The following is a 225,024-nucleotide window of genomic DNA, read 5'->3' as shown; positions in this document are numbered from 1 at the left end:
CAGCTGCTTGCTGCCCTTGCCGGCGATCTCTTCGAACTTGATGGTGCTCTGGCCCAGATACTTGAGCGACAGACTGTCCATATCGTGGCGCGTTGCGGTGGCATCGAGCACATAGGATTCGAGCATGGTATCGAACGCCACGCCCTGCACGCGGATATCGTAATGGGCCAGCACATTGATGTCGTATTTGGCGTGCTGCGCGACCTTGGCCTTGTTCGGGTCTTCCAGATACGGCTTGAGTGCGGCCAGCACCACGTCGCGATCCAGCTGGTCGGGTACGCCCATGTAGCTGTGCGCGACCGGGATATAGGCGGCTTCGTTGGCTTCGACCGCCAGCGAAACGCCGACCAGCTCGGCGCGCTGGGCGTCGATACTGGTGGTTTCGGTATCAAAGGCAAACAGCTCTGCGCTCTTCAGTTTGTCCAGCCAACGCTCAAAGTCGGCCTGCTCGGTGATGATTTCGTAGCGCTTTTCGGTTTCTGAGCTGGGCTCGCTGCCAGTGTCTGCGCTGGAATCAGCCTTGGCTTCACGCAACAGGTCGTCCAGCCAGGTTTTAAATTCCATTTCGCGGTACAACTCGATCAGCGCATCGCGGTCGACCTCGCCCGGCATCAGGGCGTCGGCCCTGACCTCCAGTTCGACGTCCAGCTTGATGGTCGCCAACTGATAGGAGAGGTAGGCCATCTCCTTATGTTCTTCCAGCTTCTCCGGCAGCTTCTTGGCGCCGCGAATCGGCAGTTCCGGCACCTTGTCGAGACTGCTGTAGATGACGTCCAGACCGCCGCCCACACCAGTCAGCAGGCCCAGTGCAGTCTTCTCGCCGACGCCGGGCACACCGGGAATGTTATCGACCTTGTCGCCCATCAGCGCCAGGTAGTCGATGATCAGCTCCGGGCCAATGCCGAACTTGTCGTGTACGCCCTGGATATCCATGACCGTGTTGGTCATGGTGTTGACCAGCGTGATGTGCTGGTCGACCAGTTGGGCCATGTCCTTGTCGCCGGTGGAGATCACGACCTCGCGGCCGGCGTCGGCGCTCTGCCTTGCCAGGGTGCCGATAACGTCGTCGGCCTCGACGCCCTCAACGCACAGTAGCGGCAGCCCGAGTGCGCGCACCGCCGCGTGCAGCGGCTCGATCTGAGCACGCAGCTCGTCTGGCATTGGCGGGCGGTGCGATTTGTACTGTTCGAACATGTGGTCGCGGAAGGTCGGCCCTTTGGCGTCGAAGACCACGGCGAAGGGGCTGTTCGGGTACTGCTTGCGCAGACTCTTGAGCATGTTCAGAACGCCTTTGACCGCACCGGTAGGCAAGCCCTTGCTGGTGGTCAGCGGTGGCAAGGCGTGGAAGGCGCGATAAAGGTAGGACGAGCCGTCCACGAGGACGAGCGGAGTAGTATCTGTCATGCGTCAGGTCAACAATTTGAGAGTCATTGGGGCTAGAATGGGCACATCACTCAAGCAAAGGACAAGACTAACATGATTCGCAAACTTGGCTTTGGATTGGCCGCTTTCCTGCTGTTGGGCAGTGTTTCGGTCATGGCGCAGGACGCGGTTCCTACCGAGCCTGAGGTAACCATCCGTCAGGAAGGTGATCGCACGGTCGAGGAATACCGGGTTAACGGTTTTCTCTATGCCATCAAGGTAACGCCGAAAACCGGCGCGCCCTATTACCTGGTGGCGGTGGATGAGGATGGTAACTACGTCCGTTCCGACCAGCCCAACGGCTTGCGTATTCCGTCGTGGAAAATCTTCGAATGGTGAGCTGAGGTATGTCCGTTTTTACCCCGGTCAGCCGCGAGCAGCTGGACGCCTTTCTGGCCGGGTTTGAGGTCGGTCGGCTAATCGACTTTCAGGGCATCGATGGGGGCAGCGAAAACAGCAACTTTTTCGTCAGCTGTATCGGCGGGGAGTTTGTTCTCACCCTGATCGAGCGGGGTGATCCCCAGGCCTTGCCGTTCTTTGTCGAACTGCTCGACTGCCTGCACCAGGCTGGTCTTGCGGTGCCGTATGCCGTCGCTGACCGACAGGGTAACGCGCTGCATCAACTCAACGGCAAGCAGGCGCTGCTGCAGCCGCGGCTGGCCGGGCAGCATGTCGAACGGCCGGATGCCGCGCACTGTGAAGCAGTTGGTCGCTGGCTGGCGCAGCTGCATGCCGCAACCAGGGTTACCTCTCTGACCCGTCAGAGCGAGCGTGGCCTGGCGTGGATGCGGGCTCAGGCGAGCGAGCAATTGGCGCGCCAGCCCGCATCAACCGTTGCGTTGCTGCAGCCGCTGATTGAATTGATTGGCGGTTGGCAGCAACAGGTGCCGGAGCTGCCCCGGGCCGTCCTGCATGCGGATCTGTTTCGCGACAATGTGATGTTTGACGGCCACCATTTGAGCGGCGTTATCGATTTCTATAACGCCGCCAGCGGCTGGGCACTCTACGATGTCGCCATTGCGGTCAATGACTGGTGTCTGGATCAGGCTGGGGCACTGGAGCCGCGGCGCACGCGTGCGTTGCTGGCTGGGTATGCTGCACTGCGCGGCTTTACCCCGACCGAACAGGCGTGCTGGCCTGACATGCTGCGGCTGGCTGCGTTGCGCTTTTGGTTGTCGCGGCAGATCGCGGCAGAGCGTCATGCGGGCCAGGCTGGGGTGCTGGTCAAGGATCCAGGGCACTTTCTGCAACTGCTGCAGCGTCATCAGACGGTGGAGATCAGACTGCCGCTGGCGCTCTAGTCAGCGATGGTTAAGCATCAACAGATAGTGCAGCGCAGCTCCAAGCACGGCGCCAAGCAGCCACGCGTACCCGTGTAGCTGGCTAACCGCAGGGACCCATACCGAGGCGACAGAGAAAATTGAGGCGACCGCGAACGCGATCATGGCTTTGCGGTTCCAGCCCTTGCTGAAGTAATAGTCGGTGCCTGGTTGCGCGCTGAACAGGTGCTGCAGGTTCAGGTGCTGCTTGCGAACGAGGTAGTAGTCGGCAACGATGATCCCGTAGAGCGGTGCCAGAATCGCCCCGAGGGTATCGACAAAGGCCGCTACACCTACCTGGCTGATGAACGCTACCCACAGGGCGCCAATGAAAAAGGCAATGGCTGCTGTGATAAAGCCACCGGTACGTGCGCTGATGTGGGCCGGCGCAAGGTTGGCAATATCGTAGGCGGGCGGGATGAAGTTTGCGACCAGGTTGATGCCAACGGTTGCGGCGAAGAAGGTCAACGCGGCGATGATGGTCAGGGTGAGGTTGTCGACGCGGGCGATGATGTCGGTTGGGTTGGTCAGCGTCTCGCCGAAGACGACGACGGTACCTGCGGTGATCACCAGCGCTATGATTGAGAAGATCGCCAGACTTACCGGCAGCCCGAGAAGATTGCCGACGGTCATCTGCCTTTCGCTTTTGACGAAGCGGGCAAAGTCGCCATAGTTGATAACCACTGCAGCGAAGTAGGCCACCATGGTGCCGACCACGGCGAAGAAAGCGGCTACCGGGCCTGCCTCATACTCCCCACTACCACTGAAAATGGTACCCAGTTCGGTCAGCAGGCTAGGGCCCGCCTGATACCAGATGATGATCATCAGGGCGATCATCACCAGGTAGACCAGCGGGCCAGCCCAGTTCAGGAAGCGGGTAATCCAGGCCATGCCGCGGACGAACAGCAGCACCTGAAACGCGCAGACCAGGCAGTACGAAATCCAACCGATAGCGGTGATGCCGAGCAGCGTTGGGGCGTCCACGGCAGGCTCCAGCAGCGCATTGAGCAGCAGCGCGAGCGCGGTTGATGCAAAGTAGGTTTGCACGCCATACCAGAAAATCGCGACGATACCTCGGACCAGAGCCGGGAAGTTGGCACCGCGCACACCCATGCTGGACCGGGCCATAACAGGGAAGGGAATACCGTACCTCACACTTGGTTTGCCGGTCAGCTGGACCAGGCCCATGACGATAAAGCCGGCCAGTACGATGCCGGCGAGCACTGCCCAGCCGCTCAGTCCGTAGGATATGAAGAGTGTGGCGGCGAGGGTATAGCCGAACAGGCTCTGAATATCGTTGGACCACACGTTGAATATCTCGAACCAGCCCCAGTGGCGTTTGCCTGGCGGCAAGGGGGCGAGATCCTCGTTGTGTAGTGTTGGGTCAATGTGCGTGATCTGATAGTCATCGTTGTTCATGGCTGCTGCCTGCATCTTGTTGTGTGCGCCGGTCACGCTGCAGATTCTGTTCCGAAAATCGGCTAGAGCCGACCTTGCGTCGATATCGCAGGTTCAGTGGCTGATTGCTGTTTTCAGGTCGATCAGCCGCGTATTGTGCACAATTATCTGTTCAATTGTATGCAATTGTTTTGGCGAAGGCGCTGCAGGCGGGTGCCAAGGATGTGCTTGGCCGCCAAGAGAAGGTGGCTTTATACGAAAAGCGAACCAGTCGCGTCAGCGGGAGTCTTAGCGCAGGTAACGATACAATCCCGTGTCGTCGTCCCGGAGTTGCTGTTGCATGCTGATTGCCCACCTGCCATCCGGCTACGTTCTTTCCAGTTACTTGGTGGAGCGTGCGCGCTGTTTGCCCATGCGGCCCTTTTGGCTTCTGATTGCTGGCATGCTGGGCGCCGTCGCGCCGGACTTCGATATGTTCTATTTCCACTTCGTCGATATGGGCATGAAGCACCACCATCGCTACCCAAGTCACTGGCCGTTGCTCTGGCTGGGGCTGATTGCCGGGTCACTGGTGCTGATGCGTTTTCGCAGTAGGTCGGTGGTTAGCTGGCTGGCCCTGACTTTCAGTCTGGGCGGCATGCTGCACGTGTTGCTGGATACGTTGGCCGGGGACATCTGGTGGCTGGCTCCCTTCGTTGACCAACGCTTTGCGCTGGTCACGGTCACCGCCCGTTACAAGCCATGGTGGCTGAACTTCGTCGTGCACTGGGTCTTTCTGGTCGAACTAGCGATCTGCGGCTGGGCGTTTTGGCGCTGGCGCATCAGGCGCAGCTGGATGCCTGATGCGACGGCCGTCGAGGGCCGCTGATCGCGGTTTTTACAGTGACTCCAGGCAGCCTGCCCAACTGCTGGTCAGCGTCTCGAGCAGCTTAATGTAGCCGTCTGCACTGATGGCGACGTTTGCGCCCAACGGATCGAGCTGGGCGGTTTCGACCGGCAGACCTTCGGTCAGGCTGGCAACCAGCCGCGGGGTAAACTGTGGCTCGCTGAACACACAGGCGCGGCCAGCACTGCGTAGCTGTTCGCGCAGGCTGTTGACGTGGCGTGCACCAGGCTGGATCTCGTGGGCCAGGGTAAAGACGCCGCGGTGTTCGATGCCGAGGTACTCTTCCAGGTAGCCATAACCATCATGGAACACGAAGTAAGGCTTGGCCTTGAGCGGCGCAAAACGGGCCTGGAGCTGTTGTTCCACGGCGCTGATGCGGGTTTCGAACTGCTGCAGGTTGGCGTCGAGTTGAGCCTGCTGCTCCGGATACAGCGGCGCCAGATCGGTTTTCATCCAGCGGGCGATGGCCAGCGCATTGGTCGGTGACAACCAGATGTGGGGGTCCAGGTTGTCGGCGTCGTGGTGGTGGTCGTCGTGACCGTGTTCGGCGTGCTCTTCATCGAATTCGCGCAGGCTCAAGCCCGGGACCTTCATCAGCTCGCGTGCCTGCGGATTGTCGTGCAGCAGGCTATCGAGGAAACGCTCCAGATCGGGGCCGATCCAGTAGATTCGCTCGGCGGTAGCCAGGGCGCGGCGGTCTGAGGGGCGCAGTGCAAAGGCGTGGGGAGAGGCGCCGGGCGGCAGCAACACGGCGGGCTCGTCGATACCGTCGAGCAGGGCGGCGCTGATCTGCTGGATCGGCTTGATGCTGGTCAGCACGCGACTGTCTGCCAGGGCGGAGAGCGAGAGCAGCAGGCCGGCGGTCAGTGCCAGCAGGGAACGGATCAACATGGGGGAATACCTCGGGAATCAGAACTGTTATATGATAACAGCCCATTGACCTCTGAAACGACCCCCGCCGCCAAACGGCACTGCGGCGCAGCCAGCGAGGCAGACCATGAGCGACTCTCAGCACCTTCCCGATCCCCAGCAACCGCATAATCATGCGCATTGTGTCAGTCATGCACTTTCTGCGGCCGAGCAGGTGTGCGCCCGTGACGGTGCGCGCTTCACCGCACTGCGCAAGCGGGTACTTGAGCTGGTATGGCAGAGCCACAAACCGCTCGGTGCGTACGATATTCTGGAGACCCTGTCGCGCGATGACGGTCGTCGTGCCGCGCCGCCAACGGTATACCGGGCGCTGGACTTTCTGCAGGAGCAGGGACTGGTTCACCGTATTGCTTCGCTGAACGCCTTCATTGGTTGCCCGAGCCCGGAGCATCGTCATCAGGGCCACTTTCTGATCTGCCTGAATTGCCATATCGCGATTGAGCTGGCGCAATCCACTATCAGCGACGCTATTGCCGAGGCTGCTGCGGCGCATGGCTTTAGTGTGAGTAGCGAAACCGTTGAGGTCAGCGGGCTGTGTGCCCAGTGTCAGGCGGTGGCATGAAGGACGAGCTGCTGTCACTCAGCAATGTCAGTCTGCGGCTGAACGCGACCGACGTGCTAGAGGGCGTGAACCTGAGCGTCAGGCGTGGCGAGATCGTCACTCTGATTGGCCCCAATGGCGCCGGCAAGACCAGTCTTGTGCGGATCGTGCTCGGACTGCTCAAGGCGAGCGGGGGCAAGGTCTGGCGACGTTCGCGACTGCGCATCGGCTATATGCCGCAGAAGCTGCAGATTGATCCGTCGCTGCCACTGACGGTACTGCGTTTTCTGCTGCTGGTGCCTGGAACCAAGCGTCCCGCGGTTGAGGCGGCGCTGGCAGAGGTGGGAGCTGAGCATCTTATTGCGCGGCCACTGCAGCAGGTGTCCGGTGGCGAGCTGCAGCGTATCCTGCTGGCGCGGGCACTGCTGCGCCAGCCCGATCTGCTGGTGCTCGATGAGCCGGTACAGGGCGTTGACGTCAATGGCCAGATCGAGCTGTATCAACTGATTACCCGACTGCGCGACCGCTATGGTTGCGGCGTATTGATGGTTTCCCACGATCTGCACCTGGTCATGGCGACCACCAATACGGTGGTTTGCCTCAACCGTCACGTCTGCTGCTCGGGTCATCCCGAGCAGGTCAGCCTCGACCCGGCCTTTGTTGCCATGTTCGGCGAGCAGGCCAGTGCCCTTGCCGTCTACAACCACCATCACGACCACGCCCATGATCTGCACGGCGAAGTAGTGCCCCACGAATACAGCCACGGACCTGACTGCAAGCATGCCTGATTTTCTTGTTTACGCGCTGTTGGCCGGGCTGGCGCTGGCGCTGGTGGCCGGTCCGCTGGGTTCCTTTGTGGTCTGGCGGCGGATGGCCTATTTCGGTGACACGCTTTCACACTCGGCGCTGCTCGGCGTCGCGCTGGGCATGTTGCTGGACATCAATCTGACGCTGGCGGTGACGGTAGGCTGTGTGTTGATCGCGGTGCTGCTGGTCGCCCTGCAGCACAAGGAGTGGCTGGCCAGCGATACCCTGCTGGGGATTCTGGCGCACAGTACCCTGTCGCTTGGGCTGGTGGTGCTGGCGCTGACCGAAAACGTCCGGGTTGACCTGATGGCGTATCTGTTCGGGGATCTACTCGCCATTAGCCTGAATGAACTCGGCTGGATGCTGGGTGGCCTGATGGTCGTGCTGGTCCTGATGAGTCTGCTTTGGCGCAGTCTGCTGTCGATTACCGTACATGAGGAGCTGGCGCGGGTTGAGGGGTTGCCGGTAACGGCGATCCGGCTTGCCTTGATGCTGCTGATCGCCATCGTCATTGCGGTGGCGATGAAGGTAGTGGGCGTGCTGCTGATTACCTCGCTGCTGATCATTCCGCCAGCGGCGGCGCAGCGCCATGCGCGCACGCCGGAGCAGATGGCATTGGGTGCCAGCGTACTCGGCATGCTGGCGGTGCTCGGTGGTCTGGCGCTGTCCTGGCAGTTGGATACCCCGGCAGGACCTTCGATTGTGGTCTGCGCAGCGGCGATGTTCATGCTGGCGCTGGCGATCCCTCGCCGCGCCTGACCAGAGCCTATTCCGCGCTCATTATCCGTGGCAGCCACTGGGCCAGTTTGTCGGTGTCCAGAGGCGGCCGGATAAAGCCGACGTAGCGGCCGCTGGGATCAACAATCACCACCTGACCGCTGTGATCGACCAAGTAGTTTTCGCTGCTGGTGTCCGGCTCGATATAGGCAATCGACAGGGCCTTGGCCAGTGTTGCCAACTGCTCTGACTCGCCGGTTGCGCCAGCGAAGCCGGCGTTGAAAAAGTTCAGATAGGTTGCCATCTGCTCCGGCGTGTCGCGGTTCGGATCAACGCTGATAAACGTAACCTGCAGTTGGCTGCGAGCAGTCTCGGGCAGCTTTTGCATCAACTGCCGCAGCTCTGCCAGAGTGGTCGGGCAGATGTCAGGGCAGAAGGTGTAGCCGAAAAACAGTAGGTCCCACTGGCCATTCAGGTTGTCGCGCCCCCAAGGCTGGGCCGCTGCCGATTGCAGGCGGATGTCGGGAATCGGCCTTGGATTGTCGAACAGGTAGATACCTGCCTGTTGCAGTGAGGTGCGATCCAGCGGCGCTGGTTGCATCACCTTGTTGACGACTGCTCCCACTACCAGCGCAATGCTGGCCACGCACACCAGTACGGTTTTCTGTACCCCGGTCAAAGCCATCCAGCCACCTCGATATAGTGGTCCAGCAACAGGGCTACAAATAGCCACAGCAGGTACCACAGTGAATACTTGAAGGTCTTGATGGCCGCGTGCGGACGGCTGTCGCGCAGCAGGGCGATGGCCCAGTCGATAAAGCGCAGGCCCAGCGCCACTGCGGCCACCAGATAGAGCGGGCCGCTCATGTGGATCACGAACGGCAACAGGCTCACAGCGAGCAGGATAAAGGTATACAGCAGAATGTGCAGCTTGGTGTAGTGCTCGCCGTGCGTAACCGGCAGCATTGGAATGTCTACCTTGGCATATTCTGCCTTGCGATGAATCGCCAGGGCCCAGAAGTGCGGCGGTGTCCAGGCGAAGATGATCAGCACAAGCAGTAACCCTTCGGCTTGTATCTGCCCGGTGACGGCGGTCCAGCCAAGCAGCGGCGGAGCCGCGCCGGCGACACCGCCAATGACGATGTTTTGCGGCGTTGCGCGCTTGAGAAAGGCTGTGTAAATCAGTGCATAGCCGAGCAGCGACGCCAAGGTCAGTAACGCCGTGAGCGCGTTCGTCCATGACAGCAGGACCGCCAGCCCGGCGCTGCCGAGCAGGATGGCGAACAGCACTGCGTCCAGCGGCTCGACGCGGCCCTGCGCCAGTGGGCGCCGCTGGGTACGCGCCATATGAATGTCGATCCGGCGGTCGACCACGTGATTCACCGCAGCGGCAGAACCAGCGCACAGGGCGATGCCGAGATTGCCGAGCAGCAGGGTACTCCAGGGTACTGCCTGCTCGCTGGCCAGTAGCATGCCGATGGCCGAAGTGATGATCATCAGGGCGACGACCTTGGGTTTGGTCAGCTCCAGATAGTCGCGCCAGCCAGCCCTGACCTGCGCCGCGTGAGAGATGCTCGCCATGGTCTGTTCCCCCTGTCGGTACGTTTAGCGCACCTGTGTTGTTGTTCTCGCAGTATGGCTGCCCAGCAGCCGACCCGCCAGCGCATGCTGTGGTTTGGCTACCAGTTTTACCCGCGCCGGTGCCGGTGCGCGCACCCGGTAGTTGACGGTCAGGGTGCAAAGCAGCAACAAGGCGGCCATGCCATTGTGAGCAACGGCCACTGCCAGCGGCAGCGCTGCCAGTACGTTGGTGATGCCGAGACTGACCTGCGCCATCAGGGCCAGGCTCAGCAGGACGGAAAGCCCACGCAGTCGCGCCCGCCAGAGCTGCCAGCCGAGCAGCAGCACAAAGAAAGAGGTCAGCAGCGCACCGAGGCGGTGGGTGAAATGGATGGCGGTGCGCCCCGGTCCTTCCAGCATGCCGCCAAGGTAGTTCGGGCCGATTTCCTGGTGCAGCAGGTTAAACCCGGTGTGAAAATCCATCTCCGGCCACCACTCGCCGTGGCAGGTTGGCAGGTCGATGCAGGCCACGGCCGCGTAGTTGGTACTGGTCCAGCCGCCGAGCATGATTTGCAGGATCACCACCGCCAGCGTCAACTTTGCCAGCGTGCGCAGCCGTACCAGTGCTCGGCTTGGCATGAGCGCTGGCAGGCGACCGGACAGTCGCAACACCAGCAGCAGTAGCAGGCTCAGGGTGGCGAAGCCGCCGAGCAGGTGTGCGGTCACCACCTGTGGCCAGAGCTTGAGGGTAACGGTCCACATGCCGAACAGCGCCTGACACACCACCAGCGCCAGCAGGCCAAGGCACAAACCAGTAGGGTAGTCGGGGTTGCGGCGTTGCCTGATAGCGATCAGCGCCAGGCTGAGAATGACCAGACCGAGTGTCCCGGCGGCGTAGCGGTGGATCATTTCGGCCCAGGCCTTGAAGGCCTCTACCGGGTCGTCCGGGAAGCGCAGCTGCGCTGCCTCCAGCGCATGATCACTCTGCGGTACGGTCAGAAAACCGTAACAGCCGGGCCAGTCAGGGCAACCGAGTCCGGCGTGAACCAGCCGGGTGTAGGCACCGAGAATCACGACGATAAAGCAGAGTGCGGTCCCTGCCAGAGCGAGTTTGTAGCCCGGTTTGCGCATGGCTCAGCCCACCTTCGAGAGTTTCAGCAGTCGCTTGAGGTCATCTAGCAGGTCTTTGCCGGGCTGGCTGTTGCTGTGGTGCAACACTACCCGCCCCAGCGGGTCAACCAGCCATAGCTGTGGACCGATCAACCAGCTGTCGGGCTGAGTCTGCAGGCTGTGCAGGTAGGCGTTGCTGTCGAAGCGGGTGCGCTGGAGCCGCGGGAATTCGGTCTCCAGCCGGGCAAGCTCATCGTCACGCAGGGCAACTGGAGAGGCCAGTACATGCTCAACGCGATCTGCCTCGCGGCCGACGGCCACGTTGATCTGCCGTGCTTCGTGGATCAGCGCCATGCACTCGCGCTCGCAGGCGCCTGTATGCGTCACCACCAGTCGCCAGGGCGCGCCATAGCCGACGGGCTCAAGCGCCAGTTGCCAGTCGCTGACCTGAACGGCCGGTTCAACCATGGCGGATTTGTTCGAGTGCGCCTGAGGTACGCCGATGCGAAAGTGCGCCATCAGCGCGGCGATCAGAATGGGTACTACGACTACGGCAATCACGGCCAGCAGCTTGAGCTGGCCGCGCGGGCGTTGTCGGGTCTGGTCAGGCTCGGTCAGGCTCATCATTATTATTCCCCCGATGGTCAGGCCGAAAACCGGCCCAGATAAACAGTGCGATCAGCGCTGCGGCAAGGCTGAACCACTGGATTGCATACCCGGTATGGCGGCTGGCGCTCATCGGCAGCGCTGGCCACTCGAGCTGCAGCGCAGCGGTTGAGCCTTCGCCAGTCAGACGGACGCTCCAGTCTTGCAGGGCAATACCGGACTCCTCGCGCAACGCTGCCAGGTCGAGCTGAGCCAGCACACAGGGGCCGCGCTGCGCGTTGCATTGATGATTGCCGGGGCGCCAGCCAGCGCCCTTGGCGGGCAGCTTTTCGGCCAGCAGTTGCAGCTCGCCAGCGGGTGTCGTCACCTGCGGTGGCTGGCGCCGGTCGGGCCAGGCCAGCCAGCCCCGGTTGACCAGCAGCCAACGGCCACTGGTGTCTTGGAAGGCCTGCAGGACCTCGACACCGGCGCGCCCGTCACGGGTCCGGTTGTCGAGCAGCCAGATATGCCGAGGGTCCAGTTGGCCGCGTAGAATCAGCGGCTGCCAGTCGGACGGCTGCGTCTGCGCGAAGGCTGCGACTGGCCGTGCCGGGGTCTGATGCAGGGCATCAATCGACGCCTGCATGGCGCGCTTTTCGGTCGCCCGCTGCAGTTGCCAGCTGCCAAGGCCGAGCAACACCGGCAGCAGAAGCAAGGTGAACAGCCAGAGCGGCCAGCCTGGTGCGAAACGCCGGCTGCGCAGGGAGGACTCAGCAAGCAGCATGGTCTGCCCTCGCTATACTGGAGCCGACCATAACAACAAGAAGGGGACGGCCATGTGGCTCAAATTGGCCATTTTGATCCTGCTGGTGCTGATTGTGATCAGTCTGTTTAGCGGGCTGTTTTTCCTGATGAAAGACAGTGACGGGAGCGGACGACTGGTTACCGCCCTGAGCGTGCGCATCACCCTGACGATCCTGCTGGTAGGCCTGATCGCCTGGGGCTTCTGGTCGGGCAACCTGGTCTGGAACACGCCCTGGCTGCATTGAAAACATGCGCGCTCGCATTGCTTAGAAGATGTAAACGAAGATGAACAGGCCGACCCAGACCACATCCACGAAGTGCCAGTACCAGCTGGCCGCCTCGAAGCCGAAATGATGTTGGGGCGTGAAGTGGCCTTTGGTGATGCGGATCAGCATGATCGCCAGAATCAGCGTGCCCATGGTGACGTGGGCCCCGTGGAAACCGGTCAGCATGAAGAAGGTCGCGCCGTAAATGCCGGAGTTCAGGGTCAGCCCCAGGTCGTGATAGGCGTGCTGGTATTCCAGCGCCTGAAGTATCAGAAACGCGGTGCCCAGCGCTACAGTCAGGCCAAGCCAGGCCTTGGTGGCGGCCCGTTTGTCAGCCCGTAAGGCATGGTGGGCGAAGGTCACCGTCACGCTGGAGGAGATCAGCAGGATGGTGTTGAGCAGCGGCAGTTGCCAGGCACTGATCACCTCTTTCGGGCCGGGGAAGGCAGCCGGATCGGGGTTGACCATCAGCGGCCACTGGAAGCTGAACTCCGGCCACAGTATGTTGGCAACGCCCTTGTCACCTTCGCCGCCGAGCCACGGGCCGGCGAAGGTGCGCACGTAGAACAGGGCACCGAAGAACGCGGCAAAGAACATCACTTCGGAAAAGATGAACCAGCCCATGCCCATTCGGAACGAACGATCCATCTGCGCGCTGTAGAGCCCCTCGCGGCTTTCCTTCACGACGTTGCTGAACCAGCCGAACATCATGTAGGCAATGGTCAGGGCGCCGGCAAAGAAGATCCATTTACCTAGGCTGCCACCAGCACCTGCGGTATCGCCATTCATCATGCTGCCGCCGCCAAAGACGGTCAGTAGCAGGCCGACCGAGGCTATGATCGGCCACTTGCTCTGTGCCGGGACATAATAGGTTTCGTGATTGGCCATCTGTTGTTCTCCTTATCCGGCAATCGTGCTCAGTGAGCCTGGGCTGACGCGCTCGCCAGCTTGTCAGGCATCCGCTCCGAAACATCAAACAGGGTGTAGGCCAGAGTCAGGTGTTTCACGTCGACTGGCAGGGCCGGGTCGACAATGAAGCGCACCGGCATCTCCACGCTTTCCCCCGGTTGCAACACCTGCTGGGTAAAACAGAAGCATTCGGTCTTGTGAAAATAAGCAGCGGCCTTGGATGGCGAAACGCTGGGAATGGCTTGCGCTACCATCGGCCGGTCAGTCGGGTTGTGGGCATAGAACAGCATCTCGCGGGTTTCTCCCGGATGCAGGCTCAGTTGCTCAGCATTCGGACTGAAGTCCCAGGACATGCCCTGCGCCCGGGTCGTGACGAACTGCACCCGCAGCGTGCGGCTGTCGTCGATGTGCTCCACTTCCTGCTGATAGGCGGTGCCGCTGGTCTTGCCGTTGATGCCCAAGGCATCGCACATCACGTCATACAACGGCACCATCAGAAAGCCGAAGGCAAACATGCCGACCACGGTCAGAACCAGACGCATGACTACCGGTTTGTTGGACTGCTGCTCGCTCATGGCCAGCGCCTCCGCTCATTTCACCTCGGGTGGGGTGGTGAAGGTGTGATAGGGCGCAGGTGACGGCACCGTCCACTCCAGCCCTTCGGCGCCCTCCCACGGGTTGGCTGCTGCCTTCTTGCCGCCCTTGATGCACTTGATGACGATGAACAAAAACAGCAACTGAGTAACCCCGAACATGAAGGCACCAATCGACGACAGCATGTTGAAGTTGGCGAACATCACGTTGTAATCGGGAATCCGCCGGGGCATCCCGGCCAGACCGACAAAGTGCATCGGGAAGAACGCCAGGTTCATGCCGATGAAGCTCATCCAGAAATGGGTCTTGGCCAGCGTCTCGTCGTACATGTGGCCGGTCCACTTGGGCAGCCAGTAGTAAGCCGAGGCGAAGATGCCGAAGATCGCACCCGGTACCAGCACGTAGTGGAAGTGTGCGACAACAAAATAGGTGTCGTGATACTGGAAGTCGGCCGGCGCAATCGCCAGCATCAGGCCGGAGAAACCGCCGATGGTGAACAGGATGACGAAGGCCACGGCGAACAGCATGGGCGCTTCAAAGGTCAGCGCGCCGCGGAACATGGTGGTCACCCAGTTGAATACCTTCACCCCGGTCGGGACGGCGATCAGCATGGTGGCGTACATGAAGAACAGCTCGCCGGTAATCGGAATACCGACGGTGAACATGTGGTGCGCCCAGACGATAAACGACAGGAAGGCGATCGACGCGGTGGCGTAGACCATCGAGGTATACCCGAACAGCGGCTTGCGGCTGAACGTCGGGATGATCTGGCTGACCGCACCGAACGCCGGCAGGATCATGATGTAGACCTCGGGATGGCCGAAGAACCAGAAAATGTGCTGGAACATGACCGGGTCGCCGCCGCCGGCCGCATTGAAGAAACTGGTACCGAAGTGGATGTCCATCAGCATCATGGTCACCACGCCGGCCAGTACCGGCATGACGGCGATCAGCAGGAAGGCGGTAATCAGCCAGGTCCAGACGAACAGCGGCATCTTCATCAACGTCATGCCGGGGGCGCGCAGGTTGAGGATGGTCGCGATGATGTTGATTGCGCCCATGATCGAGCTGATGCCCGCCAGGTGAATGGCGAAGATGAAAAAGGTGACGCTGGGCGGCGCGTAAGTCGTCGACAGCGGTGCATAGAAGGTCCAACCGAAGTTCGGGCCGCCCCCTTCCATGAACAATGTCGATACCAGCAGCCCGAAGGCCATCGGCAGCAGCCAGAAGCTGAAATTGTTCATCCGCGGCAGGGCCATGTCTGGCGCGCCGATCATCAGTGGAATCATCCAGTTGGCCAGGCCGACGAAGGCGGGCATGACCGCGCCGAACACCATGATCAGGCCGTGGGTGGTGGTCATCTGGTTGAAGAACTCGGGCTGCACCAGTTGCAGGCCCGGTTGGAACAGTTCGGCGCGAATCACCATGGCCATCGAGCCGCCGAGCAGGAACATGGCAAAGCTGAACCACAGGTACATGGTGCCGATGTCCTTGTGGTTGGTCGTCAGCACCCAGCGCATCAGGCCCTTGGCCGGACCGTGGGCATGGTCGTGGTGATGGGTATCGATCACAGCACTCATGGCAGGTCTCCTATTGGCCTTCTTTGGCTTTCAGCACATCGACGGGGGAGAGCATTTCGCCGGTGTCGTTGCCCCAGGCGTTGCGCTCGAAGGTGATGACGGCAGCGACGTCGACTTCAGACAGCTGCTTGCCGAAGGCTGCCATCGCGGTGCCGGGCCGCCCGTGCAGTACTACATTCAGGTGCTCTGCCATGTCCTGGGTAACGACGGGGCTGCCCTTGAGGGCCGGGAACATCGGAGGTAGGCCTTCGCCGTTGGGTTGGTGGCAGGAGGCGCAGGCGGTGGCGTAGACTTTTTCGCCGCGCTCGACCAGCTCTGCCAGCGTCCAGTCTTTCTCGCGCAGTTCGGCCTCTCTGGCGGCCGCTGCTTTCTGCTCTGCCAGCCAGGCATCGTATTCATCCTGTGGCAGCACCTGTACCACCACCGGCATGAAACCGTGGTCCTTGCCGCACAGTTCGGTGCACTGACCGCGATAGATGCCGGGCTCTTCAACCCGGGTCCAGGCCTCGTTGATAAAGCCGGGGATGGCGTCTTTCTTAACTGCGAAATCAGGTACCCACCAGGAGTGGATAACGTCGGAGGCGGTCACCAGGAAGCGCACCTTCTTGCCGACCGGGATAACCAGTGGATTGTCGACTTCCAGCAGGTAATCTGGGCTTTTGGCGCTGACGTTGGTGATTTCATCCCGGGGCGTGGTCAGGGTGCTGAAGAAGCTGACCCCTTCGTTCACGTACTGGTATTGCCAGCGCCACTGATAACCGGTGACCAGAATATCGACGTCGGCTTCGTCAGCATCGTAGATATCGATCAGGGTTTTGGTGGCCGGAATCGCCATGACGATGAGGATGACCAGCGGAATGACCGTCCAGAGAATTTCCACGCCGACGTGTTCGTGGAAGGTAGCCGGTTTGCTGTCCTCGGATTTGCGATGCATCAGCATCGACCAGAACATCACACCGAACACCACGACGCCGATGACCACGCAGATCCAGAAGATGGTCATGTGCAGATCGAACACGGACTGACTGACTTCAGTGACGCCCCGCCGCATGTTGACACCCCATTCGGCCTGAGCCGACAGGCCAAGCGCGGACAGGGACAGGCCAACTGGCCAGGTGATTGCAGCTCGCAACATTCCCGGTTCCCCTTTATTGTTTTTATCGCTTCCGGTGCACGAACAGGGGGTATCAAGCAAAACACTGCGCAGATACCGAGGCAGGCTGCTGAAAAAAGGTCTGAACTGCCCGGGTCTTGCGCTGGCTGTCTCGATCACGTTTTTCAACGGCCTGCCCTAACCGCAGGATGGGCAGCGCGAAGATCGCGTTGAGTCACCCCCGGCCGGAACTCCCCCACAGGCTACCGACATGTCGAGTATAGACAGGGGTTTTACCTTCGCAATGTTGTGCCTCTATTCGGCGATCTGGCTGGGGGCCAGGCGCAGTGAGGGCTGCCGGCAGGGGCGTTTGCAGGCCGGCTGTTTTATTACAATTTGGTCTAATGGCTTGGGGTGAGCCACTTTGACGGAATGGCAGGCCTCTGCTAGCTTTCCGTAAATGCGAATGATATCAATCTGCTGTTGCCCCGCTTGCAGCATTTAGTCGTCGTTGTGGAGCGTAAAAATGAATATAACTGGCCTGAAAAGCCGTATTGCCGATGCTATGGCGCAACCGGATTCGGTCGCGGGCATGCGGCGCTGGCTGGCGTCCCGGGTTCCGGCGTTGCACCCCGCCATTCGTCTCGAGAATGACCAGATCGATACCCTGCAGAGTTTTGCCCAGGCTTATATCGAGCAGGTTCCGGATGTGCTTGAGGCCGCTGCTGCGGTGGCCCAGTCAGCCCGGCTGCGTGAACGCATCCTGCCGGTTTTGAAGGTGGCTGAGGCCTTTTTGCTGCAGCCGCCGGACCTGCCGAGCGAGCATAAGGGGTTGATTACGCTGCTGGATGAGGCCTATTTGGCGCACCGTCTGGTCGAAGAGGTCAACGATCGTTACGTTGCCAATGGCATCGCCCCGCTGATTCCGATGGATATCACGCGGGCCAATCTGATCGTGCACCAACTGCTGGGGGATGCTTTTGCCAACAAGTTGGATCTGGCGGTGGAGGCGGCGGTCGCCGGCCTGTTGCCGGACGATCTTTTCCAGTCGCCCGCCTTTAAGGCCTATCAGGCCGAGCAGGACCCTGACAGAGTGCGTGAGCTATGGTCGCAATGGTCCTGCATGTCACGGCAGTTGGGCGTTGATATCGAACTGCGTGGTGCGGCCTGAGGGCGACCGGCTCGGCAGGCCGAGCCGGTCGTCTGGCTAGTCTTTTTTCTTCAGCCGCGGGTTTGGAAAGAACTGCACGGTCTGCGAAGTCGGCTTGGCGGGTGCCTTGCGGGTTTCGTTGACGCGGGTGGTGAGCTCTTTCGGAACCGAGTTGCCGCGGGCATCCAGAGTGTCGGCGTAGCCGCATTTGACACATTCGCGGTGGGGTACGCCGTCCTCTTCGTACATTCTGATGCTATCCATTGCGCTGCACGCCGGGCAGACGGCCCCGGCGATGAAGCGTTTGATCGGGCCCTGGTTCATGCTGCTTCTCCGGTCAGGCCCGAGTGGCGCAGCAGCGGGTCGATTGACGGCTCGCGGCCACGGAAGGCCACGAACAGCGCCATCGGCGCCTCGCTGCCGCCTCGGGCAAGGATGTTGTCGCGGAAGGCGCGGCCGGTTTCGGCGTTCAGCACGCCTTCCTCCTCGAAGCGCGAGAAGGCATCAGCCGACAGTACTTCTGCCCACTTGTAGCTGTAGTAGCCCGCCGCATAGCCGCCAGCGAAGATGTGGCTGAAGCCATTCTGGAAGCGGTTGAAGGACGGCACCTTGATGACCGCAATCTCCTCGCGCACCTGATCCAGCACCTGCTGCACGCTCAGCTCGGGCTGCTTGCGCACATGCAATTCAAAGTCGAACAGCGAGAACTCGATTTGGCGCAGCATGCCCAGGCCGGATTGGAAGTTCTTGGCCGCCAGCATCTTGTCCAGCAGGTCCTGCGGCAGCGGCTCGCCGGTTTCATAGTGGCTGGAGATCAGCGCCAGACCTTCCGGCTCCCAGCACCAGTTTTCCATGAACTGGCTCGGCAGCTCGACCGCGTCCCAAGCCACGCCGTTGATGCCGCTGGCGGAAGCGTAGTTGACCCGGGTCAGCAGGTGATGCAGGCCGTGGCCGAACTCGTGGAACAGGGTGGTTACTTCGTCGTGGGTCAGCAGTGCCGGCTTGCCGCCAACCGCTGGCGTGAAGTTGCAGACCAGATAGGCGATGGGGCGCTGCAGAGCGCCGTCGGGCAGCAGGCGGCGGTCACGGCAGCCGTCCATCCAGGCGCCGCCGCGCTTGTTGCCGCGGGCATAGAGGTCGAGGAAGAAACGGCCGATGACTTCGCCCTGCTCAATGACCTCGAACAGGCGCGCGTCCTTGTGCCAGCGTTCGAACTCGGCGACTTCGCGCAGCTCAATGCCGTACAGCTTCTGGACGATAGCGAACATGCCGTTGATCACGGTGTCGATCGGGAAGTAGGGACGCAGCATTTCCTGCGAGATGGCGTAACGCTGCTGGCGTAGTTGCTCGCTGTAGTAGCCGACGTCCCAGGGCTGCAGGTCATCGCACCCCTGTTCGGCAGCAAAGGCGCGCAGTGCGGCCAGATCCTGCTCGGCAAAGGGTTTGCTGCGCTCGCCCAAGTCACGCAGGAAGCCAAGAACCTGATCGGTGCTTTCGGCCATCTTGGTTGCCAGCGACAGCTCGGCGTAGTTGGCAAACCCCAGCAGCTCAGCCAGCTCCTGACGCAGCAGCAGAATCTCGTCGATGATCGGGCCGTTGTCGAGCTGACCTGCGTTCGGACCCTGGTCGGAGGCGCGGGTGCAGAAAGCGGTGTAAACCTCCTGGCGCAGCGCCCGGTCTGAGGCGTAGGTCATCACCGGGAAGTAACTCGGAAACTCCAGGGTGATCAGCCAGCCGTCCAGCTCGCGGGCTTCGGCGGCCTGTTTGGCCTGCGCCAGCGCGGACTCGGGCAGGCCATCGAGCTGGGCCGCGTCGGTAATATGTTTGGTCCAGGCCTGGGTGGCGTCCAGAACCTGATTGGAGAAGGTGCTTTGCAGCTCTGACAGGCGCATTTGCAGCTCGCCGTAGCGTTTTTGCTGCTCTGGCGGCAGGGCGATACCGGACAGCTTGAAGTCGCGCAGGGCGTGTTCAAGGATAGTCTGCTGGGCCTTATCCAGTGTGGCGAACTCGTCGCTGGCGGCGAGCTGTTGGTAGGCCTCAAACAGCGCCTGATTCTGCCCCATCTCGGTGTAGTACTGGCTCAGCAGCGGCAGGCAGCTTTCATAGGCTTCACGCAGCTCGGGGCTGTTCATGACCGCGTTGAGATGGCTGACCGGCGACCAGGCGCGGCCCAGACGCTCACCCATGTCATCCTGTGGCTCAATCAGGTTGGCCCAGGTCCACTGCGCTGGCGGGTTGGCCAGCAGGGCATCAAGCTGTGCACGGTTGTCGGCCAGAATCTGCTCGATGGCCGGTTTGACGTGTTCGGCACGGATCTCGGCAAAGGGCGGCAGATCGTAGGGTTGCAGCAGCGGATTGGGCATGGCGGGTATCCTGATTCGGGCGATGACTTACAATGCGTCCATGGTAATCGACGCGGACGCGCTTGGCATCGTAACGGTGTTAGTTGTTTTCAATGACGGCGATAGCCGCAAATTTCAAGGGTAAGACAATGAACGTACGTGGATTCAGGGACTGGCAGCCGGTGCTTGGCGACCGGGTATTTGTTGACCCGTCGGCGGTGGTGCTGGGCAATGTGCAGCTTGGCGATGATTGCTCGGTCTGGCCCGGCGCGATCATCCGCGGCGATATGCACAGCATTCGCATCGGCGACCGCACCAGTGTGCAGGACGGCAGCGTGCTGCATATCACCCACGCTGGTCCGTTCAATCCGGACGGTTATCCGCTGAATATCGGCGATGACGTGACCATTGGCCACAAGGTGCTGCTGCACGGCTGCAGCATCGGTAGCCGGGTGCTGGTCGGCATGGGCAGCATTGTCATGGATGGTGCGGTGGTCGAAGACGAGGTGATCATCGGTGCTGGCTCTCTGGTGCCGGCCAACCGTACGCTGGAAAGCGGATACCTCTACATGGGCAGTCCTGCCAAGCAGGTGCGGGCGCTGACCGACAAGGAGCGGGCGTTCTTCACCTACTCGGCGGCCAACTATGTTCGCCTGAAGGATCAGCATCTGCTGGAAAACTGGGCCTCCAGTTGAGACGGGCTTCGCTATACTGCACCGCTACGGACGTTTAGCGGGCAGGCAAGCCAGTGGATTCAGAGCACGATACACAGCGACAAGCGGGAACCGGGCTCGAGGATTCGGCGAGGCGGTCACTACTGCGGCTTATTTTTGCCTGCACCGGCTGGGTGCTGTGCGGTTTTGCCCTGCTGCAGTTTCGCAATGACAACCCGATACTGGCCGTACTGGAAATCCTCGTCGGCCTGTTCCTGCTCTGGTCGGCCTGGAATATTACCCGGGTTCGCTGGCTGACCCCCTGGATCTACGGCTACCTGCTGCCGACCTTCTGCTTTCAGCTCTACATCATGTTGATGCCTAATGCCTCGGTCACCGCGTTTGTCTGGGTATACATGGTGCCGGTGCTCGCCTATCTGCTGCTTGGACGTCGGGCTGGCTTGCTACTGTCGATTCCCTTCATGGTTGCGGCGTTGTTGCTTTACCTCTGGCGTTATGCGAATCCCGAGTCGGCTGCCGGACTGATCGATATTGGCAATGCCGTCGTCTGCGGTCTGATGATTCTGCTGTTTGTGCATTTCTATGAGGGCAGGCGTGCGCTGGCGCAACGCTCACTGCAGCGCATGGCAGAAACGGATGGGCTGACTGGTGTGCTCAACCGCGCTCGCTTCCATCAGCTGTTTGCCCAGTGCATCGAGCAAAGCCAGCGCAGCAGCGATGCTTTTGCCCTAGTGCTGCTGGATGTCGACCACTTCAAGCAGGTCAATGATAGCTGGGGTCATGAGGCCGGTGACCGTGCTCTTCAGCACCTGTGTCGGGTGCTGGGGCAGCGCTTGCGCAGCGATGATGTTATTGGACGGCTGGGTGGCGAGGAGTTCGGACTGGTGTTGCGTAACACCGACGCGGTTGCCGCCGAGCAATTGGTGCAGACGCTGTGCCAGCAGCTTGAACGTACGCCGTTGCTCTGGCAGGGCCAGCCGCTGCCGATTACTGCTACTTTTGGGGTTGCCTGCTGGCCCCGTGACGCCAGCGATGCCGCCGGGCTCTACCGCTGCGCCGATCAACGGCTCTATCGCGGCAAGGCCTACGGCCGCAACCGGGTGGTCAGTTCCGGCGGAGCGTTAGTGGTCAGTGATATTGCCTGAGTGCGTTTCGGCCAACGGATTGGCAGGCAATCAGGTCTGTGAATAGTAGGCCTGCCGGGTCTGGTAGTCGTCCCGGTTCGTTTATGATCCGGGAGTTCGCGGAGTTTTCCGCCCATTCATCCATTTATGCAAGAGGCATCTCATGTCTGCTCATATCAACCGCAAGATCGTGCTCAACAAGCGTCCGCAGGGCGAAATTCAGGATGGTGACCTGGTTCTGAAGGAGGAGCCGGTTCGCGAGCTCAAGGATGGCGAGGTTCTGATCAAGACCCTGTGGCTGTCGCTTGACCCCTACATGCGTCCGCGCATGAATGACAGCAAGGGTTACATGGATCCGATTGAAATCGGTGCGCCGATTGTCGGCGAAAGCGTTGGCCGGGTGGTTGAGTCGAAGTCCGATAACTACGCCGTAGGTGACGTGGTTACCGTCTATTCCGGCTGGCAGGAATACTGCATCATCCCGGGCAACGCCGAGATGGTTTACAAGATCAAGGATCAGGGCGTACCGCTGCAGACCTACCTGGGCGTGGCCGGCATGCCGGGCCGTACCGGTTACTGCGGCCTGATGTACGTGGGTAAACCGAAGGCGGGCGAAACCGTCGTGGTTGCCGCAGCGTCCGGCCCGGTCGGCACTGTGGTTGGCCAGACTGCCAAGCAGGAAGGTTGCCGTGTTGTCGGTATCGCCGGTGGCCCGGAGAAGTGCCGCTATGTGGTTGAAGAGCTGGGCTTTGACGCCTGCATCGACTACAAGGCCGGCAACCTGGATGCGGACCTGGCAGCCGCTTGCCCGAACGGCATTGACGTGTACTTCGAAAACGTCGGTGGCGAGGTGGCCAAGGCGGTGGCCAAGCTGATCAATCCGGGTGCTCGCGTGCCGATCTGTGGTTATGTATCGGCCTATAACGCTGAAGACCAGAGCAAGGTCGAAACGCCGTTCCATATCTTTGGTGCGCTTGATCCCAAGCCGGAACACCGCTTCTTCCTGGTCACCGAGTGGCAGGACAAGCACCAGGAAATCACCGCGCTGCTGGCTGAGCAGGTGGCTTCCGGCAAGCTGAAGTACAGCGAGACCGTGGCTGAAGGCCTGGAGAATGCCGTTGAGGCGTTCAAGGGCATGCTCAAAGGCAAGAACTTTGGCAAACAGCTGGTGCACATCGCCGACTGATTTGCTGTTACCGCCATTTCGGGTGCTCAAGCGCCCGAAATGGCGCACTAGCTTCCCATCCTCTGCCCGTTTCGGGCCCTGCACTGATGCCTTGCTGGTTGCACGTTTACCACCAGTTCGGCGAATTTTGGTACAAAACCTGCATCTGTCTGCACTATCCTGAGCCGCATAGCGCGAAGTCGCCCAATCGCTGCACTGATCGGGTGCACGGCCTGAACCGCTGCGCTATCAAAGTGCCAGTTAGCAAATGGAACAGGTGTCCCCATGCCCATCCCGATGATTGATGTTCTGTGGTTGGTGTTGTGTGCCGGCCTGGTGTTCAACATGCAGATTGGCTTTCTGTGTCTGGAGTCGGGGCTGACCCGCAGCAAGAATGCGATTAACGTCGCGGTCAAGAACATGGCCGACCTGAGCGTCGCGGTGTTCTGCTACTGGCTGTTTGGTTTTGGGCTGATGTTTGGCGGCAGCGCTGGTGGCTGGTACGGCGAAGGTTTCTCCATGCTGCCGTTTTCCGATACCTGGCATTCGGCGTTCTTTCTGTTTCAGGCGATGTTCTGCACCACGGCGGCAACCATTGTTTCCGGCGCGGCGGCCGAGCGCATGCGCTTTTCCTCCTACCTGTTGGTGACCTTGGTCATCGCTGGTTTTATCTACCCGCTGTTCGGCCACTGGGCCTGGGGCGGCGTGTTTGCTGACGGGCTGGGCTGGCTGGCCGAGCGCGGCTTTGTCGATTTTGCTGGCTCCACCGTGGTGCACGGTGTAGGTGGCTGGGTGGCGCTGGCGGTAATTCTGATTCTGGGGCCGCGTCAGGGCCGCTTTGATCAGGACCGGGATGGTCGTAGCATGCCGGGCTCCAACCTGCCGCTGGCGATGCTGGGCGCGTTGATGTTGATGTTCGGCTGGTTTGGCTTCAACGGCGGCAGCACCCTGAGTTTTGACGGTCGGGTACCGGGCATCATTGCCAATACGGTGCTGGCTGCGATTGCCGGTACGCTCGGTGGCATGGTGATGTCCTGGCTGCGCTGGCGGTTGGTGGATCCGGTCTATCCGCTCAACGGCATGATTGCCGGCATGGTCGCGGTGACCGCCGGTGCGCATGTGGTCGATGCGCCGTCTGCGTTCTTTATCGGCCTGATTGGTGCGGTCGTAATGTATCTGGCGGATCGGCTGCTGCTCCGGCTGCAGATCGATGATGCGGTCGGTGCCGTGCCTGTGCACCTGGCCAGTGGTATCTGGGGCACGCTGGCGGTCGCGCTGTTTGCTGATCTGACGGCGCTGGGTACCGGGCTGACGCGTACCCAGCAGTTCATCGCCCAGCTTGAGGGTATCGTGGTGGCCGGGCTGTGGGCCTTTGGCCTGACCTGGCTGCTGCTGCGGGCGGTCAATCGCTTCTGGCCAATGCGGGTCACGCCGGAGGAAGAGCTGGCCGGTCTGAATGTGTCTGAGCATGGCGCACGAACCGAGCTGATTGAGCTGCTGGAGGCGATGGCCGCGCATCAGCGCGACGGCCATTTCGAGCGCGATGTGCCGGTTGAGCCCTTTACCGAGGTGGGCCAGATCGCGGCGCAGTACAACAAGGTCATCCATGCCCTGCGGCGTGCGGTTGGGGTGACCCAGAGCATCATTCGCGACATCCGCGATGGCGTGGTTACCTGCAACCGGGATGGGGTCCTGGCGACCTGCAACCCTGGGGCCGAACGGCTGTTTGGGCTGCCTGCCGGCGCGCTGATCGGGCAGCCGATGGCGCGCCTGGTGGCGGAGCGCGACTGGTCCGGCCTGCCGTTGCCGGAAGCCGGCAGTGAGATCAAGCAGGAAGTGCTGTTCAGCCGTAGTGAGCATGACCAGTTCGTTGCCGAGCTGACCGTCAGCAGCGGCTCGTTGGAGGATGAGCTTTACACCTGCATGATTCGCGACATCACCGAGCGCCGACGTATTGAGCAACAGCTGTTCCAGGAAAAGATGCTGGCACAGGTGACGCTGGCTTCCATCGGTGACGGGGTCATCACCACCGGGCCGGACGCCCGGGTTCGCTATCTCAATCCCGTCGCCGAGCAGCTTACCGGCTGGCGCGAGTCGGAGGTGGTTGGCAAACCGTTGGACGAGGTCTATTGCCTGTTTGACGAAAGCACCGGGGAAAGGCTACTCAATCCGGTCAGTGCCCTGCTGCGCCGTTATCGACAGGCGCTTAGCCGCAAGGCTGGCGGGATGAATCAACTGCGTCGCCGCGACGGTAGCGAGGTCACGGTGCAGGATGCGGTGGCGCCGATTCGCGACGCTGAAGGGCACATCATTGGGGCCGTATTGACCTTCCGCGACGTCACTGTGAATCGACGGCTGGCGCTGGAATTGTCGCATCAGGCCGCCCATGACACCCTGACCGGGCTGGTCAACCGCAAGGAATTTGAACGCCGGGTTGGCCAAGCGCTGCAACGCGGGCCGGGTCAGCGAGGCGATCAGGTGTTGTGCTACATGGACCTTGATCAGTTCAAAATCGTCAACGATACCTGTGGCCACGCCGCCGGCGATGAGCTGTTGCGTCAGTTGGCCAAGTTGTTTCAGTCGCATATTCGCAGCTCCGACGTGCTGGCACGGCTGGGTGGTGACGAATTCGGGCTGCTGCTCAGCGGCTGTACGCTGGAAGAAGCCATTCCGGTCGTTGATGGCATCCGCGCACTGGTGGAGGAGTACCGTTTCAGCTGGGAAGGCAAGACGTTTGCCGTCGGGGTGAGTATTGGACTGGTGCAAATCGAGGAGCAGGTGGCCAGCCTGGATGTATTGCTCAGTGCCGCAGACAGCGCCTGCTATGCGGCCAAGGACGCCGGCCGCAACCGTATTCACCTGTACCAGGCTGACGACGCTCAGATGCAGGAGCGGCGGGGTGAAATGCAGTGGGTCAACCGCCTGCGCCAGGCCTTGGACTCTGACTTGTTGAGGCTGTATGTGCAGCCGATTCACGCCATCAGTGAGCAGAACATGTTGCCCGGCTACGAAGTGCTGGTTCGTATGCTGGGTGAGGATGGGCAGGCCATCCCCCCCGGTGCCTTCATGCCTGCGGCCGAGCGCTATGATCTGGCATCGGCGATTGATCGCTGGGTGGTGGGTAATTTTCTGGCTTGGCTGGGGGACTACAACCGCCGTCAGGGTGGGCCGGTGAGCAGCTACTCGATCAACCTGTCGGCGGCCTCGATTGGCGAAGAGAGCTTTCTGGAATATGTGCTCGAAACTATCGAGCGCCATCAGGTTCCGCCCCAACTGGTGTGCTTTGAAATCACCGAAACCAGCGCTATTGCCAACCTGAACAAGGCCATTGCGTTCATGCGGCGGCTCAAGGACATCGGTTGTCAGTTTGCGCTGGATGACTTCGGCTCGGGGCTATCGTCGTTCGCCTATCTCAAGTCGTTGCCGGTGGATTATCTGAAAATCGACGGCGTTTTTGTCAAAGATATCGTGGCCGATCCCATCGCCCGCGCGATGGTTGCCTCAATCAACACCATCGGCCATGAAATGGGGCTGCAGACGGTGGCAGAGTTTGTCGAAAACGAAGAGATTCTGGATCAGCTACGCGAGCTTGGCGTGGATTACGCTCAAGGCTATCACCTTGGTCGCCCGCAGCCTTTGAGCGAGCTGGATGGGGTGCGGATGATGCCGCGCTAGCGCGGTGCCGGCTCCGGTCGACGCCAGAGCCAGCCAGCAACGCAACAGAGGAACAGCGGTAGCGCCCAGCGCAGCCAGTCCGGCGAAGGCAGTAGCCAGATCATCAGCACACTGCTCAGCATCAGCAGGCTCGCAGCCCATTTGGCACGGCGTGGCACCGCTCGGTGCTCGCGCCAATCGCGTATCAGCGGGCCGTAGTGCGGGTGCAGCAGCAGGCGCGCTTCCAGCTCAGGCCAGCCGCGCCCTGCTGCCCAGGCAGCGACCAACAGGAAGGGGGTTGTCGGCAGTCCCGGGACAACTACACCGATTGCGCCGAGGGTAACGCACAGCGAGGCCAGTGAGCGCCAGAACCAGATCATCGGATGACCTGCAGGCTGAAGGTATGGTGATGGAGCATGGCTCGGCTTCCGTGGGAGATGATGCCAGCTTATCCTGAAGCAGGTGTAGGCGTCACCGCCACTCAAGGCAGCCAGATGCGAAACTCGCCACCGCCCAGCTCACCACCGTTGCTCAGGGCTATACGTCCGGTAATGCCGTTGCGTTGGTGCAGTTGGGCGATGCGCCCGCCGAAGTAGAGGCCCAGGCCAGTGCTGCCGGTGCTCATGTTGATCCCCAGAATATAATCGGACTGGTTCTCCAGCATCGCAGCGGGGTAACCGCTGCCATCGTCGCTGATGGTGATCACCAGTTGTTCGCCATCCAGGCCCGCGCGCAGGTGGATCGCCGAGCGGGTGTAACGGATTGCGTTGTTGATTACATTACCGACCACCGAGCCGACCAGTTCGGCGTCAAAGAAACCCATCAAGCCGAACTCGTCAACCTCGTAGCTGCCCTGGATGTGGCGTGAGCGCAGAATGTCGTCGTGGCGGGCCAGTTGATCTTCCAGAAACTCCTCGACATCAAGGTAGCTGGGCCGCAGGGGCAGCTGGTTGACCCCGAGTTTGTACAGCCCAAGCATTTGCACCAGCATGCCGTTGAGTCGCAGGAACTCGTACTCGATGACGCCACGCTCGGGGCTGTCCTGTTCATTGGCGGGCAGGCGCTCGACCAGTTGCCCGTAGGACTGCATGAGCAGCCCCAGCGAGTTCTTCATGTCATGCACCGTGGAGGCGATGACGGTGGAGAAGTCGAGCGACTGCTCTTCAGGTTGCTCGCTCATAGCGACTCGGCCTTTTCCCGCAGCTTGGTATAGCGTTCAAAGCGAGCGTCGCTGGCGGGCATGTTGCGTACCCGGCTGAGGCAGTCCAGGCACTCCTCGCGCAGGGCTTCGTCCGGGCTGCTCAACAGCAGGCGCAGTAGCGACTGGGCGGTGTTCAGCGCGTAGCTGATATTGCGCGGTTGCAGCGCCAGCGCGCTGCGGAACGCTTCCAGCGCTTCGGGGAAGTGCTTCTTCTGGTACAGCGCCATGCCCTGGCGGTTCAGTTCCATTGCCTGATCGCCGCTGCGCAGAATGTCCGGGTCGCTGGTCTGTTCGGCAATGCCAGCCATGACCTTGGGATCGTCGCCGTAAATTTCGACGCAGCTGCTGAGCATCTGATCGGCCTGTGCATTCTGACCCAGTGCGCGTAGCTGGGCTGCGACCTGCAGTGCCGTGTCGGCGGCGAAGAAATCGTCCAGCGTGCTCAACCGCTCGGCGGCGCTGCTGGCCAGTTGTTCGGCTTCGGCTGTCTTGCCTGCGCGTTTGAGGGCAGAGGCTTGCAGCAGCTCGCCACGCGCGGCCAGGCCGTCGTTGTCGCGCCAGCCGTTGTGCATGTCGTCCATGGTCTGACGGATTTCCAGCAGCACCTTCGGGCCCGGCGCGGCGTCACCGGCCTGGGCGCAGAGGCTGTCGGCCAGATTCAGGTGGTGCTCGGGGTCGCGAAACGCCGAGTGACGCCCCAGGTTTACTGCCTGACGGAAGGCGCGCACTGCGCGATCCGGGTCCTGATTTGCCCGGGCCACGCGGCCCAGCTCGGCCTGGCGCTGCGGGTTGTTGGGTGAGATCTTTACCGCCTGCTCAAGAAACACCTGGGCCTTGAGCTGCTCACCGCGCAACTGCTTGGCTCGCGCGAGTCCGTCGTACAGGGTCGGCAGCATCGGGAACAGGCTGACGCCCTGCTCGTACAGCGCCTCTGCGCGGTCGATGTCATTGTTGTCGAGCAGGTGATCGGCCAGCATGACCAACGCCCAGGGTAGCGGCCGCTCGTCGATGATTGCCTGCAGCATGGCCTCAAGGTCGGCGCTTCGCCCCAGGGCGGCAAGCGCCTTGGCGCGGTAGCGCTGGCATAACGGTGCCAGGCGAGGTTGGCGTTGCAGCAGGCTATCGCAGGCCTGCAAGACACCGGCCTGGTTGTTTGCTGCGAGGGCGTCGAGTATCGGTGCCAGTAGCTGCTTGCGTTCGACCAGGCGGTCCAGCCGCTGCTGTAGGCTGGCGCGGTTGAAGGGTTTGGTCAGATAGGCATCGGGTTCATATTCCAGCGCTGCCATCACCATGGCCTGGCTGCTCTCGGCGGTCACCATGACGAAGATGCAGTGCGGCCCGATCAGCTTGGCCTGGTGCAACTCTTCCAGTACCTGCTGGCCGTTTTTGCCGTCGCCCAGATTGTAGTCGTGCAAAATGATGTCGTAGCGGGACTTGTTGCACAGCGCGACCGTCTCTGCGCCACTGGCTGCAAGGTCGATATGCTGCGCCCCCATCTGGGTCAGCATGGCCTTCACCGACGAGCGAAAGTCGCTGAAGTCATCGACTACCAGAAAGCGTGTGTTGCTGTAGACGATCATGATTACGCTGTATTCCTGCTGTTGAGTTGCATTAACCAGTCTAGACGTTGCGCGCAAGTATACAGTGAAATCAAAGCGCCATTACTGATCGACCCGGCAGAACCGCAGAACGGGCTGTCCATAATGTGCTTCAGTCATCAATGCCGACGGGCGATGGCATCCGATTCGATGACATGTCTGCCGCTTGGCGCCATCAGCGCGGCCTGCAACATGGCCGCAGCGACGTCACTGGCTCGGACTGCGCGCAGGCGCTTGGGAATCACTGGCTTGAAGGTCCGCGACAACAGTAGCCCAACCAGCTCGGCCGGGCGGTCCTGCGAACGGGCACCGTCGAGTAGCGAGGGCCGCACCAGCGTCAGTGAGCGGAAGTCCATCGACGTCAGGTCCTGCTCCACCTCACCCTTGACTCGCAGGTAGAACGACCCCGAGCGCGGGCTGGCGCCCAGGGATGAATTGAGCACGAAGGTGCGCGTGCCCGCGCGGCGAGCGTGGCGTGCACAGGCGGTGACGTAGCCGCGGTCAACCGCGCGAAAGGCATCCCTGGAACCGGCCTGCTGGCGGGTGGTGCCCAGCGCGCAGACTGCCGCATCAGCTTGCCACCAGTCGGCGTTCTCGGGCAGTGCGCTGAAGTCAACCTGCGGGTTTTCCAGGTGCGCGAAGTGTCTGACCGCCATCGACAGCGGCGATCGGGTTGGCGCGATGACGCGGCTGATCGCCGGGTTGGCGAGCGCCTGACGCAGTATTTCCATGCCGACCAGGCCGCTGCCGCCCAGCACCAGCAACGTCTTGCCTTTGTTGTCGTCCATCCATGTTCCCCCGGTGGTAGCGGTATTAAGGTCCAGTTAAGCCCAAGTTATCCACACTGGCTGCCAGCGTGCGGAAAAATACCGCAACAAAGTGTGGCTTGGCCGTCAGGACCCCCGCGTTGCTCCTGTGGTCGAAGCAAACGAGATGCCAATAGCGGAGACGTAAATGAACACCCAGAGTCTGCTTGATCAGTTGTTGAAGTCAGCCGGTGGCGCGCTTTCCGGCACCGCAGATAACCACGGCAAGTCTGGCACCGGCCAGCTTGGCAGCCTGCTGTCCGGGGCGGGTGGCGGTGCGCTGGCAGCCGGCGCCGTGGGCCTGCTGTTGGGGAGCAAGAAGGCACGCAAGATTGGCGGCAAGGCGGTCAAATATGGTGGTTTGGCGGCACTCGGCGTGGTGGCCTACAAGGCTTGGCAGCACTGGCAACAAAACAGTAGCAGTGCGCCGCAAGGCGAGCCGCAGACCGTTGATCGGCTGCCTGCGCCGCAGGCTGAGCAGCACAGCCATGGGATTTTGCGGGCGCTGATTGGGGCGGCCAAGGCCGATGGCCATATCGATGATCGTGAGCGCGAGCTGATCGATGGCGAAATTGCCAAGCTGACCGGCGATGCGCAACTGCACGCCTGGTTCGACGCCGAGCTGCGCAAACCGCTGGACCCGGTCGAAATCGCTCAGGCAGCGCAGACACCAGAGATGGCGGCCGAAATGTATCTGGCCAGTCTGTTGGTCGTTGATGAGCAGAACTTCATGGAGCGTGCCTATCTGCAGGAGCTGGCCAGTCAGCTGCGGCTGGACCCGCAGCTGCGCACCGAGCTGGAGCGTCAGGCAACCACCGTCTAGGTCTGAACACCCCGCGGGGCGAGTGGAATTGATCAGGGCTTGCCTAAGTGTCAGTGCCGGTGGCTGCGGCCAACATGCGAGTCCGCCTCGGGCGGGCTCACGCTGCCGCTGGTTTCCAACTGGGCGATGATGCCGCAGTGGTCGACGTCATTACCCTCCCGGCACTGCTGACGCAGTTCGACCAGTTGCTGTTGCAGCAGGCTCAGGGCGGCGATGCGCTCGCTGACATGACCGATATGCGCATCAATCAGGCCGTTGACATTGCCGCAGCTGGCATTGGGCTGGCGGCGAAGCTGCAGTAGTTCCCGAATCTCGACGTGGGTCATGTCGAGCAGGCGACAGTTGCGGATGAACACCAACTGCTCGACATGGCGTTCGCCATATTGCCGATAGTTCCCTTCGCTGCGTTGCGGTTCGGGCAACAGGCCTTCGCGTTCGTAGTAGCGGATGGTCTCGACGGTGCAGTCTGTTCGCCTTGCCAGTTCGCCGATTTTCACAGACGTCTCCTGAGTTCTTGACTCTGTAGTGGCTATAGGGTTTCTACTGTGCCTCAAAGTTGCCCGGAGGTCACATGTCCGCCCACCACTCACATGATCACGCTACCCCTGCCAGCCGTTGCTGTGCCGCTCAACCCGCATCACCGGAGCAGGCGCTCACGCCCGCGGCGGGGGAGCAGGTCAGCCGCATCCATATCGAGCAGATGGATTGCCCGACCGAAGAACGCTTGATCCGGCAGCAACTGGCGGGCATGACCGGGGTTGGTGCGCTGCAGTTCAATCTGTTGCAGCGGGTGCTGTCAGTGAGTCACATGCCGGAGCGGCGCGAGGCCGTTATCGCGGCGATTCGCGAGCTGGGGTTCAGCCCGCGGCTGCTGGTTGACGATGCGCGTCCGGAGCCGACACAGCACAAGCCCTGGTGGCCGTTGGCGCTGGCCGGTGTTGTAGCGCTGGCTGCCGAAGTGGTGCATTTTGCTGGCGGTGCGGCCTGGCTGGGTGCGGCCCTGGCGCTGTTGGCGATCCTGATTAGCGGGGTTGAAACCTACCGCAAGGGCTGGGTCGCCCTGCGCCACCGGACGCTCAATATCAATGCGCTGATGAGCATCGCCGTCACCGGCGCTGTGTTGATCGGCCAGTGGCCGGAAGCGGCGATGGTGATGGTGCTGTTTGCGATTGCCGAGCACATTGAAGCTCGCTCGCTGGGACGAGCTCGCGACGCTATCAGTGGGCTGTTGGCGCTCGCCCCCGAGCAGGCCAGTGTGCAGCAGGAGGATGGCAGCTGGCGCGGTATTGCCGCAACGGAGATTGCGGTTGGCGCGCGCGTCCGGGTGCGGCCGGGTGAGCGGGTTGCGCTCGACGGTACCGTGGTTGGCGGGCGTTCGACGGTCAATCAGGCGCCGATCACCGGCGAGAGCATGCCGGTTGAGAAGCAGACCGGTGACAGCGTCTTTGCCGGCACCATCAACCAGAATGGCACGCTCGAATACCGAGTTACTGCGGCTGCCGGACAGACCACGCTGGCGCGCATCATTCACGCGGTGGAGCAGGCGCAAAGTGAACAGGCCCCGACCCAGCGTTTTGTCGATCGTTTTGCTGCCCTTTACACCCCGGCCGTCTGCCTGCTGGCGCTACTAATGGCCATACTGCCGCCGCTATTTCTGGGGGGCGGCTGGTATGACTGGATCTATCGGGCCTTGGTTCTGCTGGTTGTGGCGTGCCCCTGTGCGCTGGTCATATCGACCCCGGTGACTATTGTCAGTGCGCTTGCGGCGGGGGCTCGTCGCGGCCTGCTGATCAAGGGTGGGGTGCATCTGGAGCAGGGCGGACAGCTCAATCTGATTGCGCTCGACAAGACGGGCACCTTGACCGAGGGGCGCCCGGTACAGACCGATTTTGAGCTGCTTGCAGGGGGCAATGCCGAGCGTGCTCAGCAGTTGGCGGCGAGCCTGGCAGCGCGGTCGGACCACCCGGTCTCCCGTGCGCTGGCCAGTGCCAATCAGCAACCACTGCTGGAGGTGGACGCTTTTACAGCGATACCCGGTCAGGGTGTCAGCGGCCTGCTCAACGGTGAGCGCTATTACCTTGGTAATGCGCGGCTCGCGGTTGGTCGCGGGTTGATGACCAGCGACATTCAGGATCGTCTGAGCCAGCTGGAGCGCGAGGGCAAGTCGCTGGTGCTGCTATGCAGCGAGCAACAGGCGCTCGGTTTGTTTGCCGTGGCGGATACGCTCAAGCTGGGCAGCCGTGACGCCATACGCGAGCTCCATGCGCTGGGTGTTGAGAGCATGATCCTAAGTGGTGACAACGCCCCGACGGTACAGGCCATTGCAACCCAGGTCGGGATCGACACCGCTCACGGCAACCTGCTGCCCGACGACAAGCTTGCCTTGATTCGCCAGGCGAGCAATGCGGGCCGGCGGGTCGCCATGGTCGGCGACGGTATCAACGATACGCCCGCGCTGGCAGCGGCCGATATCGGTTTTGCCATGGCCGCTGCCGGCAGTGATACGGCCATCGAGACCGCTGATGTCGCCTTGATGGATGACGATCTGCGTAAACTGCCGGCCTTCATTCGTCTTTCCCGCCGGACCCTGCGGGTGCTGCGCCAGAACATCTGGCTGGCGCTGGGTATAAAGGCGGTGTTTGTCGGCCTGACGCTGGCCGGGTCGGCGACCATGTGGATGGCCGTGTTTGCCGACATGGGGGTAAGCCTGCTGGTGGTCTTCAATGGCCTGCGGTTGCTGCGTGACACCCCCTAGAACAGGGCCGGTGCTGAGCCGATCCGACAATTGGTATCATTTTTTGCTGGACGAGTGGCGTTTTCTGCAACAGACTGTTTTTCGCGAATAACAACAATATACGTGTGCCCCTACGGGAGGCATGCAAGGAGAACGACATGACTCGTCGCTATTCCGCATGGCTGATGCCCGCTGTGCTTGCGGTGGCCTTCAGTGCCGCCACCCTGATCGTTTCCGAGCAGTCCGATCTGCCGACGCCTTCCTTTGCCGGTATCCCGGCTGTATTTGTCAGCGATATTTTCAGCCGCTTCTGACTTTCATCGTTCCGCGCCCGCCTGCGGTCGGGCGCTGCCTTGGTGACCGGCTGCGACATCGCCGCCATTCCGCTCTGTGCATCGCGCTGCTAGACTTCGCCGCATGTTCTCGACCCACCCCCATCGATCTCTGTTTACCTGGTTGCTGTACGTCAGCATCCTGCTCAATGTGCCGACCTGTGGTCTGCTGCACGGGCAGATGCTGGGCATGCAGCTCAGTGGCGCGGGCGTGGTGTTTTGTTCGCTTGGCAGTGCCTCGATTGATCTGGCCGCGGAGGATGGGGCGGCCGATGCTGCGGCCATGATGAGCTTCAGCTGTCCGGTCTGCGGTGGTGTTAATCTGGCAATCGGCCTGCTGTTTGCCATGTTCTGGTTGCGGCTGCTGCGCCGCCCCCGTTTGCCCATGGCGCGCTCGGTGTTCCGCCGCGTGTCGCCGCGTTCCGCCTGGCCTCCGGCCAACCCTCGCGCCTCTCCGTTGTTCTGACCTTATCCGGCGTTTATTCGACGCCACCCTGTGTCTCGCCTGCGCCGTTGTGTTGCGTCGGCGAGCTTGTGTTTCTGTCAGGACAATACCAATGAAATATTCGCGATATTCCCTTTGCGGCGTACTGCTGTGCGCCCCTGCTTTGCCTGTGCACGCTGAAAACGCCACCGACCTGCCGACCCTGATCGTAACCGGCAAGGTTCATCGGACCACCGACCTGCAACTTGATACCCCTGCCGAGTCTGGTTCGCGGCTTGGGCTGACGCCGCGGGAAACCCCCGCCTCGGTCAGCGTGGTTGGCCGTGAGCAAATCGAACAGCGTGATGCGCTGGATACCCAGGACATTCTCTCCGGCGTGCCGGGCGTCACCGCTGCGTCGCCGCCCGGTCAGGCCGGCTTTGTTTCCTGGCGCGGCTTTACTGGCGCGCAGGTGACGCAGATGTTCAACGGCATCACCGTGCAGTACGACAGCATCGCCGCACGCCCGGTTGACAGCTGGATCTTTGACCGCGTTGAGGCCATTGGTGGTGCCTCCAGCTTTCTTAATGGCGCTGGCGGGGTTGGCGGCTCGATCAACTACATCACTAAACTGGCCGACCCGAGCGAGTCCTTCCGCGAGGCGCGCATCCGCTATGGCAGCTTTGACAGCCGTGAGTTGGCGCTGGGCGTCAATCAACTGCTGACCGAGGGGCCCGTGCGCAATACGCTGCGGCTGGATATCAGCCAGACCGACAGCAACGGTTGGGCTGACCGCGAAGAGCGCAGCGCCTTTACCGGCGCGCTGTCGCTGCGCACCGATTTCAACGAACGGCTGTCGCATACCCTGGCGCTGGAGTATCAGAACGAGCAGGTCGACAGTCCCTACTGGGGCACCCCGGCGCTGCAGCCGCTGGGTGGTGAGATGAAGGTCGATGACAGTCGTCGCTTTGAGAACTACAACGTCGAGGACGGACGTTACGAGCAGCGGGTGCGCTGGCTGCGCTCGATCACCGAGTATCAGCTGAGCGACCAGACCCGCCTGCGCAATACCTATTACCACTACAACACCGAGCGTGATTACCGCAATCTGGAGCGTTACACCTACACCGCCGACAACAGCCAGATCAGCCGGTCCTCTGCATTGCTGCAGCGTCACGATCAGGAGCTGAACGGCAACCGCGTCGACCTGTTGCATGAGGGCATGCTCTGGTCACGGCGCAGCGACTGGTCGCTGGGGCTGGACTACAGCCACAACGTGCAGACCCGCTACCCGCGCTCGATCTCGGCGGTATTTGATGTGGTGGACCCGGATCACTTCAATCCGGGCCAGTTCTACGATATTCCCGGTATGACCCCCGGCCACGATCCGCAGCGCACCAACGAGGTGGATACCTGGGCGCTGTATCTGGAAAATCGCACCGAGCTGACCGACCGGCTGGCGCTGATCAGCGCCCTGCGTCACGACTGGATCGACCTGGAGGTCACCAACCATCAGACGCCGTCGGCGACCAATCCGGCGTTTTTCAGCCAGAACTACGAGCCGACTACCGGCCGTCTGGGCCTGGTCTACCAACTCACGCCGGCAGCTAACGTCTACGTCCAGTACAGTACAGCGGCGGACCCGCCGTCCGGCATTCTCACCACCGCCAGTTTCAAGCAGGTGCAGGACTTTGACCTGACCACCGGCGAGCAGTGGGAAATCGGCAGCAAGCTGGATTTCCTCGACGGACGCGGCTCGGCCACAGTGTCGCTGTATCAGCTGGAGCGTGAAGACCTTTCCACCGCGGACCCGAACAACCCGGGTCAGACCCTGCCGGTCGGCAAGCAGTCAGCCCGTGGCATCGAACTGGCAGCGGCGCTGCAGGTGACCGACAGCGTGCGCGCCGAGGGCAACATGGCCTGGGTCGATGCCGAGTACGACGAGTTTAATGCCAACGTCGGCGGCAGCGCTGTGTCCTACGCGGGCAACCGGCCGAGCAACGTACCCAAGCGGGTCGCCAACCTCTGGCTGACCTGGGAACCGGTCACCGACTGGCTGCTGGGGCTAGATACCCGCTATGTGTCTTCGGTCTATGCCGATTCGGCCAATACCCTGTGGGTGCCGTCCTATACCCTGTTTGGGGCGCATGTGCGTTACCAGCTCAGCGCTGAGACCGAGCTGACCCTGCGTGGGCGCAACCTGACCGATGAGGTCTACGCCCGGCAGGCCGGGAGCAGCATGCTGTATCTGGGTGCACCGCGCAGCGTCGAGCTGAGCCTGCAGACGCGTTTCTGATGCAATCGTGCCGCCGGCCGTGCAGGCCGGCGGTCAGGAGATCCCGATGAAACGTTATCTGTACTTATGGCATCGCTGGCTGGGCATTGCCCTGTGCCTGTTTATGGCCATGTGGTTCGTCTCGGGTGTGGTGATGCTCTATGTTGGCTACCCCAAGCTGACCCCTCGTGAGCATCTGGCGCACCTGCCGGCGCTGCCGCTTGAGGGCTGCTGCGCTGCGCCGGTGAGGGCTGGCGCCGACTGGCCCGAAGGGCTGACCCTGAGCAGCATCGGCGGGGAGCCGGTGTATCTGCTGCCACGGTCAGGCCAGGCTGCGCAGGTGCTCGACGCGCGAACAGGAACCCCTGCCGGGCCGATGGATGCCGAGCGGGCGATGGCAGCCGCAGCCCAGTTTGCACCGGGAGCACCGGCCGAGCTGCAAGCGCTGATCGACGAGGATGCCTGGACCCACTCGCGGGCGCTGGACGCTGACCGGCCGCTCTACCGTATTGCGCTGAACGACGCGCAGCGTCGGCTGATCTATGTATCCAGCCAGACCGGTGCGGTCGTGCGTGATGCTACTGGCACTGAACGGGCCTGGAACTGGGTCGGTACCTGGATTCACTGGCTGTATCCGCTACGCGGTAATGCGCTGCAGCCGATTTGGACGGACACCGTGATCTGGCTGTCGCTGGCCGCCACCGTGATGGGGCTGCTGGGCATGATCATTGGTGTGCTGCGCTGGCGTCGACGGCGCTACCGCAGCGGCAGTCATTCGCCCTACCGTGGCTGGGCACGCTGGCACCACATTACCGGTCTGGTGGCCGGAGTGCTGCTGATTTGCTGGATCTTCAGCGGATTGATGTCAATGAACCCCTGGGGCATTTTCAGCCGCGCACCAACCCTGGCCGTAGCTGAGTACAGCGGCTCGTCAGGGCGGCCTGCGCAGACGGATGTTGGCGACATACTGCGGCGCCTGCAGGTGGGTGGCTGGCAGCCGGTCGAACTGCAATGGCGGCGGATCGCTGGCCGCTACTGGGTGAGCGCAAGCAACGCGGCCGGTGAGCAGCGGGTGCTGGACCTGCAGACTGGCGCGCTGGTCGGGCAGCTGCCGCGTGAACTGCTGCAAGCGTCGATTGCGGCCATGGCACCAACGCAGCAGGTGCAGTTCGAATGGCTAACGGCCCACGATTTCTATTACTACCCGCGCGCCGAGCACAGCATGCTTGGGCACCTGTCAAAACCCTTGCCGATGTTACGTGCCCGTTTCGCCGATGGCCGTTGGCTAGAGGTTGACCCGGCGACCGGCGCGCTGCTCGGTCAAAGCAGTCCGGCGCGGCGGGTTTCGCGGGTACTGTTTGCGCTGCTGCACAGTTGGGACTGGTTGCCGCTGCTGGAGCATCGTCCATTGTGGGATGTTTGGATGGTCGGCTTCAGCTTGGGTGGCATGCTGATCAGCGTTAGCGGTGTTGTGATTGGGTATCGGCGACTGCGGCCGGGACGGCGCCGCAGGGCGGCGACTGCCAGGGTGGGCGGCTGAGCGAGTTTGCACCGACGCGCCGCGCTGTTGCCCGCCTGCTATGCTTGGCGGTCAACTCATGGACAAGGCGGTGTGATGGCACGGACGATCAGGGACCCGATTGAGCGACAGATTACCTTTGATGCACTGGCCCCGCACTTCGTAACGATGCGTGAGTGGTCGGCGTTTACGGTGCTGGTTCCCCTGACTGTGGTGCTGGTCATGTGGCAGTGGCAGCCACCACTGCTGTTGTTGGGCTGGTTCCTGCTGCTGTTGCTGGGCATTTATGCCCGCTTTGTGCTTACCCGTGCCTATCGCAAGGCGGAGGTTACCCCAGATACGGCCGAGCCCTGGCATCGCGGACTGCTGGCGACCTCCGTTTATTGTGGCCTGCTCTGGGTCGCGGCTGCGTTTCTGTTCTTCGTCGAAGCGTCAGCACCGCACCAGCTGTTTCTGGTGACCCTGCTGGTAACACTGGGCGTCGGTTCGCTGTCGTCGGGTACCCATTGGCTGCCGCTGTATTACGGCTATGGTGCGCCTATTCTGTTGGCGCTGGCGATCAAGCTGATGTTACTGGGTGAACTGCCTTACATGGCGCTGGCGCTGATGGTATTGGCGACCCTGATCGCAACGGTTGCCTTCACCCGCAAGCTCAATGGCATCGTGCGTTCGGAAATGCGACTGCACTATCAGGGAGCGGCGTTGGCGGAGGAGCTGCAACAGCAGTCTGAGGCGCTGCAGGAAGCGATTCATGCCAAATCACGGGTGTTGGCGACAGCCAGTCATGACCTGCGTCAGCCGCTGCATGCACTGTCGTTGTTCATTGATGCGCTCAAGGGTGTGGAGGACGAGCGCGAGAAGGTTCGGGTGTTTGGTCGGATTGATCAATCACTGAATGCCATGCGTAAGCTGTTTGATGCGCTGTTCGATATGTCTCGCCTAGATGCCAACGTGGTTCAGCCCGAATACAGCCATTTTGATGTGGCGACCATGCTGGCTGGCCTGTGCGAAGAATACCGGGACACCGCCGAGCGGCACGAACTGCAGCTGCGCATGCATGTGCCCGATGTGGTCGTTCTGGCAGACCGCGCTCTGCTGGAGCGGATCATGCGCAACCTGATCAGCAACGCTCTTCGCTACACCCACCGTGGTGGTGTCCTGATCAGTGCCAGACGTCGGGGCAGCCAGGTGCTGGTGCAGGTCTGGGATACCGGTGTCGGTATACCGGCGGATCGGCAGGAACAGGCATTCACCGAATTTCAGCAATTGCAGCACTGCAATGATGAACGTGACAAGGGGCTGGGCTTCGGCCTGGCCATCGTGCGTCGGCTGTGTGCTCTGCTCGACTACCCGCTACAGCTTCGCTCCGAGGTGGGGCGCGGTTCGGTTTTTTCATTCAGCGTACCGCAGGGCAACCCGCAGCTGGCCCGGCGGGTTGAACAAGGTCATGAGCAGAGCAGCTGGCGTGCGGCAGGTAAGCTGATTCTGGTAATCGACGATGATCGCAATGTGCTCAACGCGATGGAAACACTGCTGAAAGGATGGCGCTTTAGCGTGCTTAGCTGTGAGCACCTGGACGATGCGCTGCAGGTTTTGCGCTCCGGCGGCAGGGCACCAGACCTGGTCCTGTCGGACCTGCATCTGGGTGACGGTGTCAACGGTGTGGCGGCGATCGCGCAGATACGAGCGTTGATCGACAGGCCCGTTGCGGGCCTGCTGGTGACCGGCGAAACCAGCCGAGAGCAGCTGAAGCGAGCGGAAGAGAGTGGCCTGAAACTGTTGCATAAGCCGGTTCGCCCGCTGGAGCTACGTGGCGCCATCCAGCATCAATTGTCGCTGGTGGCAGTGTCCTGAAGCAGCCCCCGGCGTCGGGCCAGTTGGACACAATCGGTGCGGTTGGCAGCCTGCAGGGTCTGGAACAGGGTGCGAATGTGGGCCTTGACGGTGTGCTCGGTCAGGAACAGGCTGGTTGCAATCTGGCGATTGGAGTAGCCCAGCGCCATTAACTCCAGCACCACCTGCTGGCGTGGGGTAATGTCACCCACCACCGCTGAACGGCGAGGGGGCATGGCGGCTATTTGTTGCTCCATGCCCTCTGGCAGAAATAGCTCACCGGTAAGAATCTGGCGCAGGGCGTCGAGCATGGCGCTACTGCCGAAGGTCTTGGGAATAAAACCTAGTGCGCCGGCGTCCATTGCCGCTTTGATGGTTCGTGGGTTGTCTTCGCCGCTCATCACCACCAGGGGGCGGCAGACGCCGCGTGAGTGCAGGCGCTGGATAATCGAGATGCCGTTGAGATCCGGCATGACCAGATCAATCAGCACCAGATCAAATGTCGCTGGCGACTCCAGCAACTCGATAGCGGACGCGCTGTTGTTGCATTCAACGACTTCGACCTCATCCTCCAGCTGTTGCAGCAGGTAGCGTACTCCGTCGATGAACAACTGGTGGTCGTCTACCACGAGTATCTTCATTGGTTTCTGCGTGCTCCTTTCGTCTTCGCGTGCGCTTGGTTGTTCGGATAGTTACCCTGCCTGGCATTGTAGGTGAGTGATACGCGCGCATGACGGGTATGTCGACGGATCGCCCTCAATTTACCTCTAATGGCTAGTGCTCGGCTGGCCACTATTCGTATCCAGGCGTACTGTGCTGGCATCGCCGCCTTCCGCTGGCTGGCATTGAACGGCGTGGCCGATATACTGCTTGCCGTTAGAGTCGTCGCTGAACCGGGAGAGTTGTGTGAACACGTTGCAACTGCGCTGGCACGCGCTTGCCGACCAGGCAAGGAATGCTGAGGACAAGCATCTGCAAGTGCTGATTGACGGCCAGCCGTTGACTGCTCTGGTGCGGCAGTTTGAGTTGGCGCAGGGATACCTGCCGTTCGACGATACCTTTTTGCTGGTCGATGACGTGGCATGGTATGCGCGTTCTGCCTGGCAGCGCAGTGCTGAAGGTCGCCCGGCCCGCCTGGTGCTGCTGGGGTGCGGCTGCGGTGATGTCGACTGTTCGCAGCTTTACGCTGACGTACGCGAACATAGAGGCTGGGTGCAGTGGACGATGGGCGGCTGGCCGGAGCGTGATTATCGGTCGCTGGGGCCGTTCTGGTTCGAGCTGACGGACTATCGGCAGGCGGTGCTTGGTATCCTGTCGGCAGAATGCCCTACCGGGCATCCCGCCTGACAGAGTGGCATAACTGCCCGGCTCAGCGCTCCATGATCTGTTTGACGCTGGACGCAGGAATCGCCTGCTCGCGGCCTTCATCATCTTCGAACAGGTACATGCCGGTGTCCTCGTCGAGTTTGGGTTTGTTGTCGGTGGCGATCAGCTCGCCACTGGTGGTGCTGATGATGTACTCGCTTGAACACCCAGCCAGAGCAACGGTGCACAGTAACGCCAGGATCAGTGGTTTCATCGGGCAGGTCCTTCGCTAGGGCAGTGCGCATCACACCTGTGATGCGCTTCCCCATAAACGTTAGCCGCTGCTCCAGCGAGTCGCCACAGACTGTGGGCTCAGGTGTTGACGGCGTTGGGATCAATAGAGGCGCCTGCGCCAAGCTCTGCCCGTTGCTGCGCCAGTTTGGCCCCTTCTGCGGCGGTGAACGCGAAGGTGCGCTCGGGATCGCTGGCGCGCATCTGCAGTGCCATCAGCTCCATGCCCTCAGCGATGATGATGTCGTGCTTGCCAGCGCTGAGTTCGTCGAGGATGGTACGCGCTGCGTCATCCGGGTCGATGCCGTTCTCGATGTTGGCATCCGAGCGACCACGCGCGTTGCCGGCACCTTCGAGTGCGTTGGCGGCGATCGCGGTACGTACCGAGCCGGGCAGGATGATACTGACGCCAATACCATAAGCCTGCTCGACCTCCGCGCGCAGCGCCTCGAAGTAACCCACGACCGCGTGCTTGGCTCCGCAGTAGCCGGTGCGCAGCGGGACGCCGATCTTGCCCGCGACCGAGCTGACGACGGCCAGTTGGCCGCTGCCCTGTTCGACCAGGCGTGGCAATAGCAGCTGGGTCAGCGCCACCGGGGCGAGGTAGTCAACCTCCATCAGTTGGCGGTAGACCTGCAGGCCGGTGTCCAACGCGAGGCTGCGCTGGCTGATGCCGGCGTTGTTGATCAGCAGGTCGATGCGTCCCTGCCAGGCCCAGGCTTGCTCAACCAGCTCAGGCAGGCGAGCGTAATCGGTAGTCTCAAAGGGCAAGACCAGTGTGTTGTCCGGTGCTGTGTCAGCCAGTGCCTGCAGTGCGTCGGCCCGGCGACCCGACAGGATAACGCTGGCACCTTGCGCCAGCATGGCCTTGGCCAGCGCTTCACCAATGCCCGAAGAGGCGCCAGTGATCCATACCACCTTGGAAGCAAAACCCATTTTCTTGTTCTCCGTTGTTGAGCAGGCTGATTTGCCTGGGCGGGCTAACACCTTATTGACAGGTGTCATGCCTGATCTGTCGCCGGGGCGACAGTCTGTAACAACGGGTGAGGGCGTTGAGGAAAAGACCGGGCGCACGAACGGCGCCCGGGTAGCGCGAGGCCGAACTCAGTTGAGCGCAGCGAGGATAGACTGGATCTGGCCGGCGTCCAACTGGTTGGCGTTGGCCAGGGTCAGGAACGACTGCGAGGTACCGCTCCAGGCATTGATCAGGCTGGGCAGATTGCGGGCGACGGTGCTGGCTTCGCTGATGCTGCTGGTCAGTTCACCAGCTGCCATCGGGTTGGACAGCAGGGAACCGGCGCTACCCTTGGCGCTATCGAGCCAGCTCTGGAAAGCGCCGCTCAGCATGGAGCCTTCCTTCAGACCGTTCTGATAGTAGGGGATGGCTTCGGCCAGGGTATTGCGGTTTTCGCCGTTCAGGGTGCCGGTCTGCGACAGCAGGCTCTGGATCAGCGCCTGGTTGCTGCTGGTCAGTTCGGTGTCAGCTGCAATCGTTGCACCATCGGCGGTAGCACCTTGGGCGTAGTTAGCAGCAGCGGCCAGGGTACGGCTGGCGAGGTCGGACTGGCCGGTGGCTTCCAGCGTCTTAGCCTGGGCGGTCAGCATGTTGTTCATGCTGGCGTTGAAGCGTTGCATCAGCGCATCCTGCTGTTGTGCCAGGGTGTCGGCACCGGCGTTGTCGCTGCCCTGGCCGTTGGCGCTGAGGGCGGCACCGGCGGCGGACTTGAGCGAATCCAGACCGAAGGCGTGGGTCTGGGTGGCTGTCAGCAAGCCGGCGGCGATCAGGCTCAGCAGAGCTGCTTGGATGCGGGGGGATTTCATATCTCGGTATTCTCCTGAAATAGGTTTCACGTTCACTGTGAAGTGCCCTGCCCGCCGCAGGCAGGCGCTGCTGCGGGGTCAACCAGCGGGGTTTTTCACTCGGGCGCGGCGACTCTACCGCAAATGCGCCAGCCTGTGGTCGCCGGTCGATAAAAATGTCGACTCGTTGAGCAAGATAACGGCTTGCCGTGGCTCAGACCCCAACGCCGGTTGACTCCGGTCGGGTGCACAGCCAGAGCAGCACCAGACACATACTGGAGGGCACCAGCCACTGCACCCAGGGACTGGGAGCGCTCAGGCAGATCAGAGGCATGCTGACGAACATGCTGATTGCGGCCAGCCACTTGGCGCGGCGCGGTATTGCCCGGTGCTGCTGCCATTGCTGGATCGGTGGCCCGAAGCGCGGGTGGTTGATCAGCCAGGCAGCCAGGGGCGGCCAGCCCTTGCCCGCGGCCCAGACCGCCAGCAGCATGAAAACGGTGGTGGGCATGCCCGGCAGCACAGCACCGATCAAGCCGAGCCCGACGAATGTCAGCGCCAGCAGGCGCCAGCCAAGGCGTATCAGCATAGCGCTCAGACCGCCGCGCCCGGTTGCTGGCCTGCCATCAGCTCCTCTACCGCCGTGCGAACAAAGGCGAAGGCGTCACGCGCACCGGTCACCGCTTCGGCCCGCTCTTCGGCGGACAGAGGCAGGCTGTCCAGCGCCTGCTTGAATTCGCGCCAGTGCAGGCCGCGACCGTCGCTGTGGCCGGCCAGATGGCGGGCACCAAAGGTTTCGCTGAGCCCCAGCTCTGCGCGGGCCTGCTTGAGCAGGAAGGCAGCACCCAGCGTCGAGCCCTCATGGGTGTAGAGCCACCCCAGCGCCTGCGCGACATTCTTCGGTCCTGCTGCCTGCCCTGCCAGGCGGTCTTGTTCCTGCTGTTCCTGACTGATGGCGAAATCAACGCAGTCGAGCAGGATTGCCGGCAGCCGATTGCGGTCGGCCAGACCCGGCAGCAACGCCTGCAGTTCCGGCTGCTGGTAGAGCGGTGCGGTGGCATGGTGCAGGCGCAGCTGCATACGCAGGAAGCAGGCAAAGCGGGCGTGACTTGAGAACGGCGCCAGCGCCATGATGCGCTGGTCCAGGCTCTCGTGGGTCGAGGTGGTCTGTTCTTTCAGGTAGCGGCTCAGGGGCACGGTGATGCTGTCTGCCGAGGTCATGGTCGATCCTTGCATGCGGGGGATGAGGTTGGGTGACGGTGCTGTTCAACGTCTCTATCTACTTAACGAACGAGGCACCCTGTTTCCGTAATGGCCGAGCAGGTTTTTTTGCCCAATCAGAAAATCTTTTCCATACGCAGGCTCAGCTGTGTGCGCTGATAGGAGTAGAGCCAGTCGACGTTGCTGCGCACGCGCGTGTGTTTCAGCGTCAGGTTGGGGGTAAAGCCCAGCAGTGCCCAACGGGGCGCACTGACAATCAGCGTGTGGCTGGATTCGTCATCGCGGCGGCGGTTGCCGAGCAGCGCGTTGAAGTCGCTGTATTCGCGGTGGCGGAAGCTGCTGAACAGGCTCGTACGCAGGCCGCTCTGCAGGGTCATTGAGGCGCCCAGCCTGACACCGCTTTGCAGATAACCGTAGGCGCTTTCTGCGGTTCTGCGCTCGCTCACATCCAGCCCGCCAAACAGCGTCCAGCGTGGTGATAGCTGGTTCCAGGCGGTGAAGTAGAGCGCACTGTTGCCGCCATTGTTGTAGCGGTAAACGCGCTCGCGGTAGCGCAGGTCGCGGTAGTTGGCCTCCAGCTTGAACGCGCTGCGCTGGCTCAGAGTGTGCAGCCACTCGGCCCGGGCACCCCAGGCTGAATACATGGCCTCGTTGCCGACCCGGTTGGTCTCGAAGCTCGGCGCCAGGCTGTAGTGATTACGCGCGTCGCGGTAGCTGTAGCCCAGGTTGGTGATCAGCGTGCTTTCGTTGTACTCGCTGTGGTCTTGATAGCTGTAGCCGTACAGCAAGGCGCGGGCGTAAACGCCGTGATGGCCGCTGATGGCGACGCGTCGGTTTAGGGTGGCCTCGTAATCCAGGCCGCTGGCGCTGATCGCCTCGGGCAGGGTGCGGCGCACGATGCAGGTGCCGCTGCCGGCACTGAGCAGGCAGGTGTCGCTCTCGGAGCTCTGGTTGAGGTTGTCGCTCCAGGTCACGCCGAGGTTGATAGAGCCCTGCCAGCGTTGGCGCTGATCCAGTGCGGCTAGAAAACGGCCGACGCTGGTGCGCACGCCCTCTGCGCGCGGATCATCAGCTGGAAGCCGTGCCCGTATCCGCTGAAACAGGGCCTGGGCTGCGCGGTCCTGCTGATCTTCGAACAGCACCCTCGCCAGTTCCAGTTGGCCGGGCAGAAACTCGGGCTGCAGTGTCAGCAATTGGCGAAAGTGCGCTTGTGCTTCGACATAGTTGCCGCGCACGCGGGCCAACATGCCGTCGGCGTAGGCCAGCAGCATGGGGTCGGCGTCGGGCAGGGCACGGTAGCGTTGCAAAAAAGCGCTGGCGGCCTGCCATTGTTGATGGCCGAGCGACAGGTACAGCGCGCGGCCGAGATCGTTGGTGTTGTTGCCGATGGCGAGGGTTTCGCCATTGAGGGTAATGCTGGGCTGCTCATCCAACTCGCCTTCCAGCAGCTCTTGCTCCTGAACGTTGGCGTTGCCCTCAATGCGCTGGTTGAGCCGCAGGTTGGTGTCTTCGTCGGCGGCCTGCAGCGCAGCGCTGGCGAGTAGCAGGAGCAGGGCGGGAAGCACAAGAAAATGGTGGCGAAGCATAGAAACTCTTGCGTGGCTGGCCGTGTTGCGCGGCCGGAACGGGCAGGGCCGAAGCCTCCTCTGCAGCGGTGACTTCGGCCCGGTATCAGCACCTGCCATGGCCGTGGCAGGCAAGCGCGATCAGTCTTTGGTGCCGCCGAAGGCGGTGTCGTAGTCGCGGTTGCTGAAGGTGGCGATACCCGCAAGGGCGGCTGCGTCGTTACCGAAGAAGTTGCCGCTGACCTGGCCGCCGGTTGCCACGCCTGCCGAGCCGTTGGCAGTGGCGGTTGTGCTGCTGATGTTGCCTGCACTGTCGAAGCTGGCGCTGCCGATATTCACCGCCAGGCTGCTGTTAGACAGCGAACCGGTCAGGCTGTTGGTGCCAAAGTTGGCAGTGAAGGTCCCGCTCATCAGGTTGCTGCCGGAGTAGTCATTGATGCCGGCCACGCTGTAGGTTGCCGTGCCGCTGGTGGGCACGCTGGTGCCGGTGTCGTCGCCGACGTAGTACACGGTGCGGCTGCTGTCGCCCGTGGTGCCGGTTTGTGACCACTCGCCAAAGTAGACATTGGCGTTGCTGACCTTGGCGAAGTTGAACACGCCAAGGCCGCTGTGGTCGGGTTCGTCCACGTTGATCGGCGCGTTCAGGGTGTAAACACCATTACTTTGGGTGCTGTAGCTGCTCAGGCCGGCAAAGTCGACCTTGGCAGCCAGACCGGTGGTGTATACACCGACTCCAGGGAGTCCAGCTGTGTGTGGGCCGAAGGGGATGTTGGAGGTACCGACCTCAATATTAGTGTCGTCGCTTTCCGCGCCAATCACGGCGGCCTGCGACAGGGCGCTGACACTCAACAGGCTGGTGGCCAGAACAGACAGATAAATCGCTTTCATGTGAATCACCTTATGTTTGATGTGTGAGTTGTACTGCGCTTGCTTGGGTGTTGCGGTTACGGGTTTATGCGGTGGTGCCCTCCTGGTTGTGGGGTGAATCAGAACTGTGCCGTGAGGCTCAGTTTCAGCGCGCGGCCGGGGGCCGCGACGGCGGAACGCGAGGTTGGGTCGATGTAGTACTCGTCGGTCAGGTTGCTGCCGACCAGCTCCAGGGTGATGTCGTCTCGGGGCCGAAAGCTGACGTAGGCGTCGTAGGTGGTCACGCTGCCCCAGGACAGTGGCAGGTTGTAAATGGCGAGTTTGTTGGTCTCTGCGTTGGCCTTGTAGTCGTCCAGGTCGCTGTTTTCGTGTTTGCTGTAGTAGGTGACGCGGCTGCCGAGTTCGAGCTTGTCGTTGAACAGCCGGCCGCCAAAATTAAGGTTGGCCGAGTAACGCGGGATAGCGTGGGAGATCAGATAGCCACCCATAAAACCGTTCTCGACACAGTCGGGCACCGAGCCAAAGCGCGGGTCGGCCAGCGCGGCGGAACTCTCGTCGCAGACTTCGTTTTCCAAATTCCAGGCCAGGCTGAAGTCACCAAACAGGCCGTCGTTGTCGTAGCGGGTTTGCAGCTCGATGCCGCGCAGGGTTTGCTGGTCAATGTTGTAGAACAGGAAGTTGGTGCTGCGCTCGATCACGTCCTTGGTGCGGTGCTGGTAGTAGGCCAGCTTGAAATCGGCGTAGCGTTCGGCGTTGAGCAGACCGGTGAGGTTGTGCACGTAGCCGATCTCGTAGTTGAACGCGTGCTCAGGTTTGAGGGTGTAGAACGGGTTGAGCGAGGCAGAAAAGCCGATGGTGCTCTCGAACATGCTGGGGTAACGCACGGCCTCGCTGTAGCGCAGGTAGACACGGCTGTCATCGCTCAGGCGCAGGGCGGCCGAGGCGACCGGGGTCCAGTCGTGACCGCGGCGGGTTTTGACGGGGGTGGCCACGACCGCCGTTGTGCCTGGGCTACTGCCAATGGTGCAGTCGCCGCTAAGGTTGTCGATGTTGTCCAGGGTGCCGTTCAGGCAGGCATTGTTTGCTCGGCTGTAGCGACCATCGCTGTCGGGTCGCCAGTCGACCACATGGGTGGCGGTGTAGGTGGTGCTCAGGTTGGCAAGAATCTCGGCAATTTCAGCCTCGGAGAAGCCGAAACCTTCCAACTGTGGCCGTGTGCTTTCCCTCCTTGCCTCCATTTCTTCATCGGTATAGGTCTCGATAGTGCGATAAGTCGCTTCGTAGTGCGTTTGGACCACAGTGTTAATCAAATTGCCCGCCGCCTGCTGCCCGGCCAGAAAGTCATCCTTGGCCCAGTAGGATGAGTAGCGGGCGCCAAGATCCAGGGTAAGAAAGTCGGTGGGGCGCCAGTCGAAGTTGAAGTTGAACTCGCTCTCGGCGCGGCGCCCGGCACGCGGAAACATGCGCCAACCGTCGTCGACGCCGTTGTAAACGTCGCCGGAGCGCAGCTTCTCGTGCTGGTAACTGCCGCCCAGGGTCAGGTCCAGGCTGCTGGCCAGCGCCAGCTGGTTGCTCAGGGTGATGCCCACGCGGTTCTGATCGGCGTTGGCTACGGCGGTATTGCGCAGCACCGGGTCTGCCCAGGTGGCGTAGTTGGGAAAGCCGCCCGCGCTGTAGGTGTCGCTCTCGGTACGCGTGGTCCAGAGGTTGGCGTACAGGTCGACCCAGCGGCTTTCCGGGTTGAACTCGTATTCGAGGTTGTAGGCTTTGGCATCCACATGGCTGAGCGGCCATTGCACGGCGCCCTTGTCGTCGGCGTTGGCCAATCGGGTAGGCAGGATTTCGCCGTAGAGCATGTCGGTGTCGCGGTAACCGAAGGTCAGGCTGTGGTCGTCGTCGAACTTCCAGCGCGCCTTGAACAGCCAGGATTCCATCTTGCTGGAGGTGTTGGGCACCTCGTCACCGGGGTGAAAGTCCAGCGCCAGGCTTTGCGAGTATTCCTGGGTGCGCTCACCGGTATCCGGCTGTGAGTAGAAGCCCGCGCCGTTTTTGCCGGAGAAGTAGTTGCCGTGCTCGCGAAAGGCGTACGCGCCCAGTAACTCGAAGCGCTCCTGCCGGGTGCCGAGCGCCAGCCGGTAGGCGTGATCGTTGCCCGACAGCAGTTTATCGTCGCTGCTGGTCTTGAGGTTGACGCGCAGGGTCGGGTCGCTGCTGGGTACGCTCGGGTTCATCGGGAAGCCCGGCACGTTGTAGAAAATTTCACCGGTGTGCAGCTGCGGGATGCGCGGGTTGACGGTGTTGTTGCCAGCCTCCAGTTTCAGCTCGCCGCCAAAACGCTCGCCCTCGGCCAGGATATCTTCCACGTCGATGGTGCTGGCGACCACGGCGCCGCCCACCGAGCTGTTGACGTTGCGCTCGATGTTCGGCCCCTTGATCACCTTGATACCGCCGATCAGGTTGGGGTCGATGTAGCTGCGGTTGGAGGCGCCGTTGTAGCCGCGCCAGACCGACATCGCCTGCTCGGTGCCGTCGATGGTCAGTGGCACGCGGCCGGGACCTTGAATACCGCGAATGTTCGGGTCCAGGCCGCCGCTGTTGCGGGCGTCGCCGGTGTAGACGTTGAGCATGCCCTTGAACAGGTCAGCCGGGTTGGCGCCCTTGTAGCGCTCGATCTGTTCCTTACCGGAGTAAACGCTGGAGATGTTGTCGTCATAGACGCTGTCGTGGCCTGCTTCGTCGCGGCTGATCAGATATTCGTCGGCTTCGATGAACAGGGGAGTCAGGGTATCGGTGTCGTCTTGTGCGGCCAGGGCGCTCAGACGCCATGCGCCGTCAGCCTGGCGTTGTGCTCTCAGCCCGGTGGCGGCCAGCAGCTGGTGGAGCGCCTGGTCCACGCTGTAGTGGCCCTGCAGCCCCGGGCTCTGTACGCCTTGAGTAAGCGCGGCGTCCAGATACAGCTCGATGCCGGCCTCCAGGGCAAAGCGGTTGAGTACCTGGTCCAGGCTGCCTGCCGGAATGTCGAACGTCTGAGCGGTTGCCGTCTGGGCGTAGCCCGGCAGGCTGCTGCCAAGGCAGCTGATGCCTAATCCCAGGTGCAGTGCAATGGTGAGCGGTGTATGGCGTAGAGTCTGGCCGCGTAGCATGAGTGGTTCTGTCTCGTGTGTCGGTGTTTCCCGATACACCGAGTGAGCTGGTGAAACCCTCAATGCGAATGCGAAATATTATTATCTTTCGTGTTCAGGCTGGCTCGACTTTGACCCAATAGCGGCTGAAATAGCGCAGTCGCACCGGCAGCACCTCGGGCAACCTGGCGAGGGTGACGTCGGTGTTCCGCAGCGAGAAAACGCCGGTCAGTTGTAACCGGGCGAGGTCGGGATCGGCACGCAGCATGCCTTGGCGGTAGCGGCCCAGTTCGGCAAGAAAGTGCGTCAGCGGCATCCGTTCTGCCACCAGCCGGCCGTCGATCCAGGCCAGTTGATTGGTGTCTGCCGGTCTGACTGGCTGGACCCGTTGCGCGGAAAAGGTGACCGCTTCGCCAGCATTGAGCGTGACGCTTTCACCCTCGATGCGTTGCAGCTCCACGCTGGCCTGGCCGGAATACACCGCCAGTTGGCTGTCGTGTGCCTGCTGGCGCAGGCAAAGGCGGCCATGGTGTGCCTGAACGACGCCGTCACGGCAGCTCAGTTGCAGAGAGCGGGCGTTTTCGGGCAGCTCGACCAGCAGCTCGCCCCGTAGTAGCCGCAGTCGATGGCCCGCTGCATCGCTGCGCAGGTTAAGGCTGGTCGCGGTATTGAGTTTGAGTTGTGTCCCGTCGGCTAGCCGTAGGCTGCGCATTTCGCCAGTAGCGGTGCGCTGGTCGGCCAGCAATGGCTGCCACTGCTGGCGAGTACCTATGCCCGTCATAGCTGCACCGCTCGCTATAACCCCTGTCATCACCAGTAACTGGCGACGCGACAGCCTGTTGCCCGGGGCAAGAACACGGTGACCTGTGCGGGCGGGCACGCTGTCAAAGTGCCCTTGCAATTGCTGCAGCTGCTGCCAGGCGTACTCGTTGGCCGGGTCACTCTGGCGCCAGTGCACGCAGGCCTGTTCGTCCTCCGCGGTTGCCTGTTCCGACCAGAGTCTTGCCAGCCAATGTGCGGCCTGGCGGATGTGCTCGGGCGACAGCTGCGGCTGGCTCACTGTTCGAGTTCCTGTGCGGCCTGCAGGCAGCTTTGCAGCGCTCGGGCGATGTACTTCTCGACCGAGGAGATCGATACGCCGAGTTCCTCCGCGATGGCGCGATAGCTCATGCCGTCCAGGCGGCGCATCAGCAAGGCCCGGCGAACGTTCACCGGCAGGCCATGCAGCAGGCGGTCAATGGTTACCAGGGCTTCAAGTATCTCCGAGCAATGCTCAGGGGAGGGGTGGGTGTGCTCGGGCTGAGCGGCCAGCTCGTCGAGATAGGCCTGCTCAATGCGCCGCCGTCGGTAGAGGTCTATCAGCAAGCCTTTGGCGATGCGGGTCAGGTAGCCGCGCGAGTGCGCTGGCTCGGGCAACTTGCCTTTACTCAACAGCCGGAGATAAGTGTCCTGCACCAGATCAGCGGCGCTATGTGAGCAGCCGAGCCGGCGCTGCAGGAAGGCAGACAGCCAGGATTGGTGATCATGGTAGAGCTGGGCCATCTGCTGCTGTAGGGCGGAATCTCTGGCGTTCATGGCAGGCGTTCTTGCAGGCTCTGATTAAATGAGAATGCTTATTATTAATGCTGGGCCAGTTGGTCGAGTCTGTCAATCCCGCTTGCAGCAGATCTCCGGCTTGACAGACGCAGGTCGAATATCGGGATAATGATAAATATTATCATTTGATATTTATTATTGATTGCCGTGCGTGGTGCCCCCGCGCGATGTCGGAGATCTTTCCCTTGTCGATTTTCTGTTCAGTACGGGTGCTGTGTTGTGAGTGACGCCTCAGGTCCGGTTGGTAGCGCTGATTTGACGAGCCTGCGTGCGGAGTTGCGGCGGTTTCTCGACCGCCGCATGAGCAGTAGCCAGGACGCGGACGACCTGACTCAGGATGCGCTGGTTCGCTGGCTTGATAGCCGCGTGTATGAGCAGGCAGTGCCGCCACGTCCGCTGCTGTTTCGCATCGCCCGCAACCTGCTTTACGACCACTGGCGCCGCCAGCAGGTGCGCACCGGTAGCGGTGTGGTGGAGTTGAGCGACTCCGCAGAAGAGAGTGATGACGCCTTGCAGACGGAGGGTCCATTGCGACAGCTTGAGCAACAACAGCGCTTGCATCTGTTGGCCATTGCGTTGGAGGATTTGCCCCCTAAACGCAAGGAGGCATTTGTGCTGCACAAGTTTGAAGGACTATCGCAAGCCGCCGTGGCAGAGCGCATGGGGATATCGCTGAGCATGGTGGAAAAACACATTGCCAGTGCTCTGCTGCACTGCCGCAAACAGGCGCGCACCGCTCAGACCGGGGGTTCGGGAGGTTCGCGTGACTGATTCGCGCACAGCCCAAATCGATGAGCAAGCCGCTGTCTGGTTCTCCCGGCGTCAGGCGCGGGCATTGTCGGCTGCTGAGCAGGCGGAGTTTTCCCGCTGGCTGGCCGCCAGTCCCGAGCACGCCCAGGCCTATGCCGACATACAGCTGCTGTGGGATGACTGTGATCTGCTGGAGCGGCCGGCGCTGGCCAGTCCGGCAACGGTCAGGTCGATCACGACAAGCAGGCCCAGGCGTCTGCGAAGCGTTACCGCGTTGGCTGCGGCGGTGCTGCTGGGCGTCGGACTGTTGCTGTTGCAGCAGTGGCAAGCACCGGTGATGCAACTCACCGCCAGCGCCGGGTTGGATGATATCCGCCATATCCTGCTGGAGGATGGCAGTGAGCTGACGTTGAACCTCGGCTCAACGGCTGAAGTGCGCTACTACGATGATCGGCGAGAGGTAACGCTGGTTGCCGGCGAGGCGTTTTTTGCGGTGGCCAAGGATGCCGAGCGGCCGTTCCGGATCTCGGCGGGTGATGGGCAGGTTGAGGTCGTTGGTACGCGCTTCAATGTTCGGCGCAGTGACACGGGGCTGGCGGTCGCAGTGGAGCAAGGCCGGGTCAAGGTCGAGCCGGGCCGTCCCGAGCTTGCCGCTCAGGAGCTGACGCCGGGTCAACGGATCGAGATCGACTATGCCACGGCAACGGCGCGCAGCACTCGGCTGCCGCTGGCCGAGGTCGGCAGCTGGCGCAGCGGGCTGCTGGTGTTTCATGACCGCCCGTTGTCCGAGCTGGCGCAGGAGCTTGCTCGCTACCGTGGTCAGGCGGTTCGGGTCACGGATCCTGAGCTGCTGACGCGACGGCTGTCCGGCACGCTGGACATCCATCACCCGGACCGTTTCCTGCGGGCGTTGCCGCAGTTGCTGCCGGTCGAGTTGACCGAACTGGCGGACGGCTCGATTCAACTGACTGGACGCAAATGAAAATATTTTTCATTTGAGGGGTGGGGGTTTGCTCCGCTGCTGCGTTTTCTGGGGTGTTATCCACTTGCTGCACACCCAAGGAGAGCGTGATGAATCCCTGCCTGCCCCGTTCTGCACTGTCCCGGCTGACCCTGTCGTTACTGGCTGCCGTCAGCCTGCAACTGCAGGCTGCCCCGATTGAACTGTCCATGCCGATGCAGCCACTGGCCTCGTCGCTGACCCGACTGGCGCAGGCTGGCCAACTGCAGATTTTGTTTGATGAGGCGCAGACGCACGGGTTTACTGCACCGGCCCTGCAGGGCCGTTACGAGCCGGAAGACGCGCTGAGATTGCTGCTTCAGGGCTCGAATCTGGAGCTGATACCGGTCAACCAAGGTTTTGTCATCCGACCGCAGTCTGTACCTGCCAGCACTGATAACAGCCTGACTCTGCAAACCATTACCGTGGTCGGCGATGGGTTGGAGGTCAATTCCGCCAATGTCGGGCGCTCGACGATGGGACGCCGTGATATCGAACGGCAGCAGGCCGGTAATGTACCCGAGTTGCTACAAACGCTACCGGGCGTCAGCATGACCGGTTCTGTTAAGCCCGGCGGCCAGCGGGTCAATATCTGGGGCCTGGGTGATGCGGAAGATGTCCCTTTTACCCTGGATGGTGCGAATAAAAGCGGTTTTGAGCGCTATCAGCAGGGCACTATCTTTATTGAGCCAGAGCTGATTAAAAGTGTTGAGGTGGAGAAGGGGCCTTACTCGGCATTGACTGGTAACGGCGGTTTTGGTGGCACCGTGCATATGGAAACCCGCGACGCAACGGATATGCTTAAGCCGGGGCGCAATACGGGTGCCTTCGTAAAATATGGTTATCAGAGTAACGACCATCAGCAAATCTACACGGGTTCTGTGTTTGGCCGTACTGAAGATGGCATGTTTGACGGGTTGTATTACCAGAGCCACCGGGATGGTGATGACATCAAGTTCGCCGGCCATATAGACCTTGGTGAGCGGTATCGTTATCCAAAGCGTTATCCCAGCACCGCACAGAATCAGGATTCAATGCTGGTAAAAGGTAACTTCCACCCGACGCTGGAACATAGTTTTGGGCTGACTTATAGCCGGAGTAAAAGCAACTTGCGGACGCCCTTCGCAGCAACCAGCTTTGTCGTGCCTAGCCTTTACTCCATAAAAAAGTACGGCAGCCTAGAGGCTGCCCTAAATCGTTTGACGTCTAACCGTGAACTCGTTGATACCACCTGGGCCGGCAAGTACCAGTATCAGCCTGTCGATAATCCACTGCTTGATCTCGAACTGACTTACTCCTATTCAAGCACCGATCAGACCGATACCCGGGACGATGATGCTTACTTTGGCCTCACCTCAGGCGGTAAGTATATGAATACGGAGTATACGGACCGGATGTTCGAGGCGCGCAACATCAGTCTGTTTGATACTGGAATGTTAGCGCACGAAGTTACTGCCGGACTCCAATGGCGCGAACATAAGCGCTCCGTGTTGATGCATTACCCCAATTATGCTGACAAGCCGGAATACAACTTTGGTTGGTTCCAGCCGTACTTTATGCCGGCCGGTGAGCAAAGGGTGCGCAGCATCTATTTTCAAGATGCCATTACCTGGAAAGATGTGACCATCACGCCTTCGTTGCGTTATGACCACGTGCGTAATCAGGGTAAGCCGAACCTTGCAAGCCGATATAACAACCCCGAAAGAGGGCATGATTATCGGTCAGTGACCTACGCTGGCTGGTCGCCAAGGCTATCTATCTTCTGGCGGGTTAATCAGAAACTCGGTTTGTTTGCAGACTATGCAAGTAGCTGGCGGGCGCCGGTGCTGGATGAGCAGTATGAGGTCCAGAGCTCCTCAACCTGGGGATCATCCAGCCGTGGTCTGGACGCAGAGCGCATTCGTGGCGTTCGCACTGGTGCTGTGGTTAGTCTGCCGGACCTGATCACACAGGGAGACAACTTACAGGTTCGCACTACGCTGTTCCGTCACCGTATCAGCGATGAGATCTTCAAGTTTCGCTCCATCGCCTGTCAGGCACAATCCGAAAATGGCGGCAGGATCAGCGAGGATTGTGCGGACCTGCTACCGCTGTCTAACTACCGTAACCTAGGCGACCTGACCATTCGCGGCGCTGAAATCGAGAGCTATTATGACAGCCGCCGTGTGTTTGCCAGCCTGTCCTACTCTTGGACCGAAGGGCGCCACGACGGTGCCTATAGCAACCCCTGGGGTCCCAATGTTTGGGCTCGGGATATTCCGCCGGTTAAATGGGTGGCGATGCTGGGGCTGAAGCTTCCCGAACTGGATATGCAGGTGGGCTGGCAGGGCGAGTTTGTGCGTAAGAGTGATCGCCAGCCCTCGGATCGCTATGACGGCAGCGGTGAGCGCTACTGGGATAGCTACGCCAATGGCAGTTATGACGTGCATCGGGTGTTCGCCGACTGGTCGCCGCGCAGTGGTCAATTGGCCGACCTCAGCGTCAAGCTGACGGTCGATAACATCTTCAACCGCTTCTATCGTCCGGCGATGTCCGGTGACAATGCCTACTCGCAGGGGCGTAACGCCAAGTTCAGCGTCAGCTACGCGTTCTGATTTGACCGCTGCAGCAGCCGACATGACTGCTGCAGCGGCCCGCCCTCAAGAGGTAAGCCGGAAGCGGGTTACCAGTGAGTTCAGGTCGACTGCCAGGCGAGATAGCTCCTGACTGGCAGCGTTGGTCTGCTGGGCACCAGCTGCAGTCTGCATGGACAGGTCGCGGATGTTGACCAGGTTGCGGTCGACCTCGCGGGCGACCTGGGCCTGTTCCTCGGATGCGCTGGCAATCACCAGATTGCGTTCGTTGATCGAACCAATGGCGCGGGTAATATCCTCCAGTGCCTCGCCAGCCTGTTGTGCCATGCTCAGGGTCGAGGTCGCCAGCCCCATGCTGCTTTGCATCGCAGTAACGGCGCTGCTGGCCCCTTTCTGCACGGTGTCGATCATCCGCTCGATTTCTTCGGTTGACTGCTGAGTGCGGTGCGCCAAGGCGCGTACTTCGTCGGCCACAACGGCAAAGCCGCGGCCCTGTTCGCCGGCTCGCGCTGCTTCAATCGCGGCGTTCAGCGCCAGCAGGTTGGTCTGTTCGGCCACGCTGCGAATGACCTCGAGCACCTGGGCGATGTTGCGGACGTCCTGTGCCAGGTCTTCCACGCTGCTGGCGGTTTCAGTGATATTGCTGGTCAGTGAATTGATCGAGCTGACGGTTTGCTGAACCTGATGCTGACCGTTTTGTGCGCGCTCGTTGGTTTCTTTCGATGCCTCCGAGGTGCTGACAGCGTTGGTCGCAACTTCTTCAACGGCCGTGGTCATTTCGTTCACTGCCGTGGCGGCCTGCTCCATTTCCTGATTCTGTTGGCGGATGCCGCGATTGGCATCTTCGGTAACCGCATTCAGCTCTTCTGCGGCCGACGCCAGTTGGGTAGAGGAAGTGTTGATCCCGTGGATGGTCTCTGCAAGGTTCTGCTGCATGGTGTTCAGGGCCGCCAGCAGTTCCGCCGGTTCATCCTTGCCCTGATCCTGCATCTGTTGAGTGAGGTCGCCAGAGGCGATGACATTGGCCAGCCGCACCGCCTTACTAAGCGGTGTAACAATGCTGCGGGTCAGCAGGATCGCCATGATAATCGTAAGCACCAGACTGGCTGCGGCCATACATAGAACTACCGTAAGGCTTTCGCGGAAAACGCTCGAGCTGCTGGCGGTGGCTGCCGTTGCCCCCTTCTCGTTGATATCGGTAAGGGAGGTCAGCTTCTGGACCATATTATCGGCGTCGTCGTTCAGGTAGCGATTGACCAATTCGTCCGCTTGCACGTTTTTGCCCTGGCTGACCAGCTCTACGACCTGTCTCTGGTGAGTCAGGTAGGCGTCCAGTGCCGTGCTGAACGTCTCATAGGCGTCGCGCTCGCGCTCGGATGAGATCAGTGCCTCGTAACGCCGCTTGGCGGTAGCCATCGTCTCGACTGCGTCCTTGAGGCGTTCGCGTGTCTCCCTAATGTCGTTGGCATCAGTCTGCGTCAGCATGCGCAACGTCAAGGCCCGTATCTGCGAAATCGAGATCCCCATATCATTAACGGACACAATCGCGGGCAACCAGTTTTGGTCGATCTCGTCGGACAGATCATTCATGCGCTGCATTTGCAGGACCGTGATCACGCCAAGCGCAATGATCAGCACGGTCATGGCTGCAAAGCAGAGGCCGGCTCGAATACCTATTTTGAGGTTTCTAATGGACATTAAGGCTCCAGAAGCCGCAATTCTCATGCGGCGGACAAGAAATAGAGAGGTCTGGCTTCAGGTTTGCACCATTCAGGTGATGCGCTTGGCTGAGCCCACCGGATTATCGGCGACTACGCCTATCTCTTGATAGAAAAAATCAGAGATATGTTTGGGTTTCGTTGCAGATACATGTTGCGCCCGTTTCCGTGCCGGGCTTCGTCTCGGCAACAGCGGTTTTACCAAGGCTCATGTTGCTTGGACGCAGGTGTTGTCGATCCCACTGCGGCGAGCAGCAGATCCGCCTTACCTTATTCAGAGCCTAGCAAATATCCGGGAAAGCACAGCAAGGGTGGGGCGGGTAATCCTCGCGATTGCAGCGAGGTTTGCAGGCGTTCCCGGCTCGGCGTTCTAGCTGCCACGGCAGGCGGCGGGCAGAAACTCACGGGGCAGGTCGGTCTTGTTGATGCCGCGAGTTTCCATGCCGGTGACCGGTTCATCATAGCCGCATAGCCAGGCAATCGGGCTCTCCGGGCTGCCGGTTACCACGGCCGGACGAAAGCTCAGCGTCTTGCCTTGCAGCGGCTGCGATGCCTTGTTGCCAAGGGTCACATGGATAGCGCCTGACTCGACGACCACGCCGGTTATCCGGTTGCCGATCAACTGCTGAGGCGCGGGCATGCCGGCGGCAGCATTGTCGACAGGGAAGGCCAGCCGCTCTTCGTAGTAGTTGTTTACCCTGCTCTTCAGCGATCCGGCCATACTCAGCGCTTCGGTAATCTCACTGCGCTGGATGTAGGTCTGGTAGGACGGCAGGGCGATGGATGCCAGAATGCCGATGATTGCGCACACCACCATCAGCTCGATCAGGGTGAAACCGCGGTTGCTGTTCATATTGCTTCTCCCAGGCTGAAGATCGGTGAATAGGCACTGGACAGGAACATCATTACCGCGACGATGACGACCACGGCGATCAGTGTCGTGAGGCCCTTGAGCTGTTTTTCGCAGGCCTGCAAAAAAGCCTGCATCTGTACTTCTGCGAGCGTTTGAATCTCGATAGCCAGGTCCATGCTGCTGTCTTCAACCTGCCGCAGATGTTGCTGTATCAAGCTCGCTTGTTCGCCCGGTTGTGCTGGCTCGTCGAGGGTTGGATATTGCAGGGCTTCAACGGTGCGAGCATAGGCGCGCCGGCAAGCGGGTATTACCAGCAGGCGGCAGAGCAGCCGGTTCTGGGCATTCACCTCGAACTGAAAGAGCCGGCGCATTTGCAATGCGCTCAGCAGCGCCAGCAGGATCAGCACCGAGATGGCGAGCACGAATACGCCCCAATAGGCTTGGTACAACGCGAGATAGGTGGGTGGTGTTACCCCGAGGTTGTCGAAGACACTGCTGAAGGCGGGAGTGACCTTCAACTGATAAATGGCGGTGACCGCGTAGAACACCAGAGTGACGTAGCTCAGGTACGCCAGTGCGCGCTTGAATTTGATAGGGGTGTCCAGCGGCCTGCCCAGATTGAGTCGCTGGTAGATAGCGAGGGCACGCTCTGCGCGTTCAGGATCGCGCATGTTGGCTAGCTGGGTCAGCAACTGAGCGGGCCAGGTGTTTGCCACCAGTCTGTGGCCGTAGAGCGAGCAGGCGTCTTCGTCGCAGATCTTGCCTAGCCGCGCTGCCACGGTGTCAGCGCCCGTACTCTCGCTACTTGCCTTGCGGCAAATGTAGCCAAATCTATCCCACGTCATGCTCTGCGTACGCTCCCTGTTGACGCTGTTCGGCCCGTTTGCTGACAGGCCTCGGGCGCCACAATCGCACACTCCTGAAAGCGGCTCAAGCAGCGCAACCGCGACGTGTTTCAGAAGGGGAAGCGGGTCACCAGAGTTCATCGCTGCGCAGTGTGCTCTGACCGCATCGTACTGGCTTGCTGGTTGGCTTGGGGCAGCGGTTGAGAGCCGCCGGCACTGGGCGCTGGGTCCCCGCGCCGATGTTTTGGGCTGATAAGCAGCAACTTCAGACATTTGACTGGGAGGCGCAGTCTACGTAAACAACAGTTTGTGTTTCCGTTGAAGACAAGGAACGTTCATGGACCCAAACGCATTTTTCTGGCAGATACAGGAAGGCAATCTGCCGCAACCAGCCGCCGCCCAGACTCTCGGCATGACAATCTTGCATGTTGATTCTGAGCGAGGTGTTCTCGAGGCCGAGTTTGATGGGAAGCCGGAATTCACCAATCCTGCGGGCAATATCCAAGGTGGGTTTCTGTCAGCCATGCTCGACGACACCATGGGGCCTGCGCTTGCCTCTCAGCTGGCAGAGGGCGAATTTGCACCGACATTAAACCTCAACGTGCAGTTCTTCTCGCCAGCCAAGCCGGGGCGGCTGCGCGGGGTAGGAAAGGTCGAAAAGCGCGGAGCAGGGATATGCTATCTGTCTGGTGAGTTGTTTCAGGGAGATAAGGTCGTGGCAAAGGCTAGGCAGCAGCTGCTATTCGCAAGTTATAGCAAACGCCGGCTCCAAGCCGGAACGCCATATTGTGCTTACGCTGCAGCCACGAAACTGCTTTCGCAGGCGTGGCTTGGCAGGTGTGGTGTCCATATCGAATCCGTACTGCATGCTTATACAGTGTTACTGGCTGCACAAAAAGAGGAAGCCAAGCGAATACAGGTCGCACGCAGTTGAAATAAGGTAACTAGTTGTTTTATAAGGAAAATGTACGCGTTTAACAGGCCGGGTAAGGCGGTGTTATGAAGAAGTCACTAATATGCAATTATAAAGCCGTCGGTCCACTCAACTGTTATGTTCTACGAGGATATGTAGAAAACAATGAATTTTCTTAGAAATCACTGGATCAGGATCGCATATCTATTAATTTCATTAGGTGTGCTTCTTGCGTCATTAAAATTCAAAGGCGAGGTTATCGGAAATGATAGTTATCTCAATGAATTTTCGTACTTTGGAGTGGTCGCGACTTTAATTGCGTTGCTGGTGGCGGTGTTTGAAGTCTTGCACAGTGTACACGTTTCTAAAAGTATTCGTGACGAGGCGAGAAATATTCTTAAACAAGCTAGGGACGTGAATGGCGCTTCATTTGTAAGTGAATGCCTTGCCGTGCTTGATGAAGCTAATGAGCATGTATCTGGCGAGCGCTACGTACTATCGCTAAAATGCTTTCAACACTTTAGGCGTACCTATCTTCGAATATCCGGTCCAGAAAATCTTGTTAACGAGATAGACGGTGTTCTAGGTGATATTGAGCTTAGTCTACAGCAAGCGACACATACGAGTCCTCAGGCGCCACTGGGTAAAGGGAAGAGATCGAAAATTCAAAAAGATATTTTAAACATAAAAAGGTGCCTTGAAGAAATGAATCCAGCAAAGAGAGGTGAGTATGTTTCCTCCTAAGATCAAAGATTTTGTTGTTGAGCTTATAAAAAGAACTGAGAGCGGTGAGTTTTCATGGATATATGATGATGATAATTCTAATGTCCAGTTACAAACTGATCATTTTACCGTATTTTTAAGGTACTCATTCAATGGAATTGAAGAGTATGGTGAATTTGTCTTGTTTTATTTTGATTCACAAGATCAAAAGGAATATCGGTTTTACACAAACCAGACATGGAATGACTATGATGTGGCCCGTCGCCTTTATGATGTTGCTCAGTCTTCTGGTTTGAGCTTACCGTTCTGAGTCAAGAACATAACAATCGCAGGCACAGCGACGGCTTTTACGTTGCGGCTTCGCCTCCACTACAAAGCCGCGCGTGCTGCGGGCGTTAAGCATCACAAGGAAGCTGATTTTTAGATGATTAATTCGAACAATTTCAGGGTCGTCTGGTGGTTCATCCTGGTGATAGCGCTGGGTATATATCTATTCTTTCGACATGCGCAACTTCTTGCAGGCAATCCAACCTATTTCGACACCGTCGTTTTTTTAGTTTGGATCGCTATCTGTTTGGCCCCAGTATTCAAAGACGTGAAATTATTTGGTCTGCACCTAAAGCAAGATATTGATCAGCTGAAGAAAGATCTGTCGCATCAAATGGCAATGATGAAGGTCGAACTCCAGTCATCCATAGATGTTTCCGCCACGAATACAAGCCATGTTCATATAAATGGTGGTTCGCCCCTGCCCGCAAAAGATTCTGAAATTCCAGATATTAAGCAGCAAGTTTTTGAAGCACTTCGAGAATTTAACGTTCCGGAGCGCCAGACGGGTGAGACCCAGTTGGAGTTCATCGATAGCATTCCCAGCGCTAACGTAGATCTATTTAAGATAAGGCTATCGTTTGAGAGGTTGGTTAATGGGTATGTACGACGCAACGGTATTGATCCTCGACGGACATCCTTACATCGGACTCTGAGAGATCTGATGCGTGACGAGATTGTTTCTCCAAAAATTGTTAACGGCGTTTTGGAGGTGGTTGCTATTTGCAACTATGCCATTCACGGAGAAAAGGTGTCTGAAGAGCAGGTTTCATTTGTGAAGGAGTCTGCTGGAAGCCTGTATAAAGCGTTGGCGTGGGAACTTCAAAACAATGCATAACAAGGCCAGGCACGCGACGTCTACTACATTGCGGCTTCGCCTCCATTCCGTAGCCGCGCATGCTGGCTGGCGTTAGTTGTAAAATCAGCGTGGAGCGTCGCCTCAAGCATATTATCGATATGCGATAAAAAAATATTGAAAAACGATAATTTATCTCCTATGCTCTCTTTTCATTCTTGAAGAAGCGGAGGTTTTAGTCTATGAAAAGTGAAAGCGAAAATATTAAACGCATACAACGTGTCAGCGGTACATTTCGATTACTGTTTACGGTTTTAATTTTTTTTATTCCCGCCGTAACCTTGACGTATTGGGTGTTTTTTAACTACCTACCTGCTGGGTTTACGACTGAGCTACCTGTTGTGGTTAACCAGACGCTCCCTCTTAAAACTCTCTTATTGGCATTTTCAGTCAGCTTGATTCCCGTATCTGTTGCTGTATATGGGGCTATAAATCTAAAAGAACTGTTTAAGCTCTACGAGAGGGGAATTGTTTTTTCTGAGCAAAATGTAAACTATATTCGTCGTCTCGGGTACGCGTTGATATCTTGGGTTGTTGCCAATCTGTTATTTGTCGTTCTAATAAGCATTGTTTTGACATTCAACAACATGCCAGGAGAACGTATGATAGCTGCGCAGTTTGGGGTTTCAGATGTAGGTACATTAATTATCGGGGCAGTCGTTCTGTTAGTCTCCTGGGTAATGAAAGAGGCATCAAAATTAGAAAGCGAACTAGCACATACGGTATAAAGCACAATGGCAATTGTAGTAAACCTAGATGTGGTGCTTGCAAAGCAAAAAATGAAATCAAATGAGCTGGCGAAACTTATTGGGATTTCTGAGCAAAATTTATCTATTTTGAAAACGGGCAAGGCGAAAGCGATTCGCTTAACAACACTGAATGCTATTTGTAGAGAGCTTAATTGCCAACCCGGAGATATATTGGAGTATCAGGAAGGTTAAATAAAACAGCTAACAAGCGTATGCTGCCGGACTGGTTTTCCGCTGCACTCCAAACCAGTCGCAAATGCGGACGTTAGGCTATTTCAAAGCAGGCATATCTATGGAATTTGATGTAAACCAAAAAATCAAAGAAAGATCAGTATATGCTGACGAAGTTTTTAAACTATTACCAAGTAGTAGCGGCATTGAGCTTGTTGTCCTCAAAGGTCACCTGGCCATCGAAGAGTTTATGTATCTAGCTCTCCAAGATCATGTTCAGGATTTTAAATGGATAAAAGAAGCAAGACTCAGCTTTAATCAGCTTGCGTGCATACTTAGATCCATGAACAAGATGGAGGGGCTGAATGATGCCTACAGTGCAATATTTGCATTGAACTCAATAAGAAATAAATGTGCTCACTCCTTGCGAGGGGAAGGCATAAATGCACCAATAGCAAAGCTTCGGCACACTCTGCCGTCTATCAGTGAAAAACATGGAAACAGCGACATCCAATTCATCAAATCAGCTGTTGGTTATATCATTAGCATGATCTCAATAAACTCAAGGCTCGAAGAGATCAAATCAAAAGAGCTTGTCATTGAGTTGCCGAAGAAGAAATCTGAACAACCTGAGGCCTAACAAGTGGTTCAAACTGTTCGCTTCGCTCACTGGGACGGGCTAAAACTGCCCTTTAACCAAGCGTTAAAGGCATGCTGAAGTGTGAGTGGCCCTTGGTGCTGTAGTCCACAGATGACCGCTCCTAGCCGAGAGAAAATGCTTGGCTTTTGAGCTCGACAGGGCGATGCAAGCTTGCTGATCTGCCTGTGGCCTCGAATTTGATGGTTGTTTGAATTGCTGGCTGAACCATGACTGGTGCTCAAATGCTTCAGGGCGCTCCTCGGCGTTTTAAAGGGGCTGGCACGGCGTTGCCTTGGTGCGGTCTGAGGTTGACAGGATTGGCTGCGAATCGCTTCGGCGATTCTTGGGGCGTTGCCCCGTCGCTTTGCTCCGCCCAAATCGCGGTGCGATTTGTCGAACGACAGGTTCGAATCGGCCATCCGGAACACCGCACATAGCAAAAGGCCCAGCGGTTGCTGGGCCTTTTGCTATGTATGGCGCACCCGACAGGATTCGAACCTGTGACCCCTGCCTTCGGAGGGCAGTACTCTATCCAGCTGAGCTACGGGTGCTTCTGGGCTGCGGTCGTTGCGACCAATGGCCGCAGCCTGTGGCGCGTTGGTCGTAACCGACTCGCGAGCAGGCTGCGCTGCAGCGCGGCAATGATACGCATTGAACGGGGCCGCGTCCATGCCTCACGGGCGATTCCTTGTGCGTTGCGGCAAGTCGGGTACTTTGTCGGGTGGGGGTTTATCGGTATACTCGCGCACATTGTCCGGGCAATGCACTTGGGCGCAACACTTATAGCCATGATGAGGATGCACAAGGTGATGACTTTGAAGAAGATTCTGCTGGCCTCGGCGGCCATGCTGGCCGTAGTTGCCGGTAATGCTTTCGCTGCCACCGCGAACGAAGAGGCTATCGCTGAACGTCTGAAGCCTTACGGTACCGTCTGCCTGGCGGGTGATCCGTGTGCTGAAGAGGTTGCTGGCGGTGGCGCTGCTGCGGCAGGCCCGCGCTCCGGTGCTGATGTAGTCGGCAAGTTCTGCTCCGCTTGCCACAGCTCGGGTGTTCTGGGTGCGCCGAAAGTGGGTGATGCTGACGCTTGGCAAGCGCGTCTTGATGGTCACGGTGGTGACTTCGACGGCCTGCTGCAGAACGCAATCCACGGCCTGAACGCCATGCCGCCGAAAGGCACCTGTGGCGACTGCTCCGACGAAGAGCTGCTGGCTGCGATCCACGAGATGTCTGGTCTCTGATCCGACGCTTCGTGCTGTACTGAACGCCCCGCCTTGTGCGGGGCGTTTTGCTTTCTGGCTAACCCTTCAGCAGATCGCGCAGGTTGGACAGTGCGGCCTTGCCTCGGGCCTGTTTCTGTTCGACCGGCGCTTCCTCGGTGCCTTCCCACTCCAGGTCCTCGGAGGGGATTTCGTCGAGGAAGCGGCTGGGGGCGCAGTCGATGACTTCGCCGAACTGGCGGCGCTTGGCGGCGAAGGTGAACGCCAGCGTCTTGCGTGCGCGGGTGATGCCAACGTAGGCCAGCCGGCGTTCTTCTTCGACGCTGTCGGCTTCGATGCTTGAGCGGTGCGGCAGGATTTCCTCTTCCATGCCCATGATGAACACGTGCGGATATTCCAGCCCCTTGGAGGCATGCAGGGTCATCAGCTGTACCCGGTCGGAATCCTCTTCCTCTTCCTGACGTTCGAGCATGTCGCGCAGGACCAGTTTGGCGATGGCATCCTCAATGTTGCTTTCGCCGCTCTCGTCCTTTTCTAAGATGCTCTTGATCGAGTCGAGCAGGAACCAGACGTTGCCCATGCGCTTGGCGGCGATGTCGTCGCTGGAGCAGTTTTGGCGAATCCAGTTCTCGTAGTCCAGATCGAGCACCATGCGCCGCAGTGTTTCAATTGGGTCGCCTTCATAGCACTGCTTGCGAATGCCATCGAGCCAACTGATGAAGCGCTGCAGTTTTTCGGTGTAGCGGGCATCCAGTCGCTCGCCCAGCCCGATCTCGGTGCAGGCCTGATACATGGTGATCTGGCGTTCGTTAGCGTAGGTGCCGAGCTTTTCCAGTGTGGCCGGGCCGATCTCGCGGCGCGGGACGTTGATGACTCGCAACAGCGCGTTGTCGTCGTCCTGATTGACCAGCAGGCGCAGGTAGGACATCAGGTCCTTCACTTCCTGGCGGCTGAAGAAGCTGGTGCCGCCGGACAGGTGATAGGGGATCTGGTGGTGCTGCAGCTTAAGCTCAATCAGGCGTGCCTGGTGGTTGCCGCGGTAGAGGATCGCGAAGTCGCGCCAGGCACGCTTGTGCTGGTGATGCTGATTCTGGATTTCAACTGCCACCCGCTCGGCCTCGGCTTCCTCGTTGCGGCAGCGGATGACGCGCAGCGGTTCGCCATACCCCAGCTCACTCCACAACTGCTTCTCGAACACGTGCGGGTTGTTGGCGATCAGCGTGTTGGCGGCGCGCAGGATGCGGCTGGTGGAGCGGTAGTTCTGCTCTAGCATGACCACCTTGAGGTGCGGGAAGTCTTCCTTGAGCAGTGCCAGATTCTCCGGGCGTGCACCGCGCCAGGCGTAGATTGACTGGTCGTCGTCGCCGACCACGGTGAAGCGCGCCTGGCTGCCGACCAGCATCTTGACCAGCAGGTATTGGCTGGCGTTGGTGTCTTGGTATTCGTCTACCAGCATGTAGCGAATACGGAACTGCCACTTCTCCAGCACGTCGGGGTTGTCGCGAAACAACACCACAGGGATCAGGATCAGGTCGTCAAAGTCGACTGCGTTGTACGCCTTGAGCGTGCGCTGGTAGTGCATGTAAACGCTGGCGGCGGTCTGTTCCTGCGGGGTCTTGGCCTTGGCCAGCGCTTCGTCCGGCAGGATCAGGTCGTTCTTCCAGTTGGAGATCTGTGCCTGGATACCTTCGATGCCGTCTTCGGCGCCGTAGTCCTTGTGCATCAAATCTGTAATCAGCGCCATGGCATCCTGTTGATCGAAGATCGAGAAGCCGGGCTTGTAGCCAAGCCGCTGATGCTCCTTGCGGATGATGTTCAGGCCGAGGTTGTGGAAGGTCGAAACCGTCAGGCCGCGGGCATCTGGCCCCTTGAGCAGTTGGCTGACCCGCTCTTTCATTTCGCGCGCAGCCTTGTTGGTAAAGGTCACCGCGATGATGTTTTGCGCACGGATGCCGCACTCCTTGACCAGGTAGGCAATCTTGCGCGTGATGACGCTGGTCTTGCCGCTACCGGCCCCTGCCAGCACCAGCAGCGGCCCGCTGATATATTCGACGGCTTCCTGTTGGCGGGGGTTGAGGCGTGACACGGCTTGGATACTCCTGAGCGGGCCGGCAATAGTAGCAGTTTTCCCGCTGGCATCAGATGAGCGGCAACCGGGAAACTTGGTAATTGTTCAAAATTTCGCTATAACTGACTTCACAAAAATGCCGTATATACCTAAATTTAAAAGAATCTTTACTTTTCGAGGCGCTCCTTAACACGACGGCTCTGGCTGACGCTGGTTTTCTTTTGCGAAAGATGTCAGCCAAATCAAGCAGATAGCCTGCTCTGGCTGAAGGGTTGGATGGTTACAGTGAGTATTATTCTCGAATCTTGGGGGATCGCCAGTTGAGCGATGACAGTGCTGGGCAGCGAGTAGTCTTGCTCGATAGCGACCACGGAGCCTTTGTGCAGCTCTGTCGGCGGCTGTCGGCAGTGGCGCGGCTGCCCTTTGTGCTTGAACGCGCTGACGACTGGCACCAACTGCAAACCCGGATCAACCAGGGTGAAGTCCAGGCGGTACTTGCGCGTACAGGCAATCTGCCGTTGTTGCAGGACTGCGGTGTGCCGGTCATTCATCTCGCCAGCGAACCCGATTTTGCCGCTTTCAACAGTGGGCTGAACGACAGCATTTGGGAGCAATCCTCGGCCAGCGAGATCGTTCGCTGTCTGCAGTACGCGATTGAACGCCACCGGCTGCGCACCGCTCTTGAGCGCGCTGCCAGCTTTGACCCGCTGACCGGCACCTGCAACCGGCAGATGCTGCAGGATCGGCTCAAGCAGGGCATGCGTCGCGCCCTGCGCACCAATCAACCGCTGGCGGTGTTCTGTGTCGATATGGACAACTTCCGCCACGTCAACGATACCCTTGGGCACAGTGCCGGCGACGCCATTATCTGCGAAGTGGTCGAGCGCTTGCGCTCGGTACTGCGCAACACCGATACGATTGGCCGTATGGGCAGCGACGAATTTGCGCTGGTTGTTGAGGATTACGGTTCATCCACCAATCTGCTGCAGATCGCGCAGAAGATCATCAACGAGCTGGCCGAGCCCTTTAACGTTAACGGCGAAGGCATGTTGCTCGGTTGCAGCGTTGGGATCGCGACCTACCCTGAGGGTGGTCAGACCGTCGACAGCCTGTTGCTGCACGCCAACCTGGCGATGCTGCAGGCCAAGGGGCAGCGCGGCTGCAACTTTCATTTCTACGATGAACGTATCAACCTCCAGGCGCACAGCCTGATCGAGTTCGAAGCCTCGCTGCGTCATGCTTTACGTCGCAGCGAGTTTGAATTGCATTATCAACCGCGGGTTGAGCTGCACAGTGGCAAGATCGTCGGCCTGGAAGGGCTGATTCGCTGGCGTCATCCGGAGCGCGGTTTGCTGGGTCCCAATGAATTCATACCGCTGGCCGAAGAAACCGGCCTGATCGTGCCGATGGGCTATTGGGTGATTGCCCGTGCCTGCCACGACTTGGCGCAGATGAAAAAGATGGGCATGGAGCAGATTCATGTCGCGGTAAACATGTCGTTCTGTCAGTTTCAGGACAGCCGCCTGCTGTCCACCGTTAAGCGCTTGCTTGAGCGTACCGGCATTGATCCGCATTGGCTGGAGTTCGAGCTGACCGAAACCGCCGTCATGCAGCAGCCGGAACAGGTGCTGATGACGATGGAAGGCATGACCGGGCTGGGCCTGCGCTTCTCGCTTGATGACTTCGGCACTGGCTTCTCGTCTTTCGTTCATCTGCACAGCCTGCCGATCAACCTGCTGAAGATCGACCGCAGCTTCGTCAAGGCCATCGCCGAGCGCACGGCTGATCGCCAACTGGTCGGCGCGATGATCGACATGGGGCACAGTCTGGGGCTGGAGGTGGTGGCCGAAGGCGTCGAGCATCGCGACCAGCTGGAGATTCTCCGCAATCTTGGGTGTGATCAGGTGCAGGGGTACTTTATCAGTCCGGCGCTGGCATTCGAGGAGTTGTGCTACTTCATGGATGCTTACGCGGTGGGGCGTGAAGACGTGCTCAAACCAGCCCCGGGACTCTCACTTATATCCTGATTGTGGTGGTTTAACGCAAGGCGACGACCGGCACCGCTGGCGCCAGCGTCTCGACACCGGTGCCGCCCCACTGCTTCTGACTATAGACCACTGGCCCGCGCTCGCCAGTTATTGTCCTACCGTCCGTCTAGCCAGGCTGGCGATCCAGTTGCCGATACTGCAACGCTTCGGCTAGATGCGACCGGCCTACCTGCTCCGCTGCATCCAGGTCTGCCAGGGTTCGCGCAACCTTCAATACCCGATGACTGGCGCGGTGCGACAGGCCCAGTCGGGTTACCGCCTGCTCCAGCCACTGACCATCGCCGTCGCTCAGACGACAGTGGGTACGCAACCCCTCCAGCCCGAGATGCGCATTCAGCCCCTGCTGGCGCTGCATTTGGCGCGCGCGTGCTGCAGCAATCTGCGCCGCGGCGGTCGCACTGTCGGGGGTGCCGGGGCCACTGTTGCCCTGTAGGCTGAACGGCTCGTTGCGCATTGCCAGATGCAGGTCGATGCGGTCCAGCAGCGGCCCCGACAGCTTGCTTCGGTAGCGCTGGACCTGCTCGGGTGTGCAGCGACAGCGGCTGGATGGATCGCCCTGATACCCACAAGGGCACGGGTTCATTGCCGCAACCAACTGGAAGCGCGCCGGGAAGCGCAGTTGCTCGCGTGCCCGGGCGATGTGAATGGCGCCGGACTCCAGCGGCTCGCGCAGCATCTCCAGCACCTTGCGGTCAAACTCCGGCAACTCGTCGAGAAACAGCACGCCGTGATGCGCCTGGCTGATTTCGCCTGGCCGAGGCTGGCTGCCGCCGCCAACCAGCGCTGCGGCCGATGCACCGTGATGGGGCGAGCGAAAGGGGCGGGTTGGCCAGGCGCTCAGGGGCGTACGGTCGCAGACCGATTGGATCGCCGCGACTTCGAGCGCCTCATGCTCCTGCAGTGGTGGCAGGATGCCGGGCAGACGGCTGGCGAGCAGCGTCTTGCCGGTTCCCGGAGGCCCGAACAGCAGGAGATTGTGACCGCCCGCTGCGGCAATGATCAGTGCTCGCTTGGCTTGCTCCTGCCCCTGTACGTCGGCGAGGTCGGCATGCCTGGCTGGCTGTGAGGGCGCTGTCGGCGGGAGGTCGGGCAAGCTCTGCTCGCCGCGCAAGTGTGCGCACAGCGGCAGCAGATGCTCGGCAGCGATCAGTTCGATCCCGCTGACCAGTGCGGCCTCGGCCGCGTTGGCGGCCGGCAGAATCAGCTTGCGACCAGCATCGCGGCAGGCCAGCGCCACCGGCAGCACGCCCTGGATCGGTCGCAGCTCACCGGACAGCGCCAGCTCACCGATGCACTCGCAGTCGACCAGCGCCTGCGCCGGGATCTGCCCGCTCGCGGCCAGCAGGCCAAGCGCGATGGCCAGGTCAAAGCGTCCGCCATCCTTGGGCAGATCGGCAGGTGCCAGGCTGATGGTAATGCGCTTGCTGCCGGGGAACTCCAGTTGTGCGTTCAGTAGCGCGCTGCGCACCCGGTCCTTGCTTTCGCGCACGGCTGTTTCCGGTAATCCGACCAGGGTCAGGCTGGGCATGCCGTTGGCAAGATGGACTTCGACCTGGACGGCCGGCGCATCGATACCCAGACGCGCGCGGCTGTGGATGGTGGCCAGGGACATGATCGCTCCTTGATCAATGACCTGATACTGCCGAGGGTCAGGCGTTAACGAGTGGGTTGGCAGCAAGGCTGCTGCCAAGGGGCATCAGGGGGCTTTGGCTTCCAGCTCACTGACGCGCTTCTCCAGTGCTTCCAGCCGTTCGCGGGTGCGCATCAGTACTGTCTGCTGGGTGTCGAATTCGTCGCGGCTGACTACGTCCAGCTTGCTCAACGCACTTTGCAGCAAGGCCTTGAGGTGTTTCTCGACTTCCACGTTGGGTAGCCCCTTTTCGCTCATCAGCAGTTTGGTTGCCTGAGCGCTGACGGTGTCGATCACCAGTTTATGCAGCATATGCCTGTTACCTGCGGGTTCTAGGGAGGGACGGGGCAGCCAGTGTAGCACTCAGGCCCGGCCAGTCGAAATCCGCGCTGTGGTTGTGCGTACTTTGTGCGCGCGCACCACGGTTGTGCACTATGCTGGTGCATGAGCCGTGTGCTGATGATGGTTTGTCGTTCTTTGTTATGTGTAACTTGTTGAAATGTAGATGAAAAATAAAATTGGCAGGGTTTCTGCAAAGCATGCTTCAGCTGATTCCGGCGGTCGCTCCCAATATGGGGCACAGCGTCGGAGCGCAGCCAGAATCGTGAGCGATCACATCGGGAGCACAATAATGAAGCGATTGACCCTGGCAGGTTTGACCCGTAATCCGCTGTTCGGCAGCGGGAACACCCAGGCGCTGCCAGCGGGGGCAGGGACGCAGTTGACCTCTGCCTGTGTCGAGATGAGTGCGCCGGCATGTGCAGGGCGTGTCGGCGATTCTGACGACTGCGACAGCACTTTTGTTTTGTCCGTTTCTAAAAGCCTCTAACTCGGCATAGACTTGTGCTGTCCCCCAGGGCAGTCCATCACACGGGAGTATCGAAATGAAACTAGTAACGGCTGTAATTAAGCCCTTCAAGCTGGATGACGTGCGTGAAGCGCTGTCTGAAATCGGCGTTCAGGGCATCACCGTAACCGAGGTCAAGGGCTTTGGCCGCCAGAAAGGTCACACCGAGCTGTACCGTGGCGCTGAGTACGTTGTCGACTTTCTGCCGAAGGTGAAGATCGACGTCGCTATCGCTGATGACATGCTGGATCGCGTCATCGAGTCCATCACCAAGGCAGCCAACACCGGCAAGATCGGTGACGGCAAGATCTTCGTGGTCAACCTCGAGCAGGCCATCCGCATCCGTACCGGCGAGACCGGCACCGACGCCATCTAAGGCGGGTTGTTCAACAGACAGCAGTAACCAAGCCTATATGGGGGGCTTAAAATGGAAGACATCGTACAAATCAAGTACGCGCTTGATACATTCTACTTTCTTGTCTGCGGCGCACTGGTCATGTGGATGGCAGCGGGTTTTGCCATGCTCGAAGCCGGTCTGGTCCGCGCCAAGAACACCACTGAAATTCTGACCAAGAACGTGGCGCTGTATGCGATTGCATGCACCATGTATCTGCTGGTCGGTTACCACATCATGTACTCCAGCCCGGAAGGCGGTATCTTCCCGAGCTTCGGCGTACTGATTGGCGCTGAAAACACAGTTGAAGACGTGCTCGCCGGTGGCGACGATGCGCCGTACTACTCGGTTGCTTCCGACTTCTTCTTCCAGGTCGTGTTCGTCGCGACTGCCATGTCCATCGTTTCCGGTGCGGTTGCCGAGCGCATGAAGCTGTTCGCGTTCCTGGTCTTCGCCGTGATCATGACTGGCTTCATCTACCCGATCCAGGGCTACTGGAAATGGGGTAGCGGCTTCCTGAACGCAGCCGGCTTCCTCGACTTTGCAGGTTCCGGTGTGGTCCACCTGACCGGTGCTACTGCTGCGCTGGCTGGTGTGCTGCTGCTGGGCGCTCGTAAGGGCAAATACGGCTCCAACGGTCAGATCAACGCCATCCCCGGCGCCAACCTGCCGCTGGCTACTCTGGGTATGTTCATCCTGTGGCTGGGCTGGTTCGGCTTCAACGGTGGTTCGCAGCTGGTTGTGTCCAACATCTCCGACGCCAACGCGGTTGCTCAGATCTTCGTCAACACCAACGCAGCTGCTGCTGGTGGTCTGATCGCTGGTCTGGTTGTTGCCCGCATCCTGTTCGGCAAGGCTGACCTGACCATGGCTCTGAACGGCGCCCTGGCTGGCCTGGTTGCCATCACTGCTGAACCGCTGACTCCGAGCGGCCTGCAAGCCACCCTGATCGGTGCTGTTGGCGGCGTGATCGTAGTCTTCTCTGTCCTGGCTCTGGACAAGCTGAAGATCGACGATCCGGTCGGTGCCATCTCCGTTCACGGTGTGGTCGGTATCTGGGGTCTGCTGGCGGTATGCCTGACCAACAGCGACGCTACCCTGACCGCTCAGCTGATGGGTATCGTAGTGATCTTCCTGTGGGTGTTCATCTCCAGCCTGATCGTCTGGAGCATCATCAAACTGGTGATGGGCCTGCGCGTCAGCGAAGAGGAAGAGTACGAAGGTGTGGATATTTCCGAGTGCGGTATGGAAGCCTATCCGGAGTTCACCAGCAGCAAGAAGTAATGGCTGGCTGAAAACTCGCAACACCAGACGGGGCGCCCAGCGGGCGCCCCGTTTTTTTGTGCGTAGTGCAGGGATTGATGCGGTGAATAGCTATTTATGAGGTTGATGCAAAGTTAGCTTGTGTCTCTTTGTGACCGCCTTTCGCGATACAGTCATCTCTATTTTCATCCCATACCTGTCGTTGCCGCGCGATAGCGTTGGGCGTTTCAGCTTGGCGACCGGTTTGGTTGTGCACGCGCAACGTGTGCAGCCGAATAGATCAATGTGGTCTGTCTTATTGTTGAGCCATCTTGCCTCGCTCTTTCTTGGTATGAACGTTCATTCCTTTTCTGTTTGTTGGCGTTAAGCTGCCGTCTGTGCAGCGCGCATCGACGCTGTGGTGTTACACCAACATTGCTAATAAGAAAGGTGGTTTATGAATACCCCTCCGTTTCAGCTCAAACGGCTTTGCAAGCCGCTCTACTGTTTCTCCGTGCTAGCGCTGGCTCTGGCTGGTGTTAGCGGTTGCAAGGGTGGTGGCGGCGGCTCCGACTCGTCACTTCGCACCGGCGTGTTTACCGATAGTCCGGTTGCCGGACTGAATTATCAGACAGCGACCCAGTCCGGGGTCACGGCTGCGGACGGTTCGTTCCGCTATCAGTCTGGGGAGGTTGTGACCTTTTCTCTGGGATCGCTGGAGCTAGGGCGTGCCGCGGGTGCCGAACAGCTCACTCCGATGGACCTGGTAGAGGGGGCGACGACGGTGGCCGACAACCGGGTAACCAACATGCTGGTGCTGTTGCAGAGTCTGGATGCTGATCGCAGTCTCAACAACGGCATCCAGATATCGCCTGCCATTGCCGATGCGGTTTCTCTCTGGGCCGATTCGATTGTTTTCGATCAGGCTCCAGCCAGCTTTGCCGCCAGTAGCCAGATTCAGGACCTGCTGGCCGAACTGAACGGAGCCGAGCCGCCGGTATTTACCGAAAGTGATCCGCGGCCGCGCACCCTGCGTAGCGCTGCCGAGGCTCAGGCGCATATGCAGCGTACCCTCAGTGAGCGGCGGGTGGTGAATACCCAGTCTGGTGAGGTCGCCGGGTTCTCCGCCGATGACAAGGCATGGGCCTGGTACGGCATTCCGTATGCCAAACCGCCGATTGGTGATCTGCGCTGGAAGCCGCCGGTGAAACCGGACAGCTGGGATGGCGTGCGCGAGGCGACGGCCTGGGCAGACCAGTGTGCCCAGCCGTCTTACCTGGAGGCCTACGGCAAGGGCAGCATGAGCGAGGACTGCCTTTACCTCAATGTGGTTGCGCCAAAGGGCTATGAGGGTGAGGCGCTGCCGGTGATGCTCTGGTTGCATGGCGGCGGTTACGCGATTCTGACGTCCAATAGCACGACTTATAACCATACGGCGCTGCCGAGTCAGGGCGTGATCGTGGTGACGGTGAATCACCGTCTAGGGGCGCTCGGCTATATGGCGCACCCGGAGCTGACCCGCGAATCACCCCAGCACTCCTCTGGCAACTATTCGCAGCTGGACCAGATTGCTGCGCTGGAGTGGGTGCGCGACAACATCAGCGAGTTTGGTGGAGACCCGGATAATGTGACTATTTTCGGTCAGTCGGGAGGCGGATTGAAGGCCATTTCACTGCTCAACTCGCCGTTGGCAGAGGGGTTGTTCCATCGGGCTGTCATCATGAGCGCCGCGCCGCCGCCCACCGATACCGTGCGGCCGATCTACAACACCCTGGAGCAGGAAGAGGCCGGTGGCGTGTCGTTGGTACAGCGCCTGGGGCTGCAGGATGAAGAGGATGTGATCGCAGCCATGCGCGCGGTGTCCTGGGTTGATCTGACCAACGCTGCCGCCAGTTACGGTGTCGATTACTTCAAGCCCAACGTCGACAACTGGTATGTGAAGACGGACATCCGTGACGCCGGCTTTCACAACGATGTGCCGCTGATTATTGGCACCCCGCGCAATGACGCGGACTGGGTCATCGACGGCCTCAAGTGGTATCTGCCATTCCTCAAGCAGAATCACTCTTCCGATGTCTTTGCCTACGTGTATGACCATGTACCTGAAAACTGGGCAAACCGTGGCGTCGGCGCCTATCACAGTATCGACGTGGTCTCCGTGTTCGGTGATCCGGATGCCTACTACAACCAGTACATTCTGGGGTTGACCGGTTTGCCGAGCCCGAGTCCGGCCAATTACGCCGACAATCTGCCTGGTTGGGGCGCTATTGATGAGTCTATTGCGGCTGATTCCATGGCGCTCTGGGCGCAGTTTGCGCGTAGCGGAAACCCGTCCACGGATGCAATTGAGTGGCCTGCCTATACCAACGAGGGTGAAGAGTTCATGTTGATGAATTACGACATGCAGGCACAAGAGGGGCTGCAAACCTTCTGGCCTTAATCAATCTGACTCGCTGTCTGGCCCGCTTTCCGGCGGGCCTTCAGCCTTGCCTGATCTGCAGCTGGAGGCGTACCGAGAGGCCTCCCAGCTCACTGGCGTTGAACTGCACGCGGGCCTGATAGCGTGCAGCCAGATCATGGACTATCGCCAGCCCCAGTCCATGCCCCGGCATCTGCTGGTCCAGTCGCCAGCCGCGGGTACCTAACTGGCTGCGTTCCTCGGGCGCCACGCCCGGCCCGTCATCGTCGACTTCCAGAATACGCTGATCGCCCTTCTCGCTCAGGCGCACCCCGCACGCGGCTGCGTGCCCATCCAGTCGCCGACTGCTTCACATACGACCAGCGTGGTCAGCTTGCTGGCTATGCTGATCGGAGTGGTTGGCATGTACCTTTGGATTGCATTTGGCTGGCCGGGAACCTGATGATAAGAATGACTGCCTGGATGGTGAGCCAGGAGCTACAGGCAGAATGTGCGACTGGCGTCGTTATGGTCGGTTTCAGCAATAGTGAACTTGGTTGTAACTAAGCGGCCAAAACACGATACGCAGATATTGCACACGTGTTGTGCGACAGCAGGAGGCTTGATGAAGGCGGAAACCTATCGCGATTTGATTGAGTGGACACAGCAGCTGCACGGTCATCTGGCCAGTAGCCTGGAGGCTGGCGCCGCAGACAGCGGGACCGGCGAGCGCATGCGCGCGCTATTGGAGTACCTGGCCGAGCACGAGCGCCGCATGCAGCAGATGGTGCTGCGCTTTGAGCAGCAGGCAGACATCAAGGTGCTGGACAGCTGGGTCTACGACTACTTTACCGACAACCCGCGCGTGCGCCTGCTCAATACCCGGCCCAGCTTTGTCGGGCTGGACTACGATGCGCTGTGCGCCATGGTATTTGACCTGCACAACGATGCGCTGGACTTGTATCGCTACCTGCAGGGCCGAGCGGAAACGGCGGGTGGTCGCGAGCTGATGCAGGATCTGCTCGCGATGGAGGAGCATGAAACCTTGCGGCTGGCCGAGCAGGTTCAGCGTGGTCAGGACCTGTGAGACTTAGCCGGGAGCGGTAAAGGTATATGTGGCTGCAGAGAGAAATTCGCCTCAAGCCCCGCGCACGGGGCTTTCACCTGATCGATGACGAGATTCTGCGCGCGCTGCCAGAGCTGACGGATGTACGCGTCGGGTTGCTGCACCTGTGGCTGCAACACACCTCGGCGTCGCTGACTGTCAACGAGAACGCCGATCCGCTGGTGCGCGGCGACTTCGAGGCCTTCTTCCGGCGCGCGGTGCCGGATGACGCCCCTTACTTCAAGCACACCTATGAAGGCCCAGACGACATGACCGCGCATATCAAGTCGAGCCTGCTGGGTGTGCAACTGACCCTGCCGGTAACTGCGGGCAGACTCGCTGTTGGCACCTGGCAAGGCCTCTACCTCGGGGAACACCGGGAGCATGCCGGCAGTCGCCGGGTGCTGGTGACCTTGCAGGGGCAGTGCGACTGAACCGGGTGCATCCCGGGGCGCTCGCCCCAAATCAGGGCGAATTTGAGAGACGTCAGGTGGCCATTGCATCAGCGCCGTCGCCAGCAATGCTCGCAACTGGCTGATAAATAGATCATTTCCGACAGGTATCAAAAAGCTGGCACCAACCGTGCATTGAGTCTCAGTGAAACGGGATGAGTCGTCATTGGCTCATGACGCATCACACACTGGAGCGGTACTTAGGCGAACTAGGGTTCCGGCTTGCTTGGCAAGTGTCTGGTCCGAGAGTTTTCCGGCTCTCAAGGAATGAGGGCTACACGGCGGGATAAAAGCCCGGGAGACCGTCATGACGACGTTGTCCCCGTGCGCCTTTTCTCACTGTGTAGGAGTTGTACCCATGACCGCCCCACGCTTCAGCTTTATCCGCAAGTCCCTGGCCGGCATCAGTCTGGCTGCCGCTGCCACCCTGTCTCCTGTTGCCGCACACGCCGCCGACGCCATGACCATTGGTACGGTTGTGTGGGCCGGTTACGGTCCGTTCTATGTGGCTGACAAACTCGATCTGTACGACCAGTTTGGTCTGGATGTCGAGCTGCAGTTCTTCAATGACCCGGCGCTGCTGCCGTCTGCCATGGCGGGTAACGCCGTTGATGGCGCGATGCTGACCTACGACCAGGTGGTCGGTTCGGTGGCCAAGGGCCTGCCGCACCGGGTTGTAATGCCGATCGACTTCTCCTACGGCGGTGACGCCATCGTTGCCGACAAAGCCATCACCAGCGTTGCCGACTTCAAGGGCAAGCAGGTGGGTTTCAACCCGCTGTCGCCGTCCGATTTTCTGTTGGCCTACGCGTTGCAGATCAACGGCATGGACGAGAAGGACATTCAGTCGGTCAACATGACGCCTGAAGGCATTCCCAGCGCTATGGCCTCCGGCAGCCTGCCGATTGGCGTGACCTACGAGCCGAATGTGTCGCAGATCCTCGCCATGGGCGGCGGCGACAAATTCCACGTTGTCTACTCCTCCAAGGATGCTCCCGGCCTGATTACCGACGTACTGGCCTTCAGTGAAGCGCAGATCGAGGAAAACCCCGAAGCCATCACCGCCATGATCAAGGGTTATCAGGCGGGACTGGAATATATGCAGGCGCACCCGGAAGAGAGCGCCGAGATCATCGGCAAGGTGCTGGGTGTCAGTGGTGCCGAGGCGATGGAACAGATGGAAGGCGTCTACAACATTCCGCTAGCCGAGATGGGCCAGAACTTTGTCGAGTCCAGCGAAACCACGTCGTTCTACGGCAGTGGCGCGGTGATCGCTGATCTGTTGCTGAAGAACAAGCAGATCCCGGCGATCCCGGATTTTGCCGACACCTTCGACGCCAGTTTTGTCACTGAGCTTACCCAGTAAGACCACGGGCAGGCGCTTGCGCCTGCCCTGATCGGGACTTGCGGAGGAATCATGTCCACGTCCAAACCACTTTACCGTTATGCCGATGGCCGGGTCTGGAACAGTCTGGCGATCGCCTACAGCGTCGGCGGCTATCTGATCGGCCTCGGTCTGTTGTTGACTCCGTTCTGGCTGGCCAAGCTGGGCGGTCTGCTGTTGCTGGCGCACGCGATGATCATCGGTGCTTACCTCATTCACGAATTTGCCCACGGCACGATTTTCAGCAAGCCAGCCCACAACGCGCTGGCGGGGGAGGTCTTCAGCTGGATGACCGGCGGCTGCTACGCCGACTTTCAGGATTTGCGGCGCAAGCACATGCGCCATCACGTCGACCGCGCGGACGTCATTACCTTCGACAGCAAGGAATTCATCAACGGTCTGCCGGGCTGGGCACGCAAGCTGATTCTCGCGCTTGAGTGGGCCTATATTCCGGCGGTTGAGCTGATCATGCATTTCTATGTGGTGCTGCTGCCGTTTATCAGCCAGAGCGAGAAACACCGTGCTCGCCGCGGCAAGGTGCTGACGGTGCTGCTGATCCGTACCGCGTTGTTTGCCCTGCTCGGCTGGCTGTCGTTTAGCGCGCTGGTGCTCTACTGCGTTGCCTGGCTGATCATGGTCACCGTGCTGCGTTTTGCCGATGCCTACCAGCACACCTACGACGCCTTCGCGGTGCTGGAAGAGGACGGCAAGATCCCGGCCGACAAGCTGCGCGACCGCGCCTATGAACAGCTCAACACCTTCAGCAATGTGGTGTCGCTGCGCTGGCCGTCGCTCAACCTGCTGTTGCTCAACTTCGCCTATCACAACGCCCACCACGAGAAACCCGTCGCGCCCTGGTATCGCCTGCCCAAACTGCACGCAGAGCTGTACGGCGATGCCTACCGTCAAGTAGTGCCGATGAGCGAGCTGCTCAGCAGCTTTCACCGCCACCGCGTGCGCCGGGTGTTGAGCGATGACTACGGCGAATTCGTCGATGGTCCCAAGCGTGCCGAGAACTTCTACGGCGCGGTGGGTGTGTCCTTCCTGACGGCGGTATGAACATGCAGACGCTGGATTATCAGGGCCGCACCGTGGTTATTACCGGCGCCGCCAGCGGCATCGGGCTGGGGCTGGCGCGGGCCTTTGCCGCGCAGGGCGCACGGCTGGAATTGGTCGACCGCAATGCGCCGGCGCTGGCTGCGACCGTTGAGCAGCTCTCGGCGGTGACGCAGGTGCACGGCCGGGTGCTGGATCTGAACGATGATGCGGCGGTGGCCGATTACGCCCGTCAACTGGGCCAGCGTCAGCCGCAGGTGGCTGTGTTGATCAACAACGCCGGCATGGAACAGCCAACGCCGCTAAGTGATAGCGCCGCCGACGCCAACCGGTGCTGGCAACACCAGCTGGATAACAACGTGGTGTCGATGCTGCGGCTGACCCGCGCCCTGCTGCCGTTGCTCGGCAAGGGCAGCAGTGTGATCAACCAGTCCTCGATCTGGGGGCTGAGTGCGGTGGCCGGATTCTCCGCCTACGTTGCCAGCAAGCACGCGGTGATTGGTTTGACCCGCTCGCTGGCCTGGGAGCTGGGCGGGCAGGGCATTCGCGTCAATGCGGTGTGTCCCGGCTGGGTCGGCACCGACGCAGCGATGGCGTCTCTGCGCAACATGGCGCAGGGCAGCGGTCGCAGCGAGGCCGAGGAGCTGGAGCACATCCTCGCCGCGCAGGCGATTCCCGAATTGCTCACCCCGGCCGATCTGGCCGGCACCTTTCTGTTTCTCGGCGCGCCGGCCTCGGCCGCCATTACCGGGCAGGCCATCGTGGTCAGTCGCGGGGAGGTCATGCACTGATGCTGAAGGTCGAATTGAAGGGCCAGCGCATTCTGGTCACCGGTGCGGCCACCGGCATCGGCCGCGCCTGCGCGCTGATGCTGGCGGGGCAGGGCGCCGAGGTCTGGATCAACCATCTGGGCCAGGCCGGTGCCAGTGCCGATCTGGTTGAGCAGATTCGTTCGGCCGGTGGCCGGGCGGTGGCGATTGAAGCGGATGTCAGTGACCCGGACGCGGTGGAGGAAATGTTCGCCTGCATCACCGCCACCGGCCCATTGCACGGCTTGGTCAACAACGCCGGGATCATTCAGGAGCAGGGATTTCTGGATACCTCGGAAGAGGACTGGCGGCGGATCATGGCGGTCGATCTGGATGGCGTCTACCGCTGCTGCCGCTGCGCGCTGGAAAGCATGAACGGCGCAGGCCGCGGGGCCATCGTCAATATCGCCTCCGAGCTGGGTCAGCTGGGGCGCGAAAACTACGTTGCCTACTGCACCGCCAAGGCCGGAGTGATCGGCATGACCAAGGCGCTGGCGCGCGAGTTTGCGCCCGCTATTCGCATCAACGCGGTGGCGCCCGGCCCGGTGGAAACCGCGATGGTCTCGCTGGAGCACATGAGCGAAGAGTGGATTGCCAAGGAGCTGGCTATTCCGGCCGCGCGCCTCGGCCAGCCGGAGGAGATTGCTGCGGCGGTCTGCTTCCTGCTGTCGCCGGCAGCAAGTTTCTTTACCGGGCAGGTGCTCGGCGCCAACGGCGGCGCCTGGATGGGTGGCTGATGCTGCGTCCGGAATGGGTACTGATTCTGGCAACGGTGCTCTGGGGCACCAGTTGGCTGCCGCTGCAGTGGTTCGCCGGGCAGGGCATCGATGGCTTTCCCATGGTGCTCGCCAGTTACGGCCTGATCGCGCTGATTGCCCTGCCGCTGCTGTATTGGCAGCGCGCTGGCTGGTGGCAGCAGCGCTGGGGGCTAGTGGGCATTGTGCTGTTTGGCGGTTGGGCGAATGCCGCGCTGCTGTCGTCGCTGTCGCTGGCCGAGGATCTGGTGCGGGTGATGCTGCTGTTCTATCTGGCGCCGGTGTGGGGCGTGCTCGGTGGCTGGCTGCTGTTGCGTGAGCGGCTGACCGCGCTGCGTATCGCCGCGCTGGTGCTGGCGCTCGCGGGTATCGGCCTGACGCTGGGGGTCAATGCGCAAACCTTCGCCAGTCTCACTGCGATCGACTGGCTGGCGCTGAGCGCCGGGTTGGGCTTCGCCCTGAACAACCTGGCGACGCGGGCGGCGGATCGGGTGCCGATGTTGAGCAAAACGGTCGCCGCCTTCGTTGGCAGCAGCCTGTTTGCCGGTGCCGCCTGTTTGCTGTTTGCCAAGGGGATGCCGGCGCTGGCGCCGACGACCTGGCTGTGGATCGCACTGTTTGCGGTGGGTTGGCTGCTGCTCGCCACCCTGGGCGCGCAATACGGCGTGACCCACCTGGAGGCCAGCCGCGCTGCCGTGCTGGTGGTATTCGAATTGATCGCCGCCGTGCTGTCGGTGGCCTGGTTCAACGATGAGGTGATCGCCCCCCGCACCTGGCTGGGGGCCGGCATGGTCACGCTGGCGGCGGTGATGGCCGGCTGGCCCGAGCGTTCACCCGCACAACTGACGAGGAGATTGTCCTGATGGCAAGTGTCTATATGGATCAGATCAGCTGGGTCGAATACCAGCAGCGGGTCGAGCAGGGGGCGGTGGTGTTTCTGCCCTGCGGCGCGACCGAGCAGCACGGCCCGCACCTGCCGCTGGGCACCGATGCGCTGCTGTCGACAGCGCTGAGCGCCGATGTGGCCGCGCAGATCGGTGGTATCGTTGCCCCGGCGCTGGCCTACGGCTACAAGTCGCAGCCCAAGTGCGGCGGCGGCCAGCATTTCTGCGGCACCACCAGCCTCGACGGCGCGACCCTGATCGCCCTGGTGCAGGATGCGGTGCGCGAGTTCGCTCGCCACGGCGTCAAGCGCCTGGTGCTGGTGCTGGGGCACTACGAGAACACCTGGTTTGTCACCGAGGGGATCCAGCTGGCGCTGCGCGAGCTGGGCCCCGGCTGTGATCTTGAGGTCATGCGCCTGGAGCACTGGGACTTCTGCAAGGAAGAAACGCTGGACGATATCTTCCCCGATGGTTTTCCCGGCTTTGCGCTGGAGCACGCTGCGGTGATTGAGACCTCGCTGATGCTGCATTACCTGCCGCATCTGGTCAGCCTCGACAAGATCCCGAACGACCCGCCGGCCGACTTTCCGCCGTACGACATGTACCCGACGCGCACCGAGTGGGTGCCGCCGTCCGGTGTGCTGTCCTCGGCGCTGGGTTCGACGGCCGAGAAGGGCGCGCGCATGGCTGATGACATCACCACCGGCATCGCCGCTGCGGTGCGTCACGAATTCAAGCTGGAGGCCTGAGATGCTGCCGCTGTTGCCATCACGCACTGTGCTGCTGCTGATCGATATGCAGCGTGACTTCTGCGCCCCCGGCGGCTACGCCGATCAGGCCGGGCTGGATATCGCCTGCCTGCGTGCGCCGATTCCGGCGCAGCAGCGCCTGCTTGCAGCGGCACGGGCCAGCGGCATGCTGGTGGTACATACCCGTGAAGGGCACCGCCCGGATTTGTCCGACCTGCCCGACTGGAAACGCATCCGTGCCGAGCGCAGCGGCGCACCGATTGGCGCAGCAGGCCCGCTCGGTCGGCTGCTGGTGCGTGGCGAGTACGGCCATGACCTGATCGACGAGCTGCAGCCGCAGGTGGGCGAGCCGGTTATCGACAAGCCCGGTTACTGCGCCTTTGCCGCCACCGATCTGGAGCTGATCCTGCGCAGCCGCGGTATCGACACGCTGATCATCACCGGGGTAACCACCGAGGTCTGCGTCAGCTCGACCCTGCGCAGCGCTATCGACCGCGGCTTCAACTGCCTGACCGTCAGCGACGCCTGCGCGTCTGCGCATCCCGAGCTGCACGCCGCCGCGCTGGCGATGATCAATGTCGAGGGCGGCATCTTCGGCGAGACCTGTGACAGCGCCGTGCTGCTCAGCGCGCTGCGGGAGGCGGCATGACTCAGGTACAGAAACTCTGGCCGCTGCTGACCGCGACTCACCATTACGACAAGTCGATCTCGACCCGCGGCCGTGGCCACGGCGTACAGATCGAGGCGCCGATTCTGGCCTTTCTGATCGAGACCAAACAGGGCCGGGTGCTGTTCGACGTCGGCTGTGACTACAACAAGCTGAGCGATCCAACGCTGCGCGCGCGCTGGTACGACCCGGTGGAGTTTCCCATGGGGCCGCCGCAGATGAGCGAAGAGCAGCGCCTTGAGGCCCATCTGGCAAAGCTCGGGCTGACCTGCAAGGACATCGACATGGTGTTTCTCAGCCACCTGCACTTTGATCACGCCGGTGGCCTGTGCGACGTCTGCGGCGCCGAAGTGCATGTCCACGAAGACGAGTTGCACGCCGCCCGTGAGCCGGCCGACAACGCCTATTTCGCCGACGACTTCGCTGGCAATGTGCGCTGGCGCCTGCAGCAGGATGAGTACGATTTGCTGCCCGGCCTGCGGGCGATCAACACGCCGGGCCACACCGCCGGGCACATGTCGCTGATGATCGAACTGCCGACCGGTGCGCCGGTGATCCTCACTGGTGATGCCGCCGACTTGACTGAAAACCTCGATGATGAAATCGCGCCGGGTCTGTGCTGGCGCGACCGCGAGGACATGGCGCTGGACAGCATTCGCAAGCTGAAACGCATCGCCGGTGAGACCGGCGCCGAGCTGTGGCCCAACCACGACATGGCGTTCTGGCGTACCCTCAAACGCTTCCCGGAGTATCACGCATGAAAGCGGTTCCCGAGGCTTATCACGGCGTCTGGCAGCGCACGCTGCTGCGTCTATCCGACGGCACCGAGGACACCACAACCCGGGTGTTCTGGCTGCAGAGTGCGCATCTGCATGCGGATTTGCGGATTCCCGATCCGACGCCGAAATTGCCGTTCGAACGCGCTGCCCAGGCGGGCTTTGCCGGCCTGACCGAGGCCACTCTTGGCCGTTGCCAGTGGCACCGCATCATCGATTTCCATCCGGACAGCGGCACTGACATTGGCAACATGCAGTTCGTCAGCAGTGATGAGGTGCACGAGACCGCACTGGACGACAGCTATCTGGAGATCTGGCGACGTTTGCCGGACTCGCGCGGCCCGGTCGCCGAGCTCTGGCTGCAGAGCGCCGACGGCTCCGGTCGTCAGGCCTGCCTGCTGCGCGCCGGTGATTACTTTATGTTCGCTGCTGACCGCCCCGTGCGCCTCGGCCGCTGTCGCTCGCTGCGGGAGCACCTGCAACACGACTGTGCACGCAGCGCTGAACATCTGCTCGGTTGCGAGCTGACCTTTGGCCGAATCCAGGGCGGCGAGCGGCCCTGGCAGATTTTGTTCAGCACCTTGCCCGCTGCCACCGGCGGCCTGTTTTCCGCGCCCGTCGATCCGGCACGCTGGGAAGCGTTGCCGGCTGCCTGGCTCGGTATTCATCCTCCTGAGAACGGCTGGCGCCTAGCGCCGGTACCTCGTCTGCAGGATCTGCCCAAGGAGACACTGGTATGAACGCACCAGCCCCTGTACCTGATACCCCCGCTGTCGCGGTCAAGCACAAACCCCGCTCGCGCTGGTGGGTCGTGCGCGGCGGCCTGTCGCCACGCACCAGTGCCCTGCTGACGGCGTTCGGCCTGGCCGCGCCCTTTTTCATCTGGTGGCTGTATAGCGCACTCGGGCTGAATGATCCGCTGTTCATGCCCGGCCCCGGCGCAGTGCTGGAGCGGGTTGTCAACTGGTGGCAGGAAGACGGGCTGTGGGATGACATCTGGATCAGCGTTTACCGGGTCATGGCCGGGTTTCTGATTTCGGCGATGATAGCGCTGCCGCTCGGTCTGTATCTGGGCACCTACAAACCGGTGCAGGCAACGCTGGAACCGCTGATCGACTTTATCCGCTACATGCCGGCGGTCGCCTTTATTCCGCTGGTGATGCTCTGGGTCGGGATCGGCGAGGGCTCGAAGATCCTCATCATCTTCATCGGTACCTTCTTCCAGATGGTGCTGATGGCTGCAGAAGATATTCGCCGGGTGCCGATGGCGCAGATTGAAGCGGCGCAGACCATGGGCGCCTCGCGCAGCGAGGTCATCCGCCTGGTGGTGCTGCCGTCGGCCCGACCGGCGTTGCTCGATACCCTGCGCATCACCTGTGGCTGGGCCTGGACCTATCTGGTGGTCGCTGAGCTGGTGGCCTCCAACTCAGGGCTTGGTTACGCCATCCTGCGCGCCCAGCGCTACATGCACACCGACAAGATTTTCGCCGGCATCCTGCTGATCGGCCTGATCGGTCTGCTGACCGACCAGGCGTTCCGCTGGCTCGGCCGTCGCGCCTTCCACTGGCAGAAGAGGTAAGCCCATGGACCAGTCCTGTATCAGCATTCGCAACCTGGGCAAGCAATTCGAAGCCCGCAACCAGACCATTGAGGCGCTGCGCGACGTCAACCTCGAAGTGCAGCCGAACGAGTTCATCACCTTTGTCGGTGCCTCCGGCTGCGGCAAGTCGACCCTGCTGCGCATCATGGCCGGGCTGGAAACCCACAGCAGCGGTGACATCCTGCTGCGTGGCGAGCCGGTCGACGGCCCCGGTGTGGACCGCGCCATGGTCTTCCAGCATTACAGCCTCTACCCGTGGCTGACGGTCACCGAGAACATCAAGTTCTGCCGCCAGCTCAAGGTCATCGCCGACTCGGTGCACAGCCAGTCCGACGTTGAAGCGGCCAGTGGTCGGGCTGATGCGCTGTTAAACCTGATGGGACTGAAAAGCTTTGCCGGGGCCTATCCCAGTCAGCTGTCCGGCGGCATGCAGCAGCGGGTGGCGATTGCCCGCGCGTTGATGCCGCGGCCGGACTTTTTGCTGATGGACGAGCCCTTTGGCGCGCTCGATGCGCAGACCCGGGAGGTGATGCACGACCTGATTCTGCATGTGCATCGGCTGGAAAAGAGCACCATCCTGTTCGTCACCCACGATGTGGAGGAGGCGATCTATCTGGGTACCCGCATCGTGCTGATGGCGCCGCGTCCGGGCCGCATCGACAGCGTCTACGAGGTGCCGCTGCCCAAGGTGCGGCATCAGGACATGAAGCTGGAGCCGGAATTCATCGCCCTTAAGCGCGAGATTCTGACCCGCATTCGGGAAACCTCCGGGGTGCAGACCGATCTGGATCAGTTGGCGCGCCTCAGCGAGGGGGCCGCGCTTTAGCGTTTGAAGGGCAATCTCCGGCTTGACCGGCAGTGAGCTTGCGCCGAACTCCCGTGGCCCCTCTACAGCAGGGGCTGAAGACGAAAAATTTCTTTGCAGGACTAGCCAAATCCCCTCGATGAACTATATATAGCCTGTTTTCCACTGTGAGGATTCAGGCATGAGTGATGATCTGGACGACGATCTGGACGGTATGGACGACTCCGAGGTCGACGATCAGGACGATGTGGTAGCCGACAGCGATGATGGTGACGACGGCAAACCGGTCTCCACTGGCAAGTCGCGCAAGAAGGCGGCTGCCACCGCGGAGGATCTGGAAGGCGCATCGATCGAAGCCAAGGAGCGTGAGCGCGAGATGCTGGCCCGCCAGATCGAAGAATTCATGGCCCGAGGCGGCAAGGTCCAGCAGATTGACGACAACGTTGTCTCTGATCCGCCGAGAAAGCCGGAGAGCAAGTACGGCAGCCGTCCTATCTGACGCTGCCGTACCGACCGCTCAGCGTTTGGCGTAGCGCTGGTAGCGGTTGAGCCAGGGCGGGATTTCGCTCAGGCAGCGCACTTCGCCGTGGGCCCGTTGCTGGCCCGACCAGGCACTACCCTGTGGGTTGAACCACAGGGTATGCATGCCCACATCCAGCGCCCCCTGAATGTCATCCCCCGGATGATCGCCAATATGGACCGCTTGCTGCGGCTCGACGCCAGCTCGTTCCAGTGCGGTGACAAAGGGCGCCGGATGCGGCTTGCTCAGGCCCACTTCGTCTGCCGAGATAATAATGCTGAAGTAACGATCCAGCCCAAGCCGGCGCACGTCAGCGTTGCCGTTGGAAATACACGCCAGCTGGTACTGGCGCGACAGCAGTTCGAGCACCAGCTCGGTATGGGGGAAGTACTCCAGCCGGTGCCGTGCGTCGATGAACACCTCAAACCCGGCCAGCGCCAGACGACGGGCGTCGTCGGCCGGGTAACCGGCCTTGCGCAGGCCCAGCTCCAGCACCGCAATGCGCAATGGGGTCACCCGATGACGCAGTTCGGGGTCGCCTTCGAGTACCTCTGTCAGCAGTGCCTTGCGCGCGTCCTTTTCCCGCGCGGCGGTGTACTCTGGCGCGTGCCGGGACAGCCACTCAGCCAGTATCCGTTCGGCGTTGGCGACGACCGATTCGGTTTCCCACAGGGTGTTGTCGAGGTCAAAGGTCACCAGTTGAATCATTTTTCTGCCTTGCGTTTGGCTCTGGGATGGGCCTGATCATACACCTGTGCCAGGTGTTGAAAATCAAGATGGGTATAGATCTGCGTGGTGCTGATGTCGGCATGGCCGAGCAGCTCTTGCACTGCACGCAGGTCACCGGAGGATTCGAGCATGTGGCTGGCGAAGGAGTGGCGCAGCATGTGCGGGTGCAGGTGCTGGCCGATTCGCTCGATGCCGTGACGGCGCAAGCGCAGTTGAATAGCGCGCGGGGTCAGAGCGCTGCCGCGTTGGCTGACAAACACCGGTTGCTGCGCTCCTTCGCCTGCCGGACGCACGCTGAACCAGTCCTGCAGGGCGCGTCGCGCCATGCGGCCAACCGGCAGCACACGGGTCTTGTTGCCCTTGCCGGTGACCCGCACCTCGCCTTGCGGCAGGTCGAGGTCGGCCATGTCCAGACCGGCCAGTTCCGACAGCCGCAGACCCGATGAGTAGAATAGCTCGAGCATGGCTTGGTCGCGGCGCCCTAGCCAGTCGTCTTCGCCGTTGTTGTCGAGCAGCTGTGCGGTCAGGTCGGCGTCGAGGGTGCGCGGCAGGGTGCGCGGCGCCTTGGGCGCGCGCAGATCCTGCGCCGGGTTCTGGCGGCTGCGGCCTTCGCGTTGGAGAAAACAGTAAAAGCTGCGAATGGCACTGAGCAGGCGCTGCAGGCTGCGTGGCGCCAGCCCGTGCTGATGCTGGCTGGCGATGAACTGCCGCAGGTGTTGGGTGTCCAGCTGGTCCCAGCCGGGCAGCCCGCGCTCACAACGATGCTGCTCAAGACTGAGCAGGTCGTGGCGGTAGGCTTCCAGTGTTCGCGGTGACAGCCTGCGCTCCACGCGCAGGTGATCGAGAAACGCGCTGATGTCAGGGTCGGCGATGCCGGCCTGTTCAGGCGTGGTTTTCATCGGCCAGCGGGCGTTGGCGCAACAGCACGCGGGCGAGCGCGTCGGCGACGTAGCCAAGGAACAGGGTGCCGGTAGCGCTGCGGTACTGCTGGGCGTCTTCGCTGCCGAGGGCCAGCACGCCATGCAGGCCCTGATAGCGTATGGGTGCCAGCGCAGTGGAGGCCACCTTTTCGCCGGACTCGGCGAACAGGAAACTCAGCTCTGCCGGACGCAGCGCGCCGGCCAGCGGCTTGTCACTGTCCAGCAGGTGGCCGATGGCTTCTTTGGCGGCGGCATGGGTGACGCAGTGGGCGTTGCTGTAGCGATCGGCCTCGGTAAACAGGATCAGGCTGACGTAGGGCACCTGAAAGTCGGTGCGCAGGCTGTCCTCCAGCGTGGCAATCACCTGATCCAGACTCTGCGCTTCCAGCATGCCGAGAATCAGTCGACGGCTCTTGTCGAACAGTCGGTCGTTCTCGCGGGCGGTGTCCATCAACTGGTTGAGCCGATGACGCACGTCGATGTTGCGCTCGCGCAGCAGTTTGACCTGACGCTCCACCAGCGACACCGCTTGGCCTGCTGCATGGGGAATGATCAGGTCGGCCAGCAGCTCGTCATGCTCGACGAAGAAGGCCGGGTGGCGGCGCAGGAAGTCGGTGACCTGCTCGGCGTCGAGCTGTTCCGGTTGCGGTGTTTGCTGTTCGCTCATACGCGGATCTGTCCCTCGTAAACTCGGGTGGCGGGGCCGGTCATCAGCACCGGTTGGCCGGGGCCTGCCCACTCGATCTGCAGGCGGCCGCCGGGCAGGTCGATCTGCACTGGCGAGTCGAGCAGGCCGAGGCGGATGCCGGCAACGGCAGCAGCGCAGGCGCCGGTGCCGCAAGCCTGGGTTTCACCGACCCCGCGCTCGTACACCCGCAAGCGTGCGTGCTGGCGGTCAACCACCTGCATAAAGCCAGCGTTGACCTTGCGCGGGAAGCGCGGGTGGGCCTCGATCAGGGCGCCGAGGCGCTCCAGCGTGCCGTCGCGTACGTCCGACACGAGGGTAACGCAATGTGGGTTGCCCATGGAGACCGCAGCGACCTGCAGGGTTTCACCACCAACCTCAAGGCGATACTCGCAGGCCTCTGCGTCAGCCTCGAAAGGAATCTCCGCCGGGATAAAGCGCGGTGCGCCCATGTCGACGGTGACCTGCTTGTCGCGGTTCACCTTGAGGACGATCGGACCACCAGCGGTTTCCACATGGATGGTCTTTTTGGCCGTCAGGCGCTTGTCCTGCACGAAGCGGGCAAAGCAGCGCGCGCCGTTGCCGCACTGTTCGACTTCGCTGCCGTCAGCATTGAAGATGCGGTAGCGGAAGTCGGCATCGGGTGTGCTCGGCGGCTCGACCAGCAGCAACTGGTCAAAGCCGACGCCGGTATGACGGTCGCCCCACTGGCGGATCTGCTTTGCTGACAGCTGGGCGTGCTGGGTGACCAGGTCGATGACCATGAAGTCGTTGCCCAGCCCGTGCATCTTGGTGAATCGCAGCAGCATCTCAGGCCTCGGGCAGCAGGGATTCGCCCGCCAGCAGTTCGCTGACGGTTTCGCGGCGACGGACCAGATGGGTGACTTCTCCGTCGACCAGCACTTCAGCCGCGCGCGGACGGGTGTTGTAGTTTGAGCTCATGACAAAACCGTAGGCACCGGCTGAACGCACGGCCAGCAGATCGCCTTCGGCCAGCGCCAGTTCACGGTCCTTGCCGAGGAAGTCGCCGGTCTCGCAGATCGGACCGACCAGGTCCCAGGTTTGCACGGCAACGTCGCTGCGTGGCTTGACCGGGTCGATGCCCATCCAGGCGCTGTACAGGGCCGGGCGGATCAGATCGTTCATGGCGCTATCGATAATGGCGAAGTTCTTGTGCTCGGTCGGCTTCAGCAGGTTGACGCGGGTCAGCAGCACGCCGGCGTTGGCGACAATGGAGCGGCCGGGTTCGACCAGCAGCGTCAGGTCACGATCGGCCAGCGCTTCGCGCACCTTGGCCAGGTAGGCACCGGGGCTCGGCGGTACTTCGTCACGGTAGGTCACACCCAGCCCGCCGCCCAGGTCGAGGTGGCGAATGGTGATGCCTTCGGCAGCCAGACTGTCGATCAGTTGCAGCAGGCGCTGCAGGGCGTCGATAAACGGCGTGTCGTCGGTCAGCTGCGAACCGATATGGCAGTCGACACCGCAGATGTCGATGTGGCTCAGCTCGGCGGCGCGGCGGTAGACGGCCAGTGCCTGGGCGATGTCGATACCGAACTTGTTTTCTTTCAGACCGGTCGAGATATACGGGTGGGTCTTGGCGTCCACATCCGGGTTGACCCGCAGCGAGATCGGGGCCTTGACGTCCAGCTCCGCAGCGACCTGCTGCAGACGTTCCAGCTCGGCGGCCGATTCGACGTTGAAGCAGTGAATGCCCACTTCCAGTGCTCGGCGCATTTCGGCTGCAGTTTTGCCCAGCCCGGAGAAGACGATGCGCGACGGTTCGCCACCGGCCGCCAGCACACGCTCCAGCTCACCGCCGGAGACGATATCGAAACCGGCGCCGCGGCGGGCCAGCAGGTTCAGCACGCCGAGGTTGGAGTTGGCCTTGACTGCGAAGCAGACCAGATGGGGGATGCCGTCCAGCGCACTGTCCCAGGCGCCATAGGCCTGCTCGATGGCCGCACGCGAGTAAACAAAACAGGGAGTGTCGTATTGCGCGGCAATAGCGGACAGGGCGACGCCTTCAGCGTAGAGTTCGCCGTTGCGGTATTCAAACGCGGTCATGGGTGCATCACTTCTCGGTCGATTGCTCGGTGGTCTCGGTGTGCGCCGCAGAGCTGGCGCCAGTGTCCTCGGGCAGATAGAGAGGGCCTTTCTGACCGCAACCGGTGAGAACCAGCAACGTAAACAGGGCCGCAGCTAATGGCTTCATGTTGAAATCCTTACAGGTAGAATACCCGGCAGTATACCCAGCCACCCGGTCCGGCGCATCAGCCAGCGGCCCGGTGGGCGGAAAACGGCGCACAGACGCCTGAGCCAGACGAGAGAAAGACAATGCAGGACATGAGCGAAGCGACATTTCACCAGGCCGTTGATCAGGTGCAGGACCTGATCGAGCATGCACTCGACGGCGGTGATCTGGATCTGGAAATGGAGCACATCGACGGCTCGCTGGTACTGATGCTGCCGGAGGGGCAGCGGCTGGTGGTCGGTCGTCAGCCGGCGTCCCGCGAACTCTGGCTGGCGACCCCGGACCGCACTCTGCACTTCAACTTCGATCCCGAGCGTGGCTGGCTGCATGACAGCGGTGAAGGCACGCTGGGCGAGGTGCTGGCCGCGATACTGGAAGACATCAGCGGCGAAGAAGTCGAATTGGATATTGACGCGGAGTCGTTGTGAGCGACCGCGGTCGTCAGCCTTCGCCCTGTGTGCGCAAGTGTTGCCTGGATGGGGATCTGTGCATGGGCTGCGGTCGGTTGCTCGATGAAATTCTGGAGTGGGGCAAGGCGTCAGACAGCCGTCAGTGCGAGATCATCGACGCTGCCCGGCAGCGCCGGATCGAGCGCAATATTGCCTATACGGCGCGCTGACTGCTTCAGCTGAGCGCTTGCATGGCGTTGTTCAGTGCTGTTTCCAGCTGCTGCCGATAGCGCAGGTACTGCACCGTTTGCATGCGTCCACCTGGGTCGACGGCGGAGAGGTCCAGGTCGGTGATGTAGCAGGGATAGGCCTCACGGTTGCGGCGGCGGCTGAGGATGTGCTGCGCCACCTCCCTGAACAGCCGCTCGCCATACTCCAGTTCGGAAAATTCGCGGTGATCACAGAAGATGGTAACCCGTGGACCGCGGCGTCCACCGGGTTCGGCGATGGCCTGCACCGCGTAGATGTCGGGGTCCATCCCGCCGCGCGGTAATGGCCGTTGCTCGATACGCAGTGGGTTCCCGTCGAGTGCCGGCAGAATCGCGTAGACCAGCAGGTCATCCTCATTGACGCTGCTGTCCAGCGGCTGATTGGCCTGGCGGCGCAAGCGGATGCTCTGCAGAAAGCGCAACAGGGGCAGCAACAGCGTTTGCTCATCGCGGTAGCTTTGCCGCGTGCTCCACAGGGCGCCGCGTTCATCCAGCAGGCTGATTTCTGCCTGCCACTGGGGCTTCAGACGATAGAACAGCTGGATTCGGCCGGGCTGGTCCTGCGGCAGGATCAGCGCCAGATCCTGGCCCTGCAGTGCGTAGTTGTCGAGTGCCAGCTTGCTGTAGCGCGGCTGTGGCTTGCCGAGGTAGCGCAGCAATTGATCGCGGTCGGCGAGTATCTGCATGCTGATCTGTTCGTCCTGCCATTCCAGAGCGCGATAGCTGTTCTGCAGCTGCAGCAGGAAGCGCTCTGGCGGGCTGGACAGCAGGTGAGCCGAGGCGTCGCGAAACAGCTGCTCGACCCGCTCGGCGATGGCGCTGGCGCGGTTGCGGCAGAAACAGCGCACCTCCAGTTCCGGCAGGCGCTGGTGTTCGCGGCCGCTGGTGAGGTAATCCTGCAGGGCCTGCATGCAGGCTTCCTCGCCGCTGTACTGGTGCACCAGCAGTTCGTTCCAGCTGTTCAGGGTGACCTGATCGATGCTCAGAATCAGGTTGTCGCGCATGCCGGAGTAGCCCAACGCGTCGGTGTGGCTGCTGATCAGGTGCAGATTCTTCTGGCTGTTGCCGGGTAGCGGATCGAGACCGATGTTGACCAGCAGCAGCACCTTGCAGGGCTCGCTGGCGCGCGATAGTGCGGTTTCGGTCAGCGCCGGCAGCGGCAGCGGAAACTGCTGGCGCAAACACTGCACCAGACTGTTGAGTTCATACTCGGTCAGGGCACTGTCGCCCGGGTGCAGGGCAAAGCGGGTGGCGGCGTCGATGACGCCGTTGCGCTGCCCCCAGGCCAGCAGCTCAAGTAGCTGACGCGAGCGCTTCAGTGGCAGATGATCGGCCAGCTCCTGCGCATTCAGCGTGCCGCGGTAGAGGCTCCAGTAGGGCTCCCCTTCGTCAGCCGACAGGCTCTGGGTAATGGTCAGTACCGGCTCGCTGAGGTCCGGGCTGATGCCCGGATTGATGAATTCGATCTTGCCCGCCTTGCGCTCGAAGGCGGCGTACAGGCGACGGCCCAGCAGTGACAGGTCGCGGGCACTGACTTGGTTGATCACGTCCTGACTGCGGCCGAACTGGGACAGTAATCGATAGCTGTGGGTCAGCTCATTGACCAGTTGGCGCCGCTCGGCGCTGACCTCTCGAATGCGCCATTGGGTGCGATCGTCCATCTGTTGCAGCTGACGCGGCCCCCAGTGCCACTCGCGCACCAGCTTTTCCATGATATTGCGTTTCCAGTCCATCATGCCGCTGCGTCGGCTGAGGCGCACATTGGCCTTGATGTAGAGGCAGCGTCGGACCAGTTCCAGACGCTCGGACTCGCCGCGCTCAAGCAGGTAGCGCTCGAGTCGACGGTAGAGCATGACGTACGGGTCCAGTTCGTCTTCATCGAGCTGACCGGCAAAGATGGCCTGCTTGAAATCCAGGCTGAGGCAGCGGACCTGTGGGTGCTCGCTGGAGTAGACCTCAGTCAGCAGCAGTTTCAGCACCGATTTATAGGGTGAGTCGATACCCTTGAACAGTTGCCACAGGCCCGCGCCGACAAACTCGCCGGCGGGGATGTTGGCGACGTGGCCGAAGTCCAGACTGTCGGCGGTCCTGATGAACCGTTTGGTGATCAGTTGTTCGGTGTAGTGGGCGTAGCGCGCTTCCTCGTACACCGGTACCAGCCACCAGAGCGGGAAGCGGCCGCCGAGCAGAATGGCAGTACGGTAAAACTCATCCAGCAGCAGGTAGTGCTGGGTGCTGCCGCAGTCCTCGATGCCGAGCGCGTTGTCGCGCGCTCCCTGAGCGAAGCTGATGGGGTCGACCAGGTGGAAATGGGCTTCGCAGTTCTGGCTGGCGGCCCAGTCGCTGATCGCCTGGCACTTGCGGCTCAGCTCGTCGCGCTGGGTGGCGGAGAGGTCCGGGGTGTGACAGACCCAGATGTCCAGGTCGCTCTGGTCGGATTGGCCGATGGTGCCACCGCTGCCCATCAGGTACAGGGCCTGAATCTGCGGCGTGAAGCCAGCGGGGTGGCGACGGTACTGAAAGCTGCGGGTCAGATTCTGGGCGATTTGCAGACTGGCGGTTTCCGGTTCGAAACTGGCCAGTCCGCAGGGGGTTTCCCGGGAGACAAAGCCCGGTAGTAGCGGATAATTGACGTCGAACAACAGCGGGACCAACTGCAGAACATTGTATTGCCGGGTTGGCAGTGTCTGCAGAACCCGGCGCAGGCGCGTGGCGTTGACGGCCATGAAGCGCTTGCGCAGGGTATTCAATGCCTTTCGATCGATTCCCTCTTCGATGCGTGGCTGGATCTCGCCGTGGGACTGCATGTGGCTGGTCAGGACTCCGCAGTACGCAATATGGTCAGCAGCGTTTGGCTGTGCTCGGCTGCGTCCAGGCCGAGGCTGGTGAGATAGCCTCCATCGTTCCGGGTAATCAGGCCTTTGCTGAACAGCCGTTCAGCAGCTGCTACTGTTGCTGGCTCGGCATCGTGGCTGTGAATCTTGAGTCCTTCCTGCGAGTTGGACAGGTTGAACTGGCTGAGCAGGTTGATTTCGATGATTTCGTCGGGTGTCAGCATTGCGAGAGCCTCTTTTCGGGTTTGCAATCAGTCTAGCCGGGTGTCGTTGGCGGCGCATTCAGATGCCTGATGACACTGGTGAATTATCGCCCGAGCGGTTACAAAACAGACCGCGTCATGGTGTCGCCGGGCACTTCCCCCATCCGCCCTACAATGGAGAACAACAGGATGATCAGACTACACGGCTTTGCGGCCAGCAACTACTTCAACATGGCCAAGCTGGCGCTGCTGGAAAAGGGTGTCGAGTTCGAAATCAATCACGTGCACGGCAGTCAGGATCCGGAGTTTCTGGCGATCAGCCCGCGCGGCAAGGTGCCGGTGCTGGAGACCGACAAGGGCTTTCTCAACGAAACCAATGTCATCCTCGAATACATCGAGGAAACCCAGGGTGGCAAGCCACTGCTGCCGAGCGATCCCTACGAGCGAGGTGTGGTGCGTGCCCTGACCAAGGAAATCGAACTTTACATCGAGTTGCCAGCGCGCTCCTGCTTTATGGAAGTGTTCTTTGGCGGCAAAGTTGATCAGGCGATCAAGGACAAGGCGCGAGGCGAATTGCTGGCCGGGGTTGCCACCCTGGCACGTCATGCTCGCTTCGCGCCCTATGTGGCGGGCAGCGAGATGACCATCGCCGACCTGTTTTTCCTCTACAGCTTTGACTTGGCCTGCACCGTTGCCCAGAAGCTGTTTGATCTTGACCTCAAGGCCGAGTTGCCGCAGGGCGCAGCGTTGCTGGAACTGCTGGCGCAGAACCCCAACGTGCAGCAGGTTGCTGCCGATCGGGATGCCGAGATGGCTGCGTTTATGGCGGCGATTCGGGCTCGTAAGTAAGCGGTCGGTTGGTTGCGGAGCGGTGAATATCGGTTAGCTGTTTCCCGCATTGTGCTGGTGTCGAATCCGCTTTTCGCCTTTCACGGCGAGCCAAGGGGAGGCTGCTTGCCCAGCCCCCCTTGGCGATCCCCCCGGGCACCCGGCTACGCGGCCCTTCGGGTTCGCTGCGTTGCTCGGGCTGACGGGGAGTCATAAAACTCGGCTCTTCGAGCCTCAGACATCCTATGACTCTTTTTCCCGTCAACCCTGCGCTACTCGCCCGCGTAAACGGGACGAACCCCGGGTGCACACTCAAGCATTTGAGCACTTGGTTAATTTCCATGGTGTCATTCCCTACTGTGTCGCGCGGGTGTCTGCGAAGCGCCTTATGTGAGGACAGCAAACCCGTCCTTGGCATATCCTTTGCTGCATGAACTGCACGTTCGTGCAGCAGGATTCCAGGAGTTGCCCATGTCTTTTCCCGATACCGACTTTCTTCGAGCCTTGCCCAAGGCCGAGCTGCACATGCACCTTGAGGGTAGCCTTGAGCCCGAGCTGATGTTCGCGCTGGCCGAGCGCAACGGCATTACCTTGCCCTACGCCGATGTGGAGGCGCTGCGCGGCGCCTATGAGTTCGGCAACCTGCAGGACTTTCTCGATCTTTACTACCAGGGCGCTGATGCCCTGCGCACCGAGCAGGACTTCTACGACCTGACCTGGGCGTATTTGCAGCGCTGTGCCGCCGACGGTGTGGTGCATGTAGAACCGTTCTTTGATCCGCAGACCCATACCGTGCGTGGCATCCCCATTGCGCTGCAGCTGGCCGGTATTTCCCGGGCACTGGCCGATGGCGAGCGGCAACTGGGTATCAGCTCCCGGCTAATCCTCAGCTTTCTGCGCCATCTGAGCGAGGAGGATGCTATCGACACGTTGCAGGAAGCCATGCCGCTGCGCGAGCATTTCGTCGCCGTCGGGCTGGACAGCTCCGAGCAGGGCAATCCGCCAGACAAGTTCGAGCGGGTGTTTGCCATCGCCCGGGAGGCCGGGCTGGCTTGCGTGGCCCATGCGGGCGAAGAGGGGCCGGCCGACTATATCGAGCAGGCGCTCGACCTGCTCAAGGTGGTGCGCATTGACCACGGAGTGCGTTGTGTCGAAAGCCCGGAACTGGTGCAACGGCTGGTCGCCGAGCAGATGCCGCTGACCGTCTGTCCGCTGTCCAATACCCGTTTGAAGGTGTTCAGTGACATGGGTGAGCACAACATCCTGCAGCTACTGGAACAGGGTGTGAAGGTCACCATCAACTCGGACGACCCAGCCTATTTCGGCGGTTATCTGCTGGCCAACTTTGTTGCGGTGCGTGACGCGCTGAATATGACCCGTGAGCAAGCAATCGCGCTGGCGCGCAACAGCATTACGGCGAGTCTGCTGAGTGAAGCCGAGCAAGCCGGGTGGCTGGCAAAACTGGCCGAGGTGGCCTGAGGCGGGAGCGGGGCACGGCTGGCCGTGCCCCTTGGGTCAATCAGTCGAGCATGTCCTTGAAGCGCTCATCGGTGCGGAAGGTCAGCGCCTTGCTGAAGCCTGGCACCTGGATCTGCGCGTCGCTGATCTTGATCGCCGACTCGTCGATCATGTTCTGACCGAAGTTGTAGATGATGTCCAGCTGGCCCTTGAGCGCGCGCTGGTTGTAGGCCTCGGCGGCGGCCCGAGTCTGTTCGCGGCGCTGCTGCCAGGCCTCGAATGCCGCCACGCCATAGCGCTTCTTCAGCATGCGCTCGACCACCGTTGGCGCAATCACCACAGCGCTGGCGTTGTTGCCGCCAAAACCCTTGGAGTTGATGAACGCGACTTCAAGCGGCAGCTGGCTGCGATCGATATCGCGGGTGCTGATCAGCAGGCGCTGCTGGTGCACATCAGCGGCGACCTGATCGATAGTCTTGATTCCGGGAATGATCTGGTATTTGAAGCTACCGAGGGTTGCGGCCAGTTGGTCGGCACTGGCACTGGCCAGCGAGTGCCCAACGTAGGCTTTCACCGCGGCGATGGGCCAACTGCTGATATCGAATGCCGCAGCCACGCGGTCGAGAATCTCGGACTCGGTGACGCGGTTGGCGGGTGTGCTGGAGCCGTGCGCGTGAATAAAGCTGCGCTGGCGGACCGCTTCCGGACCGACGATCTGCATGGCGGCATGTACGGCTTTGGCCATGGTCAGATAGTTGCCGGGGCCGGGAGCGGAAATGGATTTTTTGAAACCATCAGCGTTGATAAAGACATCCGGCACGGCGCCGTGGATGTCAGCGCCGAGTTCCATTGCCAGAGCGTCGTCCATCAGCACGAAGAACTGACCGGACTCGGCCAGCGTGAAGCCGCAGTTCTCGCTGAACGGGCGGCTGGCGCGGCGGAAATCGACTTCGTCGCTGCCACCGACCTGGCGCAGGCCGTCTTCGGTGGCCAGCGCGCCCATGGCGCCGTAGCCCTCGAGACATTCCTGGGTAATCGGTGCTTCCCCGTTACCGACCAGCACCACGCGGGCGCGGCCGCTGGTGATCATGTCGCTGCCTTTTTGCAGGTTGTAGAGGAAGCTGGCGCAGGCACCGGTGATTGCGCCGGTGGTGCCGACACTGCCGAGAATGTAGGCGTTGATGAAATCCGCCGGCATGCTGTTCAGACCGAGTGCCAGCTGCTTGGCGCTGACCCGGCTGCCCTTCAGGCGTGACTGCATCAGCCCGCCGAAGCTGTTCTCGTCGAGTTGGCTCATGGCGCTGCTGGCAAATACCGCGACCTCATCGGGCTCGACGCTGTTGGCAATGGTTTGCCAGTCGATGCCGACCGAGCGCAGGGCGTCGGTAGCGGAAACGATGGTCAGTTGCAGGCCGCGCGGGTGGAAGCGCGAGGCATACAGTTCGCCGGGCTCCAGGCCACTGGGCAGCTGGCCGGCAGATTTGACCGGCAGGGCACGGAAACTGTCGATCTTGAGGTCGCAGCCATCGTATACGGTGACCATGACTTCGGTGTCGTTCAGCGGTTCAACCACCCAGTCGCTCGGCAGCGGCTCTGGCAACTGTTTGCTCAGGGTGATGAAGGAGAACGGCTTGCCGGCCTCGCCGGTAACGGTCAGATTCTTTTGCCAATGGGCGGCGTCGACGTCCAGGTAGCGTTTCTCGATGCGGCGCACCAGGGTGCTGTCGAGGATCTGCTGGCCGAAGCGCTGCTCGATGTCGGCTGCACTCAGCGGCTGGCCGTCGGCATCCAGGTACTGGTCGTTCTCGACGCTCACCAGCTTCATCAAAACGGCCAGACCCGCTAGGGTTTCCTGCCGATCGGCCACGGGCAGGGACTCGATCACCATGCGCCGAAAACCGTGGTGGAAAGAGCTGCGGCCGGCGGCGTTGTAGCCGCCGAAGCCGACAATGACCGGTAAACGCGACATCAGACTGGACTCCTGGCTGTGTCCTGGCTCCCCCGCGGGAGCAGGATCGGGTGGCAAGGGGGCCAAGCTGGCCGCTACCCGATCAGAGGGACGATTGGATTGTTGGTTTCGATGTCAGTGCTGACGAGAAATGTAACCGGCTGGTCACGTTTAGACCAATGTGTTTTTGTAATCAGAGGGGGCAGACATTCACTGGTTGTAGTCTGCCGCGTCCAGAATACGCTGCACTTCACCCCGTTCCTCCAGCGCGCGCAGTGCGGTGTCCAGCCGGTCGCGTAGCGCTTCTGCGTCAGGGTGGGCACGGGATACAAAGAGGTAGACATCCATACGCAACAGCGGGTCACTCACAACGCTGTTTAACGGTAGCCCGCTGAGCAATCCGCGCATCGGATCGGCGTAGTTGAGCAGATAATGGGCGCGGTCGTGCAGCAGCATCTGCAAGGCAGAGGCATGGCTGTTGGCAGGAGCGACCCTGACGCTTGCGCCGGGTGCCCGCAGTTGTTGTCCAAGGGCACCGTAGCTGTAGGCCCCCATCAGAATTACGCTGTTGCCAGCGAGGTCGGCAACTGAGTGTATGGGAGGCTGCTGTGGCTTGCGGTACACATTCAGGGCAAGGTTGAAGATGGGCGTGTTGCCCTGCAGCGCGCCTGCCAGCATGCCCGGATGGCCGTCGCCTGCCATGGAAACACTGGTCTGTCCCTGCTGTAGACGATTGTATAACCGTGCTGCTGGGTAGGCCCGAATGGAATAGGGCAACTCAGCCTCGGCAAACAGGGCGGCGGTCAGATCAAGCACCGGGCCGCTTGGCTCTCCCTTACCATCGAGCTGGAAGTAGGGAGGGAAGTCGGCCAGTGCAAATTCCAGCGGCGCTGTCTCCTGCGCACCAGCGCGAGTCGCTGTCAGTGTCAGCGATAGCAGGCAACAAATGAGGATGGATCGCGTCACTGAGTGCTCCAGCAATGTTCGTACTGCCCCCTCAACCTAGGTCTTGGGGGGCGGTACGTCAACCATGCGGGGCGCGGATCACCTGGCCGGTTCGTAGATCACATAGACCTTGCGGGTGCGCTCGCGTACCTCCCAGCTGCCGCTGAAACCGGCCGGGATGACAAAGCGGTCGCCGGTGCGCAGCACCCGACTGTTTCCGTCGGCGTCGTGCAGTACCGACTCACCTTCGAGAATTTCACAGTACTCGTGTTCGCTGTAGCTGACGGTCCAGTGGCCGGGTTCTGCTTCCCATACGCCGGTGCTGAATCGCCCGTCCGGGCTGCTGTAGTGATTGCGCACGTTCTGCGCCGGATCGCCGCTGATGATTTTGGCGGCGTCAGGGCGATAGTGTTCAGCCGGGGTGTCGGCGCTGGCGAAATCAACAATGCTGGAAATGCTCATGATGGTTTCCTGTCAGGAGGTGGCTGCCGTCGCTCCCGACGGCAGCCGGGCAAAGTCAGGTGGTGCGACGGATGACGGTGGCGAGGGTATCAATCAGCCGATCCAGCTCGGCTTTTTCCACGGTCAGTGGCGGCGACATGGCGATGATATCGCCGCTGCAGCGCACCATTGCGCCTTCCCAGAAACAGCCATCGAACACCTCGTAGCCGCGGGCGCCGGGGGCGTCCGGACGGCTGGCCAGATGTACGGCGCCGACCAGGCCAGTATTGCGAATGTCGATCACGTTCGGCAGGTCGCGCAAGCGGTGCAGCGCGTCGGCCCAGTAGTCTTCCAGCTCAGCAGCGCGGGTCAGCAATTGCTCGTTGGCGTAGATGTCGAGGGTCGCCAGCGCGGCCGCAGCGGCCACCGGATGGCCGGAATAGGTGTAACCGTGGAAGAACTCGATCAGCCCCTTCGGACCTTGCATGAAGGCGTCGTGAATATGCTGGGCAACGAACACTGCGCCCATCGGAATAGCCCCGTTAGTCAGCCCCTTGGCGGTAGTGATGATGTCCGGGGTGACGCCCCAGCGTTGCGAGGCGAACGGTGCGCCAACGCGGCCGTATCCGGTGATGACCTCGTCGAAGATCAGCAGGATACCGTGCTTGCTGGTGATCTCGCGCAGCCGCTGTAGGTAACCCTGTGGCGGCAGGATCACGCCCGCGGAGCCAGACATCGGCTCGACGATGACGGCGGCAATGTTCTCGGCACCGTGCAGGGCAACCAGTGCTTCCAGCGCCTCGGCGCGTTCGACGCCGAAGGCAGGCAAGCCTTTGGTGAAGGCGTTGCGCTCAAGGTCCAGGGTATGTGGCAGGTGATCTACACCGGGCAGCTGCGGGATAAATGCCTTGCGGTTGTTAGCCATGCCGCCGACCGATACGCCGCCGAAACCGACGCCGTGATAACCCAGCTCACGACCGATCAGCCGGGTGCGGGTACCTTGGCCGATGGCGCGCTGGTAACCGAGTGCGATTTTCAGTGCGGTATCGACCGACTCGGAGCCCGAGTTGGTGAAGAACACCCGGTTCAGGCCGGCTGGAGCCAGTTCGCTCAGACGCTCGGCCAACTGGAACGGCAGCGGGTGGCCCATCTGGAACGTTGGGGCAAAGTCCATCTGCTGAATCTGACGGCTGACGGCTTCGGAAATCTCGCGGCGACCATGACCCGCATTGCAGCACCAGAGCCCGGAGGTGCCATCTAGTACCTGTCGCCCGTCGGCATCGGTGTAGAACACACCCTGCGCGCTGGTTAGCAGACGCGGGCGAGCCTTGTACTGGCGGTTGGCGGTAAAGGGCATCCAGAACGGGTCGAGGCTGAGGTCCTGGGCGGGATTCGGGTGCTGCAAGCTGGTCATGGCGCGTTCCTGATTGCGTGGCGGAAGAGACGAACTGCAATGTCATCGTCGGGGTGGGTGGGCGGTGGCGCTGATGAGGGAAAGTCTATGTCAAAAATAACAAACGTCAAAGTGGCGTTTAGCGAAACAGAGCGGTTCTTTTTCTATGATTTGTCAAAAATATTGAATTATCCCCGTGGGCTGAATTACTGTTGCCGGGATTTCAATTCCCTTCAGCGCAATGGCAGCGAGGAGCAGAACATGACCAAGGCAGTCAGTCGGCAGGACTGGGAGCAGCGCGCGGCCGCGCTGCAGATTCAGGGACAGGCGTTTGTGGCTGGCCAATACCAGCCGGCGATCAGCGGTGAAACCTTCGACTGCGTATCGCCGATCGACGGTCGCGTGCTGGCGCAGATCGCCAGCTGCGATCAGGCTGATGCCGACCAGGCGGTCGCCAACGCGCGTGCGGTGTTCGACAGCGGTGTCTGGTCGCGCAAGTCGCCGGTGCAGCGCAAGCGCATCATGCAGCGCTTTGCTGACCTGATCGAACAGCACCGCGAAGAGCTGGCATTGCTGGAAACTCTCGACATGGGCAAGCCAATCGGCGATTCGTTGGCGGTGGATATTACCGGTGCAGCGCGCTCGATACGCTGGAGCGCCGAGGCAATCGACAAGGTGTATGACGAAGTCGCGCCGACCGCCCACGACGAGCTGGGTCTGGTGACCCGCGAGCCGGTCGGTGTGGTTGCGGCCATCGTGCCGTGGAACTTCCCGCTGCTGATGGCCAGCTGGAAGCTGGGCCCGGCACTGGCAACCGGTAACTCGGTGGTACTCAAACCGTCGGAGAAGTCCCCGCTGACTGCGATTCGTGTCGCTGCGCTGGCGGTGGAAGCGGGTATCCCGGCGGGCGTGCTGAACGTGTTGCCCGGCTACGGCCACACCGTTGGCAAGGCGCTGGCGCTGCACATGGACGTCGATACCCTGGTGTTCACCGGCTCCACTCGCGTTGCCAAGCAACTGATGATCTACGCCGGCGAGTCGAACATGAAGCGTGTCTGGCTGGAGGCCGGCGGCAAGAGCCCGAACGTGGTGTTCGCCGATGCGCCGGATCTGGATGCCGCGGCTGAAGCCGCTGCCAGCGCCATCGCCTACAACCAGGGCGAGGTCTGTACCGCCGGCTCGCGCTTGCTGGTGGAAGAGTCGATTCGCGAGGCGTTTGTCGCCAAGGTGGTCGAGGCGCTGAAGCGCAGCTGGGCACCGGGCCATCCGCTGGACCCGAACACCAGCGTTGGCGCGCTGGTCGATACCACCCAGATCGAAACTGTGCTGCGTTACATCGACGCCGGCCACGCCGACGGAGCGACCCTCAAGCTCGGCGGCAAGCGGGTGATGGAAGAAACCGGCGGCCTGTTTGTCGAACCCACCGTGTTTGATGGCGTGACCAACAGCATGCGCATTGCCCGCGAGGAAATCTTCGGACCGGTACTGTCGGTTATCGGTTTCAACAGCTTCGACGAAGCCATGCAGATCGCCAATGACACCATCTACGGTCTGGCGGCGGCGGTCTGGACCAGCGACCTGTCCAAGGCGCACCGTGCGGCGCGTACCCTGCGCGCGGGCAGTGTCTGGGTCAACCAGTATGACGGTGGCGACATGACGGCGCCCTTTGGTGGCTTCAAGCAGTCCGGTAACGGCCGCGACAAGTCGCTGCATGCCTTCGACAAGTACACCGAACTGAAGGCGACTTGGATCAAGCTCTAAGCAGCTGCGCTGCTTGGAGCAGCGGCAAGCGGCAAGCTTCAAGCTGCAAGTAAAACCCGTGTGGGCTTGAATCACGCGGGCTTTGCTAAAGCCTTATAAGGCTGCGGGACGTTGTAAAAATACTTTATGACCTAGCCGTCGAGCTTACCCTGTTTCGCTTGCGGCTTGCGGCTTGCGGCTTGCGGCTTGAGACCCCTATGAACTGGAAAACCTACACCGTTGTGACCGCCGCGGTGGTGATCGTCGGGCTGGCGCTGGGCGTGACCCTGCCGTTGGTGTCGCTGCGTCTGCACGAATGGGGTTACAGCACCTTTGCCATAGGCATCATGGCGGGTATGCCAGCGGTCGGGATCGTGCTGGGCTCGCGCCTGAGCGGTCGGCTGGCTGGACGCATCGGGTCGGAGAACACGCTGCGGCTAGTGATGGCCTGCAGCGCGGTGTCGGTGGCGCTGCTGGCGGTCTGGCCGAGCTACCCGGTGTGGCTGCTGCTGCGGCTGGTACTGGGCATTTCGCTGACGGTGACCTTCATCCTCGGCGAAAGCTGGATCAACCAGATCGTGCCGGACCGCCTACGTGGCCGCCTGGTGGCGGTGTATGGCAGTGGCTTTGCGCTCAGTCAGTTGTGCGGGCCGCTGCTGCTCGGCTTCATCGGCACTGAGGCGGACAGCGGTTTCTGGCTGGCGACCGGTCTGCTGGTGTTTGGCAGCCTGATGCTGATGACAGTATCGGGGGCCCCGGTGGTGGATGCGGCTGCAGCCGATGGACGTGGATTCCGCACATTCGTACGCCAGCTGCCGGCGATTGCCTGGGCGATGGTGCTGTTTGCCGGCTTCGAGACCATGACCCTGACGTTGCTGCCGGTTTATCTGATCCGCGAGGGCTTTGCCCAGCAACTGGCGTTGGTGATGGTGAGTACCGTCGTAATCGGCGACGCAGTGCTGCAGGTGCCGGTCGGCGCGCTGGCGGATCGTATCTCCCGCACTGCACTGTTCAAGTTCTGCGGGCTGGTGCTGCTGCTCAGCAGTCTGGCGCTGCCATTTGCGCTGCACACGGTGCTGGTCTGGCCAGTGCTGGTGTTGTTCGGCGCCAGCGCCGGAGCGCTTTACACCCTGTCGATCATTCTGGTTGGTCAGCGTTATCGCGACGATGAGCTGGTGCGTGCCAATGCGCACATTGCCATGCTCTGGGGGCTGGGCTGTCTGCTCGGGCCGATGCTGACCGGTGCAGTCAGTGAGTGGCTGACCGGCCACGCGCTGCCAATCATGATGGCGATCGCCGCGCTGATCTTCGTGTTGCTGGCGCGCCGCCAGGGCGCATTTGACGCGGTCAGCATTGACCGCGCCTAGCCGCCGGGCTCAGTCCCAGCGGTACTGCACGTCCAGGCCAACCAGCCAGCTGCGCTCGGGCGCCGGTTCGTAGTAACGCGCGCCGGCGCCGTTAACGATCAACGAGCCGATGTACTCGCGGTCGGTCAGGTTGTCGACGCGGGCAAAGGGCTCCAGCTGCCAGCCGCCGAGCTGCTGGCGATAGCTGGCGCGCCAGTTGAAGGCGGCGTAGCCGGGAGCTTCTGCGCTGTTGTCGTCATTGGCGTAGCGCTGGCTCAGGCTCTGCATTTCCAGCGCGGTGGTGAATCCCTCGGTCGGCTGCCAGGCCAGTTCTGCGTAGAGGCTGTGGCGCGGTATGCCCGGCAGGCGGTTGTCGGCCAGATCATCGCCGTTACCGTTGATGTAGCGGTCAAACCGGGCGTCCAGCCAGGTGTAGGCCAGATAGCCGGTCAGCTGAGAGGTGAGCTGCTGCTCGACGCTCAGCTCGACGCCGCGGCGGGTCGACTTGCCGGCGTTGGCGTAGGTCGAGCGATCGGTATTGAGCTGCGGTTCGCCGGTAACGATTTCATTGTCGACGCGGGTGTAGAACAGCGCCATGTCCACTTGGGTCCGGTCTCGGCGCAGTTTGAATCCGACTTCGGCGTTGTCGGCGGTGCTGGGGCGCAGCTGCAGATTCAGGCCGCTGCCGCCCGGACGGTAGGCCAGCTCTTGCGCGGTCGGTGTTTCAAAGCCCTTGCCAATGGCGCCGTAGACGCTGAGGGTCGGTGTCCACTGATAGCTCAGCCCGAGTGCCGGTGTGGTTTCGTCGTAGCGGACCGAACCGCTGTCGTTCTGGCCGTCGACCAGGTACTTGTCATCGGAGTCGAAGTTGACCTTGCTGTAGCGGGCACCTGTCGTCAGGCTCCAGCGCGGCGCCAGTTGCCAGGTGCTGATCAGATAGGCTTCGCGGCTTTCCACTCGATTGAATTCGTTGCGTTGCAGGCCGCCCTTGCGGCCGAACTGGTTGACGAAGCCTTTGCGGCCTTCGCCCTGATAGCCCCAGCTCAGCCCGGCGGCCAGCGTGACCGGTAATTCGAACAGCGCGGTGTCGCGCTGCCAGCCCAGCTCGCTGCCGCCGAAACGGCGGTCCAGCTCGATCACGCCACCACCGGAATACTGCGAGTTGCCGGGGAAGGCTAGAAACTGCTGCACGTCGCGCTCGCCACCGTAGACCATGACGGTGATCTGATCGTCATTGGTCAGGCGGCGCTGATAGTTCATGCCCAACTGTTGATGGCTGATGCTCTTGCGGGTATCGAAGCGCTCGGCTTGCGCGACGGCCTGTTGGCGGTCGGCGTCGAGCGCTGCAGCGGTCAGGCCCAGCGGGTCCTGGGTGTCTGGCTGATCCAGCGCGTTGAACAACAGGGTCAGGCTGGAGGCATCGTCGATATCCCAGCCCAGACGCAGGTTGGCCATGTCGCGGCGGGTTTCGCTATGGTCGCGGTAGCCGTCGGTTTCCAGTCGAGAAACGTTGGCGGCAACATTGAGGTCGCCGTATTGGGCGCCGTACTTCAGGCGCGAGCGCCAAAGCCCGTCGCTACCGACGCTGCTGCGGCTTTCCAGTGTCGGGTAGAAGCTGCCTTCGCTGCTGAAGCCCTGAATAATGCCGCCCGAGGCGTTGCCGTACAGGCTGCTGAGCGGGCCACGCAGCACTTCGATGCGCGCCAGGTTGTCGAGGTCGAACAGCGCCGGCTGGCCCTGACCGTCTGGCATGGTAAGCGGAATGCCGTCCTGCAGCAGGCGCACACCGCGCACACCAAACTGGGCGCGGGCGCCAAAGCCACGGGAGGAAATCTGCACATCCTGGGCGTAGTTCTGGCGGTTCAGCGCGAGCAGACCGGGAACCCGCTGCAGGGATTCCGACAGGTTGGCGCCGAGATGTGCTGTAGAGAGGTCGTCGGCAAACAGCGTGCTGCGGGCCAGTGGCAGACTCAGATCGCGGCTGTCATCGCTGGCACCTAGTACGGTCTGAGTCGGGAGTTGAACGGTTGCGCTGTATGCGCTGGTGGCCGTGCACAGCAGCGCGCTGCTGAGCATGACCCGGATGGCAGTGGGCTTCATCGGGGCGGACTGTTGTTATCGGTTGTATTTCGCCGTTTCGGCAGCAGAGGCGACAGTCTAACAGCGCGTCCGTATGCGAGCAGCCGCGGCGATGGGGGGGATATGGGGGGTAGCGAGAAAATACTTTGAAGTAAAAGTAAATTAGGTGTAATCTAGCGCGTTATTCATTTTGTTTTGGGAAGGTTCCTTGTTACTGCTGTAACTTTCAGGCAGGCAGGGGAGCTTCGTAGTCTGGAGGTGCCAACGTCATGCATATGATGCACGATCTTTATCTCGCCCTGCGCCGATTGCAGCGCGCTAGCGAGATTCACGCTAAGCGTCTTGGTCGCCACAGCGGCCTGACGCCCATTCAATTGCTGATTCTGCACAGCATCAAGGCGATGGGTGAAAGTACCCTTGGTGATCTGGCGCGGCAGGTTAGTGTATCGCAAGCGACGCTCAGTACCATCATTGATCGTCTGGAAAGTCGCGATCTGCTGCATCGGGTGCGCAGTACCAGTGACAAGCGCAAGGTACATCTGGCCCTGACCGAGAAGGGGCTGGCGGCCATTCAGGCCGAGCCTGCGTTGCTGCCGGGCGCTTTTCTCGAGCGCTTTGGTCAGTTGGCCGACTGGGAGCAACTGATGCTGCTGGCCAGTTTGCAACGGGTCGCTGGCCTGCTTGAAGAAGGCCAGCAGGTGCGCCCCGAGTTGTTCGACGGCGAAACCGCCGCCTGATTTTGCTGCCCGGTTCTCGGGCATCGTGTTTAGCAAGCACTGATTAATTCCGCACGCCCTCTGGCATTCAGGGCGTGCGGAATTAATCAGTGTTTCCTTTTGCTCCGCTTTTTCTTTGTTCGGGTATTGCCTGCGCGCGTCTGCACGCTTAGCATGTTTGAAATATCAAACAAGGCTGTTTTAAATGCGTTACGACAGCCGATGCTCTCCCTGTTACGAGGAAATTTCGGATGGAACTGCATTGCCCTGACTTGTTTCGCCAGCAAGCCTATGTCGCCGGTCACTGGTGCGAGGCCGATAAGGGTGCGCGTACCGAGATCGCCAACCCGGCGACCCATGAACGGCTTGGCAGTGTGCCGAACATGGGCGGCGAAGAAACCCGTCGTGCCATTGAAGCCGCCCGCGAGGCGCAGCAGCAATGGCGTCAGCGCACTGCCAAGGAACGTGCGCAGGTGCTGCGCAAGTGGTTTGAGCTGATGATGCAGAATCAGGAAGACCTGGCGCGCATCATGACTGCAGAGCAAGGCAAACCGCTGGCTGAAGCCCGTGGTGAAGTGGCTTATGCCGCTTCTTTTCTGGAATGGTTCGGCGAAGAGGCCAAGCGCGTCTATGGCGACGTGATTCCCGGTCACCAGGCCGACAAGCGCATTCTGGTGCAGAAGGAGCCGGTCGGTGTGACCGCGGCGATCACGCCCTGGAATTTCCCCGCAGCCATGATTACCCGCAAGGTTGGTCCGGCCCTGGCCGCCGGCTGTGCGATGGTCCTTAAACCCGCGCCACAAACCCCGTTTTCTGCGCTGGCGCTGGCCCACCTGGCCGAGCAGGCGGGCGTACCGGCCGGTCTGTTCAGCGTGGTAACCGCGGATGTGGATCGCTCCCGCGAAGTGGGTGATGAACTGTGCGGCAACCCGGTGGTACGCAAGCTGTCTTTCACTGGGTCTACCGGCGTGGGTATCAAGCTGATGGAGCAGTGCGCGCCGACGCTGAAGAAGCTGTCGCTGGAACTGGGCGGCAACGCGCCCTTCATCGTCTTTGATGATGCCGATCTTGATGCCGCGGTCGAGGGCGCGATGATCTCCAAGTACCGCAACGCTGGTCAGACCTGCGTCTGCGCCAACCGCATTTACGTGCAGGATTCAGTTTACGACGCCTTCTCCGCCAAGCTGGCTGATGCTGTTGCCAAGCTGAAGGTGGGTGATGGCACCGAGGCTGGGGTAACCACCGGCCCGCTGATCGATGCCCGCGCCGTCGAGAAGGTGCAGCGCCATCTCAAGGATGCGACCGACAAGGGCGCCAAGGTCATCGCTGGCGGCAAACCCCATGAGCTCGGTGGCTTCTTCTTCGAGCCGACCATCCTCACCGGCGTGGACAGCAGCATGGCCGTCGCCCGCGAAGAGACTTTCGGCCCGCTGGCGCCGCTGTTCCGCTTTAGCGACGAAAGTGATGTGATCCGTCAGGCCAACGACACCGAGTTCGGTTTGGCGGCCTACTTCTACGCCCGCGACCTGAGTCGGGTGTTCCGCGTGGCCGAGGCGCTGGAGTACGGCATGGTCGGTATCAACACCGGGCTTATCTCGAACGAAGTCGCGCCCTTCGGTGGCATGAAGTCCTCGGGTCTCGGTCGTGAAGGATCCAAGTACGGCATCGAAGAATACATCGAGATCAAGTACCTCTGTCTGGGCGGCATCTGAGCCGCTCCTGTGCACCAACCTGACGGGGAGCCGTTTGCTCCCCTCTTTTTCCGCGAGGCGGTTATGAGCAAGACCAACGAGTCCCTGATGCAGCGGCGGCAGAATGCTGTCGCGCGTGGTGTAAGTCAGATTCACCCGATTGCGGTGCAGCGTGCGGAAAACGCCACCGTCTGGGATGTGGAAGGGCGACAGTACATCGACTTTGCCGGTGGCATTGCGGTACTCAATACCGGACACCGTCACCCCAAGGTAATGGATGCCGTGCGTCGCCAGCTGGACCAGTTCACCCACACCTGCTTTCAGGTGCTGGCGTATGAACCCTATATCGCCCTGTGCGAGCGCCTGAACGACATGGTGCCCGGTGACTTCGCGAAGAAGACCCTGCTGGTGACGACCGGCTCCGAAGCGCTGGAGAATGCGGTCAAGATTGCCCGCGCAGCGACCGGACGGGCTGGCGTGATCGCCTTCACTGGCGCCTACCACGGCCGTACGATGATGACCCTGTCGATGACCGGCAAGGTCGCCCCTTATTCGGCCGGTATGGGTCTGATGCCGGGTGGCGTTTATCGCGCCCAGTTTCCCTGCCCGTTGCACGGCGTCAGTGATGATGACGCGATTGCCAGCATTGAGCGGATCTTCAAGAACGACGCCCAGCCGCAGGATATTGCCGCCATCGTGATTGAACCGGTGCAGGGCGAGGGCGGTTTCTATGTCGCCAGCCCCGCCTTTATGCAGCGTCTGCGCGCGCTCTGTGATCAGCACGGCATCATGCTGGTGGCGGACGAAGTGCAGACCGGCGCTGGCCGGACCGGCACCTTCTTCGCCATGGAGCAGATGGGCGTCGCCGCCGATCTGACCACCTTCGCCAAATCCATCGCCGGTGGCTTCCCGATCGCGGGTGTTTGCGGCCGGGCGGATGTGATGGACGCCATCGCCCCCGGCGGTCTGGGTGGCACCTACGCGGGCAGCCCGCTGGCCTGTGCGGCAGCACTGGCGGTGATGGATGTGTTTGAAGAGGAAAACCTGCTGGCGCGCAGCCGTACCGTGGGCGAGATCCTTACTGGTCGCCTGAACGCGCTGGCGGCAGACGACAAACGTATCGGCGATGTGCGCGGACTGGGGGCGATGGTTGCCTGCGAGCTGTTCACCGCCGACGGTGCGCCAGATGCTGAATTGACCGGCCGTATCGTTGCCGCCGCGCGGGACAAGGGCTTGATCCTGCTGTCCTGTGGTCAGTACGGCAATGTGATCCGCATTCTGGTGCCACTGACCGCGACCGATGTCGAATTGCACGCCGGCATGGACATCATCGCCGCCTGCTTCGCCGAGCTGTAGGGGTTGGTGATTGGTGCGGCTTGCCGCACGCACGGTGGTGCGGCCGTCGCGGATATCTGCGCCCGGCGGTGCTCAGAAGGTCGATAGTCCGCTCGCTTCCATAAAGCGGTACACCAGATAGCGCCAACGGCTGTGGTCTGCAAAGTCTGCGTAGGGCAGGCTGTAGACCGCGCCGTTGGCGTTCTGCCATTGGCGCTCGAAGTCGGCACGCTGCGCGCTGATCTGCGGGTCGTCGCGGCGGCTGACCAGGCGCACGCTGGTTTCCAGATTGAGGTCGTGCAGGTTGCGCCGGGTGAAGTTGGCTGACCCGGCGATCAGCTCGGCGCTGCCATCAGCCCGTTCCAGCCGAATCCACTTGCGGTGGCACTGCTCACCGAAGGTCGCACACCAGCGCACCGCGATGCCTGCGTCGTGCAGGTCCCATGCCGCCTGGCGGTTGGGGATGCCATTCTTCTCGCGGCCGAAGGCGTCCCGGTTGGGGTCGAGCATGACCCGCACCGTTACGCCGCGCTCCTGGGCTGCGATCAGCGCGTCGATGATCGGCCGCGAGGACAGATAGAACACTTCCACATCCAGCTGCTCTTTGTTCTGGGCCGAGTTGATCAGGTGCAGCAGGTCGCGCTCAATGGCCCCCTCAGTCAGCACCTGCAGCTGGTTGCCGGCCGTTGGCCTTGTATCAAGCGCCGGCGCAGACGGCCAGTTGATGGCGGTCGGGTAGCCGGACATCAGCGCGACGGCGCGTTCGGTCTGCAACAGGTCCAGCGCTGCCGCACCGCTGAATTGCACCGCGCTGTTGTCGTGACGGCTGCTGGCATCGTGCGGGTTCATCGAGGTGACCAGCGCCTTCCATTCGCTACCGGTGCCGACCACCAGCGTCTTGCGGTGGTTGGCGCGGAAGTTCAGCAGGTGCAGGTAGCTGCGCAGGGTGACTTTGCCGGGGCCAACCGGGTTAGGTAGCCAGCCCCCTTGGGTACTGTTACCCACATAGCTGCAGCACAGGGTCCAGATGCCGGTCCACAGTGGGTTGGACGCCGGCAGCCGGCTGAGGTCGGTCATCACCACGTCTACTCCGGCGGCGCGCAGTCGTGCGAAGTGGGCGGGCTCAAGGCCGCCATACAGGGTGTTGAATGGGTCGGTGATCAGCACTACCGGCATCTCGGGGTGCTGGTGGCGCGCGCGGATCAGGGCATCGGTCAGCTCGGCGGAGAGCGGCCTGTAGCTGTCGGTGCCGGCAAAGTCGTTGAACAAAAACATGTCAACCACCAGCAGCTCGCGGGCCTCATCTATCAGCGCGAGGATGTGGTCCATGATCTGCTGCCGGGTACGGAGATCGCCGTGCGTATCACGCCAGCTCTGGTCGAATAGCAGCACCACGTCCTGTACCGGGCGCAGTGGCGTGCTTACGGACAGGCCGGGGGGCATGGGGCGCCAGGCAACGATCAGACACGCGATAATGACCGCTGCGGCGAGCAGCAGACAGCATAGGCGAAGCAGGTTGGTTGTGAGCATGGTGCGCATCGGTGGTGAGCAGGTGTTCAGCCTGCCGAAGCGGCGAGATTAATGCAATGGCAGAGCCGCCAGCGCGGACGCGCTGGCGGCAGGGCGATCAGGCCAGTTGGGCCGTGCCGTCCTGTTTCGGGTTAGGACCGAAGCGGTTGTCGCCAGCGGTGCCTTCCAGACAGGTGAAGATCAGCAGGATGATGCCGCCGACAGCGGGCACCAGTGAGATCAGAATCCACCAGCCGCTGCGATCGGTATCGTGCAGGCGACGGATGGTCACGGCCAGCGACGGGATCAGCACGGCCAGAGCGTAGATCGGCATGAAGATCATGATGCCGAGTACGCCGTCAATGACACTGCAGATAACGTAGGCGATGATGTTGAAAAGCGTAAACATCCAGTATTCCTTGCGGCGCGCGCGGCCTTGAAATACGGCGTATTGCTTGAGTACAGCGAGATACCAATCCATGAAACGTCCTTCCTGTCTATAAGTCGTTTTGGCAGAGAGAGGGAATGGGTCGGGCGTACAGGCTGGCTCGGTGGCGAACGTTCCCTGCGCGCGATGGTCACTCCCTTGGGAGGCGGTGATGGCCGCCAGACGGCATTAGAGACTGTTGCACCATTTCAGGTCAACCGTCGAGTGTAGCCTGCGTGCTAACCTGTGACCGGATTCCGGCTGAGTGTAAGGACGATGCTTCGACGCATTTCCATTTTTCTGTTGCTTGGGTTGCTGCTGGTGCTGGCAGGGCTGTTCGGGCGCCTGTATCTGCATCAGCAACTGCAGCGTGCCGGTGTCAGCGAACTGGTATGGTCCGGGCCCGGTTGGCAGCATGGCGCTCTGACCCTTGACCGGCTGACGCTGACGCTGGACGACGGCAGTACCGTCGAGCTGCAGCAGCTGGACCTGGCGCCCGGCTGGCGTTCAGGGTTTATGCTCAAGCGTGCCGAGGTGGATCGGCTGCTGTTAAGCCTGCCGGCGACCGATCAGGTAGCACCCGCTGCCGAGTCCGGCTCTCCTCTGCTACTTCTGGGTGACGAAACCTTCTGGCGCTTGCTGGCGCGTTGGTTGCCTGACCGGGCGCGGGTGCAGCAGATTCAGGCGACCTTGCCCTGTCGTGCCGGCAGTTGCCAGCTGGCTGGCAGCTGGCTGCTTGATGCTGAGCACAGCGACACTGGCACAACCCTGGCGAGTCGATTGACGCTGGATCTGGAGGGCCAGCAGTTGCTGCTCAGTCCGCACCTGCAGGTCGATACAGAGCATGTGGTGCTGCAGGCCGCGCTGGCGATTGACGGCAAGCCGGCCGCTCAACTCGACAGCCAGTGGCAGCAGGGACACGCCTGGCAGGGGCATCTGGCGATCCCCGGCTGGCCGCAGACGTCCTGGTTGTTCGGCTATCTCGGGCGCTGGGTAACGTTGGGCGCCCTGCCGTTTGAGCAGGTGCCGACCGCGGCACAGGCTGATCTGAAGTGGCAATTACGCCCTGCGGTGCAGCCCACCAGTGTTGATGACTGGCTGGGCGGTGCGGTCGCCCTGCAGGCGAACGTCTTGCTGCCTGAGCCTTGGGCGATTGCCGGGGTGGGCTCGCTGACCGGCGAGATGAGTCTGCAACTGAGCGGTGATCATGGCCGCTGGGCGTTACCCGACGCACAACTGAACATGGTGTTGGTGCCTGACCTGCTGGCGACACTGCAGCAGCTACCGAGCGCGCTGCAACCGACGCAGGTAGCATTGCAGCTGCAACCGGCTACCGAGCAACAGCTGGTGCTGGGGCAGCCGTTGGCGCTGCAGCTTTCTGCTGACGCGACCTTGCCCAGCGGCGGCACCGCTCAGCTGGATGGGCCTTTGCAAGTGCAGGGGTTGGCTGATTGGCAGATCAATAGCGACGCGCTGCTGGTTCAGCTGCAACTACCACAGCTGACCCTGCCGGAGTTGGCGGTGCGTTCGGTTACCGCGCGTTTGCCGTTGCAGCTGCAGGCCAATGCCCGGTCGGCAACCATTGGTTTGAGCAAGGCCGGTGAATTGGGCTGGCAGCGCCTGCAATTGCCAGCGGCCGAGCTTACGTTGACGGCTACCTCCACGCGGATAAGCGCACTGGCGATCACCCTACCGCCGGATGAGGGCCAGTCAGCGAGCGCCACCGGCGAACTTGCCGCCGAGATTAACCGGGTCGAGCACGCAGAGCTCAAACCGCAAAGCTGGTCGCTCTCTGGTGACTGGGAGTGGCAGGATGGCGCGCTGCTCTGGCAGGGGCAGGTGGCTAACGCGGCCGGTTTGCAGCTCGATCATCAGGCGAACGTCAGCAGCAATGGCCAGTGGCAGCTTGAGGGCACGCTGGCACCGATCTTTTTCCGCGCCGGTAATCCGCTTGAGCAGACCTTCGCCAGTTGGCCTGCACTGCTCAGTCTGTCCAGCGGCCAGCTCAGCGCTGAGCTGCAGGCGGGCGACAGTGGCAAGGGCCTCAGCGTCCAATTTAACGGCCAGCTCAACGGTGCCAAGGGCATCTACGATCGCACCGCGTTCAGTGGTCTGAGTACGCCGCTGCGCGCGTCGCTGCAAGGGCAGTATTTCAGTCTGACGTTGGCGGATTTGCAGCTGGGCGAATTGAACGCCGGTATTCCGGCCGGGCCGTTGCAGGCCAGTCTGGACTATCAGGGGGCGTTGGCCCATCCGACAACCGGGACCCTGGAGGCCAGGCGACTGACCCTCGAACTGCTGGGAGGGCGGGTGTCGCTGACGCCAGCCACGTTGGACCTGGCTCAGCCCGAACAACGCGCCGAGCTGGTGCTGCAGGGGCTGGAACTGGGTCGCCTGTTCGAAGTCTATCCAACAGAGGGGTTAAGCGGTGGCGGTACGCTGGATGGACGGTTACCAGTGCTGCTGCGCGATGGTCAGGTGTTGGTGGATCAGGGCGCAGTGGCCGCAAGGGCCCCTGGCGGTGTGCTGAGTTACCAGTCCGACAAGCTGCAGCGACTGGCGGCGAGCAATCCAAGCATGCGTGAGCTGGCCGGTGCGCTGGAGGAATTTCACTACACTGTCTTGAGTAGTCAGGTAGAGTTGGCCGAGGGTGGTGATCTGACGCTGGCGCTGCGCCTGCAGGGCAGCAACCCTGATTTTCAGCAGGGGCGTCAGGTCAACCTGAACATTAACCTGCAGGAGAACATTCCGGCGTTGCTGGCCAGTTTGCAACTCAGCGGCAAGGTCAGCGACATCATTGAACAACGGGTGCAGCAGTACCTGCTCAAACGGCGGGTTCAGCAACCCTGACGAGGAGCGCCTATGTACGGGCGAGAGCTGATGATTGCGGCACTGGCGGGCCTGCTGGTCGCCTGTGCCGGACCCACGGTGCAGCTGGCTGCGCCGAGCGAGCCGATCAACATCAATCTGAATGTGAAGATCGAGCACGAAATCTACGTCAAGGTAGACCGTCAGCTGGACGATGTATTCGACCAGTCCAGCGGCCTGTTTTGAGTCGGCAGAAGGAACGAGACAATGCGCAAGACGATATATCTGACCTGTTGCCTGCTGGCGCTGCTGATCGGCAGTGGCTCAGCCTGGGCGCTGAGCCTGAATGAGGCGATGTCGGCACTGCCGGCAGCGAAGGAGGCAGGACTGCTGGGTGAGCAGTCGAATGGTTATCTGGGCGTGGTGCGGGCGTCTGGTAATGCGGCCGAGGTGGCGCAGCAGATCAACGCAGCGCGCAAGGCGGAGTACCAGAAGGTGGCGCGCGACAACGGTATCTCGCTGAGTGACGTTGAGTTGATTGCCGGCCAGAAAGCGATTGATCGCACCCCGTCCGGGCAGTACATCAAACTTAACGGTCAGTGGCGACAGAAGTAGCCGGTAGCCACTCGATGCTGCCGTACCAACCGGTGACGGCCTGACCGCTGTTGTCGCAATCGGTCATGATCGCCAGCCCGTCAATCTGATCCAGCGTCTGCCCGTGCAGACGCTGGAAATCCTCCCTGACATTACGCTCCAAGTGCACCAGCGCTGTGTCGCCCGGTGCGCCGCTGCTGACTGCCAGCATCTGGGCGTTGCCGGTGTAGGCGTTGGGCCAGTGCTTACCGGCCGTCTGGCTGGATGACCAGACGTAGTTCACCGCCAGCGTCCGCCAGGGCAGCAAACCGCCATCCTTCACCACGTAAAGCCGCACGGGATAGTCGTCACCTTGCCTGCTGGTTTCGTCGAGTTGGCTGAACGGCTGGCTGATGGTCCAGGACCAGCGGAGTAACGGCGTCTTGCGCAGATCAATCGGCTGCTGAAGATAACGGGCGCTGGCCTGGCCGTGCCGGCAATCGGCACGCAGGACCGTTTGGCCGTTACGGTCTTCAATCTGATACCGGGTTGGCTGGGTGAAGGTTCGCTCGGGCCACTGACTGATGTCCGCCGGGCTATAGCTTTGGGCCGAGCAGACGCTGGTGATGAGTAAACCCGTCAGCAGCAAGCGTGGTGGGTGCATGCGGGGCTCCTGTATGGCAGAGCCCCAGTATGGCAGCTTCAGCGGTTCTGTGCCGATGGCGCAAGCGCGCTGACGCGTAGTCGTTCGGTGGCGTCGAAGCGTTCTTCCAGCAGTGTCTGCACGGCGTTTGCGCGGTCACTGTCGGCGAGTCCCGGCTGGCTGAGAATGGCGTCGCGCTCGCGGTTGAAGTCGTTAAGCCGTTGCTGCCAGGCGGCCCGTTGCTGATCCAGTGTTTCCAGCCGTTCGGTCGCCTCCGGACCGACCAGCGACAGCCTGAGCGCCCGTACCTCGGATTCGCTGGCGCCCTGAGCGCGCAAGGCGCTGGTCTGCTGGCGCAGATCCTGATGAATCTGCGGCACCAACAGTGCCTGCAAGTCTTCCGGCAGACGTTCGCGTAGTGCTTCGACCTCGTAGGCCTTGTCGGCATCGCTCAGGTCCGGGTTGCGCACAATCGCCAGGCGCTCCAGGGTGAAGCGGTTGTACAGCTCCTCGCCAGCAAAAAACGCCTGGTGCTCCTCGGCGCTGAACAGCTCGGCCCGCAGGCGCTGCACGGCGTCCTGGCGTGCCCACAGCGCATCTAGATCGGCGGCCACCGGAAAGCGCTGCTCCAACTCGACCAGTTGCTGCTGATAGTCGAGATAGCGCTGGAGCAGATCCAGCGCCTGACTACGGGCCGGGTCTGACAGACTGTCGGTGATCAACTGCTGCAGTTGAAGGATGATGTCGGCGCGTGGCTGCTCGCCCGCCGTGCTCAGGTAGTAGTCGAACAGATGACGTAGCTGATCGCTGACCAGCAGGCTGCCGTCGGGATTGGCCTGCAGGCGGCCGTCGACATCGGTACCACGCAGCGACGGAGCCGCCGGCAACGCGTCCGGGGCGGGCACGCTACGCAACAGGCTGGCAGGTACGCTGTTTGAGGGTGTCGTCGGGTTCGAGGAGGCTGGGCTGCCGGCAGTCTCGACCACTTGTTCCTGCGCGTTTTGACTCAGTTGCCAGCCGAGCAGCAGCGCGGCGGCGAGTAAAGGGAGATAGACAAGCGCTTTCATGACGTACTCGGATAGATCGGGGAAGCGGGCCGCCGTAAGAGGGCGGCCCGCGCACTTACAGGCCGGCGTTCTTCAGCCGGTTGGCCTGCTGGCGGTAGACCGTGACCGGGTCGGTTTCGAACAGGCTGGTCAGGCCCAGGGTTTGGTTGACCTCGTCCAGGTGGTTCATCCGGTAGTTGTCGCGAATCACCATGCCGAGGTGCGAACTGCAGCGACCGACCAGGCCATCGTTGGCTTCACCGCCGAAGGTCAGCGAAGAAGCACCGAGCAGCAGGTCCGACACGTCCAGCATGTTGGTCAGCGGGCGTGTACCACTCCAGGAGTAGTAGCGCACGTTGTTGACGACGTAGGCACCCTCGCCGCAAGCACTGGTCGGCAGACCCTGCGGGAACTTGGCGTTGAAGCGTGCAGCGCCTTCGCTGTTGAGTGACTCCAGCGAGCCGAGCGCATTCTGCGGGGTATTCGAGCTGCTGCCGGAGAGGAAGTTGATCAGCGCGCCGAGACCGTTGACGATGCCGGCCAGCAGCGTCTCACCAGCCGATCCTTCCGGCACCTGGCGCAGGAAGTCGGCGGTTGCCGAACCCTTGTGCGGAGCGCCAACGCTGGTGACCGAAGCGACCAGATCCGGCCGGACGGCAGCGACATAGCGGACGGTCGGGCCGCCGTGGCTGTGGCCGATCAGGTTGACCCGGCCCTTGCCGCTGATAGCGACAATTTCCTCGACCTGTTCCAGCAACTGTTCGCCGCGGGCCTCGGAGGTATCAAGCTGGCTGACTTCGGTGACGTAGACGGTAGCACCGTCTTTGCGCAGGGCGCTGGGGATGCCGTACCAGTAATCGACGCCGAGCAGGCTGTCGAAGCCGAGCATGCCGTGGGTCAGCACGATGGGGTATTTGGTTTTGGTGTAGCCGGAGGAACCAAACCAGAAGGCATGGGCCTGAGTGCTGACGCCGAACGCGGCAATCAGCCCGCAGGCAAGACTTAGTCGAGTCTTGCGCGACATGACGAAACTCCTTGTTGTTGTGCTTGTTTTGTATCGTCTTGAGGCACTTTTTCCAGTGCCTGGCCGCTGAGCATAGCCAGCCTGGTCAGCGGAGAGTAGTGATTGAGCGACAGAACAGCCGCGTCAGGGCGCTACAGAGCGAATGACCGGTGAGTCACTCGCTCTGCACTGCGACTATTCAGCCAGCTGATCCGATGAACGGAAATTCAGAGCTTGTTGGTGTTACAGCTGCTCGCCGAGGTAGGCACGCTGAATCAGCCGCCACTCGTCGGACTCTGTAACTCGCAGCACTGCCTCGTTCAGTTGGTCGCGCAACGGGCTGCCGCTGGGAATGGCCAGCGCATACAGCTGCTGATCAAACACGCCGGGCAGCAACTCCAGCCGTTCTCTGCCGAGTTGCTGATTGCGGTACTGCAGCAGTGGCCGGTCGTAGACCACGGCGTCAGTCTCGCCTGCGCTGACCGACTGCATGGCACTGGTCAGATCAGGGTAACTGCGCGACACGATGCGTTCCTCGCCGAGGTAGCGGGCGCTGGCGGTGCCGTCGATGGTTGCAACGGTGCTGCCGGGCAGATCCTGCGGGCCGCGAATCTGTAGCTGCAGATTGCTGACGGTCAGGGCGCTGGTGATGGCGGCGGTGAAGCTGGCGACCATGATCAGGCCGGCAAACATCCAGATCAGCGCGACCAGCCGGCCGGCGAAGGTGACCGGTGCCTTGTCGCCATACCCAACGGTGGTCATGGTCACCGCTGCCCACCAGAAGCTGGCGCCGATACCCTGCGTCGCCGTTCCGCCGAACTGCTCGGGGTTGCGGTGGCGCTCGAACAGCCAAAGGGCGACGCCGACACCAAGGAGCAGCAAGCCGAGTCCCCCGATGACGCTCAAAAAGCTCCAGCTGAACAGGGCCTTGAGGCTCTGCAACAGGCCTGCCTTGGGTGCACGGGGCACGCCGATCGACAGCCCGGTCTGGTAGAACGGATGACTGAAGTCGAACACCAGCTCCCGCTCTGCGGTCATGGTTAGTGCGCCGACGGCAACGTCGACCTTGCCGGACTCGACCGCGTGCAACAGGTCGGCAAAGGCCATTGGCTGGAGCTCGAACGCCCAGCCCTGCTGCTCGGCGATGGCCCGCCAGAGATCCACACTAATGCCTTCCCAGCCGCCTTGGCCGTCGGCGATGACGAAAGGCGGTACTTCGGTAATACCGACGCGCAGCGGTGCTGGTGTGTCGGTGCCGGTTTCGCTGGCACTGGCTAGCGGAGCCATGAGCAGCAGGCAAAGGATAAGGCGGGTGATAAGGCGATCTGGCATGGGACTCTCCCTGTCGGCATTGTGCTCAGGGTACCAGACTGCCACTCAGCTGCCAGTTTGCCGCTGCGTGTTTTTCCCGGGGCGCAGCAGGCGACCATCTGGTAGTCTTCCTGCAGTTTGAATTAAAGGGCAGGGAGTGCAGATGTTGACGGGTTATCTGGAAAGTTACGCCTTCTGGCTGTTGCTGGGCCTGCTGTTGCTGGCCTCGGAGTTTTTCATCCCCGGTTTGATCGCCGCCTTTTTTGGCCTTGGTGCCTTGCTGGTCGGGCTGCTGACACTGCTGGGTATCATCGGCTCGCTGCCGGTGCAGGTGACGGTGTTTGCGCTGTCGAGCATCGTGGCGCTGTGGCTGTTGCGTCGCCGCTTCCAGCGTTGGCTGCAGGGCAGCGAGGTCGATTTGGCCGCCCGGGATCAGGACGACGCCGGCCTGTTGGGCGTGCGGGTCAAGGTGCTGACGGACTTTGTCGATGGCGTCGGTCATGTGCAGCTGAACGGGGCCAAATGGGATGCGGAATCGGCTGACCCGCTCACCAGTGGTCAGTCGGCATGGGTCACCGACCATGCGGGGATTGTCTTGCGAGTCAGCGCAACCAAGCCTAATACCAATAACTGATCTTTTCGGACCAAGGAGCTTTTCATATGGAAATCGCAACAATGCTGTCACTCGGGTTTTTGGTGCTGGTCATCATTACCCTCACCAAAACGGCTCGCATCGTGCCGCAGCGCTCGGCCTTTATCGTCGAGCGGCTGGGCAAGTACGCCAAGACCCTCGAAGCTGGCTTTCACATCCTGATTCCATTTATCGACCGGGTGGCCTACAAGCACACACTCAAGGAAGAAGCCATCAACGTGCCGAGCCAGGCGTGTGTAACCAAGGACAACATCCAGGTGGTGGTCGATGGGGTGATCTATCTGCAGGTGGTTGATCCCAAGCTGGCCAGCTATGGCATCAACGACTACCGCTACGCCTCCATTCAGCTGGCGCAGACCACCCTGCGCTCCGTGGTCGGCAAGATCGATCTGGACAAGACCTTCGAAGAGCGTGAAACCATCAACGTGCAGGTGGTCGAGGCGCTGGATGAAGCCGCCAAGCCCTGGGGCGTGAAAGTCCTGCGCTACGAAATTGCCGATATCGAACTGCCGGCAACCATTCTGGATGCGCTGGAGAAGCAGATGCGCGCCGAGCGGGAGCGTCGCGCCGTGGTGGCCCAGTCCGAAGGGGAACGTGAAGCCAAGATCAACGTCTCCGAAGGCCAGAAGCAGGAAACCATCAACCTGTCCGAAGCCGACAAGATGCGTCAGATCAACGAAGCCGAAGGTAAGGCCCGCGAGATCGAGCTGATCGCCACCGCGACCGCCGAAGGTCTGCGTCGTGTTGCCGAAGCGATCAACACCCAGGGTGGCCAGGAAGCGGTTTCGCTGCGCGTTGCCGAGCAGTACGTCAAGGAGTTCGGCAAGCTGGCGCAAACCAACAACACCATGATCCTGCCGGCGGAGCTGAGCAATATCGGCTCGGCGGTCGCTGCGATCACCAAGACGCTGGAAGTGGCTAAAAAGTAAGCGGCAAGCTTCAAGCCTCAAGAAAAAACCGTGCGGCGTGAGTCGTGCGGTTTTTTTTTGCTTCACGGTGGCGCAGGTTTGATGGTTCTCACGCTCTGCGTGGGAATGCCTGTCAGGACGCTCTGCGTCCGGCTAGTGGTTGGTTGCTGTCCACGCAGTCGGGGTTCCCACGCGGAGCGTGGGAACCATCAGGGCGCGCAGTTGGGTGCTGTTCAGGCTGCCATCGCGAAGTACTTGGCAACGGTCCTTCGCTTAATCCAACCACCCGCGCAAGCTTCCAGCCCCAAAAAACAGACCCGGCGCCAAGACCGGGTTTGCTTGCAGCTTGAGGCTTGCAGCTGGCGGCCACCCTAGGCGGCCGCTCTACGCGCTTTCCAGCCTTCCAGCAGCGACAGCAGCGCCGGGACCACCAGCAGCACCAGCAGGGTCGAGAAGCCGAGGCCGAAGGCGATCGAGGTGGCCATCGGAATCAGGAACTGGGCCTGCAGCGAGGTTTCGAATAGCAGCGGCAGCAGCCCGCCGATGGTGGTCAGTGACGTCAGCAGCACCGCTCGCAGGCGCTGTACTACCGCCTCGTTGAGCGCCTCGTTCACCTGCAGTCCGCGTGTGCGCTGGTCCTGGTAGAAGCTGACCAGGATGATCGAGTTGTTGACCACGATACCGGACAGGCCGAACAGGCCGAACAGCGACAGGATGGTCAGGTTCAAGCCCATGACCCAGTGACCCAGCAGTGCGCCGACCAGTGCCAGCGGAATGACGGACATGACGATCAGTGGCGTGCTCCAGGATGAGAACACCCAGACCAGCACCGCGTACATCAGCAACAGGCCGATGATCAGGCCGTCACGCATATCGGCGAGGGTCTCCTGCTGATCGACCGAGCGCCCTTCGAAGCTGTAGCGCACGTTGTAGCGACTGGCCAGGGCTGGCAGCTCCAGCGCCGCGGCCTTGAGCACCGCACCGGCGGTGGTCTGACTGCTGTCGATATCGGCGGTCACATCGGTGGCCAGCTGGGCATCGGCATGGCGCAGGGCCGAGAAGCCCTGGTTGCTGGAGAACGTGACCACCTGGCGTAGCGGCACGAAACGGCCATCATCTAGGCGAATGTTTAGATCGCCCAGGCTGGCCAGACTCTCCCGTTCGATCCGGGGTAATTGCACACGAACTTCGATTTCGTCGCGTTTGTCCTGGTAGATCTGCGCGAGCCGACCGTCGTACGCCGCGCGTAGCTGGTTGCCGACACTCTCGATGCTCAGCCCCAGCGCCTGACCGTAGGGCGTGAGACTGTAGACCAGTTGTTCGCGGCCCCAGGTCATGTCGTCGTCGGTGCTGACCACACCTTCAATGCTGGCGAGAATCACCGACAGCGCGTCGGCTGCGTCCTTGAGCTGCTGCGGGTCCGAGCCTGTGAGTCGGATATCAACATCCTTGCCGGGCGGGCCGCTTTGCTGCTCGGTGATGTTGATGCGGTCGATGCCGGGCGGGCGCTGAATGCGCTGCTGCCATTCGCGGATGAAGGTCTTGTTGCGGACATCCCGATGGTCGGGCGATACCAGCTCGACCATCAGCGAGCCAAGGTTGTCACCCTGCCTGGCAATGCCGTTGTCGCCAAGGGTTTCCCCTTCGCGGGTCAGTGCGGTGAGGATCAGATCGCCGCCCAGCGCTGCTTCCGTTTCGCCAAGGCTCTGCTCCAGCTCACGCATGAACTCGACCATGCTGGCGCGCGGCGTGCCGGCAACGAAGCTGACGTTGGCGTACAACACCTGCGGCTCCGGCGTCGGGAAGAAACTGAAGCCGATACGCCCGGTGCTGAGCAGGCCAATGGTGATGATGACGCTGACCAGGGCGCAGGCCAGGGTGGTGCCGCGGTTGGCCAGTGCGGCTTGTGACAGGCGCCGGAAGCGGCCGTCGCGGAAGCGATTGAAGGCACTGTCGAAGCGGCCGCGGACATCGTCCAGGCGGTTGCCAATGGACGCGAGTTTGCCCCTTCGCGGCTTGCTCGGGCGGAAGGCTTCGCGCAGGTGATGCGGCAGGACGACAAAACACTCGAGCAGCGAGGCGATCAGTACGCAGATCATCACCACTGGGATGTCACCGAGGATATTGCCGAAGATGCCGCCGACCATCAGTAGCGGCATGAAGGCTGCAATGGTGGTCAGCGAGGAGGCAACGACCGGCCAGAGCATGCGTTTGGCAGCGCCTTCGGAGGCGCGTTCGGAGGCTTCGCCATTGCGGTGATGAGCGTCGGCATCTTCGCCTACCACGATGGCATCGTCGACGATGACGCCCAGCGCCATGATCAGCGCAAAGAGCGATATCATGTTGATCGAGCCGCCAATTACCCAGAAAACAGCCATGGCGGCAAGGAATGCGGTCGGGATACCGACGGCAACCCAGAGGGCCACGCGGGCGGGCAGGAACAGGTAGAGCAGGATCAGCACCAGCACCAGACCGCTGAGGCCGTTGTTGACCAGCAGCCGGATGCGGTCATCAATCAGCTGCCAGGCCTGATCATAAACGTGAATCTTCAGTTGTGGCGGCAGCGTCGGGCTGATTTCTTCCAGCCAGTCATTGAGAATCTTGGCCGACTCGAGGGAGTCGCCGTCTTCGCTGCGTTCCAGTTGCAGCTCCACGGCAGGCTGGCCGTCGTACCGCAGCAGCACCTGATTGCGGCGCGGCTCCTGGCGAATATCGGCGATATCGCCCAGCCGCAGGTGGCTGTCACTTTCCGGCTGCAGGGCGATGCTGCCAAAGGCCTGTGGGTCCCGGCGTTGTTCAATGGCACGCAGCTCGCGGGCCGAATCCAGTTCACCGGCCTGCCCGGCGGGCAGGTCGCGGGATTCGGCGTTGATGCGGTTAGCCAGTTGATCCAGTGACATGCCAAGGCGGCGCAGCTCGGCATTGGGTACTTCAATGCTGATCTGCTGCTCGGGTACGCCGTTGATGACGATGCGGTCGATACCGTGATTGAGCAGGTCGTCTTCCATGCGGTTGGCGATGCTGCGCAGTTCGTGCGGTTCAAAGGGGCCGTACAGCAGCAGGTTGGCGATCGGGTCGTAACGGGCTACCCGCACCACTTCCGGCTTTTCGGCGGCAGCGGGCAGATTGCGGAATTCGTCGACCTGTTGACGGGCGTCGTCCAGCGCGACAATGGGGTCGGTTCCCTCGCGGAATTCCAGGGTGATGCTGGATACACCCTGGGCCGAGGTCGAGGTCATGTTCTTGAGGTTCTGCAGGCTGCGCAGGCGTTGTTCCAGCGGGATGGTTATGGCCTGCTCGACGTCTTCGGCGGCGGCACCATTCCAGACCACCCGAACGGTGACGAAGTCGAGTGCGAAGGTCGGGAAGAACTGGATATTCATCCGTGACAGGCCGATCACGCCGCCCATCAGCATGACCAGCATCAGCAGGTTGGCGGCGACCTTGTGGCGAACAAAGAAGCCCAGCGGCCCGGTGTTGCTCATTGGGCCGGCTCCGCCACCGGGTCAGCGGTGTCCACCTTCAGCCCGGACATGGCATTGGGCAGATGGGTGGTGACAATCTGCATGCCACTCTTGAGGTCGTCGGAGCGAACCAGTACCCGTCGGTTGCCGTGCTCGTCCAGCGTTTCTCCGACCCGCTCCACCGCAAGCGCCTGCAGGCGGCTGTCGTTGACCGTGTAAACCGTGTTGTTGCCGTACAGCGCGCTGTACGGCAGGGCGACGCTGTTGTCGTGGGCCGGTCGGGCAACACTGATGGCAAGCAGAGTGCCAAGACGTAATTCCGGGCGCGGATTCTCGACCTGGAAGATGGCCTCAATACCGCGGGCGTCGGCCTTGCCGGCGATGCGGGTCAGGGTCAGCTCGATTGCCGGGGTGCTGTCGAGGCTGTGGGCGTCCAGCTTTTGCCCCTGACTTAGCGCGGCGATGAAGTCCTGACTGTGAATCTGCGGTACCAGCGCACGCAGCTCCATCCCCTGTAGCGGATAGAAGTCGAGCAGCGCAGTATTGGTGTTGACCTGATCGCCTACCGCAACTTTGACCTCGCCGACCACACCGTCAAAGGGCGCCACAAAGCGGCTGCGCTCGGCGTCGCGCTGGATGCTGTCCAGTGTCGCGCTGGCGCGCTCGACCCTGGCCTGCTGAGCGGCCAGGCGCGAAGGGTAGGTCGACAGGCTGCGCTGGCGGTTGGCGACGGTCAGCGCAGCCCGGTCCAGTGCATCCTGGGCATTGTCGACCTCAACTGTCGGTACCATCTGGCGGGCGACCAACTGCTGCATGCGCTCGAGGGTTTTGCGTGCGTTGCTTTCCAGTCGTTGTTCCATGCGCAGAGCCTGCTGGTCGGCCTGATGCGCCAGCTTTTCACTTTCCAGCTGCGCCTCGGCATCCGCCAGCTCGGCCTTGGCCTGTTCGACCCGTGGCGTGATGTCGGCCTCGTCCAGCGCGACCACCAGCTCGCCGGCGTTGATCTGGCTGCCATCGGTGGCTGGTAATGCGGCGATGCGGCCAGCCAGTGGTGCGACCACGGTGAAGCGCCGTGGTGACTCCAATTGACCGTAGAGGGTCAGCCGGGGCTGGAAGGCATCGGGGGCGATGGTTTCGGTAGCGACCCGCCACGAACGTTCCTGGGTTCCCAGCGGCTCGGGTTGATCTCGGGTCACGCGCAGCAGGATGAAGATGATGATTCCGACTACTACGATCAACAGCGGGGTGAGACGTTTACGCATTCCTTCTCTCTTGTTCTTTCCTGCGGGCGTAAGGGTCTCCCTGTATAGCCTGTGACGGCGATGGTCGCAATAGCGCTGAGTGTCGTGACAGTGTCCTTGCGGCCCCGGCGCGGATCAGTGACTGCCAGTGATCTCCCGTTCGAGGCGATCAAGCTGCTGGGCGACCTGCGCACTGGCCTGTTCCATGTCCAGCAGCAGTCGGTGCAGCAAGTCGTTATCGCCCTTGAGTGCGGCTTCACGCGCTTGCAGGCCGCATTCATGTACCTGGCGGTGTGCGTTCTCCAATTCACGAAAGGCGGGAAGCTGGCTGTACAGGTCGGCGCCCTGGCCGCGGTAGTACCACTGACCAAGGCGGCATTCATGGTGGTCGGTAAGCGACTGACTCAAGTTGCCTGCAGCGATGCGCTGATACAGGTCCATTTTCCAGACCACGTGATCCAGTTTCACCGCCGACAGAAAGCTGTTGGTGGCTGACCCGTTGATCACCTGCTTCATCCGGTCGGCGCGGTTGATGACCTGATCGGTTACCTGATCAATTTGCTCGGCAGAGGCAGCGATGTCGAGACTGCTCTGCATCGATTCCTCAGCCATGCCCGACAGGGCCTGGCTCTTTTCCATTACCTGGGAGACCAGGCCTTCGATGTTTTCACTGGCATGCTGGGCCTTCTCCGCGAGACTGCGCACTTCGTCGGCAACCACGGCGAAACCGCGACCGACTTCGCCAGCGCGTGCCGCTTCGATGGCGGCGTTCAGCGCCAGCAGGCTGGTCTGCTTGGATATATCGTGAATGACGGCGACGAAAGAACGGATGCGCCCGGCGGTCTCGTCCAGGCTGCTGGCGGACTCGGCGTTGCGTTCGGCATGACTGCCGATGGTGTTGGAGCGTGCCTGCAGGCTGCGTACCGCTTGCTGGGTCTGGGTGAAAATATCGCTCAGGGCGGTCAGTGTTTGCTGCTCTTCCATCAGCCGGCTGGCCGCACCGGCCACGGATTCACGCACGTCCTGCACCAGATGGTCGCCTGTCTCCCGGCAACTGAGCAGCTTTTGTGACAGCGTCTGTTCGCTTTCGGCAATGCCGATGCGGGCATCGAATTGCCGTTGTCGCTCGTCCATTTGCGTCGCCAGATTGCTGAGCTGATCCTTTAGCTGCCGGTTGATATCGTGAGTCTGTTGCAGCTCGGCGCGTAATTGACGGCTTTTGAACACGGTTGTGCTCCTGAACGGGTTTGGTTGAATTGGGGAGGCGACGTTGGTGCGCTATCGGCTGAGTAGCGCAAAAAGTGTAATGATGCGGTGATTCGGCTGGCAGATTATTGATTTACCGCAGTATTTGCTGTGCCGATCGGCGTTGGCAACGGCTATGGTCCGACATATCCACAGTCGATCAAGCTTCTCTATGGCACGGCGCAGCGACTAGGGTTGGGAAAACAAAAAGCGCCCCGCGCCAAAGCCGCCCGGGGCAGACAATGGAGAGCATGCTGTGGACACCGAACTGCGCTGGTTGAAGTCGTATCCCTCGGATGTGAACTGGGAGCTTACCCACACCCCGGAGGCCATTCCGGCGTTGCTGGATGCGGCCGTCGCCGAGTTCCCGGATAACTCGGCAATCGATTTCTTTGGCCACAAGCTGAGCTACCGTGAACTTGATGGGCTGGTGTCCCGCGCTGCACGGGGTTTGCAGAAGCTGGGCGTCGGTCCCGGTGTGCATGTCGGCCTGTATCTGCCTAACTGCCCGCATTACTTCATCGGCTTTCTCGGTGTATTGCGCGCTGGCGGCACCGTCGTCAACTACTCCCCGCTGGACGCCGAGCGCACCCTTGAGCACAAAATCGAGGACAGCCAGACCGACATCATGCTGACCCTTGATCTGGAGGCCTTCTACCCGCGTATGGTCACGCTGATGGCGCGTACCCGCCTGCGTCAGCTGGTGGTGGGCAATCTGGTCGAGTTCTGCGGTGAAGTGAGCGACGATCAGCGTCATTTGCTGGGCCGCCCGGCCGCGGTGGAATGGAATGCCCAGTGCTGCAGCTTTGCCGAGCTGCTCGACAACACGGGTGATTACCAGGCGCATTCACTGGCCGACCCGGCCAGCACATTGGCAGTGCTGCAATATACCGGTGGTACTACCGGCGTACCCAAGGGCGCGATGCTGACCCACGGCAACATCACTGCGTCCTGTGCCCAGTTGCGCGAAGTTCTCAGCTCGGCCATCGTGCCCGGCCAGGAGCGGGTGCTGGCGGTGCTGCCGCCTTTCCACATCTACGCGCTGATGGTGAATATGATCTTTGGCCTGCGTGCTGCTGCCGAGATCTACCTGCACCCGCGCTTCGACGTACTCACTGTGCTGCGTGAGATCAGCCAGAGCCGGATTACCACCTTCCCGGGCGTGCCAACCATGTTCATCGGCCTGCTCAGTCACCCGCAGACTGATCAGCATGACCTGTCGTCGCTGAAGATGTCCAACTCGGGTGGCGCGCCGTTACCGGTCGAGGTGCAACAGCAGTACTTCTCCCGCTCGGGCTGTGCCCTGCGTGAGGGCTGGGGGATGACCGAAACCACCACCAGCGGCACCTTTACGCCGCGTGATGCCCGCCCGCGCCCCGGCTCATGCGGTGTGCCGGTACCAGGTACACAGATTCGCATTCTGCCGCTTGACGGCGGCGAGAACGAGCTGCCGGTCGGCGAGCGCGGCGAGGTTTGCATCAAGGGACCGAACATTACCGCAGGCTACTGGAAGCGCCCGGATGCGACGGCAGAGGCGATGACCTCCGACGGCTTCCTGCGTACCGGCGATGTTGGTTACATGGATGAGGACGGTTACATCTACATTGTCGACCGCACCAAGGACATGATTCTGTGCAGCGGCTACAACGTCTATCCGCGGGTGATCGAAGAGGCCATCTACGAGTACCCGGGCGTTGAGGAGGTGTCGGTGATCGGTGTCGACGACCGCTATCGCGGACAGGCGCCGAAAGCCTTCATCAAGCTGCGGGCTGGTGCCGAACCCTTCGACTTTGACACCCTGCAAGCGTTTCTCGCCTCGCGTCTTGGCAAGCATGAGCGGCTGAGTGCGATGGAGATCCGTCCAGAGCTGCCGAAAACGCCGGTTGGCAAGCTGTCGAAAAAGGAACTCTACGAGGAAGAACGTCAGCGTCAGGCCGCCACCGCGACGGCCTGACGCCCACGTCCCCTGACTCAGGCCGACAGGCGCTGGGTCAGGGTGCTCAATTCGCCGGACAGGTCATTCAGTGCCTGGCTGGCACGGGCGGTATTGTCGACCTCACTCTGGTTGGCGGCGGCAATGTCGGTGATCTCGGTGATGTTGCGGGTGATGTCCTCAGCGACGCTGGTCTGCTCGTCGGCTGCCGTCGATATCTGCCGGTTCATATCGCGGATAGACTCGATGGCGACCGTTATCTGGGTCAGTCGCTCACCGGCCAGGTTGACCTGCTGCATGCTCGACTCGCTGCGGGTCTGGCCGATGGCGATGGCCTTGACTGCCTCGCCGGCACCGGACTGCACGTCGTTGATAATCTGCTGAATCTCCGCCGTTGACTCGGCGGTGCGTTTGGCCAGCGTACGCACTTCGTCGGCGACGACTGCAAAGCCCCGTCCCGCCTCACCTGCGCGCGCCGCTTCGATGGCCGCGTTGAGGGCCAGCAGGTTGGTCTGCTCGGCGATGCCCTGAATGACATCCAGTACCTTGCCGATACGATTGCTGTCGCCCTCCAGGCGGCGAATCACTTCGGTCGTCTGGGTGATCTGTGCCAGCATGTCCTGCATCGCGTGGATGGTGGTCTGCATTACCTGGCCCCCTTCCTGCGCATTGCTGTCGGCGTCGTCTGCTGCGCGGGCCGCCTCGGCCGCGTGCTGTGCCACTTCCGCGGCGGCGGCAGACATTTCCTGCATCGCGGTGGCCACCTGGTCGGTGCGCGAAAACTGTTCACGGCTGCCATGCGCCATGCGGGTAGCAATGGTATTCAGCTCGCCACTGGCACGGTCCAGTTCGCTGGTGCTGCGTTGCAGCTGGCTGAACGTATCCTCGAGGAAATTGCGCAATTGATTGGCGGCATGGGCCAGGGTGCCCAGCTCGTCAGCCCGGTCCAGGCTGACCGATTGACCGAGTCGGCCCTGGCTCAGCCGCTCAATCTGGGCGATCAGCTGGGTGATCGGGCTGACCAGCCGGCGGTTGACCAGCCACTGGCTGAGTACGCCAATAACCAGTGCCGCGATGACCAGCAGTACCAGCCCGGTCCAGACGGTACGTGCGGCGGTGGTATTGATTACTGTGCTCTGTTCCAGCGCTGTGGTGTTTAGCTGACCGGATAGCTGGTCCATGTGCTCGCTGACCTCGCGGTCGATGCCTCGCGCAGCGCGGTCGCCGGCGGTGGGGTCCAGACCGGCGGCCTCATAGGCTTTCAGGCTTTCGCGGTAACGTGCGCCGAGCTGGCGATGCTTGTCGGCCAATGACCGTACCTCGGCGAGCACCTCGGATGCCAGGGCTAGGCTGCCGATCTGCTGCAAGGTGTTCTGTACCGCTTGTTCGGATGCCTCAAACTGGCTCCAGTATTTGTCCTTGTCAGCCGGTTTGGCGCCGCGCAGCAGGACGTTTTTCCACTCCTGTACCTGGGTTTTGAACTCGAGATTGGCGCGGTTGATCAGCGTCGCGCTGGTCACGGGGCGCTCCAGCAGGTCGCGGTAGCCGTCGACGCTGTTGGCCAGCGATACGGTGATGGCGAGTGACACCAGCAGCATGAGCGCGAGGCTGCCAGCCATGAGTACGAGGGTCTGCAGACGCAGTGATCGATTGATTGCCATTATGAGCACCTGTTAGATTAGGGTTATTGGGCGATCCCTCACCACGGGAAAAAGCGGACACAGGGTGTATCGGCGGATTTGCCGAACGCTGAACATTTTTGTAACGGCTGACGTTCGCTGCCCCTGTCTCCACCTGTCGCTTTCATTGATAATGGACGCTATTTCTCAATTTGGCACAGGAATCTGATGATGTTGCTGGCATTGGCCGCGGTGGTAGTGGGCTTGGGGCTTTTGGTCTGGAGTGCGGATCGTTTCGTCGATGGGGCGTCAGCGACTGCCAGCCATGCGGGCATGCCGCCGCTGCTGATTGGTATGCTGATCATCGGCTTTGGTACCTCGGCGCCGGAAATGGTGGTCTCGGCACTGGCTGCCGGGCAGGGGAACCCGGGGCTGGCGCTGGGCAACGCCTACGGTTCGAATATCACCAATATTGCGTTGATCATCGGTCTTGTTGCGGTGATCAGCCCGATCAAGGTTCATTCCCAGGTGATTCGCAAGGAATTGCCAATTCTACTTGGCGTTACCCTGTTGGCGGGGTATCAGTTGCTTGACGGCGAGCTCACCCGCAACGATGCCTGGGTGCTGCTGGGGGTGTTTTTCGTGCTGATGGGGTGGTCCATCGTGCAGGGCATGCGCGGCAAAGGCGATTCATTGTCTGGCGAATACGCCGAAGAGGTCGCCAGTCACGCGATGCCGCTGCCGAAGGCGCTGTTCTGGCTGGTGCTTGGCCTGGTGCTGTTGATCGCCAGCTCGCGGCTGCTGGTCTGGGGCGCGGTGTTTATTGCAGAAAGTTGGGGGGTGAGCGATCTGATCATCGGTCTGACCATCGTGGCGGTGGGTACATCCCTGCCGGAGCTGGCCTCCTCGCTGGCGGCGGTTCGCCGCAACGAGCACGATCTCGCGCTGGGTAATGTGATTGGCTCTGGCCTGTTCAATACCCTGGCGGTGGTAGGTATTGCCGCCGGGATTGCGCCGCTGGCAGTTGACCCAGTAGTGCTGCAGCGTGACTGGGTAATTATGTTTGTGTTGACCGTGGTGTTGCTGGTCATGGGCATTGGACGTTTTGGCAAGCAGGGCGAGGTGTCCCGCTTCAACGGTATGCTGCTGCTGGCAACCTACCTGGGCTATACCGGCTGGCTGGTCAGCACCATGCTGCGCTGACCGGTCGGCGGCTGGGCGCGTCGTGTTGCTATGCGCCCAGCTCAGCCAGTGTATGATGGCCCTTCTTCATTCCGCCAGAGACCTTCTGTTCCGCCATGTCTGACGCGAAAACCGCTCCTGCGCAGCATAAGCCGCGCCCGCTGATCGATCTGCTGGTCAGTATCATCATCCCCTCGATTATTCTCATGAAACTCAGTGGCGACAGCCACCTGGGGGCCACCAAAGCGCTGATTCTGGCGTTGGCGCTGCCGGTGGGCTGGGGGCTGTTCGAACTGGTGCAGTACCGCAAGTTCAACTTTATCGCGCTGCTTGGCGTGGTCAGCGTGTTATTGACCGGTGGGATTGGTGTGCTGCAACTCGATACCAAGTGGCTGGCGATCAAGGAGGCAGCGGTACCGGGGGTGATCGGCCTGGCCGTACTGGTCTCGACCCGCACCCGTTATCCGTTGATTCGTACCATGCTCTACAACGAGAAGGTCATCAATGTGGCACTGGTGCAGGAGCGGCTGCAGGAGCGGGGGCTGGTCGAGCTGTTTAATCTGCGCTTGCTGCGGGCGACCTATTTTCTGGCCGGCACCTTCTTCTTCTCGTCGGTCATGAACTACATTGTTGCCAAGTGGATTGTGGTCAGTCCGGCGGGTACTGAGGCCTTCAATGAAGAGCTGGGGCAGATGACGCTGGTCAGCTATCCGATGATCGCCATTCCGTCGATGATCATGATGATGGCCATTCTGTTCTACCTCTGGCGCACCATCCACGGCCTGACCGGTCTGAGCATGGAAGAGATCATGGCGCAGCAAAAGGGCTAGCTGGGCTAGCCAGCGGCAAGCCACAAGCTGCAAGCTACAAGCAAACCCGCGCGGTGTTCAGCCGTGCGGGTTTTCTTTTGGTTGCATGGGGGCAGATAGTGGACGGGTGTAACAGCAGGTCCGCATGCTGCGCAGCTGCCATTTTCCAGCGCAAAAACAAAACCCGGCATCGAGACCGGGTTTGCTTGCGGCTTGCAGCTTGAGGCTTGTCGCTGTTTTTGCTGCGCCTACAGCGCAGCAAAGGCCTCGCGCAGCGTGGCAACCGTGCGTTCGGGGTTGTGCAGCTTGTCCAGGCCGAACAGGCCGAGGCGGAAGGTCTTGAAGCCTTCCGGTTCGTCGCACATCAGCGGTACGCCGGCTGCGGTCTGCAGGCCGAGCGGGGCGAAGGCCTTGCCGCTCTGGATGCCGTCGTTATCGGTATAGCTGACGACGACTCCGGGGGCGCCGAAGCCGTCGGCAGCAACGCTCTTGTAGCCCAGCTCCTGCATCAGCTCGCGCACGGCGGTGCCGAGCGCCAGTTGCTCCTGCTTGACCTTGGCGAAGCCGTAGTCGCGGGTTTCCAGCATGGTGTCGCGGAAGGCCTTGAGGGCATCGGTCGGCATGGTGGCGTGGTAGGCGTGGCCGCCGTTCTCGTAAGCCTGCATGATCTGCCGCCACTTCTTCAGGTCGGCGGCAAAGCTGGTGCTGGTGGTCTGTTCCAGAACCTGCTCGGCGCGTTCACTGAACATCACCAGCGCACTGCACGGAGAGGCGCTCCAGCCCTTCTGCGGAGCACTGATCAATACATCGATGCCGCAGGCCTGCATGTCGACCCAGACCGTGCCGGAGGCGATGCAGTCGAGTACGAACAGACCGCCGACTTCGTGTACTGCATCGGCTACGGCGCGCAGGTAGTCATCGGGCAGGATGATGCCCGCGGCGGTTTCGACGTGCGGAGCGAACACCAGATCAGGTTTGCTGGCACGAATTTCGGCGACCACCTGTTCAATCGGCGCCGGGGAAAACGCCGGCTGGTTGCTGGTGTCTGACTTGACCGCCTTGAGCACGGTTTCGCTGGCTGGAATGCGTGCCATTTCGAAAATCTGACTCCAGCGATAGCTGAACCAGCCGTTACGAATAACCAGACACTTTTTGTCCTGGGCAAATTGGCGGGCAACCGCCTCCATGCCGTAGGTACCGCCACCGGGGACGACTGCGACCGCATGAGCGTTGTATACGCTCTTCAATGTTGCGGAGATGTCGCGCATGACCTGCTGGAAGGTCTGGGACATATGGTTGAGGGAGCGATCGGTGAAGACGACTGAGTATTCCAGCAGGCCTTCGGGGTCGACGGCGGGAACCAGTTTGGACACGGGGTTTCTCCAGACGGGTGACAGGAAAACGCCGGCAGTGCCGGCGTTGATGTGACGTCAATCCTACCCCGATTTATGGCTGGGCGCAGTCCCGAAAAGCGGCGTTTTGTTAACTGCGCGCAGGGGCGTGCGGCGGGGCGGGTTTCATTGGTCGCGTGTCAGGTGGAAGAAGAACTCCAGTGGCCTGCCCTTGATGTCGCCCAGGCCGATTACCACGTCGTCGTTGACCTTGCGGAAGTAGTCGATGATCGGCTGCTGGTCGTAGATCAGCGCAGCAGAGACTGTGCCGTCAAATACCATCTCGCGGATCTGGGCACGGCCAAGCTTGTCATAGTTTTGCAGGGTTCCATCCGGGCTGGGGTAGAGGACAGGCTCGACATCGTTGACGCTGGTGAAGCGTTTGCCGTACCAGTTCAGCGGGTCTGGCTCGGCACCACCATCAAACTTGCCGCCACGCCAGGTACCGAGCATGAATTCCAGGCTGACCGGCTCCAATTGCTTGAACAGCGGCATCAGGGTGTCGGCCGAATAGGCTTCGCCGCTGGCTATCATCTGCAGCACGCGCTCTTCTGTTTCACCGGCCACTGCTCCGGTACCAAGCGCTGCGCTCAGGCCCAATGCGCTCAGGGATTTCGCTGTCTTGCTCATTATTGCTGCCTCTTGTTATGGGTCTGGCAGCAAGGTGGTTGTCAGCCGGTAAGCATTGACCAGCAGGTCTCGCAGGCCGCTTCCAGATCTTCGCTTTGCAGTACCAGCAAACCTTCGCGCTCGCACTTGACCAGGTTGGCAAAGGTGCCCCAAACCATGGTCAGCAGCACCTCTGCGCGCAGATCGCTGCGGTAAACGCCCTGCTGCTGATACAGCCGGTACTGCGCGACCAGCGGGGCAAAGAACGTTTGTTCCAATTGGCGGCTTTGCTCGTCCAGATACGGGCGGTGATCCTGCATTTCCAGAAACCGGTAGGTGTCCGGGTGTTCGCGGCTATAGCGGATCATGCGTTGCCAGACGACAGCAAACTGCTCGTGCGCCGACAGGTTTGGATCCAGCCCTTCGAACAGCAGGTCCCGTTTGAACTGTCGCTGCTCGCGAAACAGCTCGTTGACCAGAACCTCCTTGCTGCTGAAATAGCGATAGATCGTGCCGGTACCAACCTGAGCCTGTTCGGCCAAAGCGGGCATGGGAACGCCGTTCACACCGCCTTTGGCAAAGACTTTCAAGGCCGCATTGAGAATGGCCTGGCGTTTGTCCTTGATGCGTGGACGGGGCGTTTTTACGGTCATCGAATGAGTGTTCATTCGCGTATTCTAGTCACTATCGCCAGCGTTGTGCAGTGCGTGATAGCGGCTTTCGCACGTTATGAGTACGCTCTGCACTTATAGAATGAATATTCATTCACGGTGAGAAGGTTAAACCGATTGGCGGTCAAAGCCAACTGTTTTATCTCGGGAGGGGCAAGGTCGTAGTGATGAGCACGGACGAGGCAGGTTGGCTGCCTCGTCCGTGCTCGGATGGATCAGTTGCGACGGCTTTCGATGACCGCCTGCCAGGTGATGGTGTCGTCATCCTCTGGCGGCTGCGCACGGCGTTTGTCGGCACTGCGTGCGATCAGCCAGCCGATCAGGGTGAAGATCGACACCGCTAGCAGGATCAGGCTCGCGACTGCGTTGATTTCAGGCTTCACACCAAGCCGAACGGCGGAGAAGACTTCCATTGGCAGCGTGGTCGAGCCGGGGCCGGATACGAAGCTGGCCAGTACCAGGTCATCGAGCGACAGGGTAAAGGACAGCAGCCAGCCGGCGGCGATCGACGGTGCAATCATCGGTACGGTGATCAACAGGAAGGTCTTCCACGGACGGGCACCCAGATCCATCGCGGCTTCTTCGATCGATTGATCAAGTTCGCTCAGGCGGCCACTTACCACCACCGCGACATACGCGGTACAGAAGGTCACGTGCGCTATCCAGATGGTCACCATGCCGCGTTCCGCCGGCCAGCCGACCATTTGCGCCATCGCCACAAATAGCAGCAGCAGCGATAGACCGGTAATGACCTCAGGCATGACCAGCGGCGCGGTGACCAGGCCTGAAAACAGGGTCCGGCCCCTGAAGCGCTTGATGCGGGTCATGACGAAGGCGGCCAGGGTGCCGAGGCAGACCGCGGCGCAGGCGGTGAAGAAGGCAATCTGCAGGCTGCGTTTGACCGCGTTCATCAGCTGGGTGTTGTCCAACAAGCCAACGTACCAGTGCACTGACCAGCCGCCCCAGACGGTGACCAGCCTGGAGGCGTTGAACGAGTAGACCACCAGAATGATCATCGGCAAGTAGATGAAGATCAGACCCAGCCACAGCATCAGGGTGGAGAACGAAAGGCGCTTGCTCATGCTTTTTTCTCCATTTCCTTGGCTTGGTTGTAGTGGAACAGGACGAGCGGGATGATCAGGATTACCAGCATGACAATTGCCAGCGCCGAGGCCACCGGCCAGTCACGGTTGTTGAAGAATTCCTGCCACAACACCTTGCCGATCATCAGTGTTTCCGGACCGCCCAGCAGTTCGGGGATGACGAACTCGCCGACTACCGGAATGAAGACCAGCATGGAGCCGGCAATGATGCCGGTTTTCGACAGCGGCACGGTAATGCTCCAGAACGCTTTGATGCGCCCGGCGCCAAGGTCCATGGCCGCCTCCAGCAGACTGTGATCATGCTTAACCAGGTTGGCATACAGCGGCAGCACCATGAACGGCAGATAGGCGTAGACAACGCCGATATAGACCGCGGTATTGGTGTTGAGAATCTGCATCGGCTCGCTGATCAGGCCCAGGCTCATCAGCGTGCTGTTGAGCAGACCGTTGTTGCTGAGAATCCCCATCCAGGCGTAAACGCGGATCAGGATCGCGGTCCAGGTCGGCATCATCACCAGCAGCAGGTAGACCAGCTGCTTCTCGCGCGGAGCACGAGCGATGGCATAGGCCATCGGGTAGCCGACCAGCAGGCAGATCAGGGTCGAGAAGAAGGCAATCTTCAACGACCCCAGGTAGGCCGACAGATAGAGGCCGTCCTGGCTGAGGAAGATGTAGTTGCCGAGGTTGAGCATGACGTTGAGCTTCTGCTCGACGTACTGAAAGATCGGCTGATAGGGCGGAATGGCGATCGCGGCTTCCGAAAAGCTGATCTTCAGCACGATGGCGAAGGGCAGCAGGAAGAACAGGAACAGCCAGAGATAGGGGACGCTGATGACCCAGAAGCGCCCAGGCGGAGTCAGGCGTGGCATTTTCATGAGTGCAGAATGACCCCGCTGTCGTCTTCCCAACTGATGTACACCTCGTCGTCCCAGGTGGGACGGGGCAGCCGGCGTTCGGAGTTGGCGAAGAAGGCCTGCACCATCTTGCCGCTGTCGAGCTTGATGTAGTACACCGAGTGGCCGCCAAGATAGGCGATGTCATGGACCACGCCGTGGGAGCTGTTGTACTCGCCCTCGGGCTTGTCTGCACTGACCCAGACCTTCTCCGGGCGCAGGGCGTAGATAATGTTCTTGTCCTGGGCGCGGGTGGTGATGCCGTGGCCGACGTAAATCGGCTTGTCCAGACAGTCGCACTGGATAATGGCGTGGTCTTCCATGTCGGCGGTGATTTCGCCTTCAAAGATGTTCACGCTGCCAATGAACTCGGCGACATGCCGGCTGACCGGGCTCTCGTAGATGTCCATCGGCGTACCAACCTGGGCAATCCAGCCCTGGTGCATGATTGCGATGCGCTGGGCCATGGTCATGGCCTCTTCCTGATCATGGGTCACCATGATGCAGGTTACGCCGACCCGTTCGATGATCTCGACCAGCTCCAACTGCATTTGGGTACGCAGTTTCTTGTCCAGAGCGCCCATCGGTTCATCGAGCAGCAGGACCTTTGGCCGTTTAGCCAGTGAGCGGGCCAGGGCGACACGCTGACGCTGGCCGCCAGACAGCTGATCCGGTTTGCGGCGCGCATACTCGGTCATGTGTACCAGCTTGAGCATCTCTTTGACGCGCTCGGTGATTTCGGACTTTGACAGCTTGTCCTGCTTGAGACCGAAGGCGATGTTCTGTTCGACCGTCATGTGCGGGAACAGCGCGTAGGACTGGAACATCATGTTGATCGGCCGCTCGTAGGGCGGCAGATCGGTGATGTCCTGACCGTCGAGCAGCACTCGGCCCTCGGTCGGTCGTTCGAATCCGGCAAGAATGCGCAGCAGCGTCGACTTGCCCGAACCCGAGCCGCCGAGCAGGGCGAAAATCTCACCGCGATTGATGCTCAGACTGACGTCATCAACGGCCAGGGCTTCATCGAACCGCTTGCTGACGCGTTCAATCTTCACAAAGTCATTGGGTTCGGCCTTGGCCATCGCCTGTTTCATGGCTCCTGCTGCACCAACCATATTCGTCTCCGGATCTCATTCCACCTGTGCAGCAAGGCTGCACAAAAAGATATTGGCAGGTCGCCGGGGCGGCACCTGATGTCGTTGTTCTGTTGATTCAACAAGGGGCTGCCTGCAGGCAGCCCCTTGTGTGTTACTGACCGGACTTGATCCGGCTCCAGGCGCGTGTCATCAGACGCTGGCCGGCCATGGAACGTGGCACGTTGACATACAGACGGCTCATCACCTCATCGGAGGGATAAATGGCCGGGTCGTTGAGAATGTCCTGGTCAATCAGCTCATTGGACGCCTTGTTCGGGTTGGCGTAAGCCACGTAATCGGTGATCGGTGCGATTACGTCAGGGCGCAGAATGTAGTTGATGAAGGCATGGGCGTTATCCGGGTTTGACGAATCCTTCGGAATCGCCAGCATGTCGAACCACAGGGTCGCGCCTTCTCTGGGGATGATGTACTTGATGTCGATGCCGTTTTCGGCTTCCTCGGCACGTGCAGCCGCCTGGAAGATATCACCAGAGAAGCCGGCCGCTACACAGATATCGCCATTGGCCAGATCGGAGATGTAGCGCGAGGAGTGGAAGTAGGTAATGTCCTTGCGCACGCCGAGCAGCAGTTCTTCGGCTTTCTTGATGTCTTCGGCATCGCTGCTGTTCGGGTTCAGGCCCAGATAGGCGAGAGCATTGGGCAGCATCTCATCGGCTGAGTCGAGCATGCTGATGCCACAGCTGGAAAGCTTGCTGGTGTACTGCGGATCGAAGATCAGCGCCCAGGAGTTGGGTGGTGCCTCACCGCCCAGTGCGGCCTCGACCTTTTCTACGTTGTAACCGATACCGTTGGTTCCCCACAGGTAGGGAATCGAGTGAGTGCTGCCCGGGTCGATGCTTTCCATCTGCTTCATCAGCTCGGGATTCAGGTTGCTCATGTTCGGCAGTTTGCTGTGGTCCAGCTCCATGTAGACGCCGGCCTGCACCTGCTTGGTCAGGAAGTTATTGGAAGGCACGACAATGTCGAAGCCCGAGCGCCCAGTCAGCAGCTTGGCGTCGAGTACGTCGTTGGAATCGTAAACGTCGTAGGTCACCTGAATGCCGGTCTCCTTCTCGAAGTTGGCAATGGTGTCTTCGGCGATGTAGTCCGACCAGTTGTAGATGTTCAGCTGACCGGCAGCGTGTGTGACACCGGCTCCGCCCAGCAGGGCGGCAGTGGTCAGTGCCAGCAACGACTTTTGCATTGGATGCTTCATGGTGTCTCCTGATTCAGGCGCCGGTGCTTGCCAGGCCTGTTTTGGTTCTGGCCGGTGCAGGGAGAGCGCCCCGCAGCCGACCGTTTCTTGTTACTGTCTTCTGTATTACTGACCGGATTTCACACGCGTCCAGACACGGGTCCGGGTGCGTTCGATGTTGGCCGGCAGCTCTGCCAGGGTAAAGAGTTTTGCCAGTGTCTCGTCACTGGGGTACACGCCCGGATCGGTGAGTACGCTTTCGTCGACCATCGGCTTGGAAGCCGCATTGCCATTGGCATAGGCAACATAGTTGGAGATGCCGGCGATCACCTCGGGGCGCAGAATATAATCCATAAACGCGTAGGCGTTATCGACATTTTTTGCGTCCTTCGGAATGGCCATCATGTCGAACCACATGGCCGCTCCTTCCTGCGGAATCACGTACTTCACCTCGACGCCGTTTTCGGCTTCATCGGCGCGCGCTGCCGCCTGCAGAATGTCGCCGGACCAGCCTACGGCAACGCAAATGTCACCGTTGGCCAGATCGGTAATGAACTTGGAGGAATGGAAGTAGGTAATGTACGGCCGCACACTCATCAGCAGTTCCTGCGCCTTCGGATAGTCCGCTGCGTCGGTACTGTTCGGGTTCAGGCCGAGGTAGAACAGGGCAGATGGAATGATCTCGGCGGGTGCGTCCAGAACGGCCACGCCACAGGAGGCCAGTTTCTCCATGTTCTCGGGTTTGAATACCAGGTCCCAGGAGTCGACCGGTGCATCTTCACCCAGTACGGCCTTGACCTTCTCCGGGTTGTAGCCGATGCCAGTGGTGCCCCACAGATAGGGAAACGCGTATTGGTTACCCGGGTCGTTGGTTTCCAGCGCGCGCAGCAGCGTCGGGTCCAGGTTCTCCCAGTTCGGCAGCTTGCTGCGGTCCAGCGGCAGGAAGGCGCCAGCCTTGATCTGCTTGCCCAGGAACTGGTTGGACGGTACGACAATGTCGAATCCGGAGCTGCCCGACAGCAGTTTGGCTTCCAAAACTTCGTTGCTGTCAAAGACGTCATAGACCGGGCGAATACCGGTTTCCTTCTGGAAGTTGTCGAGGGTGTCCTCGGCGATGTAGTCCGACCAGTTGTAGACGTTTACCACTTCCTCTGCCATGGCTGCGGTACTGATGGATACAGCAGTGGCCGTTGCCAGCAGGGTCTTGCCCAGATGTTTCATCATCGTTTCAACTCTCCATCCATTGTTTGGAAACGCTGTGTCGGCGTGGACACGTGCCCCTGATCGGGGTAGCGCGTCCACTGGCAGCATAGCCGCTGGTCGGGGGCCGCGCGATCAAACGCCCAGCTGTTCAGCCACCTGATCGAGCACTTCCCAGGCCTTCGCGACGAGCTCGTCGATCTCATCGCGGCTGATGATCAGCGGCGGCGACATGATCATGGTGTCACCCACCGCACGCATCACCAGGCCATTGGCGACACAGAGGTCGCGACACAATGTGCCGACGGTACCCTTGTCCGGGAAGCGCTCGCGGGTTGCTTTGTCCTTGACCAGCTCAATGGCACCGAGCAGGCCGACACCGCGCACTTCACCAACCAGGCGGTGTGCTGCCAGGCCAGCAATTTTGTCTTGCAAATACGGTGCCGCTTCATCGCGAACGTACTCGACAATCTTCTCGTCGCGCATGATGCGCAGGTTTTCCAGGCCGACTGCCGCCGAGGCCGGGTGACCGGAATAGGTGTAGCCGTGATAGAACTCGCCACCGTGCTCAAGCATGGTTTCGACCATGCGGTCGCTGACGATCACGCCGCCCATCGGCAGGTAACCGGAAGTCATGCCCTTGGCGATCGGCATCAGGTCGGGCTGCAGGTCATAGTGCTGGCTGGCGAACCACTGGCCAGTTCGACCGAAGCCGCAAATCACCTCGTCGATGACCAGCAGAATCTCGTACTTGGCCAGGATGCGTTTGATCTCCGGCCAGTAGGTGTCTGGCGGGATGATCACGCCGCCAGCGCCCTGGATCGGCTCGGCGATGAAAGCGGCGACCTGGTCCTCGCCCAGTTCCTGGATCTTGGCTTCAAGTTGCTGGGCGGCCCAGATGCCGAACTCGTCCGGCGACATTTCGCCACCTTCGCCATACCAGTACGGCTGCGGGATGTGGACGATGCCGGGAATCGGCAGGTCGCCCTGTTCGTGCATCACAGACATGCCGCCAAGGCTGGCACCGGCGACGGTGGAGCCGTGGTAGCCGTTGATGCGGCCGATAATGGTCTTCTTGCTTGGCTTGCCTTTCAGGTCCCAGTGGCGACGGACCATGCGCAGCACGGTGTCGTTCGACTCCGAGCCGGAGCCGGTAAAAAACACATGATTCATGTGCGCTGGCGCGACCTCGGCAATAGCCTTGGCCAGCTCAATGGCCGGCGGGTTCGCGCATTGGAAGAAGCTGTTGTAGTAAGGCAGCTTGAGCATCTGCTGGTAAGCGGCTTCAGCCAGCTCCTTGCGGCCGTAGCCGATATTCACGCACCACAGACCGGCCATGCCGTCGAGCACCTTGTTGCCTTCGCTGTCCCAGAGATACACGCCCTCGGCGCGCTCGATGATGCGCGTGCCGCGCTCACCCAGCTCCTTGTGGTCGGTGAAGGGGTGCAGATAATGGGCGGCGTCCATGGCCTGCAGTTCGGCGGTATTGAGTTTGCTCATACGGTACTCCGGTTTCCGTGGTGTCGCTGCCCTCCGGCAGCGACCGTTACAAGGTTAAGGAATCAGACTGACAGCAGCAGGAATTCGCGCTCCCAGGAACTGATAACCCGTTTGTAGTTCTCGTGTTCAGCACGTTTCACCGCGACATAACCGCGGCAGAACTTGCTGCCCAGGACGCTTTCAACGTCCTTGCATTGCTCCATGCGTTCCAATGCCGATTCAATGGTCAGCGGCAGGCGCAGGTTGCGGCGTTCATACGCGCGGCCCTTGACCGGCGCGGAGGGTGCGATCTTGTTCTCCATGCCCAGATAGCCGCACAGCAGACTAGCCGCGATGGCGATGTAGGGATTGGCATCTGCGCCCGGCAGGCGGTTCTCGACCCGGCGGTTCTGGGGGTTAGAGTCCGGCACGCGCAGACCAGCGGTGCGGTTTTCCTCGCCCCACTCAACGTTGACCGGTGCCGAGGTATCTGGCAGGAAGCGGCGGAACGAGTTGACGTTCGGCGCGAACAGCGGCAGCACTTCCGGGATGTAGCGTTGCAGGCCGCCGATGTGATGCAGGAACAGCTCACTCATGCTGCCGTCATCATTAGAGAAGATATTCTTGCCGGTCTTGGCGTCGACAATGCTCTGGTGCAGGTGCATCGCACTGCCCGGCTCATTGGTAATTGGCTTGGCCATAAAGGTGGCCGTCATGTCGTGCTTGAGGGCTGCTTCGCGCATGGTGCGCTTGAACACCTGAATCTGGTCAGCCAGATGCAGTGAGTCGCCGTGACGGAAGTTGATTTCCATCTGCGCGGTGCCCTCCTCGTGGATCAGGGTATCCAGATCCAGCCCCTGTGCCTCGCACCAGTCGTACATGTCCTCGAACAGCGGATCGAATTCGTTGGCGGCGTCAATAGAGAAGGACTGGCGACCGGTTTCCTGGCGGCCGGAGCGGCCGATCGGCGGCTGCAGCGGCAGGTCCGGGTCTTCGTTGCGGCGGGTCAGGTAGAACTCCATCTCGGGCGCGACGATTGGCTTCCAGTCCTTCTTCTCATACAGCTTGAGCACGGTCTTGAGCACGTTGCGCGGTGCCATCTCGATGGGATTGCCCATCTTGTCGAAGCAGTCATGGATGATCTGCGCGGTCGGTTCCAGCGCCCACGGCACCATGAACATGGCGGTCTCGTCCGGCTTGCAGATCATGTCGATGTCGGCCGGGTCGAGCAGGTCGTAATAGATGTCGTCTTCTACATAGTCACCGGTGACCGATTGCAGCAGGATGCTTTCGGGCAGGCGCATGCCTTTTTCCGAGATAAACTTCATGGTCGGAGCGATCTTGCCGCGAGCAATGCCGGTCAGGTCGCCAACCATGCATTCCACTTCAGTGATCTTGTTTTCTTTCAGCCAGCTTTCAATCTTGTTCATAACTGCCTCAGGAGTGCCGCGACGCACGGGCCCGGCAGGCGTTACCGAACGCCTGGAAAATGGACAGGTAAAAGGGGGTTTGGGTTACCTGCCATTCGGGGTGCCACTGTACGCCGAGAGCGAATTGGGTTGCCTGACTGACCGAGAAAGCCTCAATCAGTCCATCGGGTGCTGTCGCTTCAGGCTGCAGACCGGTTCCCAGTGTAGCGACTCCCTGAGTGTGCAGGGAATTGACCTGAGCCGAGCTGCAGCCTGAAATTTCGTAGAGCAACCCCCCGGGTTCAAGGCGAACCTCGTGGGCTGGTCCATACTGGACGTCGACGGGCTGATTTTTGTCTTCGCGGTGTTCGATATAACCGCCAACTTCGTACAGTCGCTGATGCAGAGTGCCGCCGAAGGCGACGTTCATCTCCTGAAAGCCGCGGCAGATGCCAAGTACCGGTACGCCGCGGTCAATGGCGGCGCGAATCAGCGGCAGGGTTGTCGCGTCACGCTTGGGGTCGTGTTTGGTGCCTTCGACACTGTCCGGCCCTCTATAATGATGGGGCTCGACATTGGACGGCGAGCCGGTAAACAGAATGCCGTCCAGCATCTCTAGCAGCTGATCGCTGTCCAGTCGCTCGCCCAGGGCTGGAATCAGCAGCGGCAGGCCGTTGGCACCGTCTACAACGCCGAGGATGTACTTCTCTCCGACGATGTTGAACGGGTGGAGGCCAAGCTGTTCTGAGCAGCAGACGATACCAATGACGGGTTTGCGTAGGGCGGACATTTGATGTTCCAGCAAGTCAGTGACAAAGTGAATGCGAACCGATTGTTGTTCGTTTTTTCGTACAATAGCAATAAAAAATAATTAACACAAAGAGCAAAAATAACGAACACAAGAGCCACTTATTTTCGTCAATATTCGCCATGCGTGGCCTTTTATAGTGCAGTGCGCACCATGTTTGTGCGGTATTAGTTCTATTGACTCCGAAGGGCCTTTCGGATTAACTCACAGCGTGTAAGTTCTGTGATTGATATATTTTACAAATAACAGGTGAAATCCCATGCAGCCCCAAGCCGGAGCGGATGCTGTAACCGCCGTTGCCGCCACGCCCAGTGAGCCGGTAGGCATCCAGGAAGCGGAGGCCTTTCTCGCCACGCATCCGGAAACCCATTTTATTGACCTTCTTATTGCCGATATGAACGGCATCGTGCGCGGCAAGCGTATTGATCGTTCTGCGTTGGCCAAAGCATTCGAGAAGGGCATCGCATTGCCGGCATCGGTCTTTGCGCTCAATATCCAAGGTACGACCGTAGAGGAGACCGGACTCGGTCTGGAGATCGGCGATGCTGACCGCATCTGTTTGCCGATTCCCGGAACGCTGACGGTGGAGCCATGGCAGAAGCGTCCAACCGGACAATTGCTGATGACCATGTACGAGTTTGACCGCAAGACCCCCTTCTTCGCAGACCCCCGCTATGTTCTGCAACGCATCGTAGAACGCTTCAAGGACCTCAAGCTGACCCCGGTTTCTGCCTTTGAGCTGGAGTTCTACCTGATTGACCAGGAGAACATCACCGGCCGACCGCAGCCGCCGCGCTCGCCGATGTCCGGTAAGCGTCCGAATTCGGTGCAGGTTTACTCCATGGATGATCTGGACGAGTACGCCGAGTTTCTTGAGGACGTCATCGAAGCTGCCCATGAGCAGGGCATCCCCGCTGACGCTATCGTGGCCGAGTCGGCTCCGGGGCAGTTCGAAGTCAACCTGCATCACGTTGATGATCCGGTGAAGGCCTGTGATTTCAATGTGCTGCTCAAGCGGGTGATAAAGAACGTCGCCTATGACCATGAAATGGATACCACCTTCATGGCCAAGCCGTATTACGACCAGGCCGGCAACGGCATGCACGTGCATATCAGCCTGATGGACGAGAACGGCCGCAATATCTTTGCACCGAACCCGGATGGCAGCCTGAGCGACACCCTGCGTTGGGCGATTGGTGGGTTGCTGGAAACGCTGCCGCAGTACATGGCCTTCCTCTGCCCCAACGTCAACTCCTATCGCCGCTTCAGTCCGAGCTTCTTTGTGCCTTGCGCGCCGACCTGGGGTATTGATAACCGCACGGTGGCAGTTCGCGTACCCGGCGGTGAGCCGGAGGCCATGCGTATCGAGCATCGTCTGGCTGGTGCCGATGCCAACCCGTATCTGTTGATGGCTGCATTGCTGTCAGCGATTCATTACGGTATCAGCAACAAGGTCGAGCCGCCGGAGATGACCGAAGGTAACGCCTACGACCAGCACGAACCGTCGTTGCCGACTAACCTGCGGGATGCGCTGCGTGAGCTGGAAGCCTCCGAGGTCATGAAGGAGTACATCGGCGAGGAGTATCTCGACGTCTTTGTGCTTTGCAAGGAAAGCGAGATGGAGGAGTTTGAGAAGACGATCTCCGACCTTGAGTACATGTGGTACCTGCACACCGTGTAAGGGCGTGTGGAGTTGGTCGGCGCTTTCTTGAGGGCGTGACCCATCACAATCCCGCCATCCGGCGGGATTGTTCGTTATACGAGAGCCTTTGTGATGAATGATTCCTGGTATCGGGCCAGTGTGCCTGCTGTTCCGCCCCGTGCGCAGCTGCAGGGCGTGCTGGATGCGGATGTCTGTATCGTGGGTGCCGGTTTTACCGGCCTGTCGGCAGCGCTGGAGCTGGCCGAGGCCGGGCGCAGCGTGATTGTGCTTGAGGCCGAGGATGTCGGCTGGGGGTGTTCTGGTCGCAATGGCGGGCAGATCAACCCCGGCGTGGCCTGCGATCATGCAAGGGTGGTACGCGAGTTGGGCGAGACCGATGCGCGTCGGGTGCGGCAGCTGGGCGTCGATGGGGTGGATCTGCTCCGTGATCGGGTCGAGCGGCATGGCATTGACTGCGATCTGAAATGGGGCATTCTGCTGGTTGCCAACAAGGCCCGTCATGTCCCTGAGCTGCACGCCTGGCAGGACGAGCTGGGTGCGCTGGGCTACGACCGATTGGAGTTCCATGACCGCGCAGCGCTTCAAGGTCTGCTCCGAGCCGATTATCACGCCGGCGTCATGGACTGGGGTGGCGGTGATCTGCATCCGTTGAAGTACGTGCAGGGACTGGCGCGCGCAGCTGAGCAGGCAGGCGTGCGTATCCTCGAGCGGTCCGCTGTGCGCAGCTATCGCGAGCAGCGCGGGCAGGTTCAGGTTTGTACGGCTGGCGGGCAGGTGCGCGCCGGCCATCTGCTGCTGGCGGGTAACGCCTACCTCGGCAAGCTGCTGCCCTGGTACCGCAAGGGCTTTATGCCGATTGGCAGCTATATCGGGGCGACTCGGCCGCTCGGTGATCTGGCCGGGCAGTTGATTCCTTCCCGCGCAGCGGTCTGCGACATGAACACCCTGATCGACTATTACCGCCTGACGCCGGATAACCGTCTGCTGTTCGGCGGGCGCGCCAGCGCCCGCGATGCCCGTCCTGATGCATTGCGCCAGACGATGCGTGAGCGCATGGCGCAGGTGTTTCCGCAGCTGGCGGGTGAGGATTTCGAATACCTCTGGGGTGGTCAGGTAGCAATGACCATGAGTAAGGCACCGGTGTTTGGTCGGCTGGGCCAGCGGGTGCTGTTCACCCAGGGGTATTCCGGGCAGGGGGTGGCGCTGGCCGGGCTGGCTGGCAAGCTGATGGCCGAGACGGTGTTGGGCGATGCGCGCAACTTCGACCTCATGGCGCGCTGGCGTCACCTGCCGGTACCGCCGGGGGCACCGCTGCAGACGGCTATCCGGGCGCTGGCGTTGCTGTGGTATCGTCTGCAGGACAGTCGCTGATACGGACGTTTTGAGGGCTGTTGTCACAATCTGGTTGCAACCGGTTGTGACCAAAAATTTGCCAATCAAGGCGCGAGGAGCGTGATTTGTTCAGCACATCTCTTTATTGCACCCCTGCGAGGCCGGTGCGCCAGAGCGCTTTCGGCGTCGCGCTGGTGCATTCGCGTCGTGGCGGCAGCCGCGTATGAGTCGAGCTGCCCCTAAACGCCGGGCCAGCAGTCAGGAGCGGATCGACCGTATCCTCGAGGCGACCACTGCGCTGCTTGACCAGGGCGGACTGAGTGCGCTGTCGATCTATGCCATCGCCGAGCAGGCCGGCATCCCTCCGTCTTCGGTGTATCACTTCTTTCCTCAAGTCAGCGACGTCTTGGCGGCGCTGGCCGAGCGCCTGTTTCTCCAACTGGATGCGATTCTCCAGATACCTCCGGTCTCCCGTCCGTCCAGCTGGATGGAGCTGGTGGCCGACATTGAACAGCGCTTTCAGGATTACTACCGCAGCAACCCGGCTGCCCGTGAGCTACTGCTGGCTGGGCACGATCTAGCTGCGATTCGGCAGGCGGATCAGCAGCACGATCAACTGCTTGGGCGGCGTTTTCAGCAATGTCTGGCTGAGGTCTTCGTGCTGCCGTCGTTGCCAAATGATGTGGATATCTTCGCGTTGGCGATGCAGGCGGCAGACAAGCTGCTCGCCGTCGGCTATCAGCAGTCGGGTGAGCTGTCGGGCCCGATCTGCCGTGAAGCAACACGGCTGATGACCGCGTATCTGGGTGTCTACCTGCCGCCGGTGCTGGCGCGCGTCGAGGGACGCTGAGTGGGACTGTTGCGCTGGTGGCGCGCGCGCAGCGAGCAGCGTCGACTGCAGCGCGTGCAGGCCGAGCTCGACCCGGCGCTCTGGCAGCAGGCGCTGGGTGACTGGCTCTGCTACCGTCACCTGAACCCGGAGCAACGTGAGCGTCTGCACGATACCGCGCTGCGCTTTCTGCTGCGCAAGCACCTGCACCCGCTGGAGGGTGTTGAGCTGGACGATGTCCTGCGACTGCGAGTCGCTGGAATGGCGGCGCTTCCGGTGTTGGAGATCGGTCTTGACTGGTACGACGGCTGGCAGACGCTAGTGCTGTATGACGGCCCGTTCCGTACCCGACAAAAATGGCGTGATGAGGCTGGCGTCGTGCACGAAGCGGTACGTGAGCTGAGCGGTGAAGCCTGGTTGCGCGGCCCGGTGGTGTTGTCGCTGGAGGATGTGAGTCACTCGGGGCGCGCGGACGGGTTCAACGTGGTGATCCATGAGTTGGCGCATACGCTGGATATGCGCTCGTCGGTCGCCAACGGCTCGCCGCCGTTGCACCAGGGCATGAGTCAGGCGGACTGGGCGCGTGATATGCAGGCTGCCTGGGATGATCTGGCCCAGCGTGCCGAGCGCGGTGAGCACCTGCCCCTGGATGCCTACGCGCTGGAGGCACCGGCCGAGTTCTTTGCCGTGCTGTCGGAGAGCTTTTTTGAGTGCCCCCAGGTGTTACACGGCACCTGGCCGGCGGTCTATCGGCACTTGACCGATTTTTATTGGCAGAACCCGCTGCGTTGGCATACCTGAGCGGCAGGCTGACGTAGACAGGGCTATGCTTGCCCCTGCTGAATCGGAATAAATGCGGTTAAATATCGATTTTTCGGCCTTTGTTTTATTGTCAGTCTAATTTTGATTAGGTATAAATCGATAATTATCGGTTTAATTGGCTTTTATCTTCAGGAGTGCGTCATGACCCGTACCGTTACCGTAGCTGCAACCCAGATGGGCTGTTCCTGGGATCGTCAGGCCAACCTTGCGCAGGCAGAAAAGCTGGTGCGCGAGGCCGCTGCCCAAGGTGCGCAGGTCATTCTGATTCAGGAGTTGTTTGAAACGCCGTACTTCTGCCAGAAGCCCAACCCGGACTATCTGCAGCTGGCGACACGGGTCGAAGACAACCCCGCAATCAAGCACTTTCAAGCGCTGGCGAAGGAGCTTGCGGTGGTGCTGCCGATCAGTTTCTTCGAGCTGGCCGGGCGGGCGCGCTTCAACAGTGTTGCCATCATCGACGCCGATGGCGGCAACCTGGGCATCTATCGCAAGAGCCACATCCCTGATGGTCCCGGTTATCACGAGAAGTACTACTTCAACCCGGGCGATACCGGCTTCAAGGTCTGGCAGACCCGTTATGCGAAGATTGGCGTCGGCATTTGCTGGGATCAGTGGTTCCCCGAGTGCGCGCGCAGCATGGCATTGATGGGCGCGGAGCTGCTGTTTTATCCGACCGCTATCGGCAGCGAGCCGCATGACCACAGCATCAACTCGCGTGATCACTGGCAGCGCGTGCAGCAGGGCCATGCCGGTGCCAACCTGATGCCGCTGATTGCCAGTAACCGGATTGGTCGCGAAGAGCAGGATGGCTATGACATCACCTTTTACGGCTCCTCATTTATCGCCAACCAGTTTGGCGAGAAGGTGCAGGAGCTGAACGAGACGGAAACCGGCGTGCTGGTGCAGACCTTTGATCTGGACGAGCTAGAGCACATCCGCAGTGCCTGGGGGGTATTCCGTGACCGTCGTCCGAATCTGTACGGTCCGGTCAAAACCCTGGATGGTGAACTGGAGTCCTGAGCTGATGTTCAACCTGCATACCACGCCGCGCCACGATGGTTACTTCATGCCCGCCGAGTGGGCGCCGCACAGCCAAACCTGGATGATCTGGCCAGAGCGACCGGATAACTGGCGTCAGCAGGCGGCGCCGGCGCAGGCGGCTTTTGCTGCTGTGGCGCAGGCTATCGCCGGATTTGAGCCGGTGACCGTTGGGGTTTCTGCGGCAGAGTATGCCAACGCCTGTGCTCAGCTCGACCATCCGGCGATTCGTGTGGTTGAGCTGAGCAGCAACGATGCCTGGGTGCGTGATACCGGGCCGACCTTCGTCATTAACGGACAGGGCGGGCTGCGCGGCGTTGACTGGACGTTCAATGCTTGGGGCGGCGAGCTTGGTGGGCTCTACCGCGACTGGGCGCTGGACGATCAGGTCGCCAGCAAGATTCTGTCGATGGAGCGCTGCCCGCGTTATCGCACCGAGGGCTTCGTGCTTGAAGGCGGTTCTATTCATGTCGACGGCGAAGGCACCCTGCTGACAACCGAAGAATGCCTGCTTAACGCCAATCGCAACCCGCATCTGCAGCCCGAGGAGATCGAACTGCAACTGTCGGAGCACCTGGGGATCAGCAAGGTCATCTGGTTGCCCGAGGGGCTGTTCAACGATGAAACCGACGGCCACGTTGATAACTTTTGCTGTTTCGTTCGTCCTGGCGAGGTGCTGTTGGCCTGGACCGACGACCCGCAGGACCCGAATTATCCGCGCTGCCAGGCAGCGGCCGAGGTGCTGGCCACCGAGCGAGATGCACAGGGCCGTGAGCTGATTGTGCACCGGATTCCGATTCCCGGGCCGATTCATGCAACCGCTGAGGAATGCGCGGATGTGCGCGCGGTGGACGGCAGTCAGCCCCGTGACCCCGCGATTCGTCTGGCCGGCTCCTACGTCAATTTCCTGATCGTCAACGATGGGATTGTTGCGCCCTGCTTTGATGATCCGCGTGATGCCGAGGCGCTGGATGTGCTGCAGCGGATATTTCCCGAGCGACGGGTGGTGACGGTTCCCGGCCGTGAGATTCTGCTGGGCGGTGGCAATATTCACTGTATTACCCAGCAACAACCGTCAGTCGGATGAGCGGTGCGGAATTGGCTCACATCCCAGGTTTGAGTACTGGAGACTGGCGAGCCCAGCGGGCATAATCGGACTGTACCAATACGGAGCCGAGCGCTTAAGCTCGGCGGTTTCAGGATGTAATCCGTCCAGAAGGAATTTTCATGCTGTTTATCAAAAATCTTCCCTTCCCGCTTACCCGTGGCGCTGTCGCGCTGGGTATGGCGGTTACCCTTGCAGGTTGTGCAGCTACCCAAGGCACCGCGGTATTCGATGCTGAAGGCAAGGCTCGTCTGCAGGGCGAAATTACCAGCACCAGTCCGGTCAACTTCAGCGACGGCTCGCACCATCAGGTCTTCAGCGTCAAGCTCAAGCAGGGCGATCTGGTACGTGTTCAGCAGGGTGGCGCGCTCGATGGCGCTGTGTTGACGCTGGTCGATGAGCGCAATCAACTGGTCAGCGGCCCGAATCATGGCACGCTGCATCTGACCCCTGACGCCGATGGCACCTACCGTCTGGGCGTTAGCGGCTCTGGCCCCAGCACCTTTGGTCCGTTCCAGCTGGCGCTGGAAAAGGTCTCTGCGCGTAATGGTGGCGCACTTGAGCTGGATGACTCGGTCTTCGGTCTGCTGACCCGAGGCAATCAGGCCAACGACTACACCTTGACTGTTGCTGAGGCCGGCCTGTACGAAATCACCATGACGTCTGATGACATGGATACTGTGCTGAAACTGAGCGGTGGTTCTGTGTCGGCTGAGGATGACGATGGCGGTGACGGTACCAACTCCCGTCTGACCGTTCAGCTGGATCCTGGCAGCTACCAGGTCACCGCGACCGCACTGGATGACCCGGCAGAGGGCGCTTACGATCTGTCGGTGACCAGCCGTCCGCTGCCTGAGGGTGTGGAGCTGGTCAACGGTGGTCCGATCGAACTCGGCAGCAGCATTACCGGTCTGGCCGATAGTAGCCCGAAGGTCTACAGCTTCGATGTGTCAGAGCGTTCGCTAGTGCGCGTGGTCATGAGTTCTGCGGTTGTCGACAGCTATCTCTCCCTGCAGGGGCCGGGTGTTGACGTGAGTGACGACGATGGCGCCGGCAGCAATCTGGATGCGGCCATTACCACTCTGGTTGCTCCCGGCAGCTATCGGGTCAGTGCCTCTACTGTAGACGGCAGTGCCGGTCTGTTCACGCTGACCACCTCAACCCAGGCGGTCAATGGCAACGGCTCCAGTCTGCGCCCTGGCGAGGCCGTTTCCGGCGTGCTGTCCGGTGCCAGTGTCGAGAAGACTCTGGTCGTCAGGGAGGCCGGCCACTATAAGGTTGAGCTGTACTCCAGCGACTTTGATGCCATGCTGAAGCTGACTGGCAATGGTGTAGAGCTGGAAGACGATGACGGTGCCGGCGGAACAAACTCGCGTATCAGCACCTATCTGGAAGCGGGTCGTTACACGTTGGCCGCGAGCAGCTACGACAACAACGGTCGTGGTAGCTTCGTGATCAGCGCCGAGCGCGAGCAGTAAGTAGTAAGGCCGGCAGCCCGGTTGGGCTGCCGGTTAGAGGCCCTGTCGCCGTTTCGTTCGCTCTGCCTGCCTGGTCGATACATGGCCGCCGGCAAGCGGGTAAGCGAAGCGACAGCAGGCCCTGACTCAGTCTTTGAGCAGGGCGCGGCCGCGTTGGACGGCTGCCAGCACCTGAGCCGGTGCCGTGCCGCCAATATGGTCGCGGGCGTTGACTGAGCCTTCCAGTGTCAGAACTTCAAATACGTCCTGTTCGATCTGGTCGCTGAAGCGGCGCAGTTCATCCAGCGACATTTCTGCCAGATCCTTCCCTGAATCCACACCGTACTTGACCGCATGCCCGACGATCTCGTGGCAGTCGCGGAAGGGAATACCTTTGCGCACCAGATAGTCGGCCAGATCGGTGGCGGTGGAGAAGCCGCGCAGCGCCGCCTCGCGCATGACCTCGACCCGCGGCTCGATGGCCGGAATCATATCGGCAAAGGCGCGCAGGCTGTCGCGTAGGGTGTCAACCGCGTCAAACAGCGGTTCCTTGTCTTCCTGGTTGTCCTTGTTGTAGGCCAGTGGCTGGCTCTTCATCAGGGTCAGCAGCCCCATCAGGTGACCGTAGACGCGGCCGGATTTGCCGCGCACCAGCTCAGGAACGTCCGGGTTTTTCTTCTGCGGCATGATCGAGGAACCAGTGCAGAAGCGGTCGGGCAGGGCGATGAAGTTGAACTGGGCGCTGGTCCAGAGCACCAACTCTTCGGAAAAGCGCGACAGGTGCATCATTGCCAGCGAGGCGGCGGCGCAGAATTCGATGGCGAAGTCGCGGTCGGAAACACCGTCCAGCGAGTTGCCGGAGATGGCTTCAAAGCCGAGCAGCTCGCAGGTCACGCTGCGGTCGATCGGGTAGGTGGTGCCGGCCAGCGCAGCGCTGCCCAGTGGCATGCGGTTGACCCGCTTGCGGCAGTCGATCAGGCGCTCGCGGTCACGCTGCAGCATCTCGAACCAGGCCAGCAGGTGGTGGCCGAAGGTCACCGGCTGGGCGGTCTGCAGGTGGGTGAAACCGGGCATGATCACGGCATTGTGGCGCTCGGCCTGATCCAGCAGACCGGTCTGCAGGCGGATCAGCTCGGCGACGATGACGTCAATTTCCTCGCGCAGCCAGAGGCGGATGTCGGTGGCGACCTGATCGTTGCGTGAACGGCCGGTATGCAGCTTCTTACCGGTGATGCCGATGCGGTCGGTCAGCCTGGCTTCGATGTTCATGTGCACATCTTCAAGGTCGACCCGCCAGTCGAACTGCCCGGCTTCGATCTCGCCGCGAATACCGTTCAGGCCATCGATGATGGTGTCGCGCTCGGCGTCGGTCAGTACGCCTACCTTGGCCAGCATAGTGGCGTGGGCGATCGAGCCCTGAATGTCGTGCTTGTAGAGACGCTTGTCGAAATCCACCGAGGCGGTGAAACGGGCAACGAAGGCGTCGACCGGTTCGCTGAACCGGCCACCCCAGGATTGGTTGGTTGTCTTGTCTTGGGTCATGTCTCGGATGGGTCCGCTGCGTGTAGTATCAGAAAACGCGTAGCATACCACTTCATGCTTGCACGATGGCGGCGGGCTGGCAGACACTGATGCGATGAAGAACGGATTCTGGACGTTGCTCAAACAACCCTATGACGGAGAGGATTTCTTCCTCCCCGATCTGTGCTCGTCCGTGGCCGTATTCACCCTCATTATTCTGGCCCAGCTGGTCGTGCTGGTATGGGTGTTGGCGCAGCCGGTGGCCGGCGTCTTTGATTGGCTCCAGTTGGCCATGGCGTCATTGTTCGTGCAGTGGATTGTGCTGCTGTCGGCAGCCCTGCTGTGCCGCTTGCGAGGATGGATGCAGCGCAGGCCGCTGGCGTTAGCAGTGGCGGTCTGTTTCGCGGTCGTTATCGCTCCGACTCTGCTGTTCACCGTGCTCGGTGACTGGGTGGTCTACCGGGGTATGCAGGGCGCATTGCACTGGGAAGCCGAGCAGCTGCTGCGCCACGGGCTGATTGCCTTGATCATGACCAGCCTGTTGTTGCGCTACTTTTACCTGCAGCAGCAATGGCAGCGGCAGAACCAGGCCGAACTGCGCTCGCGCCTGCAAGCGCTGCAATCGCGCATCCGGCCGCACTTCCTGTTCAACAGCCTCAACAGTATCGCCAGTCTGATCGAGATTGAACCGGTCAAGGCGGAGCAGGCGGTGCTTGATCTCTCGGACCTGTTTCGGGCCAATCTGGCTCGTCCCGACACCTTGTCCAGCTGGGGCGAGGAGCGGGCCTTGTGCGAGGGTTACCTGCGGATCGAACAGTACCGCTTTGGTGAGCGCATGCGTGTGCACTGGGCGGTTGCCGATTTGCCGGACGACGTGCCCATGCCGTTGCTGACCCTGCAGCCGTTGCTGGAGAACGCTATCTTGCATGGGCTGCAGCCGAGAGTGGATGGCGGCGATATTCATATTGAAGGCCGGTTGCAGAACGGGCTGGTTGAACTTGTGGTACGTAATACCTGTCCTGAGCAGACAGGGGCGCATCATGGTGCGCAGATGGCGATGGGAAATATCCGTGCACGCCTGCAGGCGCTGTTCGGGGAGCAGTCGGAACTGGAAGGCTGGCGGGAAGGGGAATGCTTCTTCAGCAGGCTGGTCTATCCTGTTAGACAACGTCCAACAATGGCAGAGAAGTCATTATCGAATGAAAGTATTGATCGCTGATGATGAGCCGCTGGCCCGCGAGCGGCTGGCGCGACTGGTCGGATCACTGCCGGGTTACAAGGCACTACCGGAGATGGCCAGCAACGGTCATGAGGCACTGCAACTGGTGGAAGAGCACCACCCGGATATTGTTCTGCTGGACATTCGCATGCCTGGGCTGGATGGTCTGCAGACGGCTGCCAAGCTCTGCGAGAATGCGGAAGCGCCAGCCGTCGTGTTCTGTACCGCGCATGGTGAGTATGCACTGGATGCCTTTGCGGTCAGTGCGGTTGGCTATCTGCTCAAGCCGGTGCGCAGTGAGGCGCTGGTCGAAGCCTTGTCCAAGGCGCAACGGCCCAATCGCATGCAGCTGGCGAACCTTGGCAAGGCCACTCCGCCGGCCGAGGGCGCCCAGGCGCGTAGCCACATCAGCGCGCGTACCCGCAAGGGTATCGAGCTGATTCCGATCGAGGACGTGCTGTATTTTATTGCCGATCACAAATACGTCACCCTTCGCCATGTGCATGGTGAGGTCTTGCTGGACGAGCCGCTGAAGGCGTTGGAGGAGGAGTTCGGCGACCGGTTTGTACGCATCCACCGCAATGCGCTGGTCGCTCGGGCGCGCATCGAATGTCTGCAGCGAACATCGATGGGGCACTTTGAGCTTTGTCTGAAAGATCTGGAAGGCGAGACCCTGACGGTCAGTCGCCGTCATGTGCCGGGTGTGCGCCGGCTGATGGAGCGGTTGTGACCGGCCTGCGACACCGACTCGCGTGGATGCCCACCTGAGCATGGCGTATGATGGGGCCTGGTTTGAAGCGAGAGTCTCATGAGTCGACATCTGCGAATTGCCACCCGCAAGAGCGCACTGGCCCTGTGGCAGGCCGAATATGTAAAGGCGCGTCTCGAACAGCTGGACCTGACGCTCAGCGTCAGTCTGGTCCCGATGGTCAGCCGCGGCGATCAGCTGCTGGATTCCCCGCTGGCCAAGATTGGCGGCAAGGGGCTGTTCGTCAAGGAGCTGGAAACTGCCATGCTGAACGACGAGGCGGATCTGGCTGTGCACTCCATGAAGGACGTGCCGATGCAGTTCCCCGACGGTCTGGGGCTGTACGCCATCTGCGAGCGAGAAGACCCCCGCGACGCCTTTGTTTCCAACACCTTTGATCATGTCGACAGCCTGCCCGCCGGCAGCGTGGTCGGTACCTCCAGCCTGCGGCGTCAGGCGCAGATCATGGCGCGTCGGCCTGACCTGCAGATCCGGTTTTTGCGTGGCAACGTCAATACCCGTCTGGCCAAACTGGATGCCGGTGAGTACGACGCCATCATTCTGGCAACCGCAGGCTTGATGCGGCTTGGCTTTGGTGAGCGTATTCGTTATTCGATGCCGCCGGAGGAGAGTCTCCCCGCTGGGGGGCAGGGCGCCGTTGGCATTGAGTGCCGCAGCGGCGATACCGAGCTGCAGGCGCTGCTGAGCAAGCTCAACGACGAAGACAGTGCGCTGCGTGTGCGCGCCGAGCGAGCACTTAACACCCGCCTGAACGGCGGCTGCCAGGTGCCGATCGCCTGTTATGCCGAACGCGAGAACGGCCAGCTTTGGTTGCGCGGACTGGTTGGCGACCCGGACGGTCAGCGTATGCTGCGAGCTGAAGCCAGCGGCCCGGAAAACGATCCGGAGACACTCGGCATTGCGGTGGCTGAGGATCTGCTGGCGCAGGGTGCGCAAGCGATCCTGGATGCAGTGTACGAGGAGGCGCCGGCGCGGTGAGCGGGTGCCTGCTGCTGACCCGTCAGGCGGCGGATAATCAGCGTCTGGCTGCACGATTTGCAGCTGAAGGGGTTGAGACCTGCAGTGTACCGCTGCTTGAGCTGCGGCCCTGCGTGGAAGGGCCGGTCGAGCGACAACATATGCTCGACCTGGATCGCTATCACGCCGTGGTCGTGGTCAGTCCGACTGCTGCCCGGCTGGGTTTGGAGCGGCTTGACCGCTACTGGCCACAGCCTCCGGTCGGTATCGATTGGCTGGCGGTGGGTGGCGGAACTGCGCAAGTGCTGCGTGAATATGGTCTGCCGGCCCAATGTCCGGAGCAGGGGCAAGATAGCGAGGCATTGCTGGCGCTGCCGTTGTGGCAAGCGCACTTTGCCCGGCCGGATCTGAAGGTGTTGATCTGGCGGGGTGAGGACGGTCGCGAGCATCTGGCCGATCAGATTCGCGCTGCCGGTGGTACGGTGGACTACCTGCCGTTATATGCGCGTAGCGCACCGGATTCGCTGTCTGCGGAGTTGACTGCGGTGGCCCGGCGGGTAGATCGGTTGATCGTGCTCAGCGTGCAGGCCTTGAACAACTGGCGAACGGCCGCTGGCGATGACTGGCAGCGCCAGCGTCACTGGCGCTGCTGGGTGCCGAGTGAACGGATTGCGGCACAGGCCGCGGCCTTGGGTTGTACGGATGTAGTAACCTGTCGAGGTGCGGACGATAGCGCGTTGGTCGAGGCCGTGCTGACCGGCTCGTCGGGATGACAAAGGGGATGCGTGTGGAACCGAGCGAAGCGAACAACAAGACCGAACAGCCGCAGACTGCGGTCAAGCCCGAGGCTGCCAAGGCTGAGCCGAGCAAGCCGAGTCCGGCGACGAGTCGTAAGTCAGCGGGCAATGGTGGTGGCGGCCGTGGGGTCAGCTGGCTGGCGCTGCTGGTGGCTGCAGCGGCGCTGGGGCTGTCTGGCTGGCAATGGCAGCAGGCTCGCCAGCAACAGCAGGCCCAGCTTGCTTTGCTGGAACAGCAGAGCAGCCAGTTCGACAGTGCCAGCGCGAGGCTTGATCAGCGCCTTGAGGGTGTTCCGCAGGGGCGCGACTGGGACGCAGCTCAGCGGCTGATAGCCGAGATGCAGCGCGGTCAGCAGGCGCTGGTTGAGCGTCTGAACGTTCTTCAGGGGGATGGTCGCGAAGAGTGGAAACTGGCGGAAGCCCAGTACCTGTTGCGCCTTGCCTCGTTACGTCTGCTGGCGGTGCAGGACGTGACAGCAGCACTTGAGCTGCTGGAAACCGTGGATGGCATTCTGAAGTCGATGCCTGACAGTGGACTGTACGGTGTCCGCGAGCAACTTGCCCGTTATCAGACAGAACTGGAGAGCCTGCCCGAACTGGACCGCGCCGGTGTTTTCCTGCGCCTTGGCGCCCTGCGTGACCAGGTCGAAACCCTTGCCGCTCTGCCCGTCCCTGAGTTTGATCCGGATGAGGTCAGCACTGAGGAGGAATACGCCGACCGCCTGCAGCGCCGTGATCGTTGGGATCGGGTGCTGATGCGCTTGGAGCGCTATGTTCGGGTGGATTTTCAGCGCGGCAAGGTGATTACCCCGTTGCTGGATGATGCCGAGTTGCAGCGGGTACGCCGGACCCTGCAGTTGACGCTGGAGCAGGCCCAGTGGGCCGCGCTGCGGGGAGAGGAAGAGGTATATCAAGCCAGCCTGACCCAGGCAGAGAAGTTGCTGACCCAGTACTTCGAGTTGGAGAATCCGAAGGTCCAGGCCATGCAGACACAGCTGCAGGCTTTGCATGAGCGGGCTGTCAGTCTCTCGCCGCCGGACCTGGCACCGCTGCAGCAGAGCCTGGCCAATTACCTGCAGTCGCGCAAGACGCCGCAGGTAGAGGAGCCGGCCGATGAGTAAAAGCTATGTGGCCATTCTGGCGGTCGTGCTGGTCGCTGCGTTGCTGGGCATGGCGATTGCCGAGGACCCGGGCTACCTGCTGATTGCCTGGCGTAATGTGTCGATCGAGACCAGTATCTGGGTCGGTATTGGTGTGTTGCTCGCCTTCTGGCTGTTGCTCTGGCTGGTGCGCTCGCTTTGGCGTCTGCTGACAGCGTCCGGTCGCCGGATCAACCCCTGGTCGCGGCGCAACCTGCAACAGCGCGCCAGCGCGCTGGCGACGCGCGGCCTGCTGGAGTTTGCTGAAGGCCACTGGCAGCAGTCGGTGCGCCTGCTCAAGCGCTCTGCGCCCCATTCAGAGCTGCCGTTGATCAACTATCTGGCGGCTGCCCGTGCAGCCAACGAGCTGGGAGACTACGCCGAGTCGGACTCCTTGCTGCGTGAGGCCTACGAGGCTACGCCCAAGGCTGACGTTGCCATCGCCGTGACCCAGGCGCAGCTGCAGATCGCCCGCGGTCAGCTGGAACAGGCGCTGGCGACGCTGACCCGTCTGCGCAAGGATCATCCCAAGCATCTGTATGCACTCAAGTTGATGAGCCAGGTCTACCTGCGGCTGGAAGACTGGGGGAGCTTACTTGAGCTGTTGCCGGAATTGCGCAAGCAGAAGGTGCTGCGCGAGGATGAACAGCAGGCGTTGGAGCGTCAGGTCCACGCCGCCTTGTTGGCTCAGGCCGGGCAGCGGTCGGCCGCGGCGGATGCCGACCCGGCCAGTCTGGTCATTGCTGCCTGGGAGCGTATGCCTAAGCGGCTGCGTGAGGATCCGGAGCTGATCGAGGCCTATGCGCTGCAGCTGCGCGCACATGGACGCGACGCAATGGCTGAAGAAGCGCTGCGTCACGGTCTGCAACAACAGTTCAACGAGCGACTTGCCAATCTGTATGGCCTGGTCAAGGGCAAGGACTGTGCGCGTCAGCTGGCAAATGTCGAGCAATGGCTGGTCACGCACCCGCACAACGCGGCGCTGCTGTTGGCCGCTGGTCGTCTGGCCCAGAGAAACAGTCTGTGGGGCAAGGCGCGTGACTACCTTGAAGCCAGCTTTGCCAGCCGCCGAGATATCCAGACCTGCGCCGAACTGGCTCGGTTGCTGGACCGGATGGGGGATGCCAGCGGTTCCCAGCGCACGATTCGCGACGGCTTCGAGATGCTGGAAGATCACCTGCCGGCGTTGCCGCTCCCTGACGCCTGATAGTGTTGAATCTGCTGCAGGCCCTGATTGAGTAACAGTCGGGCCTGCTCTCCGGCCTCGCCAGGGATGAAGCAGACGTGCATGGTGGGTTCGCCAAGCAGCTGTTTGGCAAACGTCAGTTTGTCCGCATTCTGGCGCAGCAGGGGCTCATGGCTCAGCCAGTGTTGCATCACCTGTTCGTCGATTACCGCCAGATCCAGTCTTCCGTACACCAGCTTGAGCAGGTTCAGCTGGTCGTTGGCGGCCTCCTTGACCTTGAGCGTGCCGTCGGCCACCAGCGCATCGAACTCGGGCACGTTACGATAGCCGCGTACCACGCCGATGCGGTACGTTCTCAGGTCCTCCAGCTGGTCCCAGCTTACCCAGGCCAACCCGGCTGGTGCCGATGCTGTCTGAGTAAAGGCACAGCTGGTCGTCGGCAAAGTAGCGGGGGAAATAGCCGACGATGTCAGGTTCGGTCGTCGCGGACCTGATGGCTCTGCTCCAAGGCTGGAAATGGATCAGCAGAGGGGTATCCTGACTTGCCAGCGCACGGCGTAGCAGCTCTGACAGCGAACCCTGGCCCGGCAGGTCCGCGCCGCTGTAGGGTGGCCATTCCAGGCTGCTGAGCTCGATCGCGGCCAGTGGGTTGCAAAAGAGCGAATGCAGGGCGATCAGCGCAACGCCGAACAGCGCCCTGTGCCGCGATCTGCTGCGATGCGGAGCGTATGCTTGAGTGAATTCAGATACGTCCGCGTCGCTAGTCATGGTGTGGGCTACCGGGGTGCGTAGGCGAAGACGTCGGCTAGCATGCGATCAGCTGGCATGCCGGCAGCGACCAGTGCATCCAGTGTTGCGTAGACCATGCCAGGCGAGCCGCTGACAATAAAACGGTAGTCCGCTAGATCAGCGATATCCTCACAAACGGCCTGATGCAGCACACCCTGCCGCTCCGGCCAGTCAGGCTGGTCGCTGACCACCCGATGCAAGTACAGGTTAGACGCCTGTTGCCAGCTCTGCCAGTGCGGCGCCTCATACAGGTCGCTGCTGTGGCGAACGCCCCAGTACAGGTGGATCGGCTGAGCGAAGCCCTGTCGCAGGCATTGCTCAACGATGCTCTGCATTTGTGCCAGCCCGGTACCGGCGGCAATCAACACCAGCGGTTCATCTGGCAGCACCGGCAGACAGGCCTCACCGAACGGTGCCTGAATGCGCGCGATCTTGTGTTGCTGCAGGTAGTTGATGACGCCCTGGGTCACCGGGTCGCGGGTCAGGATATGCAGCTCAAGCATCCGGCCTTCATCAGGTGCAGACGCAATCGAGAATGCTGCGGGCTCCGCGCCATCGCGCTCCAGCAGCAGGTATTGGCCAGCGTAGTAACGCAGTGGCTTGCCGGCAGGGGTACGCAGGCGGACGCGCCAGACATCGCCGCCAATCGGAGTGCATTCGACGACCTGACAGGCCAGTTTGCGCACCGGTAGCTGCCCCGGGGCAAGAATGCCTTCCCAGTGCAGTGCACAGTCTTCCAGCGGCTCGGCCACGCAGGTGAAAATCTCTTCGCCCGGTCCGGCTTCGCGGTTGTCCGGCAGCTGTACGCGGCCATGCAGTAATACCGCCGCACAAACATGGCAGTTGCCGTTGCGGCAACTGCTGGGCGCATCAAAGCCCTGGCGGCGTGCTGCGTCGAGGATGGTTTCGCCTTGCTCGGTCTGCAGGTTGAGACCGCCCGGCTCCAGTGTCACTCTCATCAATCAATACCCAATTCTGCCCAGAGCGCATCGACACGCTGGCGAACCTGCGCGTCCTGCTCGATCGCAACGCCCCATTCTCGCGTGGTCTCGCCCGGCCACTTATTGGTCGCGTCCAGTCCCATTTTGCTGCCGAGACCTGAGACGGGCGAGGCGAAGTCGAGATAGTCGATGGGGGTGTTGTCGATCATCACCGTGTCGCGTTTGGGGTCCATTCGCGTGGTGATGGCCCAGATAATGTCGTTCCAGTCGCGAATGTTGATGTCGTCGTCGACCACGATCACATACTTGGTGTACATGAACTGGCGCAGGAAGCTCCAGACGCCGAGCATCACTCGCTTGGCATGGCCCGGATACTGCTTCTTCATCGATACCACCGCCATGCGATAGGAGCAGCCCTCGGGTGGTAGGTAGAAATCGGTGATCTCCGGGAATTGCTTCTGCAGCAGCGGGACGAACACCTCGTTCAGCGCTACGCCGAGTACGGCGGGTTCATCCGGCGGCCTACCCGTGTAGGTGCTGTGGTAGATCGGTTTTTCGCGCTGGGTGATACGCTCGACGGTAAACACCGGGAAGCGGTCAACTTCATTGTAGTAGCCGGTGTGGTCGCCGAATGGTCCTTCATCGGCCATCTCGCCCGGGTGGATAACCCCTTCGAGCACGATCTCGGCACTGGAAGGCACCTGCAGACTGGAACCACGACACTTGATCAGCTCGGTACGCTGCCCCCGAAGTAGGCCGGCAAAGGCGTATTCGGACAGGCTGTCGGGCACCGGGGTTACGGCACCGAGAATGGTGGCCGGGTCGGCGCCCAGTACCACAGCAACCGGGAAGGGTTCGCCCGGATGGGCGCGTTGCCATTCCTGAAAGTCGAGCGCACCGCCGCGATGGCTGAGCCAGCGCATGATCACCTTGTTGCGGCCAATGACCTGTTGGCGGTAGATGCCCAGGTTCTGTCGTTCTTTGTGCGGGCCGCGGGTGACTACCAGTCCCCAGGTGATCAGCGGCCCGGCGTCGCCAGGCCAGCAGGTTTGTACCGGAATGTGCCCGAGGTCGACATCGTCGCCTTCAAATACCTGGGCCTGACATGGCGCGTCCTTTACTACCTTGGGCGCCATATTGATGACTTTTTTGAAAATTGGCAGCTTTGACCAGGCGTCCTTCAGGCCTTTCGGCGGATCAGGCTCCTTGAGAAAGGCCAGCAGCTTGCCGATTTCGCGTAGTTCACTGATGCTCTCGGCGCCCATGCCCATGGCGACGCGCTCGGGTGTACCGAACAGGTTGCCAAGGACGGGCATGTCGAAACCGGTAGGTTTTTCAAACAGCAGGGCGGGGCCACCCTTGCGCAGAGTGCGGTCGCAGACTTCAGTCATCTCCAGCACGGGAGAAATGGGTGTCTGGATGCGCTTGAGTTCGCCGCGCTGTTCCAGGCCCTTGATGAAATCGCGTAGATCGGAATATTGCATCTAGCTTCAAGCCTCAAGCTGCAAGCGGCAAGCTGGACGAGGCATGCCGCTTGGGAGTTTGACCCGCCCGCCGAGTTGGCAGCGGGGCGGCGGGCCCAGCGCGAAGCGGCAAGCCCGCGCGGAAAACTTGCCGCTTGAGGCTTGCCGCTTGTGGCTGGGTTTTAGTTCTTGCTGCGCTTCATCGACAGGAAGAACTCGTCGTTGGTCTTGGTATCTTTCAGACGGTCCAGCAGGAACTCGATCGCGGCGATCTCGTCCATCGAATGCAGAATCTTGCGCAGAATCCACATGCGTTGCAGTTCGTCTTCGCTGGTCAGCAGTTCTTCGCGACGGGTGCCGGAACGGTTGATGTTGATCGCCGGGAAGGTGCGCTTCTCGGCAATCTTGCGATCCAGGTGGATCTCCATGTTGCCGGTACCCTTGAACTCCTCGTAGATCACTTCGTCCATTTTTGAGCCGGTATCGACCAGCGCGGTGGCGATGATGGTCAGGCTGCCGCCTTCTTCGATGTTGCGCGCGGCGCCAAAGAAGCGCTTGGGCTTTTCCAGAGCGTGGGCGTCGACACCACCGGTCAGTACCTTGCCGGAACTCGGGATCACCGTGTTGTAGGCACGGGCCAGACGGGTGATGGAGTCGAGCAGGATGATCACGTCTTTCTTGTGTTCAACCAGACGCTTGGCCTTCTCGATCACCATTTCGGCGACCTGAACGTGACGGGCTGGCGGCTCGTCGAAGGTAGAAGCGACCACTTCGCCGCGCACGGTGCGCTGCATCTCGGTTACTTCTTCCGGGCGCTCGTCGATCAGCAGAACGATCAGGTGGCACTCGGGGTTGTTGCGGGCGATGTTCGAAGCGATGTTTTGCAGCATCAGCGTCTTACCGGCCTTCGGCGGTGCAACCAGCAGGCCACGCTGGCCTTTGCCGATCGGCGCGCAGAGATCGATGATGCGGGCCATCAGGTCTTCGGTGGAACCGTTGCCGGCTTCCATGACCAGGCGCTCATCGGGGAACAGCGGGGTAAGGTTTTCGAACAGGATCTTGTTCTTGGTGTTTTCCGGCTTGTCGAAGTTGATCGAATCAACCTTCAGCAGGGCAAAGTAGCGTTCGCCGTCTTTCGGCGGGCGAATCTTGCCGGAAATGGTGTCACCGGTACGCAGGTTGAAACGGCGGATCTGGCTGGGCGAGACGTAGATGTCGTCCGGGCCGGCGAGATAGGACGAGTCAGCCGAGCGGAGGAAGCCGAAGCCGTCCTGCAGAATCTCCAGAACGCCATCACCGAGAATGTCTTCACCGCCTTTGGCGTGCTTTTTCAGGATGCCGAAGATCACATCCTGTTTTCGCGATCGGCCCATATTCTCGAGGCCCATCTGGTTGGCGATTTCCAACAGTTCGGTAATAGGTTTTTGTTTGAGGTCGGTCAGGTTCATAGGTTCGGAGAGTGATGTAAGAGTTTCGGCAGGAAAGGTTTGTTTCGGCCGCCACGGAACATGGGGCGATCAGCTTGGCTGCGGTGTGTGTTTGAGAAGCCGCTGCGCAGGGTGCGGTCAGGGCGTTGGAAGCCAAATCTAGCACCGCCTGCCGGTGACGTCCAGCATTGCGGTTGCAAAAAAAGCCCCGACGGCTGTGTCGGGGCTGGATATATCAGATGTTGCTGTCGAGGAAGGCTGCCAGTTGCGACTTGGACAGGGCGCCAACCTTGGTCGCCTCGACGTTGCCGTCCTTGAACAGCATCAGGGTCGGAATGCCGCGTACGCCGTACTTTGGTGCGGTTTCTGCGTTTTCGTCGATGTTCAGCTTGCAGATTTTCAGCTTGCCGCTGTAGTCCTTGGCTATCTCGTCCAGTACCGGTGCGATCATTTTGCAGGGACCACACCATTCTGCCCAGTAATCAACCAGAACAGGGGTATCGGACTTGAGCACTTCGTCTTCGAAGCTGCCGTCAGTGACATGCACAATCAGATCGCTCATGTGTTTCTCCAGAGGGATAAAAAGGCGGAATTGCCGAATCATAGCACCACCGGATGCGGCTGCGAAAGGCGATGATCAGTACCGTTGTGCAGGCAATTGTCATCGACCCGGTGCTAGAATCGGGGCAACTGAGACCTGACAGGAAGAGTGCATGGCAGACGCACAGCCGAATGATTTTTCGCTGGTAGCCGCAATTGATCTGGGCTCCAACAGCTTTCACATGGTGTTGGCACGGGTTGAGCAAGGGGAAATACGTATCCTCGAGCGGTTGGGCGAAAAGGTGCAGCTGGCCGCTGGGCTGGACGATGACAACATGCTCAGCGACGAGGCAATGCAACGAGGGCTCGACTGTTTGCGCCGGTTCGCGCAGTTGATCAACGGTCTGCCGCAGGGGGCGGTGCGGATCGTCGGTACCAACGCCCTGCGTGAGGCACGCAACCGCGGACAGTTCATTCGTCAGGTGCAGCAGGTGCTGGGCCACCGGGTTGAAGTGGTATCGGGCCGCGAAGAGGCGCGCCTGATTTACCTGGGGGTATCCCACACGCTGGCCGACGACGAAGGCAAGCGCCTGGTGGTCGACATTGGCGGTGGCAGCACCGAGTTCATCGTCGGTGAGCGCTTCGAGCCGCTGCTGCGGGAAAGCCTGAGCATCGGCTGTGTTGCTTTCACGCGCCAGTTTTTTCCTGATGGCAAGATCACGGCTGCGCGCTACAGCCAGGCCTACACTGCGGCCCGCCTGGAGCTGATGAACATCGAACAGGCTATTCAGCGCCTTGGCTGGAACGAGGCGATTGGCGCATCAGGAACCATTCGCGCGGTTGGCCAGTGCATTCAGGCCGGTGGCCGCGGTCAGGGCCAAGTAACCCGCGAAGGGTTGCAGTGGCTCAAGCGCAAGGTGCTGAAGGCCGCGCATGTCGACAAACTGGAGGTGCAAGGTCTCAAGTCGGATCGGCAGCCGATCCTGCCAGCCGGTCTCGCGATTCTCGAAGCGCTGTTTGATGCCCTTGGGGTCGAGACCATGCATCATTCCGAGGGCGCCTTGCGTGAGGGTGTGCTCTACGACCTGCTTGGTCGCTACAGCCATGAAGACGTGCGTGAGCGCACGCTGAGCGCGCTGATGGAGCGTTATCACGTCGATCTGGAGCAGGCCGCCCGGGTCGAGGCCAAGGCCCAGCGGCTGTTGCACAAGGTGGACGCTGCCTGGCAACTGGCTAACAGTAAGCAGGCCCCGCTGTTGACCTGGGCGGCGCGGGTCTACGAGATCGGGCTGGATATCGCCCACAGTCAGTACCACAAGCACGGTGCCTATCTCATCGAGCACTCTGACCTGCCCGGTTTCTCACGGCAGGATCAGCAGGCATTGGCGTTGCTGGTGCGCGGGCATCGGCGCAACATGCCGAGCGGCGACCGGCTGGCCGAGTTCGGTGATGAGGCGGTCAACCTGCTGCGGTTGTGCATGATCCTGCGGCTGGCGATTCTCTATCACCATATCCGTGGCTTTCAGGAAATGCCGGAAATGGCCGTCGAGGCCAGTCACGACGCATTGGTCGTGACCTTCCCCGGTGGCTGGCTTGAGCAGAACCCGCTGACCCAGGCTGACTTCGAGCGTGAAGCGCAGTACTGGGCCAAGGCGGGTTACAAGTTGACGGTCCGCTGAGACGAATTGGCCAGTTTCTCCAGCAGTGTTGCCTGGGCACTGCGGGGAATCTGGTTGCCGCTCGGTGAGCTCAGCACGTAGGAGCCATCGGGCTGCAGGATCCAGCTGCGGGTATTGTCGGTCAGAAACACCTGCAGTTCCTGTTTGGCGCGGGTGATCAACTTTTTGCCTTCAAGTGGGAAGCAGGTCTCGACGCGCTTGTCGAGGTTGCGCTCCATCATGTCCGCACTGGACATCCAGACCTGCTCCTGACCGTCGTTGAGGAAGTAATAGACCCGGCTATGTTCCAGGAAGCGACCGATGATCGAGCGCACGGTGATGTTGTGCGAGACGCCTGGAATGCCAGGGCGCAGGCAGCACATGCCGCGCACGATCAGGTCGACCTTCACCCCGCACTGGGAGGCCTTGTACAAGGCCTTGATGACCTTGGCATCGGTCAGCGAGTTGGCCTTGGCGATGATGTGCGCCGGCTTGCCGGCCTGGGCGTTGAGGGTTTCCCGGTTGATCAGCTCCAGCAGGCGCTTCTTGAGAGTGAAGGGGGCCTGCAACAGCTTCTTCATGCGCTGGGTCTTGCCCATGCCGATCAACTGGTTGAACAGCTTATGCACGTCTTCGGTCAGCGCCACGTCCGAGGTCAGGATGCTGTAGTCGGTGTACAGGCGGGCGTTGCCAGCATGGTAATTGCCGGTGCCCAGGTGTACATAGCGCTTCAGGTTCTTCTCTTCCCGGCGCAGGATCAGCATCATCTTGGCGTGGGTCTTGAAGCCGACCACGCCATAAATCACTACCGCCCCTGCCTGCTGCAAACGGCTCGCCAGCTGCAGGTTGGACTCCTCATCAAAGCGCGCCCGCAGTTCGATCACCACGGTCACTTCCTTGCCGTTGCGCGCTGCATCGACCAGCGCGTTAACGATTTCAGAGTTGGCGCCGGTGCGATACAGGGTCTGTTTGATCGCCAGCACGTTTGGATCCTGTGCCGCCTGCCGCAGCAGGTCGACGACCGGGGAAAATGACTCATAGGGGTGCTGCAGCAGAATGTCCTGCTTGCTGATGGCCTGAAACAGGTTGTCGGCACCCGATAGTACCCGCGGCAGGCCCGGGCTGAACGGCGGGAACTGCAGTTGCGGGTGATTTTCCAGGCCGGTGATGGAGAACAGCCGGGTCAGGTTGACCGGGCCGTTGACCTCGTACAGTTCCGCTTCGGTCAGACCGAATTGGCGCAGCAGAAAGTCAGTCAGCGGCTTCGGGCAGTTGTCGGCGACCTCGAGCCTTACCGCGTCGCCATAGCGGCGCGACAGCAGCTCGCCGCGCAGCGCACGGGCCAGGTCGTCGACTTCGTCCGGGTCCACGATCAGGTCGGCGTTGCGGGTCAGGCGGAACTGGTAGCAGCCGAGTACTTTCATGCCGGGGAACAGCTCGTCGGCATGAGCGTGGATCATTGACGACAGGAACACGAAGTTGTCGCCACCATCACACAGCTCGTCGGGTAGGCGAATCAGGCGCGGCAGCGAGCGTGGCGCGGGAATGATCGCCATGCCGGAGTCGCGACCGAAGGAGTCGATGCCGTCGAGCTGAACGATAAAGTTCAGGCTCTTGTTCACCAGCAGCGGGAAGGGGTGCGTCGGGTCCAGCCCAATCGGGCTGATGATCGGCGCGACCTGCTGGCGGAAGAAGCGGCGAATCCACAGGGTTTGCTTGTGCGTCCACTGATAGCGGCGCAGGAAGCGAATGCCCTTTTCGTTCAGTTGCGGCAGCAGAATATCGTTGAGGATGCTGTACTGGCGGCTGACCTGATAGTGTGCGGTTTCGCTGATCTTGCTCAGTACCTGTTGTGGCTGCAGTCCGTCCGGGCCGGTTTGCTCGCGGGCGAAGGTAATCTGCTTTTTCAGGCCGGCAACGCGGATTTCAAAAAACTCATCCAGGTTGCTGGAGAAGATCAGCAGGAACTTCAGGCGCTCAAGCAGCGGGTAGGACTCATCCAGCGCCTGCTCCAGCACGCGGATGTTGAACTGCAGTTGCGACAGTTCACGGTGAATGTAGAGCTCAGGCGCATTCAGGTCGGGTACCGGGGTAGCCTCGACGACCTTTTCGCTGACCTGTGCCGGACGGGTGACCAGATCGCTGCGGGGACTGCTTTCGGCAGGCGGTGCGATATCGTCCTTGGTGGTGTCTCGGGTGCTGTTGAGCTCTGACATGGTCTCCTCGATAGAACTACTGACGGCTGCGTAACTGACGGGCAGCGGTCTTGGCGAAATAGGTCAGGATGCCGTCGGCTCCTGCGCGCTTGAAGGCGGTCAGCGATTCCAGGATAACCGCTTCGCTGAGCCAGCCATTGTTGATGGCGGCGCAGTGCATGGCATATTCGCCGCTGACCTGGTAGACAAAGGTGGGCACCTTGAAGGTTTCTTTCACCCGGTACACCACATCCAAATAGGGCATGCCGGGCTTGACCATGACCATGTCCGCACCTTCAGACAGGTCCGTGGCGATTTCGTGCAGTGCCTCATTGCTGTTGGCCGGGTCCATCTGGTAGGTCGATTTGTTGCCCTTGCCAAGGTTGCCGGCCGAGCCTACCGCGTCGCGGAACGGGCCGTAGTAGGCGCTGGCGTACTTGGCGGAGTAGGCAAGAATCCGGGTGTGAATGTAACCCGAGGCTTCCAGCGCTTCACGCATGGCGCCAACCCGCCCGTCCATCATGTCGGACGGGGCAACGATGTCGGCACCGGCTTCGGCGTGCGAGAGGGTCTGCTTAACCAGCGCCTCGACCGTGACTTCGTTTATCACATAGCCGTTGTCGTCGATGATGCCGTCCTGCCCGTGGGTGGTGAACGGGTCGAGGGCAACATCGGTAATGACGCCCAGTTCCGGGAAGCGGGCTTTCAGGGCGCGCACTGCGCGCTGGGCCAGGCCTTCCGGGTTCCAGGCTTCGGCAGCATCCAGCGACTTTTTCTCCAGCGGCGTAACCGGGAACAGGGCAATGGCTGGAATGCCCAGCTCTACCAGTTCGGCAGCTTCCTCCAGCAGCAAATCGATCGATAGCCGTTCAATGCCCGGCATGGAGGCAATCGCTTCGCGTTGTTGCTCGCCTTCCAGGACAAAAACCGGGTAGATCAGGTCGTCCGTGGTCAGGGTGTGTTCACGCATCATGCGGCGGGAAAAATCATCCTTGCGCATGCGGCGTGGGCGGCTGAGGGGAAAAGGGCGCTGAACAGGGGAATTACTCACGGGGACTCCAGGGGGGTGCGGGTCGCAGTGCACCTGTCTGACTGACGTTATACGTCCAGATTGTGACGGAAATGTGACAGGAGGCGGAGGGCAACCAGCTCCTGGGCAGCATCGCCGGGAGCCTGGGCTTGCTCGACGCGGTTGCGCCCGAGCCCCTTGGCACAGTAGAGCGCGGCATCGGCAGCGCCGAGCAGCGTAGTGAAATCATAACCGTGATGCTCGGAACAGGCTACTCCGAGGCTGACGGTGATGTTGACGGTGTGCTTGTGTGTGGGCCACGCGGCATCGCTGATCGACTGCCGAATACGCTCTGCAACCTGGCTGGCGCTGAGGCTGTTCAGGCCCGGTAGCAGTAGCACGAACTCTTCGCCACCAAAGCGTCCGAGCAGGTCTCTGCTGCGCAGATGCAGGCGTGTCTGGTCGACCAGGTGGCAGAGCACCTCGTCACCGGTCTGATGCCCAAACTCGTCATTGATGCGTTTGAAATGGTCGGCGTCGAGCATGATTAGCGTAATCGGCTCGTTGCTTAGCCGGGTGCGGCACAGCATCAACTCGGCCTGTTGCTGCAGGCTGCGGCGGTTGAGCGCGCCGGTCAGCGGGTCCTGTTCCGACAGGGCACGGAGCCGGTCCAGATTACGGTAGTGGATCATCAAAATGAAGCCGCTAACCATGCCGATCTGGGCGGCTATGGCACCCAGTACGGTGATCAGCTGTAGCGGCCCGCCGAGCAGGTCGGCGGGTCCGTTCCAGCCGGCCAGTGATGCCGCCGGTCGGGCAACCAGGATGAGCCCGTAGGCAAGTGCAATGAGGCCACTGAACCAGCTCGCGGTGCGCATAGGCGCGCGTGTGGGTACCAGCAGCTCTGCGGCGCAGAGCAGGCAGAAGCCGCCGAGCACCAATGAACTGATGGCGTAGCGAACGGGCAGGTTGTCGACCTGATAGCGGAAAAACCAAAGTAGTAGCATGGTGACCAGCGCAGCAAACATGGGCATCCATTGCGGCTGCGAGAGGTCGCGGAAGTTGCGTAAGCCGAGCCAGACGACGCCCAAGCCCAGAGTCATCAGGCCGTTGGCGAGCACGATAGACAGGCTATGGGGGATGTGCCCCTGATTGATGTTCAGCAGCAAGCCAAGCATCACGGCGAGGTTGCCAAGCGTCCAGTAACGCATGCCATGCCGTGGTCCGACCTGCCAGCCTACCAGGCACAACAGCAGCGTGATTGCCAGGGTGACTACCGTCAGGGTGACGGTTAGTGTCTTGAGGTCCAGATCAGCCAGCATGTGCGCACTCATCCTCGGCCAGGGGCCGTCAACGCTGTTTCGTCCGTGACAGGTTGGTTTGCCCGCAGTCGGGGCAGTTGCAATCAAGCCGGCTACGATAAAACACGGTGCTATGAGAGCAAATGGCCAGCTGCCGAAGTTGTGTTCGGGTTTGCACAAATATCGCGCATACCAGAATGTCGCATAGCGCTGTGGTGGTGCAGCACTGTGGCACAATAGCGCCGATACTTGGCATGGTGAATTGTGAATGAATATCTGGCTGCGCAGGTCTCTCGTCGGTATGGCGTTGTTGCTATGGCTGGCGGGACTGGCCTGGGCCTATTGGTGGTTTGAGGGGCGTTACGTCAAGGCGTTTGAACGCCCGGCGTTCTTCCAGGCAGAGCAGGTTGCGCCGCCGTTCCCGATTGGTCAGGTGCAGGTAGTGCACGTGTGGCAGTCAAACTGTCCCTGCAGCGCAGGTCATGAGGCTTACGTAGACGAGATGACGGTTCGCTTCGCCGGGCAGGGGGTGCGTTTTGCCCGTTCAGGTCAGCAATCGGCGGAGGGTATGCCCTCCGGATTGAGCCAGTTGCCCTATTGGCCGATACCCGAGGCCTGGGCCGAATGGCCGGGCGCGCCCTCGATTGCCATTTGGGCCGCGGACGGCAGTTTGGCCTATGTTGGTCCTTACAGTGATGGCGCGCATTGCAGTGCTGACAGCAGTTTTGTCGAGCCGGTGGTTCAGGCTCTGCTGGCAGGGCGCAAGGTGGATGTTACCCGGCAGGATGTCGTTGCCTGTCTATGTGACCTGCCTTCACTGAAGGACACCGCTGAGGGTGTCCCGTTTCCCTCAACGGCTGAGCCTTGATGCAGCGTTAGCTGCACGCCGAGCGTGCATTGTTTACCGCTTTAACCAAGATTAGCGAGGCGGTCGAGCTGGATATGGTGTGCGCTCTGTTTTTGGTGTCCGACGGTGCACAGTTGCGCGCGAGCCCCTGAGTTTCAAAGGCGCGCGATCAGTCGGTCCAGTGCGTTGGCGAAGGCCTGTTTGTCTTTGTCGTTGTAGGGTGCTGGGCCACCGCGTCCGGCCAGTCCGGCACCGCGCAGCTCGTCCATCAGGTTGCGCACTGCCAGACGCTCGCCGATGCTGCCCTTGTCGTAGATCTGGCCGCGCGGGTTGATGGCGGTGACGCCGCGGTCTACCAGGCCAGCTGCCAGCGGCACGTCGGCGGTCACCACCAGGTCGCCTGGCCGTGAGTGTTCAATGATGTAATGGTCGGCAGCGTCGGCGCCGGCGGCTACTGTCACCTGGCGTATGCCGGGGCCCGGCGGCAGTTGCTGGGCACTGTTGGCAACCAGTACCAGCTCGACCTGCTTGCGTCGGGCTGCTTTGACGGTGACGTCGCGTACCGGTCTGGGGCAGGCGTCGGCGTCGATCCAGATGGTCATCTTGGCTCCTTGCTCAGCTATTGCCGAGTTCTTGTTGCAGCGCTTCCAGCTCTTCCTGAGCCAGTAGCCAGTCTTCTTCCAGCTGGGCAATCTGCTGGCGGTACTCGGTCTGCCGTGCCAGCAGCTCCTTCAGTTGGTCCTTGTTGGCGGCCTCGTACAGGCTGCTGTCAGCCAGTGTGTTCTCGACCTCGGCGTTCAGTTCGCTGACCTTGTTCAGCTCTTTCTCAAGTTTTTCCGCCGCTTTTTTCAGTGGTGCCAGCAGCTGGCGCTGTTCGGCGGCCGCCCGGCGCTGTGCCTTGGCGTCAACCTTGGGGGCGCTGGAAGCGGATTCAGGTGCGGCAGCGGCGGCTTGCTGTTGGCGGAACTGGGCTAGCCAGCGGGTGTAGCTGTCGAGATCCTGTTCGTAGCTGCGCACGCGGCCGTCGGCGACCAGCCACAGTTCGTCTGTGGTTTCGCGGATCAGTGCGCGGTCGTGGGACACCAGCAGCATGGCACCTTCGAAGGCCTGCAGGGCGACAGTCAGTGCGTGGCGCATTTCCATGTCGAGGTGGTTGGTTGGTTCGTCCAGCAACAGCAGATTTGGGCGTTGCCAGGCAATCAGCGCCAGTGCCAGCCGGGCCTTTTCGCCGCCGGAAAAATTCAGCACCGGTTCTTCGATGCGATCGCCCTTGAAGTCGAAACCACCGAGGAAGTTGCGCAGCACCTGCTCGCGCTCGTCCGGTGCCAGCCGTGCCAGATGCAGTAGTGGGCTGGCGGCCGGGTCGAGGCTGTCGAGCTGATGCTGGGCAAAATAGCCGATCGCCAGGTGCTCTCCGGTTTTCAGCTCACCACCAAGCAGTGGCAGGCTACCTGCCAGTGATTTGATCAGGGTCGATTTGCCGGCGCCGTTGGGGCCGAGCAGACCGATGCGCGCACCCGGTGCCAGCTGCAGCTTGACCTGTTCGAGAATGGCGTTGCCGTCGTAGCCGAGGCTGCCCTGATGCAGGTCGATCAGTGGTGTTGACTGGTTGCTGGCCTCGCGGAAGCTGAATGAGAACGGTGAGTCGATGTGCGCGGGGCTCAGTTCTTCCATCCGCTCAAGGGCTTTCAGACGGCTTTGTGCCTGCTTCGCCTTGCTGGCCTTGGCGCGGAAGCGGGCAATATAGCTCTGCATGTGCTCACGCTCGGCCTGCTGCTTCTCAAAGGCCGACTGCTGCTGTGCCAGGCGTTCTGCGCGGGTGCGCTCGAACTGGCTGAAACCGCCGCGGTAAAGATGCAGCGCGCGGTTTTCAAAGTGCACGATATGCTCGACCACCGCATCCAGAAAGTCGCGGTCGTGGGAGATCAGCAGCAGGGTGCCGGGGTAGTTACGCAGCCAGTCTTCCAGCCAGAGGATGGCATCGAGGTCGAGGTGGTTGGTTGGCTCGTCTAGCAGTAGCAGGTCGGATGGGCACATCAGCGCCTGGGCCAGGTTCAGGCGCATCCGCCAGCCACCGGAGAAGTCGCCGACCCGGCGGTTGCACTGCTCGCTAGTGAAACCAAGCCCCGCGAGCAGGGTGCGGGCACGGCTGTCGGCGCTGAAGCCGCCGTGACTTTCCAGTTCGGCGTATAGTGCGCCGAGTTGCTCGGCCTGCTCCAGGCGCTCGGCTTCGGCCAGCCGTCGCTGGATGTCACGCAGGCGCTGGTCACCGTCGAGGACATAGTCGACCGCATGGCGGTCCAGTGCGCTGACTTCCTGCTGCATGTGGGCAATGCGCCAGTCAGCCGGTACGCTGCAGCTGCCGGCGTCGGGTTCGATCTGGCCACGCAGCAGGGCAAACAGGCTGGATTTGCCGGCACCATTGGTCCCCAGCAAGCCGACTTTCTGGCCGGCGTGCAGGGTAAGGTTGGCGTGTTCAAGCAGTCGCAGGGGGCCGCGCTGCAGGGTAAGGGAGTCGATGCTGATCATGGGGCGGGAGTATATCAGCGCCAGAAGGCGGGAGAAGCATAATGCGTGAGACAACCTTCGGCTTGCCGCAATGGGCGCAATGGCTTTACGCCATGGACGGCGTAGCGCCGCTGCTGCTGGCGCTGCAGGACGAGTGCGACGAGGACGTGTTGCTGCTGCTGTTGGCCATCTGGTTGTGGCAGCAGCGGCGGGCGTTGCCGGCGTCCCGCTGGCAGGCTCTGCAGGCGGAGCAGGGCGCCTGGCGCGAGGCGGTCATTCTGCCGGCCCGCGAAGCCCGGCGCAGTCTCGCTGGTGATCCACAGTCGCAGGCGTTGTATCAGGTCGCGAAGCAGACGGAGATCGAGGCAGAGCTAAATCAATTGGCTCGCCTGGGGGCTTGGCTGGGCTGTAGCGAGTTGACTGCTGCCGATTTGTCGGCCTGTCTGGCAGGGGCCTGCGAAGGTGCGCTAAGCGGGCGTCGCGCCGAGCTGCTGGAGCAGCTGGCGCGACGCCTTGAGCAGGAGCTTAGTTCGCTTCTGTAGTGGGCTGCGAGTCGGCTTTCGTGGTCGCAGGCTTGCGCTTGGCCGGGGCCCGGCGGCTGCGCGGCTTGGCTGCCGGTTTGGGAGCGTCGCGTCGGTCGAGCGCCTGGCTGACCTGGGCGTCAATACGGTCAAGCCCCTTGGCCAGACGCAGCGTCTGGCGCACATCGGCTTCCAGCTTCTGGATGTAGTTCTCAGCATTGCTGCGAGCCTGCTTGAGATCAAGCAGGGCGGCCTGCAGGTCAGCGATCTTGCGACGGGTCTTGCCGCCACCTTTGCCGGGATCCTCAGCGGTGCGATCCGCCAGCTTGGCTTCGCTCTGCCTGAGTTTGTCCTCGAGCTTCTCCTGCTGGCGCTGGAGTTTCTCCAATGCCTTGCCGGCATCCTTGACCGCCTGCTCGCAGGCCTCGGTAAGGTGCTCGTTGAGGGTTCGGGTCAGCGTCTGCAGCAGGTGCAGCGGTGAGGAAACTTTGTCGGCGGCTTTTGGCTTGTCTGTGCTGGTCACGAGCAGATGTTCCTTATGCGTGGATTGCTCAGACAGTGCTGAGCAGATCCTTGTGAGCGTTGTGCAGTACTTCGATCAGACAGTCTTCAAGCTCAAAACGTTCATGTAGCAGGGCACCCAGCTGTTGCAGTCTTTGCTGCATCTGTTCTTCGTCAACAATGCTCGCCAGTTGGCCGTAACTGTCATTGAAGGTGACTGCTTCGCGAGTGATGGCCTCGATCCTGGGATAAACCTGATGAGCCAGTTCAATACCGCGCTGGTCGTCGAAATCCTGCGCTTCGCGCAGCAGCTGCTCGTAGATTTCGAAGTGGCCGGCCGAAACATAGTCGACCAGAACGTCGCAGAAGGCGGATAGGGCCGTGTCGGCCGAGTCGGGTGTGTGAACGCGCTGACGCAGGCGGGTGTAGTCCATGATCAACTGGTTGCGTTCGGCCAGCCAGCGGTCGATCAGTTGGTGGACGCCGCCCCAGCGTTCCTGGGAGGTTGTGCAAGTTTCCAGCATCTTCCACCTCTTTCGGCAGTGTCGGCTGTGCCGACATGTTGGCTGTGAGTGATTACCGAGTTGCAACAGAATAGGCCAGTCAGTGTTGCCGCATCAAGGCTTCTGACGCGGCGCGGCTCGCCCGGTCAGTCGACCTTGCGCAGCACCTGCATCAGGCCAAACACGGTGTAGCAGATGAAGGCGATCAGGGTGCCCTCGGCGATGCTCAGGCCAAAGAAGGTCCAAGTCACCTCTGCGCACTGCGCGGTGCCGCTAAATACCTGACTGAGCACGTCCCAGAACGGCATTGTTTCGAGCATGTAGTCCAGCGGCAGGATGCACGAGGGCACCTGATCCGGTGGCAGGTGCTGCAGCCAGACCTGACGGCCGGCAGTGATGGCGCCGGCCAGGCTTGCCAGTGTCACCAGGACGCCGTAGACCCTTGCGCCGGTTCGTCTGCCATGCTTCGGGCTCGGGTTGTGCAGCACCGCTGCGAGGCAGATCAGGCCAACCACGATGACGGCGATGCGCTGGATGATACAGAGCGGACAGGGCTCAAGGCCGACAACATGCTCTAAATACAGGGCGGCAGTCAGCAACAGGACAGACACGATCAGAGCGAGCAGATAAAGGGGGCGAGAGGCCGGCAGGGTCATGCGAGATTCCGTCTTCGTTCGGGGTGCGGACGCCTACCTTAGAGCATGCGCTGGCGGGCGCACAAGATCAGATAGTTGTCGGGCGTCTGGTGCGCCCGTTGCCGGACCAGATGGCCCGGCACGCAGGTACTGATCAGGCAGTGCCTTCAGCTTCGCTGGCACGACGCTGTTCGGATTGGGCGAACAAGGCATCGAAGTTGACCGGTGCGAGCATCAGGGGAGGGAAGCTGCCGCGCAGAACCAGGTTGTCGATGGCTTCGCGGGCGTAGGGGAACAGGATGTTCGGGCAGAAGGCGCCGAGGGTGTGGCGCAGGGCGGCGTCTTCCAGGCCGTCGATGGCGAAGATGCCAGCCTGCTGGACTTCAGCGATGAAGCAGACCTCGTTTTCGCCACTGGTAACGGTGGCGTTGACGGTCAGCACTACTTCGTAGACGCCGGGCTGCAGCTCGCTGTTACGTGTGTTCAGGTCCAGATTGACGTGGGGGTTCCACTGGCTCTGGAAAACGGCCGGCGACTTCGGCGACTCGAAGGAAAGGTCTTTGACGTAGATGCGCTGCAGGCTGAACTGCGGCTGACCTGCCTGTGCGCCGTTGGCGGCTTGATTGTTCTGTTCTTCGGCCATCGTGAAAAATCCTTGATGTGATGGTTGTAATTGCGTGTTGAAAGCGCTGCTTACCCTGCCAGCAGCGCATCCAGTTGTCCAGCGCGCTGGCTGGCGAACAGCTCGTCGCAGCCGCCAACGTGGGTATCACCAATCCAGATTTGCGGGACTGAGGTGCGGCCGCCGGCCAGACGCGTCATTTCCGCGCGCAGGGCAGGCTGACCGTCAACGCTGATTTCGCGGTATTCCACACCCTTGCTGGCCAGCAGTTGCTTGGCACGCGTGCAGAACGGACAGTAGTTGCTGCTGTAAATTACGACGTCAGCCATATCATTTCACCAGTGGCAGGTTGTCGGCGCGCCAGCCGGAAATGCCGCCGGACAGGCGAGCCACGCTTTCGTGGCCGGCGGCTTTCAACTGCTTGGCGCAGCCGGAGGCGTGCTGGCCGGCGGCGCAGACCAGCAGCAGGGGCTTGCCCTTGTGCTTGTCGAGTTCGCCCATGCGTTTTTCCAGCGCGTCGTAGGGGATGTTGATGGAGTCGACGATGTGGCCTGCGCTGAAATCTTTCTTTGGCCGCAGGTCGATCACAACTGCCTGCTCGCGGTTTATCAGGGCAGTCGCCTGGCTGGTGCTGAGCGACGCGCCAGCCTTGCGGCCTTCGGTAAACAGCAGCAGCGCGAGGATGACAAGAAAAGCGGTGGTCAGCAGGTAGTGATTGCCGATGAATTCGATCAGATGTTGAAGAAACTGCATTGAACTGGCTTCCGGTACGCTGAAAGCTCGCGAGTATACACCAACGATGGCGGGAACCGAGCATGACAGGCTGCCGCCCGACCAGTAAACTGTCGAGCATGTTGGCGGCCGACAGGCACGCAGTTCCTTTCCTGATCTTCCCAATGTGAGTTATTTGCCATGACAGCAGCGCCCAAACCTCTGGTTCTGATGATTCTGGACGGCTTCGGTCACAGTGAGTCCCCTGATTCCAACGCGATCATGGCGGCCAATACACCGGTCTGGGACCGGCTTTGGGCCAATGCCCCACATACGCTGGTATCCGGTTCAGGCATGGATGTCGGCCTGCCGGATGGCCAGATGGGCAACTCTGAAGTTGGACACATGAATCTGGGCGCCGGCCGGGTGGTCTATCAGGACTTCACCCGTGTTACCAAGTCGATTAAGGATGGCGATTTCTTCGAGAACCCGGTCCTCTGCGCTGCGGTCGACAAGGCCGTGGCCGCGGGGCGTGCGGTGCACGTCATGGGCCTGCTGTCGCCGGGTGGCGTGCACAGTCATGAAGATCAGCTGGCCGCCATGGTCGAGCTGGCGGCCCGCCGTGGCGGTGAGCACATCTATGTGCATGGGTTTCTTGACGGTCGCGACACGCCGCCGAGGAGCGCCGAACCCTCGCTGCAGATGATGGAGAACACCTACGCGCGCCTTGGCAAGGGGCGCACGGCCAGCCTGATTGGTCGTTACTACGCGATGGATCGTGACAACCGCTGGGAGCGGGTCGAGGCGGCCTACAACCTGATCACGGAAGGTCGGGGTGAGTTCAATGCGCCGACGGCGGCCGACGGTCTGGCTGCTGCCTACGAGCGTGGTGAAAGCGACGAGTTCGTCAAAGCCACCACCATTGGCGCGCCAGTCAGGGTCGAGGACGGCGATGCAGTCATCTTCATGAACTTCCGCGCCGACCGTGCCCGGGAACTGAGCCGTGCGTTCGTTGACCCCGGTTTTAGCGGGTTTGCCCGTCAGCGCGAACTCAAACTGGCCGGCTACGTCATGCTGACCCAGTACGCCGCCGATATCCCGGCCCCCTGTGCCTATCCGCCGGCAACGCTGGAAAACGTGCTGGGCGAATATCTGGCGAAGCAGGGCAAGACGCAGCTGCGTATTGCCGAAACTGAAAAGTACGCCCACGTGACCTTCTTCTTCTCTGGTGGCCGCGAAGAGCCGTTCGAAGGTGAAGAGCGCATCCTGATCCCCTCTCCGCAGGTTGCCACCTACGATCTGCAGCCGCAGATGAGCGCGCCGGAAGTGACTGACCGCATCGTTGAGGCTATCGAGCAGCAGCGATACGACGTGATCATCGTCAATTATGCCAACGGCGACATGGTTGGCCACACCGGTGTATTTGAGGCGGCAGTTGCCGCCGTTGAATGCCTGGATAGCTGTATCGACCGCATCAGCGCCGCGCTGGCGAAGGTGGGTGGCGAGGCGCTGATTACCGCTGATCACGGCAACGTCGAACAAATGGCTGATGAGCACACGGGGCAGGCGCACACCGCGCATACCTGCGAGCCGGTACCGTTCGTCTACGTGGGGCCGCGCCAGGTCGAGCTGCGTGATGGCGGCATCCTCTCTGACGTTGCCCCCACACTGCTGACGCTGCTCGGTTTGCCGCAGCCGGCCGAGATGACCGGTCGCAGCATCATCACCAGCGTGAAGTAAGCGCCGATGCCTAGTTCGCAGCAGGGACGCTGGTGGCGGCCGCTGATGGCCATGCTGCTGACCGCCGTGTGCGGTTGGGCTGCACCGCTGGCGGCGGACCAGCCGGCTGATTCGCGTGCCGCGAGGGCCGAGCTGGAAAAGGCGCAGGCGGACATCGAGCGACTGAAGGACATGTTGCAGGGGCTGCGTCAGGAGGTCTCCGGTATGGAGGCCGAGCTGAAGGAAAGCGAGACCGACATCGGTCGTCTGCAGCGCGAGCGGCGCGAGCTGGAGCAACAGATCCGTGATGGCGAGAGCCGGCTGATCGATTTGCGCGAACAGACCCGCACCCTGCAGGCGTCGCTCAAGGGGCAGCAGGAACAGATTGCCCGGCAGGTCCGGGCTGCCTACATGGCCGGCCAGCAGAGTTATATGAAGTTGCTGCTCAATCAGGACGACCCGGGACGCATGGCGCGGATGCTGCGCTATTACGATTACGTCGGTCAGGCGCGGGTTGCGGAAATCTCCCGCTTCAACGACACCCTCGCCGATCTGCAGCAGACCAGTGCGCAAATCATCAACCAGCAGAGCGACCTGCAGCAGCAGCGTGAAGGGCTGGCCGAGCGCACCACTGCGCTGCAGGCCCAGCAGCGCAAACGCAGCGAGCTACTGGCGTCACTGCAGGGGCAGCAGCGCAGCCAGAACGAACAGTTACGCGCGCGCGAGGCCGAGCGCGCGGAATTGACTCGCCTGATTAAACGTCTCGATGAAGCTGTTGTCAGTATTCCGGTGCCTGCCGGCAACCTGCCGTTTGCGCAAGCACGCGGCAAGCTGCCGCTGCCCGTCAGAGGGCAGCTGGCGGCGCGCTTCGGCAGTCAGCGTGGCAGCGACGCCCGGTTGAAATGGGACGGACTGGTGATAAACGCACCGAGCGGAACGCCAGTGAATGCGATTCACGGTGGTCGGGTGGTGTTTGCCGACTGGCTGCGTGGCTCGGGCTTGCTGCTGATTCTGGATCACGGCGGCGGTTATCTGAGCCTGTACGGGCATAACCAGACTCTGCTCAAGGAAGTCGGTGCCTGGGTGCAGCCGGGTGAGGCGATCGCCACGGTCGGCAATAGCGGCGGCCAGGCGGAGCCTTCGCTCTACTTCGCAATTCGTCATCGTGGTCAGGCGCTGGATCCGTTGGGCTGGTGTATGCTGTCTGGATGACAGCACCAGGCAGACGGCAGGGCGCTCGTTGAATTTCCCGGACTGGAGAGTTACATGATTGCAGCGCGTAGTCTGTTGGTGGCCGGTTTTACCCTGGCTTTTGGCCTGTCGCAGGTTCATGCCCAGGAACAGGCTGCCGAGCCCGCCGCTGCACCCTTGCCGCTCAACGAACTGCGGACCTTTGCCGAGGTGTTCGAGCGTATTCGCAGCTCCTACGTCGAGCCGGTGGATGACGCGACGCTGCTGGAAAACGCCATTCGTGGCATGCTCGAAGGGCTAGACCCCCATTCCGCTTATCTGACCCCCGAAGACTACACCGGCCTGCAGGACAGCACCGAAGGACAGTTTGGCGGGTTAGGGATCGAAGTGGGACAGGAAGACGGCTTCCTTAAGGTCGTCTCGCCCATCGATGACACGCCGGCCGCAGAAGCTGGCATCGAAGCGGGCGACCTGATCATCAAGATCGATGACCAGCCGGTAAAAGGCATGAGCCTGATGGACGCGGTTGACCGCATGCGCGGTGAACCTGGTTCCGAGGTGCGATTGACGCTGGTGCGCGGCGAGGGGCGCCCGTTCGAGGTATCCCTCAAACGTGCTGTGATCAAGGTCAAGAGCGTCAAGACCGAGGAGCTTGAGCCTGGCTATGCCTACTTGCGTGTTACCCAGTTCCAGGTCAACACCGGTGACGAGGTGCGGGCGGCGATCAATCGCCTCAACGCTGACGGCCAGCTCAAGGGGCTGGTGCTCGATCTGCGCAACAACCCCGGCGGCGTTCTGCAGGCGGCGGTCGAGGTGGTCGACAGCTTTGTCGACAGCGGCCTGATTGTTTACACCAAGGGCCGCCTGAGCAACGCCGAGATGCGCTTCAATGCCACCAGTGCCAATCCGTCCGGCACGGTGCCACTGGTGGTGCTGATCAATGGTGGCTCTGCCTCGGCCTCGGAAATTGTCGCTGGCGCGCTGCAGGATCTGGGGCGCGGTGTGATCATGGGGACCGACAGTTTTGGCAAGGGCTCTGTGCAGACCGTATTGCCGCTGAACAACGACCGGGCGCTTAAACTGACTACCGCGCTTTACTACACGCCGAGCGGGCGCTCGATTCAGGCCCAGGGCATTGTGCCGGATATCCGTGTCGAGCGCGGGCATCTGACCCTTGATGAGGGGGAGATGGGCTTCCGCGAAGCGGATCTGGCAGGCCACATCAACAACGCCAGTGGCAACGAGCGGCCTACGGGCAGCGAGCCCAGAGCGGAGCGCAATCTGCTTGATGAGGATTATCAGCTGACCCAGGCGCTGAGCCTGCTAAAGGGCTTGAATATCGCCACCCGTTCGCGCGCCGCAGACTGATTGATGGGCTGGACCTGTCCGCCATGCGGCGGCGTGTTGCGCGCGCTTGCCCTGAGTTTTTCGCTGCTGCTGGTCGCCTGCTCGGACGATGAGTCGCCTGAAGCGCCTTCGTCCGCCCCGGCGACCGAGCAGCCGGCCAATGCCGGCGCTGCTGTCGTTCCCGTCGTGCCGGTCGAGGTCCCACCGCTGTCTGCGGTCGAGCCGCCGCCGGCGGTCATCGAGCCCGAGCCAGTTCCGCCGACGTTGCTCACTGAACCGCCTTCCCTGCCCCGGCTTGCCATCATCATTGATGATGTGGGCCAGAGCTTGCCGGTTGGTCGGCGGGTGGTGGCGTTGCCTGGGCCGGTCGCGCTGGCCATCCTGCCGTTCCTTCCTCATTCACAGTTGCTGGCCACCGAAGCCGCGGCAGCCGGCAAGCCGGTAATGCTGCACCTGCCGATGGAAAACATGGCTGGCTTGTCGATTGGTCCGGGCGGGCTGACCACGGCCATGCCGGAAGCCGAGTTTCGCTCCCGTTTGCAACTCGCCTTGAATGCCTTCAGCCCGATTCAGGGCGTCAACAATCACATGGGCAGTCGGCTTACTGCGGATCGTCAGCGTATGGACTGGTTGATGCAGGTGTTGGGTGAGCGTCAGCTGTTCTTTGTCGACAGCCGCACCACGGCACAAACCCAGGCGGCCTTTGCTGCCGAGACGGCAAAGGTGCCGAGCGTGTCCCGCGACGTGTTTCTCGACAACCAGCGGACCGAGGCGGAGATTGATCACGAGTTCGCTCTGGCTGTCGCCAAGGCGCGCAAGGACGGCTCGGCGGTACTGATCGGTCATCCGTATCCTGAGACCTTGCGCTATCTGGAGCGACGCTTGCCGCAACTGGAGGGCGAGGGGGTGCAGCTGGTGAGTGTGCAGGTGTTGTTGGAGCGGTAGCTGCTGAATCGTTGATCGCTCTCATGCTCTGCGTGGGAGCGCCCGTCAGGATGTGCATCTCGGGTGCGTTCAGTTTTGCATGGTATTGCCGGCTGCGGTGTCGTCTGACGGATGGCTTTTCGCCTTTTACGGCGAGCCAAGGGGGGCCGCTTGCCCAGCCCCCCCTTAGCGATCCCCCGGGGCACCCGGCTACGCGGCCCTTCGGGTTCGCTGCGTTGCTCGGCCTGGCGGGGGACGGCAGAACTCGTCGCTGCGCTCCTCAGACATGCTGCCGTCCTGTTTCCCGCCAGCCCTGCGCTACTCGCCCGCGTAAACGGGACTGGAGTCCGTGCGCGCTCCGCCGTCGCTGATCGTTCCAATGCTCTGCGTCTCACCGCCGCTTATCGGTATGCGTAACGTCCGTGCGGTCGGTTTCCCAGGCAGAGCGTGGAAGCCGTCAGCGATATCAGAGACGCATCTCGATGCCGCGCTCGGCCATATAGGCCTTGGCATCGGCAATGCTGTATTCACCGAAGTGGAAAATGCTGGCTGCCAGTACCGCGTCGGCGCCGCCCTGCAGCACGCCGTCAGCCAGGTGCTGCAAGTTGCCGACGCCGCCAGAGGCGATTACCGGGATGTGTAGCGCATCGCTGATGGCGCGGGTTACGCCCAGATCGTAGCCGCTCTTTACGCCGTCCTGATCCATGCTGGTCAGCAGAATCTCGCCAGCGCCCAGCTGCTCCATCTTCTTCGACCACTCGACCGCGTTCAGCCCAGTTGGCTTGCGCCCGCCGTGGGTGAAAATCTCCCAGCGGCCGGGCTCGTTCGGGCCGGAGACGCGCTTGGCGTCGATCGCCACAACGATGCACTGCGAACCGAAGCGATCAGCTGCTTCGCCGACAAACTCCGGGTTGAACACCGCTGCGGTGTTGATCGACACCTTGTCCGCGCCGGCATTGAGCAGGTTGCGAATATCCTGCACGGTACGCACGCCGCCGCCGACGGTCAGCGGAATGAACACCTGGCTGGCCATGCGCTCGACCGTGTGCAGCGTGGTGTCGCGTTCCTGATGGCTGGCGGTGATGTCGAGAAAGGTAATCTCGTCCGCGCCCTGCTCGTTGTAACGACGAGCGATTTCCACCGGATCACCGGCGTCGCGGATGTTCTCGAACTTGACGCCCTTGACCACGCGACCGTTATCGACGTCGAGGCAGGGGATGATGCGTTTGGCCAGGGGCATGGGCTTTCTCCGAAAGCAGCTTCAAGCTGCAAGCAAAATCAGTAAACCAGCGCGGACAGCTTGCCGCTTACGGCTTGTTGCTTGCGGCTGCGTTATCACACAGCGCCTGCGCTTGCGCCACATCCAGCGTGCCTTCGTAGATGGCACGGCCGGTGATGGCGCCGATGATGCCGGGGGCGCGGGCGTCGAGCAGGGTCTGAATGTCGCCGATGTGGTGGATGCCGCCGGAGGCGATCACCGGAATCGAGGTGGCGTTGGCCAGCGCGGCGGTGGCTTCGACGTTGCAGCCCTGCATCATGCCGTCTTTGGCAATGTCGGTGTAGACGATGGCGCTGACGCCGTCGGCTTCAAATCGTTTGGCCAGATCGACTACCTGAATGCTGCTGACTTCGGCCCAGCCGTCGGTGGCAACGAAGCCGTCTTTGGCGTCCAGGCCCACGATCACCTTGCCCGGGAAGGCGCGGCAGGCTTCGCCGACGAACTCGGGTTCTTTGACCGCCTTGGTGCCGATGATGACGTAGCTGACGCCCGCCTTGACGTATTCCTCGATGGTTTCCAGCGAGCGAATGCCGCCGCCGATCTGGATCGGCAGGTCGGGGTAGCGGCGTGCAATCGCGGTGACGGCATCACCGTTGACCGGCTTGCCCTCGAAGGCGCCGTTCAGGTCAACCAGGTGCAGGCGGCGGCAGCCGGCGTCGACCCATTTGGCGGCCATGGCCACCGGGTCGTCGGAGAACACGGTGGCGTCTTCCATCAGGCCCTGACGCAGGCGAACGCAGGCGCCGTCTTTCAGGTCGATAGCGGGAATGATCAGCATGTCTTTTTCCTTTGGGAAAAGAGCGTCAAGCTTCAAGCGCTCTGGCCTGCGGCTTGCAGCTTGTCGCTCGATGTTTACCAACGCCCATCCCAGGCGAGAAAGTTGCTCAACAGCTGCAGGCCGTTGGTGTGGCTTTTCTCGGGGTGGAATTGGGTGGCGAATACGTTGTCCTGTGCCAGCGCCGCGGCGAAGTCGACGCCGTAGTGGCAGCGCCCGGCCAGTTGGCCGCTTCTCTCGGGAGCAGCGTAGTAGCTGTGTACGAAGTAGAAGCGGGCATCCTGCTCGATGCGGTGCCACAGTGGGTGGTCGATGGCCTGTTTGACCTGGTTCCAGCCCATGTGCGGCACTTTCAGGCGGGTGCCGTCGGCTTCATGCAGCTCGTTGCCGAAGAAGCGCACCTTGCCCGGGAACAGGCCAAGGCAGTCGACGCCGCCGTTCTCTTCGCTGTGCTCCAGCAGCATCTGCATGCCGACGCAGATGCCCAGCAGCGGCTTTTCCTTGGCTGCCTGACGGACTACGCCGTCGAGTTCAAGCTGGCGCAGCTCACTGACGCAGTCGCGAATGGCACCAACGCCCGGCAGCAGCACGCGGTCGGCGGCGAGGATGATCTGTGGGTCACTGGTCACGTCGACCTGGCGGGCGCCGGCGTGCTCAAGGGCTTTGGCAACCGAGTGCAGGTTGCCCATGCCATAGTCGATGACGGCTACATGACTGCTCATGGCTTACAGGCAACCCTTGGTCGAAGGGGTGATGCCGGCCATGCGCGGATCTTCTTCAATCGCCATGCGCAGCGCGCGGCCGAAGGCCTTGAACACGGTCTCGATCTGGTGGTGAGTGTTCACACCACGCAGGTTGTCGATGTGCAGGGTGACCTGGGCGTGGTTGACGAAGCCCTGGAAGAATTCCATGAACAGGTCAACGTCAAAGCCGCCGACGCTGGCGCGGGTAAAGGGCACGTGCATCTGCAGGCCGGGGCGGCCGGAGAAGTCGATCACCACCCGGGACAGCGCCTCGTCCAGCGGGACATAGGCGTGGCCGTAGCGGCGGATGCCTTTCTTGTCGCCGATGGCCTTGGCAAACGCCTGGCCGAGGGTGATGCCGACGTCTTCGACGGTGTGGTGGTCGTCGATGTGCAGGTCGCCGCGGGCCTTGATGGTCATGTCGATCAGCCCGTGACGGGCAATCTGGTCGAGCATGTGCTCAAGGAAGGGAACCCCGATGTCGAAATCGGCCTGGCCAGTGCCATCGAGATTGATGGCGACCTGGATCTGGGTTTCCAGCGTGTCGCGCGCGACGCTGGCCTTACGCTCAGCCATGGGTGTCTCCGCTGATGGATGCATTCAAAGGCGTGCATTATACGTGCCTGCCAGCCAGAAGGGCTACCGGTGACTGATGGCCTCTGCCAATCGGCTTGATAGGCAGGGCTGTTGTCGGACCATCGCTGACGGCACAATGGCAGCGAAACAGGAGGAGAGCCGCGCGTGGATGTGGATCTGGTGGTCATCGGAGCAGGGGTTGTCGGGCTGGCTGTCGCCCAGCGCATGGCGCGCGGCGGCCGCAGTGTGCTGGTGCTGGAGCAGGAAAGCAGCATTGGTCAGCATTGCTCCAGCCGCAACAGCGAGGTGATTCACGCGGGTATCTACTATGCGCCGGGCTCGCTCAAGGCGCAGCTTTGCCGGCAGGGGCGCGACCTGCTGTATGGCTGGTGCCGCGCCCATGCGGTGCCGCATCACACCATCGGCAAACTGCTGGTGGCGGTTACCGAAGACGAGATTCCTGCGCTTAAAAAACTGCAGGCCAACGCCGCGGCCAATGGCGTCGAGCTGCTCTGGCAGAATGCCGGCGAGGTTGCCGCACGTGAGCCGCAGGTGCGGGCGGTGGCCGGGTTGTTCTCGCCGCTCACCGGGATTGTCGACAGTCATGCGCTGATGCAGTCGTTCGAGGCGGCGCTGCAGGTCGCCGGCGGCGAGCTGTACTGCAACACCCGGGTCGCCGGGCTGGAGTCGATCAGCGGAGGGCTGCGCGTGACCGGCTCCAGCGCGGGCGAACCCTTCACTGTCAGCGCTCGACAGGTGGTCAACGCCGGGGGGCTGTTCGCGCAGCAGGTGCAGGCTGCCGCCGGTGCGGGTGAGATTCCGCCGCTGCAGCTGTGTCAGGGGCGCTATTTCAATTACAGCGGCCGCTCGCCGTTTTCCCATCTGGTCTACCCCATGCCGGAAGCCAATGCGGCCGGGCTTGGCGTGCATGCGACGCTGGATCTTGGCGGACAGCTGCGCTTTGGCCCGGATGTGCGCTATATCGATCAACTGGATTATCAGGTCGACGAGGGTTTGCGCGATGTCTTTGCCGGCGCGATTCGCCGTTACTGGCCCGATTGCGATGCTGAGCGGCTGCAGCCAGCCTATGCCGGTGTGCGCCCCAAGCTGTCCGGGCCGGGGGAACCGGCCCGGGATTTCGTCATCCAAGACCACAACACGCACGGTATCGTTGGGCTGGTCAGTCTGCTCGGGGTTGAGTCGCCGGGGCTGACGGCGAGTCTGGCGCTGGCTGAACAGGTCGCGGCCAGACTGGATGCCGTGTAGGCTGCACGCAGGCGGCGCGGAGGCCGCAAACGACAAGGAGCAAGTATGAAATCCTTTGCCAAGGTATTGGGGATGGTGCTGGCAGGCATCGTCATTCTGGTGATCGGCGCGCTGTTCTTTCTGACCCGGATGTTTGATCCCAATGACTATAAGGACGATATCCGTCAGGCTGCTCGTGAGCAGGCCAACGTTGAATTGACGCTGGACGGGGATATCGGTTGGTCGTTGTTCCCCTGGCTCGGCATCGAGCTGAAAGATGTGGGCGTGGCTCCGGTGGCAACGCCCGATCAGCCGTTGGCCTCCGTCGGCACCCTGGGTCTTGGGGTGAAGGTGCTGCCGCTGCTGCGCAAGCAGCTGCGCATGAGCGACGTGATCCTCAACGATATCCAGCTGCAGCTGGTGCGGAACGACAAGGGGGTTGGCAACTGGGAAACCGTCGGCCCGCAGGCCAAGCCAGAGAAAGCCGAGGACGGCACCCCGAGTGGTATGGATGAGTCGCCTTCCGATGCCGGCGGCACGTTTGACATCACCGTTGAAAGCGTGCGTGTTACCAACGCCAGCGTGCGCTATGAAGACCGCCAGACCGGTCGCACCCTTAGCCTGGACGAAGCCAACTTCACTACTGGCGCGCTGGTGCCCGACGAGCCGTTCGATGTGGCTTTTCAGGGCCTGCTGACCACTGACCAGCCGGCCATGCGGGTGCGCGTTGATCTGTCTTCAGTGGCGACCATGCAGCCCGAGGCGCAGCGCTATCAACTCAGTGCGGTTGACCTCAAGGTCGACGCCAGTGGCGATCCCTTTGGCGGCCGTGCGGTGAACTTCCAGCTGCAGGGCGACGGTATGGTCGATCTGGCCGAACAGGTGGCCGAGTTGGGGCAGCTGCGGTTGTCGCTGGCTGACATGCGCGCCACCGGCCAACTGAAAGTGACCGGACTCAGCAGCGAGCCTCAGCTGAGTGGCCGGCTTGACGTTGCGGCCTTTGATGCCCGTGACCTGCTGCGAGACATCGGCCAGGAGCTGCCGGAGATGGCAGATCCCGGCGCCCTGTCGAGTGTTGCCCTGTCGGCCAACCTCAAGGGTGGTGCCAACAGTCTGATGCTTAACGACCTGCAGTTGGCGCTGGACGGCTTTGCGCTCAACGGCTCGCTGGGTGTCGCGGACTTCGAGCGCCAAGCGCTGCGCTTTGACCTCAGTGGTGACACGCTCAATTTGGATAACTATCTGCCCCCGCGTGAGGCTGGCGAGGCTGACGGTTCAGGTGCCGCCGGCGCTGGTGGCAGCCGCTCGCAGTCGGCCCCAGAGGAGTGGAGTGATGACGCCCTGCTGCCGCTGGATCTGTTGGCACGTCTGGACGTGGACGGCAAGCTGGCGCTGCAGCAAGTCACCCTGACTGGACAGCACATCAAGCCATTCAGTGTGGCGGTCAGGGCGCGCGACGGCCTGGTTCGTCTTACGCAATTTGAAGGCGGCATCTTTGCCGGCAGCTTCTCAGCGACCGGCAGCATTGATACCCGCAAGACCCCGGTCAGCAATACGCTGAAAGCGCAGCTCAAGGGGATTGACTCGGCGGCTGCACAACAGGCCTACGAGGTGCCCCAGCAGGTGCGTGGTCTGATGGATATGAATCTGGAGGTTGCTGCCGGCGGTAACAGCCTGCGTCGCTGGATGAACAGCCTGAACGGCTCGGCCAGTTTCAAGGTGAACGATGGTGCATTGCTGGGCGTCAATCTCGAACAGCAGGTTTGCCGCGCCATTGCTCTGGCCAATCGCAAGTCGTTGAGCGGTGAGCACGGCAGTGAAAATACGCCCTTTGAACAGCTGAGCGGCAGCTTCACCATCCGCAACGGGGTCGTCAGCAACCGTGACCTGATCGCCGATCTGCCGGGACTGGCCGGCAAGGGGCAGGGCGAGATCAATCTGCCGGATCAGCGGATTGATTATCGACTCGGCTTGCTGCTGGAAGGTGACCGCAGCGAGATGCCGGACGAAGCGTGTCAGGTTAATGAGCGCTACGCCGGTATTGAATGGCCGATTCGCTGTCAGGGCTATCTGCACAACGCCGGCAGCAGCTGCGGTGTGGATACCGATGGGGTTGGCAAGATCGCAGCAAAACTGGTGGGCAACGAAGTGCAGCGCAAACTGGAAGAGCGCATTGACGATTCTCTCGGCGACAAGGCACCGGAACTGCGTGACGCCATCAAGGGGCTGTTTTCACGGTGACACCCGAGGTTTTCGCCCAGCGCGTGCTGGACTGGTATGACGGCCACGGTCGCCACGATCTGCCCTGGCAGCAGGATATGACGCCCTATCGGGTTTGGGTGTCGGAAATCATGCTGCAACAGACACAGGTGGCGACCGTCATTCCCTACTACCTGCGCTTTATGGAAGCGCTGCCCACCGTTGAGGCGCTGGCGGCGGCCGACGAGGATCAGGTGTTGCACCTGTGGACCGGGCTTGGCTACTACAGCCGCGCGCGTAATCTGCACAAGGCCGCCAAACAGGTCGTCAGTGAGCACGGAGGCGCGTTTCCGCGCAGTGTGGAAGGGCTTTGCGCGCTGCCGGGTATCGGTCGCTCGACGGCCGGGGCGGTGGCGTCGCTCAGCATGGGCATCCGTGCGCCGATCCTGGATGGCAACGTCAAGCGAGTGCTGACCCGCTTCGAAGCCGTCGACGGCTGGCCCGGCGAGAAGGCCGTGCATGATCGCCTGTGGCGTATGGCCGAGGCGCTGACGCCCGAAAACAGGGTGGCCCACTACACTCAGGCGATGATGGATCTGGGGGCGACACTGTGTACCCGCAGCAACCCTTCCTGCCTGCTCTGCCCGCTGCGTGATGGCTGCAAGGCGCGGGCGCTGGGGGAGCCGAAACGCTTCCCGGCGTCGAGGCCGCGCAAGGTCTTGCCGGTGCGCAGCTGTGTGATGCCGCTACTGATGAACGAGGAGGGCGCCGTCTGGTTGCAGCGTCGTCCGTCCAGCGGGCTCTGGGGTGGGCTCTGGTGTCCGCCTCAGCTCGACGCCGAAGACGAGCTGGCCGACCTGCTCGGCCGTTTGCAGATGGCGGCCCATGAGCGCGAGGCGCTGGCACTGTTGCGGCATACCTTCAGTCACTTCCACCTGGACATCCAGCCTGTGCTGCTACGGGTCTCTGCACGTCCTGTCGTGGCCGAAGCCGGGCAGGTCTGGTATAACCTGCGGCATCCTGAACCGCTGGGTCTGGCGGCGCCCGTGAAGAAATTGCTGCGCCAGATCGAAGCGCGAGTTCCGTCACTGGCCTGAGAGGAGTTTTGTCGATGACACGCATGGTGATGTGCCGAAAGTACAAGAAGGAGCTGCCGGGACTGGACCGTCCGCCTTATCCGGGCCCCAAGGGGCAGGCGGTTTTTGACGAAGTGTCGCGCAAGGCATGGGATGAGTGGCAGAAGCATCAGACCATGCTGATCAACGAGCGTCGTCTGAACATGATGGATCCTGAGGATCGCCGCTTCATTCAGCAGGAAATGGACAAGTTTCTTGCCGGTGAAGACTATGCGCAGGCCGAGGGGTATGTCCCTCCCAGCGAGTAATCTGCCGGTAAGCAGCTGAAAAAGTAGAAAATATTTTTCAGAGTGCTTGACAGGTCGAGGCGCAATCTATTTAATGGCGCCCACGTTGCCCGGGTAGCTCAGTTGGTAGAGCAGGGGATTGAAAATCCCCGTGTCGGCGGTTCGATTCCGTCCCCGGGCACCATCTTTTAAAAAGCTCGCTTCTAGCGAGCTTTTTTTTGCCTGAAATTCCGCCTTCCCCTGTTTCCCTGCAACATGACTGGCGCGGATAGCGCAGCACCGTTATGTTGCCCGGCACCCATCGCGCGGCAGATCGGTTTGCCCGTGCCTCCTTTTACGTCAATGCAATTTCCAAGAGCGCAGACCCCAATCACGCGATTGCCAGCGTATTTAGCGTGTTGCGCAACGTTTCGGTGCCCTATGGCATCGCCACGGAGAATGAACCGAACATCTCCTCCACGTGGTAGCGTGTCGTCGCGGATCACCAGCGACTGCGGCACTTTTCGAGTCGGCCCTGACGCCAAATACCTTCTGGGTTGACCTCAAACGAGTTGACTTTTCACCTGAGAAAGGTAGTGTGCGCCGCCTTGATCTTGGCAAGGGCCAGAACCACACTTATTCCGGCGACGCCACTGCAGACTTTACAGAGACTGCACCGTTTCGGTTCATGGGTTGTGATTGGGTTGGCCTGTCTGCTCACCGTAGAGGCTCTGTTTCGGGCGTTCTGGGGGCTAGATCAGTGAAGATGGCAAGGCTTTTGCGTGTAAGTGGCTCAATGTGACCAAGAGTATGTTCTTGGTCATGATTAGCAGCTGTGCTAGGTTTGCCATCAGCATGACATTCGGATTACTGCAGACGGAACTGTCGAACGGTGGCGCACCACAAGTGCGGTACCTGTGATACCTGATGGCCAACACAGCCTGGTGGATACTGATACGTGACTTCGCCCGCTCTGGAAGTGCGCAACCTGCACAAACGTTATGGCGACCTTGAGGTTCTCAAGGGCGTTGATCTGGTCGCCCGTGATGGCGACGTCATTTCAATTCTTGGCTCTTCCGGTTCCGGCAAGAGCACGATGCTGCGTTGCATCAACCTGCTGGAAAATCCCCACCAGGGGCAGATTCTGGTTGCTGGCGAAGAGCTCAAGCTCAAGCGCAGCCGCAACGGTGAACTGGTGGCGGCAGACAACAGCCAGATTAACCGGCTGCGCGCCCGCGTCGGTTTCGTATTTCAGAGCTTCAATCTCTGGCCGCACATGAGCATCCTCGACAATATCATCGAGGCGCCGCGTCGTGTGCTGGGACAATCCAAGGCGGAAGCTGTTGAAGCGGCCGAAGCCTTCCTGGAAAAGGTCGGCATTGCGGATAAGCGCCATGCCTTCCCGACACAGCTTTCCGGTGGTCAGCAGCAGCGTGCAGCGATTGCCCGCACGCTGGCCATGCAGCCACGCGTCATCCTGTTCGACGAACCCACCTCCGCCCTCGATCCCGAGATGGTGCAGGAAGTTCTGAACGTGATCCGTGCGCTCGCCGAAGAGGGACGTACTATGCTTCTGGTTACCCACGAGATGGGTTTTGCCAGGCAGGTATCGAGTGAAGTGGTATTTCTGCATCAGGGGCAGGTTGAGGAGATCGGCACCCCGGAGCAGGTATTCGGCAATCCCGTTTCCGAACGTTGCCGACAGTTCATGTCAAGCCATAAGTAAGGAGTCCTTCCATGAAGCAATACAAGAAAGTCTTGCTGGCAGCCGCCACCGCGTTGTTTGTAAGTGCTCCCGCTGTTGCCGAGAGTCTGCGTATCGGTACCGAAGGAGCCTACCCTCCCTTTAACCAGATCGACGCCAGTGGTGAAGTTGTCGGCTTTGACCTGGATATCGCCCACGCCCTGTGCGCGGAGATGAAGGTTGAGTGCACCGTGGTCACCTCTGACTGGGACGGTATTATCCCTGCCCTGAACAACAACAAGTTCGACTTCCTGGTCGCGTCCATGTCGATCACCGATGAGCGCAAACAGGCGGTAGACTTCACCAACCCCTATTACACCAACAAGCTGCAGTTCGTTGCGCCCAAGTCGTCCGACTTTGCCACCGACGAGGACAGCCTGAAGGGCAAGACCATCGGCGCTCAGCGTGCGACCATCGCCGGTCAGTGGCTGGAAGACAACATGGGTGACGTGGTTGAAATTCGTCTGTACGACACCCAGGAAAACGCCTATCTGGACATGAGCGCAGGCCGTATCGACGGTGTGCTGGCTGATAACTTCGTGCAGTACGAGTGGCTGCAGAGCGACGCGGGTGCTGATTTCGAGTTCAAGGGCGAGCCGGTGTTCGACAATGACCAGATCGGCATCGCGGTACGCAAGGGCGACCCGCTGCGTGAGCGCCTGAATGCGGCGCTGCAGACTATCGTCGAAAATGGTACCTACGAGACCATCAACGCCAAGTACTTCCCCTTCAGCATCTACTGATGACCAGTCGGGCCCTGCGGGGCCCGAGCTGGATGTAAACTCATGCCTGATCTTCACGGTTTTGGTCCAGCCCTGCTCGAAGGGACCTGGATGACCTTACGTCTGTCGCTGGCCGCACTGGTGTTCGGCCTTCTGTTCGGCTTGCTTGGTGCCTCGGCCAAGGTGTCCGGCAATCCTGTCGCGCGTCTGTGCGGCGGCTTTTACACCTCGGTTGTACGTGGCGTACCCGAGACCGTCTGGGTACTCATGATGTATTTCGGCACGGTGTCGGCGATGAATGCTATCGGTGCCTGGTTCGGCAACCCGACGCTGTCTTTGAGCCCCTTTGTTGCGGGCACCTTCGCTCTCGCGTTGTGCTTTGGCGCCTACGCCACCGAGGTGTTTCGTGGCGCGCTACTGGCCATCCCCAAGGGGCAGAAAGAGGCCGGTCTGGCTTTGGGCATGTCGAGTCTGCGGATATTCTGGCGCATTACCCTGCCGCAGTTGTGGCGCGTCGCCCTGCCGGGTCTGGGCAACCTCTACCTGATCATGCTCAAGGACACCGCACTGGTGTCGCTGATCACCCTCGAGGAGATCATGCGCAAGGCGCAGACTGCTGCGAACGCGACCAAGGAGCCTTTCACCTTTTATTTGCTGGCCGCGTTGATCTACCTGTTCCTCACGGTCTTTATCATGGCGGCGATGCACTGGTTCGAGCGTCGTGCCAACCGGGGCTTTGTGAGGACTGAGCTATGACCTGGGCCGAACGCTGGGCGCTGATCGAGCGCTTTCTGCCGCAACTCTGGGACGGCACGCTGGTAACCCTGCAGTTGGTCGGGCTGGCGGTGGTCATCGGTCTGTTCTTCGCCATTCCGCTCGGGCTGGCGCGGGCATCGCGGCACTGGTATATCCGCGCGCTGCCGTACAGCTATATCTTCTTCTTCCGTGGTACGCCGCTGCTGCTGCAGCTGTTTCTTGTCTACTACGGCATTTCCCAGTTCGAGGTCGTGCGCAAGAGCTTTCTCTGGCCCTACCTTCGCGAGCCCTACTGGTGTGCGCTGATTACCATGACCATGCATACTTCGGCCTATATCGCCGAGATCCTGCGTGGTGCGATTCAGGCGGTACCGCCGGGTGAGGTCGAGGCGGCGCGGGCGCTGGGCATGTCCCGTCGTCAGGCGCTGCAGTACATCATACTGCCGCGGGCAATCCGCATCGGTCTGCCGGCCTACGGCAATGAAGTGATCCTGATGCTTAAGGCCAGTGCTGTGGTCTACACCATCACCATGATGGATATCATGGGCGTGATCCGCACGATCAACTCCCGCACCTATCAGTACGAGCTGTTCTTCCTGGTGGCCGGGGCCATGTACCTGATCATCACGCTGGTCTTTACCCAGCTGTTCCGGCTGGTCGAGCGCTGGCTCAAGGTCGACGCCAGCCGCGAGCAGCGCTGACCCCGTCTGCGTGGAGTTGCTCGCGCGGTTCACCCGGCTGACGGACTGGCTGCAGCGCCATCAGGTGCTGTGGCGGTCCCGGCCCTTCACGACCCCCGTCCTTGCATGGGAAGCTGATCTGCCCGAGCTGGCTGGTTGGCTGCGCGGCCGTTCGCTGGCCGATGCGGAGTTGGCCCAGTCGCAGCCCGAGCTGCTCTCGGGGGCGCCAGAGCCGTTTGGCCGATTGGCAGCCGAGGCAAGCCAGCTGTGTGCCCTACCGCGCTGGAACGAGTCGCTGTCCGCGCCGATTCCCGAGCTGTTGCACCGCCATATTGCCGGTCGCAAGTGGCAACAGATTACCCGTTTTGCCGCGGTGACCGCCGCGCGTGTGCCGACACCGGCCCGACGCTGGGTCGACTGGTGCGCCGGCAAGGGCCATCTGGGCAGGTTACTGGCCTGGCACAGCGGCTGCCCGGTGTGTTGTCTGGAATGGGACGCCGAGTTGAACCGCGCTGGTGCCCTGCTCAGCGAACGGCTGCAGGTCAGCGCCCAGCATCTGGACGCCGATGTCATGCAGGGCGCTAGTGCCGAACGACTTGAGTGCGATGACACTCTGGTTGCGCTGCACGCCTGCGGCGACCTGCACCGCCAACTGATCGAACAGGTGGTTGCCCGTCAGTGCCACCAGTTGGCACTTTCTCCCTGCTGCTACAACCGCATTGCCGGGGCGGCGCATCAGCCGCTATCGCGTGCGGGTCAGGCAGCGGCGCTGTCGCTCAGTCGTGATGAATTGGGGCTGGCGCTGCAGCAGAGCGCCACCGCGGGTGCCCGTGAGTTGCGCCAGCGTGACCGTTCGATGGCCTGGCGTCTGGCCTTCGATCACTGGCAGCGCGAGGGCAGGGGAGTGGATAGCTACCTGCCTACCCCGTCACGTGCGCCCGGCCCGCAGCCGCAAACGCTTGCACACTTCTGCCTTGCCATGGCGGCTTACCACGACCTGCAACTACCGGCTCCCGCGGACTGGCAGGCGCTGGAAGCGCTGGGCTGGCAGCGGCTGGCCGAAGTGCGCAACCTGGAGCTGGTCGGCGGCCTGTTCCGCCGTCCGCTGGAGCTGTGGCTGGTGCTGGAGCGGGCGCTTTACCTGCAGGAGGCGGGATATCGGGTTCAGCTTGGCGAATTCTGCGAGCCGTCGCTCACGCCACGCAATCTGCTGTTGTTGGCTCAACGGGATAACTGACAGGCCATCACCAGTCTGTGAACCGCTTGCGCACAGACTTATCCACAGCTTGTGCGTATCTGTGGTTATCCACGCCTTCTGTGCATAACTGTGTTGATGACACTGTAGTAACCACCCCAAAGCGAGAAAGCATGCGGCTTTGCGGGGTCAGGTCAAATGTTGATCAGTTGTCTTTGATGCATGAAAACAAGGGCTTGCATAGCCTTTATGAAGTGCTGGTCGAAAAGTCATGCACAAGTAGACCAACGGTATGAGCAGGAAAAAAACCAAGATAATCAGTGCCTGGGTGTTGCTACTCTCTTTACACAGAAATCTGGCGATATATAATGCACCCCGCGCCGGTATAGCTCAGCTGGTAGAGCAACTGACTTGTAATCAGTAGGTCCCGAGTTCGACTCTTGGTGCCGGCACCATACAAATCAAGGGCTGCAGCGTTGCTGTGACCATTGACACCGCCTTCAGATGTTCCCGAGGTACAGTTTCAGTACAGTCGTACTGATCACCACCTCGGAGAGCAGCATGGCAACGATCGTCAAAACCCCCTCTGGTACTTGGAAGGCCCTCATCCGAAAAAATGGATGGCCTACCACCTCAAAAACATTCCGCACCAAACGTGACGCCTCTGACTGGTCCAGACGGGTAGAGGACGAGATGGTGCGTGGTGTTTACATACAGCGCACTGCTTCAGAGCGGATGACGATTGAGCAGGCGCTCAAGCGCTACCTCGCAGAGGTCAGCCCTACAAAAGCCCCAAAGACAGCCCAAAGCGAGATTGGCAGCGCAAAGAAGCTCATAGAAAAGCTTGGTAGCTACTCATTGGCTGCGCTGTCAGCAGAAGTCATTTCCGAGTATCGCGATAAACGTCTATCAGAGCGCACCAGACGTAAAACCCCGGTTAGCAACAATACGGTTCGGCTGGAGCTCGCACTCCTCAGTCATCTCTTTAATACCGCCATTCGAGAATGGGGGGTGGGGCTTTCTGGGAATCCGTTGCTAAACATTAGAAAGCCGTCCCCCGGTGCTGGTCGAGATCGTCGTCTCAGTGCAAGTGAAGAAGCTCGTCTGTACGCTGCGGTTGATGCTCACGCCAATCCCTTTTTGGGTTGGATCGTCCGTATCGCGGTTGAGACAGGAATGCGGTCTTCCGAAATAACGGGTCTACGCAGAGACCAGGTTGATATAGCCCGACGAATCGTGCGGCTGGATGACACCAAGAACGGGTCCTCGCGTCTGGTACCGCTTAGTCGTGAAGCGACTGCCGTATTTAAGAGGGCTTTGGGTCATCCAATCAGGCCGCTCGATACTGATCTGATCTTCTTTGGCGAGCCAGGCAGAGACGGGAAGCGCCGGCCTTACGTTTTCTCGAAATGCTGGCGAGCGCTCAGGGCAGAACTTGGGATGTCGGACCTGCGTTTCCACGACTTGCGACACGAGGCCGTTTCACGGTTCGTCGAAGCGGGGCTATCAGATATGCAGGTTTCCGCGATCAGTGGCCACAAATCGATGCAAATGCTGCGGCGTTATACGCACCTGCGGGCCGAGGATCTGGTTGCCACCATTGATGAGCTTGATGAGAGGAGGCGAGGGTAGGGCTTGGTCAGCACGCTATCTGCTTTAGCTGATAGCGGATTCGGCAGGTTTTCTGCTCGCTCCGAATAGGGTAGCAACTGCAGCGACTTCAGTGGCAGCCGGGCAGGGGGGTATTTACTCTAATCAAATACCCACAGCGAGGTTCCTGGAAATGTATTCAGCATTGATTGATGACGGTGGCTATATCGACAACCCTCATGCCTTTAGTGGCTCATCGGGCGCAGTTAAAAGGCTATGGGGCGCAATTGTTTGTCGACGCCGGAGGAAAATTCAGATTTTGAGCTTTTTGGATAGGGACAGCAGTTGCAGAAAAATTAGTGTGAGGGGTGTGCCTCGGGGCGTGTATTTGGCTTTTGGTGCGAATCGGGAGGGCGCGCGCTCTCTTTACTTGATCACCGAGGTAACCGATCACTCAATATCCCTGCGACCTGTTGAGGTTGCTGATGTGCCTGTGGCCTATGACATAGAGTCGATGGCACCAGCAAACAACCATATCCTAGTGGCCAAGCAGGCGCTGCTAGAGCTGCAGATTGAAGCCCTTCGTGACGAAATCGCAGATTTAAAGAGTGAGTGTGTCGCTTTTAAGGCGGGGACCAGATAGGCCTGCAATTTACGAGCAAGAGGGGGCGGCGCAGATCGTCCTGGTGCCGGCTATGACGCCACGTTAGATGGGGCATGCCGGCGCAGCCCACCCATTCCCATTTCAAGACCAGTAAGCCGAAAACCGCCTGCATTCGCTAGCAGCTCGCCCAAGCAAGTCAATGGGCTGAGCTGTGTTCTGTATCTCTCAAGCAATCACCTCCAGACCATACAACCCGTGGTGCCTTCTGCCTTGGCAAAGCAGGCATAGGCGCCTGCGCTATTCATTGGTTTAGCGTGGGGGCGCTCTTTTACAGGAGATTGTAAGAGTTTTTTCCTTGAGGACAGCCGAAATCTGCGACTTCCGATTCGCACTTTATTGAAACCCCCTTATTTGGAGTTTCACTGAATGCGATCGAATATTTCCGAATCCACTGCCAGCCTAGAGCGCGTGCTCGTCGATAAATACGGGCCCCTTTTAACGCGGAGCCAACTGGCCGAGGTGCTCCAGCGCCAGGTAGGTGGGCTCAACTGGGAACTGGGCAGGAGTGATGGGCGACTGAAAGCAATTCTGGAGCCCGCCACCCTGAAATTGGGGCGCAGGTGTTTCTATCGGGCGCCAGACCTCGCAGTGATCCTCGCTAGCGAGGGTGTCGAATGATGCGCTTAGGCAGGAGTAATAGAAATAGCTTGGTCTAGCTCCGGTGATGCGCAGCGAGCTGCTGCTGGCGACTGGGGCGATGGAAGCAGGTTTTGTGCATGCGTGCGGCACGTCGGGTTATTTCTCTTTGTTGATGCAAGGCGAGCGTGGGAAGCAGCAGTCCTCTCACCTGGTTCGTGATATGGATCGTATTTTGCGCAATTCAGACCCGACGATTGAAACCTGGATATCTCAAAATCAATTTACGCGTCCTAACCGTCGAGCAGTAAATCTTGGGAGTATCGGATCACTGTTTGCGGATCTTGATACCTATCGACAGCATTGGGCTGCTGGGAAGGCGCCTGAGCAGTTAGCAGATGAAGTTCTAAATTTCTGTGTGCAAGAGGGGCTCCCCACCCCTTCACTGCTGATATACAGCGGCAGAGGGATCCAGGCGAAGTGGTTGCTGACTAATGGCCTGACAAGGGCTGGGTTACCACGCTGGAACGCTTGCCAGCGATCTTTGGGGCAGGCCCTCTCGTACCTTGGCTCAGACCAGCGTGCGCAGGACGTTAGCCGCGTATTGCGGCTGGTTTCGACGGTGAATTCCAAAAGTGGCCAAATTTGTCGCGTAGTCCATGTTGAGCACGGATCAGGCGGTCAACCACGGCGTTATGATTTTGATCATCTGGAGAAGGCCTTACCGTCGCTGTCCCCGGAGGTTGGCCGGCAGCACGTTGTGCGCCAGAAACCGCCGCAGATTGAGTTGTCTGCGGGTGGTGCGAGGTCCGGTCTGCATCGTACTTCTGGCAAAAACCTCGCCTGGGATCGTCTAGAAGACCTGAGGGCGCTGGTACAGATGCGAGGCGGTTTGAGAGAGGGGGAGCGCATGACGTTTCTATTTTGGAGCCTCAATTTCCTGCTTCTTTCTGGCGTTGTAAAAAGTTCCGGGATGCACCTAGAGGCTGAGGCCATAGTTCGTGAGCTGGCTCCGGGCTGGGCTGATTACCGCAGAGAGGAGCTCGCAACGCTCTACTCTAAGGCTAAACGATTCGAGGCAGGAGAGGTTGTTGAATTCGGCAAGCAGAAGCACTCGCCGCTTTACACCCCTCGTAACGATACGCTGATCAACCTATTTCAGATTACAGATGAAGAGCAGCGTCAGCTCCGAACTATCATCAGCCATGACATAAAAAAGGAGCGTAATCGTGCACGGTCTGCGGCGCGCCGGAAAGCCGCTGGGGCGGTATCGCGAGAGGAGTATCTGGCCTTGTCGAATGAGAAACGTAGAAAGTCAAAGGAGTTGAGCGCTCAGGGGCTAACGAGGGCGGCCATTGCTGAGCGGCTCGATATCAGTAGATCTGCTGTAGATCGATACCTGACTCAGCGCTAGGGTAGGGAGTGCCCCAGGTGCGTGCGTATTACTAAGGGGGTACGGCCCTTTTAGGGGCCGTCTGTAGTGGTCAACAACTTTAGGACGCTGCATTGAGCTTTTCTTCCACAACCGCTGGCGGTACGACGCTGTTGTACTGGTGTGAGGGCTGTCGTCTGACAGCTCAAGCTCAATCAGATCCCTGGCGGCTGCATGTCAGCCGCCGCTAAAGGGCGTCGTCAGTCTCAGTTCCCGTGTGGATTCAGGAATAAATCCAAGCTGTTCTCTACGAGCTGATCCCAATATGGGGGGGTGTATTTTGATATGTAGCTGTGCTCAACGAGTTTCGGAATGATCAGCTTTTCGCTGTCTAGGCCCAAATGGTGCATAAGACTGTTGATAGGGCGAATTGAACCGTAGGTTTTGCCAGAGCCGAGATTTGAAAAGTAGGCATCAACGACTACCCCGTCGGGGTTGACGATAAACCAGATTCTAGACCAGTCGTCCCAGTAGTCACTGTTTATATCCGCGAAGCCCTGTGACAAATGGAATTGGTCGTCGGTAACGAAGTCATCACCTGCTTGTTGTGCAAAGGGAAGATAAGGCTTAACCCACTGATCAAAGCGCATAGACCTGCTAGTTGCTGTAAAGCGTTGCGCTGGGGAGTGAATGAAGTAGTCAACGTCGGGGCCAAAAGGCTGGATGTAATGAGGGATCAGATTTCCCTTCGAAACTGGCTTATCAGCCATCATTTCCTGAGCAGGGTTGGGATCATACTGAAGCCAAATTAGCTTCACCTGCTCTGTCAGCAGATTGGCACGCAAAAATGTCTTAACGTGAGTTGCTGCTGCTGCGTCCGATGCAAGTCTACGTGTGATCTTCAGGCCGCCCGAGGTCCAGGCAGGGGATGCCATGTAAACGACCCATGTTGAGGGGGGCGTAAACTGGGTCGGCGGAGTCGGCTTGTTGAATTCGTTACGTGGCTTGGCAATAGTCGAGGCCCCGGCGGGAAACGTCATCGGTAGGGCGTTTGCACCTGATGCTCGGTACGTGTTCTCTGAAAGGCCGCTTAGATTTGTCTCAGGCTCAAAGCAAGCTGACAGTGAGATCGTGGCGACTACGAGAGCTATTGCATTGATTTTTTTTAACATACTCACTCCTTTTCAGTCTTTTATATCGGGAGATAACGGAGAAACCAATATAAAGACTCACCTGTGTAGCGGATCAAAAAGTAACGACTGATGGCGGCAGCGGTCGTTGGCAGGTTGTGAGTTGAGGTAAACAAAGCTGCCCCAGCTAGTCGCCGTCATCCCCTAGTACCTAGGCTATTCCTGCATAGGAAACCGTTGGCCGAGGTAGTGCATTACGTAATAGCGCGAGTCGCTGCTCCTGCTCATATCGAGCATCATCATCCCAGCCCCCGAGCCGGTTTAGCTCGGAAACGAATAGGTCCGCTCGAAGCTCATCCAAGCAAAGTGACATAGGCAGTGAGAACAGGTTCTCAGTAGGCATTTGGCCGAAAAATGGTGTACTGGCAGACAGGATGGGCATGCCATTCTCCGGGCTAACTGTGATCGTCCAGACCCACCATTCTCTGGACTTAGCGAGGTCAAGTAGCTCGTTTATGCTCAGCGCTTTCATCGCTCGCGTCTCCAGTCGTGCCAGGTTGACCAAGCCCAGAGTGCTGCGCCAGTTCCCAGCATTGCCCAAAGCACCGCGCTGGGGATTTGTACGCCCGCTATTCTTACGATCACGCCTACCAAAAACGGGATCACCGTAAATTTCCAAATTGGCTTCATGGTTTTTGCCTTTTCCATTTCAGTCACTGCAAGCTAACCCGTGTTTGTCGTGTGTCATTGCGGCCGAGGGCTGATATTTATGGATAGGCGTTATTGGCAAGCGGATCTTAAGGGCGGGGAAGGTTGGGGTGACACGGAAAGGCGCTCAAGAGCGAAGCTATCTCTTTATTACCGGCTTTTCCGGTGTGCGATCAAAGGACTCGAAGCAGCAGGTTTGCGGTAAGGCGTGCCTATGCCGACTACCCGCTGTGTAACGCGCGCTATCGCGCCATTACACAGCGGGTAGTCGGCATTTCGGCCATCTGACGCAACAAAAAGGACGCAACACGACCTTTGTTGTCCTGCGTGAGCTGCTCGCATAGTCTGAGCTTGTTGTTTACGCCGGAGCTCGTTTCTGTAGACCGTGTTAATCGCGGCTACCGTAAAAGCTCCAGTTCGATCTCGCATGGCGTTCGTGCAGATTGAGTCAGAAAGGTCCTTCACATGTCATCGTGTGTTTGGGCAAACGTAGGTCAGCGGCGCGCTTTCGCGTCCCATTGATAAACCAGCAAATAGAGCAAGGGAGGACGGTAAAGGGGGGCAAGCAAGGCCTGGCGTCTAGGTGAAATATGTCTTGGGCATTGGGTCAGAAGATTGAACAGAGCGTGATTAGTGCCGGCTCTGCGCGTAGCGCAAATGGGTGCAAATAGGCCAACAGAAATGTGAACCACCCCTTGGGTGAGTGGCCGCTGAATTTCTGCGATAAAGCGGAGATCAGGAGTTCTTACAAATGAGTACGTTTGGTAGGGTTACTCGGTTTCAGATCACCGGCTCGTAACCACCAAAGTAGTCGTGGTTACGAGGGTGAGTGCGTCGGTTCGTCTGAGCCTGCCTAATGAGCTACTGCGGGTTGCCAGCCATCTGGCGTGCGTAGCTACGGTCGCTCAGATCTTTCTCATGATCAGCCTTGGCCCAGCGCTCCGGACGTGTGCAGTCCATGCAGATTAGAGTTTGCTTGTCCTCGCTAAGGGTATAGAGCTTTACTTGCGGAGGCGTTCCAATCTTGAGGCCTGCATCGGACACCTCAAATCCTGGCACTGAGTGCCCGAGACGATTCAAGCTGTCAAAGTCGAAACTCCAGCTCTTGATTTGGGTTTCCTGCCAAATTGTCATGATGGACAGTGGGTCCAGTCTGTTGGTGCGTTGGTAAACCCAATCTCCTTCATAAGGCTCAAGCTTTGGAGCTTCTGCGTCCCGTTTCGCTTGCTCCAAGATCCTGCGCTGGGTTTCTAGCATTTTGGCATTCAACGCTTCCTCATCCCTGCGCGCTTGGTCCTTAAGCAGTTGGCTCACGTCGTACGGGCCTTCGGGGTCAAATTGCCAAAGCGCCTGATCAGATATGCCGATAAGCCTGCAGTTGAGGCAATCCAGGCTTTGCTCATCCACATTACGCGTCATCGCCAGGCGTTTAGAGCTTCCATCCTCTAGAAGGAGTTTTTCGCCCTCGATTAAAACGTCCATCTTGACCAGTGGTTTGATTCGCTTTTCTCGACCGACCTCGGCGAAAAGTTCTGCAGTGTCACCCTGGATATTGAGTACCAGTATTCGTCTGTCTCCGCGATCTTCAAACCGGTAGGCCCCGTCGAAATCACCTCCGCCGCAGCCGGCAAGGATGGCGGCGGTAAGCGCGGCAGCTGTCAGCTTCAAAATATTCATAAAATCCCTTCTGTTTTTTTACGCCATCTCTTGGCGTTGGTGAGTGAAAAAATGCCACTGATCGAATAGAGCGATAACTGAGTGGATGTCATTTTTGATATCGCTTTTCTGTGCTCGCTACCTGGGTCATTCAGCGGCGCCAGAGGAAGGTTAATTGCGGTATTGGCTGTGTCATCGGGCTTTACGCCAATCTGTTGGTTGGCGTTACCCAGCAACGACCATGTAAGGGGGAAATACCGTCTATTGCTCCAAGGCCTGCCAGGTGCAGTAACTGCAGCGTCTTGGGATGAACGTCTTCCGAGTTTTTGCTGTGATGTAGAGCCAGGAATCGTTACAGGTATCTGCAATGGAAGTTTTTGACGCTACTGAAACCGCAGCTTTACTCAAGTCGGAGGCAAGGATTCGCCGAGCTCCCAGGACGTTCTCGCAGAGACGCTCGGCTCTGGATCTGCACAAATTCGAGCTTCTCGAACTCGATAAAGCGGGGTGCTCATTAGGCGAGCTGGAGCTTTGGCTTTTTAAAAAACGCCTCAACGTACACCGCTCAACGATACATCGTTGGCTGAAAAAGAATCGTGGTGATACTTAATGGCCAAGTTCGCGAAGCCTTCAAAACAGGCTGCTTCAGTGATCAAGAAGATCCAAGGCTCAGCAATCAGGTCCGTGGGTACCGCGCGTAATTACGAGGCGTCATTGACCAAGGTCGCGCAATATCTAAAGGAGCATCGGCTCGGTTCTCTTCGAGAGATAACCCCAAAGCGTGCAGTGGAATACCTGCGAGTGCGTGGAGCCGTCGTGGGCCAGAAAACCCTTGATATGGAAAGGCAGGCGCTGCAAAGCATGATGGTGCACGTCACAGGTGCTCTTCCTCAAGGCGGTAGGCTAGAGGTTGTTAAAAGCACAGCAAACTCCAGAGATCCCAAGCTGGGGATTGAGAGCTCTGTGCGAGGGCTTGCCGAGAGATCCCGGATTTATTCACCTGAACAGGTAGAGCTTATTGCTTCCAGGCAAGCTGGACATAATGCGCTGGCAACCCGAATTGCACATGCTTCAGGCATTCGGGCGCATGAGCTGCTGACCCTCCAACGACTGCACAGGCAAGCTCCGGACGTCAGGCCTGTCCATGAAAAGAAGTTCTCAGGCATTCGCGAAAACTCTATAGGCTATACCGTACACGGTAAGGGTGGGCTGACACGCGAGGTCCGAATCCCTCTAGACCTAGCCAGGCTACTGGAGTCACGCCGGTTAGCTGAGCCTCGGCGAGTTACCGACAGGGGAGTGCGCTATTTGCAATGCTATGACCTGGGCGGAGGACAGCCTTGGAGCAAATCATTTAGTGCCGCCTCCAAGTCGGCGCTTGGTTGGTCTAGGGGCGCTCACGGTCTCCGCCACAGTTACGCTCAAGAGCGTGTTGCGGTGCTTCAGCGTCAGATGCTACTGGATGAAGCGAAGCTTGTAGTGAGCCAGGAATTGGGGCACTTTCGTCCAGAGATTACTGAGGTTTACCTCCGATGAGGGTTCCTATTTGTACCTTGCCTGCCGGAGAGTGCACTGTGGCGAACCCCTGCTTCGGTAGGCATTCATGGCCTATGCTGGCCGGGAGCCGCCGTTGACGAAGGGCAGGAATCGGCCAAAAGCGGACGGCAGTCAGTAAATAAATCTGTCCCCTTTACCTTGCTGATCGACCACTACGACGGTCGCGGCACCCTGTGGCGGGTGGTCGAGGCGCATGGCCTGTACTACTACGACAAGCAGGTGCCCTGGTACAGCGTGGAGACACTCTACGACCTGCTCTCGGGGCGCTACCTGGCACTGGGCATGAAGAATCAAGAGAAACAGTCCTACGACTTCGACTACAAGGCCAGCGCCAGCGACTACATCCCGGCGGCACTGCGTCAGGCCGGCGTGCGCTGAGGTTCGCCTGCCCGCGCGTCAGCGGCCTGGCGCGCGTGATCTTGCCCAGCCCCAGTGGACACCCCGTTAAGCGATACACTGCACGAGGTGAACCATGGCAAGACCAGTACCCCTGATGAAACAGATCCGCACCCGCCATTCCCAAGCCTACAAGGACGAAGCGCTGGCATTGGCCGAGCGCATTGGCGTCAGCAAGGCGCTCGGCCTGCATGCTTCCCAGCTCTATGGCTGGCGGAGCAAGAAGCAACAGGCTCAGACCGGCAGCGAGCGTGAGCAGTCGCTGGCCGACGAAAATGCCCGACTCAAGCGGCTGTTGGCCGAGCAAGCTGAGGAACTGGCCATCGTAAAAAAGGCCGCCGCGTACTTTGCCAAGAGCCTCAAGTGAAGTACGCCTTCATGAGGGCTCATGTCACGCATTTCTCGATCCAGGCCATGTGCCGCGTGTTGGGCGTTGCCCGCAGCGGTTACTACGCGTGGTGCTCTCGCAGGCCATCAATGCGCCACCGGCGAAGGGCCGAACTGGATCGACAGGTCGCTCAGGCATAAAGCGCTCGCAAGCGCCGCAGCGGGGCTCCACGGCTGTGCCACGACCAGCGGGAAGCCGGGCTACCCTGCTACCGCAAGACGGTAGTTGCCTCGATGCAACGGCAAGGACTGCGTGCCAAGGCCGCCAAGAAGTACAAGGCCACAACCAATTCTCAGCACTCGCTGCCAGTGGCAGGGAACCTGCTCAAGCAGGATTTCACGGCATCTGCGCCGAATCAAAAATGGGTGGGTGATATCACCCACCCGCACACGGAGGAAGGCTCGCTGTATCTGGCAGTGGTCATTGATCTGTATTCATGGATGGTGATCGGCATGGGCCATGAACGAACGCATGACGGCCGACTTGGTTTGCGATGCCTTGCACATGGCGCTGTAGCGACGTAGGCAGCCCAATGGCGTGATCGTGCATAGCGACCGCGGCAGCCAGCCCTACTTAGCGGCTTACCATGAGCTGATCCGCGCCCATCACTTGCGATGCAGCATGAGCGCCCAAGGCAATTGCTACGACAATACCCGTGCAGTGAGCTTCTTCCACAGCCTGAAGGTCGAGTTGATAGAGCAGCAAGGCTGGAGCCTGTTACGCTAGCATGCGCTTATCGCAACTCAGGAGTTGGCAATGACTAGAGGGCAGGATTCAAGATTATCTCCTTCGCATTTTATGCGGCAGCTGCGTCCGGAGTGCTACTCCGATAGTGCTGATCGAGTGTCCTACCTGCTGGACGCCAAGATGCTTGAGTACTGTCTGGAAAGCATCACCTCGCGTAATGAGATGCATGACTTCGAGATATTCTGTCGAAAATTGTGCGAACGGATGATCTGCCCCAACCTCAAGCCATCCACAGGGCCTGAAGGAGGGGGTGATAGTAAAGCGGATGCAGAGACCTATCCTGTTGCGGAGGAAATCGCCGAGCATACCTACATTGGCAATGTTGCGGCTGCCCAGGATCGTTGGGCCTTCGCATTCAGCGCGAAAAAAAAATGGGCGGAAAAGGTACGCAATGATGCCGCGGGAATCGTTGCGACTCAGCGCGGATATAAGAAAATTATCTGCGTTACTGCACAATTTGCGCCTGCCAAGAAGCGTGCGCAATTGGAGGATGAGCTCTCAAGGCTGTACGGCGTCATCGTCACGATCCTGGACCGTAGTTGGATCGTTGATAAGGTCATTGATCATGACCATAGAGACTTGGCCTACCACTATCTGCATGTCGGGCAGGAGGTGGCCGATAGTCGCCGCCTGGGGCCGTCCGACTACTCGCGTAATCAACAATTAGAAGACCTTGAGCAGGCGCTCGCTCGTCCCGATGAGTTCGAGGGAATGGAGATGCAACGAGCGACGGAAGCGCTCGTCGCTGCCAAATTGTCACGTAACCTGGAGCGGCCTCGGACCGAAACAGATGGTCGGTTCGAAAGAGCCATCCGATTGGCTGCACGCTACGGCAATCACCGTCAGAAGCTTGAGGCTCACTACGAAAAGCTCTGGACTGCCTTTTGGTGGTTCGATGATATAGCTTTGATGAATGAGGGGTACGAGGCATTCGAGCAGTTGGTTCTGGATACCGACCATGCCAAGAACCTTGAGCTGCTTTGCAATTTGGCTCAGTTGCTTTTCAACTCAGTAATTCATCAACACCTGACAGCTGAGGAGGCTCAGCTCGTTGAGCGTGTTCGCCGTCTACGCGAAAGATTAACTTTCATGGCGGCGGAGCTAGAGCGACCGAATCACGCTTTGGAAGCGAGGACATCAATACTTGTCCTCGACGTCAATCTAGCCGCATTGGCTGATGACCAGCAACTATTAGCTGAGCTCTGGCCGCAGTTCTCAGATTTACTCCGACAAGCGCGAGGTCTAGGCGAGTTTTCCGCGGAGCGGTTAACGAACTTGATCGAGGTTTTCGGCAATGTCGCAGGCAATGACCCAGGCTATGCTGCGCTGGTAGATGAAATGGCCTTGTTCGTGACAGAGCGTACGGGCGAGGGGCAGGGGGCTCTGGTGCTTTTGAAGCGGGCAAGGCAGCTCGATTTTAAGGATAATTTCGAGATGATAAGGCTGCTAGGTAAGGCAGTCCGACAATTGACAAAGAAAGAGTACTCCGAGGCCATGATTGAAGCATCACAGCTTCTCGCCTTGGCATATCGCAGTGCGGGGCTTCTATGGGCAGCACGCGCCAGTTGCATCCTTTCGCTTGCATCGATGTTTATTGCTGCTGAAGAAGACCATGATCTTCCCGCGTCGATTGTTCCGACATTAATGATCCTCGTCTGGATAACCGTCGAACTCCGCCATCTACCCGATCTACTGGAGGCCGTCCGACTGGTGCAAGGTTGCGCAAATGGGCTGCCGCTCGATGATGAGTCTCAGGGTCGAGTCCAGAAACGCTTGGGGGAGTTGGATCTGATTCTAACCTGCCAACTCGTAAACTTAGATGAGAATAGTCTTCGGCGAATTACTCAACTACCAGAAGTGCTGGAGCGGTTGGGTTTGATACATAGTCGAAATGCTCTGCTCTATGTTCTTGGCCACGAGACGAAGCTGCGGGAGGAAGGAACCATTTCTCAACAGGAGACACCCGAGCAGGTTGCTGAGCTTTTCTCCCAGATTGCCAGTCAGCCGGCTGGAAGCAACTCGGATTACCCGATGATTTTCAATGAGGGGGGATCGCAGTATCTCGTCTCACGGGTGCAGGGCATGCTGGTTTCGATTCAACATCCATGCACTGAGGCATCGATTCCGCTGGCAGAGGCCATCTTAGGCATTATCGAGGCCCTTTTTGCCACTGCTCTCCAGCTCAGAGTTGCAGCTCACACCGAGTGTTTCAAAGTTAACGTTCAGGAAGTTGCCCAGAATGCGGAGCCCGCATTCTGCGTAAATGATGAGGACATGACTGCTTCGGTGGCATGGCCTACCGGGCTGGCGGTGAGCTCGTACGCGAGAACGGAGGAAATTCAGCAGACGTTGATCCATCTGGCGGTCACCATCTTTGCCGCGACTTGCCATGTTCCTGATTTAGAGACCACCCTTGTTCAGTTGTTCAAGAGCGAAGCAGTGCTGGATCGGATTGCCATGATCGTTGCGGTCGGCAACAGCCGGCAGCGTATATTTAGCCAGTCCTTTTCCACTATCACTGAGTGGTCTGATATGGCCAATTCAGAGTTTGCTCTTGAGCCCACAAGGCCTGTAATCAAGCGTGCTCCCCTAAGGGAGCATATTGATGAAGTCGTCGGGGAAGGTGAGGGCATCCTGATGTCGCCCGGCTCGGTGAGTGATCATCGTCAACTAGGTGTGCGGTCGGTCATTGATGTCCATCTTTGGAATCAGGCTGGCTGGCGAGGTGTTGTCGTTGCTGACTTGGCTCCTAATGCCCCGCCAGCTTTGGCGCTGATGTTCACAGACGCGGGGGCTGCCAGAAAAATCTTTGCACGCTGGCGTGAGCGCCTGGGTAGTGTCGATCGTAATGATGAAATCTATGTAGCGGTAGTGCAGGGCATTTCTCGGGAGTATCCAGCTCATTACCGGCTCCTCATTACGTCGACCCCTCATGAGGCGGAGGAACCGTCGGATCGGAAGGCACATATGGTGGTTTCGCGTATGCAGACTATGGAAGCTTCCAGCGACGCCAATTTGCTGCGATTCTTGGCCGCTTACCAGCGGGCGGGCGCCTATCTTCTTCTTCCAGCCGTGCTCAATTCTGGGCAGCCAGAGCTTCTTTTTGAGACGGCGATCCTGAAGAGAAAGCTAGTAGTCAGATCCGCTGCGGATGTAGGGAAGAATGATTTGGAGGTAATGGCGCTCGGTTCGCAGTTATACCACGAGCGGTTTGGAGATTCTGGAGCGGGTGATGATTGGGTGGGCTAATACATTATGACTATTGATTACTTAGAAGCCTTTCCACTGCCTCTGACCTGTCTGCCAGAACGCTTAAAGCAGCTCTTGGCTCCGGTAGGGATGTCCCCGCGGCAGATGGTGGAAGTGGCTGCGTTCTATGAACATGATCAGTATGGAGCGGAGGCCGAGCATCTTCATTTGCTGATGGCTGTGGTGCCTCTTAGTCAAGAAGTCCCGTTAGAGGTTCTAGACGAGGGAGCCTCTGGTGTCGTTGAGTACTCTGTCCCGGCAGGTAAGGTTCTTGGCTGCTCCGCAAGCTTTACGCCATCCATCTCAGGCTACGACTACATCGTAGCGTCATGGGGTGATGGCTCTTTCTACACCTTTAACCTTGCAGAGAAGGTTTGGATGACGCTGGGATTGGCCCCTCGCTGCGTTGGCAACGAGCACCAGCGTTTGGTCTTTGATGATTTAGGGCTTCCAGAGTTCGGTGTGGCTGAGGGAGAGGTTTCTAGTGAGTATCACTGGAGCTTAAAGAGGCCCGTCAGTTGGCGCATGTCGAATGAGTACCTGCGTCGCTATCTTTGGCTTCGGGGCGCGCGCGGGGTACGAGTTTTCTACTACTCAGCTCAGTTGCCAGATAGCCCTGAGATACGATCGATTATGGGAGAGGAGTCTCATGTAGTCCGCGTGCCTGCAGATGGTATTGCTTGGTACGAATTGGATATCCGCGAGCATGAGGGAGGTCTCCTACTGCAGCTTTGGGCCTCAGTTGAAGCGATAACGCCAGAGCTCTGTCCAGAGCAAACTGCAGAGGGGATCCTATGGCCAGGTCATGCTCATGCGATGACTCGCGCACGTGCAGACAGATTAGTTGGCTCAGATTTGGTCTATCTCGACGATCGCTTCCTTCAGAAGTATGAGCACAGTGCTTTCTACGACTCGACCCCGGTTCATGTATGGGGACGATGGCAATGTAGTCCTTCATACCGGGGGCAGTGGAGCTTCACTGAATGCAGACGGATTGGAAGAAATCTAATCCAGGTGCCGATGCGCGAATTATACAAAGCGAAGCCAGATCGCGAGATAGTGCATGCTCGGTCATTCGCGGTCGATCCAGCCTATTTAGCGAATGTGGACCTGAATGAAGAACACGTGGTTGCGAAGGTGCAACGGCTGCTTGACGTGCTTTTGCAGTTGGGTGACGGCCTTTCTGCACTAGGGGCCGTCGTTGGCCTTAGCAAGTCAGCAGAAGAGCTGACAGGCTTTCGGCGAGCAGAGGTGGAGGCTAATGGTTGGTTGGCCTATCCAGCGCTCAGTCGCCTTGCTCAGGTAGCACCCTTGGATATGACGCAACAGATGTTCCTCGCTCGCTGCAAAAGTTTGCACGAGGTCTGGCAGCGCGTTCCAAATGGATATCTCAAATCATTGTTAGAGCATGCAGGATGTCCGAGAGCCTCGGTCAAAAATCTCGGAAGTCTGAAGCTTCTGCAGGCACTTTTGAATGTTATCGAAAGGCTGAACGTGCATGAGGAGACCAGCGATGCGTTTGCCTCAGGTACTGAGCCTGAGGGCTGGAAAGATCGAAATGTAGCCGTGGCCGCCTTGTTCCTAAATAACGATCTCAGAATCGCTGATGCTCACGAGGCTATGGAGCAGTGCTTGAGCACACTGCAGCAGCTAGGTTTCGATATCGCAACTGTTAATGCAGGCTATGGACGAGCTTTAGACTTCGTTATGAACGGAGTTATTGACGCCCTGAGCAAAGTTTCTGTTTCTATCCAGAGCTTGATAAGGCGCAGTCGACCTTAGCCTTTTTAGTAGAGATTTCCTCATCAGGCTACAAAAGGCCCACCAATCGGCGTGAGGAAAAGGTGACAGATTTATTTATTGGCTGACAGTCCGCTTCTGGCCGGATCCTGCCTGTTGCGACAGGCGTCTGCTGGCTAAGAGCACGGACTGCCCCTCGGTTAGTAACGCTGGCTCGACGAGCCTGCTAATTGTCGTAATCGATGAGGGTGTCCTTGGTGGAGCGCCTTCAATATATACGAATGTGATCAGCTCGATTCAATTCAGGTGGAGATTGTTGGAAGGTATGGGACAAGGAGTGGATAGTGCTCTTTAGCAAAAACTGCATAGAGCCCCCCAATTACGTGCCATGCTGCCGCCAGGCAAATAGAGCAGGAGCCTGTTAAAAAGGGGAAGTATCGCCAGTTCCCTAAAAAACGCTTGCCCACAAAGGCAAGCACTTCCGTCGCAGTGGGATCGCTGTATTTCTGAACCATTATGCGGAGAAGGTCAATGCGTGGTGAAAATTTTGCGCGAATGCTCTGCATGATGCTGATGATCATCACAACGCCTAGTACACTAAAAATGAGACCGGGTAGGTAGCTAAGGCTCAAACAAGCTAATGCTATAGTCATAGCTAGGGGGCCAACCAAAAGATTTAGATCTCGGTACCAACCGTCTAATTCAGCTTCGATTGCTCTTACGTCATAAGGCGAGGGGGATGGAATGGTTACTTTTGGCATTTTTTCTCGTTAAATTTACCGTGATTACATTCTCTAAGCATTTGCTTGTGAAGCGCTGTCAGAACGATGGATTGGCACTAGGTCTGAGTGCGAGCCTAAAAGGTTTTTGAGCCTGCGTCGACCGTAGCGAAACATGTGCCCATCTAGGCGCAAGTGGTAAGCCAAAGCTCCCCTCGAAAGACACGAAATAGGTACACTGAAAAGGTACAGTAGCGGTACAGTGCCCAGTTTTTGCGATCTCGGCAAAACTCGTGAAAACCAAGCATAAACAACTAGTTAACCCTATTGTACCCTCGGCAATACTAGCCTAGACTTTACGGGCCTTGGCGTAACATCTAGCGACTTGTAATCAGTAGGTCCCGAGTTCGACTCTTGGTGCCGGCACCAAAACACAAAAAAAGGCTTGCGAGAAATCGCAGGCCTTTTTTGTTTTCCGAACGGCTGTTGCAAAAACGGCCCGGCTCGACGAGACCCTCCGGTGCGGTCAGACGTGCCGTCTTCCCGCAGTGAATAGTCAGCTCACCGAATGCCGCTGAGACGTGTAAGTCCTGCTGCAGCCTTCGCCGCAGCATCTGTATACCCGGAGTGTTTGAATGGACCCTGATGGTGATCCAAAGTGGCGATACGCCGTGCTCGCTTGCCTGGTTTCGGCTGCGTTGATGGTGGTTGCCCTGGCGCTTCCCCGGGTGCCGTTGTTTGTCGAGCGGCCGCAGGATTATCTGTCAGTTCATCTGTTGCTAGAGCTGGTCGCAGTGGTTGTGTCGGTGATGGTGATAACCATCGCCTGGGGTTCGTTGGGTAAGCGCGACCTGCCACGTGCCAATGTCCTGATTTTTGGCTTCACCCTGGTGGCGGGAACCGATCTGGCGCATGCTCTGGTTTACGGTGGCATGCCATCACTGATTGTGGATGGCAGTATCGAGCTGTCTATCTTTTTCTGGCTGGCAGGGCGCAGTGCCGAGGCGCTATCGCTGCTTCTGGTTGCCGCGGGCGTGCGCTTCGCCGGCACCCCGGTGCGCTGGCTGACGGCTGCGCTGCTGCTGTTCGCGGGGTTGCTGCTAGCGGGGGTATATGCCTTGCAGCAACTGCCGGATATCTTTGTGCCGGGGCTTGGAGTCACATCATTCAAGGCTCGAATTGAATATGTTCTGAGCGCGGCCAACCTGTTGTTGGCTGGCTGGTTTTTCATCCGTTATCGACGCGAGAGCAATTCGCGTTTTCTTTGGCTTGGTTTGGCGAGCTTTGTCATGGGGGTGGGCGAGCTGGCGTTTACCAACTATGTCGAGCCGTCCGACGCTATTAGTCTGCTTGGCCATATCTACAAGGTGGTCGGTTACTCCTGTATCTACCGCGCTGCCTTTATTGTCGCGGTGCACGACCCCTACGCCCTGCTCAGCCGGTCCAGCGAGCGGACGCAGGCCAAGGAGCAAGAGCTGAACCGGTTGATGCAAAGCCTGCCGGTTGGTGTGGTCCGGCTGGATAAGCGCCTGGGAGTGCGTTACAGCAATCCGGCTTTTGACCGCAGCTTGTTGCGCGCGACCTCCTGTGTCGATGGCATGCCCCTTGAGCGGCTGATCGACAGCGCCAGCTATCGACAGTTGCTGCCGTTACTGCAGCAGGCGCTGAACGGTGAGCGTGGCCAGCTGGATGGAGGCTATTGCACGCCGCAGGGCGAGCAGCGACATGGCCATGTGATCGTAGTGCCCGACGGTGAGGGGGTCATGGCGATCTTTACCGATACCACTGTGCGTGAGCAGAGCCTGCGCAAACTCGAGCTATCGATGCGCGAGAATAGCGATATCCGGCTGGCGCTTGATGCTCACGCGATTGTTGCCTTTACCGACGCGCGCGGTGTGATCACCAAGGTCAACGACAAGTTTTGTGCGATCTCCCAATATGCGCGCGATGAGCTGATCGGGCAAACCCACAGCCTGCTCAACTCGGGCACTCATCCGCGGGCGTTCTTCGCCGAGCTTTGGCGCACCATCGCTCATGGCGAGGTTTGGAATGGTGAGGTCTGTAATCGGGCGAAGGATGGCTCGCTCTACTGGGTGCAGACCACCATCGTGCCCTTTGTCGGTGACAACGGTTTACCGGAGCAGTACATCGCGATTCGTGCCGACATCACCAAGCGCAAGCAGGCAGAGGCGCAGGCGTTGCACATTGCCTTGCATGATGAGCTGACGGGATTGCCCAATCGTCGACTGTTGACCGAGCGTCTGCTGCAGGCGACCCGCAAGGCTGTGCGCAGCGGTAGTTATGGTGCGGTGTTGATGATTGATCTGGACAACTTCAAGGAGGTCAACGATACCCTTGGCCATGCCCAAGGCGACGCGCTGCTGTGTCAGGTCGCTGGCCGGTTACAGCAGATGGTGCACGATGTTGATACCGTGGCCCGGCTGGGCGGCGACGAGTTTGTCCTGCTGCTCGAAGATCTGGGCTGTGATCTGGAGCAGGTCATTGCGCGGGTTGTGGTTCGAGCGGAACAGCTTCGTCAGCGACTCGGTGAGCCCTGCCTGCTCTCCAACCTGCAACTATCGGTGTCGCCGAGTATCGGAGTGACGCTGTTCACGCTGAACGACGATCAGGCTGAGGAGCTGGTCAAGCAGGCTGACATGGCAATGTACCGAGCCAAGGACGCTGGACGTGATCAGGTCTGCTTCTTTGATCCGGCGATGCAGTCTGAGGTGCTCGAGCGGGCGATGCTGCTGCGCGATCTGCGCCAGGCATTGGATAACGATGAGTTTTGTCTGTTCTATCAGCCGGTAGTGGATGGGCAGCAGCGGATATTGGGTGTCGAGGCTCTTATCCGCTGGCAACACCCACAGCTGGGGATGGTGTCACCTGCTACCTTTATCCCTCTGGCCGAAGACTGCGGACTGATTCTGTCGATTGGACAGTGGGTACTGAAAACAGCCTGTCTTCAACTTGCCAGCTGGGCGCAGGACCCGGAACGGGCTGACTGGCATATCGCAGTCAATGTCAGTGCCCGGCAGCTGAACCAGGATGACTTTGTCGATCAGGTGGCTGCGATCATCGATAGCACCGGTGCCTGTGCGGCCAGATTACGCATGGAGTTGACCGAGAGCATGTTGCAGGAAAACCTGCCGCGCACTATCAGCAAGATGAGGATTCTACGGCAGATGGGTATTCGCTTTTCGCTGGATGACTTTGGAACCGGATACTCCTCGTTCAGTTATCTGCAGCGCCTGCCGCTGGATCAGTTGAAGATCGACAAGTCGTTTATCGACCATGTACTGACCGACGCCAACGACGCAGCGATCGCCGGCACTATCGTTGCGCTGGGCCGCACCCTAGGTCTGGGAGTCGTGGCCGAGGGCGTGGAAACGGTCGAGCAGATGCGTTTTCTGGTCGACAGCGGCTGCCAGGTGTTTCAGGGCTACCTGTTTGGCCGTCCTGTGGAAGCCGCTGCGCTGGGCCGTAGTCGCCAGGTGTTGGCAGCCAACTGAGGGGCCAGCCGGCGGTAGACGGTGTTGCGGATGCTATTGCGCGAGTCAGGGGGCGGCGCATTGCTTTGCCACGCCCGGTTCCTCGAGCGTTATTTCAATGGCGATTGCCAAGGTAGCCTGCCGGGGTCGAGAATGAAGTTGCCGTTGCGGCCCAGGAGGTCGTATCTATTGTTACGCCGACGATGATGACCGTCGGCGTCCGCCAAGGAAGCCTTGCATGACGCAAACCAGAGTAATCAATGCATCAGTCAGCCCGAAAGGCAGCCTGGAAACGCTCTCCCAACGTGAGGTGCAGCAGCTCAGTGAAGTCGGTTCCGGCGGGCTGCATCAGCTGTTCCGGCAGTGTGCACTGGCGATTCTCAACACCGGCGCGCGGGTCGATAACGCCAAGACCATTCTTGAGGCTTACGCCGATTTTGAAGTGCAGATTCACCAGCAGGATCGTGGCGTCCGGCTGGAGCTGATCAACGCGCCAGCCGATGCTTTTGTCGATGGTGAGATGATTGCCAGCACCCGCGAGATGCTGTTCAGTGCGCTGCGCGACATCGTCTACACCGAAAGCGAGTTGGGTGGTCAGCGCGTGGATTTGGACAGCTCCGCCGGGATCACTGATTACGTCTTCCATCTGCTGCGCAACGCCCGCACCCTGCGTCCGGGGCTGGAGCCGAAGATGGTGGTGTGCTGGGGCGGGCACTCGATCAGCATCGAGGAATACAAGTACACCAAGAAGGTGGGCCACGAGCTGGGCCTGCGCAATCTCGATATCTGCACCGGTTGCGGGCCGGGCGTAATGAAAGGCCCGATGAAGGGTGCGACCATTGCCCATGCCAAGCAGCGCGTCCTTGAGGGGCGCTATCTGGGCATCACCGAGCCCGGCATCATTGCCGCCGAAGCGCCCAACCCGATCGTCAACGAACTGGTGATCATGCCCGACATCGAGAAGCGCCTGGAGGCTTTTGTGCGGGTTGGTCACGGCATCATCATCTTCCCGGGCGGTGCCGGCACGGCGGAGGAGTTTCTTTACCTGCTGGGCATCCTGATGCACCCGGACAACCGTGATTTGCCGTTCCCGGTCATCCTCACCGGCCCGCGCAGTGCCGAGGCCTATCTGCAGCAACTGCATGCCTTTGTCGGTGAAACCCTCGGTGCGCAGGCGCAGCAGCACTACCGCATCATCATTGACGACCCGACCGAGGTCGCACGCTGCATGGCCGCCGGTCTCAAGGAGGTGGAGCGGTTCCGGCGCGAGCGCAACGATGCCTTCCACTTCAACTGGCTGCTGCACATCGAGGAAAGTTTCCAGCGTCCGTTCGACCCGACCCACGCCAACATGGAGGCGCTGCAGCTGACGCTGGATGTGCCGCCGCACGAACTGGCAGCGAATCTGCGCCGGGCGTTTTCCGGGATCGTTGCGGGCAACGTCAAGGACAAGGGTATTCGTCTGATCGAGGAACACGGGCCGTACCGCATTCACGGCGACCCGCGCATCATGCAGCCGCTGGATGCGCTGCTGCAGGCCTTTGTCGATCAGCACCGGATGAAGCTGCCGGGCGGGGCCGACTACGAGCCGTGTTACCGCGTGGTCAGCTGAAGCAGGAGGTGCCTCGCCGTTGATGCGGCGAGGCACCCGGTGTCAGACCGGCTGACAATAGCGACGCTGGAAGTACACCAGGCCGTCGCCGCTGTCGCGCTGGCGGATCGCGAGAATCTCGCAGATCAGAACGTCGTGGCTGCCGGCCGAGACCCGGTTGCTGATGCGGCAATCGAAGTTGATCAGCGCGTCGTCCAGCATCGGCGCACCGCTGATGTCGGTGCTCCAGTCGGCGCTGGCGAAGCGTTCATCCATCGCCGTTTTGCCGCCGAACAGGTTGGACAGCGCCTGCTGATCGCAGGTCAGCGTGTTCACGCACAGATGGTCGTTGGTCTGAAAGATGTCGTAGACCGATGCGCTGCGGTTGAGGCAGACCAGCAGGCTTGGCGGCTCGTCCGACACGCTGCACACGGCGGTGGCGGTGAAGCCGGCGCGGCCGGCAGGGCCATCGGTGGTGACCACGTTGACGGCTGACGCCAGTACCGACATGGCGTTGCGGAAGGCGTCCTTGGTGACCGGGGCGGGCATGGGTTCCACTATCTTGGCTGCGAGCATGATGGGCTCCTTCAGGTGAGAATGCAGGCCTTGGAATAGGCCAGACGCGGCAAACGGTCGAACACCTTGCTGCTGTCGCCGTAGCCGAGGTTGATCAACAGATTGGACTTCCAGTGGCTGTCGCTGAAAAACGCGGCGTCCAGCGCCTTGGCGTCAAAGCCGGACATCGGCCCGGTATCCAGGCCCAGGCTGCGGGCGGCCATGATGAAGTAGGCGGCCTGCATCGAGCTGTTGCGAAAGGCGGTTTCGTAAATCATCTCCGGGCTGCCGGTGAACCAGCTGCGTGCGTCCGCATGCGGGAACAGCTCGGGCAGGGCGTCGTAGAAGCGCGAGTCAAAGGCGACGATCACGGTGACCGGCGCGCTCATGGTCTTCTCCAGATTGCCGGATGACAGGCACGGCTTGAGCAGCTCCTTGCCTTGACGGGTGCGCACAAATACAAAGCGTGCCGGGCTGCAGTTGGCCGACGTCGGGCCCATCTTGGTCAGGTTGTAGATGGTTTCTAGCAGGCTGTCGGGCACCGGCTGGTCGAGCCAGCCGTTGTGGCTGCGTGCCTCGGTGAACAGCTGTGCCAAGGCGGTTTGATCTAATGGTTCGTACATGGTTGCCCTCACTCAGGCGGCGTATTCGGTGTCGTGAATGACGCTGGCAAGAAAGCGCTTGAGCGTCGTATTGATGGTGTCCGGGCAGGTCACGCTGGAGGCGTGGCCGCCATAGTCAAAGCATTCCAGGCGGGCGTTCGGCAGTTGCTCGGCAAGCTCTCGCGAGCACTGCCAGGGCACCAGCATGTCGTCGCGGTTGGCGATCAGCAGCGTTGGCTGACGGACCCCGGCCAGCGCCTGTGCGTCCGGCGCAAACGCCTGCAGAGCGGCAATGCGGCGCAGCAGGTTGTCGGTCGGCGGAAAGCCCGCCACGTGCCTGCGGTCGTCGATTTGCAACTGCTCGATGTTGGCGGCAATCCAGTCCGGCGGGTAGAGAAACAGCGCCTGCGCCTCGACATAGGCAGCCGGCCCGCTGCCGGCCAGCAATTGCTTGCGTACCGAGAAACAGCGCGCGGTATGCGGGCTGACCCGCGACCAGGCGTTCATCAGCGTCAGGCTACGCAGCCCCGGTGCCTGCTGGATGGCCAGCGCCAGCCCGACCAGACCGCCGAGGGCGTGACCGATCAGGTGATAGTCGCCGATGCCGTGGCTGGCGAGCAGCATGCGCAACTCGCTGGCCATGGCGTCGATGCTGTAGTCGGCGGGTAGCGTGGCGGGGCTCTTGCCGGTGCCGAGCTGGTCGTACAGCACCACGCGGTAGTCGCTGGTCAGTGCGTCCAGTTGCGGCATCCAGAAGTGCGCCGCGCCACCGAGCCCCGAGCTGCATACCAGCGTCGGGGCGTCGGCATCACGCCGGCCGTGGATTTCGATATGCATCACGACCACGGCCTCAGCCGACGTGGGCAATGCTGGCGATTTCGATCAGCGCGTCCGGTTTTACCAGACCGCACTGGATGCAGTAACGCGCCGGCTTTTCGCCCGGGAAGTACTCGGCGTAGACGGTGTTGATGGCGGCATAATCGCTCCAGTCGCGCAGCATGATCATGTTGAAGGTGACGTCATCCATGGTGCCGCCGGCTTCCTCGACCACACCCTTGATGGTTTCCAGCACGTGACGGGTTTGCGCTGCCGCATCGCCAACGTGCACCACGTTGTTGTCTTTGTCGAAGGGCAGGGTGCCGGAAACATACACAATGCCATCGGCCATCGAGCCCGGAACGTAGGGGGCCAGCGGTTTGCCGGTGCCGGCGGGGAGTACGGTTTGCTTGCTCATGCGGTTGCTCCTTGAGTAACGGGCTTGGTCAGTGCAGTGCAGAAGTCATCGACGGTGCTGACCCAGCCAAAGAAGGTTTCGATGTTGTACAGCGAGGCCTGCTGGACGAACTCCGGGCCGGCCTGATGGGTGGCGTCGGCCAGTACCACGCCGAAGTATTCGAGGAAGAAGCCGTCGCGCAGGGTGGATTCCACGCAGACGTTGGTGGCGATGCCGGTAAACACCAGATTGCGGATGCCGCGGGCGCGCAGCAGGCTGTCGAAGGCGGTGTTGAAGAAGCCGCTGTAGCGCGGTTTCGGCACCACAAGGTCGCCCGGTTGCGGTTGCAGGGCGTCGACCAGATCGTAGTCCCAGGTGCCCTTGGCCAGCAGCTTGCCCTGCAGCTCCGGGTTCTTGCGCATGGTCTTCAGCGCGTTGGACTTGTGCCAGTTCGGCGAGCCGGGGCCGCCGGCTTCGGCGTACTCGCTGTCCCAGCCGTTCTGGAAGAAGATGACCTGCACGCCGGCGGCGCGGGCCGCTTCGATGGCGCGGGCGATCTGTTCGATCACCGGCCCGGTGCTGGAGACATCAAAACCCGCCAGATCCAGATAGCCGCCCTTGGTCGAGTAGGCGTTCTGCATGTCGACCACGATCAGTGCGGTCTCGCCGCTGTTGATCGCCAGTGACTCGGGGCGCGCGGGCAGAATCACATCGGTCGGGTTGTTGCGTACCGGTGCATGACCGACAACAGGTTTGGTCAGGCTGTTCATCACGCAGTCTCCAGCATCTCGTTAACGTGTTGGCGGCTCTTCATCAGCGGCTGGATCTTGCTGCCGAAGTCTTCGATGCCCTTGATGAAGTCGTCGAAGGTCAGCATCACGCCGCTGTTGCCGGGCACGGTGGCGACTTCGTCGAGCATGCGCGCAACGTTTTCGTAGGAACCCACCAGAGTGCCCATGTTGATGTTCACGGCGGAGGTCGGATCGGCCATCTGGCGGATGTTGGTGTCGCCCTTGGACTTGGTGTCGGCGGCGCCCTGTTCGCCCAGCCAGGCGATGGCTTCGTGGTCGGCGCCGTCCTTGTAGTGCTCCCAGCGGGCGCGGGCGGCTTCGTCGGTTTCATCGGCGATGATCATGAACAGCGCGCAGGAGGTGACGTCGCGGCCGCTTTCTGCGGTGGCCTTGACCAGTCGTTCGACGGTCGGCGCGAAGGCAGTTGGCGTGTTGACGCCCTTGCCGAAGCAGAAGTTGTAGTCGGCGTACTTGGCGGTGAAGGCCATGCCGGCCTCGCTCTGCCCGGCGCAGATGACCTTCATGTCGGCCTGGGGTTTCGGGCTGACGCGGCAGTCGTCCATCTGGAAGTGTTCGCCCTTGAAGTCGCTGCGACCGGTGGTCCACAGGTCGCGCAGCACGGTGGCGTACTCACCGAGATAGTCGTAGCGGTTGGCAAAGAACTCATCACCCGGCCACAGGCCCATCTGGCTGTATTCCGGCTTCTGCCAGCCGGTCACCAGGTTGACGCCGAAGCGGCCGTTGGAAATCGAATCGATGGTCGAGGCCATGCGCGCAACGATCGCCGGTGGCAGGGTCAGGGTGGCGGCGGTGGCGAACAGCTGGATGCGCTCGGTCACGGCGGCCAGGCCGGCCATCAGGGTGAAGGACTCGAGGTTGTGTTCCCAGAACTCGGTCTCGCCGCCGAAGCCGCGCAGCTTGATCATCGACAGTGCGAATTCGAAGCCGTAGTGCTCGGCGCGTTGCACGATGGCTTTGTTCAGATCAAAGGTCGGCATGTACTGCGGCGCGTTCTTGGAGATCAGCCAGCCGTTGTTACCGATCGGGATGAAGATACCTACATTCATTGGATTGCACTCCGTGGTCCATTTGTTCAGAAGGTCGGCGTATACGGCCGGCCGCTGAACTGGAAAAAGCACAATCCAGGCCATGTTTTTTTTGTTGATTTAAATCAATGGTTTGTGTGGTTTTATTGGTTTAAGTTAGACCATTTAGTCTGAATTAGAGCACTTGGTTTGTGCATGCGGCTCTGTTTTGGGGGCCATTTTGGGGCTTGAGTTGGACTGTGTTACCAAGGGTAGAATGCGACCACCAAGGATTAAGGCTGCCCCTCCAGTGAGCAAACAAATACAGCGTCCCGCAACACCTGCAAAGAAGCCCAAGGCGCGCAGTCGGGTGCCCAGCGAGGCGACGCTGAACCGCCGCAAGCGGCTGATGGAGACCAAGCGCAGCGCTATCATGGAGGCGGCGCTGGATGTGTTCTCGCGCTATGGGCTGCACGGCACCAGTCTTGATCAGGTTGCCAGTCAGGCCGATGTATCCAAGACCAACCTGCTGTATTACTTTGCTTCCAAAGAAGACCTGTACATCAATGTGCTGCGTCAGTTGATGGATGTCTGGCTGAGCCCGCTCAAGGCGTTCAGCGTCGAGCAGGACCCGGCCGAGGCGATTGGCGATTACCTGCGCGTGAAGCTGGAACTGTCACGTGATCATCCAGCTGAGTCCCGGCTGTTCTGTCTGGAGGTCATTCAGGGTGCGCCGCTGTTGTTGGGCGAGCTGCAGGGCTCGTTGCGTGATATCGTCGAATCCAAGGTCAGCGTCATCAATGCCTGGATCGGGGCCGGTAAGCTGGCACCGGTCGAGCCGCATCATCTGATCTTTTCACTCTGGGCCATGACCCAGCACTACGCCGAC

General features: G+C 60.6%; 206 protein-coding genes, 3 tRNA genes, 2 pseudogenes and 1 riboswitch (2 of these 212 only partly in view). Of the genes and pseudogenes, 109 read left to right on the top strand and 102 right to left on the bottom strand.

What is annotated here, in order from left to right; all coding sequences use genetic code 11:
* Positions 1-1,404, bottom strand: partial view of a DNA polymerase I gene (gene polA / locus ACKPCU_RS01535; RefSeq protein ID WP_321349314.1) — the 5' portion only. 1,338 nt of this gene lie to the left of the window's left edge; only the first 1,404 of its 2,742 coding nucleotides appear in the window; the start codon lies at positions 1,402-1,404; its stop codon lies beyond the left edge, outside the window.
* A 72-nt stretch (positions 1,405-1,476) separates the two neighbouring features.
* Here polA and ACKPCU_RS01530 point away from each other — a divergent pair, with 72 nt between their 5' ends.
* Positions 1,477-1,761 (top strand): DUF2782 domain-containing protein, encoded by a 285-nt coding sequence (locus ACKPCU_RS01530; protein WP_104739122.1) that lies wholly within the window; start codon positions 1,477-1,479, stop codon positions 1,759-1,761.
* Positions 1,762-1,769: 8 nt separating this feature from the next.
* A complete protein-coding gene (locus ACKPCU_RS01525) occupies positions 1,770-2,723 on the top strand; it encodes a homoserine kinase (protein ID WP_321349311.1) in 954 nt (317 codons plus the stop codon).
* Here ACKPCU_RS01525 and ACKPCU_RS01520 read toward each other — a convergent pair whose 3' ends face one another.
* Positions 2,724-4,160, bottom strand: coding sequence for an NCS1 family nucleobase:cation symporter-1 (locus ACKPCU_RS01520; RefSeq protein WP_321351707.1), 1,437 nt, complete (start codon positions 4,158-4,160; stop codon positions 2,724-2,726). It abuts the gene before it with no gap.
* A gap of 319 nt (positions 4,161-4,479) precedes the next feature.
* Here ACKPCU_RS01520 and ACKPCU_RS01515 point away from each other — a divergent pair, with 319 nt between their 5' ends.
* Complete coding sequence (locus ACKPCU_RS01515; protein ID WP_104739120.1) at positions 4,480-5,007, top strand: metal-dependent hydrolase; 528 nt, start codon at positions 4,480-4,482, stop codon at positions 5,005-5,007.
* 9 nt (positions 5,008-5,016) lie between these two features.
* Here ACKPCU_RS01515 and ACKPCU_RS01510 read toward each other — a convergent pair whose 3' ends face one another.
* Complete coding sequence (locus ACKPCU_RS01510) at positions 5,017-5,916, bottom strand: zinc ABC transporter substrate-binding protein (protein WP_321349307.1); 900 nt, start codon at positions 5,914-5,916, stop codon at positions 5,017-5,019.
* Positions 5,917-6,022: 106 nt separating this feature from the next.
* Here ACKPCU_RS01510 and ACKPCU_RS01505 point away from each other — a divergent pair, with 106 nt between their 5' ends.
* The 3 genes from ACKPCU_RS01505 to znuB are packed head-to-tail and all read left to right on the top strand — an operon-like array spanning position 6,023 to position 8,062.
* Positions 6,023-6,517: a Fur family transcriptional regulator gene (locus tag ACKPCU_RS01505; protein ID WP_321349306.1), complete on the top strand. Its 495-nt coding sequence runs from the start codon at positions 6,023-6,025 to the stop codon at positions 6,515-6,517.
* Positions 6,514-7,284, top strand: a complete 771-nt coding sequence (gene znuC / locus ACKPCU_RS01500; protein ID WP_321349304.1) for a zinc ABC transporter ATP-binding protein ZnuC — start codon at positions 6,514-6,516, stop codon at positions 7,282-7,284. Before ACKPCU_RS01505 ends, znuC begins: the two co-directional genes overlap by 4 nt.
* Positions 7,277-8,062 (top strand): zinc ABC transporter permease subunit ZnuB, encoded by a 786-nt coding sequence (znuB, locus tag ACKPCU_RS01495; protein WP_104739116.1) that lies wholly within the window; start codon positions 7,277-7,279, stop codon positions 8,060-8,062. The genes znuC and znuB overlap by 8 nt, the downstream gene beginning before the upstream one ends.
* Before the next feature lie 7 nt (positions 8,063-8,069).
* Here the strand turns inward: znuB and ACKPCU_RS01490 are convergent, their stop codons facing one another.
* From ACKPCU_RS01490 to ACKPCU_RS01470, 5 genes are read right to left on the bottom strand one after another with little or no spacing between them, the layout of a single operon-like run.
* A complete protein-coding gene (locus ACKPCU_RS01490) occupies positions 8,070-8,699 on the bottom strand; it encodes an SCO family protein (RefSeq protein WP_104739160.1) in 630 nt (209 codons plus the stop codon).
* Positions 8,696-9,601, bottom strand: a complete 906-nt coding sequence (gene cyoE / locus ACKPCU_RS01485; RefSeq protein WP_104739115.1) for a heme o synthase — start codon at positions 9,599-9,601, stop codon at positions 8,696-8,698. Before cyoE ends, ACKPCU_RS01490 begins: the two co-directional genes overlap by 4 nt.
* 24 nt (positions 9,602-9,625) lie before the next feature.
* Positions 9,626-10,711 (bottom strand): COX15/CtaA family protein, encoded by a 1,086-nt coding sequence (locus ACKPCU_RS01480; protein WP_321349299.1) that lies wholly within the window; start codon positions 10,709-10,711, stop codon positions 9,626-9,628.
* A gap of 3 nt (positions 10,712-10,714) precedes the next feature.
* Positions 10,715-11,317 carry a hypothetical protein gene (locus tag ACKPCU_RS01475; RefSeq protein WP_321349297.1) on the bottom strand — a complete coding sequence of 201 codons (603 nt, stop codon included), beginning with the start codon at positions 11,315-11,317 and terminating at the stop codon, positions 10,715-10,717.
* Positions 11,295-12,059, bottom strand: a complete 765-nt coding sequence (locus ACKPCU_RS01470; protein ID WP_321349295.1) for an SURF1 family protein — start codon at positions 12,057-12,059, stop codon at positions 11,295-11,297. The genes ACKPCU_RS01475 and ACKPCU_RS01470 overlap by 23 nt, the downstream gene beginning before the upstream one ends.
* A gap of 52 nt (positions 12,060-12,111) precedes the next feature.
* Between ACKPCU_RS01470 and ACKPCU_RS01465 the strand changes: the two genes are divergently transcribed.
* Positions 12,112-12,324 carry a twin transmembrane helix small protein gene (locus ACKPCU_RS01465; RefSeq protein ID WP_104739111.1) on the top strand — a complete coding sequence of 71 codons (213 nt, stop codon included), beginning with the start codon at positions 12,112-12,114 and terminating at the stop codon, positions 12,322-12,324.
* 21 nt (positions 12,325-12,345) lie between these two features.
* Here ACKPCU_RS01465 and ACKPCU_RS01460 read toward each other — a convergent pair whose 3' ends face one another.
* Genes ACKPCU_RS01460 through coxB form a run of 4 tightly spaced genes read right to left on the bottom strand, consistent with a single transcriptional unit; the run spans position 12,346 to position 16,563 of the window.
* The gene (locus ACKPCU_RS01460; RefSeq protein ID WP_321349293.1) at positions 12,346-13,233 is read right to left on the bottom strand and encodes a cytochrome c oxidase subunit 3; all 888 of its coding nucleotides are present in this window, start codon (positions 13,231-13,233) and stop codon (positions 12,346-12,348) included.
* 29 nt (positions 13,234-13,262) lie between these two features.
* On the bottom strand, positions 13,263-13,829 hold the full coding sequence (locus ACKPCU_RS01455) for a cytochrome c oxidase assembly protein (protein WP_321349291.1): 567 nt from the start codon (positions 13,827-13,829) through the stop codon (positions 13,263-13,265).
* Between the two features lie 15 nt (positions 13,830-13,844).
* Entirely contained in the window at positions 13,845-15,428 is a 1,584-nt protein-coding gene (gene ctaD / locus ACKPCU_RS01450; RefSeq protein WP_104739108.1) for a cytochrome c oxidase subunit I, read from the bottom strand.
* A gap of 10 nt (positions 15,429-15,438) precedes the next feature.
* Positions 15,439-16,563: a cytochrome c oxidase subunit II gene (coxB, locus tag ACKPCU_RS01445; protein ID WP_321349287.1), complete on the bottom strand. Its 1,125-nt coding sequence runs from the start codon at positions 16,561-16,563 to the stop codon at positions 15,439-15,441.
* A gap of 484 nt (positions 16,564-17,047) precedes the next feature.
* On the opposite strand from coxB, the gene ACKPCU_RS01440 reads away from it, so the two are divergent.
* The gene (locus ACKPCU_RS01440) at positions 17,048-17,692 is read left to right on the top strand and encodes a hypothetical protein (RefSeq protein ID WP_104739106.1); all 645 of its coding nucleotides are present in this window, start codon (positions 17,048-17,050) and stop codon (positions 17,690-17,692) included.
* A gap of 36 nt (positions 17,693-17,728) precedes the next feature.
* Here ACKPCU_RS01440 and ACKPCU_RS01435 read toward each other — a convergent pair whose 3' ends face one another.
* Positions 17,729-17,995, bottom strand: a complete 267-nt coding sequence (locus tag ACKPCU_RS01435; protein WP_104739105.1) for a YheV family putative zinc ribbon protein — start codon at positions 17,993-17,995, stop codon at positions 17,729-17,731.
* Complete coding sequence (gene prlC, locus ACKPCU_RS01430; protein ID WP_321349284.1) at positions 17,992-20,034, bottom strand: oligopeptidase A; 2,043 nt, start codon at positions 20,032-20,034, stop codon at positions 17,992-17,994. Before prlC ends, ACKPCU_RS01435 begins: the two co-directional genes overlap by 4 nt.
* A gap of 128 nt (positions 20,035-20,162) precedes the next feature.
* On the opposite strand from prlC, the gene ACKPCU_RS01425 reads away from it, so the two are divergent.
* The 4 genes from ACKPCU_RS01425 (at position 20,163) to amt (ending at position 26,651) form a co-directional block, all read left to right on the top strand.
* On the top strand, positions 20,163-20,708 hold the full coding sequence (locus ACKPCU_RS01425) for a gamma carbonic anhydrase family protein (protein ID WP_104739103.1): 546 nt from the start codon (positions 20,163-20,165) through the stop codon (positions 20,706-20,708).
* Positions 20,709-20,761: 53 nt separating this feature from the next.
* Positions 20,762-21,832, top strand: coding sequence for a GGDEF domain-containing protein (locus tag ACKPCU_RS01420; protein WP_321349281.1), 1,071 nt, complete (start codon positions 20,762-20,764; stop codon positions 21,830-21,832).
* Positions 21,833-21,974: 142 nt separating this feature from the next.
* Positions 21,975-22,997 (top strand): NADP-dependent oxidoreductase, encoded by a 1,023-nt coding sequence (locus ACKPCU_RS01415; RefSeq protein WP_104739101.1) that lies wholly within the window; start codon positions 21,975-21,977, stop codon positions 22,995-22,997.
* Between the two features lie 264 nt (positions 22,998-23,261).
* Positions 23,262-26,651, top strand: coding sequence for an ammonium transporter (gene amt, locus ACKPCU_RS01410; protein WP_321349278.1), 3,390 nt, complete (start codon positions 23,262-23,264; stop codon positions 26,649-26,651).
* Here amt and ACKPCU_RS01405 read toward each other — a convergent pair.
* The 4 genes from ACKPCU_RS01405 to ACKPCU_RS01390 form a co-directional block, all read right to left on the bottom strand.
* Positions 26,648-27,010, bottom strand: coding sequence for a YbaN family protein (locus tag ACKPCU_RS01405; RefSeq protein WP_104739099.1), 363 nt, complete (start codon positions 27,008-27,010; stop codon positions 26,648-26,650). The two genes, amt and ACKPCU_RS01405, sit on opposite strands and share 4 nt — an antisense overlap.
* A 101-nt stretch (positions 27,011-27,111) precedes the next feature.
* Entirely contained in the window at positions 27,112-27,810 is a 699-nt protein-coding gene (locus tag ACKPCU_RS01400; protein WP_321349276.1) for a sensor histidine kinase, read from the bottom strand.
* On the bottom strand, positions 27,807-29,411 hold the full coding sequence (locus tag ACKPCU_RS01395) for a response regulator (protein WP_321349274.1): 1,605 nt from the start codon (positions 29,409-29,411) through the stop codon (positions 27,807-27,809). Before ACKPCU_RS01395 ends, ACKPCU_RS01400 begins: the two co-directional genes overlap by 4 nt.
* 137 nt (positions 29,412-29,548) lie before the next feature.
* Positions 29,549-30,217 carry an NAD(P)H-binding protein gene (locus ACKPCU_RS01390; RefSeq protein WP_321349272.1) on the bottom strand — a complete coding sequence of 223 codons (669 nt, stop codon included), beginning with the start codon at positions 30,215-30,217 and terminating at the stop codon, positions 29,549-29,551.
* Positions 30,218-30,383: 166 nt separating this feature from the next.
* Here ACKPCU_RS01390 and ACKPCU_RS01385 point away from each other — a divergent pair, with 166 nt between their 5' ends.
* Positions 30,384-31,058, top strand: coding sequence for a tellurite resistance TerB family protein (locus ACKPCU_RS01385; RefSeq protein WP_321349270.1), 675 nt, complete (start codon positions 30,384-30,386; stop codon positions 31,056-31,058).
* A 50-nt stretch (positions 31,059-31,108) separates the two neighbouring features.
* On the opposite strand, the gene cadR is transcribed toward ACKPCU_RS01385, so the two are convergent.
* Entirely contained in the window at positions 31,109-31,555 is a 447-nt protein-coding gene (gene cadR / locus ACKPCU_RS01380) for a Cd(II)/Pb(II)-responsive transcriptional regulator (protein ID WP_104739094.1), read from the bottom strand.
* 74 nt (positions 31,556-31,629) lie between these two features.
* Between cadR and ACKPCU_RS01375 the strand changes: the two genes are divergently transcribed.
* The 6 genes from ACKPCU_RS01375 (at position 31,630) to ACKPCU_RS01350 (ending at position 40,196) form a co-directional block, all read left to right on the top strand.
* Complete coding sequence (locus ACKPCU_RS01375) at positions 31,630-33,813, top strand: heavy metal translocating P-type ATPase (protein ID WP_321349266.1); 2,184 nt, start codon at positions 31,630-31,632, stop codon at positions 33,811-33,813.
* 137 nt (positions 33,814-33,950) lie between these two features.
* Entirely contained in the window at positions 33,951-34,106 is a 156-nt protein-coding gene (locus ACKPCU_RS01370) for a hypothetical protein (RefSeq protein ID WP_170063083.1), read from the top strand.
* A gap of 103 nt (positions 34,107-34,209) precedes the next feature.
* The gene (locus tag ACKPCU_RS01365; protein ID WP_321349264.1) at positions 34,210-34,590 is read left to right on the top strand and encodes a DUF2946 family protein; all 381 of its coding nucleotides are present in this window, start codon (positions 34,210-34,212) and stop codon (positions 34,588-34,590) included.
* Between the two features lie 91 nt (positions 34,591-34,681).
* A complete protein-coding gene (locus ACKPCU_RS01360) occupies positions 34,682-36,844 on the top strand; it encodes a TonB-dependent receptor (RefSeq protein ID WP_321349261.1) in 2,163 nt (720 codons plus the stop codon).
* Between the two features lie 46 nt (positions 36,845-36,890).
* Positions 36,891-38,363 (top strand): PepSY domain-containing protein, encoded by a 1,473-nt coding sequence (locus ACKPCU_RS01355; protein ID WP_321349259.1) that lies wholly within the window; start codon positions 36,891-36,893, stop codon positions 38,361-38,363.
* Between the two features lie 75 nt (positions 38,364-38,438).
* Positions 38,439-40,196: a hybrid sensor histidine kinase/response regulator gene (locus ACKPCU_RS01350; RefSeq protein ID WP_321349257.1), complete on the top strand. Its 1,758-nt coding sequence runs from the start codon at positions 38,439-38,441 to the stop codon at positions 40,194-40,196.
* Here the strand turns inward: ACKPCU_RS01350 and ACKPCU_RS01345 are convergent.
* A complete protein-coding gene (locus ACKPCU_RS01345; protein ID WP_170063082.1) occupies positions 40,169-40,816 on the bottom strand; it encodes a response regulator in 648 nt (215 codons plus the stop codon). The genes ACKPCU_RS01350 and ACKPCU_RS01345 overlap by 28 nt on opposite strands.
* A 265-nt stretch (positions 40,817-41,081) precedes the next feature.
* On the opposite strand from ACKPCU_RS01345, the gene ACKPCU_RS01340 reads away from it, so the two are divergent.
* Positions 41,082-41,522 (top strand): hypothetical protein, encoded by a 441-nt coding sequence (locus ACKPCU_RS01340; RefSeq protein WP_321349254.1) that lies wholly within the window; start codon positions 41,082-41,084, stop codon positions 41,520-41,522.
* A 22-nt stretch (positions 41,523-41,544) separates the two neighbouring features.
* Here the strand turns inward: ACKPCU_RS01340 and ACKPCU_RS01335 are convergent, their stop codons facing one another.
* The 10 genes from ACKPCU_RS01335 to ACKPCU_RS01290 all read right to left on the bottom strand — a co-directional run bounded on the left by ACKPCU_RS01335 (position 41,545) and on the right by ACKPCU_RS01290 (position 51,921).
* Positions 41,545-41,754 (bottom strand): YgdI/YgdR family lipoprotein, encoded by a 210-nt coding sequence (locus tag ACKPCU_RS01335; protein ID WP_321349252.1) that lies wholly within the window; start codon positions 41,752-41,754, stop codon positions 41,545-41,547.
* A 98-nt stretch (positions 41,755-41,852) separates the two neighbouring features.
* Complete coding sequence (locus ACKPCU_RS01330) at positions 41,853-42,707, bottom strand: SDR family NAD(P)-dependent oxidoreductase (protein WP_104739086.1); 855 nt, start codon at positions 42,705-42,707, stop codon at positions 41,853-41,855.
* 168 nt (positions 42,708-42,875) lie between these two features.
* Complete coding sequence (locus tag ACKPCU_RS01325) at positions 42,876-43,592, bottom strand: hypothetical protein (protein ID WP_321349250.1); 717 nt, start codon at positions 43,590-43,592, stop codon at positions 42,876-42,878.
* 193 nt (positions 43,593-43,785) lie between these two features.
* Entirely contained in the window at positions 43,786-44,160 is a 375-nt protein-coding gene (locus tag ACKPCU_RS01320; RefSeq protein WP_188656544.1) for a YbaN family protein, read from the bottom strand.
* A gap of 5 nt (positions 44,161-44,165) precedes the next feature.
* The gene (locus ACKPCU_RS01315; protein ID WP_321349246.1) at positions 44,166-44,792 is read right to left on the bottom strand and encodes a biliverdin-producing heme oxygenase; all 627 of its coding nucleotides are present in this window, start codon (positions 44,790-44,792) and stop codon (positions 44,166-44,168) included.
* 116 nt (positions 44,793-44,908) lie between these two features.
* Positions 44,909-46,378, bottom strand: coding sequence for a surface lipoprotein assembly modifier (locus ACKPCU_RS01310; protein ID WP_321349245.1), 1,470 nt, complete (start codon positions 46,376-46,378; stop codon positions 44,909-44,911).
* A 120-nt stretch (positions 46,379-46,498) separates the two neighbouring features.
* Positions 46,499-47,245: a Slam-dependent surface lipoprotein gene (locus ACKPCU_RS01305; protein ID WP_321349243.1), complete on the bottom strand. Its 747-nt coding sequence runs from the start codon at positions 47,243-47,245 to the stop codon at positions 46,499-46,501.
* Between the two features lie 98 nt (positions 47,246-47,343).
* Positions 47,344-50,367: a TonB-dependent receptor gene (locus ACKPCU_RS01300; protein ID WP_321349241.1), complete on the bottom strand. Its 3,024-nt coding sequence runs from the start codon at positions 50,365-50,367 to the stop codon at positions 47,344-47,346.
* Positions 50,368-50,461: 94 nt separating this feature from the next.
* Entirely contained in the window at positions 50,462-51,406 is a 945-nt protein-coding gene (locus tag ACKPCU_RS01295) for a FecR domain-containing protein (RefSeq protein ID WP_321349238.1), read from the bottom strand.
* Positions 51,403-51,921 (bottom strand): sigma-70 family RNA polymerase sigma factor, encoded by a 519-nt coding sequence (locus tag ACKPCU_RS01290; RefSeq protein ID WP_321349236.1) that lies wholly within the window; start codon positions 51,919-51,921, stop codon positions 51,403-51,405. Before ACKPCU_RS01290 ends, ACKPCU_RS01295 begins: the two co-directional genes overlap by 4 nt.
* Positions 51,922-52,161: 240 nt before the next feature.
* Here ACKPCU_RS01290 and ACKPCU_RS01285 point away from each other — a divergent pair, with 240 nt between their 5' ends.
* The 3 genes from ACKPCU_RS01285 to ACKPCU_RS01275 all read left to right on the top strand — a co-directional run bounded on the left by ACKPCU_RS01285 (position 52,162) and on the right by ACKPCU_RS01275 (position 56,286).
* Complete coding sequence (locus ACKPCU_RS01285) at positions 52,162-52,713, top strand: RNA polymerase sigma factor (protein ID WP_229744451.1); 552 nt, start codon at positions 52,162-52,164, stop codon at positions 52,711-52,713.
* On the top strand, positions 52,706-53,674 hold the full coding sequence (locus tag ACKPCU_RS01280) for a FecR family protein (RefSeq protein WP_321349233.1): 969 nt from the start codon (positions 52,706-52,708) through the stop codon (positions 53,672-53,674). The genes ACKPCU_RS01285 and ACKPCU_RS01280 overlap by 8 nt, the downstream gene beginning before the upstream one ends.
* Before the next feature lie 89 nt (positions 53,675-53,763).
* On the top strand, positions 53,764-56,286 hold the full coding sequence (locus tag ACKPCU_RS01275; RefSeq protein WP_407651782.1) for a TonB-dependent receptor: 2,523 nt from the start codon (positions 53,764-53,766) through the stop codon (positions 56,284-56,286).
* 45 nt (positions 56,287-56,331) lie between these two features.
* Here the strand turns inward: ACKPCU_RS01275 and ACKPCU_RS01270 are convergent, their stop codons facing one another.
* The 3 genes from ACKPCU_RS01270 to ACKPCU_RS01260 form a co-directional block, all read right to left on the bottom strand.
* Positions 56,332-57,963, bottom strand: coding sequence for a methyl-accepting chemotaxis protein (locus ACKPCU_RS01270; protein ID WP_321349231.1), 1,632 nt, complete (start codon positions 57,961-57,963; stop codon positions 56,332-56,334).
* A gap of 390 nt (positions 57,964-58,353) precedes the next feature.
* The gene (locus ACKPCU_RS01265) at positions 58,354-58,836 is read right to left on the bottom strand and encodes a pilin (protein ID WP_104739075.1); all 483 of its coding nucleotides are present in this window, start codon (positions 58,834-58,836) and stop codon (positions 58,354-58,356) included.
* Positions 58,833-59,681, bottom strand: coding sequence for a hypothetical protein (locus ACKPCU_RS01260; RefSeq protein ID WP_321349228.1), 849 nt, complete (start codon positions 59,679-59,681; stop codon positions 58,833-58,835). The genes ACKPCU_RS01265 and ACKPCU_RS01260 overlap by 4 nt, the downstream gene beginning before the upstream one ends.
* Positions 59,682-60,018: 337 nt before the next feature.
* On the opposite strand from ACKPCU_RS01260, the gene ACKPCU_RS01255 reads away from it, so the two are divergent.
* The 7 genes from ACKPCU_RS01255 to ACKPCU_RS01225 all read left to right on the top strand — a co-directional run bounded on the left by ACKPCU_RS01255 (position 60,019) and on the right by ACKPCU_RS01225 (position 64,060).
* Positions 60,019-60,615: a PaaI family thioesterase gene (locus ACKPCU_RS01255; protein WP_321349226.1), complete on the top strand. Its 597-nt coding sequence runs from the start codon at positions 60,019-60,021 to the stop codon at positions 60,613-60,615.
* A gap of 144 nt (positions 60,616-60,759) precedes the next feature.
* A complete protein-coding gene (locus tag ACKPCU_RS01250; protein WP_321349224.1) occupies positions 60,760-61,338 on the top strand; it encodes a hypothetical protein in 579 nt (192 codons plus the stop codon).
* Positions 61,325-61,627, top strand: coding sequence for a hypothetical protein (locus tag ACKPCU_RS01245; RefSeq protein WP_321349222.1), 303 nt, complete (start codon positions 61,325-61,327; stop codon positions 61,625-61,627). The genes ACKPCU_RS01250 and ACKPCU_RS01245 overlap by 14 nt, the downstream gene beginning before the upstream one ends.
* A 114-nt stretch (positions 61,628-61,741) precedes the next feature.
* The gene (locus tag ACKPCU_RS01240; RefSeq protein WP_321349220.1) at positions 61,742-62,482 is read left to right on the top strand and encodes a hypothetical protein; all 741 of its coding nucleotides are present in this window, start codon (positions 61,742-61,744) and stop codon (positions 62,480-62,482) included.
* Between the two features lie 200 nt (positions 62,483-62,682).
* Positions 62,683-63,228, top strand: a complete 546-nt coding sequence (locus tag ACKPCU_RS01235; RefSeq protein ID WP_321349216.1) for a DUF2975 domain-containing protein — start codon at positions 62,683-62,685, stop codon at positions 63,226-63,228.
* A 6-nt stretch (positions 63,229-63,234) separates the two neighbouring features.
* Positions 63,235-63,441, top strand: a complete 207-nt coding sequence (locus tag ACKPCU_RS01230) for a helix-turn-helix domain-containing protein (RefSeq protein WP_118129436.1) — start codon at positions 63,235-63,237, stop codon at positions 63,439-63,441.
* 100 nt (positions 63,442-63,541) lie between these two features.
* Positions 63,542-64,060, top strand: coding sequence for a hypothetical protein (locus ACKPCU_RS01225; RefSeq protein WP_321349213.1), 519 nt, complete (start codon positions 63,542-63,544; stop codon positions 64,058-64,060).
* A gap of 474 nt (positions 64,061-64,534) precedes the next feature.
* Here the strand turns inward: ACKPCU_RS01225 and ACKPCU_RS01220 are convergent.
* Positions 64,535-64,611, bottom strand: a tRNA-Arg gene (locus ACKPCU_RS01220).
* Between the two features lie 258 nt (positions 64,612-64,869).
* Here ACKPCU_RS01220 and ACKPCU_RS01215 point away from each other — a divergent pair.
* Positions 64,870-65,298, top strand: coding sequence for a c-type cytochrome (locus tag ACKPCU_RS01215; RefSeq protein ID WP_321349211.1), 429 nt, complete (start codon positions 64,870-64,872; stop codon positions 65,296-65,298).
* Positions 65,299-65,356: 58 nt separating this feature from the next.
* Here ACKPCU_RS01215 and rep read toward each other — a convergent pair whose 3' ends face one another.
* Positions 65,357-67,363 (bottom strand): DNA helicase Rep, encoded by a 2,007-nt coding sequence (gene rep / locus ACKPCU_RS01210; protein ID WP_321349209.1) that lies wholly within the window; start codon positions 67,361-67,363, stop codon positions 65,357-65,359.
* Positions 67,364-67,665: 302 nt separating this feature from the next.
* On the opposite strand from rep, the gene ACKPCU_RS01205 reads away from it, so the two are divergent.
* On the top strand, positions 67,666-69,372 hold the full coding sequence (locus tag ACKPCU_RS01205) for a putative bifunctional diguanylate cyclase/phosphodiesterase (protein ID WP_321349207.1): 1,707 nt from the start codon (positions 67,666-67,668) through the stop codon (positions 69,370-69,372).
* Between the two features lie 127 nt (positions 69,373-69,499).
* Here ACKPCU_RS01205 and ACKPCU_RS01200 read toward each other — a convergent pair whose 3' ends face one another.
* Positions 69,500-71,005: a YifB family Mg chelatase-like AAA ATPase gene (locus tag ACKPCU_RS01200; RefSeq protein ID WP_321349205.1), complete on the bottom strand. Its 1,506-nt coding sequence runs from the start codon at positions 71,003-71,005 to the stop codon at positions 69,500-69,502.
* Between the two features lie 84 nt (positions 71,006-71,089).
* Positions 71,090-71,335: an accessory factor UbiK family protein gene (locus ACKPCU_RS01195; RefSeq protein ID WP_104739722.1), complete on the bottom strand. Its 246-nt coding sequence runs from the start codon at positions 71,333-71,335 to the stop codon at positions 71,090-71,092.
* Between the two features lie 319 nt (positions 71,336-71,654).
* On the opposite strand from ACKPCU_RS01195, the gene ACKPCU_RS01190 reads away from it, so the two are divergent.
* The 4 genes from ACKPCU_RS01190 (at position 71,655) to ACKPCU_RS01175 (ending at position 75,946) form a co-directional block, all read left to right on the top strand.
* On the top strand, positions 71,655-71,852 hold the full coding sequence (locus ACKPCU_RS01190) for a hypothetical protein (RefSeq protein ID WP_146040347.1): 198 nt from the start codon (positions 71,655-71,657) through the stop codon (positions 71,850-71,852).
* 55 nt (positions 71,853-71,907) lie between these two features.
* Complete coding sequence (gene glnK / locus ACKPCU_RS01185; protein WP_088276303.1) at positions 71,908-72,246, top strand: P-II family nitrogen regulator; 339 nt, start codon at positions 71,908-71,910, stop codon at positions 72,244-72,246.
* A gap of 51 nt (positions 72,247-72,297) precedes the next feature.
* Complete coding sequence (locus ACKPCU_RS01180) at positions 72,298-73,548, top strand: ammonium transporter (RefSeq protein WP_104739721.1); 1,251 nt, start codon at positions 72,298-72,300, stop codon at positions 73,546-73,548.
* A 415-nt stretch (positions 73,549-73,963) separates the two neighbouring features.
* Positions 73,964-75,946: a carboxylesterase/lipase family protein gene (locus ACKPCU_RS01175; protein ID WP_321349201.1), complete on the top strand. Its 1,983-nt coding sequence runs from the start codon at positions 73,964-73,966 to the stop codon at positions 75,944-75,946.
* 40 nt (positions 75,947-75,986) lie between these two features.
* Here ACKPCU_RS01175 and ACKPCU_RS01170 read toward each other — a convergent pair whose 3' ends face one another.
* Entirely contained in the window at positions 75,987-76,235 is a 249-nt protein-coding gene (locus ACKPCU_RS01170; RefSeq protein ID WP_321349199.1) for an ATP-binding protein, read from the bottom strand.
* A 294-nt stretch (positions 76,236-76,529) separates the two neighbouring features.
* Here ACKPCU_RS01170 and ACKPCU_RS01165 point away from each other — a divergent pair, with 294 nt between their 5' ends.
* The 14 genes from ACKPCU_RS01165 (at position 76,530) to ACKPCU_RS01100 (ending at position 87,445) form a co-directional block, all read left to right on the top strand.
* Entirely contained in the window at positions 76,530-76,991 is a 462-nt protein-coding gene (locus ACKPCU_RS01165; RefSeq protein WP_321349197.1) for an ATPase, read from the top strand.
* 26 nt (positions 76,992-77,017) lie between these two features.
* The gene (locus ACKPCU_RS01160) at positions 77,018-77,443 is read left to right on the top strand and encodes a secondary thiamine-phosphate synthase enzyme YjbQ (RefSeq protein WP_321349196.1); all 426 of its coding nucleotides are present in this window, start codon (positions 77,018-77,020) and stop codon (positions 77,441-77,443) included.
* Positions 77,444-77,659: 216 nt separating this feature from the next.
* A riboswitch (guanidine-I (ykkC/yxkD leader) is annotated at positions 77,660-77,764 on the top strand.
* A 55-nt stretch (positions 77,765-77,819) separates the two neighbouring features.
* Positions 77,820-78,827 carry an ABC transporter substrate-binding protein gene (locus tag ACKPCU_RS01155; protein ID WP_321349195.1) on the top strand — a complete coding sequence of 336 codons (1,008 nt, stop codon included), beginning with the start codon at positions 77,820-77,822 and terminating at the stop codon, positions 78,825-78,827.
* Between the two features lie 51 nt (positions 78,828-78,878).
* Entirely contained in the window at positions 78,879-79,904 is a 1,026-nt protein-coding gene (locus ACKPCU_RS01150; RefSeq protein ID WP_321349194.1) for a fatty acid desaturase family protein, read from the top strand.
* Positions 79,901-80,692: an SDR family NAD(P)-dependent oxidoreductase gene (locus tag ACKPCU_RS01145; protein WP_321349193.1), complete on the top strand. Its 792-nt coding sequence runs from the start codon at positions 79,901-79,903 to the stop codon at positions 80,690-80,692. The genes ACKPCU_RS01150 and ACKPCU_RS01145 overlap by 4 nt, the downstream gene beginning before the upstream one ends.
* On the top strand, positions 80,692-81,447 hold the full coding sequence (locus ACKPCU_RS01140; protein ID WP_321349192.1) for an SDR family NAD(P)-dependent oxidoreductase: 756 nt from the start codon (positions 80,692-80,694) through the stop codon (positions 81,445-81,447). Before ACKPCU_RS01145 ends, ACKPCU_RS01140 begins: the two co-directional genes overlap by 1 nt.
* Entirely contained in the window at positions 81,447-82,328 is an 882-nt protein-coding gene (locus tag ACKPCU_RS01135; RefSeq protein WP_321349191.1) for a DMT family transporter, read from the top strand. The genes ACKPCU_RS01140 and ACKPCU_RS01135 overlap by 1 nt, the downstream gene beginning before the upstream one ends.
* On the top strand, positions 82,328-83,098 hold the full coding sequence (locus ACKPCU_RS01130; RefSeq protein WP_104739708.1) for a creatininase: 771 nt from the start codon (positions 82,328-82,330) through the stop codon (positions 83,096-83,098). Before ACKPCU_RS01135 ends, ACKPCU_RS01130 begins: the two co-directional genes overlap by 1 nt.
* Position 83,099: 1 nt before the next feature.
* Positions 83,100-83,747 (top strand): cysteine hydrolase family protein, encoded by a 648-nt coding sequence (locus ACKPCU_RS01125; RefSeq protein WP_321349190.1) that lies wholly within the window; start codon positions 83,100-83,102, stop codon positions 83,745-83,747.
* Positions 83,744-84,526, top strand: a complete 783-nt coding sequence (locus ACKPCU_RS01120) for an N-acyl homoserine lactonase family protein (RefSeq protein WP_321349189.1) — start codon at positions 83,744-83,746, stop codon at positions 84,524-84,526. Before ACKPCU_RS01125 ends, ACKPCU_RS01120 begins: the two co-directional genes overlap by 4 nt.
* Positions 84,523-85,281 (top strand): hypothetical protein, encoded by a 759-nt coding sequence (locus ACKPCU_RS01115; RefSeq protein WP_321349188.1) that lies wholly within the window; start codon positions 84,523-84,525, stop codon positions 85,279-85,281. Before ACKPCU_RS01120 ends, ACKPCU_RS01115 begins: the two co-directional genes overlap by 4 nt.
* Positions 85,278-86,120, top strand: a complete 843-nt coding sequence (locus ACKPCU_RS01110) for an ABC transporter permease (RefSeq protein ID WP_321349187.1) — start codon at positions 85,278-85,280, stop codon at positions 86,118-86,120. The genes ACKPCU_RS01115 and ACKPCU_RS01110 overlap by 4 nt, the downstream gene beginning before the upstream one ends.
* A gap of 4 nt (positions 86,121-86,124) precedes the next feature.
* Positions 86,125-86,967, top strand: coding sequence for an ABC transporter ATP-binding protein (locus ACKPCU_RS01105; RefSeq protein ID WP_321349186.1), 843 nt, complete (start codon positions 86,125-86,127; stop codon positions 86,965-86,967).
* A 160-nt stretch (positions 86,968-87,127) separates the two neighbouring features.
* Positions 87,128-87,445, top strand: coding sequence for a hypothetical protein (locus ACKPCU_RS01100; RefSeq protein WP_321349185.1), 318 nt, complete (start codon positions 87,128-87,130; stop codon positions 87,443-87,445).
* Positions 87,446-87,463: 18 nt separating this feature from the next.
* Here the strand turns inward: ACKPCU_RS01100 and ACKPCU_RS01095 are convergent, their stop codons facing one another.
* The 6 genes from ACKPCU_RS01095 to lptM are packed head-to-tail and all read right to left on the bottom strand — an operon-like array spanning position 87,464 to position 92,012.
* Complete coding sequence (locus ACKPCU_RS01095; protein ID WP_321349184.1) at positions 87,464-88,174, bottom strand: HAD family hydrolase; 711 nt, start codon at positions 88,172-88,174, stop codon at positions 87,464-87,466.
* Entirely contained in the window at positions 88,171-89,094 is a 924-nt protein-coding gene (xerC, locus tag ACKPCU_RS01090; RefSeq protein WP_321349183.1) for a tyrosine recombinase XerC, read from the bottom strand. Before xerC ends, ACKPCU_RS01095 begins: the two co-directional genes overlap by 4 nt.
* On the bottom strand, positions 89,078-89,782 hold the full coding sequence (locus ACKPCU_RS01085; RefSeq protein WP_104739699.1) for a DUF484 family protein: 705 nt from the start codon (positions 89,780-89,782) through the stop codon (positions 89,078-89,080). The genes xerC and ACKPCU_RS01085 overlap by 17 nt, the downstream gene beginning before the upstream one ends.
* Positions 89,779-90,609, bottom strand: a complete 831-nt coding sequence (dapF, locus tag ACKPCU_RS01080; protein ID WP_321349182.1) for a diaminopimelate epimerase — start codon at positions 90,607-90,609, stop codon at positions 89,779-89,781. The genes ACKPCU_RS01085 and dapF overlap by 4 nt, the downstream gene beginning before the upstream one ends.
* A gap of 1 nt (position 90,610) precedes the next feature.
* Positions 90,611-91,864 carry a diaminopimelate decarboxylase gene (lysA, locus tag ACKPCU_RS01075; protein ID WP_321349181.1) on the bottom strand — a complete coding sequence of 418 codons (1,254 nt, stop codon included), beginning with the start codon at positions 91,862-91,864 and terminating at the stop codon, positions 90,611-90,613.
* Between the two features lie 7 nt (positions 91,865-91,871).
* On the bottom strand, positions 91,872-92,012 hold the full coding sequence (gene lptM, locus ACKPCU_RS01070; RefSeq protein ID WP_104739696.1) for an LPS translocon maturation chaperone LptM: 141 nt from the start codon (positions 92,010-92,012) through the stop codon (positions 91,872-91,874).
* 131 nt (positions 92,013-92,143) lie between these two features.
* On the opposite strand from lptM, the gene cyaY reads away from it, so the two are divergent.
* Together cyaY and ACKPCU_RS01060 are read left to right on the top strand one after the other, a co-directional pair.
* On the top strand, positions 92,144-92,479 hold the full coding sequence (gene cyaY, locus ACKPCU_RS01065; protein WP_321349180.1) for an iron donor protein CyaY: 336 nt from the start codon (positions 92,144-92,146) through the stop codon (positions 92,477-92,479).
* Positions 92,476-92,670, top strand: coding sequence for a DUF1289 domain-containing protein (locus ACKPCU_RS01060; protein ID WP_229744499.1), 195 nt, complete (start codon positions 92,476-92,478; stop codon positions 92,668-92,670). Before cyaY ends, ACKPCU_RS01060 begins: the two co-directional genes overlap by 4 nt.
* Positions 92,671-92,675: 5 nt before the next feature.
* Here ACKPCU_RS01060 and ACKPCU_RS01055 read toward each other — a convergent pair whose 3' ends face one another.
* Together ACKPCU_RS01055 and ACKPCU_RS01050 are read right to left on the bottom strand one after the other, a co-directional pair.
* Positions 92,676-95,516, bottom strand: a complete 2,841-nt coding sequence (locus ACKPCU_RS01055) for a class I adenylate cyclase (protein ID WP_321349179.1) — start codon at positions 95,514-95,516, stop codon at positions 92,676-92,678.
* A gap of 8 nt (positions 95,517-95,524) precedes the next feature.
* On the bottom strand, positions 95,525-95,767 hold the full coding sequence (locus ACKPCU_RS01050; protein ID WP_104739692.1) for a TIGR02647 family protein: 243 nt from the start codon (positions 95,765-95,767) through the stop codon (positions 95,525-95,527).
* Between the two features lie 168 nt (positions 95,768-95,935).
* On the opposite strand from ACKPCU_RS01050, the gene ACKPCU_RS01045 reads away from it, so the two are divergent.
* Together ACKPCU_RS01045 and ACKPCU_RS01040 are read left to right on the top strand one after the other, a co-directional pair.
* Positions 95,936-96,595 carry a glutathione S-transferase family protein gene (locus tag ACKPCU_RS01045; RefSeq protein WP_104739691.1) on the top strand — a complete coding sequence of 220 codons (660 nt, stop codon included), beginning with the start codon at positions 95,936-95,938 and terminating at the stop codon, positions 96,593-96,595.
* A 450-nt stretch (positions 96,596-97,045) separates the two neighbouring features.
* Positions 97,046-98,053 carry an adenosine deaminase gene (locus ACKPCU_RS01040; RefSeq protein WP_321349178.1) on the top strand — a complete coding sequence of 336 codons (1,008 nt, stop codon included), beginning with the start codon at positions 97,046-97,048 and terminating at the stop codon, positions 98,051-98,053.
* A gap of 40 nt (positions 98,054-98,093) precedes the next feature.
* Here ACKPCU_RS01040 and ACKPCU_RS01035 read toward each other — a convergent pair whose 3' ends face one another.
* The 4 genes from ACKPCU_RS01035 to aptA form a co-directional block, all read right to left on the bottom strand.
* On the bottom strand, positions 98,094-100,001 hold the full coding sequence (locus ACKPCU_RS01035; RefSeq protein WP_321349177.1) for a beta-ketoacyl synthase: 1,908 nt from the start codon (positions 99,999-100,001) through the stop codon (positions 98,094-98,096).
* Positions 100,002-100,190: 189 nt separating this feature from the next.
* Positions 100,191-100,946 (bottom strand): substrate-binding periplasmic protein, encoded by a 756-nt coding sequence (locus tag ACKPCU_RS01030; RefSeq protein ID WP_321349176.1) that lies wholly within the window; start codon positions 100,944-100,946, stop codon positions 100,191-100,193.
* 78 nt (positions 100,947-101,024) lie between these two features.
* On the bottom strand, positions 101,025-101,387 hold the full coding sequence (locus ACKPCU_RS01025; protein ID WP_104739903.1) for a cupin domain-containing protein: 363 nt from the start codon (positions 101,385-101,387) through the stop codon (positions 101,025-101,027).
* A 55-nt stretch (positions 101,388-101,442) separates the two neighbouring features.
* On the bottom strand, positions 101,443-102,780 hold the full coding sequence (aptA, locus tag ACKPCU_RS01020; protein ID WP_321349175.1) for an omega-aminotransferase AptA: 1,338 nt from the start codon (positions 102,778-102,780) through the stop codon (positions 101,443-101,445).
* Between the two features lie 240 nt (positions 102,781-103,020).
* Between aptA and ACKPCU_RS01015 the strand changes: the two genes are divergently transcribed.
* Both ACKPCU_RS01015 and ACKPCU_RS01010 read left to right on the top strand, forming a co-directional pair.
* Positions 103,021-104,520 carry an aldehyde dehydrogenase gene (locus ACKPCU_RS01015; protein WP_321349174.1) on the top strand — a complete coding sequence of 500 codons (1,500 nt, stop codon included), beginning with the start codon at positions 103,021-103,023 and terminating at the stop codon, positions 104,518-104,520.
* Positions 104,521-104,717: 197 nt separating this feature from the next.
* On the top strand, positions 104,718-105,866 hold the full coding sequence (locus tag ACKPCU_RS01010) for an MFS transporter (protein ID WP_104739906.1): 1,149 nt from the start codon (positions 104,718-104,720) through the stop codon (positions 105,864-105,866).
* A 9-nt stretch (positions 105,867-105,875) separates the two neighbouring features.
* Here ACKPCU_RS01010 and ACKPCU_RS01005 read toward each other — a convergent pair whose 3' ends face one another.
* The gene (locus tag ACKPCU_RS01005; protein WP_321349173.1) at positions 105,876-107,945 is read right to left on the bottom strand and encodes a TonB-dependent receptor family protein; all 2,070 of its coding nucleotides are present in this window, start codon (positions 107,943-107,945) and stop codon (positions 105,876-105,878) included.
* Positions 107,946-108,193: 248 nt separating this feature from the next.
* Between ACKPCU_RS01005 and ACKPCU_RS01000 the strand changes: the two genes are divergently transcribed.
* The 3 genes from ACKPCU_RS01000 to gabT all read left to right on the top strand — a co-directional run bounded on the left by ACKPCU_RS01000 (position 108,194) and on the right by gabT (position 111,687).
* Positions 108,194-108,661, top strand: coding sequence for a MarR family winged helix-turn-helix transcriptional regulator (locus tag ACKPCU_RS01000; RefSeq protein WP_088276256.1), 468 nt, complete (start codon positions 108,194-108,196; stop codon positions 108,659-108,661).
* Positions 108,662-108,891: 230 nt separating this feature from the next.
* Positions 108,892-110,352 (top strand): NADP-dependent succinate-semialdehyde dehydrogenase, encoded by a 1,461-nt coding sequence (gene gabD, locus ACKPCU_RS00995; RefSeq protein ID WP_104739908.1) that lies wholly within the window; start codon positions 108,892-108,894, stop codon positions 110,350-110,352.
* 63 nt (positions 110,353-110,415) lie between these two features.
* Entirely contained in the window at positions 110,416-111,687 is a 1,272-nt protein-coding gene (gene gabT / locus ACKPCU_RS00990) for a 4-aminobutyrate--2-oxoglutarate transaminase (RefSeq protein WP_104739909.1), read from the top strand.
* 72 nt (positions 111,688-111,759) lie between these two features.
* Here gabT and ACKPCU_RS00985 read toward each other — a convergent pair whose 3' ends face one another.
* Positions 111,760-113,196, bottom strand: a complete 1,437-nt coding sequence (locus ACKPCU_RS00985) for a phospholipase D-like domain-containing protein (RefSeq protein WP_321349172.1) — start codon at positions 113,194-113,196, stop codon at positions 111,760-111,762.
* Between the two features lie 97 nt (positions 113,197-113,293).
* A complete protein-coding gene (locus ACKPCU_RS00980) occupies positions 113,294-113,656 on the bottom strand; it encodes a DUF805 domain-containing protein (protein WP_104738003.1) in 363 nt (120 codons plus the stop codon).
* 222 nt (positions 113,657-113,878) lie between these two features.
* Between ACKPCU_RS00980 and ACKPCU_RS00975 the strand changes: the two genes are divergently transcribed.
* From ACKPCU_RS00975 to ACKPCU_RS00965, 3 genes are read left to right on the top strand one after another with little or no spacing between them, the layout of a single operon-like run.
* Positions 113,879-116,452: an intermembrane phospholipid transport YdbH family protein gene (locus ACKPCU_RS00975; protein WP_321349171.1), complete on the top strand. Its 2,574-nt coding sequence runs from the start codon at positions 113,879-113,881 to the stop codon at positions 116,450-116,452.
* A gap of 12 nt (positions 116,453-116,464) precedes the next feature.
* Positions 116,465-116,656, top strand: coding sequence for a YnbE family lipoprotein (locus tag ACKPCU_RS00970; RefSeq protein ID WP_104738005.1), 192 nt, complete (start codon positions 116,465-116,467; stop codon positions 116,654-116,656).
* Positions 116,657-116,677: 21 nt separating this feature from the next.
* A complete protein-coding gene (locus ACKPCU_RS00965) occupies positions 116,678-117,025 on the top strand; it encodes a YdbL family probable chaperone protein (protein WP_104738006.1) in 348 nt (115 codons plus the stop codon).
* On the opposite strand, the gene ACKPCU_RS00960 is transcribed toward ACKPCU_RS00965, so the two are convergent.
* From ACKPCU_RS00960 to ACKPCU_RS00945, 4 genes are all read right to left on the bottom strand, one after another.
* A complete protein-coding gene (locus ACKPCU_RS00960) occupies positions 117,000-117,647 on the bottom strand; it encodes a DUF3047 domain-containing protein (protein ID WP_321349170.1) in 648 nt (215 codons plus the stop codon). The two genes, ACKPCU_RS00965 and ACKPCU_RS00960, sit on opposite strands and share 26 nt — an antisense overlap.
* Positions 117,648-117,685: 38 nt before the next feature.
* Positions 117,686-118,693, bottom strand: coding sequence for a lipase secretion chaperone (locus tag ACKPCU_RS00955; protein WP_321349169.1), 1,008 nt, complete (start codon positions 118,691-118,693; stop codon positions 117,686-117,688).
* Between the two features lie 55 nt (positions 118,694-118,748).
* Positions 118,749-119,696 (bottom strand): triacylglycerol lipase, encoded by a 948-nt coding sequence (locus ACKPCU_RS00950; protein ID WP_321349168.1) that lies wholly within the window; start codon positions 119,694-119,696, stop codon positions 118,749-118,751.
* Positions 119,697-119,918: 222 nt separating this feature from the next.
* Positions 119,919-121,007 carry a transporter substrate-binding domain-containing protein gene (locus ACKPCU_RS00945; RefSeq protein ID WP_229744402.1) on the bottom strand — a complete coding sequence of 363 codons (1,089 nt, stop codon included), beginning with the start codon at positions 121,005-121,007 and terminating at the stop codon, positions 119,919-119,921.
* Between the two features lie 142 nt (positions 121,008-121,149).
* Here ACKPCU_RS00945 and ACKPCU_RS00940 point away from each other — a divergent pair, with 142 nt between their 5' ends.
* Together ACKPCU_RS00940 and ACKPCU_RS00935 are read left to right on the top strand one after the other, a co-directional pair.
* Positions 121,150-121,620 (top strand): NfeD family protein, encoded by a 471-nt coding sequence (locus tag ACKPCU_RS00940; protein WP_104738010.1) that lies wholly within the window; start codon positions 121,150-121,152, stop codon positions 121,618-121,620.
* 26 nt (positions 121,621-121,646) lie between these two features.
* On the top strand, positions 121,647-122,567 hold the full coding sequence (locus tag ACKPCU_RS00935) for an SPFH domain-containing protein (protein ID WP_104738011.1): 921 nt from the start codon (positions 121,647-121,649) through the stop codon (positions 122,565-122,567).
* Positions 122,568-122,917: 350 nt separating this feature from the next.
* On the opposite strand, the gene ACKPCU_RS00930 is transcribed toward ACKPCU_RS00935, so the two are convergent.
* The 3 genes from ACKPCU_RS00930 to ACKPCU_RS00920 all read right to left on the bottom strand — a co-directional run bounded on the left by ACKPCU_RS00930 (position 122,918) and on the right by ACKPCU_RS00920 (position 128,478).
* Complete coding sequence (locus ACKPCU_RS00930) at positions 122,918-126,031, bottom strand: efflux RND transporter permease subunit (protein ID WP_321349167.1); 3,114 nt, start codon at positions 126,029-126,031, stop codon at positions 122,918-122,920.
* Positions 126,028-127,272: an efflux RND transporter periplasmic adaptor subunit gene (locus ACKPCU_RS00925; protein WP_321349166.1), complete on the bottom strand. Its 1,245-nt coding sequence runs from the start codon at positions 127,270-127,272 to the stop codon at positions 126,028-126,030. Before ACKPCU_RS00925 ends, ACKPCU_RS00930 begins: the two co-directional genes overlap by 4 nt.
* 114 nt (positions 127,273-127,386) lie before the next feature.
* Positions 127,387-128,478: a methyl-accepting chemotaxis protein gene (locus ACKPCU_RS00920; RefSeq protein ID WP_321349165.1), complete on the bottom strand. Its 1,092-nt coding sequence runs from the start codon at positions 128,476-128,478 to the stop codon at positions 127,387-127,389.
* A 274-nt stretch (positions 128,479-128,752) separates the two neighbouring features.
* Between ACKPCU_RS00920 and ACKPCU_RS00915 the strand changes: the two genes are divergently transcribed.
* On the top strand, positions 128,753-130,450 hold the full coding sequence (locus tag ACKPCU_RS00915; protein WP_321349164.1) for a long-chain-fatty-acid--CoA ligase: 1,698 nt from the start codon (positions 128,753-128,755) through the stop codon (positions 130,448-130,450).
* Positions 130,451-130,467: 17 nt separating this feature from the next.
* Here ACKPCU_RS00915 and ACKPCU_RS00910 read toward each other — a convergent pair whose 3' ends face one another.
* A complete protein-coding gene (locus tag ACKPCU_RS00910) occupies positions 130,468-132,090 on the bottom strand; it encodes a methyl-accepting chemotaxis protein (protein WP_321349163.1) in 1,623 nt (540 codons plus the stop codon).
* Between the two features lie 189 nt (positions 132,091-132,279).
* Between ACKPCU_RS00910 and ACKPCU_RS00905 the strand changes: the two genes are divergently transcribed.
* Together ACKPCU_RS00905 and ACKPCU_RS00900 are read left to right on the top strand one after the other, a co-directional pair.
* Positions 132,280-133,251 carry a calcium/sodium antiporter gene (locus ACKPCU_RS00905; RefSeq protein WP_321349162.1) on the top strand — a complete coding sequence of 324 codons (972 nt, stop codon included), beginning with the start codon at positions 132,280-132,282 and terminating at the stop codon, positions 133,249-133,251.
* Between the two features lie 95 nt (positions 133,252-133,346).
* Entirely contained in the window at positions 133,347-134,060 is a 714-nt protein-coding gene (locus tag ACKPCU_RS00900; RefSeq protein WP_104738017.1) for a VC0807 family protein, read from the top strand.
* A 227-nt stretch (positions 134,061-134,287) separates the two neighbouring features.
* Here ACKPCU_RS00900 and ACKPCU_RS00895 read toward each other — a convergent pair whose 3' ends face one another.
* The 11 genes from ACKPCU_RS00895 to ACKPCU_RS00845 all read right to left on the bottom strand — a co-directional run bounded on the left by ACKPCU_RS00895 (position 134,288) and on the right by ACKPCU_RS00845 (position 145,915).
* Complete coding sequence (locus ACKPCU_RS00895; protein ID WP_321349161.1) at positions 134,288-135,412, bottom strand: aminotransferase class V-fold PLP-dependent enzyme; 1,125 nt, start codon at positions 135,410-135,412, stop codon at positions 134,288-134,290.
* Between the two features lie 144 nt (positions 135,413-135,556).
* Positions 135,557-136,060 (bottom strand): DUF4334 domain-containing protein, encoded by a 504-nt coding sequence (locus tag ACKPCU_RS00890; RefSeq protein ID WP_321349160.1) that lies wholly within the window; start codon positions 136,058-136,060, stop codon positions 135,557-135,559.
* A gap of 41 nt (positions 136,061-136,101) precedes the next feature.
* Positions 136,102-136,707 carry a TetR/AcrR family transcriptional regulator gene (locus tag ACKPCU_RS00885; RefSeq protein ID WP_104738020.1) on the bottom strand — a complete coding sequence of 202 codons (606 nt, stop codon included), beginning with the start codon at positions 136,705-136,707 and terminating at the stop codon, positions 136,102-136,104.
* A gap of 218 nt (positions 136,708-136,925) precedes the next feature.
* Entirely contained in the window at positions 136,926-137,792 is an 867-nt protein-coding gene (locus ACKPCU_RS00880; protein ID WP_321349159.1) for an ABC transporter permease subunit, read from the bottom strand.
* Positions 137,789-138,688, bottom strand: a complete 900-nt coding sequence (locus ACKPCU_RS00875; RefSeq protein ID WP_104738022.1) for an ABC transporter permease subunit — start codon at positions 138,686-138,688, stop codon at positions 137,789-137,791. The genes ACKPCU_RS00880 and ACKPCU_RS00875 overlap by 4 nt, the downstream gene beginning before the upstream one ends.
* The gene (locus ACKPCU_RS00870) at positions 138,685-139,821 is read right to left on the bottom strand and encodes an ABC transporter ATP-binding protein (RefSeq protein ID WP_321349158.1); all 1,137 of its coding nucleotides are present in this window, start codon (positions 139,819-139,821) and stop codon (positions 138,685-138,687) included. Before ACKPCU_RS00870 ends, ACKPCU_RS00875 begins: the two co-directional genes overlap by 4 nt.
* 133 nt (positions 139,822-139,954) lie before the next feature.
* Positions 139,955-141,046, bottom strand: a complete 1,092-nt coding sequence (locus tag ACKPCU_RS00865) for a polyamine ABC transporter substrate-binding protein (RefSeq protein WP_321351914.1) — start codon at positions 141,044-141,046, stop codon at positions 139,955-139,957.
* 117 nt (positions 141,047-141,163) lie between these two features.
* On the bottom strand, positions 141,164-142,258 hold the full coding sequence (locus ACKPCU_RS00860; RefSeq protein ID WP_321351912.1) for an extracellular solute-binding protein: 1,095 nt from the start codon (positions 142,256-142,258) through the stop codon (positions 141,164-141,166).
* Between the two features lie 114 nt (positions 142,259-142,372).
* Positions 142,373-143,737, bottom strand: a complete 1,365-nt coding sequence (locus ACKPCU_RS00855) for an aspartate aminotransferase family protein (RefSeq protein WP_321349157.1) — start codon at positions 143,735-143,737, stop codon at positions 142,373-142,375.
* 62 nt (positions 143,738-143,799) lie between these two features.
* Positions 143,800-145,146 (bottom strand): glutamine synthetase family protein, encoded by a 1,347-nt coding sequence (locus tag ACKPCU_RS00850; RefSeq protein ID WP_321349156.1) that lies wholly within the window; start codon positions 145,144-145,146, stop codon positions 143,800-143,802.
* Between the two features lie 7 nt (positions 145,147-145,153).
* A complete protein-coding gene (locus ACKPCU_RS00845; RefSeq protein WP_321349155.1) occupies positions 145,154-145,915 on the bottom strand; it encodes a gamma-glutamyl-gamma-aminobutyrate hydrolase family protein in 762 nt (253 codons plus the stop codon).
* 277 nt (positions 145,916-146,192) lie between these two features.
* Between ACKPCU_RS00845 and ACKPCU_RS00840 the strand changes: the two genes are divergently transcribed.
* The 7 genes from ACKPCU_RS00840 to ACKPCU_RS00810 all read left to right on the top strand — a co-directional run bounded on the left by ACKPCU_RS00840 (position 146,193) and on the right by ACKPCU_RS00810 (position 154,200).
* Complete coding sequence (locus ACKPCU_RS00840; RefSeq protein WP_104738028.1) at positions 146,193-147,614, top strand: glutamine synthetase family protein; 1,422 nt, start codon at positions 146,193-146,195, stop codon at positions 147,612-147,614.
* A gap of 93 nt (positions 147,615-147,707) precedes the next feature.
* On the top strand, positions 147,708-148,967 hold the full coding sequence (locus ACKPCU_RS00835) for an NAD(P)/FAD-dependent oxidoreductase (protein WP_321349154.1): 1,260 nt from the start codon (positions 147,708-147,710) through the stop codon (positions 148,965-148,967).
* Positions 148,968-149,151: 184 nt separating this feature from the next.
* Positions 149,152-149,778 carry a TetR/AcrR family transcriptional regulator gene (locus ACKPCU_RS00830; protein WP_321349153.1) on the top strand — a complete coding sequence of 209 codons (627 nt, stop codon included), beginning with the start codon at positions 149,152-149,154 and terminating at the stop codon, positions 149,776-149,778.
* A complete protein-coding gene (locus ACKPCU_RS00825) occupies positions 149,779-150,558 on the top strand; it encodes a M90 family metallopeptidase (protein ID WP_321349152.1) in 780 nt (259 codons plus the stop codon).
* Positions 150,559-150,720: 162 nt separating this feature from the next.
* Positions 150,721-151,599: an N-carbamoylputrescine amidase gene (gene aguB / locus ACKPCU_RS00820; RefSeq protein WP_321349151.1), complete on the top strand. Its 879-nt coding sequence runs from the start codon at positions 150,721-150,723 to the stop codon at positions 151,597-151,599.
* Between the two features lie 4 nt (positions 151,600-151,603).
* Positions 151,604-152,704, top strand: a complete 1,101-nt coding sequence (aguA, locus tag ACKPCU_RS00815; RefSeq protein WP_321349150.1) for an agmatine deiminase — start codon at positions 151,604-151,606, stop codon at positions 152,702-152,704.
* 140 nt (positions 152,705-152,844) lie between these two features.
* Positions 152,845-154,200 (top strand): hypothetical protein, encoded by a 1,356-nt coding sequence (locus ACKPCU_RS00810; protein WP_321349149.1) that lies wholly within the window; start codon positions 152,845-152,847, stop codon positions 154,198-154,200.
* Between the two features lie 126 nt (positions 154,201-154,326).
* Here ACKPCU_RS00810 and argH read toward each other — a convergent pair whose 3' ends face one another.
* A complete protein-coding gene (gene argH, locus ACKPCU_RS00805) occupies positions 154,327-155,721 on the bottom strand; it encodes an argininosuccinate lyase (protein WP_321349148.1) in 1,395 nt (464 codons plus the stop codon).
* Between the two features lie 94 nt (positions 155,722-155,815).
* Between argH and ACKPCU_RS00800 the strand changes: the two genes are divergently transcribed.
* The 6 genes from ACKPCU_RS00800 (at position 155,816) to ACKPCU_RS00775 (ending at position 161,788) form a co-directional block, all read left to right on the top strand.
* Positions 155,816-156,919, top strand: a complete 1,104-nt coding sequence (locus ACKPCU_RS00800) for a sensor histidine kinase (RefSeq protein WP_321349147.1) — start codon at positions 155,816-155,818, stop codon at positions 156,917-156,919.
* Positions 156,900-157,649, top strand: coding sequence for a LytR/AlgR family response regulator transcription factor (locus tag ACKPCU_RS00795; RefSeq protein WP_104738037.1), 750 nt, complete (start codon positions 156,900-156,902; stop codon positions 157,647-157,649). The genes ACKPCU_RS00800 and ACKPCU_RS00795 overlap by 20 nt, the downstream gene beginning before the upstream one ends.
* A gap of 78 nt (positions 157,650-157,727) precedes the next feature.
* Positions 157,728-158,666 carry a hydroxymethylbilane synthase gene (gene hemC, locus ACKPCU_RS00790; protein ID WP_321349146.1) on the top strand — a complete coding sequence of 313 codons (939 nt, stop codon included), beginning with the start codon at positions 157,728-157,730 and terminating at the stop codon, positions 158,664-158,666.
* Positions 158,663-159,418 carry a uroporphyrinogen-III synthase gene (locus ACKPCU_RS00785; RefSeq protein WP_321349145.1) on the top strand — a complete coding sequence of 252 codons (756 nt, stop codon included), beginning with the start codon at positions 158,663-158,665 and terminating at the stop codon, positions 159,416-159,418. The genes hemC and ACKPCU_RS00785 overlap by 4 nt, the downstream gene beginning before the upstream one ends.
* 8 nt (positions 159,419-159,426) lie before the next feature.
* Positions 159,427-160,563 carry a uroporphyrinogen-III C-methyltransferase gene (locus ACKPCU_RS00780; protein WP_321349144.1) on the top strand — a complete coding sequence of 379 codons (1,137 nt, stop codon included), beginning with the start codon at positions 159,427-159,429 and terminating at the stop codon, positions 160,561-160,563.
* On the top strand, positions 160,556-161,788 hold the full coding sequence (locus ACKPCU_RS00775; RefSeq protein WP_321349143.1) for a heme biosynthesis HemY N-terminal domain-containing protein: 1,233 nt from the start codon (positions 160,556-160,558) through the stop codon (positions 161,786-161,788). Before ACKPCU_RS00780 ends, ACKPCU_RS00775 begins: the two co-directional genes overlap by 8 nt.
* On the opposite strand, the gene ACKPCU_RS00770 is transcribed toward ACKPCU_RS00775, so the two are convergent.
* The 5 genes from ACKPCU_RS00770 to trxA all read right to left on the bottom strand — a co-directional run bounded on the left by ACKPCU_RS00770 (position 161,755) and on the right by trxA (position 166,949).
* Positions 161,755-162,159 carry a hypothetical protein gene (locus ACKPCU_RS00770; protein WP_321349142.1) on the bottom strand — a complete coding sequence of 135 codons (405 nt, stop codon included), beginning with the start codon at positions 162,157-162,159 and terminating at the stop codon, positions 161,755-161,757. The genes ACKPCU_RS00775 and ACKPCU_RS00770 overlap by 34 nt on opposite strands.
* Positions 162,160-162,543: 384 nt before the next feature.
* The gene (locus ACKPCU_RS00765) at positions 162,544-163,515 is read right to left on the bottom strand and encodes a 2Fe-2S iron-sulfur cluster-binding protein (RefSeq protein WP_321349141.1); all 972 of its coding nucleotides are present in this window, start codon (positions 163,513-163,515) and stop codon (positions 162,544-162,546) included.
* Entirely contained in the window at positions 163,515-164,981 is a 1,467-nt protein-coding gene (gene ubiD / locus ACKPCU_RS00760) for a 4-hydroxy-3-polyprenylbenzoate decarboxylase (RefSeq protein ID WP_321349140.1), read from the bottom strand. Before ubiD ends, ACKPCU_RS00765 begins: the two co-directional genes overlap by 1 nt.
* A 161-nt stretch (positions 164,982-165,142) precedes the next feature.
* A complete protein-coding gene (rho, locus tag ACKPCU_RS00755; protein WP_088276203.1) occupies positions 165,143-166,408 on the bottom strand; it encodes a transcription termination factor Rho in 1,266 nt (421 codons plus the stop codon).
* A 214-nt stretch (positions 166,409-166,622) separates the two neighbouring features.
* Positions 166,623-166,949, bottom strand: a complete 327-nt coding sequence (gene trxA, locus ACKPCU_RS00750) for a thioredoxin TrxA (RefSeq protein ID WP_104738045.1) — start codon at positions 166,947-166,949, stop codon at positions 166,623-166,625.
* A gap of 151 nt (positions 166,950-167,100) precedes the next feature.
* Between trxA and ppx the strand changes: the two genes are divergently transcribed.
* Complete coding sequence (gene ppx, locus ACKPCU_RS00745) at positions 167,101-168,606, top strand: exopolyphosphatase (protein WP_321349139.1); 1,506 nt, start codon at positions 167,101-167,103, stop codon at positions 168,604-168,606.
* Here the strand turns inward: ppx and ppk1 are convergent.
* The 3 genes from ppk1 to ACKPCU_RS00730 all read right to left on the bottom strand — a co-directional run bounded on the left by ppk1 (position 168,585) and on the right by ACKPCU_RS00730 (position 173,111).
* The gene (gene ppk1, locus ACKPCU_RS00740) at positions 168,585-170,801 is read right to left on the bottom strand and encodes a polyphosphate kinase 1 (RefSeq protein WP_104738047.1); all 2,217 of its coding nucleotides are present in this window, start codon (positions 170,799-170,801) and stop codon (positions 168,585-168,587) included. The two genes, ppx and ppk1, sit on opposite strands and share 22 nt — an antisense overlap.
* Before the next feature lie 16 nt (positions 170,802-170,817).
* Positions 170,818-171,780, bottom strand: a complete 963-nt coding sequence (hemB, locus tag ACKPCU_RS00735; RefSeq protein WP_407651867.1) for a porphobilinogen synthase — start codon at positions 171,778-171,780, stop codon at positions 170,818-170,820.
* 98 nt (positions 171,781-171,878) lie between these two features.
* Positions 171,879-173,111, bottom strand: coding sequence for a GGDEF domain-containing protein (locus ACKPCU_RS00730; protein WP_170063032.1), 1,233 nt, complete (start codon positions 173,109-173,111; stop codon positions 171,879-171,881).
* A gap of 247 nt (positions 173,112-173,358) precedes the next feature.
* Here ACKPCU_RS00730 and ACKPCU_RS00725 point away from each other — a divergent pair, with 247 nt between their 5' ends.
* Positions 173,359-173,958 (top strand): DUF6436 domain-containing protein, encoded by a 600-nt coding sequence (locus ACKPCU_RS00725; RefSeq protein WP_321349137.1) that lies wholly within the window; start codon positions 173,359-173,361, stop codon positions 173,956-173,958.
* A 134-nt stretch (positions 173,959-174,092) separates the two neighbouring features.
* Here ACKPCU_RS00725 and ACKPCU_RS00720 read toward each other — a convergent pair whose 3' ends face one another.
* Positions 174,093-174,539 (bottom strand): YaiI/YqxD family protein, encoded by a 447-nt coding sequence (locus ACKPCU_RS00720; protein WP_104738051.1) that lies wholly within the window; start codon positions 174,537-174,539, stop codon positions 174,093-174,095.
* Positions 174,540-174,552: 13 nt separating this feature from the next.
* On the bottom strand, positions 174,553-176,466 hold the full coding sequence (locus ACKPCU_RS00715) for an ATP-binding cassette domain-containing protein (RefSeq protein ID WP_104738052.1): 1,914 nt from the start codon (positions 176,464-176,466) through the stop codon (positions 174,553-174,555).
* Between the two features lie 41 nt (positions 176,467-176,507).
* Between ACKPCU_RS00715 and ACKPCU_RS00710 the strand changes: the two genes are divergently transcribed.
* Positions 176,508-176,987 (top strand): TIGR02444 family protein, encoded by a 480-nt coding sequence (locus tag ACKPCU_RS00710; protein WP_321349136.1) that lies wholly within the window; start codon positions 176,508-176,510, stop codon positions 176,985-176,987.
* On the opposite strand, the gene ACKPCU_RS00705 is transcribed toward ACKPCU_RS00710, so the two are convergent.
* From ACKPCU_RS00705 to ACKPCU_RS00680, 6 genes are all read right to left on the bottom strand, one after another.
* On the bottom strand, positions 176,971-177,489 hold the full coding sequence (locus ACKPCU_RS00705; RefSeq protein ID WP_321349135.1) for an AlgP family protein: 519 nt from the start codon (positions 177,487-177,489) through the stop codon (positions 176,971-176,973). The genes ACKPCU_RS00710 and ACKPCU_RS00705 overlap by 17 nt on opposite strands.
* Positions 177,490-177,517: 28 nt before the next feature.
* Positions 177,518-177,991, bottom strand: coding sequence for a sigma D regulator (gene rsd, locus ACKPCU_RS00700; RefSeq protein WP_104738055.1), 474 nt, complete (start codon positions 177,989-177,991; stop codon positions 177,518-177,520).
* A 125-nt stretch (positions 177,992-178,116) separates the two neighbouring features.
* Positions 178,117-178,626, bottom strand: coding sequence for a disulfide bond formation protein B (locus ACKPCU_RS00695; protein WP_104738056.1), 510 nt, complete (start codon positions 178,624-178,626; stop codon positions 178,117-178,119).
* 133 nt (positions 178,627-178,759) lie between these two features.
* Positions 178,760-179,248: a protein-export chaperone SecB gene (secB, locus tag ACKPCU_RS00690; RefSeq protein ID WP_104738057.1), complete on the bottom strand. Its 489-nt coding sequence runs from the start codon at positions 179,246-179,248 to the stop codon at positions 178,760-178,762.
* Positions 179,249-179,298: 50 nt separating this feature from the next.
* Positions 179,299-179,556 (bottom strand): glutaredoxin 3, encoded by a 258-nt coding sequence (gene grxC, locus ACKPCU_RS00685; RefSeq protein WP_104738058.1) that lies wholly within the window; start codon positions 179,554-179,556, stop codon positions 179,299-179,301.
* A gap of 1 nt (position 179,557) precedes the next feature.
* Positions 179,558-179,980 carry a rhodanese-like domain-containing protein gene (locus tag ACKPCU_RS00680; RefSeq protein WP_104738059.1) on the bottom strand — a complete coding sequence of 141 codons (423 nt, stop codon included), beginning with the start codon at positions 179,978-179,980 and terminating at the stop codon, positions 179,558-179,560.
* Positions 179,981-180,139: 159 nt separating this feature from the next.
* Here ACKPCU_RS00680 and gpmI point away from each other — a divergent pair, with 159 nt between their 5' ends.
* From gpmI to ACKPCU_RS00660, 4 genes are read left to right on the top strand one after another with little or no spacing between them, the layout of a single operon-like run.
* Positions 180,140-181,678 carry a 2,3-bisphosphoglycerate-independent phosphoglycerate mutase gene (gpmI, locus tag ACKPCU_RS00675; protein WP_321349134.1) on the top strand — a complete coding sequence of 513 codons (1,539 nt, stop codon included), beginning with the start codon at positions 180,140-180,142 and terminating at the stop codon, positions 181,676-181,678.
* A 6-nt stretch (positions 181,679-181,684) separates the two neighbouring features.
* Positions 181,685-182,869 (top strand): murein hydrolase activator EnvC family protein, encoded by a 1,185-nt coding sequence (locus ACKPCU_RS00670; protein ID WP_321349133.1) that lies wholly within the window; start codon positions 181,685-181,687, stop codon positions 182,867-182,869.
* A 54-nt stretch (positions 182,870-182,923) separates the two neighbouring features.
* Positions 182,924-184,216, top strand: coding sequence for a S41 family peptidase (locus ACKPCU_RS00665; protein WP_104738062.1), 1,293 nt, complete (start codon positions 182,924-182,926; stop codon positions 184,214-184,216).
* 3 nt (positions 184,217-184,219) lie between these two features.
* The gene (locus ACKPCU_RS00660; RefSeq protein ID WP_321349132.1) at positions 184,220-185,140 is read left to right on the top strand and encodes a divergent polysaccharide deacetylase family protein; all 921 of its coding nucleotides are present in this window, start codon (positions 184,220-184,222) and stop codon (positions 185,138-185,140) included.
* A 445-nt stretch (positions 185,141-185,585) separates the two neighbouring features.
* On the opposite strand, the gene hisF is transcribed toward ACKPCU_RS00660, so the two are convergent.
* The 4 genes from hisF to hisB all read right to left on the bottom strand — a co-directional run bounded on the left by hisF (position 185,586) and on the right by hisB (position 188,492).
* Positions 185,586-186,359, bottom strand: a complete 774-nt coding sequence (gene hisF, locus ACKPCU_RS00655; RefSeq protein WP_321349131.1) for an imidazole glycerol phosphate synthase subunit HisF — start codon at positions 186,357-186,359, stop codon at positions 185,586-185,588.
* Positions 186,360-186,426: 67 nt separating this feature from the next.
* Entirely contained in the window at positions 186,427-187,176 is a 750-nt protein-coding gene (gene hisA, locus ACKPCU_RS00650) for a 1-(5-phosphoribosyl)-5-[(5-phosphoribosylamino)methylideneamino]imidazole-4-carboxamide isomerase (RefSeq protein ID WP_321349130.1), read from the bottom strand.
* A 74-nt stretch (positions 187,177-187,250) separates the two neighbouring features.
* Positions 187,251-187,895 carry an imidazole glycerol phosphate synthase subunit HisH gene (gene hisH / locus ACKPCU_RS00645; protein ID WP_321349129.1) on the bottom strand — a complete coding sequence of 215 codons (645 nt, stop codon included), beginning with the start codon at positions 187,893-187,895 and terminating at the stop codon, positions 187,251-187,253.
* A 3-nt stretch (positions 187,896-187,898) separates the two neighbouring features.
* Positions 187,899-188,492 carry an imidazoleglycerol-phosphate dehydratase HisB gene (gene hisB, locus ACKPCU_RS00640; RefSeq protein ID WP_088276175.1) on the bottom strand — a complete coding sequence of 198 codons (594 nt, stop codon included), beginning with the start codon at positions 188,490-188,492 and terminating at the stop codon, positions 187,899-187,901.
* Positions 188,493-188,717: 225 nt separating this feature from the next.
* On the opposite strand from hisB, the gene ACKPCU_RS00635 reads away from it, so the two are divergent.
* From ACKPCU_RS00635 to ACKPCU_RS00565, 15 genes are all read left to right on the top strand, one after another.
* Positions 188,718-189,758, top strand: a complete 1,041-nt coding sequence (locus ACKPCU_RS00635; RefSeq protein WP_321351910.1) for an NAD(P)/FAD-dependent oxidoreductase — start codon at positions 188,718-188,720, stop codon at positions 189,756-189,758.
* 45 nt (positions 189,759-189,803) lie between these two features.
* Positions 189,804-191,978, top strand: coding sequence for an AsmA family protein (locus tag ACKPCU_RS00630; protein ID WP_321349128.1), 2,175 nt, complete (start codon positions 189,804-189,806; stop codon positions 191,976-191,978).
* The gene (mutY, locus tag ACKPCU_RS00625) at positions 191,975-193,033 is read left to right on the top strand and encodes an A/G-specific adenine glycosylase (RefSeq protein WP_321349127.1); all 1,059 of its coding nucleotides are present in this window, start codon (positions 191,975-191,977) and stop codon (positions 193,031-193,033) included. Before ACKPCU_RS00630 ends, mutY begins: the two co-directional genes overlap by 4 nt.
* Positions 193,034-193,047: 14 nt before the next feature.
* Positions 193,048-193,320, top strand: a complete 273-nt coding sequence (locus tag ACKPCU_RS00620) for an oxidative damage protection protein (protein ID WP_104738069.1) — start codon at positions 193,048-193,050, stop codon at positions 193,318-193,320.
* An 87-nt stretch (positions 193,321-193,407) separates the two neighbouring features.
* Positions 193,408-193,483 (top strand) — tRNA-Phe (locus ACKPCU_RS00615).
* A 100-nt stretch (positions 193,484-193,583) separates the two neighbouring features.
* Entirely contained in the window at positions 193,584-193,766 is a 183-nt protein-coding gene (locus tag ACKPCU_RS00610; protein ID WP_321349126.1) for a linear amide C-N hydrolase, read from the top strand.
* A 470-nt stretch (positions 193,767-194,236) separates the two neighbouring features.
* Positions 194,237-195,004, top strand: coding sequence for an ABC transporter ATP-binding protein (locus ACKPCU_RS00605; RefSeq protein ID WP_321349125.1), 768 nt, complete (start codon positions 194,237-194,239; stop codon positions 195,002-195,004).
* An 11-nt stretch (positions 195,005-195,015) separates the two neighbouring features.
* Positions 195,016-195,765 (top strand): ABC transporter substrate-binding protein, encoded by a 750-nt coding sequence (locus ACKPCU_RS00600; RefSeq protein ID WP_321349124.1) that lies wholly within the window; start codon positions 195,016-195,018, stop codon positions 195,763-195,765.
* A gap of 42 nt (positions 195,766-195,807) precedes the next feature.
* Positions 195,808-196,500, top strand: coding sequence for an ABC transporter permease (locus tag ACKPCU_RS00595; protein ID WP_104738072.1), 693 nt, complete (start codon positions 195,808-195,810; stop codon positions 196,498-196,500).
* Positions 196,497-197,201 carry an ABC transporter permease gene (locus ACKPCU_RS00590; RefSeq protein WP_104738073.1) on the top strand — a complete coding sequence of 235 codons (705 nt, stop codon included), beginning with the start codon at positions 196,497-196,499 and terminating at the stop codon, positions 197,199-197,201. Before ACKPCU_RS00595 ends, ACKPCU_RS00590 begins: the two co-directional genes overlap by 4 nt.
* 10 nt (positions 197,202-197,211) lie before the next feature.
* Entirely contained in the window at positions 197,212-198,417 is a 1,206-nt protein-coding gene (locus tag ACKPCU_RS00585; protein WP_321349123.1) for a methyltransferase, read from the top strand.
* Positions 198,418-198,754: 337 nt separating this feature from the next.
* A tRNA-Thr gene (locus ACKPCU_RS00580) sits at positions 198,755-198,830 on the top strand.
* Between the two features lie 106 nt (positions 198,831-198,936).
* A complete protein-coding gene (locus ACKPCU_RS00575) occupies positions 198,937-200,007 on the top strand; it encodes a site-specific integrase (RefSeq protein ID WP_321349122.1) in 1,071 nt (356 codons plus the stop codon).
* Positions 200,008-200,158: 151 nt separating this feature from the next.
* Positions 200,159-200,608 (top strand): hypothetical protein, encoded by a 450-nt coding sequence (locus ACKPCU_RS00570; RefSeq protein WP_321349121.1) that lies wholly within the window; start codon positions 200,159-200,161, stop codon positions 200,606-200,608.
* Between the two features lie 685 nt (positions 200,609-201,293).
* Complete coding sequence (locus ACKPCU_RS00565) at positions 201,294-202,619, top strand: replication protein (RefSeq protein ID WP_321349120.1); 1,326 nt, start codon at positions 201,294-201,296, stop codon at positions 202,617-202,619.
* 224 nt (positions 202,620-202,843) lie between these two features.
* Here the strand turns inward: ACKPCU_RS00565 and ACKPCU_RS00560 are convergent, their stop codons facing one another.
* Together ACKPCU_RS00560 and ACKPCU_RS00555 are read right to left on the bottom strand one after the other, a co-directional pair.
* On the bottom strand, positions 202,844-203,749 hold the full coding sequence (locus tag ACKPCU_RS00560; protein ID WP_321349119.1) for a hypothetical protein: 906 nt from the start codon (positions 203,747-203,749) through the stop codon (positions 202,844-202,846).
* Positions 203,750-205,276: 1,527 nt separating this feature from the next.
* On the bottom strand, positions 205,277-206,092 hold the full coding sequence (locus tag ACKPCU_RS00555; RefSeq protein WP_321349118.1) for a hypothetical protein: 816 nt from the start codon (positions 206,090-206,092) through the stop codon (positions 205,277-205,279).
* Between the two features lie 1,680 nt (positions 206,093-207,772).
* Here ACKPCU_RS00555 and ACKPCU_RS00550 point away from each other — a divergent pair.
* The 4 genes and pseudogenes from ACKPCU_RS00550 to ACKPCU_RS00535 all read left to right on the top strand — a co-directional run.
* Positions 207,773-208,006 (top strand): annotated as a pseudogene (locus ACKPCU_RS00550) (DUF1329 domain-containing protein); the annotation flags it as partial.
* 94 nt (positions 208,007-208,100) lie between these two features.
* Positions 208,101-209,108, top strand: a pseudogene (locus tag ACKPCU_RS00545) (IS3 family transposase); the annotation flags it as partial.
* 60 nt (positions 209,109-209,168) lie between these two features.
* Positions 209,169-212,408, top strand: coding sequence for a tetratricopeptide repeat protein (locus ACKPCU_RS00540; RefSeq protein ID WP_321349117.1), 3,240 nt, complete (start codon positions 209,169-209,171; stop codon positions 212,406-212,408).
* A 6-nt stretch (positions 212,409-212,414) separates the two neighbouring features.
* Positions 212,415-214,190: a hypothetical protein gene (locus ACKPCU_RS00535; protein WP_321349116.1), complete on the top strand. Its 1,776-nt coding sequence runs from the start codon at positions 212,415-212,417 to the stop codon at positions 214,188-214,190.
* Between the two features lie 260 nt (positions 214,191-214,450).
* Here ACKPCU_RS00535 and ACKPCU_RS00530 read toward each other — a convergent pair whose 3' ends face one another.
* A complete protein-coding gene (locus tag ACKPCU_RS00530) occupies positions 214,451-214,909 on the bottom strand; it encodes a hypothetical protein (RefSeq protein ID WP_321349115.1) in 459 nt (152 codons plus the stop codon).
* 593 nt (positions 214,910-215,502) lie between these two features.
* Between ACKPCU_RS00530 and ACKPCU_RS00525 the strand changes: the two genes are divergently transcribed.
* Together ACKPCU_RS00525 and ppnN are read left to right on the top strand one after the other, a co-directional pair.
* The gene (locus ACKPCU_RS00525) at positions 215,503-218,379 is read left to right on the top strand and encodes a bifunctional diguanylate cyclase/phosphodiesterase (RefSeq protein WP_321349114.1); all 2,877 of its coding nucleotides are present in this window, start codon (positions 215,503-215,505) and stop codon (positions 218,377-218,379) included.
* A gap of 217 nt (positions 218,380-218,596) precedes the next feature.
* Positions 218,597-219,970, top strand: coding sequence for a nucleotide 5'-monophosphate nucleosidase PpnN (gene ppnN, locus ACKPCU_RS00520; RefSeq protein ID WP_104738076.1), 1,374 nt, complete (start codon positions 218,597-218,599; stop codon positions 219,968-219,970).
* Between the two features lie 42 nt (positions 219,971-220,012).
* Here ppnN and rutF read toward each other — a convergent pair whose 3' ends face one another.
* Genes rutF through rutA form a run of 6 tightly spaced genes read right to left on the bottom strand, consistent with a single transcriptional unit; the run spans position 220,013 to position 224,177 of the window.
* Positions 220,013-220,525 carry an NADH-dependent FMN reductase RutF gene (gene rutF / locus ACKPCU_RS00515; protein WP_104738077.1) on the bottom strand — a complete coding sequence of 171 codons (513 nt, stop codon included), beginning with the start codon at positions 220,523-220,525 and terminating at the stop codon, positions 220,013-220,015.
* Positions 220,526-220,536: 11 nt separating this feature from the next.
* The gene (locus ACKPCU_RS00510) at positions 220,537-221,127 is read right to left on the bottom strand and encodes a malonic semialdehyde reductase (RefSeq protein ID WP_104738078.1); all 591 of its coding nucleotides are present in this window, start codon (positions 221,125-221,127) and stop codon (positions 220,537-220,539) included.
* A gap of 12 nt (positions 221,128-221,139) precedes the next feature.
* Positions 221,140-221,943 (bottom strand): pyrimidine utilization protein D, encoded by an 804-nt coding sequence (gene rutD / locus ACKPCU_RS00505; protein WP_321351909.1) that lies wholly within the window; start codon positions 221,941-221,943, stop codon positions 221,140-221,142.
* Positions 221,944-221,956: 13 nt separating this feature from the next.
* Positions 221,957-222,340: a pyrimidine utilization protein C gene (gene rutC / locus ACKPCU_RS00500; RefSeq protein WP_104738080.1), complete on the bottom strand. Its 384-nt coding sequence runs from the start codon at positions 222,338-222,340 to the stop codon at positions 221,957-221,959.
* Entirely contained in the window at positions 222,337-223,089 is a 753-nt protein-coding gene (gene rutB / locus ACKPCU_RS00495; protein WP_321349113.1) for a pyrimidine utilization protein B, read from the bottom strand. Before rutB ends, rutC begins: the two co-directional genes overlap by 4 nt.
* Positions 223,089-224,177 (bottom strand): pyrimidine utilization protein A, encoded by a 1,089-nt coding sequence (gene rutA / locus ACKPCU_RS00490; RefSeq protein ID WP_118131354.1) that lies wholly within the window; start codon positions 224,175-224,177, stop codon positions 223,089-223,091. Before rutA ends, rutB begins: the two co-directional genes overlap by 1 nt.
* Positions 224,178-224,412: 235 nt before the next feature.
* On the opposite strand from rutA, the gene rutR reads away from it, so the two are divergent.
* A protein-coding gene (rutR, locus tag ACKPCU_RS00485) for an HTH-type transcriptional regulator RutR (RefSeq protein ID WP_321349112.1) crosses the window boundary here: on the top strand, positions 224,413-225,024 show its 5' portion. The gene runs 117 nt beyond the window's last position; only the first 612 of its 729 coding nucleotides appear in the window; it begins with the start codon at positions 224,413-224,415; the stop codon falls past the right edge of the window.

Source organism: Halopseudomonas oceani, assembly GCF_963677335.1.
GTDB lineage: Bacteria > Pseudomonadota > Gammaproteobacteria > Pseudomonadales > Pseudomonadaceae > Halopseudomonas > Halopseudomonas oceani.
This window is presented reverse-complemented; position numbering and strand designations above follow the sequence as displayed.

Excerpts from the sequence above, each read along its gene's own strand:
- ACKPCU_RS01530 (WP_104739122.1), top strand. The coding sequence starts at position 1,477 with ATGATTCGCAAACTTGGCTTTGGATTGGCCGCTTTCCTGCTGTTGGGC.
- ACKPCU_RS01525 (WP_321349311.1), top strand. The coding sequence starts at position 1,770 with ATGTCCGTTTTTACCCCGGTCAGCCGCGAGCAGCTGGACGCCTTTCTG.
- ACKPCU_RS01520 (WP_321351707.1), bottom strand. The coding sequence starts at position 4,160 with ATGAACAACGATGACTATCAGATCACGCACATTGACCCAACACTACAC.
- ACKPCU_RS01515 (WP_104739120.1), top strand. The coding sequence starts at position 4,480 with ATGCTGATTGCCCACCTGCCATCCGGCTACGTTCTTTCCAGTTACTTG.
- ACKPCU_RS01510 (WP_321349307.1), bottom strand. The coding sequence starts at position 5,916 with ATGTTGATCCGTTCCCTGCTGGCACTGACCGCCGGCCTGCTGCTCTCG.
- ACKPCU_RS01505 (WP_321349306.1), top strand. The coding sequence starts at position 6,023 with ATGAGCGACTCTCAGCACCTTCCCGATCCCCAGCAACCGCATAATCAT.
- znuC (WP_321349304.1), top strand. The coding sequence starts at position 6,514 with ATGAAGGACGAGCTGCTGTCACTCAGCAATGTCAGTCTGCGGCTGAAC.
- znuB (WP_104739116.1), top strand. The coding sequence starts at position 7,277 with ATGCCTGATTTTCTTGTTTACGCGCTGTTGGCCGGGCTGGCGCTGGCG.
- cyoE (WP_104739115.1), bottom strand. The coding sequence starts at position 9,601 with ATGGCGAGCATCTCTCACGCGGCGCAGGTCAGGGCTGGCTGGCGCGAC.
- ACKPCU_RS01480 (WP_321349299.1), bottom strand. The coding sequence starts at position 10,711 with ATGCGCAAACCGGGCTACAAACTCGCTCTGGCAGGGACCGCACTCTGC.
- ACKPCU_RS01475 (WP_321349297.1), bottom strand. The coding sequence starts at position 11,317 with ATGATGAGCCTGACCGAGCCTGACCAGACCCGACAACGCCCGCGCGGC.
- ACKPCU_RS01470 (WP_321349295.1), bottom strand. The coding sequence starts at position 12,059 with ATGCTGCTTGCTGAGTCCTCCCTGCGCAGCCGGCGTTTCGCACCAGGC.
- ACKPCU_RS01465 (WP_104739111.1), top strand. The coding sequence starts at position 12,112 with ATGTGGCTCAAATTGGCCATTTTGATCCTGCTGGTGCTGATTGTGATC.
- ACKPCU_RS01460 (WP_321349293.1), bottom strand. The coding sequence starts at position 13,233 with ATGGCCAATCACGAAACCTATTATGTCCCGGCACAGAGCAAGTGGCCG.
- ACKPCU_RS01455 (WP_321349291.1), bottom strand. The coding sequence starts at position 13,829 with ATGAGCGAGCAGCAGTCCAACAAACCGGTAGTCATGCGTCTGGTTCTG.
- ctaD (WP_104739108.1), bottom strand. The coding sequence starts at position 15,428 with ATGAGTGCTGTGATCGATACCCATCACCACGACCATGCCCACGGTCCG.
- coxB (WP_321349287.1), bottom strand. The coding sequence starts at position 16,563 with ATGTTGCGAGCTGCAATCACCTGGCCAGTTGGCCTGTCCCTGTCCGCG.
- ACKPCU_RS01440 (WP_104739106.1), top strand. The coding sequence starts at position 17,048 with ATGAATATAACTGGCCTGAAAAGCCGTATTGCCGATGCTATGGCGCAA.
- ACKPCU_RS01435 (WP_104739105.1), bottom strand. The coding sequence starts at position 17,995 with ATGAACCAGGGCCCGATCAAACGCTTCATCGCCGGGGCCGTCTGCCCG.
- prlC (WP_321349284.1), bottom strand. The coding sequence starts at position 20,034 with ATGCCCAATCCGCTGCTGCAACCCTACGATCTGCCGCCCTTTGCCGAG.
- ACKPCU_RS01425 (WP_104739103.1), top strand. The coding sequence starts at position 20,163 with ATGAACGTACGTGGATTCAGGGACTGGCAGCCGGTGCTTGGCGACCGG.
- ACKPCU_RS01415 (WP_104739101.1), top strand. The coding sequence starts at position 21,975 with ATGTCTGCTCATATCAACCGCAAGATCGTGCTCAACAAGCGTCCGCAG.
- amt (WP_321349278.1), top strand. The coding sequence starts at position 23,262 with ATGCCCATCCCGATGATTGATGTTCTGTGGTTGGTGTTGTGTGCCGGC.
- ACKPCU_RS01405 (WP_104739099.1), bottom strand. The coding sequence starts at position 27,010 with ATGATCTGGTTCTGGCGCTCACTGGCCTCGCTGTGCGTTACCCTCGGC.
- ACKPCU_RS01400 (WP_321349276.1), bottom strand. The coding sequence starts at position 27,810 with ATGAGCGAGCAACCTGAAGAGCAGTCGCTCGACTTCTCCACCGTCATC.
- ACKPCU_RS01395 (WP_321349274.1), bottom strand. The coding sequence starts at position 29,411 with ATGATCGTCTACAGCAACACACGCTTTCTGGTAGTCGATGACTTCAGC.
- ACKPCU_RS01390 (WP_321349272.1), bottom strand. The coding sequence starts at position 30,217 with ATGGACGACAACAAAGGCAAGACGTTGCTGGTGCTGGGCGGCAGCGGC.
- ACKPCU_RS01385 (WP_321349270.1), top strand. The coding sequence starts at position 30,384 with ATGAACACCCAGAGTCTGCTTGATCAGTTGTTGAAGTCAGCCGGTGGC.
- ACKPCU_RS01375 (WP_321349266.1), top strand. The coding sequence starts at position 31,630 with ATGTCCGCCCACCACTCACATGATCACGCTACCCCTGCCAGCCGTTGC.
- ACKPCU_RS01370 (WP_170063083.1), top strand. The coding sequence starts at position 33,951 with ATGACTCGTCGCTATTCCGCATGGCTGATGCCCGCTGTGCTTGCGGTG.
- ACKPCU_RS01365 (WP_321349264.1), top strand. The coding sequence starts at position 34,210 with ATGTTCTCGACCCACCCCCATCGATCTCTGTTTACCTGGTTGCTGTAC.
- ACKPCU_RS01360 (WP_321349261.1), top strand. The coding sequence starts at position 34,682 with ATGAAATATTCGCGATATTCCCTTTGCGGCGTACTGCTGTGCGCCCCT.
- ACKPCU_RS01355 (WP_321349259.1), top strand. The coding sequence starts at position 36,891 with ATGAAACGTTATCTGTACTTATGGCATCGCTGGCTGGGCATTGCCCTG.
- ACKPCU_RS01350 (WP_321349257.1), top strand. The coding sequence starts at position 38,439 with ATGGCACGGACGATCAGGGACCCGATTGAGCGACAGATTACCTTTGAT.
- ACKPCU_RS01345 (WP_170063082.1), bottom strand. The coding sequence starts at position 40,816 with ATGAAGATACTCGTGGTAGACGACCACCAGTTGTTCATCGACGGAGTA.
- ACKPCU_RS01335 (WP_321349252.1), bottom strand. The coding sequence starts at position 41,754 with ATGAAACCACTGATCCTGGCGTTACTGTGCACCGTTGCTCTGGCTGGG.
- ACKPCU_RS01330 (WP_104739086.1), bottom strand. The coding sequence starts at position 42,707 with ATGGGTTTTGCTTCCAAGGTGGTATGGATCACTGGCGCCTCTTCGGGC.
- ACKPCU_RS01325 (WP_321349250.1), bottom strand. The coding sequence starts at position 43,592 with ATGAAATCCCCCCGCATCCAAGCAGCTCTGCTGAGCCTGATCGCCGCC.
- ACKPCU_RS01320 (WP_188656544.1), bottom strand. The coding sequence starts at position 44,160 with ATGCTGATACGCCTTGGCTGGCGCCTGCTGGCGCTGACATTCGTCGGG.
- ACKPCU_RS01315 (WP_321349246.1), bottom strand. The coding sequence starts at position 44,792 with ATGACCTCGGCAGACAGCATCACCGTGCCCCTGAGCCGCTACCTGAAA.
- ACKPCU_RS01310 (WP_321349245.1), bottom strand. The coding sequence starts at position 46,378 with ATGCTTCGCCACCATTTTCTTGTGCTTCCCGCCCTGCTCCTGCTACTC.
- ACKPCU_RS01305 (WP_321349243.1), bottom strand. The coding sequence starts at position 47,245 with ATGAAAGCGATTTATCTGTCTGTTCTGGCCACCAGCCTGTTGAGTGTC.
- ACKPCU_RS01300 (WP_321349241.1), bottom strand. The coding sequence starts at position 50,367 with ATGCTACGCGGCCAGACTCTACGCCATACACCGCTCACCATTGCACTG.
- ACKPCU_RS01290 (WP_321349236.1), bottom strand. The coding sequence starts at position 51,921 with ATGAACGCCAGAGATTCCGCCCTACAGCAGCAGATGGCCCAGCTCTAC.
- ACKPCU_RS01275 (WP_407651782.1), top strand. The coding sequence starts at position 53,764 with ATGAATCCCTGCCTGCCCCGTTCTGCACTGTCCCGGCTGACCCTGTCG.
- ACKPCU_RS01270 (WP_321349231.1), bottom strand. The coding sequence starts at position 57,963 with ATGTCCATTAGAAACCTCAAAATAGGTATTCGAGCCGGCCTCTGCTTT.
- ACKPCU_RS01265 (WP_104739075.1), bottom strand. The coding sequence starts at position 58,836 with ATGAACAGCAACCGCGGTTTCACCCTGATCGAGCTGATGGTGGTGTGC.
- ACKPCU_RS01260 (WP_321349228.1), bottom strand. The coding sequence starts at position 59,681 with ATGACGTGGGATAGATTTGGCTACATTTGCCGCAAGGCAAGTAGCGAG.
- ACKPCU_RS01255 (WP_321349226.1), top strand. The coding sequence starts at position 60,019 with ATGGACCCAAACGCATTTTTCTGGCAGATACAGGAAGGCAATCTGCCG.
- ACKPCU_RS01250 (WP_321349224.1), top strand. The coding sequence starts at position 60,760 with ATGAATTTTCTTAGAAATCACTGGATCAGGATCGCATATCTATTAATT.
- ACKPCU_RS01245 (WP_321349222.1), top strand. The coding sequence starts at position 61,325 with ATGTTTCCTCCTAAGATCAAAGATTTTGTTGTTGAGCTTATAAAAAGA.
- ACKPCU_RS01240 (WP_321349220.1), top strand. The coding sequence starts at position 61,742 with ATGATTAATTCGAACAATTTCAGGGTCGTCTGGTGGTTCATCCTGGTG.
- ACKPCU_RS01235 (WP_321349216.1), top strand. The coding sequence starts at position 62,683 with ATGAAAAGTGAAAGCGAAAATATTAAACGCATACAACGTGTCAGCGGT.
- ACKPCU_RS01230 (WP_118129436.1), top strand. The coding sequence starts at position 63,235 with ATGGCAATTGTAGTAAACCTAGATGTGGTGCTTGCAAAGCAAAAAATG.
- ACKPCU_RS01225 (WP_321349213.1), top strand. The coding sequence starts at position 63,542 with ATGGAATTTGATGTAAACCAAAAAATCAAAGAAAGATCAGTATATGCT.
- ACKPCU_RS01215 (WP_321349211.1), top strand. The coding sequence starts at position 64,870 with ATGACTTTGAAGAAGATTCTGCTGGCCTCGGCGGCCATGCTGGCCGTA.
- ACKPCU_RS01200 (WP_321349205.1), bottom strand. The coding sequence starts at position 71,005 with ATGTCCCTGGCCACCATCCACAGCCGCGCGCGTCTGGGTATCGATGCG.
- ACKPCU_RS01195 (WP_104739722.1), bottom strand. The coding sequence starts at position 71,335 with ATGCTGCATAAACTGGTGATCGACACCGTCAGCGCTCAGGCAACCAAA.
- ACKPCU_RS01190 (WP_146040347.1), top strand. The coding sequence starts at position 71,655 with ATGAAGCGATTGACCCTGGCAGGTTTGACCCGTAATCCGCTGTTCGGC.
- glnK (WP_088276303.1), top strand. The coding sequence starts at position 71,908 with ATGAAACTAGTAACGGCTGTAATTAAGCCCTTCAAGCTGGATGACGTG.
- ACKPCU_RS01180 (WP_104739721.1), top strand. The coding sequence starts at position 72,298 with ATGGAAGACATCGTACAAATCAAGTACGCGCTTGATACATTCTACTTT.
- ACKPCU_RS01175 (WP_321349201.1), top strand. The coding sequence starts at position 73,964 with ATGAATACCCCTCCGTTTCAGCTCAAACGGCTTTGCAAGCCGCTCTAC.
- ACKPCU_RS01165 (WP_321349197.1), top strand. The coding sequence starts at position 76,530 with ATGAAGGCGGAAACCTATCGCGATTTGATTGAGTGGACACAGCAGCTG.
- ACKPCU_RS01160 (WP_321349196.1), top strand. The coding sequence starts at position 77,018 with ATGTGGCTGCAGAGAGAAATTCGCCTCAAGCCCCGCGCACGGGGCTTT.
- ACKPCU_RS01155 (WP_321349195.1), top strand. The coding sequence starts at position 77,820 with ATGACCGCCCCACGCTTCAGCTTTATCCGCAAGTCCCTGGCCGGCATC.
- ACKPCU_RS01150 (WP_321349194.1), top strand. The coding sequence starts at position 78,879 with ATGTCCACGTCCAAACCACTTTACCGTTATGCCGATGGCCGGGTCTGG.
- ACKPCU_RS01145 (WP_321349193.1), top strand. The coding sequence starts at position 79,901 with ATGAACATGCAGACGCTGGATTATCAGGGCCGCACCGTGGTTATTACC.
- ACKPCU_RS01140 (WP_321349192.1), top strand. The coding sequence starts at position 80,692 with ATGCTGAAGGTCGAATTGAAGGGCCAGCGCATTCTGGTCACCGGTGCG.
- ACKPCU_RS01135 (WP_321349191.1), top strand. The coding sequence starts at position 81,447 with ATGCTGCGTCCGGAATGGGTACTGATTCTGGCAACGGTGCTCTGGGGC.
- ACKPCU_RS01130 (WP_104739708.1), top strand. The coding sequence starts at position 82,328 with ATGGCAAGTGTCTATATGGATCAGATCAGCTGGGTCGAATACCAGCAG.
- ACKPCU_RS01125 (WP_321349190.1), top strand. The coding sequence starts at position 83,100 with ATGCTGCCGCTGTTGCCATCACGCACTGTGCTGCTGCTGATCGATATG.
- ACKPCU_RS01120 (WP_321349189.1), top strand. The coding sequence starts at position 83,744 with ATGACTCAGGTACAGAAACTCTGGCCGCTGCTGACCGCGACTCACCAT.
- ACKPCU_RS01115 (WP_321349188.1), top strand. The coding sequence starts at position 84,523 with ATGAAAGCGGTTCCCGAGGCTTATCACGGCGTCTGGCAGCGCACGCTG.
- ACKPCU_RS01110 (WP_321349187.1), top strand. The coding sequence starts at position 85,278 with ATGAACGCACCAGCCCCTGTACCTGATACCCCCGCTGTCGCGGTCAAG.
- ACKPCU_RS01105 (WP_321349186.1), top strand. The coding sequence starts at position 86,125 with ATGGACCAGTCCTGTATCAGCATTCGCAACCTGGGCAAGCAATTCGAA.
- ACKPCU_RS01100 (WP_321349185.1), top strand. The coding sequence starts at position 87,128 with ATGAGTGATGATCTGGACGACGATCTGGACGGTATGGACGACTCCGAG.
- ACKPCU_RS01095 (WP_321349184.1), bottom strand. The coding sequence starts at position 88,174 with ATGATTCAACTGGTGACCTTTGACCTCGACAACACCCTGTGGGAAACC.
- xerC (WP_321349183.1), bottom strand. The coding sequence starts at position 89,094 with ATGAAAACCACGCCTGAACAGGCCGGCATCGCCGACCCTGACATCAGC.
- ACKPCU_RS01085 (WP_104739699.1), bottom strand. The coding sequence starts at position 89,782 with ATGAGCGAACAGCAAACACCGCAACCGGAACAGCTCGACGCCGAGCAG.
- dapF (WP_321349182.1), bottom strand. The coding sequence starts at position 90,609 with ATGCTGCTGCGATTCACCAAGATGCACGGGCTGGGCAACGACTTCATG.
- lysA (WP_321349181.1), bottom strand. The coding sequence starts at position 91,864 with ATGACCGCGTTTGAATACCGCAACGGCGAACTCTACGCTGAAGGCGTC.
- lptM (WP_104739696.1), bottom strand. The coding sequence starts at position 92,012 with ATGAAGCCATTAGCTGCGGCCCTGTTTACGTTGCTGGTTCTCACCGGT.
- cyaY (WP_321349180.1), top strand. The coding sequence starts at position 92,144 with ATGAGCGAAGCGACATTTCACCAGGCCGTTGATCAGGTGCAGGACCTG.
- ACKPCU_RS01055 (WP_321349179.1), bottom strand. The coding sequence starts at position 95,516 with ATGCAGTCCCACGGCGAGATCCAGCCACGCATCGAAGAGGGAATCGAT.
- ACKPCU_RS01050 (WP_104739692.1), bottom strand. The coding sequence starts at position 95,767 with ATGCTGACACCCGACGAAATCATCGAAATCAACCTGCTCAGCCAGTTC.
- ACKPCU_RS01045 (WP_104739691.1), top strand. The coding sequence starts at position 95,936 with ATGATCAGACTACACGGCTTTGCGGCCAGCAACTACTTCAACATGGCC.
- ACKPCU_RS01040 (WP_321349178.1), top strand. The coding sequence starts at position 97,046 with ATGTCTTTTCCCGATACCGACTTTCTTCGAGCCTTGCCCAAGGCCGAG.
- ACKPCU_RS01035 (WP_321349177.1), bottom strand. The coding sequence starts at position 100,001 with ATGTCGCGTTTACCGGTCATTGTCGGCTTCGGCGGCTACAACGCCGCC.
- ACKPCU_RS01025 (WP_104739903.1), bottom strand. The coding sequence starts at position 101,387 with ATGAGCATTTCCAGCATTGTTGATTTCGCCAGCGCCGACACCCCGGCT.
- aptA (WP_321349175.1), bottom strand. The coding sequence starts at position 102,780 with ATGACCAGCTTGCAGCACCCGAATCCCGCCCAGGACCTCAGCCTCGAC.
- ACKPCU_RS01015 (WP_321349174.1), top strand. The coding sequence starts at position 103,021 with ATGACCAAGGCAGTCAGTCGGCAGGACTGGGAGCAGCGCGCGGCCGCG.
- ACKPCU_RS01010 (WP_104739906.1), top strand. The coding sequence starts at position 104,718 with ATGAACTGGAAAACCTACACCGTTGTGACCGCCGCGGTGGTGATCGTC.
- ACKPCU_RS01005 (WP_321349173.1), bottom strand. The coding sequence starts at position 107,945 with ATGAAGCCCACTGCCATCCGGGTCATGCTCAGCAGCGCGCTGCTGTGC.
- ACKPCU_RS01000 (WP_088276256.1), top strand. The coding sequence starts at position 108,194 with ATGCATATGATGCACGATCTTTATCTCGCCCTGCGCCGATTGCAGCGC.
- gabD (WP_104739908.1), top strand. The coding sequence starts at position 108,892 with ATGGAACTGCATTGCCCTGACTTGTTTCGCCAGCAAGCCTATGTCGCC.
- gabT (WP_104739909.1), top strand. The coding sequence starts at position 110,416 with ATGAGCAAGACCAACGAGTCCCTGATGCAGCGGCGGCAGAATGCTGTC.
- ACKPCU_RS00985 (WP_321349172.1), bottom strand. The coding sequence starts at position 113,196 with ATGCTCACAACCAACCTGCTTCGCCTATGCTGTCTGCTGCTCGCCGCA.
- ACKPCU_RS00980 (WP_104738003.1), bottom strand. The coding sequence starts at position 113,656 with ATGGATTGGTATCTCGCTGTACTCAAGCAATACGCCGTATTTCAAGGC.
- ACKPCU_RS00975 (WP_321349171.1), top strand. The coding sequence starts at position 113,879 with ATGCTTCGACGCATTTCCATTTTTCTGTTGCTTGGGTTGCTGCTGGTG.
- ACKPCU_RS00970 (WP_104738005.1), top strand. The coding sequence starts at position 116,465 with ATGTACGGGCGAGAGCTGATGATTGCGGCACTGGCGGGCCTGCTGGTC.
- ACKPCU_RS00965 (WP_104738006.1), top strand. The coding sequence starts at position 116,678 with ATGCGCAAGACGATATATCTGACCTGTTGCCTGCTGGCGCTGCTGATC.
- ACKPCU_RS00960 (WP_321349170.1), bottom strand. The coding sequence starts at position 117,647 with ATGCACCCACCACGCTTGCTGCTGACGGGTTTACTCATCACCAGCGTC.
- ACKPCU_RS00955 (WP_321349169.1), bottom strand. The coding sequence starts at position 118,693 with ATGAAAGCGCTTGTCTATCTCCCTTTACTCGCCGCCGCGCTGCTGCTC.
- ACKPCU_RS00950 (WP_321349168.1), bottom strand. The coding sequence starts at position 119,696 with ATGTCGCGCAAGACTCGACTAAGTCTTGCCTGCGGGCTGATTGCCGCG.
- ACKPCU_RS00945 (WP_229744402.1), bottom strand. The coding sequence starts at position 121,007 with ATGCCAGATCGCCTTATCACCCGCCTTATCCTTTGCCTGCTGCTCATG.
- ACKPCU_RS00940 (WP_104738010.1), top strand. The coding sequence starts at position 121,150 with ATGTTGACGGGTTATCTGGAAAGTTACGCCTTCTGGCTGTTGCTGGGC.
- ACKPCU_RS00935 (WP_104738011.1), top strand. The coding sequence starts at position 121,647 with ATGGAAATCGCAACAATGCTGTCACTCGGGTTTTTGGTGCTGGTCATC.
- ACKPCU_RS00930 (WP_321349167.1), bottom strand. The coding sequence starts at position 126,031 with ATGAGCAACACCGGGCCGCTGGGCTTCTTTGTTCGCCACAAGGTCGCC.
- ACKPCU_RS00925 (WP_321349166.1), bottom strand. The coding sequence starts at position 127,272 with ATGCGTAAACGTCTCACCCCGCTGTTGATCGTAGTAGTCGGAATCATC.
- ACKPCU_RS00910 (WP_321349163.1), bottom strand. The coding sequence starts at position 132,090 with ATGGCAATCAATCGATCACTGCGTCTGCAGACCCTCGTACTCATGGCT.
- ACKPCU_RS00905 (WP_321349162.1), top strand. The coding sequence starts at position 132,280 with ATGTTGCTGGCATTGGCCGCGGTGGTAGTGGGCTTGGGGCTTTTGGTC.
- ACKPCU_RS00900 (WP_104738017.1), top strand. The coding sequence starts at position 133,347 with ATGTCTGACGCGAAAACCGCTCCTGCGCAGCATAAGCCGCGCCCGCTG.
- ACKPCU_RS00890 (WP_321349160.1), bottom strand. The coding sequence starts at position 136,060 with ATGAGCAAGACAGCGAAATCCCTGAGCGCATTGGGCCTGAGCGCAGCG.
- ACKPCU_RS00885 (WP_104738020.1), bottom strand. The coding sequence starts at position 136,707 with ATGAACACTCATTCGATGACCGTAAAAACGCCCCGTCCACGCATCAAG.
- ACKPCU_RS00880 (WP_321349159.1), bottom strand. The coding sequence starts at position 137,792 with ATGAGCAAGCGCCTTTCGTTCTCCACCCTGATGCTGTGGCTGGGTCTG.
- ACKPCU_RS00875 (WP_104738022.1), bottom strand. The coding sequence starts at position 138,688 with ATGAAAATGCCACGCCTGACTCCGCCTGGGCGCTTCTGGGTCATCAGC.
- ACKPCU_RS00870 (WP_321349158.1), bottom strand. The coding sequence starts at position 139,821 with ATGGTTGGTGCAGCAGGAGCCATGAAACAGGCGATGGCCAAGGCCGAA.
- ACKPCU_RS00865 (WP_321351914.1), bottom strand. The coding sequence starts at position 141,046 with ATGCAAAAGTCGTTGCTGGCACTGACCACTGCCGCCCTGCTGGGCGGA.
- ACKPCU_RS00860 (WP_321351912.1), bottom strand. The coding sequence starts at position 142,258 with ATGAAACATCTGGGCAAGACCCTGCTGGCAACGGCCACTGCTGTATCC.
- ACKPCU_RS00855 (WP_321349157.1), bottom strand. The coding sequence starts at position 143,737 with ATGAGCAAACTCAATACCGCCGAACTGCAGGCCATGGACGCCGCCCAT.
- ACKPCU_RS00850 (WP_321349156.1), bottom strand. The coding sequence starts at position 145,146 with ATGAACAAGATTGAAAGCTGGCTGAAAGAAAACAAGATCACTGAAGTG.
- ACKPCU_RS00845 (WP_321349155.1), bottom strand. The coding sequence starts at position 145,915 with ATGTCCGCCCTACGCAAACCCGTCATTGGTATCGTCTGCTGCTCAGAA.
- ACKPCU_RS00840 (WP_104738028.1), top strand. The coding sequence starts at position 146,193 with ATGCAGCCCCAAGCCGGAGCGGATGCTGTAACCGCCGTTGCCGCCACG.
- ACKPCU_RS00835 (WP_321349154.1), top strand. The coding sequence starts at position 147,708 with ATGAATGATTCCTGGTATCGGGCCAGTGTGCCTGCTGTTCCGCCCCGT.
- ACKPCU_RS00830 (WP_321349153.1), top strand. The coding sequence starts at position 149,152 with ATGAGTCGAGCTGCCCCTAAACGCCGGGCCAGCAGTCAGGAGCGGATC.
- aguB (WP_321349151.1), top strand. The coding sequence starts at position 150,721 with ATGACCCGTACCGTTACCGTAGCTGCAACCCAGATGGGCTGTTCCTGG.
- aguA (WP_321349150.1), top strand. The coding sequence starts at position 151,604 with ATGTTCAACCTGCATACCACGCCGCGCCACGATGGTTACTTCATGCCC.
- ACKPCU_RS00810 (WP_321349149.1), top strand. The coding sequence starts at position 152,845 with ATGCTGTTTATCAAAAATCTTCCCTTCCCGCTTACCCGTGGCGCTGTC.
- argH (WP_321349148.1), bottom strand. The coding sequence starts at position 155,721 with ATGACCCAAGACAAGACAACCAACCAATCCTGGGGTGGCCGGTTCAGC.
- ACKPCU_RS00800 (WP_321349147.1), top strand. The coding sequence starts at position 155,816 with ATGAAGAACGGATTCTGGACGTTGCTCAAACAACCCTATGACGGAGAG.
- ACKPCU_RS00795 (WP_104738037.1), top strand. The coding sequence starts at position 156,900 with ATGAAAGTATTGATCGCTGATGATGAGCCGCTGGCCCGCGAGCGGCTG.
- hemC (WP_321349146.1), top strand. The coding sequence starts at position 157,728 with ATGAGTCGACATCTGCGAATTGCCACCCGCAAGAGCGCACTGGCCCTG.
- ACKPCU_RS00780 (WP_321349144.1), top strand. The coding sequence starts at position 159,427 with ATGCGTGTGGAACCGAGCGAAGCGAACAACAAGACCGAACAGCCGCAG.
- ACKPCU_RS00775 (WP_321349143.1), top strand. The coding sequence starts at position 160,556 with ATGAGTAAAAGCTATGTGGCCATTCTGGCGGTCGTGCTGGTCGCTGCG.
- ACKPCU_RS00765 (WP_321349141.1), bottom strand. The coding sequence starts at position 163,515 with ATGAGAGTGACACTGGAGCCGGGCGGTCTCAACCTGCAGACCGAGCAA.
- ubiD (WP_321349140.1), bottom strand. The coding sequence starts at position 164,981 with ATGCAATATTCCGATCTACGCGATTTCATCAAGGGCCTGGAACAGCGC.
- rho (WP_088276203.1), bottom strand. The coding sequence starts at position 166,408 with ATGAACCTGACCGACCTCAAACAAAAACCTATTACCGAACTGTTGGAA.
- trxA (WP_104738045.1), bottom strand. The coding sequence starts at position 166,949 with ATGAGCGATCTGATTGTGCATGTCACTGACGGCAGCTTCGAAGACGAA.
- ppx (WP_321349139.1), top strand. The coding sequence starts at position 167,101 with ATGGCAGACGCACAGCCGAATGATTTTTCGCTGGTAGCCGCAATTGAT.
- ppk1 (WP_104738047.1), bottom strand. The coding sequence starts at position 170,801 with ATGTCAGAGCTCAACAGCACCCGAGACACCACCAAGGACGATATCGCA.
- hemB (WP_407651867.1), bottom strand. The coding sequence starts at position 171,780 with ATGCGCAAGGATGATTTTTCCCGCCGCATGATGCGTGAACACACCCTG.
- ACKPCU_RS00730 (WP_170063032.1), bottom strand. The coding sequence starts at position 173,111 with ATGCTGGCTGATCTGGACCTCAAGACACTAACCGTCACCCTGACGGTA.
- ACKPCU_RS00725 (WP_321349137.1), top strand. The coding sequence starts at position 173,359 with ATGAATATCTGGCTGCGCAGGTCTCTCGTCGGTATGGCGTTGTTGCTA.
- ACKPCU_RS00720 (WP_104738051.1), bottom strand. The coding sequence starts at position 174,539 with ATGACCATCTGGATCGACGCCGACGCCTGCCCCAGACCGGTACGCGAC.
- ACKPCU_RS00715 (WP_104738052.1), bottom strand. The coding sequence starts at position 176,466 with ATGATCAGCATCGACTCCCTTACCCTGCAGCGCGGCCCCCTGCGACTG.
- ACKPCU_RS00710 (WP_321349136.1), top strand. The coding sequence starts at position 176,508 with ATGCGTGAGACAACCTTCGGCTTGCCGCAATGGGCGCAATGGCTTTAC.
- rsd (WP_104738055.1), bottom strand. The coding sequence starts at position 177,991 with ATGCTGGAAACTTGCACAACCTCCCAGGAACGCTGGGGCGGCGTCCAC.
- ACKPCU_RS00695 (WP_104738056.1), bottom strand. The coding sequence starts at position 178,626 with ATGACCCTGCCGGCCTCTCGCCCCCTTTATCTGCTCGCTCTGATCGTG.
- secB (WP_104738057.1), bottom strand. The coding sequence starts at position 179,248 with ATGGCCGAAGAACAGAACAATCAAGCCGCCAACGGCGCACAGGCAGGT.
- grxC (WP_104738058.1), bottom strand. The coding sequence starts at position 179,556 with ATGGCTGACGTCGTAATTTACAGCAGCAACTACTGTCCGTTCTGCACG.
- ACKPCU_RS00680 (WP_104738059.1), bottom strand. The coding sequence starts at position 179,980 with ATGCAGTTTCTTCAACATCTGATCGAATTCATCGGCAATCACTACCTG.
- gpmI (WP_321349134.1), top strand. The coding sequence starts at position 180,140 with ATGACAGCAGCGCCCAAACCTCTGGTTCTGATGATTCTGGACGGCTTC.
- ACKPCU_RS00670 (WP_321349133.1), top strand. The coding sequence starts at position 181,685 with ATGCCTAGTTCGCAGCAGGGACGCTGGTGGCGGCCGCTGATGGCCATG.
- ACKPCU_RS00665 (WP_104738062.1), top strand. The coding sequence starts at position 182,924 with ATGATTGCAGCGCGTAGTCTGTTGGTGGCCGGTTTTACCCTGGCTTTT.
- ACKPCU_RS00660 (WP_321349132.1), top strand. The coding sequence starts at position 184,220 with ATGGGCTGGACCTGTCCGCCATGCGGCGGCGTGTTGCGCGCGCTTGCC.
- hisF (WP_321349131.1), bottom strand. The coding sequence starts at position 186,359 with ATGCCCCTGGCCAAACGCATCATCCCCTGCCTCGACGTCGATAACGGT.
- hisA (WP_321349130.1), bottom strand. The coding sequence starts at position 187,176 with ATGCTGATCATTCCCGCTATCGACCTGAAAGACGGCGCCTGCGTTCGC.
- hisH (WP_321349129.1), bottom strand. The coding sequence starts at position 187,895 with ATGAGCAGTCATGTAGCCGTCATCGACTATGGCATGGGCAACCTGCAC.
- hisB (WP_088276175.1), bottom strand. The coding sequence starts at position 188,492 with ATGGCTGAGCGTAAGGCCAGCGTCGCGCGCGACACGCTGGAAACCCAG.
- ACKPCU_RS00635 (WP_321351910.1), top strand. The coding sequence starts at position 188,718 with ATGGCGCGCGGCGGCCGCAGTGTGCTGGTGCTGGAGCAGGAAAGCAGC.
- ACKPCU_RS00630 (WP_321349128.1), top strand. The coding sequence starts at position 189,804 with ATGAAATCCTTTGCCAAGGTATTGGGGATGGTGCTGGCAGGCATCGTC.
- ACKPCU_RS00620 (WP_104738069.1), top strand. The coding sequence starts at position 193,048 with ATGACACGCATGGTGATGTGCCGAAAGTACAAGAAGGAGCTGCCGGGA.
- ACKPCU_RS00610 (WP_321349126.1), top strand. The coding sequence starts at position 193,584 with ATGTTGCCCGGCACCCATCGCGCGGCAGATCGGTTTGCCCGTGCCTCC.
- ACKPCU_RS00600 (WP_321349124.1), top strand. The coding sequence starts at position 195,016 with ATGAAGCAATACAAGAAAGTCTTGCTGGCAGCCGCCACCGCGTTGTTT.
- ACKPCU_RS00595 (WP_104738072.1), top strand. The coding sequence starts at position 195,808 with ATGCCTGATCTTCACGGTTTTGGTCCAGCCCTGCTCGAAGGGACCTGG.
- ACKPCU_RS00590 (WP_104738073.1), top strand. The coding sequence starts at position 196,497 with ATGACCTGGGCCGAACGCTGGGCGCTGATCGAGCGCTTTCTGCCGCAA.
- ACKPCU_RS00575 (WP_321349122.1), top strand. The coding sequence starts at position 198,937 with ATGGCAACGATCGTCAAAACCCCCTCTGGTACTTGGAAGGCCCTCATC.
- ACKPCU_RS00570 (WP_321349121.1), top strand. The coding sequence starts at position 200,159 with ATGTATTCAGCATTGATTGATGACGGTGGCTATATCGACAACCCTCAT.
- ACKPCU_RS00565 (WP_321349120.1), top strand. The coding sequence starts at position 201,294 with ATGCGCAGCGAGCTGCTGCTGGCGACTGGGGCGATGGAAGCAGGTTTT.
- ACKPCU_RS00560 (WP_321349119.1), bottom strand. The coding sequence starts at position 203,749 with ATGTTAAAAAAAATCAATGCAATAGCTCTCGTAGTCGCCACGATCTCA.
- ACKPCU_RS00555 (WP_321349118.1), bottom strand. The coding sequence starts at position 206,092 with ATGAATATTTTGAAGCTGACAGCTGCCGCGCTTACCGCCGCCATCCTT.
- ACKPCU_RS00540 (WP_321349117.1), top strand. The coding sequence starts at position 209,169 with ATGACTAGAGGGCAGGATTCAAGATTATCTCCTTCGCATTTTATGCGG.
- ACKPCU_RS00535 (WP_321349116.1), top strand. The coding sequence starts at position 212,415 with ATGACTATTGATTACTTAGAAGCCTTTCCACTGCCTCTGACCTGTCTG.
- ACKPCU_RS00530 (WP_321349115.1), bottom strand. The coding sequence starts at position 214,909 with ATGCCAAAAGTAACCATTCCATCCCCCTCGCCTTATGACGTAAGAGCA.
- ACKPCU_RS00525 (WP_321349114.1), top strand. The coding sequence starts at position 215,503 with ATGGACCCTGATGGTGATCCAAAGTGGCGATACGCCGTGCTCGCTTGC.
- ppnN (WP_104738076.1), top strand. The coding sequence starts at position 218,597 with ATGACGCAAACCAGAGTAATCAATGCATCAGTCAGCCCGAAAGGCAGC.
- rutF (WP_104738077.1), bottom strand. The coding sequence starts at position 220,525 with ATGCTCGCAGCCAAGATAGTGGAACCCATGCCCGCCCCGGTCACCAAG.
- ACKPCU_RS00510 (WP_104738078.1), bottom strand. The coding sequence starts at position 221,127 with ATGTACGAACCATTAGATCAAACCGCCTTGGCACAGCTGTTCACCGAG.
- rutD (WP_321351909.1), bottom strand. The coding sequence starts at position 221,943 with ATGCATATCGAAATCCACGGCCGGCGTGATGCCGACGCCCCGACGCTG.
- rutC (WP_104738080.1), bottom strand. The coding sequence starts at position 222,340 with ATGAGCAAGCAAACCGTACTCCCCGCCGGCACCGGCAAACCGCTGGCC.
- rutB (WP_321349113.1), bottom strand. The coding sequence starts at position 223,089 with ATGAACAGCCTGACCAAACCTGTTGTCGGTCATGCACCGGTACGCAAC.
- rutA (WP_118131354.1), bottom strand. The coding sequence starts at position 224,177 with ATGAATGTAGGTATCTTCATCCCGATCGGTAACAACGGCTGGCTGATC.